This window comes from Pectobacterium sp. HCp5_1, assembly GCF_032905925.1.
Taxonomy (GTDB): domain Bacteria; phylum Pseudomonadota; class Gammaproteobacteria; order Enterobacterales; family Enterobacteriaceae; genus Pectobacterium; species Pectobacterium brasiliense_A.
On the sequence record NZ_JAUMIO010000002.1, the window covers coordinates 57,672 to 288,357 of the forward strand.

205 protein-coding genes, 2 tRNA genes and 2 pseudogenes (2 of these 209 only partly in view) are annotated in these 230,686 nt (G+C 52.1%); 88 read left to right on the plus strand and 121 right to left on the minus strand.

Annotated features, from left to right (window positions below):
• Positions 1–1,070, minus strand: the 5' portion of a protein-coding gene (gene hutW / locus Q3A88_RS01790; RefSeq protein WP_317177302.1) for a heme anaerobic degradation radical SAM methyltransferase ChuW/HutW. 244 nt of this gene lie to the left of the window's left edge; only the first 1,070 of its 1,314 coding nucleotides appear in the window; its start codon is at positions 1,068–1,070; its stop codon lies off the left edge, out of view.
• Positions 1,071–1,478: 408 nt separating this feature from the next.
• Between hutW and Q3A88_RS01795 the strand changes: the two genes are divergently transcribed.
• Together Q3A88_RS01795 and Q3A88_RS01800 are read left to right on the plus strand one after the other, a co-directional pair.
• The gene (locus Q3A88_RS01795) at positions 1,479–3,674 is read left to right on the plus strand and encodes a TonB-dependent receptor (RefSeq protein ID WP_317177303.1); all 2,196 of its coding nucleotides are present in this window, start codon (positions 1,479–1,481) and stop codon (positions 3,672–3,674) included.
• Between the two features lie 11 nt (positions 3,675–3,685).
• On the plus strand, positions 3,686–4,510 hold the full coding sequence (locus tag Q3A88_RS01800) for an ABC transporter substrate-binding protein (protein WP_205536994.1): 825 nt from the start codon (positions 3,686–3,688) through the stop codon (positions 4,508–4,510).
• A gap of 53 nt (positions 4,511–4,563) precedes the next feature.
• Here the strand turns inward: Q3A88_RS01800 and Q3A88_RS01805 are convergent, their stop codons facing one another.
• On the minus strand, positions 4,564–6,156 hold the full coding sequence (locus Q3A88_RS01805) for an ABC-F family ATPase (RefSeq protein ID WP_072014120.1): 1,593 nt from the start codon (positions 6,154–6,156) through the stop codon (positions 4,564–4,566).
• Between the two features lie 117 nt (positions 6,157–6,273).
• Between Q3A88_RS01805 and Q3A88_RS01810 the strand changes: the two genes are divergently transcribed.
• The 4 genes from Q3A88_RS01810 (at position 6,274) to treC (ending at position 11,504) form a co-directional block, all read left to right on the plus strand.
• On the plus strand, positions 6,274–7,170 hold the full coding sequence (locus Q3A88_RS01810; protein WP_317177304.1) for a PhzF family phenazine biosynthesis protein: 897 nt from the start codon (positions 6,274–6,276) through the stop codon (positions 7,168–7,170).
• 12 nt (positions 7,171–7,182) lie between these two features.
• A complete protein-coding gene (locus tag Q3A88_RS01815; RefSeq protein ID WP_317177305.1) occupies positions 7,183–7,743 on the plus strand; it encodes a GNAT family N-acetyltransferase in 561 nt (186 codons plus the stop codon).
• Positions 7,744–8,317: 574 nt separating this feature from the next.
• Positions 8,318–9,736 carry a PTS trehalose transporter subunit IIBC gene (treB, locus tag Q3A88_RS01820; RefSeq protein WP_317177306.1) on the plus strand — a complete coding sequence of 473 codons (1,419 nt, stop codon included), beginning with the start codon at positions 8,318–8,320 and terminating at the stop codon, positions 9,734–9,736.
• Positions 9,737–9,812: 76 nt separating this feature from the next.
• Positions 9,813–11,504 (plus strand): alpha,alpha-phosphotrehalase, encoded by a 1,692-nt coding sequence (gene treC, locus Q3A88_RS01825; protein WP_317177378.1) that lies wholly within the window; start codon positions 9,813–9,815, stop codon positions 11,502–11,504.
• A 79-nt stretch (positions 11,505–11,583) separates the two neighbouring features.
• On the opposite strand, the gene elaB is transcribed toward treC, so the two are convergent.
• From elaB to lrhA, 15 genes are all read right to left on the minus strand, one after another.
• On the minus strand, positions 11,584–11,895 hold the full coding sequence (elaB, locus tag Q3A88_RS01830) for a stress response protein ElaB (protein WP_010295366.1): 312 nt from the start codon (positions 11,893–11,895) through the stop codon (positions 11,584–11,586).
• A gap of 188 nt (positions 11,896–12,083) precedes the next feature.
• The gene (gene nuoN, locus Q3A88_RS01835; protein ID WP_205534800.1) at positions 12,084–13,541 is read right to left on the minus strand and encodes an NADH-quinone oxidoreductase subunit NuoN; all 1,458 of its coding nucleotides are present in this window, start codon (positions 13,539–13,541) and stop codon (positions 12,084–12,086) included.
• Between the two features lie 6 nt (positions 13,542–13,547).
• Positions 13,548–15,083, minus strand: coding sequence for an NADH-quinone oxidoreductase subunit M (nuoM, locus tag Q3A88_RS01840; RefSeq protein ID WP_110162204.1), 1,536 nt, complete (start codon positions 15,081–15,083; stop codon positions 13,548–13,550).
• Positions 15,084–15,183: 100 nt separating this feature from the next.
• Entirely contained in the window at positions 15,184–17,031 is a 1,848-nt protein-coding gene (gene nuoL, locus Q3A88_RS01845) for an NADH-quinone oxidoreductase subunit L (RefSeq protein WP_039497504.1), read from the minus strand.
• A complete protein-coding gene (nuoK, locus tag Q3A88_RS01850; protein WP_005969835.1) occupies positions 17,028–17,330 on the minus strand; it encodes an NADH-quinone oxidoreductase subunit NuoK in 303 nt (100 codons plus the stop codon). Before nuoK ends, nuoL begins: the two co-directional genes overlap by 4 nt.
• Entirely contained in the window at positions 17,327–17,887 is a 561-nt protein-coding gene (nuoJ, locus tag Q3A88_RS01855) for an NADH-quinone oxidoreductase subunit J (RefSeq protein WP_010278881.1), read from the minus strand. The genes nuoK and nuoJ overlap by 4 nt, the downstream gene beginning before the upstream one ends.
• A gap of 9 nt (positions 17,888–17,896) precedes the next feature.
• Complete coding sequence (gene nuoI, locus Q3A88_RS01860) at positions 17,897–18,439, minus strand: NADH-quinone oxidoreductase subunit NuoI (protein ID WP_010278884.1); 543 nt, start codon at positions 18,437–18,439, stop codon at positions 17,897–17,899.
• A 17-nt stretch (positions 18,440–18,456) separates the two neighbouring features.
• The gene (gene nuoH, locus Q3A88_RS01865; RefSeq protein WP_010278889.1) at positions 18,457–19,431 is read right to left on the minus strand and encodes an NADH-quinone oxidoreductase subunit NuoH; all 975 of its coding nucleotides are present in this window, start codon (positions 19,429–19,431) and stop codon (positions 18,457–18,459) included.
• Positions 19,428–22,154, minus strand: a complete 2,727-nt coding sequence (gene nuoG, locus Q3A88_RS01870) for an NADH-quinone oxidoreductase subunit NuoG (RefSeq protein ID WP_039280206.1) — start codon at positions 22,152–22,154, stop codon at positions 19,428–19,430. Before nuoG ends, nuoH begins: the two co-directional genes overlap by 4 nt.
• Positions 22,155–22,340: 186 nt before the next feature.
• On the minus strand, positions 22,341–23,690 hold the full coding sequence (gene nuoF, locus Q3A88_RS01875) for an NADH-quinone oxidoreductase subunit NuoF (protein ID WP_010278895.1): 1,350 nt from the start codon (positions 23,688–23,690) through the stop codon (positions 22,341–22,343).
• Positions 23,687–24,232, minus strand: coding sequence for an NADH-quinone oxidoreductase subunit NuoE (nuoE, locus tag Q3A88_RS01880; RefSeq protein WP_317177307.1), 546 nt, complete (start codon positions 24,230–24,232; stop codon positions 23,687–23,689). Before nuoE ends, nuoF begins: the two co-directional genes overlap by 4 nt.
• Positions 24,233–24,234: 2 nt before the next feature.
• Positions 24,235–26,034 (minus strand): NADH-quinone oxidoreductase subunit C/D, encoded by a 1,800-nt coding sequence (gene nuoC, locus Q3A88_RS01885; RefSeq protein ID WP_010278900.1) that lies wholly within the window; start codon positions 26,032–26,034, stop codon positions 24,235–24,237.
• A gap of 98 nt (positions 26,035–26,132) precedes the next feature.
• A complete protein-coding gene (locus Q3A88_RS01890) occupies positions 26,133–26,807 on the minus strand; it encodes a NuoB/complex I 20 kDa subunit family protein (protein ID WP_005969846.1) in 675 nt (224 codons plus the stop codon).
• A 17-nt stretch (positions 26,808–26,824) separates the two neighbouring features.
• Complete coding sequence (locus Q3A88_RS01895) at positions 26,825–27,265, minus strand: NADH-quinone oxidoreductase subunit A (RefSeq protein WP_010278904.1); 441 nt, start codon at positions 27,263–27,265, stop codon at positions 26,825–26,827.
• Between the two features lie 678 nt (positions 27,266–27,943).
• Positions 27,944–28,894, minus strand: coding sequence for a transcriptional regulator LrhA (lrhA, locus tag Q3A88_RS01900; RefSeq protein WP_039280429.1), 951 nt, complete (start codon positions 28,892–28,894; stop codon positions 27,944–27,946).
• A 501-nt stretch (positions 28,895–29,395) separates the two neighbouring features.
• On the opposite strand from lrhA, the gene Q3A88_RS01905 reads away from it, so the two are divergent.
• Both Q3A88_RS01905 and yfbR read left to right on the plus strand, forming a co-directional pair.
• Positions 29,396–30,610 carry a pyridoxal phosphate-dependent aminotransferase gene (locus tag Q3A88_RS01905; RefSeq protein WP_014916029.1) on the plus strand — a complete coding sequence of 405 codons (1,215 nt, stop codon included), beginning with the start codon at positions 29,396–29,398 and terminating at the stop codon, positions 30,608–30,610.
• 142 nt (positions 30,611–30,752) lie between these two features.
• On the plus strand, positions 30,753–31,352 hold the full coding sequence (gene yfbR / locus Q3A88_RS01910; protein ID WP_014916030.1) for a 5'-deoxynucleotidase: 600 nt from the start codon (positions 30,753–30,755) through the stop codon (positions 31,350–31,352).
• A gap of 28 nt (positions 31,353–31,380) precedes the next feature.
• Here the strand turns inward: yfbR and Q3A88_RS01915 are convergent, their stop codons facing one another.
• From Q3A88_RS01915 to yfbV, 4 genes are all read right to left on the minus strand, one after another.
• Positions 31,381–33,213: an SLC13 family permease gene (locus Q3A88_RS01915; RefSeq protein WP_010278915.1), complete on the minus strand. Its 1,833-nt coding sequence runs from the start codon at positions 33,211–33,213 to the stop codon at positions 31,381–31,383.
• A gap of 123 nt (positions 33,214–33,336) precedes the next feature.
• Positions 33,337–33,993, minus strand: a complete 657-nt coding sequence (locus Q3A88_RS01920; protein ID WP_317177308.1) for a sugar phosphatase — start codon at positions 33,991–33,993, stop codon at positions 33,337–33,339.
• A gap of 21 nt (positions 33,994–34,014) precedes the next feature.
• The gene (locus Q3A88_RS01925; protein ID WP_014916031.1) at positions 34,015–34,509 is read right to left on the minus strand and encodes a YfbU family protein; all 495 of its coding nucleotides are present in this window, start codon (positions 34,507–34,509) and stop codon (positions 34,015–34,017) included.
• A gap of 165 nt (positions 34,510–34,674) precedes the next feature.
• Complete coding sequence (gene yfbV, locus Q3A88_RS01930; protein WP_039280211.1) at positions 34,675–35,130, minus strand: terminus macrodomain insulation protein YfbV; 456 nt, start codon at positions 35,128–35,130, stop codon at positions 34,675–34,677.
• A 442-nt stretch (positions 35,131–35,572) separates the two neighbouring features.
• Between yfbV and ackA the strand changes: the two genes are divergently transcribed.
• The 3 genes from ackA to Q3A88_RS01945 all read left to right on the plus strand — a co-directional run bounded on the left by ackA (position 35,573) and on the right by Q3A88_RS01945 (position 40,097).
• Positions 35,573–36,775, plus strand: coding sequence for an acetate kinase (ackA, locus tag Q3A88_RS01935; RefSeq protein WP_110162201.1), 1,203 nt, complete (start codon positions 35,573–35,575; stop codon positions 36,773–36,775).
• A 79-nt stretch (positions 36,776–36,854) separates the two neighbouring features.
• Entirely contained in the window at positions 36,855–38,993 is a 2,139-nt protein-coding gene (gene pta, locus Q3A88_RS01940; RefSeq protein ID WP_110162200.1) for a phosphate acetyltransferase, read from the plus strand.
• Between the two features lie 243 nt (positions 38,994–39,236).
• Positions 39,237–40,097, plus strand: coding sequence for a DUF817 domain-containing protein (locus Q3A88_RS01945; protein ID WP_039509424.1), 861 nt, complete (start codon positions 39,237–39,239; stop codon positions 40,095–40,097).
• Positions 40,098–40,168: 71 nt separating this feature from the next.
• Here Q3A88_RS01945 and yfcD read toward each other — a convergent pair whose 3' ends face one another.
• On the minus strand, positions 40,169–40,837 hold the full coding sequence (yfcD, locus tag Q3A88_RS01950; RefSeq protein ID WP_075278223.1) for an NUDIX hydrolase YfcD: 669 nt from the start codon (positions 40,835–40,837) through the stop codon (positions 40,169–40,171).
• Positions 40,838–40,960: 123 nt separating this feature from the next.
• Entirely contained in the window at positions 40,961–41,512 is a 552-nt protein-coding gene (yfcE, locus tag Q3A88_RS01955) for a phosphodiesterase (RefSeq protein WP_039464992.1), read from the minus strand.
• Between the two features lie 262 nt (positions 41,513–41,774).
• On the opposite strand from yfcE, the gene yfcG reads away from it, so the two are divergent.
• From yfcG to Q3A88_RS01970, 3 genes are all read left to right on the plus strand, one after another.
• Complete coding sequence (gene yfcG, locus Q3A88_RS01960; RefSeq protein ID WP_205561113.1) at positions 41,775–42,401, plus strand: GSH-dependent disulfide bond oxidoreductase; 627 nt, start codon at positions 41,775–41,777, stop codon at positions 42,399–42,401.
• Between the two features lie 125 nt (positions 42,402–42,526).
• On the plus strand, positions 42,527–42,898 hold the full coding sequence (folX, locus tag Q3A88_RS01965) for a dihydroneopterin triphosphate 2'-epimerase (RefSeq protein ID WP_010278945.1): 372 nt from the start codon (positions 42,527–42,529) through the stop codon (positions 42,896–42,898).
• 17 nt (positions 42,899–42,915) lie between these two features.
• Complete coding sequence (locus Q3A88_RS01970; protein WP_317177309.1) at positions 42,916–43,821, plus strand: TIGR01777 family oxidoreductase; 906 nt, start codon at positions 42,916–42,918, stop codon at positions 43,819–43,821.
• A 366-nt stretch (positions 43,822–44,187) separates the two neighbouring features.
• On the opposite strand, the gene hisP is transcribed toward Q3A88_RS01970, so the two are convergent.
• From hisP to pdxB, 14 genes are all read right to left on the minus strand, one after another.
• The gene (gene hisP, locus Q3A88_RS01975) at positions 44,188–44,961 is read right to left on the minus strand and encodes a histidine ABC transporter ATP-binding protein HisP (protein ID WP_010278951.1); all 774 of its coding nucleotides are present in this window, start codon (positions 44,959–44,961) and stop codon (positions 44,188–44,190) included.
• Positions 44,962–44,977: 16 nt separating this feature from the next.
• Positions 44,978–45,694: an ABC transporter permease gene (locus Q3A88_RS01980; RefSeq protein ID WP_014916041.1), complete on the minus strand. Its 717-nt coding sequence runs from the start codon at positions 45,692–45,694 to the stop codon at positions 44,978–44,980.
• Complete coding sequence (locus tag Q3A88_RS01985; protein WP_039548964.1) at positions 45,687–46,376, minus strand: histidine ABC transporter permease HisQ; 690 nt, start codon at positions 46,374–46,376, stop codon at positions 45,687–45,689. Before Q3A88_RS01985 ends, Q3A88_RS01980 begins: the two co-directional genes overlap by 8 nt.
• A 140-nt stretch (positions 46,377–46,516) precedes the next feature.
• The gene (locus tag Q3A88_RS01990) at positions 46,517–47,296 is read right to left on the minus strand and encodes a lysine/arginine/ornithine ABC transporter substrate-binding protein (RefSeq protein WP_014916042.1); all 780 of its coding nucleotides are present in this window, start codon (positions 47,294–47,296) and stop codon (positions 46,517–46,519) included.
• Between the two features lie 414 nt (positions 47,297–47,710).
• The gene (locus Q3A88_RS01995; protein ID WP_010285043.1) at positions 47,711–48,283 is read right to left on the minus strand and encodes a UbiX family flavin prenyltransferase; all 573 of its coding nucleotides are present in this window, start codon (positions 48,281–48,283) and stop codon (positions 47,711–47,713) included.
• Between the two features lie 217 nt (positions 48,284–48,500).
• Positions 48,501–50,018, minus strand: a complete 1,518-nt coding sequence (purF, locus tag Q3A88_RS02000) for an amidophosphoribosyltransferase (RefSeq protein ID WP_233989413.1) — start codon at positions 50,016–50,018, stop codon at positions 48,501–48,503.
• A gap of 21 nt (positions 50,019–50,039) precedes the next feature.
• The gene (gene cvpA / locus Q3A88_RS02005; protein ID WP_010298532.1) at positions 50,040–50,540 is read right to left on the minus strand and encodes a colicin V production protein; all 501 of its coding nucleotides are present in this window, start codon (positions 50,538–50,540) and stop codon (positions 50,040–50,042) included.
• Positions 50,541–50,855: 315 nt separating this feature from the next.
• Entirely contained in the window at positions 50,856–51,635 is a 780-nt protein-coding gene (gene dedD / locus Q3A88_RS02010) for a cell division protein DedD (RefSeq protein WP_317177310.1), read from the minus strand.
• Positions 51,625–52,893, minus strand: coding sequence for a bifunctional tetrahydrofolate synthase/dihydrofolate synthase (gene folC / locus Q3A88_RS02015; protein ID WP_317177311.1), 1,269 nt, complete (start codon positions 52,891–52,893; stop codon positions 51,625–51,627). The genes dedD and folC overlap by 11 nt, the downstream gene beginning before the upstream one ends.
• A gap of 104 nt (positions 52,894–52,997) precedes the next feature.
• A complete protein-coding gene (gene accD, locus Q3A88_RS02020) occupies positions 52,998–53,915 on the minus strand; it encodes an acetyl-CoA carboxylase, carboxyltransferase subunit beta (RefSeq protein WP_039471294.1) in 918 nt (305 codons plus the stop codon).
• A 224-nt stretch (positions 53,916–54,139) separates the two neighbouring features.
• Positions 54,140–54,802: a DedA family protein gene (locus Q3A88_RS02025; protein ID WP_010285058.1), complete on the minus strand. Its 663-nt coding sequence runs from the start codon at positions 54,800–54,802 to the stop codon at positions 54,140–54,142.
• 194 nt (positions 54,803–54,996) lie between these two features.
• On the minus strand, positions 54,997–55,848 hold the full coding sequence (gene truA, locus Q3A88_RS02030) for a tRNA pseudouridine(38-40) synthase TruA (RefSeq protein ID WP_080724458.1): 852 nt from the start codon (positions 55,846–55,848) through the stop codon (positions 54,997–54,999).
• Positions 55,848–56,858 carry an aspartate-semialdehyde dehydrogenase gene (locus Q3A88_RS02035; RefSeq protein ID WP_227527016.1) on the minus strand — a complete coding sequence of 337 codons (1,011 nt, stop codon included), beginning with the start codon at positions 56,856–56,858 and terminating at the stop codon, positions 55,848–55,850. Before Q3A88_RS02035 ends, truA begins: the two co-directional genes overlap by 1 nt.
• 113 nt (positions 56,859–56,971) lie before the next feature.
• Positions 56,972–58,108 carry a 4-phosphoerythronate dehydrogenase PdxB gene (gene pdxB / locus Q3A88_RS02040; protein WP_205566292.1) on the minus strand — a complete coding sequence of 379 codons (1,137 nt, stop codon included), beginning with the start codon at positions 58,106–58,108 and terminating at the stop codon, positions 56,972–56,974.
• Between the two features lie 190 nt (positions 58,109–58,298).
• On the opposite strand from pdxB, the gene Q3A88_RS02045 reads away from it, so the two are divergent.
• Positions 58,299–59,270, plus strand: a complete 972-nt coding sequence (locus Q3A88_RS02045; RefSeq protein ID WP_110162194.1) for a DMT family transporter — start codon at positions 58,299–58,301, stop codon at positions 59,268–59,270.
• Between the two features lie 105 nt (positions 59,271–59,375).
• Positions 59,376–60,635: a flagella biosynthesis regulator Flk gene (gene flk, locus Q3A88_RS02050; RefSeq protein WP_110162193.1), complete on the plus strand. Its 1,260-nt coding sequence runs from the start codon at positions 59,376–59,378 to the stop codon at positions 60,633–60,635.
• Between the two features lie 115 nt (positions 60,636–60,750).
• Here flk and fabB read toward each other — a convergent pair whose 3' ends face one another.
• Positions 60,751–61,968, minus strand: coding sequence for a beta-ketoacyl-ACP synthase I (gene fabB, locus Q3A88_RS02055; RefSeq protein WP_110162192.1), 1,218 nt, complete (start codon positions 61,966–61,968; stop codon positions 60,751–60,753).
• 173 nt (positions 61,969–62,141) lie between these two features.
• Between fabB and mnmC the strand changes: the two genes are divergently transcribed.
• A complete protein-coding gene (mnmC, locus tag Q3A88_RS02060) occupies positions 62,142–64,169 on the plus strand; it encodes a bifunctional tRNA (5-methylaminomethyl-2-thiouridine)(34)-methyltransferase MnmD/FAD-dependent 5-carboxymethylaminomethyl-2-thiouridine(34) oxidoreductase MnmC (RefSeq protein ID WP_317177312.1) in 2,028 nt (675 codons plus the stop codon).
• 88 nt (positions 64,170–64,257) lie between these two features.
• Here the strand turns inward: mnmC and Q3A88_RS02065 are convergent, their stop codons facing one another.
• From Q3A88_RS02065 to prmB, 6 genes are all read right to left on the minus strand, one after another.
• Positions 64,258–64,542, minus strand: a complete 285-nt coding sequence (locus Q3A88_RS02065; RefSeq protein WP_014916053.1) for a YfcL family protein — start codon at positions 64,540–64,542, stop codon at positions 64,258–64,260.
• A gap of 33 nt (positions 64,543–64,575) precedes the next feature.
• Positions 64,576–65,121, minus strand: a complete 546-nt coding sequence (locus Q3A88_RS02070; RefSeq protein ID WP_010285076.1) for an elongation factor P hydroxylase — start codon at positions 65,119–65,121, stop codon at positions 64,576–64,578.
• 27 nt (positions 65,122–65,148) lie between these two features.
• Complete coding sequence (locus Q3A88_RS02075; protein ID WP_317177313.1) at positions 65,149–65,949, minus strand: sulfite exporter TauE/SafE family protein; 801 nt, start codon at positions 65,947–65,949, stop codon at positions 65,149–65,151.
• A 32-nt stretch (positions 65,950–65,981) separates the two neighbouring features.
• A complete protein-coding gene (gene mepA, locus Q3A88_RS02080) occupies positions 65,982–66,827 on the minus strand; it encodes a penicillin-insensitive murein endopeptidase (protein WP_039503761.1) in 846 nt (281 codons plus the stop codon).
• A gap of 6 nt (positions 66,828–66,833) precedes the next feature.
• A complete protein-coding gene (gene aroC, locus Q3A88_RS02085; protein ID WP_317177314.1) occupies positions 66,834–67,919 on the minus strand; it encodes a chorismate synthase in 1,086 nt (361 codons plus the stop codon).
• A gap of 75 nt (positions 67,920–67,994) precedes the next feature.
• Positions 67,995–68,927, minus strand: a complete 933-nt coding sequence (gene prmB, locus Q3A88_RS02090; protein ID WP_010285093.1) for a 50S ribosomal protein L3 N(5)-glutamine methyltransferase — start codon at positions 68,925–68,927, stop codon at positions 67,995–67,997.
• 171 nt (positions 68,928–69,098) lie between these two features.
• On the opposite strand from prmB, the gene smrB reads away from it, so the two are divergent.
• Entirely contained in the window at positions 69,099–69,641 is a 543-nt protein-coding gene (gene smrB / locus Q3A88_RS02095; RefSeq protein WP_010298564.1) for an endonuclease SmrB, read from the plus strand.
• An 85-nt stretch (positions 69,642–69,726) separates the two neighbouring features.
• Here the strand turns inward: smrB and sixA are convergent, their stop codons facing one another.
• Positions 69,727–70,209 (minus strand): phosphohistidine phosphatase SixA, encoded by a 483-nt coding sequence (gene sixA / locus Q3A88_RS02100; protein WP_110162188.1) that lies wholly within the window; start codon positions 70,207–70,209, stop codon positions 69,727–69,729.
• A gap of 1,134 nt (positions 70,210–71,343) precedes the next feature.
• On the opposite strand from sixA, the gene Q3A88_RS02105 reads away from it, so the two are divergent.
• The 5 genes from Q3A88_RS02105 (at position 71,344) to Q3A88_RS02125 (ending at position 76,879) form a co-directional block, all read left to right on the plus strand.
• On the plus strand, positions 71,344–71,892 hold the full coding sequence (locus Q3A88_RS02105; protein ID WP_110162187.1) for a spore coat U domain-containing protein: 549 nt from the start codon (positions 71,344–71,346) through the stop codon (positions 71,890–71,892).
• 198 nt (positions 71,893–72,090) lie between these two features.
• Entirely contained in the window at positions 72,091–72,627 is a 537-nt protein-coding gene (locus tag Q3A88_RS02110) for a spore coat U domain-containing protein (protein ID WP_317177379.1), read from the plus strand.
• 23 nt (positions 72,628–72,650) lie between these two features.
• The gene (locus tag Q3A88_RS02115) at positions 72,651–73,439 is read left to right on the plus strand and encodes a molecular chaperone (RefSeq protein WP_039503772.1); all 789 of its coding nucleotides are present in this window, start codon (positions 72,651–72,653) and stop codon (positions 73,437–73,439) included.
• A 58-nt stretch (positions 73,440–73,497) separates the two neighbouring features.
• Positions 73,498–75,864, plus strand: a complete 2,367-nt coding sequence (locus Q3A88_RS02120) for a fimbria/pilus outer membrane usher protein (RefSeq protein WP_317177315.1) — start codon at positions 73,498–73,500, stop codon at positions 75,862–75,864.
• Positions 75,865–75,868: 4 nt separating this feature from the next.
• Positions 75,869–76,879, plus strand: a complete 1,011-nt coding sequence (locus Q3A88_RS02125; protein WP_233989405.1) for a spore coat U domain-containing protein — start codon at positions 75,869–75,871, stop codon at positions 76,877–76,879.
• On the opposite strand, the gene fadJ is transcribed toward Q3A88_RS02125, so the two are convergent.
• Positions 76,872–79,088, minus strand: a complete 2,217-nt coding sequence (fadJ, locus tag Q3A88_RS02130; RefSeq protein ID WP_233989404.1) for a fatty acid oxidation complex subunit alpha FadJ — start codon at positions 79,086–79,088, stop codon at positions 76,872–76,874. The genes Q3A88_RS02125 and fadJ overlap by 8 nt on opposite strands.
• Positions 79,085–80,398 (minus strand): acetyl-CoA C-acyltransferase FadI, encoded by a 1,314-nt coding sequence (fadI, locus tag Q3A88_RS02135; RefSeq protein WP_317177316.1) that lies wholly within the window; start codon positions 80,396–80,398, stop codon positions 79,085–79,087. Before fadI ends, fadJ begins: the two co-directional genes overlap by 4 nt.
• 215 nt (positions 80,399–80,613) lie before the next feature.
• Between fadI and Q3A88_RS02140 the strand changes: the two genes are divergently transcribed.
• Both Q3A88_RS02140 and Q3A88_RS02145 read left to right on the plus strand, forming a co-directional pair.
• Entirely contained in the window at positions 80,614–81,099 is a 486-nt protein-coding gene (locus Q3A88_RS02140) for a MarR family winged helix-turn-helix transcriptional regulator (protein WP_240350067.1), read from the plus strand.
• A complete protein-coding gene (locus Q3A88_RS02145) occupies positions 81,092–81,856 on the plus strand; it encodes a class I SAM-dependent methyltransferase (RefSeq protein WP_233989403.1) in 765 nt (254 codons plus the stop codon). Before Q3A88_RS02140 ends, Q3A88_RS02145 begins: the two co-directional genes overlap by 8 nt.
• A gap of 92 nt (positions 81,857–81,948) precedes the next feature.
• Here Q3A88_RS02145 and Q3A88_RS02150 read toward each other — a convergent pair whose 3' ends face one another.
• Positions 81,949–82,245 (minus strand): YfcZ/YiiS family protein, encoded by a 297-nt coding sequence (locus Q3A88_RS02150; RefSeq protein WP_110162180.1) that lies wholly within the window; start codon positions 82,243–82,245, stop codon positions 81,949–81,951.
• A gap of 381 nt (positions 82,246–82,626) precedes the next feature.
• Between Q3A88_RS02150 and fadL the strand changes: the two genes are divergently transcribed.
• Positions 82,627–83,928 (plus strand): long-chain fatty acid transporter FadL, encoded by a 1,302-nt coding sequence (fadL, locus tag Q3A88_RS02155; protein WP_233989402.1) that lies wholly within the window; start codon positions 82,627–82,629, stop codon positions 83,926–83,928.
• A 176-nt stretch (positions 83,929–84,104) separates the two neighbouring features.
• Here the strand turns inward: fadL and Q3A88_RS02160 are convergent, their stop codons facing one another.
• A complete protein-coding gene (locus tag Q3A88_RS02160) occupies positions 84,105–84,857 on the minus strand; it encodes an SDR family oxidoreductase (protein WP_110162178.1) in 753 nt (250 codons plus the stop codon).
• A gap of 142 nt (positions 84,858–84,999) precedes the next feature.
• Between Q3A88_RS02160 and Q3A88_RS02165 the strand changes: the two genes are divergently transcribed.
• A complete protein-coding gene (locus tag Q3A88_RS02165) occupies positions 85,000–85,896 on the plus strand; it encodes a LysR family transcriptional regulator (RefSeq protein ID WP_317177317.1) in 897 nt (298 codons plus the stop codon).
• Between the two features lie 72 nt (positions 85,897–85,968).
• On the opposite strand, the gene mqo is transcribed toward Q3A88_RS02165, so the two are convergent.
• Together mqo and mlaA are read right to left on the minus strand one after the other, a co-directional pair.
• Entirely contained in the window at positions 85,969–87,552 is a 1,584-nt protein-coding gene (gene mqo / locus Q3A88_RS02170) for a malate dehydrogenase (quinone) (protein WP_317177318.1), read from the minus strand.
• A gap of 363 nt (positions 87,553–87,915) precedes the next feature.
• Positions 87,916–88,677 carry a phospholipid-binding lipoprotein MlaA gene (mlaA, locus tag Q3A88_RS02175; protein WP_040043671.1) on the minus strand — a complete coding sequence of 254 codons (762 nt, stop codon included), beginning with the start codon at positions 88,675–88,677 and terminating at the stop codon, positions 87,916–87,918.
• 416 nt (positions 88,678–89,093) lie between these two features.
• Here mlaA and Q3A88_RS02180 point away from each other — a divergent pair, with 416 nt between their 5' ends.
• From Q3A88_RS02180 to Q3A88_RS02190, 3 genes are all read left to right on the plus strand, one after another.
• On the plus strand, positions 89,094–90,032 hold the full coding sequence (locus Q3A88_RS02180) for a formate/nitrite transporter family protein (protein WP_317177319.1): 939 nt from the start codon (positions 89,094–89,096) through the stop codon (positions 90,030–90,032).
• A gap of 76 nt (positions 90,033–90,108) precedes the next feature.
• A tRNA-Arg gene (locus Q3A88_RS02185) sits at positions 90,109–90,183 on the plus strand.
• A gap of 161 nt (positions 90,184–90,344) precedes the next feature.
• Entirely contained in the window at positions 90,345–91,520 is a 1,176-nt protein-coding gene (locus Q3A88_RS02190) for a tyrosine-type recombinase/integrase (protein ID WP_317177320.1), read from the plus strand.
• A gap of 107 nt (positions 91,521–91,627) precedes the next feature.
• On the opposite strand, the gene Q3A88_RS02195 is transcribed toward Q3A88_RS02190, so the two are convergent.
• From Q3A88_RS02195 to Q3A88_RS02250, 12 genes and pseudogenes are all read right to left on the minus strand, one after another.
• Entirely contained in the window at positions 91,628–92,167 is a 540-nt protein-coding gene (locus Q3A88_RS02195) for a hypothetical protein (RefSeq protein ID WP_317177321.1), read from the minus strand.
• Positions 92,164–93,327, minus strand: coding sequence for a hypothetical protein (locus Q3A88_RS02200; protein ID WP_317177322.1), 1,164 nt, complete (start codon positions 93,325–93,327; stop codon positions 92,164–92,166). The genes Q3A88_RS02195 and Q3A88_RS02200 overlap by 4 nt, the downstream gene beginning before the upstream one ends.
• A gap of 1,026 nt (positions 93,328–94,353) precedes the next feature.
• Complete coding sequence (locus Q3A88_RS02205; protein WP_317177323.1) at positions 94,354–94,695, minus strand: ogr/Delta-like zinc finger family protein; 342 nt, start codon at positions 94,693–94,695, stop codon at positions 94,354–94,356.
• A gap of 308 nt (positions 94,696–95,003) precedes the next feature.
• Positions 95,004–97,688: a DUF927 domain-containing protein gene (locus Q3A88_RS02210; RefSeq protein WP_317177324.1), complete on the minus strand. Its 2,685-nt coding sequence runs from the start codon at positions 97,686–97,688 to the stop codon at positions 95,004–95,006.
• Positions 97,685–98,095, minus strand: coding sequence for a hypothetical protein (locus tag Q3A88_RS02215; protein WP_137742594.1), 411 nt, complete (start codon positions 98,093–98,095; stop codon positions 97,685–97,687). The genes Q3A88_RS02210 and Q3A88_RS02215 overlap by 4 nt, the downstream gene beginning before the upstream one ends.
• Positions 98,082–98,318, minus strand: a complete 237-nt coding sequence (locus tag Q3A88_RS02220) for a hypothetical protein (protein WP_137742595.1) — start codon at positions 98,316–98,318, stop codon at positions 98,082–98,084. Before Q3A88_RS02220 ends, Q3A88_RS02215 begins: the two co-directional genes overlap by 14 nt.
• The gene (locus Q3A88_RS02225) at positions 98,311–98,493 is read right to left on the minus strand and encodes a hypothetical protein (RefSeq protein ID WP_119881748.1); all 183 of its coding nucleotides are present in this window, start codon (positions 98,491–98,493) and stop codon (positions 98,311–98,313) included. Before Q3A88_RS02225 ends, Q3A88_RS02220 begins: the two co-directional genes overlap by 8 nt.
• Positions 98,486–98,683 carry a host cell division inhibitor Icd-like protein gene (locus Q3A88_RS02230; protein WP_137742597.1) on the minus strand — a complete coding sequence of 66 codons (198 nt, stop codon included), beginning with the start codon at positions 98,681–98,683 and terminating at the stop codon, positions 98,486–98,488. Before Q3A88_RS02230 ends, Q3A88_RS02225 begins: the two co-directional genes overlap by 8 nt.
• A gap of 80 nt (positions 98,684–98,763) precedes the next feature.
• A pseudogene (locus Q3A88_RS02235) lies at positions 98,764–99,042 on the minus strand (ash family protein); the annotation flags it as partial.
• Between the two features lie 152 nt (positions 99,043–99,194).
• The gene (locus tag Q3A88_RS02240) at positions 99,195–100,193 is read right to left on the minus strand and encodes a P2 family phage major capsid protein (protein WP_317177325.1); all 999 of its coding nucleotides are present in this window, start codon (positions 100,191–100,193) and stop codon (positions 99,195–99,197) included.
• Positions 100,194–100,230: 37 nt separating this feature from the next.
• Positions 100,231–101,088 carry a hypothetical protein gene (locus Q3A88_RS02245; RefSeq protein WP_317177326.1) on the minus strand — a complete coding sequence of 286 codons (858 nt, stop codon included), beginning with the start codon at positions 101,086–101,088 and terminating at the stop codon, positions 100,231–100,233.
• 4 nt (positions 101,089–101,092) lie between these two features.
• Positions 101,093–101,311: an AlpA family transcriptional regulator gene (locus Q3A88_RS02250; protein WP_317177327.1), complete on the minus strand. Its 219-nt coding sequence runs from the start codon at positions 101,309–101,311 to the stop codon at positions 101,093–101,095.
• A gap of 805 nt (positions 101,312–102,116) precedes the next feature.
• On the opposite strand from Q3A88_RS02250, the gene Q3A88_RS02255 reads away from it, so the two are divergent.
• From Q3A88_RS02255 to Q3A88_RS02270, 4 genes are all read left to right on the plus strand, one after another.
• Positions 102,117–102,491 (plus strand): GNAT family N-acetyltransferase, encoded by a 375-nt coding sequence (locus tag Q3A88_RS02255; RefSeq protein ID WP_258307560.1) that lies wholly within the window; start codon positions 102,117–102,119, stop codon positions 102,489–102,491.
• A 106-nt stretch (positions 102,492–102,597) separates the two neighbouring features.
• Positions 102,598–103,218, plus strand: coding sequence for a hypothetical protein (locus Q3A88_RS02260; protein ID WP_110162174.1), 621 nt, complete (start codon positions 102,598–102,600; stop codon positions 103,216–103,218).
• Positions 103,219–103,240: 22 nt separating this feature from the next.
• Positions 103,241–104,038 (plus strand): lysozyme inhibitor LprI family protein, encoded by a 798-nt coding sequence (locus Q3A88_RS02265; protein WP_110162173.1) that lies wholly within the window; start codon positions 103,241–103,243, stop codon positions 104,036–104,038.
• Complete coding sequence (locus tag Q3A88_RS02270; protein WP_317177328.1) at positions 104,035–104,838, plus strand: hypothetical protein; 804 nt, start codon at positions 104,035–104,037, stop codon at positions 104,836–104,838. The genes Q3A88_RS02265 and Q3A88_RS02270 overlap by 4 nt, the downstream gene beginning before the upstream one ends.
• 108 nt (positions 104,839–104,946) lie before the next feature.
• On the opposite strand, the gene Q3A88_RS02275 is transcribed toward Q3A88_RS02270, so the two are convergent.
• Entirely contained in the window at positions 104,947–105,444 is a 498-nt protein-coding gene (locus Q3A88_RS02275; protein ID WP_010681623.1) for an Lrp/AsnC family transcriptional regulator, read from the minus strand.
• A gap of 82 nt (positions 105,445–105,526) precedes the next feature.
• Between Q3A88_RS02275 and Q3A88_RS02280 the strand changes: the two genes are divergently transcribed.
• From Q3A88_RS02280 to Q3A88_RS02290, 3 genes are all read left to right on the plus strand, one after another.
• Entirely contained in the window at positions 105,527–106,714 is a 1,188-nt protein-coding gene (locus Q3A88_RS02280) for an MFS transporter (RefSeq protein WP_317177329.1), read from the plus strand.
• A gap of 397 nt (positions 106,715–107,111) precedes the next feature.
• Positions 107,112–108,044 (plus strand): hypothetical protein, encoded by a 933-nt coding sequence (locus tag Q3A88_RS02285; RefSeq protein ID WP_110162171.1) that lies wholly within the window; start codon positions 107,112–107,114, stop codon positions 108,042–108,044.
• Positions 108,045–108,250: 206 nt separating this feature from the next.
• Positions 108,251–108,436 carry a hypothetical protein gene (locus Q3A88_RS02290; protein ID WP_039284777.1) on the plus strand — a complete coding sequence of 62 codons (186 nt, stop codon included), beginning with the start codon at positions 108,251–108,253 and terminating at the stop codon, positions 108,434–108,436.
• 172 nt (positions 108,437–108,608) lie between these two features.
• On the opposite strand, the gene Q3A88_RS02295 is transcribed toward Q3A88_RS02290, so the two are convergent.
• The 3 genes from Q3A88_RS02295 to Q3A88_RS02305 all read right to left on the minus strand — a co-directional run bounded on the left by Q3A88_RS02295 (position 108,609) and on the right by Q3A88_RS02305 (position 110,785).
• Positions 108,609–109,400 carry an NPP1 family protein gene (locus Q3A88_RS02295; RefSeq protein WP_010681628.1) on the minus strand — a complete coding sequence of 264 codons (792 nt, stop codon included), beginning with the start codon at positions 109,398–109,400 and terminating at the stop codon, positions 108,609–108,611.
• Positions 109,401–109,630: 230 nt separating this feature from the next.
• Entirely contained in the window at positions 109,631–110,392 is a 762-nt protein-coding gene (locus tag Q3A88_RS02300; RefSeq protein WP_181393534.1) for a hypothetical protein, read from the minus strand.
• Between the two features lie 126 nt (positions 110,393–110,518).
• Positions 110,519–110,785, minus strand: a complete 267-nt coding sequence (locus tag Q3A88_RS02305) for a hypothetical protein (RefSeq protein WP_110162168.1) — start codon at positions 110,783–110,785, stop codon at positions 110,519–110,521.
• A gap of 524 nt (positions 110,786–111,309) precedes the next feature.
• On the opposite strand from Q3A88_RS02305, the gene Q3A88_RS02310 reads away from it, so the two are divergent.
• Positions 111,310–111,849, plus strand: coding sequence for a hypothetical protein (locus Q3A88_RS02310; protein WP_110162167.1), 540 nt, complete (start codon positions 111,310–111,312; stop codon positions 111,847–111,849).
• A gap of 105 nt (positions 111,850–111,954) precedes the next feature.
• On the opposite strand, the gene Q3A88_RS02315 is transcribed toward Q3A88_RS02310, so the two are convergent.
• The 6 genes from Q3A88_RS02315 to Q3A88_RS02340 all read right to left on the minus strand — a co-directional run bounded on the left by Q3A88_RS02315 (position 111,955) and on the right by Q3A88_RS02340 (position 117,674).
• Positions 111,955–112,527 (minus strand): alpha/beta hydrolase, encoded by a 573-nt coding sequence (locus Q3A88_RS02315; protein WP_039526272.1) that lies wholly within the window; start codon positions 112,525–112,527, stop codon positions 111,955–111,957.
• Between the two features lie 60 nt (positions 112,528–112,587).
• Positions 112,588–113,970, minus strand: a complete 1,383-nt coding sequence (gene dbpA / locus Q3A88_RS02320) for an ATP-dependent RNA helicase DbpA (RefSeq protein WP_110162166.1) — start codon at positions 113,968–113,970, stop codon at positions 112,588–112,590.
• A gap of 102 nt (positions 113,971–114,072) precedes the next feature.
• On the minus strand, positions 114,073–114,825 hold the full coding sequence (locus tag Q3A88_RS02325) for a molybdate ABC transporter substrate-binding protein (protein ID WP_317177330.1): 753 nt from the start codon (positions 114,823–114,825) through the stop codon (positions 114,073–114,075).
• Positions 114,822–115,592 (minus strand): ABC transporter ATP-binding protein, encoded by a 771-nt coding sequence (locus Q3A88_RS02330; RefSeq protein ID WP_317177331.1) that lies wholly within the window; start codon positions 115,590–115,592, stop codon positions 114,822–114,824. Before Q3A88_RS02330 ends, Q3A88_RS02325 begins: the two co-directional genes overlap by 4 nt.
• Before the next feature lies 1 nt (position 115,593).
• The gene (locus Q3A88_RS02335) at positions 115,594–116,613 is read right to left on the minus strand and encodes an iron ABC transporter permease (protein WP_317177332.1); all 1,020 of its coding nucleotides are present in this window, start codon (positions 116,611–116,613) and stop codon (positions 115,594–115,596) included.
• Positions 116,610–117,674 (minus strand): ABC transporter substrate-binding protein, encoded by a 1,065-nt coding sequence (locus tag Q3A88_RS02340; RefSeq protein ID WP_317177333.1) that lies wholly within the window; start codon positions 117,672–117,674, stop codon positions 116,610–116,612. The genes Q3A88_RS02335 and Q3A88_RS02340 overlap by 4 nt, the downstream gene beginning before the upstream one ends.
• 309 nt (positions 117,675–117,983) lie before the next feature.
• On the opposite strand from Q3A88_RS02340, the gene Q3A88_RS02345 reads away from it, so the two are divergent.
• Positions 117,984–119,009, plus strand: a complete 1,026-nt coding sequence (locus Q3A88_RS02345) for an LLM class flavin-dependent oxidoreductase (protein WP_317177334.1) — start codon at positions 117,984–117,986, stop codon at positions 119,007–119,009.
• A gap of 357 nt (positions 119,010–119,366) precedes the next feature.
• Positions 119,367–119,441, plus strand: coding sequence for a membrane protein YpdK (gene ypdK / locus Q3A88_RS02350; RefSeq protein WP_099606229.1), 75 nt, complete (start codon positions 119,367–119,369; stop codon positions 119,439–119,441).
• A gap of 160 nt (positions 119,442–119,601) precedes the next feature.
• Here the strand turns inward: ypdK and Q3A88_RS02355 are convergent, their stop codons facing one another.
• The 15 genes from Q3A88_RS02355 to Q3A88_RS02425 all read right to left on the minus strand — a co-directional run bounded on the left by Q3A88_RS02355 (position 119,602) and on the right by Q3A88_RS02425 (position 135,585).
• Positions 119,602–120,447, minus strand: coding sequence for an A24 family peptidase (locus tag Q3A88_RS02355; RefSeq protein WP_317177335.1), 846 nt, complete (start codon positions 120,445–120,447; stop codon positions 119,602–119,604).
• Positions 120,448–120,555: 108 nt separating this feature from the next.
• The gene (locus Q3A88_RS02360; protein ID WP_317177336.1) at positions 120,556–121,302 is read right to left on the minus strand and encodes a type II secretion system protein N; all 747 of its coding nucleotides are present in this window, start codon (positions 121,300–121,302) and stop codon (positions 120,556–120,558) included.
• Positions 121,292–121,786, minus strand: coding sequence for a type II secretion system protein GspM (gene gspM / locus Q3A88_RS02365; protein ID WP_010681641.1), 495 nt, complete (start codon positions 121,784–121,786; stop codon positions 121,292–121,294). Before gspM ends, Q3A88_RS02360 begins: the two co-directional genes overlap by 11 nt.
• Positions 121,783–123,060, minus strand: coding sequence for a type II secretion system protein GspL (gene gspL, locus Q3A88_RS02370; RefSeq protein ID WP_317177337.1), 1,278 nt, complete (start codon positions 123,058–123,060; stop codon positions 121,783–121,785). The genes gspM and gspL overlap by 4 nt, the downstream gene beginning before the upstream one ends.
• Positions 123,057–124,043, minus strand: a complete 987-nt coding sequence (gspK, locus tag Q3A88_RS02375; protein ID WP_317177338.1) for a type II secretion system minor pseudopilin GspK — start codon at positions 124,041–124,043, stop codon at positions 123,057–123,059. Before gspK ends, gspL begins: the two co-directional genes overlap by 4 nt.
• Positions 124,040–124,690: a type II secretion system minor pseudopilin GspJ gene (gene gspJ / locus Q3A88_RS02380; RefSeq protein ID WP_317177339.1), complete on the minus strand. Its 651-nt coding sequence runs from the start codon at positions 124,688–124,690 to the stop codon at positions 124,040–124,042. The genes gspK and gspJ overlap by 4 nt, the downstream gene beginning before the upstream one ends.
• The gene (gene gspI, locus Q3A88_RS02385; protein ID WP_039273738.1) at positions 124,690–125,055 is read right to left on the minus strand and encodes a type II secretion system minor pseudopilin GspI; all 366 of its coding nucleotides are present in this window, start codon (positions 125,053–125,055) and stop codon (positions 124,690–124,692) included. The genes gspJ and gspI overlap by 1 nt, the downstream gene beginning before the upstream one ends.
• Positions 125,052–125,618 carry a type II secretion system minor pseudopilin GspH gene (gspH, locus tag Q3A88_RS02390; protein ID WP_317177380.1) on the minus strand — a complete coding sequence of 189 codons (567 nt, stop codon included), beginning with the start codon at positions 125,616–125,618 and terminating at the stop codon, positions 125,052–125,054. Before gspH ends, gspI begins: the two co-directional genes overlap by 4 nt.
• Before the next feature lie 100 nt (positions 125,619–125,718).
• Positions 125,719–126,189, minus strand: coding sequence for a type II secretion system major pseudopilin GspG (gspG, locus tag Q3A88_RS02395; RefSeq protein WP_014916099.1), 471 nt, complete (start codon positions 126,187–126,189; stop codon positions 125,719–125,721).
• A gap of 32 nt (positions 126,190–126,221) precedes the next feature.
• Positions 126,222–127,448: a type II secretion system inner membrane protein GspF gene (gene gspF / locus Q3A88_RS02400; protein ID WP_039284723.1), complete on the minus strand. Its 1,227-nt coding sequence runs from the start codon at positions 127,446–127,448 to the stop codon at positions 126,222–126,224.
• 1 nt (position 127,449) lies between these two features.
• Entirely contained in the window at positions 127,450–128,946 is a 1,497-nt protein-coding gene (gspE, locus tag Q3A88_RS02405) for a type II secretion system ATPase GspE (RefSeq protein ID WP_014916101.1), read from the minus strand.
• Complete coding sequence (gene gspD, locus Q3A88_RS02410; RefSeq protein WP_162274784.1) at positions 128,943–130,895, minus strand: type II secretion system secretin GspD; 1,953 nt, start codon at positions 130,893–130,895, stop codon at positions 128,943–128,945. The genes gspE and gspD overlap by 4 nt, the downstream gene beginning before the upstream one ends.
• An 88-nt stretch (positions 130,896–130,983) precedes the next feature.
• Positions 130,984–131,847 (minus strand): type II secretion system protein GspC, encoded by an 864-nt coding sequence (gene gspC, locus Q3A88_RS02415; protein WP_317177340.1) that lies wholly within the window; start codon positions 131,845–131,847, stop codon positions 130,984–130,986.
• Between the two features lie 50 nt (positions 131,848–131,897).
• Positions 131,898–133,877 carry a glycoside hydrolase family 28 protein gene (locus Q3A88_RS02420; RefSeq protein WP_317177341.1) on the minus strand — a complete coding sequence of 660 codons (1,980 nt, stop codon included), beginning with the start codon at positions 133,875–133,877 and terminating at the stop codon, positions 131,898–131,900.
• 139 nt (positions 133,878–134,016) lie between these two features.
• Entirely contained in the window at positions 134,017–135,585 is a 1,569-nt protein-coding gene (locus tag Q3A88_RS02425; RefSeq protein WP_110162152.1) for a polysaccharide lyase family 1 protein, read from the minus strand.
• Positions 135,586–136,115: 530 nt separating this feature from the next.
• Between Q3A88_RS02425 and gspB the strand changes: the two genes are divergently transcribed.
• Positions 136,116–136,685 (plus strand): type II secretion system assembly factor GspB, encoded by a 570-nt coding sequence (gspB, locus tag Q3A88_RS02430; protein ID WP_110162151.1) that lies wholly within the window; start codon positions 136,116–136,118, stop codon positions 136,683–136,685.
• On the opposite strand, the gene gspS is transcribed toward gspB, so the two are convergent.
• Both gspS and alaC read right to left on the minus strand, forming a co-directional pair.
• The gene (gspS, locus tag Q3A88_RS02435; protein WP_110162150.1) at positions 136,682–137,095 is read right to left on the minus strand and encodes a type II secretion system pilot lipoprotein GspS; all 414 of its coding nucleotides are present in this window, start codon (positions 137,093–137,095) and stop codon (positions 136,682–136,684) included. The genes gspB and gspS overlap by 4 nt on opposite strands.
• 121 nt (positions 137,096–137,216) lie before the next feature.
• On the minus strand, positions 137,217–138,458 hold the full coding sequence (gene alaC / locus Q3A88_RS02440) for an alanine transaminase (RefSeq protein WP_014916108.1): 1,242 nt from the start codon (positions 138,456–138,458) through the stop codon (positions 137,217–137,219).
• Between the two features lie 383 nt (positions 138,459–138,841).
• On the opposite strand from alaC, the gene dgcA reads away from it, so the two are divergent.
• A complete protein-coding gene (dgcA, locus tag Q3A88_RS02445; protein WP_014916109.1) occupies positions 138,842–139,822 on the plus strand; it encodes an N-acetyl-D-Glu racemase DgcA in 981 nt (326 codons plus the stop codon).
• 42 nt (positions 139,823–139,864) lie between these two features.
• Positions 139,865–140,725, plus strand: a complete 861-nt coding sequence (locus tag Q3A88_RS02450; RefSeq protein WP_039526304.1) for a D-amino-acid transaminase — start codon at positions 139,865–139,867, stop codon at positions 140,723–140,725.
• 159 nt (positions 140,726–140,884) lie between these two features.
• Here Q3A88_RS02450 and Q3A88_RS02455 read toward each other — a convergent pair whose 3' ends face one another.
• Positions 140,885–143,338 carry a DUF3772 domain-containing protein gene (locus Q3A88_RS02455; protein WP_205533293.1) on the minus strand — a complete coding sequence of 818 codons (2,454 nt, stop codon included), beginning with the start codon at positions 143,336–143,338 and terminating at the stop codon, positions 140,885–140,887.
• Positions 143,339–143,734: 396 nt separating this feature from the next.
• On the opposite strand from Q3A88_RS02455, the gene Q3A88_RS02460 reads away from it, so the two are divergent.
• Together Q3A88_RS02460 and Q3A88_RS02465 are read left to right on the plus strand one after the other, a co-directional pair.
• Positions 143,735–143,811, plus strand: a tRNA-Arg gene (locus Q3A88_RS02460).
• Between the two features lie 210 nt (positions 143,812–144,021).
• Positions 144,022–144,114, plus strand: a pseudogene (locus Q3A88_RS02465) (AbrB/MazE/SpoVT family DNA-binding domain-containing protein); the annotation flags it as partial.
• A gap of 127 nt (positions 144,115–144,241) precedes the next feature.
• On the opposite strand, the gene Q3A88_RS02470 reads toward Q3A88_RS02465, so the two are convergent.
• From Q3A88_RS02470 to Q3A88_RS02510, 9 genes are all read right to left on the minus strand, one after another.
• Positions 144,242–145,675, minus strand: a complete 1,434-nt coding sequence (locus Q3A88_RS02470) for an FAD-binding protein (RefSeq protein ID WP_317177342.1) — start codon at positions 145,673–145,675, stop codon at positions 144,242–144,244.
• The gene (locus Q3A88_RS02475) at positions 145,672–146,550 is read right to left on the minus strand and encodes a TauD/TfdA family dioxygenase (RefSeq protein WP_317177343.1); all 879 of its coding nucleotides are present in this window, start codon (positions 146,548–146,550) and stop codon (positions 145,672–145,674) included. The genes Q3A88_RS02470 and Q3A88_RS02475 overlap by 4 nt, the downstream gene beginning before the upstream one ends.
• 241 nt (positions 146,551–146,791) lie before the next feature.
• A complete protein-coding gene (locus Q3A88_RS02480) occupies positions 146,792–147,013 on the minus strand; it encodes an acyl carrier protein (protein WP_010300175.1) in 222 nt (73 codons plus the stop codon).
• Between the two features lie 17 nt (positions 147,014–147,030).
• Entirely contained in the window at positions 147,031–148,464 is a 1,434-nt protein-coding gene (locus Q3A88_RS02485) for an AMP-binding protein (RefSeq protein WP_110162143.1), read from the minus strand.
• Complete coding sequence (locus Q3A88_RS02490) at positions 148,461–149,579, minus strand: membrane-bound O-acyltransferase (protein ID WP_110162142.1); 1,119 nt, start codon at positions 149,577–149,579, stop codon at positions 148,461–148,463. Before Q3A88_RS02490 ends, Q3A88_RS02485 begins: the two co-directional genes overlap by 4 nt.
• 129 nt (positions 149,580–149,708) lie before the next feature.
• Entirely contained in the window at positions 149,709–150,845 is a 1,137-nt protein-coding gene (locus tag Q3A88_RS02495; RefSeq protein ID WP_317177381.1) for a D-alanyl-lipoteichoic acid biosynthesis protein DltD, read from the minus strand.
• A gap of 968 nt (positions 150,846–151,813) precedes the next feature.
• A complete protein-coding gene (locus Q3A88_RS02500) occupies positions 151,814–152,200 on the minus strand; it encodes a hypothetical protein (RefSeq protein ID WP_317177344.1) in 387 nt (128 codons plus the stop codon).
• A 90-nt stretch (positions 152,201–152,290) separates the two neighbouring features.
• The gene (locus Q3A88_RS02505; protein WP_317177345.1) at positions 152,291–153,184 is read right to left on the minus strand and encodes a LysR family transcriptional regulator; all 894 of its coding nucleotides are present in this window, start codon (positions 153,182–153,184) and stop codon (positions 152,291–152,293) included.
• 129 nt (positions 153,185–153,313) lie between these two features.
• A complete protein-coding gene (locus Q3A88_RS02510) occupies positions 153,314–153,508 on the minus strand; it encodes a hypothetical protein (protein ID WP_317177346.1) in 195 nt (64 codons plus the stop codon).
• Between Q3A88_RS02510 and Q3A88_RS02515 the strand changes: the two genes are divergently transcribed.
• On the plus strand, positions 153,507–153,947 hold the full coding sequence (locus Q3A88_RS02515) for a cupin domain-containing protein (RefSeq protein ID WP_205566328.1): 441 nt from the start codon (positions 153,507–153,509) through the stop codon (positions 153,945–153,947). The genes Q3A88_RS02510 and Q3A88_RS02515 overlap by 2 nt on opposite strands.
• A gap of 101 nt (positions 153,948–154,048) precedes the next feature.
• On the opposite strand, the gene Q3A88_RS02520 is transcribed toward Q3A88_RS02515, so the two are convergent.
• Positions 154,049–154,372, minus strand: a complete 324-nt coding sequence (locus Q3A88_RS02520) for a PTS lactose/cellobiose transporter subunit IIA (RefSeq protein WP_010280285.1) — start codon at positions 154,370–154,372, stop codon at positions 154,049–154,051.
• A 500-nt stretch (positions 154,373–154,872) separates the two neighbouring features.
• On the opposite strand from Q3A88_RS02520, the gene Q3A88_RS02525 reads away from it, so the two are divergent.
• The 3 genes from Q3A88_RS02525 (at position 154,873) to Q3A88_RS02535 (ending at position 158,707) form a co-directional block, all read left to right on the plus strand.
• Positions 154,873–155,889 (plus strand): iron ABC transporter substrate-binding protein, encoded by a 1,017-nt coding sequence (locus tag Q3A88_RS02525; protein WP_180785139.1) that lies wholly within the window; start codon positions 154,873–154,875, stop codon positions 155,887–155,889.
• A gap of 152 nt (positions 155,890–156,041) precedes the next feature.
• Positions 156,042–157,619, plus strand: a complete 1,578-nt coding sequence (locus tag Q3A88_RS02530; protein ID WP_317177347.1) for an iron ABC transporter permease — start codon at positions 156,042–156,044, stop codon at positions 157,617–157,619.
• A gap of 2 nt (positions 157,620–157,621) precedes the next feature.
• A complete protein-coding gene (locus Q3A88_RS02535) occupies positions 157,622–158,707 on the plus strand; it encodes an ABC transporter ATP-binding protein (RefSeq protein WP_317177348.1) in 1,086 nt (361 codons plus the stop codon).
• Between the two features lie 29 nt (positions 158,708–158,736).
• Here the strand turns inward: Q3A88_RS02535 and arnF are convergent, their stop codons facing one another.
• From arnF to Q3A88_RS02575, 8 genes are all read right to left on the minus strand, one after another.
• Positions 158,737–159,129, minus strand: a complete 393-nt coding sequence (gene arnF, locus Q3A88_RS02540; protein ID WP_110162136.1) for a 4-amino-4-deoxy-L-arabinose-phosphoundecaprenol flippase subunit ArnF — start codon at positions 159,127–159,129, stop codon at positions 158,737–158,739.
• On the minus strand, positions 159,129–159,470 hold the full coding sequence (gene arnE, locus Q3A88_RS02545) for a 4-amino-4-deoxy-L-arabinose-phosphoundecaprenol flippase subunit ArnE (protein ID WP_039497627.1): 342 nt from the start codon (positions 159,468–159,470) through the stop codon (positions 159,129–159,131). The genes arnF and arnE overlap by 1 nt, the downstream gene beginning before the upstream one ends.
• Complete coding sequence (arnT, locus tag Q3A88_RS02550) at positions 159,467–161,137, minus strand: lipid IV(A) 4-amino-4-deoxy-L-arabinosyltransferase (protein ID WP_110162135.1); 1,671 nt, start codon at positions 161,135–161,137, stop codon at positions 159,467–159,469. Before arnT ends, arnE begins: the two co-directional genes overlap by 4 nt.
• A 17-nt stretch (positions 161,138–161,154) precedes the next feature.
• Positions 161,155–162,048 (minus strand): 4-deoxy-4-formamido-L-arabinose-phosphoundecaprenol deformylase, encoded by an 894-nt coding sequence (gene arnD, locus Q3A88_RS02555; RefSeq protein WP_110162134.1) that lies wholly within the window; start codon positions 162,046–162,048, stop codon positions 161,155–161,157.
• Complete coding sequence (gene arnA / locus Q3A88_RS02560; protein WP_317177349.1) at positions 162,045–164,078, minus strand: bifunctional UDP-4-amino-4-deoxy-L-arabinose formyltransferase/UDP-glucuronic acid oxidase ArnA; 2,034 nt, start codon at positions 164,076–164,078, stop codon at positions 162,045–162,047. Before arnA ends, arnD begins: the two co-directional genes overlap by 4 nt.
• The gene (gene arnC, locus Q3A88_RS02565) at positions 164,075–165,058 is read right to left on the minus strand and encodes an undecaprenyl-phosphate 4-deoxy-4-formamido-L-arabinose transferase (protein ID WP_039503106.1); all 984 of its coding nucleotides are present in this window, start codon (positions 165,056–165,058) and stop codon (positions 164,075–164,077) included. Before arnC ends, arnA begins: the two co-directional genes overlap by 4 nt.
• On the minus strand, positions 165,051–166,199 hold the full coding sequence (gene arnB / locus Q3A88_RS02570; protein WP_317177350.1) for a UDP-4-amino-4-deoxy-L-arabinose aminotransferase: 1,149 nt from the start codon (positions 166,197–166,199) through the stop codon (positions 165,051–165,053). The genes arnC and arnB overlap by 8 nt, the downstream gene beginning before the upstream one ends.
• Before the next feature lie 220 nt (positions 166,200–166,419).
• On the minus strand, positions 166,420–167,586 hold the full coding sequence (locus Q3A88_RS02575) for a nucleotide sugar dehydrogenase (protein WP_039284663.1): 1,167 nt from the start codon (positions 167,584–167,586) through the stop codon (positions 166,420–166,422).
• Positions 167,587–168,413: 827 nt separating this feature from the next.
• On the opposite strand from Q3A88_RS02575, the gene Q3A88_RS02585 reads away from it, so the two are divergent.
• From Q3A88_RS02585 to ybcJ, 6 genes are all read left to right on the plus strand, one after another.
• The gene (locus Q3A88_RS02585; protein ID WP_317177351.1) at positions 168,414–170,201 is read left to right on the plus strand and encodes a type VI secretion system PAAR protein; all 1,788 of its coding nucleotides are present in this window, start codon (positions 168,414–168,416) and stop codon (positions 170,199–170,201) included.
• Positions 170,202–170,213: 12 nt separating this feature from the next.
• Complete coding sequence (locus Q3A88_RS02590; protein WP_317177352.1) at positions 170,214–170,474, plus strand: bacteriocin immunity protein; 261 nt, start codon at positions 170,214–170,216, stop codon at positions 170,472–170,474.
• A gap of 77 nt (positions 170,475–170,551) precedes the next feature.
• Positions 170,552–170,818 (plus strand): bacteriocin immunity protein, encoded by a 267-nt coding sequence (locus Q3A88_RS02595; RefSeq protein WP_317177353.1) that lies wholly within the window; start codon positions 170,552–170,554, stop codon positions 170,816–170,818.
• A gap of 673 nt (positions 170,819–171,491) precedes the next feature.
• Complete coding sequence (locus tag Q3A88_RS02600; protein WP_317177354.1) at positions 171,492–173,039, plus strand: sensor domain-containing diguanylate cyclase; 1,548 nt, start codon at positions 171,492–171,494, stop codon at positions 173,037–173,039.
• Between the two features lie 107 nt (positions 173,040–173,146).
• Entirely contained in the window at positions 173,147–174,010 is an 864-nt protein-coding gene (gene folD, locus Q3A88_RS02605; RefSeq protein WP_317177355.1) for a bifunctional methylenetetrahydrofolate dehydrogenase/methenyltetrahydrofolate cyclohydrolase FolD, read from the plus strand.
• Positions 174,011–174,042: 32 nt separating this feature from the next.
• On the plus strand, positions 174,043–174,255 hold the full coding sequence (ybcJ, locus tag Q3A88_RS02610) for a ribosome-associated protein YbcJ (RefSeq protein ID WP_010280314.1): 213 nt from the start codon (positions 174,043–174,045) through the stop codon (positions 174,253–174,255).
• A gap of 91 nt (positions 174,256–174,346) precedes the next feature.
• On the opposite strand, the gene cysS is transcribed toward ybcJ, so the two are convergent.
• A complete protein-coding gene (cysS, locus tag Q3A88_RS02615; protein WP_110162127.1) occupies positions 174,347–175,732 on the minus strand; it encodes a cysteine--tRNA ligase in 1,386 nt (461 codons plus the stop codon).
• Positions 175,733–176,001: 269 nt separating this feature from the next.
• The gene (locus Q3A88_RS02620; RefSeq protein ID WP_102118884.1) at positions 176,002–176,433 is read right to left on the minus strand and encodes a DoxX family protein; all 432 of its coding nucleotides are present in this window, start codon (positions 176,431–176,433) and stop codon (positions 176,002–176,004) included.
• Positions 176,434–176,854: 421 nt separating this feature from the next.
• Here Q3A88_RS02620 and ppiB point away from each other — a divergent pair, with 421 nt between their 5' ends.
• The 6 genes from ppiB (at position 176,855) to Q3A88_RS02650 (ending at position 183,079) form a co-directional block, all read left to right on the plus strand.
• On the plus strand, positions 176,855–177,349 hold the full coding sequence (ppiB, locus tag Q3A88_RS02625) for a peptidylprolyl isomerase B (RefSeq protein WP_010280320.1): 495 nt from the start codon (positions 176,855–176,857) through the stop codon (positions 177,347–177,349).
• A gap of 10 nt (positions 177,350–177,359) precedes the next feature.
• Positions 177,360–178,082 (plus strand): UDP-2,3-diacylglucosamine diphosphatase, encoded by a 723-nt coding sequence (lpxH, locus tag Q3A88_RS02630; RefSeq protein ID WP_110162126.1) that lies wholly within the window; start codon positions 177,360–177,362, stop codon positions 178,080–178,082.
• A gap of 178 nt (positions 178,083–178,260) precedes the next feature.
• Entirely contained in the window at positions 178,261–178,770 is a 510-nt protein-coding gene (purE, locus tag Q3A88_RS02635) for a 5-(carboxyamino)imidazole ribonucleotide mutase (RefSeq protein WP_014916138.1), read from the plus strand.
• Positions 178,767–179,837 (plus strand): 5-(carboxyamino)imidazole ribonucleotide synthase, encoded by a 1,071-nt coding sequence (gene purK, locus Q3A88_RS02640; RefSeq protein WP_110162125.1) that lies wholly within the window; start codon positions 178,767–178,769, stop codon positions 179,835–179,837. Before purE ends, purK begins: the two co-directional genes overlap by 4 nt.
• 517 nt (positions 179,838–180,354) lie before the next feature.
• Positions 180,355–181,644 (plus strand): HAAAP family serine/threonine permease, encoded by a 1,290-nt coding sequence (locus Q3A88_RS02645; protein ID WP_110162124.1) that lies wholly within the window; start codon positions 180,355–180,357, stop codon positions 181,642–181,644.
• 67 nt (positions 181,645–181,711) lie between these two features.
• On the plus strand, positions 181,712–183,079 hold the full coding sequence (locus Q3A88_RS02650) for an L-serine ammonia-lyase (protein ID WP_010280332.1): 1,368 nt from the start codon (positions 181,712–181,714) through the stop codon (positions 183,077–183,079).
• A gap of 270 nt (positions 183,080–183,349) precedes the next feature.
• On the opposite strand, the gene Q3A88_RS02655 is transcribed toward Q3A88_RS02650, so the two are convergent.
• The 4 genes from Q3A88_RS02655 to Q3A88_RS02670 all read right to left on the minus strand — a co-directional run bounded on the left by Q3A88_RS02655 (position 183,350) and on the right by Q3A88_RS02670 (position 188,573).
• A complete protein-coding gene (locus tag Q3A88_RS02655) occupies positions 183,350–183,787 on the minus strand; it encodes a helix-turn-helix transcriptional regulator (protein WP_317177356.1) in 438 nt (145 codons plus the stop codon).
• Between the two features lie 131 nt (positions 183,788–183,918).
• Complete coding sequence (pstB, locus tag Q3A88_RS02660; protein ID WP_110162123.1) at positions 183,919–184,734, minus strand: phosphate ABC transporter ATP-binding protein PstB; 816 nt, start codon at positions 184,732–184,734, stop codon at positions 183,919–183,921.
• A 15-nt stretch (positions 184,735–184,749) separates the two neighbouring features.
• Positions 184,750–186,396 carry a phosphate ABC transporter permease PstA gene (pstA, locus tag Q3A88_RS02665; protein WP_317177357.1) on the minus strand — a complete coding sequence of 549 codons (1,647 nt, stop codon included), beginning with the start codon at positions 186,394–186,396 and terminating at the stop codon, positions 184,750–184,752.
• Entirely contained in the window at positions 186,393–188,573 is a 2,181-nt protein-coding gene (locus Q3A88_RS02670) for an ABC transporter permease subunit (RefSeq protein ID WP_317177358.1), read from the minus strand. The genes pstA and Q3A88_RS02670 overlap by 4 nt, the downstream gene beginning before the upstream one ends.
• A gap of 217 nt (positions 188,574–188,790) precedes the next feature.
• Between Q3A88_RS02670 and ppk1 the strand changes: the two genes are divergently transcribed.
• The 4 genes from ppk1 (at position 188,791) to Q3A88_RS02690 (ending at position 193,256) form a co-directional block, all read left to right on the plus strand.
• Entirely contained in the window at positions 188,791–190,863 is a 2,073-nt protein-coding gene (ppk1, locus tag Q3A88_RS02675; protein ID WP_317177382.1) for a polyphosphate kinase 1, read from the plus strand.
• Complete coding sequence (ppx, locus tag Q3A88_RS02680; protein WP_014916145.1) at positions 190,863–192,398, plus strand: exopolyphosphatase; 1,536 nt, start codon at positions 190,863–190,865, stop codon at positions 192,396–192,398. Before ppk1 ends, ppx begins: the two co-directional genes overlap by 1 nt.
• A gap of 229 nt (positions 192,399–192,627) precedes the next feature.
• Entirely contained in the window at positions 192,628–192,816 is a 189-nt protein-coding gene (locus Q3A88_RS02685) for a YjfB family protein (protein ID WP_039284624.1), read from the plus strand.
• Between the two features lie 224 nt (positions 192,817–193,040).
• Positions 193,041–193,256 carry a YfgG family protein gene (locus Q3A88_RS02690; RefSeq protein ID WP_010300967.1) on the plus strand — a complete coding sequence of 72 codons (216 nt, stop codon included), beginning with the start codon at positions 193,041–193,043 and terminating at the stop codon, positions 193,254–193,256.
• Between the two features lie 282 nt (positions 193,257–193,538).
• Here Q3A88_RS02690 and Q3A88_RS02695 read toward each other — a convergent pair whose 3' ends face one another.
• Both Q3A88_RS02695 and Q3A88_RS02700 read right to left on the minus strand, forming a co-directional pair.
• Complete coding sequence (locus Q3A88_RS02695; RefSeq protein ID WP_180785117.1) at positions 193,539–193,964, minus strand: organic hydroperoxide resistance protein; 426 nt, start codon at positions 193,962–193,964, stop codon at positions 193,539–193,541.
• A gap of 187 nt (positions 193,965–194,151) precedes the next feature.
• On the minus strand, positions 194,152–194,601 hold the full coding sequence (locus Q3A88_RS02700) for a MarR family winged helix-turn-helix transcriptional regulator (protein WP_014916149.1): 450 nt from the start codon (positions 194,599–194,601) through the stop codon (positions 194,152–194,154).
• Between the two features lie 224 nt (positions 194,602–194,825).
• Between Q3A88_RS02700 and mgtE the strand changes: the two genes are divergently transcribed.
• The 3 genes from mgtE (at position 194,826) to Q3A88_RS02715 (ending at position 197,204) form a co-directional block, all read left to right on the plus strand.
• Positions 194,826–196,307: a magnesium transporter gene (gene mgtE / locus Q3A88_RS02705; protein ID WP_317177359.1), complete on the plus strand. Its 1,482-nt coding sequence runs from the start codon at positions 194,826–194,828 to the stop codon at positions 196,305–196,307.
• Positions 196,308–196,418: 111 nt separating this feature from the next.
• Positions 196,419–196,601 carry a type II toxin-antitoxin system HicA family toxin gene (locus Q3A88_RS02710; RefSeq protein WP_317177360.1) on the plus strand — a complete coding sequence of 61 codons (183 nt, stop codon included), beginning with the start codon at positions 196,419–196,421 and terminating at the stop codon, positions 196,599–196,601.
• Positions 196,602–196,766: 165 nt separating this feature from the next.
• A complete protein-coding gene (locus Q3A88_RS02715) occupies positions 196,767–197,204 on the plus strand; it encodes a hypothetical protein (RefSeq protein WP_317177361.1) in 438 nt (145 codons plus the stop codon).
• Positions 197,205–197,245: 41 nt separating this feature from the next.
• Here Q3A88_RS02715 and galK read toward each other — a convergent pair whose 3' ends face one another.
• On the minus strand, positions 197,246–198,409 hold the full coding sequence (gene galK / locus Q3A88_RS02720) for a galactokinase (RefSeq protein WP_317177362.1): 1,164 nt from the start codon (positions 198,407–198,409) through the stop codon (positions 197,246–197,248).
• Positions 198,410–198,418: 9 nt separating this feature from the next.
• The gene (gene galT, locus Q3A88_RS02725) at positions 198,419–199,459 is read right to left on the minus strand and encodes a galactose-1-phosphate uridylyltransferase (RefSeq protein ID WP_014916152.1); all 1,041 of its coding nucleotides are present in this window, start codon (positions 199,457–199,459) and stop codon (positions 198,419–198,421) included.
• A 464-nt stretch (positions 199,460–199,923) separates the two neighbouring features.
• On the opposite strand from galT, the gene galR reads away from it, so the two are divergent.
• The 3 genes from galR (at position 199,924) to Q3A88_RS02740 (ending at position 203,144) form a co-directional block, all read left to right on the plus strand.
• Positions 199,924–200,934 carry an HTH-type transcriptional regulator GalR gene (gene galR, locus Q3A88_RS02730; protein ID WP_317177363.1) on the plus strand — a complete coding sequence of 337 codons (1,011 nt, stop codon included), beginning with the start codon at positions 199,924–199,926 and terminating at the stop codon, positions 200,932–200,934.
• Positions 200,935–201,418: 484 nt separating this feature from the next.
• On the plus strand, positions 201,419–202,726 hold the full coding sequence (locus tag Q3A88_RS02735; protein WP_317177364.1) for a maltoporin: 1,308 nt from the start codon (positions 201,419–201,421) through the stop codon (positions 202,724–202,726).
• 172 nt (positions 202,727–202,898) lie between these two features.
• Positions 202,899–203,144 carry a hypothetical protein gene (locus Q3A88_RS02740; protein WP_180785112.1) on the plus strand — a complete coding sequence of 82 codons (246 nt, stop codon included), beginning with the start codon at positions 202,899–202,901 and terminating at the stop codon, positions 203,142–203,144.
• Between the two features lie 95 nt (positions 203,145–203,239).
• Here the strand turns inward: Q3A88_RS02740 and Q3A88_RS02745 are convergent, their stop codons facing one another.
• Positions 203,240–204,322, minus strand: coding sequence for an ABC transporter ATP-binding protein (locus tag Q3A88_RS02745; RefSeq protein ID WP_039520496.1), 1,083 nt, complete (start codon positions 204,320–204,322; stop codon positions 203,240–203,242).
• 492 nt (positions 204,323–204,814) lie between these two features.
• Between Q3A88_RS02745 and Q3A88_RS02750 the strand changes: the two genes are divergently transcribed.
• From Q3A88_RS02750 to Q3A88_RS02775, 6 genes are all read left to right on the plus strand, one after another.
• Positions 204,815–206,047: an extracellular solute-binding protein gene (locus Q3A88_RS02750; protein WP_039284604.1), complete on the plus strand. Its 1,233-nt coding sequence runs from the start codon at positions 204,815–204,817 to the stop codon at positions 206,045–206,047.
• Positions 206,048–206,134: 87 nt separating this feature from the next.
• A complete protein-coding gene (locus tag Q3A88_RS02755) occupies positions 206,135–207,451 on the plus strand; it encodes a carbohydrate ABC transporter permease (RefSeq protein WP_110162115.1) in 1,317 nt (438 codons plus the stop codon).
• 12 nt (positions 207,452–207,463) lie between these two features.
• The gene (locus tag Q3A88_RS02760; RefSeq protein ID WP_010285626.1) at positions 207,464–208,312 is read left to right on the plus strand and encodes a sugar ABC transporter permease; all 849 of its coding nucleotides are present in this window, start codon (positions 207,464–207,466) and stop codon (positions 208,310–208,312) included.
• Between the two features lie 35 nt (positions 208,313–208,347).
• Complete coding sequence (locus tag Q3A88_RS02765; RefSeq protein WP_039515483.1) at positions 208,348–209,562, plus strand: arabinogalactan endo-beta-1,4-galactanase; 1,215 nt, start codon at positions 208,348–208,350, stop codon at positions 209,560–209,562.
• Between the two features lie 47 nt (positions 209,563–209,609).
• Positions 209,610–211,670: a beta-galactosidase gene (locus Q3A88_RS02770; protein ID WP_317177365.1), complete on the plus strand. Its 2,061-nt coding sequence runs from the start codon at positions 209,610–209,612 to the stop codon at positions 211,668–211,670.
• A 151-nt stretch (positions 211,671–211,821) separates the two neighbouring features.
• A complete protein-coding gene (locus Q3A88_RS02775) occupies positions 211,822–212,163 on the plus strand; it encodes a glucose PTS transporter subunit EIIB (protein ID WP_010301002.1) in 342 nt (113 codons plus the stop codon).
• Positions 212,164–212,555: 392 nt separating this feature from the next.
• Here the strand turns inward: Q3A88_RS02775 and Q3A88_RS02780 are convergent, their stop codons facing one another.
• Positions 212,556–213,521, minus strand: a complete 966-nt coding sequence (locus Q3A88_RS02780) for an aldo/keto reductase (protein WP_317177383.1) — start codon at positions 213,519–213,521, stop codon at positions 212,556–212,558.
• A 262-nt stretch (positions 213,522–213,783) separates the two neighbouring features.
• On the opposite strand from Q3A88_RS02780, the gene Q3A88_RS02785 reads away from it, so the two are divergent.
• The 11 genes from Q3A88_RS02785 to yegQ form a co-directional block, all read left to right on the plus strand.
• The gene (locus tag Q3A88_RS02785) at positions 213,784–214,974 is read left to right on the plus strand and encodes a NupC/NupG family nucleoside CNT transporter (RefSeq protein WP_317177384.1); all 1,191 of its coding nucleotides are present in this window, start codon (positions 213,784–213,786) and stop codon (positions 214,972–214,974) included.
• Between the two features lie 245 nt (positions 214,975–215,219).
• Positions 215,220–216,455: an MdtA/MuxA family multidrug efflux RND transporter periplasmic adaptor subunit gene (locus Q3A88_RS02790; protein WP_317177366.1), complete on the plus strand. Its 1,236-nt coding sequence runs from the start codon at positions 215,220–215,222 to the stop codon at positions 216,453–216,455.
• Positions 216,455–219,577 (plus strand): MdtB/MuxB family multidrug efflux RND transporter permease subunit, encoded by a 3,123-nt coding sequence (locus Q3A88_RS02795; RefSeq protein WP_317177367.1) that lies wholly within the window; start codon positions 216,455–216,457, stop codon positions 219,575–219,577. The genes Q3A88_RS02790 and Q3A88_RS02795 overlap by 1 nt, the downstream gene beginning before the upstream one ends.
• On the plus strand, positions 219,574–222,654 hold the full coding sequence (gene mdtC, locus Q3A88_RS02800) for a multidrug efflux RND transporter permease subunit MdtC (RefSeq protein WP_317177368.1): 3,081 nt from the start codon (positions 219,574–219,576) through the stop codon (positions 222,652–222,654). The genes Q3A88_RS02795 and mdtC overlap by 4 nt, the downstream gene beginning before the upstream one ends.
• A 700-nt stretch (positions 222,655–223,354) precedes the next feature.
• Positions 223,355–224,755: an MFS transporter gene (locus tag Q3A88_RS02805; protein ID WP_317177369.1), complete on the plus strand. Its 1,401-nt coding sequence runs from the start codon at positions 223,355–223,357 to the stop codon at positions 224,753–224,755.
• Positions 224,756–224,762: 7 nt separating this feature from the next.
• Positions 224,763–226,130 carry a two-component system sensor histidine kinase BaeS gene (gene baeS / locus Q3A88_RS02810; RefSeq protein WP_317177370.1) on the plus strand — a complete coding sequence of 456 codons (1,368 nt, stop codon included), beginning with the start codon at positions 224,763–224,765 and terminating at the stop codon, positions 226,128–226,130.
• 25 nt (positions 226,131–226,155) lie between these two features.
• Positions 226,156–226,884, plus strand: a complete 729-nt coding sequence (gene baeR, locus Q3A88_RS02815) for a two-component system response regulator BaeR (RefSeq protein ID WP_317177371.1) — start codon at positions 226,156–226,158, stop codon at positions 226,882–226,884.
• 21 nt (positions 226,885–226,905) lie between these two features.
• Positions 226,906–227,559, plus strand: a complete 654-nt coding sequence (locus tag Q3A88_RS02820) for a Vat family streptogramin A O-acetyltransferase (RefSeq protein WP_205546810.1) — start codon at positions 226,906–226,908, stop codon at positions 227,557–227,559.
• Positions 227,560–227,613: 54 nt separating this feature from the next.
• The gene (locus tag Q3A88_RS02825; RefSeq protein ID WP_039509495.1) at positions 227,614–228,165 is read left to right on the plus strand and encodes a GNAT family N-acetyltransferase; all 552 of its coding nucleotides are present in this window, start codon (positions 227,614–227,616) and stop codon (positions 228,163–228,165) included.
• A gap of 171 nt (positions 228,166–228,336) precedes the next feature.
• Positions 228,337–229,296: a glutathione S-transferase family protein gene (locus Q3A88_RS02830; RefSeq protein ID WP_317177372.1), complete on the plus strand. Its 960-nt coding sequence runs from the start codon at positions 228,337–228,339 to the stop codon at positions 229,294–229,296.
• A 212-nt stretch (positions 229,297–229,508) separates the two neighbouring features.
• On the plus strand, positions 229,509–230,686 hold the 5' portion of the coding sequence (yegQ, locus tag Q3A88_RS02835; RefSeq protein ID WP_317177373.1) for a tRNA 5-hydroxyuridine modification protein YegQ. It continues 184 nt past the right edge of the window; the window shows 1,178 of its 1,362 coding nt (coding positions 1–1,178); its start codon is at positions 229,509–229,511; the stop codon falls past the right edge of the window.

Here is a 230,686-nt window from a genome sequence, read left to right on the forward strand (position 1 = left end):
GGACTGGCTGGCGTCATCATCATGATCGGTTTTTGCCCCTGATCGAGCTGCTGGTAGTAGCGCTCCAGGCTGCGTTCCATCATGTAGGCTTGCCCGTTTATATTGCCGCCCGCACCACTGCCCATTGCCAGACAGTCCGCGCCTTGTTTAATCAGCAGGTTATACAGGTTACGTTCACGCGTAGTGCGCGCCCAGTGGCTGTTGCTAAGCTGGTGCCAGCCAGCATCGGCCAAAAACGCCGCGCCGGTCCGGTAAAAATCACGACGGGCAACCACATCAGGCAGCGCAACACGCTGGTTTTCAGCTGCCTTCGCCAACGGCGTGGTTGGTAACAGATTCAGCGCATACAGATCGACGCCGTCTAACGGTAAATCGCTGACGATAGCCAAATCTTCGCGCCAGATTTCCGGCGTTTGCTCTGGTAGACCGAACATCAGATCGCACACTACGGCAGCTCGGTCCCGCTCGCACAGGCGCTCAAGGAAGCGAATTGACTGCTGCTTATCCGACGTACGCGCCATACGCTGACGAATACGGGTATCGAACGTCTGAATTCCGATGGAGAAGCGGTTCGCTCCGGCATCCAGACAGGCATCGATTCGCTCATCGTCAAAATCCATCGCCCGCCCTTCTACTGTGATTTCACAGTCCGGTGCCAGCGGCAGAGAAGTACGGATCGCGCGAATGATCTGCGACAGCTCATCGGCCGCCAGCGCCGTCGGCGTCCCCCCACCAAAGTACACCGCATGAATCGGCGCAGACTGATGCAGCGGGCTGTCCGCTTCCATCGCCAATTCCTGCAACAGATAACGGGTATAGGTCGCCGTGCTGTCATCACGCAGTTTGTTTTGATAAAAACCGCAGAACGTGCAGTGCGTGGCGCAGAAAGGAATGTGCAGGTAGAGCAGGCGTTTACGCGCAGGCGCTGTCTGCTGCTTCAGCGTCTGCCAACCGGCAGGAATCTGTTCTGGTGAAAGCGGCACATGGTTGCGCCAAGGCATTGCCATACGTCGGGCGCCAAAAGGCTGCTCACCGGGCTCGGCATAATACGGCGTCAAATCGATGTTCATTAACGGCCCCCAAATAATCAATAAAATAAATTAAATGATAATTATTTTTATTTGGCAACCGGCCTAACAAGCAGAAAGAAGGCGGATTATTCTTTTCGCGTCATTTTCTCTTTAAATTAACCGATTTGCTTATTTTGGTTAAAATTGCAGATATAAATAAATACGGTTATTTCTTATGATTTTCATAGTATTAATCCACTGAGCCTGTTTTAAATGTTAAATAAATGAAAACAAAAATCACTACATTAAAATTCGTTAACTTAAAAACCAATAAAATATTGCAAGTCCTTATTTAATAATAAATGAGATTGCAGTCACATTTTTTAATATTCATTCAAATTTAATTATCGCCGCTCTCGCCCAAATGATAACGTTAATGATAATCATTAACTTTTCAGAGAAAAAGCCATGAATAAAAAGGCCACACACTGGGCTATCTTTATGCTGCCTGCTATTTATAGCGGCGCAATTAATGCCGCTCCAAACGATTTATCTACAAATCATTCGACCACAAACAGCGATGAAATAACCGTTATTAGTGCAGGGAGAACGGAACAGAATTTATGGGAAAGCCCGGTCACGATGCAGGTTATCGATAATGAAAAGCTGAATAAATATACGGGTGATTCTATTGCTGAAGCACTGCGTGATATTCCCGGCGTCGATATTACCGATACCGCATTAGCCGGCCGGAAACAAATACGTATTCGCGGCGAAGAAGCCTCACGCGTATTAGTGTTAATTGACGGACAGGAAGTCACCTATCAACGCGCCGGACCCAATTACAGCCTCGGATTATTAATCGATCCTTCTTATATTGAACGCATTGAAGTCGTGAAAGGCCCGCATTCGGTATTATATGGTTCGCAGGCTATCGGCGGCGTGATCAACTTTATTACCCGCAAAGGCGGAGACAAACCGCTGAGCGGCAAAATCAAAACCGTTTATGACAGCGCGACCGCAGGCTGGCAGGAATCGGGTTTAGCCTACGGCTCTATCGGTAATTTTGACTATCGCCTCAGCGGCAGCTATAGCGATCAGGGCAACCGCAGCACGCCGGATGGCCGCCTGCCGGATACTCATTTCCGCAACAGCGGGCAGTCCGCCTGGCTCGGGTATCGTCTTGGCGATCATAAATTCGGCCTGTCGCTAGACAGTTTCAAGCTCAGCACGCAGACCTACACCGACTCGGATGAATACGACAGCTTTAGCGTGCGCATTCCTGAACTGGAAAGAAAGAAGGTCGGCCTGTTTTATGACTGGCAGATCGGCGGTGATGTGCTGAAAAACCTGCATCTGGATGCCTACCAGCAAAATATCAAACGCGAATTCCGTAACGATCTGTCGCAGAGCGGTATGACCTATACCACAATGGGTAGAACGCTGACCAATGCATCAATGACGCTCAAAACCGGCACAGATGACAAACAAGTCACCCGCGGTATGACCTTACAAGCCGATCTGGAACCGTTTGACCAACATTTGTTAATAATCGGTGGGCAGTGGTCACAAGATGATGTGAAACAAAACGCTTACTCTAATGTGAATGTAGCGAGCCGCATTAATGTTATGGGTACCAATTACAACGTCAATATCAGCCCCCAATCTACTTCTGACGCACATTGGCAGCAAACTAGCTGGGCGTTATTTGCGCAGGACGAGTGGAAACTAACACCAGACTGGAGCTGGACGGTCGGAGCACGTCAATATTGGGTCGAATCGTTCTCCTATGGGGGATCACAACGCGGAAATCTGACCTTATCCGGCTTTCCTACGTTCACGGGCGCAAACGGTACGACCTCGCTCAACAGCCAAAACACCAGTGAACGAACTCACGACAGTACATTAGTCACCGCCAGCAGCCTGCGCTATTCCGGCTTTGACAATATCCAGCTGCGCGCCTCCTTTGCGCAAGGTTATGTCTACCCTACCCTGACGCATAAGTTTTACGACACGGCGGCCGGTGGGAGCACCACTTACGGCAACGCCAATCTGAAAGCGGAAAAATCGGATAACTATGAAGTCGGCATGCGCTATAAAGATGATAGCTGGCTGCTGGACAGCGCGATCTACCATTCACGCGCCAAAGACTACATCACCACGCTGAACTGCGCCGGTAACGCCGTCTGTTCCGGCAGTACGGACAGCAGCAGCCGCTACTACGCCAACGCCAACCGTGCGACTACGTACGGGATGGAAATGTATGCGGAATACCTCGGCTGGACGCTGTCTCCTTACGTTAACGGCAACATCATCCGCCGTGAGCTGGAATTGCCAACTCGCAGCACCTATCGCACCGGTGAACCCACCTTTACTGGCCGCGTCGGGGTCAAAAACATCATGCTGTTCGAACGTATGGAGCTGGAGTCGGATCTCTACCTCCGGGCAGCCTCACGTGCGAAGGATGAAACGGCAGATACCGCCATCCAGCACAGCGGTTGGGCAACGGCTAATCTGGAATTTACCAGCACCTTCGGTAGCGAGAATCAATACCAGGTCACGCTGGCGCTGAATAACCTGCTGGATAAGCGCTATACCACCGCGCATGAAAGTATTCCTGCATCCGGATTCAGCACCGCGATTGGCGCGGCGTTCTCCTTCTAAGCATCATGATGATGAAGGCGATAATCGCGTTAATGCTCTTCGGGCTGTCTTCCTTCACCTGCGCGGCCGAGCCGCGCGTGGTGATTGCCGGTGGCTCGCTGGTGGAAATCGTTTATGCGCTCGACGCAGGCGATACGGTGGTCGGTGTGGATCAGACCACCACCTATCCGCCACAAACGGCAACGCTGCCAAAGGTCAGCAACTGGCAACAGTTGACGAGCGAAGGCATTTTGTCACTGCACCCAACGCTGTTGATGACCTGGCAGGATGCCAACCCGCCACAGGTGCTTAATCAGCTTGAGCAGGCTGGTGTAACAGTGGCGCGTTTTACCCGCACGCCCAGCACGCCAGCGCAGTTGCTTAGCAATATTCGTCAGGCTGGTGCGCTGCTCAATCGCACGGAGGCTGCCGAGCTGCTGGCGACCCGTCTCTCTCAGCAGTTGAGTGCGGTATCAGAGCGGCTGGCAACGCGGAAGGATCGCGTCAGCGTTGTGTTTTTGCTGAGTGTTGGCAGCAGTGCGGCGCAGGTCGCGGGGAAAAACACCGTGGTGGATAGCCTGATCGCGCTGGCAGGCGGAAAGAATATTGCCACGCATAGCCAATATCGTATTTACGGCGGCGAGGCGATGGTTGCGGCAAATCCTGAGGTGGTTGTGGTGACGACACAAAGTGTGGCAAACGGCATGGAGGCGCTGGCGGCTGTACCCGGTTTAACGCAAACCGCAGCCTGGAAAAACCAGCATATTGTCGCGCTCGATCAGGCGATTTTACTGGGAATGGGGCCGCGCGTCGCCGAAGCGGTTGAAGCGCTGAATCGCGGCTTCTATCCTGACTAAACGAATACATCCCCAAAATAATACGGCCTCATGATTGAGGCCGTATCACACACTTACTGAATACCCTGACTGCGCAGGTAATCTTCATAGTTGCCGGTGAAATCGATCACTTTATTTGGCGTAATTTCCAGAATACGGGTCGCCAACGAGCTGACAAATTCACGGTCATGAGAGACGAACAGCAGCGTCCCTTCATACATTTCCAGCGCCATATTCAGCGATTCAATGGATTCCATATCAAGGTGGTTGGTTGGTTCATCCATCACCAGAATATTCGGACGCTGCATCATCAGCTTACCGAACAGCATGCGGCCTTTTTCACCACCGGATAACACCTTCACTTTCTTCTTGATATCATCCTGGCTGAACAGTAAACGGCCGAGTATGCTGCGCACAGCTTGCTCGTCGTCTTTTTCCTGCTTCCACTGGCTCATCCAGTCAAAAACGGTCAGCGTCTCATCGAATTCGTATTCGTGATCCTGCGCGTAGTAGCCAATTTTTGAGTTTTCAGACCATTTCACCGTACCGCTATCCGGCTCAACATCACCGACCAGCGTTTTCAGCAATGTCGATTTACCGATACCGTTGGCACCCAGAATAGCGACTTTCTCACCCACTTCGACCATCAGACCCAGCTTGCTAAACAGCGGGCCATTATCAAAACCTTTGCTCAACGCTTCAACTTCCAGCGCATTACGGAACAGTTTCTTATCCTGATCAAAACGGATAAACGGGTTTTGACGGCTGGACGCTTTCACTTCATCCAGTTGGATTTTATCGATCTGGCGTGCGCGCGATGTCGCCTGTTTGGATTTAGAGGCGTTGGCGCTAAAGCGGCTGACGAACGATTGCAGTTCGGAAATCTGCGCTTTCTTCTTGGCGTTATCGGCCAGCAAACGCTCACGGGCCTGCGTCGCTGCTGTCATGTACTCATCATAGTTGCCAGGGTAAATACGCAGTTCGCCGTAGTCCAGATCCGCCATATGCGTACAAACCATGTTCAGGAAGTGACGGTCATGCGAGATGATGATCATGGTGCTGTTACGCTCGTTCAGCACTTGCTCCAACCAACGGATCGTATCGATATCCAGGTTGTTGGTCGGTTCGTCGAGCAGCAGGATATCGGGATCGGCAAACAGCGCCTGCGCCAACAGGACACGCAGTTTCCAGCCGGGAGCAATCTCACTCATCAAGCCATAGTGCTGCTCAACGGGAATTCCCACGCCCAGCAACAGTTCGCCCGCACGCGATTCTGCGCTGTAGCCATCCATCTCACCATACTGCACTTCCAGATCGGCAACTTTGTAGCCGTCGGCTTCGCTCATTTCAGCCAATGAATAGATACGGTCGCGCTCTTCTTTTACCGCCCACAGCTCGCCGTGGCCCATGATAACGGTATCCAGCACGCTGTATTTTTCAAAAGCGAACTGATCCTGACGCAGTTTACCCAGACGTTCATTAGGATCGAGGAAGACGTTACCGCCGCTCGGCACCAGATCGCCGCCGAGAATCTTCATGAATGTAGATTTACCGCAGCCATTTGCGCCAATCAAACCGTAACGGTTACCGCCGCCAAATTTAACGGAAATGTTTTCAAACAACGGCTTGCTGCCGAACTGCATGGTGATATTGTTGGTACTTAACACAGCACTTATACTCGAGTCGGAATGTGATTTGGCGCGCATTATGCCACAAGCGCGCGATAGGATCGCGGTTAGTTTTGAGTAATATTTAAGCGATAGCGCATACAGGAGAGAAATGCGATGCCTATAGTACGTCGTTTCAAACAGGTCGACGTTTTCACCCAGCAGTCTTTCAAGGGCAATCCGCTTGCCGTCATTATGGAGGCGAAGGGATTAACCGATGCGCAAATGCAGGAGATCGCTCGCTGGACAAACCTGTCAGAAACCACGTTTGTCCTGCCAGCCACCGATCCTTTAGCGGATTACCATGTTCGTATTTTTACGCCAGAATCGGAAATGCCGTTTGCCGGACACCCTACCCTAGGCACCGCACACGCCATGCTGGAAGAAGGATTGCGCTCTAAATCCCCAGGTCAGTTAGTGCAACAGTGCGGCGTTGGCTTAGTGCCAATTAATATTAATGATGACGGCAGTCTGGCTTTTCACGCGCCGCAGGCCACCATGGTTCCGTTTGGTGATGAGCATGCGCCACTGCTGGAAAAAACGCTGGGCATTACTGGTTTGGGTAGTGCTGCTATCGATAACTGCTACCCGCCCACCGCGGTGCACATGGGCATTCGCTGGCTTGTGGTTCGCGTCGACAGCGCCGGCACCTGTCTGAACATCACACCCGATGCAGACGCGCTCTCAGCCGTGCAAGACCTCAGCCAGACTAACGGCATCGCCATCTATGGTCCACACGATAATGCGACGCCAGCCGATTATGAAGTTCGTGCGTTCTACATCGAACGTGGCCATCTCAAAGAAGATCCGGTTACCGGCAGTGCCAACGCCTGTCTGGCGGCGCTGCTTCGCCAACAGCATTCTATCAATAACGTCACCGCGCCACTCAGCTACCTTGCGCGACAGGGTACAATGCTGCACTGCGATGGCCGGATTACCGTCACTTACCTGAACGATGAACCGTGGATCGGCGGGCACAGCGTCACGATCGTTGACGGTACCTTGCAGGGATAAGGGAGGGATTTTATGGAAACGCCGGTTGTAGATCCGTTATTTGCAGACAAACTGTATGAGCTACGTCATCAGCCCCATCTGCGCCTAACGATACAAGAAGAGAGCGATGCCGATGCGCTCTTTACCCTGATTCAGCAGGAAAAAGTGCGCTTACGGCGTACTTTACCCTGGCCGGATTCCGTCAAAAGCGTCAATGACACGCGTGAAACCATTCGCGCCAACAGAAAGGCCTTCTTCGACAAAACGGCCGCCGTGTACATGATCCGCTGGGACGACGCGCTGGCTGGCATCGTCTCCTTCAACACGATTCAGGATAAAGAAGGCGTCATCGGCTATTGGATCGCCGAAGCCTTTGAAGGCAAAGGCATCGTTTCTCAGGCTGTCAGCACACTGATAGCCGCCTATACCGATGCGAACCTCGTTGAGCGCTGCGTCATCAGAGCCTCAACCGCCAACACGCGTAGCAACGCTGTCGCTCAACGGCTTGGCTTCCGCTTTCACCACACGGAGAAAGACGCCGAGCAGATTGGCGAGCAGTGGTTCGATCACAATATTTATCACTACCCCGCCTGATATGACCTCACATGCTTTCCATCAACTGATGCGCTGACCTTCCGGCTGCGTATCAGGTTCTTTCGCTCCACGACGTGTTTCATTTATCGTGTCGTTATATTTTTGTGACTAACATCACAAAAATGTTGAAATCCGATCTCATCTTCGCTACCATTAAAAACGTGATGAACATCACACTTAACTAACCCGTTAGAGGAGTCTGATAATGAAAACTTTTCGTAAAATCAGCAAATTCTTTAAAAGAATGGGAGATGTTTATGTCAGTTACTGTGAACGTATTGGGTCAATCATCAGCCCGTTCTGATTGTGATATAAACAATCTCTAAAGCCGCCTCCTACAGGCGGCTTTTGTTTTTTCAGCCTCTCTGCCCCCCTGCTCATCCCCCTTTCCTTTTTGTCTACCCACACGTCGCAGATTTGTGCAGCACGCCGCATGCCTGAACATTCTCTTTTAAAAACAGCTCAATGCATTTTCCTTTCACGGCAAAACCATCGTTAACAGACTATGCTTTTCTCTAGCTGTACTTGCTTCGCGTCCCCGACGTCTGCGCTAAAAGATAAAAAGGACATGACTATGAGTAAAGTGAAACAACAGGATATTGACCGTCTGATCGAACTGGTCGGCGGGCGTGAGAACATCGCGGCGGTCACACACTGCATCACTCGTCTCCGCTTCGTCTTGCACGACTCGTCCAAAGCCCATCCCAAGAACATCGAAGAGCTACGTATTGTTAAAGGATGTTTTACCAACGCCGGACAATTTCAGGTCGTGATCGGCACCAATGTGGATGAGTATTACAAGGCGCTGCTCGCCACCACGGGAAAAGGCGAGATGAATAAGGAAGAAGCCAAAGTCGCCGCTCGCCAGAACATGAGCTGGTTTGAACGCAGTATTTCACACTTTGCCGAGATCTTTTTTCCGCTGCTTCCCGCGCTCATCAGCGGGGGCTTGATTCTCGGTGCACGTAACGTCATTGGCGATATCCCGATGCGCGACGGGCAAACGCTGGTACAACTCTACCCAACCTGGCAAACCATCTACGATTTCCTCTGGCTGTTGGGTGAAGCCATCTTCTTCTATCTCCCCGTTGCGGTCTGCTGGTCAACCGTACGCAAAATGGGCGGCACGCCCATCCTCGGCATCGTGCTGGGCATCACGCTGGTATCGCCGCAGCTAATGAACGCCTACCTCATCGGCCAACAAACGCCTGAAGTGTGGAATTTCGGCTGGTTCACGATTGAGAAGATAGGCTATCAGGCACAGGTCATTCCGTCCGTCCTGGCTGGGATGGCGCTGGCGATCATCGAGACACGGCTGAAAAAAATCGTGCCGGATTACCTCTATCTGGTGGTCGTGCCCGTAACCTCGCTCATTCTGGCCGTGTTCCTGGCACATACCTTAATTGGTCCGTTTGGCCGAATGATTGGTGACGGTGTCGCCTGGGCCGTTAAAGCGGTGATGACAGGCAGCTTTGCCCCGATTGGCGCAGCGCTGTTTGGCTTCCTGTATGCGCCGCTAGTCATCACGGGCGTGCACCAAACGACGTTAGCGATTGATATGCAGATGATTCAAAGTATGGGCGGCACACCAGTTTGGCCGCTTATCGCGCTGTCTAATATTGCTCAGGCGGCTGCCGTTGTCGGGGTGATTCTCGTGAGCAGAAAAGCCAACGAACGTGAAATTTCTGTTCCCGCCGCGATTTCCGCCTTTCTTGGCGTGACCGAACCGGCCATGTACGGTATCAACCTGAAATATCGCTTCCCGATGTTGTGCGCCATGATCGGCTCCGCCGCTGCCGCGCTCATCTGCGGCCTGTACGGCGTAACGGCAAATGGCATCGGCGTAGGTGGATTGCCGGGCATCCTCTCCATCAAGCCACAGTTTTGGGGAATCTTCGCTATCGCCACGCTGGTTGCCACCGTCATTCCGATTGTGCTGACGTCGCTGGTCTATAAGCGTAAAAGTCGCAATGGCTCACTCGACCCTGCATAGCAGTGACATATAATTATTATCTCAACTCAGGCCGTGCAAGCACGGCCCACTGTAATAAAGGAGCGACCTCATGACGATGAACGCCTCGCTTCCCTGGTGGCAAAACGGCGTAATTTATCAAATCTATCCGAAGAGCTTTCAGGACAGTACCGGAAATGGCATTGGCGACATCGCTGGCGTCACCGCCCGACTCGATTACCTGCAACAGCTGGGGGTCGATGCGATCTGGCTGACGCCGGTTTATCTTTCTCCTCAGGTTGATAACGGCTATGACGTCGCCGACTACTGCGCCATCGATCCAACCTATGGCACGATGGCCGATATGGAAACGTTGATCGCGGAAGCGCACCAGCGCCGTATCCGTGTCGTCATGGACATGGTGTTCAACCACACCTCGACGCAGCATCACTGGTTCCTGAACGCGCAGGATCGCCGCAGCCCATATCGTCATTTTTATATCTGGCGTGATGGGAATGACGGTGCTTTACCCAATAACTGGCGGTCAAAATTTGGTGGGTCAGCCTGGCAGTGGCACGCGGAAAGCAAACAGTATTATCTGCACCTTTTTGCCACCGAACAGGCCGATCTGAATTGGGAACACCCACGCGTACGGGATGAATTAAAACAGGTTTGTGAATTTTGGGCGGATAAAGGCGTGGACGGGCTGCGGCTGGACGTTATCAATCTGGTCTCCAAGCAGCAGGATTTCCCATCTGATACTCAGGGCGACGGGCGTCGTTTCTATACCGATGGTCCCCTGATTCATGATTACTTGCAGGAATTCAGTCAGGATGTTTTTCAGCCCCGCGGCTTGATGACCGTCGGTGAAATGTCATCGACCTCGCTGGAGCACTGCCGCCGCTATGCCGCGCTGGACGGCAGCGAACTCTCCATGACGTTCAATTTCCATCATCTGAAAGTCGATTACCCCAATGGGGAAAAATGGACGCTGGCGGAGCCTGACTTTGTCCAGCTCAAGCAGATTTTTAATCACTGGCAGCAGGGAATGCACAACCACGCCTGGAATGCGCTGTTCTGGTGTAATCACGATCAGCCGCGCATCGTGTCGCGTTTTGGGGATGAGGGCGAATTCCGTGTGCAGTCCGCCAAGATGCTAGCAATGGTGCTTCACGGTATGCAGGGAACGCCCTATATCTATCAGGGCGAGGAACTGGGTATGACCAATCCCGGCTATACGCAGATTGAACAATACCGCGACATTGAAAGCCTGAATCAATTTGCTGAACAGCGCGATCGCGGCCAGCCAGAGGCACAAACCTTAGCAATCCTCGCCAGCAAATCGCGCGATAACGGCCGCACGCCGATGCAATGGGATACCAGCAAACATGCTGGATTTACGAATGGTGCGCCGTGGATAGCGCCATGCCAGAATTTCACCCACATTAACGCGGAACAGGCGCTGGCGGATAAAGAGTCCGTCTTCTACACCTACCAACAGCTTATCGCTATGCGTAAAGCGCTTCCGCTGCTGACGCACGGAGACTATCAGGATCTGTTGCCAGACCATCCTACCGTCTGGTGCTATCAGCGTATCTGGGAAGGACAGCGGCTTCTGGTTCTGGCAAACCTCAGTAAGCAGCCCCTGCTCTGGCAGCCTCCCATTGATACTCATGACCGCCGCTGGCGACTGTTACTCAGCAATTACCCTGACGCCCAGACTCAGCCCGCAATTCTGGAGCTACGTCCGTTTGAAGCCATCTATTGGGTACAAGGAATGCCGGAGAAAGAGGATAAGATTCAGGACTAGAGGATATCGAGAGATGTAGCGGGTAACCCCGCTACATTATTCTCAGAAACTCAATTACCAGAAACTAGATTGGCAGGAACTAGCGCTTAGCCAGCAGTAATCCTAACACCAGCCCCACGGTGGCACCGATACCGATACCGTGCCAGGGTTTGTCATGCACATAGACGTCAGCTTTGTCGGCCACCTGCTTGGCGCGTGCATAATAGCTGTCAGTTACGCCAATACGGGCTTTGACTTCCAGCAGCGCTTTTTCAGCGCCCTTCTTCAAATCAAGATAGGCCTGGTCCGCCTGATCGCCCGTATAGCGCAATACCTCATCCAGCGTTTCAGACAGAAGTTTTAAATCATCATCGACACGAATTTCTTCAGGCTGTTTTTTGGTCGCTGCCATAAAGTGCTCCCTTCTGTTATGAAAAGTCATTAGTTATAAATCGTTGCCTCATTAACTATAGACAATTTTGCGTCGTTCCTACGGCTTCAACAGACCAGATCATTCCTAAAACGTATTTTGCTTCCATAAAAAACGCCGTTGATTCTCATCAACGGCGCTTCATTACTCAAGCAGACTCTCGTCAGCGGTTACATCATTGGCTGCGCCAATTGCACCAGAGAGATAAGCGGCTGCGGATACAAACCAAAGAACAGTACTGCGATGGAGGAGATCAGTACGACTACACCACCAGCGGTTAAAGCCCAGTTGTTTGGCGTATCACGCTGCAACACCTGCGGCGCATTCAGGAACAAACTGACCATCACGCGCAGATAGTAGTACAGGCCAATGGCGCTACCCAGCACGACCGCACCAGTCAACCACCACAGCTCAGCGTTAACACCGACAGCCAGCACGTAGAATTTACCGAAGAAGCCCAGCGTCATCGGAATACCCGCCAGAGACAGCATCATCACCGTCATCACCGCAGACAGGATCGGTTTATGCCAGAACAAACCACGGTAAGAGAACAGTGAATCAGCATCCGGGCCACGGTACGGGCTGGACATCAGGCTAACCACACCAAACGCGCCCAGGCTGCTGAACAAGTAACCCACCAGATACACGCCTACGGTTTCCAGCGCCAGTTGATGGCTCTGAACCGCAATCAGGGCAACCAGTAAATAGCCCAAATGCGCGATGGAAGAGTAGCCGAGCAGACGTTTGATGTTGGTTTGCGATACCGCCATCACGTTACCGAACAGGATCGATGCAAATGCGATGACACCCAGCACGATTCTGACAGACTCACTATCGGCCATCGGCGCATACAGGAACAAACGCATGACTGCACCGAAAACGGCAATTTTACCGGCCGTCGCCAGAAACGTAGACACAGGTGCAGGCGCGCCCTGATACACATCAGGCGTCCACAGTTGGAATGGAACCAGAGACAGTTTGAAGCCCAGACCGACAATCATCATCCCCAAGCCTGCCAGCAACAGCGGCTCATGGATTTGGTTATCGCTCAGGCTCTTACCGAGGCTGGCAAAGCTCATATCGCCTGATTCAGCATAAATCAGCGCCATACCAAACAGCAGGAAGGAAGACGCCGCCGCCGACAGCAGCATGTATTTAATACTGGCTTCCAGCGAACGTTTCAGGCGGAAGGCATAGCCGACCAGACCAAACAGCGGGAGAGAAAGCAGTTCAATCCCGATGAACAGCGAAGCCAGATGGTTAGCGCTCGCCAGCAGGATCCCACCTAACGCAGCAATCAGAACCAGCAGGTAGAACTCATCACGGTTGTCCGGGTAGCCTTGCAGCCACGGATAGGCAAACGTGCTGGTTGCCAGACTGGCAAGCAGAACCAGTCCGGTATAGAACATCGAGAAGCCATCAACACGCAGCAGCGGCGTCACGTCCGTTGGGCCAACCTGACCGACAAAGTACAGTGACAGCAACGCAATATTCAGGCCGATAACCGTCATGGTTGCGTTGACAAAATGGTTGCGTCGCCACGCAATGCACAGCATCACAACCACTACCGTCAATCCGACGATCAACAGCGGCGATAGCGCAATTAGTTGTTGAAGAGTTATTGTCATGGCGAATTACGGCCTTGTTGTTGAAATAATTGAATCTGGAGCAGACGACATAAACCACTGCTGGATATTTGACATCGCGGCACTGGAGGTATCCAGAATCGGTTGCGGGTAAACCCCTAACAACACCAGTAATACCACCAACAGCATCACGATAGACAATTCGCGGAGCGACATACTCTTCAATGGCTCATCAGATTTAGGCGCGCCGTAGTAAGCACGCTGCATCATGATCAGTGAGTAGACTGACGCGAATACCAGACCGAAGGTTGAGATCACCGTAATCACCGGCACAACCTGATAGCTGCCGAACAGAATCATGAATTCGCCGACAAAGTTACCCGTGCCCGGCATACCCAAGGTTGCCACAGCAAAGAACAGAGACAGCGCAGGCAGGAACTTCAGACGCGACCACAGGCCACCCATTTCACGCATGTCACGGGTATGCAGACGCTCGTACAGCTGACCACACAGAATGAACAGACCAGCAGCGGACAAACCGTGCGCAATCATCTGGATCACCGCGCCCTGATAAGCCAGTTGATTACCGGAATAGATGGCAATCATCACGAAGCCCATGTGGGACACCGAAGTATAAGCAATCAGACGCTTGATATCCGTCTGTTTAAACGCCAGCCAGGCACCGTAGAAGATACCAATCACGCCCAGCCACATGGCAATCGGTGCAAAGGCATGGGAAGCATTCGGGAACAGCGGCAGGCTGAAACGCAGCAGACCATAGGCCGCCGTTTTCAACAGGATCCCTGCCAGGTCAACAGAACCCGCCGTTGGCGCCTGACTGTGTGCATCCGGCAACCAACCGTGCAACGGCACGACAGGCATTTTTACAGCAAACGCGATGAAGAAGCCCAGCATCAGCAGATATTCAACACCGTATGACATCGGCGTCTTCAGCAGGTCTTCATAGTTGAACGTCCAAACGCCAGTGGCATTGTGATGCACAAAGACCAGCGCCAGAATCGCGATCAACATGATCAGGCCGCTCGACTGGGTATAAATGAAGAACTTGGTTGCCGCCGTAATTCTGGTTTTACCGTCGGAGCCTTTATGCCCCCACAGTGCAATCAGGAAGTACATCGGTACCAACATCATTTCCCAGAAGAAGAAGAACAGGAACATGTCGATGGCAAGGAACACACCGATAACGCCGCCCAGAATCCACAGCAGGTTCAGGTGGAAGAAGCCCTGATAGCGCTGAATTTCATTCCAGGAACAGAGGATTGCCAACACGCCCAGCAGCCCCGTCAGCACGACCATCAGCAGCGACAGGCCGTCCAGCGCAAGATGGATGCCGATGCCGAAGCGTGGGATCCATGGCACATAAAACTCGGATTGCCATTGTGGCACGCCTGTCGGCGCCGTCAGAGAGTAACCGCCTTGCAACCACAGTTGCAGAGACAGTGCGAGTGTCAGCCCCATTGCAATCAACGCTATCCAGCGCGGTACTTTCGTACCAAAACGCTCTAACTGCCAGCACAGCAGACCGCCGATAAAGGGGAGAAGAATTAGCCAAGGTAGTAGCATGGCGTTTTGTGTCCCTAAATTAAAGAAATCTGAAAACTTGCCGTGGCGGGCATCCCTATCTGCGGAATGCCCTACCTTTTATACGTTACCGGATACTGCCTTAGACCAGCAGTAACAAGGCCAGCACCAGCACGGCACCAAAGCCCATAGAAGCAACGTACCAGCGCAACTGACCATTCGCACTGAGCGCCAGCCCACGGTTACCCCAACGGGTAATCGTAGCCGGAAGCGTCATCAATGCATTTAACGGATCACGCTGCAACAGCTTCGCGATAGCCAGATACGGTTTAACAAAGACATGGTCGTACAACCAGTCGAAGCCCCACGCGTGGAACCACCAGGTCGAGAAGAAACGACCTGGAGCACTCTTCGCGATGCTGCTCACCGCCTGACGTTTACCCAGCCACAGCACAGCAGCAAGCAGAATACCGGCAATCGCCACCACGCCAGAGGTAATTTCCAGCGTCATCAACTGGCCATGTTCAAGCTCTGTCGTCGCTGGCAGTACACCGTGCAACGGCGGAACAATCATCGCACCAATAAAGGTGGACAGAATCATCAACACAACCAGCGGTAAGTGGTGAGAAATACCTTTTCCTGCATGCGCTTTGGTTTTCTCTTCACCGTGGAACACGATGAAAATCATACGGAACGTATACAGCGAGGTCATGAAGGCACCAGCCAATCCAGCCACCATCAGATTGATGTGACCATTTGCCCATGCACCAGCCAGAATCTCGTCTTTACTGAAGAAGCCTGCGGTAACCAACGGCAGTGCAGCCAACGCCGCGCCCCCGACCAAGAAGCAAACATAAACCAGCGGAATCGTTTTACGCAAGCCGCCCATCTTGAAGATGTTCTGCTCGTGGTGGCAGGCCAGAATCACCGAACCAGACGAGAGGAACAGCAGCGCTTTAAAGAACGCGTGCGTCATCAGGTGGAAAATCGCGGCATCCCATGCCTGAACGCCCAGCGCCAGGAACATGTAACCAATCTGACTCATGGTAGAGTAAGCCAAGACGCGCTTGATGTCGGTTTGAACCAGAGCGGCAAAACCCGCCAGCACCAGCGTTACTGCACCCACAATCCCTACCAGATGCAGAACATCCGGTGCCATCAGGAAGAGGCCGTTTGTACGTGCAATCAGGTAAACGCCCGCGGTAACCATCGTCGCGGCGTGGATCAGTGCAGAGACCGGAGTTGGACCGGCCATTGCATCCGCCAGCCAGGTTTGCAGCGGCAGCTGTGCCGATTTACCAACCGCACCACCCAGCAACATCAGCGTAGCCCAGGTGATTTCCGGTGAACCTTCAGCCAGTTTCTGCGGTGCCAATACCATCAGCTCGCGGAAGTTAAGCGTACCCAGTTCTTTGTAAAGGATGAACAGGGCAAAGGCGAGGAAGACGTCACCCACACGCGTAACGATGAAAGCTTTCATCGCCGCCGCGCCGTTCTTCGGATTGGTGTAGTAGAAACCGATCAGCAGGTAACTGCACAGCCCCACCCCTTCCCAACCGAGGTACATCAACAACAGGTTATCCGCCAGTACCAGAATGACCATACTCGCGATGAACAGGTTGGTGTAGGCGAAGAAGCGGGAATATCCCTCTTCCCCACGCATGTACCAGGAGGCAAACAGGTGGATAAAGAAACCAACGCCCGTTACAACGGACAGCATCGTCACCGAAAGGCCATCGAGCGTCAGCGTTACGCTGATGTCGAAGTTGCCAACGGCCATCCATGTCCACAAATGCTGATTAAAGAAGGTCACGCCACCGTGCTGTTGGCCCATGAAATCGACCACAACCCAAGCGGTAACCAACGCTGCCAGACCAATCGAGCCAACACCGACAGTCGCGGACGTATTTTCCGACCAGCGACCGCGAGAAAATGCCAGCAACAGAAAGCCGAGCAGCGGGAAGAGTATTGTTAAATAGAGTAAGTTCATCCGCGCATCTCACTGACTGTATCAATATTCAGGGTCTGACGACGACGATACATTTGTAGCAACAGTGCCAGACCAATACTGGCCTCAGCCGCTGCCAGCGTAATCGCCAGAATGTACATCACCTGACCATCCGGCTGCTGCCAGTAACTGCCTGCGACAACAAAAGCCAGCGCGGCAGCATTGATCATAATTTCGAGACTGATCAACATAAACAGCAGGTTACGGCGAATCAACAGACCAGTCAGCCCCAGCACAAACAGGATAGCGGCTAAAATTAACCCATGTTGTAACGGAATCATGCGCGTTCCCCCGTTATTTTCTTCTCAACGTCCTGGTTCGCGCCTTCTTTACTGACAACGTCACCACGTTTATCTTCACGACCAATATGGAAAGCGACAACCAATCCCGCCAGCAGCAGCATTGATGCCAATTCAACGGCCAGAACATAAGGACCAAACAGGCTGATACCCACGGCTTTCGCCTCAACTGGCGTACCCGTTATGCCCTGCTCTTTCAGGCTAAGGATGGCATTGACGACAATCACCAGTAACGCCAGTGAAAGAATGCTCGGACCGATCCAGACGCTAGGCTTCAGCCAATTCCGCTCTTGTTCTTCTACGGAATTACCGAGGTTGAGCATCATGACCACGAACACAAACAGCACCATGATGGCACCTGCATACACGATGATGCTCAGCGCGCCGGCAAAATTAGCCCCCAGCGAGAAAAATACGCCCGCAATCGCCATAAGCGAGGTGACCATATACAACAATGCATGCACAGGATTGGTATGCGTAATGACGCGCAATGTCGCCAGTATCGCAATCAAGCCTGTGGTATAAAAAGCGAATTCCATGCTAGCTCCTTAGGGCAACAGGCCTTTGACATCAATGGGTTTGGCTTCGTTTTCAGCTTCGCCTTTGTCTTTCCCATCGATTGCCATACCAGCCATCCGGTAGAAATTGTATTCCGGATATTTACCCGGCCCCGATATCAGCAAATCTTCTTTCTCGTACACCAGATCCTGACGTTTGTAGTCGCCCATCTCGAAATCCGGCGTCAGCTGGATAGCGGTTGTAGGGCACGCTTCTTCGCAGAAGCCACAGAAAATGCAGCGCGAGAAGTTGACGCGGAAGAACTCCGGATACCAGCGACCATCTTTGGTTTCCGCTTTCTGCAATGAGATACAGCCGACCGGACAGGCCACCGCACACAGGTTGCAGGCAACGCAACGCTCTTCACCATCAGGATCGCGCGTCAGCACGATACGACCACGGTAGCGCGGCGGTGGATTCACAGGCTCTTCTGGATACATTCTGGTTTCGCGCTTCTTAAAAGCATTCGATCCCACCATACAGATACTGCGTATCTGGGTGCCGAAACCAACCACTAACTCTTTCAATGTCATGGTTTATTCACCCCTTCTTAAGCGTTGTACAAAATGACGGCCGCTGTCGCCAGCAGATTCAAAAGCGTTATCGGCAGACAGACTTTCCAACCGAAAGACATCACCTGGTCATAACGCGGACGGGGTAACGAAGCACGAATCAGGATGAACATCATCATGAAAAAGCCTGTTTTCAGCGCAAACCAGACAAACGGAGGCAGGATTGGACCATGCCAGCCACCGAAGAATAAGGTCACCATCAGCGCGGAAACAGTCACGATCCCGATATATTCCCCGACAAAGAACAGACCGAATTTCATACCGGAGTATTCAATGTGGTAACCATCTGCCAGTTCCTGTTCAGCTTCAGGCTGGTCAAACGGGTGGCGGTGACACACCGCCACGCCTGCGATGGCAAACGTAATAAAGCCGAAGAACTGCGGGATCACGTTCCACAGGTGTTCCTGAGAATCGACGATGTCACGCATGTTGAACGAGCCCGCTTGCGCGACAACCCCCATCAACGACAGGCCGATGAACACTTCGTAGCTTACGGTCTGAGCAGAAGCACGTACCGCACCCAGCAGCGAGTATTTGTTGTTACTTGCCCAGCCAGCAAACAGCACGGCGTAAACGGCCAAACCTGCCATCATCAGGAAGAACAGGATACCGATGTTCAGATCGGCGACACCCCAAGTTGGCGTGATCGGCACAATCGCAAAGGCAATCAGCATTGACGTAAACGCGATCATCGGTGCCAGCGTGAAGATCACCTTATCGGTGAAATTCGGCACCCAGTCTTCTTTGAAGAACATTTTGATCATGTCAGCGACAAGCTGCAATGAACCGCCCCAACCTACCCGGTTCGGTCCATAACGTCCCTGGAAGAGGCCGAGTAGTCGACGTTCACCCATACTCATGAATGCGCCACAGGTCACCACAACCAGCAGAATCACGATCGCTTTTCCGACGGAGATCAGAATCTCGATTAATTCCGGCGTTAACCAACTCATTGTGCGGCCTCCCGCAGATTTTCAACGGTTGCACCCGCCAGCACCGGTGCAATACCCGGTAAGCCCAGCGGTAAACCAACCTGTCCCTGACTCAATGCCGCACTTAAGCGCAGTGGCAGACGTAACGTTTGTCCTGCACAGGTCAACTCCAGCAACGCACCGGCGTTCACGCCCAGCGTTGCCGCATCAGCCGGGTTCACCATCACGTAAGGCTCTGGCATACGCTGCTGAATCACGTCAGAACGCTGTGACATTTCATCACTACCAAACAGGTGATAATACGGCGCAACGCGCCATTGACCCGCTTGTGGGACGAAAGCCGCAGGAATGTTATCGAAATACGCCAGCGAACCTTCTCCGGCTTCGATCATACGCACACCCGGATCGCCATGACGCAAATGTCCGCCCACTTCGTCCTGGAATTTGTTCCAGGCTTGCGGTGAGTTCCAGCCTGGTGCCCAGGCAAACGGAATTTGCTGACGATTAGCTGTCGGGCTGTTGTTCCCTTCCATTGAGAAGGCAAACATGGTGTCTTTATCAACCGGCTGACGTGGTTCATGCACGCTAATATTGGCACGCATCGCAGTACGGCCACTGGAGCGAATCGGTGAACGCGACAGTTTCTGGCCACGAATACGGAACGAGGCGTCAGGCGCGGCATCTTTAATTGCAGCCAGCTGCGGCAATTCAGCAACACACGCATCAATCACGTTATCCAGTTGCGTCCAGTCAACCTGACGGCTGTTATAGGTGATATACAGCGAGTGCAGCCAGCGCCAGCTTTCCAGCATCACAATTTTGTCGTTGTAGTACGTTGGGTCATAAACCTGGAAGAAACGCTGAGCGCGGCCTTCCTGATTCACCAACGTACCGTCGCTTTCAGCAAAGCTGGCGGCAGACAGAATGATGCTGGCCTTATCCATGATGCGAGTACGCTGATGGTCAACCACAATCAGGTTTTCCGCTTTTTCCAGCGCCGCGTCAACGCGAGCGATGGGTGCATGACGGTAGAGATCGTTTTCCAGAACCACTACGCTATCAGCGTCGCCGTTTTCCAACTGCGCCAGCGCGTCATCCAGCGAACCGCCGCCCATGATTGACAACCCGATGCTGTTAGCAGCAGGAGCAACAAAGGTGATGCCGACGTCAGAACCGCGATTTTTCAGCGCCTTGGCAACGTTTGCTGCCGCAGAGATCACTTCCTCGCTACCTGAATTGGTACCGGAGATGATGAGTGGTTTTTTCGCACCGGCCAGCGCCTGTACGATGATATCGACTTTCTGGTCTAGGCCGGCAGCCAGATCGGTAACTGCTGGTGCGCTGCTATCCAGACCGTGTGCAATGGCAAAACCAAGACGAGCCTGATCGGCAACCGGCGCACGGTAGTTCCATGCGGCGATGTCGTCCAGACGGGTGTTGTCGACGTTGGTGACAAACAGCGGATGCTTGGCATGCTGACCGATGTTCATGATTGCCGCAATCTGCCAGTCAGCCACTTTCTGTGCGGCTGCCATTTCGCGAGCTTTACCTTTAACGGCCTGACGAACAGCCAGTGCGATACGCGCACCCGTCTGCGTCAAATCTTCACCCAGAATCAGAACTGCATCGTAGCCTTCGATCTCACGCAGCGCCGGTGTTCTCACACCGCTTTCACGCAGCACTTTCAGGATCAATTGCAGACGATTTTGTTCTTCCTGTGCAATACCCGTATAGAAGTTTTCTGCACCCACCAGCTCACGCAACGCGAAGTTGCTCTCAATGCTGGCGCGCGGTGAACCGATACCGATCGTTTTCTTCGCCTGACGCAGCACATCCGCCGCACCTTGCAATGCCTGATCGGCATTCAGCGCGATCCAGTCATCACCACGACGTTGCAGTGGCTGGTTCGGACGGTCTTTCTGGTTGACATAGCCGTAACCAAAACGGCCGCGGTCACACAGGAAATAGTGGTTTACGCTACCGTTGAAACGGTTTTCGATACGACGCAGTTCGCCATAGCGTTCACCGGGGCTGGTATTACAGCCGATACTGCACTGTTGGCAGACGCTCGGTGCAAACTGCATATCCCATTTACGGTTATAGCGCTCGGAGTGCGTTTTATCGGTGAAGACACCGGTAGGACACACTTCAACCAGGTTACCGGAGAACTCGCTTTCCAGCGTGCCATCTTCCGGGCGGCCGAAGTAGACGTTGTCGTGTGCGCCGTAAACGCCGAGATCTTTGCCATCCGCGTAGTCTTTGTAGTAACGCACGCAGCGATAGCACGCGATACAGCGGTTCATCTCATGAGAAATGAACGGCCCGAGATCCTGATTGCGGTGGGTACGTTTGGTGAAGCGATAGCGACGGAAGTTCTGCCCCGTCATCACCGTCATATCCTGCAAATGACAGTTACCGCCTTCCTCACACACCGGACAATCATGCGGGTGGTTGGTCATCAGAAACTCAACTATCGTCTTACGGAATAGCTTCGCTTCTTCATCTTCAATCGCGATGAACGTTCCTTCGGTTGCCGGTGTCATACAAGACATCACCAGACGACCGCGGGTGTCTTCCGCGTTTTGGTACTGTTTTACCGCACAGAGGCGGCAGGATCCGACGCTCCCGAGCGCGGGGTGCCAGCAAAAGTAAGGAATATCAAGTCCCAGAGTCAGGCAAGCTTCTAGAAGGTTGTCTGCTCCGTTTACTTCATACTCTTTGCCGTCTACATGAATAGTAGCCATAGTCAGCATGCTTCCATAATGGCCCGTGTTACCACGAGCGCTAATCAAAAATTCTGTATACCCTCACTTTCAAATCGCAAATGCGTTGGCTACCTGCGCCTTGAAATCTATTGGGTTTATGAGGGTGGCTTATTTGCGCCACCCTGCGGATACATTCACTGCATCTCGCACGTGTTGAGCGATAGCTTACCAGCGCTCTTTCAACAGGTTAGGCTGAATACCGCCAATCGCTTTGACATTGCCTAAATACTGTTTAGAGATACCCGCTTCGAATTCTTCCCGGAAATACTTGATGGCGCTTTGCAGCGGCTCGACCGCACCCGGCGCATGCGCACAGAAGGTGTTACCCGGTCCGAGGAAACGGCAAAGTTGCTCCAGCGTTTCGATATCGCCAGGTTGGCCTTCCCCCTTCTCCAACGCACGCAGAATCTTCACGCTCCACGGCAGACCATCGCGGCACGGCGTACACCAGCCACAGGATTCACGGGAGAAGAATTCCTCGAGATTGCGCGTCAGCGAAACCATATTGATTTCGTGATCGACGGCCATCGCCAGCGCGGTCCCCATACGGCTACCCGCTTTCGCAATGTGCTCAAAATCCATCGGCAGATCGAGATGGCTTTCCGTCAGGAAATCCGTACCAGCACCACCCGGTTGCCAGGCTTTCAGCTTCAGACCATCGCGCATACCGCCCGCGTAGTCTTCCAGAATTTCACGCGCAGTCGTACCGAACGGCAGTTCCCACAGACCCGGATTCTTGACGCGGCCGGAGAAGCCCATCAGTTTCGTGCCTGCATCTTTACTTTTACCCGCAGACAGCCCCTGATACCACGCCGCACCGTGCTCGATAATCGCCGGTACGTTACACAGCGTTTCCACGTTGTTAACGCAGGTCGGTTTGCCCCACACACCCGCAGACGCCGGGAACGGCGGCTTAGAGCGAGGGTTAGCACGACGGCCTTCCAGTGAGTTAATCAGTGCAGTTTCTTCACCGCAGATATAACGCCCAGCGCCCGTATGCACGAACAGCTCGAAATCAAACCCGCTGCCCAGAATATTTTTGCCCAGCAGGCCAGCCGCTTTCGCTTCTTCGATTGCGCGACGCAGGTGAACGGCAGCTTCGATGTATTCACCGCGCAGGAAGATGTAGCCACGGTAGGCTTTCAGCGCAAAGGCGCTGATCAGCATACCTTCAACCAGCAGATGAGGCTCTTGCTCCATCAGCAGGCGGTCTTTATAAGTACCGGGCTCCATCTCATCCGCGTTACACAGCAGGTAGCGGATATTCATGCTTTCGTCTTTCGGCATCAGGCTCCACTTCAAGCCCGTCGAAAAGCCCGCGCCGCCACGCCCTTTCAGGCCAGCGTCTTTAACCAGTGAGACCACTTCATCCTGCGCCATGCCAGTTAACGCTTTTTGCGCGGCGGCATAGCCGTTTTTGCTGCGATACTCATCCAGCCATACCGGCTGTTTGTCTGCACGTAAACGCCAGGTCAGAGGATGCTGCTCAGCAGTCAGAACAATGTCTTTACTCATTGATACTGCTCCAATAACGATTCAATTCCTTCCGGCGTCACATGGGTATGGGTATCTTCGTCAATCATCATTGCCGGCCCCTTGTCACAGTTCCCCAGGCAGCAGGTCGGCAACAGCGTGAAACGTCCATCGAACGTTGTCTGTCCCGGTTTGATACTGAGCTTACGCTCAAGCGCGGCCTGAACGCCCTGATAGCCATTGATGTGGCACACGACGCTGTCGCAATAGCGAATAACATGACGCCCGACAGGCTGACGGAAAATCTGGCTGTAGAACGTTGCCACGCCTTCCACGTCACTGGCAGGGATACCCAGCAGCTCGGCAATCGCGTGGATAGCCCCATCCGGTACCCAGCCGCGTGCTTTCTGCACAATTTTCAGTGCTTCGATTGACGCAGCGCGTGCATCTTCGTAGTGATGTTTTTCGTGCTCAATGGCGTCACGTTCGGCGTCACTCAATACAAAAGCATTGTCTTTTGTCAGCGAATCGGCAGCAGGTTGTCCCTGAGCGTCAATATGATCGTGATTGTTATGATCATGCATAATTAGCGGTCCACATCTGACATTACGAAATCAATACTGCCGAGGTAAACGATCAGGTCGGATACCAGACACCCACGAATGACAGAAGGAATCTGTTGCAGGTGCGCATAGCTCGGCGTGCGAATACGGGTACGGTAGCTCATCGTGCCGCCGTCGCTGGTCAGGTAATAGCTGTTGATACCTTTCGTTGCCTCAACCATCTGGAATGATTCATTGGCAGGCATCACCGGTCCCCAAGAAACCTGAAGGAAGTGGTTGATCAGCGTATCGATATGCTGCAACGTGCGCTCTTTTGGCGGCGGCGTCGTCAGCGGGTGATCCGCTTTGAACGGGCCTTCCGGCATGTTCTTGAGGCACTGATCCAGAATACGTAAGCTCTGACGCAGTTCTTCGACTTTCAGCATAACGCGGCTGTAGCAATCGCTGATGCCGTCGCCTACTGGCACTTCAAAGTCAAAGTTTTCATAACCGGAATACGGACGCCATTTACGCACGTCAAAACCAATACCAGTGGCACGCAGACCCGCACCTGTTACACCCCAATCCAACGCTTCTTTCGCATTGTAGGCGGCGACGCCCTGAGTACGGCCTTTCAGAATGGTGTTCTGCAGCGCAGCCTTGACGTAGGTATCCAGACGGCTCGGCATCCAGTCAAGGAATTCACGCAGCAGACGTTCCCAGCCGCGTGGCAGATCGTGCGCCACACCGCCAATACGGAACCACGCCGGGTGCATACGGAAGCCGGTAATTGCTTCAACTAAATCGTAAATTTTCTGGCGGTCAGTAAACGCAAAGAACACCGGTGTCATCGCACCGACGTCCTGAATATAAGTACTGATATACAGCAGATGGCTATTTATACGGAACAGCTCAGACAGCATTACGCGAATCGTCTTGACGCGATCCGGCACCTCAATACCTGCCAGTTTTTCCACGGCCAGTACGTACGGCATTTCGTTAACGCAGCCGCCAAGGTATTCAATACGGTCGGTATAAGGAATGTAGCTGTGCCAAGATTGGCGCTCGCCCATTTTCTCCGCACCGCGATGGTGGTAACCCACATCTGGCACGCAGTCGACGATTTCTTCACCGTCCAATTGCAGGATAATACGGAAGGCACCGTGTGAAGACGGGTGGTTCGGACCGAGGTTGAGGAACATGAAGTCCTCATTTTCAGTACCGCGCTTCATTCCCCACTCTTCCGGTTTGAACGTCAGCGATTCCATCTCCAGATCTTCTTTCTGCTTGGTCAGCTCGAAAGGATCGAATTCGGTCGCACGCGCCGGATAATCTTTACGCAACGGATGCCCTTCCCACGTCTGCGGCATCATGATGCGCGTCAGGTGCGGGTGACCATTGAACGTAATACCAAACATTTCCCACGTTTCACGCTCATACCAGTTGGCGTTCGGGAACAGTTTGGTCACGGTCGGTACATGCAGATCGCTCTCGGCTAACGCGACTTTCAGCATGATGTCGCGGTTACGCTCGATGGAAATAATGTGATAAAAGACGGAGTAGTCGGCAGCAGGTAAACCTTCACGATGGGTGCGCAGGCGCTCATCCATACCGTGCAGGTCAAACAGCATCACATAAGGCTTCGGCTGTTTTTTCAGGAATGCGACAACATCCAGTAATTGCTCACGCTTGACCCACACAACAGGGATACCTGTGCGGGTTGCCTGTACAGTAAATGCATCTGGTCCAAAACGGTTACACAGTTCGCCAACGACCGGATCGTTAAGGTGATCGCGGGTTTGCCAGCCTGGCTGAGCGAGATCGTGTGTCGTTAAATCTGTCATAAATATGTCACCACATTAAATGTGCTATTTCTGTAGCTGATAATGACCGCACACTATTATCGAGGTATTACACGGTCACCGGGTTTATCATCTACAGGTCAAATCTCATCAGGCGAACGCAGGTTAGTCACAGCGATTCGTTCGCCGCGTTTGCGCTCACGCTCAGATTGCATGTTGGCGCGGTAAACGCCCTGTTCACCCACCACCCATGACAGAGGGCGGCGTTCTTTACCGATGGATTCTTTCAGCAGCAACAGCGCTTGCATGTAGGCTTCAGGACGCGGCGGGCAGCCCGGAATGTACACATCAACAGGCAGGAATTTATCTACACCCTGAACAACGGAATAGATATCGTACATACCGCCGGAGTTAGCACATGCACCCATGGAGATAACCCATTTAGGTTCCAGCATTTGCTCGTACAGACGCTGAATAACGGGGGCCATTTTGGTAAAACAGGTTCCCGCTACTACCATGAAGTCGGCCTGACGTGGCGACGCACGCAGAACCTCAGCACCAAAACGCGCCACGTCATGAACGGCGGTAAATGACGTCACCATTTCTACGTAGCAACAAGACAGGCCGAAGTTGTACGGCCACAGGGAGTTCTGACGCCCCCAGTTCACCGTATCGTGTAATGCATGTTCCAGTTTGCCCATATAGACACTGCGGTGAACATGTTGCTCCAGAGGGTCGGAAACGATCTCCTGACGTTGCAGGGGATAACGGTCATTCTCACCGTCCGGCTCTATGCGGGTGAGCGTATAGTCCATCTTAAAATGCCTCGCTGTTACTGCGGATGATTGTTGGTAGTGTTGATGATGTCTGATTTAACGACTTGTCTCTTGGAACGTACCGGGGTCCAGTCAAGTGCCCCAACGCGTACCAGATAAATCAAACCAGCCAACAGCACCAAAATGAAAATAGTTGCTTCAATGAAGCCAATCCAGCCGCTTTCTTTGATAGACACAGCCCAAGCGTAGAGATAGAGGGCTTCAACGTCGAAGATTACGAAGAACATAGCGACAAGATAAAATTTAGCAGACAGGCGTAACCGCGCTGAACCTACGGAGTCGATACCGGATTCATAAGGTACGTTTTTGGCCCTGCCTTTTGCTCTCCCTCCCAGCAAGAATCCACCGGTCAGCATGAAGACGCAAAGGCCTACGGCAATGATAAGGAATAGCCCAAATGCCCAATGATGGGCGAGGATTTCAGTAGTTGTTGACATTCTCTTTGCTTACTCATCAAAAGTGGCGGGTAACATCCCTGCTCTATTATCGGCAGTTAATGCGCCACATCGATTAAAAGGAAGGATTAATAACCACAAAAAAGCATGGAAACGTATCAGGTAAGCCTTGCTTGGTATGGTTGAGCCCCTAAATTTGTAACCTTTTTTTCAACCTTACTAAAAATAACAGTACATTACTTTACATGCACGCTGTTTTGTTAACATTTTGTGTTCTCACCCGCAGCTAAATCGAGTCAGTACTTTTATTAGTTAACCAAGTTGCAGCAGCACAGGAAGCAAGTTCACCGCGTCACTATACCATTTTCACAGAAAATGCCTGTTCCCCCATGTGGTTATTAGGGGTATTTTTTGATCCAGCACACATTTTTACCAATTTAGTTAGTAAAAAAATCAAGATGATGCTGGATAAGATTTGATGCCATTTTCCATAACATTATTTTAAAAAAATAGAACCGGCGTTTTATAAAACAAAGGGAGATCATTAATCTCGCCACGCCTAGCCTATTGATGTGAAATGGAAAACGCAAAGTGGGATCGGCAAGAGGAAATCAGGCCAGGAAGGCGCTGCCGATGTGGGTTTAACACCTTAGTCATAAATCATCATCATTCGGGGTGCGTCCCTACCCTCCCCGAATGATAGTTAACTACCCATTACGATTAGATCGCATCCTTCAGCGACGGGTCGGAAGACAATGTTTCATTCGTGCTGTTTGCTAACATGCTGACAGGCGTAATGTGAGAGGGCTTCCCTGATTCAATCACATTGAAAATTGCCGTTGCCAGCTCATTCTCCTGATTAGGATTCTGGCAGAGGAAATAACGTGTTTCAGGCAATCTCGGCAACCCTTCCTCTTCGCCCAACACCCGCAATTCCGGGCTCATCATTTCCACTGACCGCACGGTAATCCCCATGCCAGCCTTCACCGCAGCGCGCACAGCAGAAAGTGTTGAAGCCACATAGGCAATTCTCCAGGGGATCCCAGCGGCCGTCAGTTGTTGTGTCGCCAACGTCCGGAAAGGACTCGGCTCATCCAGAACAACCAGAGGGACAGGTTCTTGCGATCGGAACTGATAATCCGCCGCGCAATACCATAACGTTGGAGAACTGCGTAATAACACATGAGGAAACACCACACCGTTCATTGTGGTAATAACCAGATCTATTTTCCCCTGATTCAACATTTCCATCATTTCAGCGCTGCGTTTTACGCTGACATTGACGGAGAGTTTAGGAAATACGGATGTCACCCGATGCAAAATATAAGGAAGGATGGTGTCTGCCGTATCGTCAGACGCCCCGATGGTCAGCGTACCCTGAATATCGCTGTACATTAATGAAATACAAGCTTCATCATTGAATTGTAATATTTTTCTGGCATAACCCAGAAACTGGATACCATGTTCGGTCAGCAATTTATTACGCCCGTGCCGGGCAAAAAGCTCCTTTCCGATGAGTTGCTCCAGCCGCTGCATCTGCTGGCTGACAGCCGATTGGGTTCGATTGACTGCGGTTGCCGCTGCTGCAAATGTATTTAAATCTGCAACGGCAACAAACGTCCTCAGTAAATCAAGATCGAGATTAAGTACTGGTCGATTTGCACTGGTCATACGATTTTTCACTTATCTATTTTAATTTTAACAAAATATTCCTGGTGTTTTATTACATGTACAGGTAATGACCGATACATTTAAAGACACTATCGCAGACGCACGATAAGGGCAAAAAAATACTTATATTTCGTTACCACTATCGCCTTTCCATTGGTAAGACATCATGTAATTAAATGACTCACCAGCCTTAATCCTTAATTCAATAACAACGGCACCTTCCCTTTATTTCAACTTGCGAAATAAATACGCTCCACACTTAAATAAACACGATCTCCCTGTCACCCTATTCTGGCGCTAAAAAAGTGCGGCATGAACAGTTGTCCGCCCCCTACCATATCGCACCATCCAACGAGTACACAACCATATAGTGCAGATGCGCAACCATTTGCAGCAAAAGCGATAATCATTCTTCAAAAGGTACTGCAGGAAGAGTACATTAAGCAGGTTATGCTATTCCGTCTGGGAATATGCGCTCTCTGCAGAAGGCTCGTACTATTTATGTCTCCGATTGAAAAATCCAAGAAACTGGAGAACGTATGCTATGACATCCGTGGCCCAGTCTTAAAGGAAGCCAAGCGGCTTGAAGAAGAAGGTAATAAAGTCCTTAAACTGAACATTGGCAACCCTGCCCCTTTCGGCTTCGAGGCACCGGACGAAATTCTGGTCGATGTCATCCGTAACCTGCCGACCGCACAGGGCTACTGTGATTCCAAAGGCCTCTATTCCGCCCGTAAAGCCATCGTTCAGCACTATCAGGCGCGGGATATGCGCGATATTACGGTTGAAGACGTCTATATTGGTAACGGCGTTTCCGAACTCATCGTGCAATCCATGCAGGCGCTGCTGAACCCGGGCGATGAAATGCTGGTTCCTGCGCCGGACTACCCGCTTTGGACCGCCGCGGTTTCCCTGTCTAACGGCAACGCCGTTCACTATCTCTGCGATGAATCCTCCGATTGGTTCCCCGATCTGGATGATATCCGCAAAAAGATCACGTCCAATACTCGCGGTATTGTCATCATTAACCCGAATAACCCAACGGGTGCGGTCTACAGCAAAGAGCTGCTGTTGGATATCGTGGCGATTGCGCGCGAACACAACCTGATCATTTTTGCCGACGAAATTTACGACAAAATTCTGTATGACGATGCGCAGCATCACTCGATTGCCGCACTCGCGCCGGATCTGCTGACAGTCACGTTCAACGGACTTTCCAAGACCTACCGCGTGGCAGGTTTCCGTCAAGGCTGGATGGTACTCAATGGCCCGAAAAAACACGCCAAAGGGTACATTGAAGGGCTGGAAATGCTGGCCTCTATGCGTTTGTGCGCCAACGTGCCGATGCAGCATGCGATTCAGACCGCGCTGGGCGGCTATCAGAGCATCAGCGAATTTATTCAGCCCGGCGGACGTCTGTACGAGCAGCGCAACCGTTCCTGGGAACTGATCAATCAGATCCCCGGCGTATCGTGCGTAAAACCACGCGGCGCGCTCTATATGTTCCCACGCATTGACGCCAAGCGCTTTAATATCCACGACGACCAAAAACTGGTATTGGATCTCCTGTTGCAGGAAAAAGTGTTGCTGGTTCAGGGAACCGCATTTAACTGGCCTTACCCGGACCACGTACGCATCGTCACGCTGCCGCGTATTGATGAACTGGACATGGCAATCCACAAATTAGGGCGTTTCCTGGGGCACTATCACCAATAACCCAGCAGCCATCGAGCCTATCCTCGCCGGGCAATCACCGCCCGGCGAATACCTCACCTCCGTTTGCATAATCTCCGGCATGTGCCCACAATAGATGCCCACAATATTGCTATTTCACCGCGCTGCTGTCTGAGAGATCGCCATGAATCAGAGCCACTTTTTCGCCCATTTATCTCGTCTAAAACTCATCAGCCGTTGGCCGCTCATGCGCAACGTGCGCACGGAAAACGTCTCCGAACACAGCCTTCAGGTCGCCTTTGTCGCCCACGCGCTGGCAGTCATCAAAAACCGTAAATTCGACGGTAACCTGAACGCAGAACGCATCGCGCTGCTGGCGATGTACCATGATGCCAGCGAGGTGCTGACCGGTGACATGCCGACGCCGATCAAGTACTACAATGCGCAGATCGCACATGAGTACAAGAAAATAGAGAAGATTGCACAGCAGAAACTGGTTGAGATGTTGCCGGAAGAACTCCAGCAGGATTATCGAATGCTGCTGGATGATAACTACACCAGCGAAGAAGAACGCGCTATCGTTAAACAGGCAGACGCCCTATGCGCCTACCTAAAATGTCTGGAAGAATTATCCGCAGGCAATGCGGAATTCACACTTGCCAAAGCACGACTGGAAAAAACATTGCAGCTGCGCCACAGCCCGGAAATGGACTATTTCATGACGGTATTCGTGCCCAGCTTTAGCCTGTCGCTTGACGAAATCAGTCAGGATTCTCCGTTATAACGGCGTCCGCTATAACGGAAAGTCACCGTCAGAACGGATACAGCCACGGTACCATCACTACGCTGACTAACATCACCAGCACGGTAAAGGGGACGCCAATGCGCACAAAGTCCCCGAATTTATAACCGCCCGGCCCCAGTACCAACGTATTCACCGGTGACGATACCGGGGTCATAAAGGCGGCAGAGGCTGCAATCGCGATGATCATCGCAAAAGGATAAGGCGACACGCCCATTTGCTTCGCGGCAGCAATCGCAATGGGCGCCATCAGCACCGCGGTCGCCGTGTTGGAAATAAACAGACCGATCACAGCACACAGTACGAACAAGCACACCAGCATCACATGCGGCCCGGCGTTCCCGGCAACATCCATCAGCCCTTTAACGATTAGCGCTACACCGCCAGTTTGCTGCAACGCTAGCGCAAACGGCATCATCCCGACGATAAGAATAATACTCGGCCAGTGAATAGCTCGATAAGCACTTTCCATGTCGATACAGCGGAATTTACCCATCAGCAAACAGGCGATCAGCGCAGCAACCGCATTCGGTATTTCATCTGTCAGCATCATCGCTACCATCAGCGCCAGACAAAACAGCGCGTGAGGTGCCTGACTTACCGCGGGCGCAACGTCATCCACTTCGGCAGGGAGATTAAGCAAAAGAAAGTCGTTTTTCTGCGTGTGTAGCTGTCGAATCATGCGCCAGTCACCCATCACCAGCAGAATATCACCGAGCTGGAGCGGTTCATCGGCGAGGATACCTTCCATCGCTTCGCCTGATCGGCGAATCCCCACGACACTCAGGCCATAGCGGCTACGAAATCCGACGTCATACAGCGTTTTCCCCAGCAGCTCAGAATCGGGAATCAACGAGACTTCCGCCATTCCCACATCACGCGCCTGCTCGGAGAAATACTCACCGCGCAGCACCATCGGTTCAAGCCGCTGTGCGGTGCAAAATTCGCGTAGATCCACCTCAGAGGCCGACATGTCGATCAGTAGAACATCATTCAGGCGAAGTTCGGTATTGCCCGCTACGCTGATCATCACACGGCGAAACTTACGCCAGCGCTCAATCCCGACCACGTTCGCCCCAAAACGCTGACGCAGGCGTAAATCATCAAGACGGTGACCGATAAAAGGCGATCCTGGGCGAATCGCCAACCGACGCGCCCTACCCGTCAGCCGGTAATCACGAATCAGATCGCGAAACGTTCTTCTCTTCCACATCTCTTTTGCAGTTGCCGTCTCGGCATCGCCAAGCCAGTAACGCGCGACCATCATATACGCCACGCCCAGCAGCAAGACCACCATCCCTATCGGCGTCACGCTAAAAAACCCAAAACCCGCGACACCTTCGCGCATCAGCTCGCTGCTCACCACCATATTCGGCGGCGTTGCTACCAGCGTCATCATGCCGCTAATCAACCCGGCAAAACTCAGCGGCATCATCAGTCTTCCGGGGGAAATTTTCATCCGTGCAGAGACACTCAGCACCACAGGAATAAAAATCGCGACAACGCCAGTGGAGCTCATGAAAGCTCCCAGCAGCGCAACAGTGACCATCAGTAAGATCAACATCTTCATCTCACTACTGCCCGCGACACGAACCAGCCAATCACCGACCTGATAAGCAACGCCTGTACGAACCAACCCCTCACCAATCACAAACAGGGCAGCAATCAATATCACGTTAGGATCGCTGAACCCCACCAACGCTTCAGAGAGCGTCAGCGTGCCGCTCAGTACAAACGCGATAATGACCAACAGCGCTACGACGTCCATGCGTAATTTATTGGTGGTAAACAACACAATGGCGATCAGCAACAGGGATAAAACCCAGAGAAGTTCGCTATTCAAAACGGTTCCCCTGACGGAAAAATGCATATTGAGAGGTGGAGGTTCAGCATGCCATAAAAAAACCTCGCGGATGCGAGGTTTGATCATATTTAGTCACAGTTTTGTCATTATGTTACAGACGGCCTACTGGCGCAGAAGCACCTTCGCGCCGTTTGGTAATTGTTCTATTTCTATCTGCTCCAACGAATCAAGAATCAGATCGACCTGATCCAGCTTTGGCGTATCCGCAGGAGCCTTCACCGCAATCACCTTGCAGCCAGCCGCCAGACCCGATAGTACGCCTGCGGGCGCATCTTCCACGACGACACACTCTTCGGGCTTTAACCCTAGCTGCTGTGCACCAAGGAGATAAGCATCAGGAGCAGGTTTGCCTTTGGCAACCTGCTCCGCGGTAATAAAGGCACGAGGAGCAGGCAGCTCTCCACGGTGATGACGTGCGCTGGCAATCGGCACCGTACCGGATGTCACAATCGCCCAGGGGATATCCAGTGCATCCAAACGTTCCAACAGCGCCTTCGCCCCTGGCATGGCAATAATACCCTGCGTATCAGACGCTTCAGTTTTCTCCAGCGCATCAAACTCTTGTTGAATCGTTTCTTCGCTTTGCCCTTGAAGAAAGTGACGCAGGGATGTGATTGCCTGCTTGCCATGAATAAAATCCAGCACTTCCTGTGGTTCAATATCGTGATCCTTTGCCCAGTTAATCCACGCACGTTCTACAGCAGGCAGTGAATCAACCAGCGTACCATCGAGGTCGAACAGAAAACCTTTACACTCCACAGAAAGCCCCTTTTTCATTAATCAGGCGTTGATGATCTGTGCGATCTCAACCGCACTCAAGTGATACTGGCGTGGGCAGGATTGCCAGACAGCCAGCATTCTGTTGTATTTGTCCCACATTTTTGTCTGAGCGTTAAACCCATGCGTGCCCGCATCAAAATGGGGGTAGCGACCTTCGACATGTACCATAAAGCGAACAAAGCCGAGGTAGCGCGCTTCCGTTGCGGCATCAAAGCCCAGGAAGGTCAGGCGGCGTTCATCCAAATCCTGCTTATCTTTCAGATTGGTCCACGACACCTGCAAGGCATGATGCATTTCCATGATGTTAATAATGGTGCGGCAAACCTCTTCGGTCAGCTCACCAAACTCACGGTCCAGTTCGCGCATCTGCAAACCATAACCCCGCTCGATAATCGTTTGTAACCGGCGATAGCGCTCGGCGTTGTCGGGATCGAGCATCGTCATCATTTTATATTGATTTGAAAGGATCAATCTCTGGGCATTTGTCATTTCCATGTTGCTCTCCTGAACCCTTTTTGGGGTAAGCCAATATCGCTAAATAGGTAATGGCCTCAGAATCGCATACTGAATCGTGTCACGGTAGCGGTAGCCACCGCTTCTTTGATTTGAAACAGGGGAAAGAACAAAATAGCCATCAACCCGCACACAGCCTGACGCCGATCACAAATCATCCAGGAAGGTTTTATCAAGCTGATTAAACGCGCGCTTCAGCACATCCGCCAACGTTTGGTAAGTTGGCGCTTCTTCCAGGGGGGCTAATGCCTGTCCTGACTCTAATAGCTTATGGCGAATCTCATGGAACCACTGTGCCAGCGTCGGCGGTAAAGGCGTCACAGAACGGCGGCCAAGCCACCAGAGCCCCTGCAACGGCAGGCTACAAGCAAACAGTGCGGTGGCGATGGCCGGGCCAAGCTGACCACCGAGCGCAATCTGCCACGTTAAAGTAAACACCGCCAGCGGTGGCATGATGCGGATACCGAACCGCGTCGCTTGCGCCACGCGGTTTTCAGGAAACACGGGTGCCAGCCGCTTTTCTGCTGGCCACGTTTTCATGTAATGCTGCCCACGTTGGAGTAGCTGTAGCCAACTGATTCTACTGTCTGGTTTCGTCGCCATAGCCACACCTCAACTTTACAGATAAAAAATAAAACTTTTGCACAAATCAACAACTCAAGTTGATAAGGTTAAAATATATTTTGTGTTTAGCCTACGCTATCGGTATCCTAGATCGGCCTTTTGGCCGCTGTATACCTAAAGTAGTATGACTACACGCAAGGAGTATAATTCCCTTCGCGACATAAGCGCAGCCAACGGCCATAACGCGGTTATCCATCGCTTTAAAAGCTGCGGTTTACATCAGGTCGATGTCACGTTGTTGTAGAGATTAGTTGTATCGATTATCCGATATAACCTACGTCATAGTATCGACCCTATTTCACCATTGTGTCTGGTGTATCACACCAAGGTATGATGTTAATCATAAATGCCAGCGGCGGCATGCGATACGCTATGCCCTGTATGACATTTTTTTAACCATGTATAACAAGTAGGTACTTCCATGTCGAGTAAGTTAGTACTGGTTCTTAACTGCGGTAGTTCATCCCTGAAATTCGCGATCATCGATGCGATTAACGGAGAAGAGTACCTGTCTGGTTTAGCCGAATGTTTCAACCTGCCTGAAGCCCGCATCAAATGGAAAATGGACGGCGGTAAACACGACGCCGAACTGGGTGCCGGTGCAGCTCACAGCGAAGCGCTGAACTTCATCGTCAATACCATTCTGTCTCAGAAACCAGAGCTGTCAGCTCAACTGGTTGCTATTGGTCACCGTATCGTTCACGGCGGTGAGAAGTTCACCCAATCCGCGATCATCACTGATGATGTTCTTCAGGGTATCAAAGATTCCGTACCTTTTGCACCTCTGCACAACCCAGCACATCTGATCGGCATCGACGAAGCACTGAAATCTTTCCCTCACCTGGCTGATAAGAACGTCGCTGTTTTCGACACCGCGTTCCACCAGACCATGCCGGAAGAATCCTACCTTTATGCACTGCCGTACAAACTGTATAAAGAAAACCACATCCGTCGCTATGGCGCACACGGCACCAGCCACTACTTTGTTTCTCGTGAAGCCGCTAAAGTGCTGAACAAACCAGTAGAAGAGCTAAACGTTATCACTTGCCATCTGGGCAACGGTGGTTCAGTTACTGCAATCCGTAATGGCGAATGCGTTGACACCTCTATGGGTCTGACGCCGCTGGAAGGTCTGGTGATGGGGACGCGTAGTGGCGATATCGATCCAGCAATCATTTTCCACCTGCATGATTCAATGGGCATGAGTGTTGATGCTATCAACAAAATGCTGACCAAAGAGTCTGGCCTGCTGGGTCTCACTGAAGTGACCAGCGACTGCCGCTACGTTGAAGATAACTACGAGACGAAAGCAGATGCTAAACGTGCAATGGACGTTTACTGCCACCGTCTGGCTAAATACATCGGTTCTTACGCTGCACTGATGGAAGGCCGTCTGGATGCCGTTATCTTCACCGGTGGTATCGGTGAAAACGCTGCAATGGTTCGTGAACTGTCGCTGAAGAAACTGGGCCTGCTGGGCTTTGACGTCGACCACGAACGCAACCTGGCCGCACGCTTCGGTAAAGGTGGCAACATCGCTAAAGATGGCACCCGCGCTGCGCTGGTTATCCCGACCAATGAAGAGTTGGTCATCGCCGAAGACGCTTACCGTCTGACCGCGTAAAACACGTAACTCCCAACACCGTCAGCCAAGGCTGACGGTGTTGTTTTTGACTAACGAGCAACCGTAAAGAGGTTCGGCCGTGTCCCGTATAATCATGTTGATCCCAACTGGCACCAGCGTTGGTCTGACAAGCGTCAGCCTGGGTGTCATCCGCTCCATGGAACAGAAAGGCGTTCGCCTGAGCGTGTTCAAACCTATCGCCCAGCCGCGCAGTGGCGACAATACGCCAGATCAAACGACCACCATTATTCGTGCTAATTCCGCCATCAGCGCCGCCGAGCCGCTGGCGATGAGCCGCGTTGAAACCCTGCTGAGCTCCAACCAACAAGACGTGCTGATGGAAGAAATCATCGCGCGCTACCACGAAAATACTAAAGATGCTGAAGTCGTTCTGGTTGAAGGTCTGGTTCCTACCCGTAAGCACCAGTTTGCTAACGCATTGAACTACGAAATCGCCAAAACGCTGAACGCAGAAATCGTCTTCGTACTGGCGCTGGGTAACGATTCCCCGGCACAGCTGAAAGATCGTATCGAACTGGCACGTTCCAGCTTCGGCGGCAGCAAAAACAAAAACATCACTGGCGTGATCATCAACAAACTGAATGCGCCGGTAGACGAACAGGGACGTACTCGCCCTGACCTGTCTGAAATCTTTGATGACTCCACGAAAGCCAGCGTTGCTAACATCGATCCGAAGCAGCTGTTTGCTAACAGCCCGCTGCCGGTATTGGGCTGCATCCCATGGAGCTTTGACCTGATCGCAACGCGCGCCATCGATATGGCGAAGCACCTGAATGCGCGTATCGTCAACGAGGGTGACATTCAGACACGTCGCGTTAAGTCTGTGACCTTCTGCGCACGCAGCATTCCTCACATGCTGGAGCATTTCCGTCCGGGTTCACTGTTGGTGACCTCCGCTGACCGTCCTGATGTTCTGGTTGCCGCCTGTCTGGCTGCCATGAATGGCGTGGAAATCGGTGCCCTGCTGCTGACTGGCGGCTACGAAATGGATCCAAGCATTGCCAAGCTGTGCGAGCGCGCCTTCCAGACTGGCCTGCCTGTATTTATGGTCAACACCAACACCTGGCAGACCTCACTCAGCCTGCAAAGCTTCAACCTTGAAGTACCGGCTGATGACCGTCAACGTGTTGAGAAAGTGCAGGAATACGTTGCACGCCACATCGATACCCAGTGGATCGATTCCCTGAGCGCAGAGTCTGAGCGTTCACGTCGTCTGTCTCCACCAGCATTCCGCTATCAGCTTACCGAGCTGGCGCGTAAAGCAGGCAAACGCATCGTTCTGCCAGAAGGTGATGAACCACGTACCGTTAAAGCAGCATCTATCTGTGCTGAACGCGGTATTGCTCACTGTGTGCTGATCGGTAACCCGGAAGAGATTCAACGTGTTGCTGCCGCTCAGGGCGTAGAACTGGGTAAAGGCATCGAAATCGTCGATCCGATTGTCGTGCGTGAGCGCTATGTTGCGCGCCTGGTTGAGCTGCGTAAGAGCAAGGGCATGACCGAAGTGGTTGCGCGTGAACAGCTCGAAGACAACGTGGTGCTGGGTACGCTGATGCTGGAACAGGGTGAAGTTGACGGTCTGGTTTCTGGTGCCGTTCACACCACCGCTAACACCATCCGTCCGCCGTTGCAGCTGATCAAAACCGCACCGGGCAGCTCGCTGGTGTCTTCTGTGTTCTTCATGCTGCTGCCTGAGCAGGTTCTGGTTTACGGCGACTGCGCCATCAACCCGGATCCAACGGCAGAGCAATTGGCTGAAATCGCTATCCAGTCTGCTGATTCCGCTACCGCCTTCGGTATCGACCCACGTGTTGCGATGATCTCTTACTCTACCGGTAACTCCGGTGCGGGTAGCGATGTTGAGAAAGTGCGTGAAGCGACCCGTCTGGCACAGGAAAAACGCCCTGATCTGGTCATCGATGGTCCGCTGCAGTATGACGCCGCAATCATGGCTGACGTTGCACAGTCCAAAGCGCCGAACTCGCCAGTTGCGGGTAAAGCCACCGTGTTCATCTTCCCTGACCTGAACACCGGTAACACCACGTACAAAGCGGTACAGCGTTCTGCCGACCTGATCTCCATCGGGCCAATGCTGCAAGGCATGCGCAAACCGGTTAACGACCTGTCTCGCGGCGCACTGGTAGACGACATCGTTTACACCGTTGCCCTGACCGCCATTCAGGCTACACAGCTCTAATCTATATCCTAAATAATTCGAGTTGCTTGAAGGCGGCAACTGCGCGAATCCCCAAGAGCTTACTCAAGTAAGTGACTGGGGTGAGTAAAGGCAGCCAACGCACAATCAGCTTGAAGTATGACGGATATATTCAGATTAATTCTGTTATCTTCTATGCCAGCCTCAGCGCTGGCATTTTTTATTGCTCTCCGCACAAAAACCACACCGCGCAGGCTAAAGAATAACTATAAACAGGGTCGATGGATGACTGTAATACGACTATTAGATCAACACTTTCAGCAGCAATTGGAAAAAGGGATTACGCCTTCATCACCAAAAGGCTTAACCCGTTTTTTGATTGAATTTCTCTATTTTGGTGTCAAAGAAGCCCGCGCCTGTCTCTTCGTTGGTCTGTTCTTTCTTGCCGTGTTTAGCGTGCCGAAAGCTGGCTGGTTTTCTATCCCGCGCTATGATTTGTTGCTGATATTCGCCATTCTGATTCAGGGATGGATGGTTGCCAGCAAATTAGAAACCTGGGATGAGTTAAAAGCCATTACGCTGTTTCACCTCGTGGGTTTCGCGCTTGAGGTGTTTAAAACCTCATCGGGTATTCGTTCCTGGTCGTACCCTGATTTCGCCTACACCAAGGTACTGGGTGTGCCGCTGTTTGCCGGATTCATGTACGCCTCTGTCGGTAGCTATATCATTCAGTCCTGGCGGCTATTCGATCTTAAAATTCGCCATCATCCGCCCTACTGGCTGGCAACGCTGGTCGCGCTGCTCATTTATGCCAATTTCTTCACCCACCACTACATCGGCGACTACCGCTGGTACATTGCTGCACTGGCAGTTGGGCTCTATGCGCGCACCACCGTCATTTTCACGCCTTACGATCGGGAACGACGAATGCCGCTGTCATTGGCCTTTATTCTGATCGGCTTTTTCATCTGGCTGGCTGAAAATATCAGTACGTTTTTCAGTATCTGGAGCTATCCAGAACAGCTCGGAGCCTGGTCGATGGTTCACGTAGGGAAATGGAGTTCGTGGGCTTTGCTGGTAATCATGACGTTCACCATCGTGATTTACCTGAAGGATATCAAGAAGAGCATTCATGTTCCCGAGTGATGACCCGCATTTCATCACTCGGAAAAAATAGACGCCGCTGCGGGGAAAGCAGCGGCGAGATAGGGACAATATTATTTCTGTGAATCAGCGTCTGATGAAGTGACAACGTTGCTGTCATTTTCATCATGAGCATTTTCATCATGACTGTTTTTATCATTAACAGCAGGTGTTGCAGCGGCTTCGACTGCCTCGTTCAGCTTACGTGAAATCGGCTTGCCATATTCCTGATCGCTATGGCGCGTCAGCCACAGCGACAGGGCTTTCAGCGAATCTGGCGTAAACTCATCGCAGCGTGCGGTGATCTCTTGCGGCGTCAGCCAGCTGACCTCATCGACCTCTTCTTCCTGTAGCGCAAACGGCCCGTGGGTGACGCAGCTGAATAGCCCGCCCCACACCCGGCAATTCTCGCCCTCGTAATAGAACAAGCCGTGTTCTGCAAACGGTACGCCCGCAATACCAAGCTCCTCTTCCGCTTCACGACGTGCGGATTCCAGCATTTGCTCACCGCTTTGCACTACGCCGCCAGCGGTCGCATCCAGCCAGCCTGGATAGAAATCTTTGATTTTCGTCCGGCGCTGCACCAGAATTTTACCCATTCCATCATGCACAACAATGTAAGTAGCACGATGACGAAGACTCTGCGCACGCATCTGCTGACGACTTGACTGAGCAATTACCTCGTTGTTTTCATTGACGATATCAACCCACTCTGTGCCTGCTGCCTGACTTTGTTCCGCCATCCTCTGAAACCCTTTAGTATTGGCACGTTGCTACGCGCGTCTGTTTTAAATGATCGAACTTTGCTGTGAATCTTCCCTGCTGCCTTGCCGTTATTCAAGGTCAAAAACAGGGTATACGCTAAATTAGTGCCTAATCGCGACCTGTGCAATAGGTTCGCCGCCGTGTAACGGCAGAACCCGCAGCTCGCCTTGTTCAAGTAAACCGTAGCTTGCGGGGTATCCCCCTTTCGGCAAGCTCACTGAGCCGGGATTGAAAAAATAATATTCACCCCGTTGCTCAGCAACCGGGATATGGGTATGACCATATACCAATACATCCCCCGCGTGTAGCGGCGGCATATTCTCTGGATGATAAAGATGACCGTGCGTCAGGAAAAGGCGATTCTGCGGCAATAGCACATGTTGCCAGGGTGCCGTTATCGGAAAGGTCAACAGCATCTGATCCACCTCGCTGTCGCAGTTCCCTCGCACGGCAATGATGCGTGATGCATAGGCGTTCAATCGGGCAGCCACTTCCGCAGGCTGATATGTTTCCGGCAGCGGATTGCGCGGGCCATGATTGAGAAAATCGCCCAGCAAGATAAGCCAGTCGGCATGACTCTGCTCAAAGATCTCCAGCACGCGATCCGTCGCGCTGAGAGAACCGTGTATATCGGACGCAAACATCAACTTCATCGTTATCTCCACAACGTTTATATCAACCATGCTACACCTACAACACCCGCATCCTTTATCGGACGTAGTCTACCAAAGTTGGCAACGTGCTTCCGGTAAAGATCGCTCAACGGCGTGCGTCATCGCTTATTTTTCACTCGCAGAAGTGGTAGGGTAAGAGCCCGTTCCTCAATTCGCTATTCTGACAGCGCGTCGCTCTCTGAAGCGATCACCTGCCATACAGTCCATGATGTTTTTCTGAATTAAAACGGAGACTTGATTCATGATTGACCTGTATTACGCACCAACCCCTAACGGGCACAAGATCACCCTGTTTCTGGAAGAAGCTAATCTCCCCTACCAGCTCCACCGTGTGAATATCAGCAAAGGCGAACAGTTCCGACCAGAGTTTCTAGCTATCTCGCCTAATAATAAAATTCCAGCGATTGTCGATACGCAACCCGCGGAAGGTGACACGCCGATTAGCCTGTTTGAGTCCGGCGCTATCCTGCTCTATCTGGCGGAAAAACACGGCGTGCTGCTGAGCACCTCATTACGTGAGCGTACAGCCACGCTGCAATGGCTGTTCTGGCAGGTTGCTGGTTTCGGACCGATGCTGGGGCAGAACCATCATTTTAACCACTATGCGCCTCAGCCAGTGCCTTACGCCATTGAACGCTATCAACAGGAGACGCAGCGCCTGTACCGCGTGCTGGATAAACATCTGCAAGACAGCTCTTGGCTAGCAGGAGAACATTACAGCATCGCCGATATCGCAACCTACCCGTGGGTGGTTTCTTATGCTCGCCAGCGCGTCGACCTTGATGACTACCCAGCGGTGAAGGCATGGTATACGCGTATCAGTGAGCGCCCGGCAACGCAACGGGCTTACCAGCTCGCCGAGCAATAAAATTCTGGCATCATCTCATTCGGCCTTTGGGTATCTTCTGCTATGGTAATCAACATATTGTCGTTAACGATACCCCCTGACGCTGCGGTTTAGTCGCAGTAACAGAAGCAACCGAGGGCCGAGCAATGCCACATCACTATTCTGACGCCATTATTCGTATAAAAAATCTGCGGCTGCGCACCTTCATCGGTATCAAAGATGAAGAAATCACGAATAAGCAGGATGTGATCATCAACGTTGTGATTCACTACCCAGCAGAGCAGGCACGCAACAGCGAGAATATCGCTGATGCGCTGAACTACCGCACCATCACCAAAAGCATTATTCGCCACGTGGAAGATAACCGCTTCGCTTTGCTGGAAAAATTAACGCAGGATGTGCTCAACATCGCCAGCGATCACGAATGGATCACCTATGCTGAAGTAGAAGTCGATAAACCGTTTGCCCTGCGATACGCCGATTCGGTTTCCATGACCCTGCGTTATCACAAGGCATAAAGATAGGGAGGGGGGAGATGCAACTACTTATAATCGGCGGAACCGGCCTTATTGGTCGCCATCTTATCCAACAATTACAGCAGCTTTCCCATCACATTACGGTACTGACACGCGATCCGGAGCGCGCTCGAGGCGTTCTCGGCAATCAGGTGGAATACTGGTCCACGTTGAGTAATATCACCTCACTGAACGGCTTTGACGGCGTCATCAATCTGGCGGGTGAACCTATCGCCGACAAACGGTGGACGCCACAGCAAAAGCAGCGCCTGGCAAAGAGCCGCTGGAATATCACCGAGCAACTTGCCGCGCTGATAAAAGCCAGCAGTGAGCCGCCAGCGGTTTTTATCTCGGGTTCCGCTGTCGGATATTATGGCGATCAGGGGGAAGCGCTGGTCACGGAAGATGAATCTCCGGTCGATGAATTCACCCATCATCTGTGCGCCCGCTGGGAAGCGCTGGCACAGTCCGCCGACAGCGATAAAACCCGCGTCTGCCTGCTGCGCACTGGCATTGTTCTTTCAGCACAAGGGGGCGCGCTGGCAAAAATGTTGCCAATTTTCCGCCTCGGGCTTGGCGGGCCGATGGGTTCCGGCAAGCAATATATGCCGTGGATTCATATTGATGACATGGTGAACGGCATTATTTATCTGCTGAACCAGCCGATACTGAGCGGCCCCTTCAATATGGTTTCGCCCTACCCGGTTCATAATGAACAATTTTCCGCCACGCTGGCACACGTATTGGATCGTCCCGGTTTTCTGCGAGCGCCCGCTTTTGCGATCAAACTACTGATGGGAGAAGCTTCGACGCTGGTACTGGGCGGACAACGCGCCATTCCACAGCGTTTAGAAGCCGCAGGCTTTAATTTCCGCTTCCTTGAACTGGAAGAAGCCCTGCAGGACGTCATCAAGAAACCGAGCTGAAGTTTGATAAAATGCCCAAATATTCTGCACTTCTGGCGTAAAAATTGTGCTGAAGTGGGCGTGACCGTCGGGTGAGCCGCACGGACGCGGCGAAAGTCAGTGCCACGTCGGGAACGCGTCACTGGCGGCCCGAATAGCGGTCAGGAACGCTGAAGGCACCGCGCAGCGGCACAATTCTCGCCCAAAAGCCAGTGGTCAAGGAGCAGCGGCAACTGAGCGCTCCTTGTCGGGCGTGTAGATAAAGTATAAGAATACTCGGTGGTTAACACGCACGAAACTTTTACACTATCCGACATAGAATTATGAAAATGCTAGAGCATGAGTACATGTTAACTGCTAGAGGCTGATAGCCATCAGCCCCAAAACCTACTTCAATGCACCTGACAAAAACTGCTGCAAACGTGCACTTTTCGGGCTCCCGAACAGTTGATCCGGCGGTCCTTCTTCTTCAATTACGCCCTGATGCAGGAAGATAACGTGGCTGGAAACATGGCGGGCAAACTCCATTTCATGCGTCACCACCACCATCGTTTTCCCTTCCTCCGCAAGCTGCTGCATGATGCGCAACACCTCGCCGACCAGTTCGGGATCGAGCGCTGACGTAGGCTCATCAAACAACAAGACTTCCGGCTCCATCGCCAGCGCTCGTGCAATGGAAACGCGCTGCTGTTGGCCACCGGAGAGATCCGATGGGTATTTCTGTTGAGCAGCATCCGTGATCCCGACCTTGTTCAGGTAAAACACCGCCCGCTCACGCGCTTCCGCTTTACTGAGCCCTAACACCTGAACCGGCGCTTCCATCACGTTTTCCAACGCCGTCATGAAGCTCCACAGGTTAAAGTGCTGAAACACCATCGTCAGACGCGTCCGCAGCATCTGAAGCTGCTTTTTATCAAAAACTTTCAGCTGTCCGTCAGTATCACGCACCATGCGAATTTCCTGATCGCTGACGTAAATCGCCCCTTCACAGGGTTTTTCCAGAAAATTAATACAGCGCAGTAAGGTACTTTTCCCCGAACCGGACGATCCAATAATTGAAATAACGTCACCTGCTTTCGCCTGTAATGAGATCCCTTTCAGTACCTCATGCTGGCCATAGCGTTTACGCAGTTCCGTCACCATCAGTTTGTTATTCGACATGCTCTTTTTCCTGCGTTTAATGAGATGAACGGGTATAAAGATGACGTAACCAGCGCCGTTCCGCCCTTCTGAACAGCCCGATTAACACAAACGAAATCGCCAGATAAATAACCGCCGCGATGCCAAATGCATAAAACGGCTGGTAGGTTGCCGCGTTGATATCACGGGCAATCTTCAGAATATCCGGTACCGTTACGGTAAAGGCCAACGCCGTTGAATGCAGCATCAGAATCACTTCATTGCTGTAGGCCGGTAGCGCAATACGCAGTGCACTCGGCAAAATAATGCAACGGTACTGCTTAAAGCGGGAGAAGCCATATGCTCTGGCCGCTTCAATTTCCCCATGAGGTACTGAGCGGATTGCCCCCGCGAAAATCTCTGTCGTGTACGCACAGGTATTCAGCGCCAGCGCCAAAATGGCGCAGTTTAGCCCGCTGCGAAAAAAGGCATTCAGCATGTCGGTGCCGCGCACAATCTCCAGGCTATACACGCCAGAATAGAACACCAGAAGCTGTACGTAGAGCGGCGTACCACGGAACACATAGGTGAATAGCCAAACCGGAAAGCTGAACCGGCGTCGCGGCGACACGCGAGCAATCGCCAGCGGCAGCGCCATCAGCCCACCGATAACCACCGAGGAAATGAGCAGCCAGAGCGTCATCGCCAGCCCGGTCAGACGGTAACCATCGCTCCACAATAGCGGCTGCCAATATTGTTGCAGGATCTCACTCATAGTTTACTTTTTTGACTCCCTGCGAATAGTGCCTTTCCAGCCACCACAACACGCCGTTAGAAACGGTGGTAAAAATCAGGTACATCGCCCCAGCAACCAGCGCAAAATAAAACGGTTCGTGTGTGCCCTTACCGGCCAGCTGCGTCGCCTTAATCACATCGTTCAGGCCAAGCAATGACACCAGCGCCGTCGCTTTCAAGATCACCTGCCAGTTGTTGCCGATGCCCGGTAACGCGAAACGCATCATGGAAGGAAACAGAATACGGCGGAACACCTTCATCGGAGAGAAACCGAACGCAACGGCAGCTTCGATTTGCCCGCGCGGCACGGCAAGATAGGCTCCACGAAAGGTTTCCGTGAAATACGCGCCGTAAATAAAGCCCAGAGTAATAATCCCGGCGGTCAGAGGATCGATATCAATCTGATCCAGACCGATCGATTCCGTCACGCCGTTTAAGACTATTTGCAGTCCATAGAAAATCAGCAGCATCAGAACCAGATCGGGAATGCCACGAATCAGCGTGGTATAGCAGGAAAAGCACCCCGCCAGCAGACGGTTGGAAGACAGCTTCGCCGACGCGCCAATCAGGCCAATAGCCAGCGCCAGCAGTAACGAACTTGCTGCCAGCTCCAGCGTCATGATGGCACCATCCAGAATTAGCGGGGAATAGCCATAGAGCATCAATGATATCCGTTGAAATAGCGGTTAATGGCACGCTGCGTCATCAGTCAGGAACACGACACGGGAGGAACGATCCCGTGCCGCATGCCCGACGATCCCGCTACACATGTGATAAAGAAATGAGCGTCACCTTGGCGACATTAGCCGCCGTAGACGTCAAAATCGAAGTATTTTTTCGCGAAGGTATCGTAGGTACCGTCTTTACGCATTTCTTCAAAGGCTTTATCCAGCGCAGCTTTCAACTCGGTATCCGCTTTGCGCAGCCCCATCCCCGTACCCACACCGAAGAATTTGTCATCTTTTACCGCCGGGCCGGCAAACTCATAGTCTTTACCTGCGTCCAACTTCAGGAAACCTTCACTTGCTGCGACTTCATCCTGAAAGGCTGCATCAATACGGCCTGCGGCCAGATCGGCATAAATCAGATCCTGATTTTGGTAAGCGACAACGTCAACGCCTTTAGGCTGCCAGTTAGCATTAGCAAAGGCCTCCTGTGTTGATGCCTGCAATACGCCAACACGTTTGCCGCCCAGAGAAGCCAACGTGGGTTCAATGCTCGTCCCTTTCTTCGCAATCAGGCGTGAATTGGCCGCATACAGCTTCTCGGTGAAAGCAATTTCCTGCTGGCGTTTTTCGGTGATAGAAAGAGAAGAGATGATGGCATCGATTTTTTTCGCTTTCAGGGACGGAATTAACGCATCAAAGTCACTTTCTACAAACGTGCAGTTAGTCTGAATACGCTTGCACAGCTCTTTCGCCAGATCGATATCAAACCCAACCAGTTCGCCGCTGGCGTTTTTGGATTCAAAGGGAGCATAGGTAGGATCGGTACCAATTTTAATATTCTTAGGAATCTCCGCCATCGCGCTACCCGCAGCCAGAATGAGTGCCAATGGCAAGACTTTGATCAGTTTCTTCATATTGCTACCCTTATCATGAGTGATTGATGTCATGTGTCGTCAATGTCGGAATTATTTAGAGTGAATCGCTTTAAAAATGAACGATGTGAGTGCTATTTGTTTGCTGTGCCGACTATTACCGTTTTTGTAGCAGTTTTCATGCCACAATGAACGTAGGGATGTCGTAAAAAACCCATGAGCGAAGCGCGCAGAAAATAAGGGTTAACCATTTGATTCTGCAATATTTTCAAAGGAAATTTTTTGGCGCGTAACAATAAGGATAGATAACATTGGCATGAATACAAAAACTCAAACGCACCATTTTGGTGCTTTTGCGCACAAAATTAGTGCAATGTGATAAAAAGGCACAAAAAAAGGGCAGTAAAAGTTTACCGCCCCGAGAGAGAAAAATAGCGTGTCTGGGTCTCTATCCTGCTAGGACGCACCTTGCCAGCGGATAAAGAGATCTTTTGGCAGGTCGATATCAAACTGGTCCAGAATACGATTCACCGTCTGATCGACAATATCCTGCACACTTTCTGGGCGATGATAAAACGCAGGCACCGGTGGCATGATTATCGCCCCCAGCTCAACGGCTGTGGTCATCAGCCGTAAATGCCCTAAATGTAGCGGCGTTTCACGCACTCCTAGCACCAGAGGACGACGCTCCTTCAGCACTACATCAGCTGCACGGGTCAATAGATTGTCACTGTAGCTGTGCACAATGCCGGAAAGGGTTTTTATCGAACAGGGTAAAATCACCATCCCCGCCGTTTTAAACGACCCCGAAGAGACGCTGGCAGCAATATCACGCGTGTCGTGTACCACATCGGCCAGCGCCTGCACGTCACGCAGGCTAAAATCCGTTTCTAACGCCAGCGTCTGCCGGGCGGCCTGACTCATGATCAGATGCGTTTCGATACCTTCCAGCGTCTGTAAAACCTGTAGCAGCCGGATGCCGTAAATGACGCCGCTGGCACCGGAAATCCCTACAATGAGTCGCTTCATTCATACTGCCTCTGGCTGGCCGCGTAAGCAGAAACGCGGAAAAATCATCTGCGCAAACTTTGCCGCATTGATTAGCGATAAGCAAGGACAAGCACCGAAACCCTGTTTTCTCTATGCAATTTTTCTCTACATACAAAATTTTCTCTACATACAAAATAAGGGGGAGGACACTTTCGCGTCCTCCCCCTTCAATACAGCCTTAATGTGCGACTAGCTGTTAACCTTCGTTATGCAATTCCAGATCTTCAACTTCATTCTGGCTACGCAGCGCTTTGGCATCGTCATTGCGCAAGACTTCCAGATAATCCAGATAACCTTGATCGACATCCTTCGTCACGTAAATCCCGTTGAACACCGAGCATTCAAACTGAGTGATATCCGGGTTATCTTCACGCGCAGCTTCAATCAGATCGTCGAGATCCTGGAATATCAGCTCATCGGCACCAATAATCTTACAGATTTCATCCACTTCACGACCGTGGGCAATCAGCTCATTGACGCTTGGCATATCGATGCCGTACACGTTAGGGAAGCGGATTTCCGGTGCCGCTGAGGCCAGATAAACACGCTTGGCTCCTGCTTCACGCGCCATCTCTACAATCTGCTCTGACGTTGTACCACGCACGATGGAGTCATCCACCAGCAGCACGTTCTTGTCACGGAACTCAGCACGGTTGGCGTTCAGCTTACGGCGTACCGATTTCTTACGTGCCTGCTGCCCCGGCATGATAAACGTGCGGCCAACATAGCGGTTTTTCACAAATCCCTGACGATACGGCTTGTTGATGATGCGCGCGATTTCCAGCGCGATATCACAAGAGGTTTCAGGAATCGGGATCACGACATCAATATCGAGATCTTCCCACTGGCGCGCAATTTTTTCACCGAGCTTCTGACCCATGCGAACGCGTGCGCTGTAGACCGAGATTTTATCAATGAAAGAGTCTGGGCGAGCGAAATAGACATATTCGAACAGGCACGGATTGCTCTTTGGATTCTCTGCGCACTGGCGGGTAAACAGCTGCCCTTTTTCCGTAATGTAGATCGCTTCTCCCGGCGCCACATCGCGTAAAAATTCAAAGCCCAGCGTATCCAGTGCGACACTTTCTGACGCCACCATATACTCGCTGCGGCCATCTTCCAGATCGCGCTTACCAATCACCAGAGGACGAATCCCATTAGGATCGCGGAAAGCGACCATACCGTGACCGATAATCATGCCAACACAGGCATAGGCACCGCGAATTTGCTGGTGCGTTGCGGCAACGGCCGCAAAAATATTATCGGCTTCCAGCGGATAGTGTTGGAAACGGTCCAGCTCTCTGGCGAAAATATTCAGCAGAATTTCAGAATCAGACGTGGTGTTAACGTGGCGACGCTCCTGCTCGAACAGCTTTTTACGCAGTTCGTGAGCGTTAGTCAGGTTACCGTTGTGAGCCAGCGTGATACCGAACGGAGAGTTCACATAGAAAGGCTGTGCTTCCGAGGCGCTGGAACTACCTGCGGTCGGATAACGCACATGACCAAGCCCCATGTTTCCCTGTAGGCGCTGCATGTGCCGCGCTTCAAACACATCTTTCACCAGGCCATTGGCCTTACGCAGGCGAAAACAATTAAAGGCATCGATGGTCACAATACCCGCAGCATCCTGCCCACGGTGTTGCAACACCGTTAACGCGTCATAAATCGACTGGTTGACCGGTGTAAAACCGGCGATACCGACAATACCGCACATGGTGTCTTTTCCTCATCAGCGCTACCGCAGCGGTAAATGCTGCGGCAAGAAACTTGACGTGCTTTGCAGGTAGTCAAAAAACCACCTGATAATATAACTGAACTGCGGGATTAACTGGGACTGCTTCCAGTCATCACTTTGTGAAAAACCGGTGAACGTATCCAGAAAGAATAGCAGTGCGGAAACGATCAGCACCCCGCGCAGCGCACCAAAACAGATGCCCAGAACGCGATCGGTGCCGGATAATCCGGTACGTTCAACCAGTGAACTAATCACATAGTTGACGATAGCTCCCACAATCAACGTTGCAATAAACAGAATGGCAATCGCAATGCCGTTACGCACCAGCTCATCATCAAAACGGGTGAAGTAGACCGCGAGGTAAGCGTAGTAATGACTGGCAACAAAAAAAGCACATCCCCAGGTTACTAACGACAGCGCTTCGCGAACAAACCCCCGGATCAGGCTAACCAAAGCCGAAAATCCGATGATGCCAATAATGACGTAATCAACCCAAACCATGAACTATCCTAATAATGAACGATGCTACCGATAAGCCGCTACGTCATCCTGTTCGCGGCGCATTCTAACAGAAAAAGAAAACGTTTGCGTAGCGTATTTCCGCCGATTTCATCGATAGATAATCAGGCGAAAAAACCGACAATACGTCATGCCTGATTCTATTCACTCTCGGCATCTCAAAACTCACAGCAAGCATCTTAAAACAGATGCGGGGCGAAGTATCACTGATGCGAACCTCATCCCCGCTGCCTGCTTTTGCTTATTTACGTGACCGGCTGCGAGCCAGCCATCACGTCATCATCACGCTCGACGACCTTAACGAACGGAATGTGCTCGCACCTGCCCACTTAGCCCGCTGAGCTGTTTCAGCTCACCCAGTGAAGACTCTAGCTTCTGCTTCGACGCATCCGGCCCCACGTAAATGCGGGTGATTTCGCCTGAAACCGGCGTTGATGGCACGGTATACGCGCGGTAACCAGAGAGACGAAGCTTGGCGACAATTTCATTCACCTTATCCGCGTTTTTCAGCGCACCAAGCTGCACAATATAGGCCTGTCCGACAGGCGCTTGCTGCGTCGGCTGCGTTTCAGGCTTCACTTCCGGTTTGGGTTCCGGTTTAGGCTCTGGCTTCGGTTTCACTTCAGGCTTCACCTCAGGCTTTGGCTGAGGCTTCGGCATCACTGGCGCTGGCGTCTGAACCGGCGGACGCTCAACCACCACTGGCGGTGCCGTCATGGCTGGCGTATTCGTGCCAGAATGGGACGATGGCGGCGTCTGCGTCGTGGTTTCAGGTGCTGTCGTTGTAGATGGCGTAGTTGCAGATGACGCAGACGATCTCGCTTCAACGGCTTCGGCTTCCGCGCTGTTTTGCATCGCCTCCTCCGCCCCTTCCGGCGGTTGACTCGGCAGCGACGGGTTCAGCGCAGGCAGCGCTTCCATCTCATTGCTGTCACCCGGCTTAGGGATCAGCGGAATCGACGCAAACTCGTCTTCGTAGTGCTTTTTCTTGCCGTCCAGCAGGCCGGGTAAAACGATCACGCCCAGCGCGACCAAAATAACCGTACCGACCAGTCGATTCTGAAATTTACTCGCCATTCGCCTTCTCCTCATCCAGCGCTTCCATCACATGCGCTACCGTATGAAAAGATCCACACACAATGACGATATCCTGCTCCGTCGCCTCGGACATGGCTTGCTTCCAGGCAGTTACGACATCGGGGAACGATTGGCTGCGCGTCAGGTGCTCGGCAATTTGCTGCGCCGTGGCACCACGCGGCCCCTCCAGCGGAGCGCAATACCACGCATCCACCAACGGCGTTAAGTGAGCCAGCGTACCGGCAATGTCTTTATCCGACAGCATGCCGATGACGGCTCGCACTTTTCCGGTTTTCGGCAACTCAGCCAAACGGTTTGCCAGATATGCCGCCGCGTGAGGATTGTGTGCAACATCAAGAATCAAACGCGGTGACGCCTGCACGGTCTGAAAACGGCCGGGTAATGCGGCGTGCTGCAAACCTTGTCGAATCGCCTCTTCACTCACGTTGAGTGAAGAATAGTGCAATGCAGCTAGTGCCGTGGCGGCATTAGCCAACGGGACGTTGGGTAACGGTAGCCGTGACAGCTCGCGCTGTTTATCCTGCCAGCTCCACGTCTCACGCTGCATTGAATACTCCCAGTCGCGACCACGGCGGTGCAGCTGCGCGCCTTTCTCAGCGGCAACGTCGGCAATCGTTCCCGGCATATCCGGTTCACCAACAACGGCAGGTCTACCCTGTCGGAATATCCCGGCTTTCTCGCGGCCAATGCTTTCCCGATCGTTACCTAACCAATCGGTATGGTCGATAGCAATACTGGTGACCACGGATACATCCGCATCCACAATATTGGTGGCATCCAGACGCCCGCCTAGTCCTACTTCAAGAATGACGACATCCAGATTCGCCTGCTTAAAGAGTTGCAGCGCCGACAGCGTACCGAATTCAAAATAGGTGAGCGATACCGCCCCTCTCCCTGCCTCGATATCCGCAAACGCCTGCGTATGCAGCGCTTCAGGCAATTCTTTGCCCTGAATACGCACTCGCTCGGTATAGCGAACAAGATGGGGAGAACTGTACACGCCTACCCGCAGCCCGGCGGCTAACAGAATGGATTCCAGCGTACAGCAGGTGGTTCCCTTGCCGTTCGTCCCCGCGACGGTGAAAACCGTTGGAGCAGGCTGGAGCAGTTGGAGATGTTCAGCAACCTGCTTAACGCGCTCCAGGCCTAAATCAATGGCCTGAGCGTGCAGATGCTCAAGATAATGAAGCCACGTGACCAAAGGTGACGTGGCTTGAGGTGTTTGAAGTGTATCCATGAGTCCCGTTCACTGGCTTACGGTTCATTGCGGGCAGAGCGTGCATTGCGCACCCGGTCGAGAACGACGTGGTCGAGTACCACACGCCCTGCCCATCATGTCAATTATGCGTCATCCTGTGATGATTCAGACGGCGCATCGCTGCGGATTTCCACATCATCGTTGCCCGGTTCTGGATGGTTCGTCAGTTTGGCAAGAATAGTGGCCAGCTTGTAGCGCATTTCCGGACGACGAACGATCATATCGATCGCCCCTTTCTCAATCAGGAATTCACTGCGCTGGAAGCCCGGCGGCAGTTTTTCACGCACGGTTTGTTCGATAACGCGTGGGCCGGCAAAACCGATCAGCGCTTTCGGCTCGGCAATGTTCAGGTCGCCCAGCATCGCCAGACTCGCGGAAACACCACCCATGGTTGGATCAGTCAGCACAGAAATGTAAGGCAAGCCGCGATCGCGCATTTTTGCCAATGCCGCACTGGTTTTCGCCATTTGCATCAGCGACATCAGCGCTTCCTGCATACGCGCGCCGCCACTGGCGGAGAAGCACACCAGCGGACAACCGTCTTCCAATGACTGCTCAACGGCACGCACAAAGCGCGCCCCCACAACAGACGCCATTGAACCGCCCATGAAAGAGAATTCGAAGGACGCGACGACAATCGGCATACCGTACAGCGTGCCTTTCATCACGACCAGCGCATCTTTCTCATCGGACTGTTTCTGTGCAGAAACCAGACGATCTTTATATTTTTTGGAATCCCGGAATTTCAGGACATCCTTCGGTTCCAGTTCGCTTCCCAACTCAACAGTGTTTTCTTTATCCAGAAAAGCCTGTAGACGGGCGCGCGCGGAAAGGCGCATATGGTGATCGCACTTCGGGCAGACACCCAGATTGCGCTCCAACTCAGCACGATAAAGAACCTGACCGCAGCTATCACATTTTGTCCAGACCCCTTCAGGGATGTTCGCTTTACGGGTCGGTGTAATATTGCTTTTGTTAAGAATTCGTTCAATCCAGCTCATTGATAACCTTTCTGCTTGAACCTGGCAAATGCCAGTCCGCTGTTCATGTTATTCCCTGACAACATTGCCAATGAAAAAATGCCTGAGACGCACGACAATCGCGGTACAAAGGCATCGGCACCCAGGGTGTTCCCAAGAACAGACCATAAATGCTGCCCATTAAACCATAACGTTCCGGTACTGTGGATAAAAAACTGGTCAAACCGGATGTTAAAATACTTCACTTATTTCACATTGCCGCGCGAGGCCGCTCTACGATGACGGGCAATCTCAATAATGCCCGGCAGGATAGAGAGGAAAATAATCGCAACAATCAGTAATTTTAGATTTTCCTGCACCACCGGCAAATCGCCAAACAGGTAGCCCGCATAGGTGAATGACAACACCCACAGCAGCGCACCAATGACATTATAGGCCGCAAAATGCCGATAGCTCATGTGCCCCATCCCAGCGACAAACGGCGCAAATGTTCTCACAATCGGGACAAAGCGCGCCAGAATTATCGTCTTGCCACCATGACGCGCGTAAAACGCATGCGTTTTATCCAGATAGCTGCGGCGGAAAATCTTTGAGTTCGGGTTGCTAAACAGCTTCTCACCGAACAGTCGTCCAATCGTGTAGTTCACTGCATCGCCCGTAATCGCGGCCACGATCATCAGGAACACCATCGTGTGCACATTCAGATCGTTCGACGGCAACGCCGCCAGCGCCCCTGCGACAAACAGCAGCGAATCCCCCGGCAGAAACGGCGTCACCACCAGCCCGGTCTCACAGAACAGAATCAGGAACAAAATGGCATAAACCCAGACACCATATTGCGCCACCAGTTCCGCCAGGTGAACGTCAATGTGCAGAATAAAATCAATAATAAACTGTATAAATTCCATCACAACGTCTTCTCCCAAAATGTCTATCGAACGCACGCGGTCGATATACGCAAGGCAGCCGCACTAGCCGTGTTGCCTTGCGTATAGCACGCTGAATAGCCTCGTCCTTAATACGCATCGCACCCTGCCTTTTGGCCTACGACCATCTGGCAGCGTGCAACAGGTAAAAGACGCACTCGTTATAATCAAAAACGTCAATCTGCTAAAAAGAGCGGCCCCATCGTAGGCTGCGGCAAAGCAAAACGCGCGGGATAATCTACCGCCACCAAATACAGCCCTTCGGCTCTGGCTGTTGCGCCAGCCAGCGTACGATCTTTGGCCGCCAGCAGCTCGGCAATCCACGATTCTGGACGATTGCCACAGCCGACCTCCATCAGGCTGCCAACGATATTACGCACCATATGATGCACGAACGCATTGGCCTTAATATCTACCACGATATAGTCACCGTGACGTGTAACCTTTAAATGATTTACATAGCGCCACGGCGTGCGCGACTGGCACTGCACTGCACGAAAAGAGGTGAAATCATTCTCCCCCAACAGGCATTGCCCGGCTCGCTCCATGCGTTCCACGTCTAACGGGTGATAAAAGTGCGTCATACCGCGCGAAAGCACCGCAGGACGATAGCGGTGATTGTAGATGACATAACGGTAGCGGCGTGCCGTAGCGCTGAAGCGCGCATGGAAATCCTCATCCACCGTTTTCACCCAGCGCACCGCGATATCCGGCGGTAAATTTGCATTCACGCCCATCGTCCAGGCGGCGTCTTTTCGGATCGCGTGTGTGGTGAAATGCACGACCTGGCCGGTGCCGTGAACACCAGCATCGGTTCGCCCGGCGCAAAACACCTCTATCGGCTCATCCGCCACTTTGCTCAGCGCCTTTTCAAGACAGGCCTGCACGCTAGCAACGTCAGACTGGCGCTGCCAGCCATAATAGAGGCTACCGTCGTACTCAATACCTAGCGCGATTTTCAGCGGGGCGCGTTCGTTTTCCGCAGCGGCATCGGCCTGAGTAGCCTCCGCCTGAGTGGTTTCCGACATTACCCGAGATACTCCTGCACCAGACATTCTGCCGTTTCCACCGCCATCAGCGCGCCGCCAAAGCGAGCGTTATCGGCGACTGACCAGAATTGCAGTAGCTCAGGAATGCCGTAATCATTACGCAGACAGCCGACGCTCAGTTGCCCATTGCCGGACGCATCACCCACCTGCGTCGGGTAATCCTGCTCGTCACTTACTTCAATATTTCCGGCATTGAGCAGTTCATCGCGTGCTTCTTCCGCAGACAGCGGACGCAGTGATTCAAGATGAACAACCTGCGCATGACCATAGAACACAGGGGACTGAATGCAGGTCACTGAAATCGGCAATCCGTCGTCCTGCAAGACTTTACGCACCTGATCGACCAAACCGCGCTCTTCGCGCACGCTGCCCGTATCATCGGGCAGTAAAGGCAACAGATTGAATGCCAGCTGTTTCGGGAAAAGCCCGGCCTCAGGCGGAACACCGTTCAGCAGACGAGCGCTTTGTCCCGCCAGATCGTCTATCGCCGCTTTACCGAGTGCGGAAACGGACAACATATTGACGACATGCAGGCGCGAGAGCCCAGCCGCATCGGTCAACGGCTTAATCGCCGTCAGCAGTTGGCTGGTCAGGCTGTCTGCCACCGCGACAATATTACGGTTACGGTAATCGGCCAGCGTATGCGTATTCACGCCGGGCACCACCAGCGGGACATCCGGCTCCAGCGCAAACAGACCGCTGCTGTCGATAACCAGACAGCCCGCATCCCCCGCCTCTTCCGCATAGCGGGCGCTGACATCCTGACCGGCGACAAAAAACGCCAGCTGTGCCTGTGACCAGTCAAAATCCGCCACATCCGTGACCAGGCAAGATTTGCCGTTAAAACGTATGGTTTCACCCGCGCTACGTTCACTGGCCAGCGGATAGAATTCACCCACCGGGAATTCGCGTTCCTGCAATAATTCCAGTAACGCCGTGCCTACTGCGCCCGTTGCGCCCAGCAGAGCAATATTCCAGCCGTCAGACATTTGGTTCTCTCCCAAATTTTGAATGAAACACAAATCATGAATGGAACCGACAGACGATAACGACACCGTCTGTCAGTTCATGAATAAAAAAGTGATGCTCGCGCGAAACGCCGTTAGCGTGCGCCCCGCACTGACGCTGTGAATCCCAGCGCGTTCAGGCAATCTGCGCTGTCAGCATCGGCGCAGATAACATGGAGTGACGACCATTCGCGTCGTTCCTGATAATGTTTGCGCAGACGATCGAACTCGCCTTCCTGATGCGCAACGTGGCGCAACAGTGCATCGTCCCGGCGCACATCATACACCAGATGCACCAGACGTTTTAGCAACGCCTCATCCAGCGGCACGGTCAATGTGACTTCGGCATACTCTGGTGCAGGCAAAAGCGACGAAAGCGCGACCTGCTGCGGGGTTCCGATAAACTCACTCCACGCCTCAAATACCTGCGTGGTGCCGCGCGCTTTCCCTTCCAGCGTATAGCCAGCGATATGCGCCGTGCCAATGTCTACTCGCGCCAGCAGATCGGTCGATAAGGCAGGTTCTGGCTCCCAGACGTCAAGAATAACGCTGAGTTTTTTACCCTGTTGCAGCGCCTCAAGCAGTGCGGCATTGTCCACCACCGGGCCACGGCAGGCGTTAATCAGAATACGTCCGTCCGCAAACGCGTTCAGTACGGCGGCATCAACCAGATGATGAGTACGGTACGGGCCGTCGAGATACAGCGGCGTATGCAGCGTCAGAATGTCGGCATCACGCACCAGCGTTTCGAGTGGCAGGAAATCACCCGCCTCACCGCGATCGGCACGCGGCGGATCGCACAGCAGCGTGTTAACGCCCCAGGCTTTCAGACGTGCATCCAGACGTCTGCCAACATTGCCCACGCCGACAATCCCGACGGTTTTATCACGCAGTTGGAAACCATCACGCTCGGCCAGCATCAGCAAAGAAGAAAAGACGTACTCCACTACCGCAATGGCATTGCAACCGGGGGCAGCAGAAAACGCGATCCCGTTGGCGTTAAGCCAGGTGTCATCGACATGGTCAGTGCCTGCTGTCGCGCTGCCGACAAATTTTACCGCCGAACCAGACAGCAGATCCGCGTTTACCTTCGTGACCGAGCGCACCATCAACGCATCCGCGTCGGCCAGCAGCTCGCGCGGCAAAGGACGTCCCGGCACGGCCTGAACCTCACCCAGACGGCTAAATAGCTCGCGGGCATACGGCATATTCTCATCAACCAGAATCTTCATTGTCTTCTCCGACATCGGTAGCCAGCCAAAAAAAGCGGGGAGATATTTTGCCACCGAATGGTGCAGAAACCCAAGGCAATTACGACGCGATATCTTTCCGTTATCGGTTCCCGCCGATGAGGATCATACAAGATGGTCGTCATAGAAAGCCGACGCCATACAAGGTTGATCGTCGTCACATGGCTCTGTTATGTTGTTTGCCATTGCCGCACTTGCCCCATTTTTATCGACCAGACTGGTAATTGGTGCGTTTTTCGTCTGGTCTGTTATGAGAAACCCAACGTTGAACGCCCTCTTTCCCACCATTGCCGTCCTGATTTGGTCAATTAACGTCATCGTCAACAAGCTCTCTGCAAGCGTTATTGACCCGGCCGCTATCTCGTTTTATCGCTGGCTGCTGGCGTTCCTCGTCATGACGCCGTTCATGCTGCCAACGCTTCGTCAGCACGCAGCGGCCATCCGTCAACACGCATGGAAACTGCTCGTGCTGGGTCTGCTTGGCATGGTGCTGTATCAAAGTCTGGCCTATTACGCGGCGCACTCGATCAGCGCCGTGATGATGGGGATCATGGGGTCACTTGTACCGCTACTGACCGTCCTGCTCAGCATTCCGCTGCTGCGCCTGGCTCCCACGCTGGGCGTCGTGCTCGGTAGTCTGCTGTCGCTGGCCGGGATTATCTGGCTGATCGGTGAGGGTCATCCCGAACAGATTCTGGCGCAGGGCATCGGCCCCGGTGAACTCATGATGTTTTGTGCGTCGCTGTCCTATGCGCTCTATGGCGTGCTGACCAAACGCTGGAGCATCCCGTTGCCCAACTGGGTGTCGCTCTATGTGCAAATTGCCTTTGGCGTAGTCGTGCTGATTCCAAATTTCCTGCTGACGGACAATGTGCAGCTCAATGCCGACAACCTGCCGCTGGTGATTTTCGCTGGCATCATGGCCTCAATCCTTGCGCCTTTTCTGTGGATTCAGGGGGTTATGCGCCTCGGAGCCAGCAAAGCCTCCATCTTTATGAACCTGACACCGATCTTTACGGCGATGATCGCAATTGGCTTTTTGCACGAGCCGTTACATCATTATCATCTGGTTGGCGGGGGCATCACGCTACTCGGCGTGATCCTCGCACAGCGCTTGCGCATCCCGCTAGGACGTCGCTCATAAGCCACCCCATAAGATTCGTACCGTTTTAAGTGACGTCTGACTATCGGCCGTCACGGGAGATTGCTATGATTCATCTCAATCATGACGGCAGTGAGGATAACCGATATGCAACCTGTAAGCGGCCCTGGTGCCCCGCTGCCCGGCGAACGTTCGGTGACGCCAACCACCACATCGTCAACCTCTACCTCATCCGCTAACGCTGCGGGTTCCTCCGCCAACGGCGATCGACCGCTGACGCTGGCGCAGCGCACGACGTTGGAAAATCTGGTGCTTAAAGTTGCCGCACTGACAACGTCAAAGGCAGCGGAAGTCTGGACAACGGTAAAACAGGGATTAGGGCTGGCAGAAAATAATGAACTGCTGTCCCGCCATTACCAACCTGCCGAGCAGATACTCCAGACGCGTTTAACGCAGGCGCAAGATAGCGGTGGGCGTCAGCAGTTGCTTCAGCGCCTGACAGATATGCTGTCTCAGGGAAATAACCGTCAGGCAGTCAGCAACTTCATCCAGCAACAGTTCGGTAGCACCACGCTAAGCGCGCTGACTAAAACACAGCTACAGCAGGTGGTTACGCTGCTGCAAAACGGGCAAATTCCGCAATCAACGGCATCAGCCACAGCATCGCAAACCGCTCAGGCCGCCAACTCGCCCGATCGTCCGCTCTCTCCTGCTGAACAGCGCGGCTTGAATCAGTTAGTCACCCGATTAGCGACCATGACCGGGGAACAGCCTGCAAGGGTGCTGAACAATCTGATGATGATGCAGAATCTTAGCCCGGGCGACGCCATCCCGTTAAAACATCTGCCGCTGATCACGCAGTTCCTGCAAGCACAGGTTGAGCTGCAACAGACACAAACGCTGCTGCGCGCCACCCCGTCAGCGCAGCAGGGGGCACCGACCAATACAGGCACGACAGGCGCAGCGTCAGAACCGCTGGCAGCCAACACCACCAATACGACTAACGCAAATTCGTCATCCGCAGCGAATCTGTCATCACAGCCGCTACCGACACAGAACGCGCTGCTTTCCCCGAATCTCGCCCCGTTACAGGCTTTGCTACAACAGCCCATGACCGCGCAGGAACAGCACTTATTGATTGATTACACGCAGAATCGCTTCAATATCGGGTTACAAACGCCGCTGACGCCGATGCAGGTCAGCGATCTGCTGACGTTCCTGTTTACGCAGCGCATTCAGCGCTCACAGGAAACGGACTGGACAACCACGTCACAGCTGCTGCATCCGCTGTTTAACCCGCTGATTGCTTCGCTACCGCTCAGTTGGCAATCCCTGTTCCACAAGCCGATGTTTTTGGTGATTGTCAGCACCTGCGTGGCTGCATTTCTGCTGTGGGTATTAATCTAGCGTCAATACCGCTCATAACCATCATCAACCAAACCCGCACAAACAAAAAACCCCGCGGCTTGCGCCTGCGGGGTTTTTTGTTTCTTTTAATGATAATGTCTGTGTAAGAAACCGATTATTTATCGAGTTTTCTCATTACCAGCGTCGCATTCGTACCACCGAAGCCGAAGCTGTTAGACATCACCGTGGTCAGTTTACGTTCCGTCGGTTCAGTCACGATGTTCAGGCCAGCAGCCTGCTCGTCCAGATTTTCCACGTTGATGCTCGGTGCAACGAAACCGTGTTCCAGCATCAGCAGTGAGTAAATAGCTTCCTGAACGCCAGCCGCGCCCAGAGAGTGACCGGTCATCGCTTTAGTCGCAGAAATAGCTGGCGAGTTGTCGCCAAACACTTCACGAATCGCACCCAGTTCCTTCACATCGCCAACTGGCGTAGAAGTACCGTGAGAGTTCAGGTAATCGATCGGCGTATCCACACCGTGCATCGCCATCTTCATACAACGGACGGCACCTTCACCTGATGGGGCAACCATATCCGCGCCGTCAGACGTCGCGCCGTAGCCGACCACTTCCGCGTAGATATGTGCGCCACGCGCCAGTGCGTGTTCCAGTTCTTCTACAACGACCATACCGCCACCGCCTGCAATGACGAAACCATCGCGGCCGGCGTCATAAGTACGGGACGCTTTTTCCGGTGTCTCATTGTATTTGGTTGACAGTGCGCCCATCGCGTCAAATTCACAGGCCAGTTCCCAGCACAGCTCTTCCGCGCCGCCAGCGAATACGATGTCCTGTTTGCCCATCTGAATTTGCTCAACCGCGTTGCCGATACAGTGTGCAGAGGTCGCACAGGCGGAGCTGATGGAGTAGTTCACGCCGTGAATTTTGAATGGCGTTGCCAGACACGCGGATACCGCAGAACCCATGGATTTGGTTACCACATAAGGACCAACGGCTTTCAGGCCGCGCGGGCTACGCATCGCGTCAGCACCGAACACCTGATAGCGCGCAGAACCGCCGGAACCGGCGATCAGGCCAACGCGTGGGTTATTCTGATAAACCTCATCAGACAGCCCGGAATCTTGAATCGCCTGCTCCATGGATAAGTAGGCATAAATCGATGCATCACTCATAAAACGCACAATTTTGCGATCGATGAGGCCAGTGGTGTCCAGTTTGACATTCCCCCAGACGTGACTACGCATGCCGGAATCTTTCAGCTCTTGAGAGAAGGTAATGCCCGAGCGGCCTTCCCGCAATGATGCCAGAACTTCCTGCTGGTTATTACCGATGCTTGATACGATCCCCAGGCCAGTAATCACTGCACGTTTCATTTAATACCTCTTCTTCCACTTATAGAGTTTGGGATTTCGCTTCGCACTTTAGCGTACAGTTGTAAGCTGAACAAGTCCGATCAGCCAAACTATCGCGAAATCATTGCTAAATTTGCGCCACAATATTCAGCCCGATAGAATCTCATCATCACTTGAATAATGAGCTTTTTGTCGTGACCAACCTCCCCATCCAACACGCGTCGTTAAGTTGGAACGCTCAGGGTACACCTGTATCGCAACAGTTTGATGACGTCTATTTTTCGAATCAGGATGGGTTGGCAGAAACCCGTTATGTGTTTTTAAAGGGCAATCAGTTTCCTGAGCGTTTCGCCACGCACCCGCGCGCAGCCTGCGTGATAGCAGAAACCGGCTTTGGTACGGGTCTGAATTTTCTGACGCTGTGGCAGGCGTTTGCCGACTTTCGTCAACAGCAGCCACAGGCGACATTGCGACACCTGCATTTCATCAGCTTCGAGAAATTTCCCCTGCGTCGGCATGATTTGGCTGCGGCACACGCCCAGTGGCCGGAGCTGGCCGCCTTCGCGGATGAACTGCGAGAGCAATGGCCGCTACCGCTGCCGGGCTGCCATCGTCTGATTCTGGCGCAAGGCACTATTACGCTCGATCTGTGGTTCGGTGACGTTAACGTCTTACTGCCTGAGCTAGATGATACTCAGAACCATCAGGTCGACGCCTGGTTTCTGGACGGCTTCGCGCCTGCCAAAAACCCAGATATGTGGACGGATAATCTGTTTCAGGCAATGGCTCGTCTGTGCCGAAAAGAAGGGACGTTCGCCACATTTACCGCCGCAGGCTTTGTGCGTCGCGGTCTGCAACAGGCGGGGTTTCAGGTCAGTAAAATTAAAGGATTCGGCCAGAAACGGGAAATGCTGAGCGGCATGCTTCCTGATGCGCTTCCCGTCACCTCACCAACGCCGTGGTATGCACGCCCTGCCGCCAGCACGACTGACGATATTGCAATTATCGGCGGCGGCATCGCCAGCGTGCTCACCGCACTGGCACTGCAACGGCGCGGTGCAAACGTCACGCTTTACTGCGCGGAGACACAGCCTGCCACGGGCGCATCCGGCAATCGTCAGGGGGCGCTGTATCCTCTGTTGAATAACCGGCACGATGCCGTGTCCCGCTTTTTCTCGCTCGCCTTTGACTTTGCCCACCGCAGCTATACCGCGCTGGCGCAGCAGGGTCTGGAGTTTGAGCACCAATGGTGTGGCGTCAGCCAGCTTGCCTGGGATGAAAAAAGTGCGCGTAAAATCGAACAGATTCTGCAAGGCGAATGGCCGGAAGAGCTGGTCGTTAGCGTGGATGCACAGCAACTGGAAACACAAAGCGGCCTGAATATCGGCGTAAATGGCATCACCTACCCCGACGGCGGCTGGCTGTGCCCGGCAGAACTGACGGCTTCTGCGCTGAAACTGGCACAGCAAAACGGTCTGTCGGTACAGATGAGTACCGCCGTTTCCGCATTGGAGAAAACGGACGGCAGCTGGTCACTCACCTTGAGCACCGGCCAGCGGGTAAATCATGCCGTCGTGGTGCTGGCAAATGGTCATCACATTACCGACTGGCCACAGACATCCCATTTACCCGCTTACGCCGTGCGCGGGCAGGTCAGCCATGTTCCGACCAACTCTGTACTAGGCCAGCTCAAACAGGTGTTGTGCTACGACGGCTATCTGACGCCGGTGAGTCCGCAGCATCAGACACACTGCATCGGGGCGAGCTATTTACGGGGTGAAACACACTGTGATTATCGGGAAGACGAGCAGCAAGAAAACCGCCAACGGCTGCTGAATTGTTTGCCTGACGCAAACTGGGCGAAAACGATCGATGTCAGCGATGCACTGGCGCGCCAAGGCGTCCGCTGTGCGCTGCGCGATCATCTGCCGCTATTAGGCGCGGTACCGGACTATGAGCAAACGCTGGCCGAGTATGAAGATCGGTTGCACCCTCAACACCGTGCCGACGCGGTGCCAAGCGCCCCCTATTGGCAGGATCTGTTTATTATCGGTGCGTTGGGCTCACGCGGGCTCTGCTCCGCCCCACTCGCAGCAGAAATTTTGGCATCACAGATGTATGGTGAACCGCTACCGCTGGACCGCGATACGCTCGCCGCACTCAACCCAAATCGTTTCTGGATAAGGAAACTGCTGAAAGGCAAACCCATCGCTCAGGATTAATTGAGAATAGCGAAGGATTAATGAGGAAGAAAACGTGCTGGCTTGACTGAGCCAGCACTGACAGAGTGGCAATTAGCCCACAGGGAAATCAGTGCGTACTATTCTGCGCCTGCTGGAACAGACGTTCCCACATCCCGTTAACCAGTACCTGATCCGGCGGTGACAGTTCACCGTTTTTGATGGCGTTATTAATGCTGTCGCTAACGCGCAAATGCAGTGCTTCAAGCGTATGTTCCCCATGCTCTTCCGCTTCTGCCACCGACACCGTCAGATGACCACGCAAATAGCCGCCGGCAAACAGTTCATCGTCGCTGGCATGCTCTACCATGTCATCAATCAGCGCCAGAATGCGCGTTTCAAATTCTGCGATCATTTCTTATCCTCAAATTTTTGCGGTTCCCGTGCATCACAGATCGGCTGGATACGGGAAGCTCGCCGCCGTCAGCGGTGGCGTATTGTAAAACGATTGTAATGCACGAATAAAGCTGGCAGGACGCGCGGGAATCCCCTCTTCCAGATATTGCATCACTTGCGCATGTACGCGCCGCTGGAAATCAATGCGGTCCGGCTCGCAGTCGCCGTTCAGGTTGTCGCAGCTGACGTTAAACGGAAAGCCCGCAGCAACACAGAACAGCCAGTCGAAGGCCTGCGGTTTGATTTCTACCACCTCAAACTGACTTTGCGTAGAGGCATCGCGACCATCCGGGCAGTACCAGTAGCCAAAATCGACCTGCAAGCGTCGCTGGGCACCAGCAATGCACCAGTGAGAAATCTCGTGTAACGCGCTGGCATAAAAGCCATGGGCAAACACAATCCGGTGATACGGAATGTCATCATCCGCTGGCAGATAAATCGGCTCATCATCGCCTTTTACCAGACGGGTATTGTATTCATCGCCAAAGCAATCATTAAAAATATCAATCAGTTGTTGATAGTGGTGCGTCGTAGTCATGTTATCTGTTGTTATCATAATGTGTTGTCATAGAAACTGTCCCAGCCAAACGGCAATCTCATGCCCGTGGCTGTCATAAATCAGCTTGCCACTCATGATGGCGGAAACCAACACCAGCATAGGACGAATCAGCTTTTGCCCTTTCGTCATCACCATTTTGGCTCCCAGCCGCGCACCGAGGATCTGCCCGATCAGCATGACGCCGCCGACCACCCAGACAACCTGGCCGCCCAGAATGAAAAACAGTAGCCCGCCGAAGTTGGAGGTAAAGTTCAGGATTTTGGCATGCGCTGTCGCTTTTGCCAGATTGAAACCATACAGAGTGACAAAGGCCAACGCGTAAAACGATCCGGCACCGGGGCCGAAGAAGCCGTCATAAAAACCGATACAGCAGCCTGCCACAATCGCAAACGGAAGTGGCGACAGGCGACGCTGCCGATCTTCATCACCGATTTTGGGCGTTAATAAAAAGTAGAGGCCAATGCCAATGATCAGCACCGGCAGCAGTTGGCGTAGAAAATCGGCGTGAATTTGCTGGATCAGCCAGGCACCAAAGGTCGAACCGACAAAGGTCAGCGCAATCGCCAGCTTCTGCTCGCCCAGATTCACCGCGCGGCGGCGAATGAAATACAGGCTGGCGGAAAAGGATCCACCGACGGCCTGAAGTTTATTCGTTGCCAGCGCCTGCGCCGGTGATAATCCCGCCGCCAGCAGGGCTGGGATCGTCAATAAACCGCCCCCGCCCGCAATCGAATCAATAAACCCTGCCAACGCCCCGACAAAAAACAGCACGGCCAGCATATCTGGCCCAAGAACTAACCAGTCCATAATTATTTTTTATCTCGCGACATAGTTATTTGTTATCTCGCGGCAAAATGTCTGTCGAGTAATGCCTGACAAGACGGAGGCAACGGCGGCGGCGTGGTTTTTTCCGGGGCTTCGGTACTCGGCTGTTTTGGCTGGAACCAGCTGGTTAACTCGGCACCGCATCCATCACCGACAGGGGGTTCGTCCTGATCCTGACACTCAAGACTGTCCGCCGGGCAGCGCAGGCGCACATGCATATGCGCACGGTGTGCAAACCAAGGGCGAACTTTGCGCAGCCAGTCACGATCGTGGCCGGCTTCAGCACACAGCTGTTTTTTAATCGCCGGATTAACGAAGATGCGCGTTACGTCGCTATCCAACGCAGCGGTTTTGATCAGGGTGGTGATTTCCGGTCGCCAAACGCGTGGGTTAACGTTCAGCCCGCTGGCGTTAACCAAATCGATAGGCTGCGGTTTCAGCAACTGCTGCTCGCTCCAACGCTGTCTGGGCAATTGCAGCCAGATGTCCACATCCAGCCCGGATTGGTGACTGGCGTGGCCGCTGCTGAATCGTCCCCCAACAGGCATGCCCATATCCCCCACCAGCACATTACCGGAGGTCGTACGCTTAACCTCGTTGCTCAGGCGGTGAATAAACGCCAGAAGATCGGGGTGACCAAAATAGCGGCGCTGATCGATGCGCATCACCTGATAATCCAGCGACTGCAATGGCAGCGGCTGGGCACCGATGATACAGCCATTGGAAAAACTACCAATTGACTGCGGCGTACCCGCAACCGGATGCGCGATCTCCTGCCAGGGCGTTTTCGCCCACGCGGCGTTCGATAACAGCGGCGCGCTCAGTGCCAGCGCGAGAACCCCGATTAACCCTTGTTTCATTATTTTTTACCAGCGAGGAACCTGACTGTTCACATCCCCACACTGTGCGCGTTGGCGCAGCAGGTGATCCATTAACACAATCGCCATCATGGCTTCGGCAATCGGCACCGCACGGATGCCCACACACGGGTCGTGACGCCCGCGCGTCACCATTTCCGTCGCTTCGCCCTGACGGTTGATCGTTTTCCCCGGCACCATAATGCTGGAGGTCGGCTTCAACGCCAGATGTGCAACGATGTTCTGGCCGCTGCTGATTCCGCCCAAAATGCCGCCAGCATGATTGCTTTGGAAACCGTCCGGCGTGATTTCGTCTCGGTTTTCACTGCCACGTTTGGTGACAACGGCAAAGCCATCGCCAATTTCGACACCTTTCACGGCGTTGATGCTCATCAGTGCGTGAGCCAAGTCAGCATCCAGACGATCAAAGACCGGCTCGCCTAATCCGACAGGTACTGATTCCGCCACGACGCTGACCTTCGCGCCAATCGAGTCGCCTTCTTTTTTCAGCGCCCGCATCAGTTCATCCAGGGCTTCCAGCTTGTCGATATCCGGGCAGAAGAACGGGTTTTGCTCAACCTGTTCCCAATCTTTGAGCTCGCAGGTGACATCGCCAATCTGCGACAAATAGCCACGTACCTTCACACCATGTTGCTGTTGCAGGTATTTCTTCGCAATCGCACCCGCGGCAACGCGCATTGCGGTTTCGCGCGCGGAAGAGCGGCCACCGCCACGGTAATCGCGCAGGCCATATTTTTGCTCATAGGTATAATCAGCGTGACCGGGGCGAAAGACGTCTTTAATCGTACCGTAATCCTGAGAACGCTGATCGGTGTTTTCAATCAACAGGCCAATGCTGGTCCCTGTTGTTACGCCTTCAAAAACGCCGGACAGAATCTTGACCTGATCGGGCTCACGGCGCTGCGTCGTATAGCGGGAGGTCCCCGGACGGCGGCGATCCAAATCGTGTTGCAGATCCGCTTCCGTTAGCGGGATCCCCGGCGGTACGCCGTCAACAATACATCCCAGGGCAATACCGTGGGATTCACCAAATGTAGTGACGCGGAAAAATTGCCCAATACTGTTGCCTGCCATCACAACTCCTTCGCATGTGTTCTGTTTCTGCCTTACCGTCTACACGGTAAGGCGAATAAATATCGTTATGACCGTTTAATCACGGTAAGCGCTGAAATGCGCTTTGCAATCGACCAGCTGTGATTGCGTTAGCATAAACACGCCGTCACCGCCGTTATCAAATTCCAGCCAGGTGAACGGGATGTCTGGGTATTGATCGATCAGGTGCACCATGCTGTTGCCCACTTCACAAATCAGCACACCATCATCGCTCAGATAGTCTGGCGCACAGGCCAGAATACGACGCACCAGATCCAGCCCGTCGTTACCCGCCGCCAGCCCCAGTTCAGGCTCAAAACGGAATTCTTGTGGCAGATCGGACATATCTTCTTCATCCACATACGGTGGATTAGTCACGATCAAATCATAGCGAATCGCTGGTAAATCGCGGAACAGATCAGAGCGAATCGGCGTCACGCGGTATTCCAGACCGTGCTGCTGAATATTTTGCTCAGTTACCGCCAGCGCCTCGCTGGAGATATCGACCGCATCGACTTCCGCTTCTGGGAACGCCTGAGCGCAGGCAATAGCAATACAGCCGCTGCCCGTGCACAGATCCAGAATATGGTTTGGCGTTTTTGGTAGTTGCTCATCAAAATAGTTATTGATCAGCTCACCGATGGGAGAGCGCGGCACCAGCACGCGTTCGTCCACGTAGAATTCCAGGCCGCAGAACCAAGCCTTGTTGGTCAGATAGGCGACGGGGATACGCTCATTGACGCGGCGGATCACGCGTTCAACAATGCGCTGCCGTTCGCTGGTGATCAGGCGCGACGTATACATATCTTCAGGAATATCGAGCGGCAGATACAGGCTAGGCAATACCAGCTGTATGGCTTCATCCCAGGGATTATCCGTCCCGTGACCGTAATAGACGTTAGCTGCGTTAAACCGGCTGACAGCCCAGCGCAACATATCCTGAATGGTATGAAGTTCACTGACGGCCTCATCGACGAAAATTTTGTCCAAGGGTGTCCTCCGCAGACTGTTCTGAATGGGAAATTGGCGCTTAGTTTGCCATGAAGCCCGCGACAAATCAGCAGATATAACCGACTGAACGCGCCTCGATACAGACTTTTATTTAGCGACAGCGGGGAGACGAGGTAAACTGATCGAATGTTGACGCAAGATGAATGAAACATGAGTAATAAATATTCGCTGAATGACGACGAATTACAGCTTTTTCGCACGTCAATCACTGGCACAAAAAAGTTGCGTCAGGATACCTATACCCACAAACCGCTGCGCAAAAAACCGGGTGAATTACCCGCCAAACGGGCATTGCAGGAGCAGGTTGATGCCAGTTTCTATTTTTCGGATGAGTTTCAGCCACAGCTGGATGCAGAAGGCCCGACACGCTATGTCCGCCCGGGTGCCAGCCACTATGAATTGAAGAAACTTCGACGGGGAGATTATTCACCGGAGCTGTTTCTGGATTTGCATGGCCTGACGCAGCTTCAGGCGAAGCAGGAACTGGGCGCGCTGCTAGCGGCCTGTCGGCGGGAGCACGTTTACTGCGCCTGCGTAATGCACGGGCACGGCAAACATATTCTTAAGCAACAAACGCCGCTCTGGCTGGCACAGCACCCTGACGTGCTGGCTTTTCATCAGGCTCCGAAAGAATTTGGTGGGAATGCCGCGCTGCTGGTGTTGGTGGCACTAGAGGCGCCTTCGCTTGAATAAGCTCGCTCTTCTTCAAAAAATAATGAGGCGTGTAAGTTCATTACATGCCTCATCGCGTATGAATTCAGGCGTTTGACGAGTCGTGTCAGGATTTCGCGTTCAACTGGGCCGGGCTGACTTGCCAGTGCAGAGCACCATGACCAGACTCCGCTTCCACCTTCACGCAGGCAATAGCGGATGTGGCGAACATCGGCGCGGTTTCATTCTGGCATAATTCGGCAACCAGATAGCCCACCAGCGGCAGATGCGACACAACCAGAACCGCACCCACGCCTTCTCTTGCCAGCGTTTGCAGATAATAGCCAACAAGCTGGGCATCACCGCCGGGCGTCAGCTCATTCAGGCAATCCGCTTCTTCCGGCAACGTCAGCGCTTTTTTCACCACCTCGAGCGTTTGCTGGGCGCGCAAATAAGGGCTCACCAGAACGCGCTCAATATCGATATTTTGCTCATTCAACCAACACGCCATCTGACGGGATTCATCACGACCAGCGTCGCTCAATGGCCGAACAGCATCACTCGCTGCATCAAGTACCGCATCACCATGACGCATTATCAACACTTGCATATTACACCGCTATGTTAATGAAATATATGATATATCCTCATACTTAATGCTGTATGAGCATTGGCTTTGCTGCCGCTTTGGCATACCTGCAATGTAGCCATATATAAGGTAGATACCCCAAATCCTTCCAGGATGACGGGTATAACCGCTTTGTTATTGTAGGTTACCTGAGTTTCTCGCTATGTAAACTCACCTGAGGTCAGGTTTAGGTAGAAAAAGTCATCATACCGGCTTCTCAACCACAGGCTACCCACTGAGATCTGCCGTGAAGGCGACCCAATACTGTTATAACATTAACCATTATCAAAACGCGTTTTTATCGTTCCGTCACCAACGAGTCAATAATCGTAATGTATCAGCAACGTCACCAGGCTCATCTGCTCTTATTTTCCATTATTAATCATATGATAAATAAAAATTTTATAGGCACACGACAGAATCTACTCATTCTAAACACATAACCACACTTTTATAATGGTAATTATAATCGCTTACAGTAAAATCAAAAAATAAGAGACAGAATTCAAAAATGAACAAAAAATCAGCATAAAAAACTGATAAAATAAAAAATGTCGATTTCTTACACTTTTTTAACGCATATCAATTTTTGCGACATTGTTAAACAAGCACTCTGGTTCTATCTTTATCTTAAATAGCAATTTTCTTTACTATTCATGTTTTATAAACAAGGTTATCACACAGAATATAACGTCATATAATAAAAATAGATTGCTCTTCTATTTATGGACGAATATGTAATTCAGGATAAACCCCGAAGAACATCGCTGTTATTTATATGCCCGCCATTATTCACACCACGGAAGATAAAATTAGTTATACGTTTTCTTTATAGCGTCATCTTCACTATACGGAACGTACTGAAAGTAATAGCGATATATTTCAGTAATGCGACATTTTAGTGTCAGTGGTTCTGCCAATCAGGAAAGAGAATAAACCCTCTGTATTTTCCCGGGCGGTTAATCTATGCCATATAAATATCCGTACTGATTAAAACGAGTCGTTATGATTACTTTTGTAATAGTCATTCTTGACGAGCTGTTTTCACGAAACCCCATGTACTTTCGTGAAGACATTTTCGATGAAAATAAGTAAGAGGCATATAAAGGAATCGTTATGAATTCTAAACGTATAGCATTACCTATTCTGGCCACACTATTCACCACATTCGGCCTCTCCCCCACAGCCAGCAGCGTGACGATTAATGGTCAGATCCCTGTATCACTGACGATTACCTCTGCCTGCACGGTCAACAACGGAGGAGGCGCAGGCACTACATGGGGAACAATCAACTTTGGCTCTCATTCCGATCTGACAGCCAGTATTGACGCTCAGGTTACCAGCATCGGGGGCAACGGGATTACCGTCAGTTGCTCTGTTGGCACACCGGCTGCGTTGTATATCGGTGCAGGTGCAAACGCCACCGCCTCGCTACGCCAGTTAGCGCCAGGCACGGGAACCTACAACGTCCCTTACCGTTTATACAGCGATTCAACCCGCACGACCGAAATCCCACTCAGTAGTGTAACTGGCATTGCCATTGTTGCAACGGGTAACCCACAGCTGGTTCCAGTGTATGCCCGTATCCTGCCGTCAGATCAGACCGTGCTATCGCCCACCGCTGGGGCTTATACCGACACCGTCACGGCTACGATCGAATGGTAATTTTTTACAGGCTGGCATGTTCGCATGCCAGTCTTTTTAGGGTCATTGATCCACAAGAAATTGATCCACAAGAAAAGGAGCCGTTATGTCACCACATCTCATACGCGATTCCGCATTAATTACCTACGCCCTGCCTTCCTCTATGGCTTTGGGCGTTTCCCGTGCTGCCATTCAGGCTCGATAGCCGCGGGTATTGCGATGCGTTTTCCATCGGCATTGATTTTGTCACTTCTGCTGTCTGGCTCCATCGTCCCCATGGTGGCGATGGCGCTCACCGTAAGTAGCACATTCGATGTCACGGCAACGATACAAAAAGGCTGTGTTTTTGGCACCAACACGGCAAGTAGCCAGCCCAACATGGGTACGCTGAATTTTGGGACGCGCAGCGCCACGGCAACCAACGTGGATATCGCCAGCACCAGCGGCGGAGGGTCGATTGTCGCGACCTGTACGCCAGGCATTAGCGCCGTTATTGAACTGAGCTATGGCACTAATGGCGGTAACAGCACACAGCGTTATCTGAAAAATGCAGCAGGAACGCGCCTGTTGGCTTACCAACTTTACCGCGATGCGGCACGCACACAGGTATGGGGAACGGGAGGTCTGGCACTCAACATCGCCTCCTTTCCCGCCACATCCCAGACCTACACCGTTTACGCCCGCTATTTTGGCGGCACACCGCTGCCTCCCGCAGGGGTTTATACCGATAACGTAACCGTCAGCCTGACTTATTAAAAACAAAACAGGGTGAATACAGAATGAAAAGGAAAATAACGTTTTTTATTCGGGCAATGGTCTTTTTATTAAGTGGTTTTGGCTCATATTGCTTTGCTGCCAGTTCTATTCTCGTTTGGCCGATTTATCAGGTTATTGAGTCCGATGAGAACAGCTCTGCGCTATGGCTGGAAAATAAAGGCACGGCGCCCGTCGGTTTGCAAATCCGTATCATGTCCTGGAAGCAAATCGATTTTCAGGATCGTTATGCCGAACAAAGCAACGTGATTGCTACCCCCCCGTTCATGACGCTGGAGCCGGGTAAGCGCAATATGGTGCGTCTGATTCGCGTCAACCCAACACCCGCCAATACTGAGATGGCTTACCGCATCATCGTTGATGAAATTGCCGCGCCCTATCAACAAGATGCCCCGCAGATGGGGCTGCAATTCCAGATGCGCTATCTGCTCCCGCTGTTCCTTGATGGTGCCGGCATCTGGACGCATATGCGCCCGGAAAAACGGCGCGCCAACGCCGAGCCTACGCTGCCTGTGCTCAGTTGGCGAGTCAGCGCGGTTGGGGGGAAAAACTACCTTTATGTCCGCAATCGTGGCGTGGTCCATGCCCGCCTGAGTAACATATATTGGTCAGCCGACCAAAATGGAAAAGGGAGCCGCCGAACAACGATCACCGACGGCTTTTTAGGTTATGTACTACCGGGACAAGAGATGCGTTGGCCGCTGCCCGCGGGCGTATCCACACCGGGTGCAGGCATGCAGCTCTTCACTCACCTAATCGATATCCACGATCCTATCTTGATTAAACGCGAATGATGGCTCGGTTAGCCGCAAAAGCGTGTTTATTGACCGCGCGGCCATGGTGAGGTCAGGCATGAAGAGCAAAACAGGCGTGCTTCCCCTGCTCATCTGTACTCCATTTGCGCTGTTTTATTCTGCGACGATTTTCGCGGAAGATTATACCGATCTTCCCGCGCCCCCCAGCGCCATGCCCTCACTCAGCGAATCCGTTTATTATTTAACGATCTCCGTCAACGGGCTGAGCGATAATCTGGTCGTGCCCGTCACGTATCGTGCGGGGAATTATTATGTGGATGCAGCAACACTGCGTTCGAATCACGTCCGTCTGCCGGACCAAAGCGCGGGACTGGTGAATGTCAATGCCCTGCCAGAGGTCACCACCGATTACGATCAGGCCATACAGCAGCTAAAAATCACCGTGCCCACACTCTGGCTACCCGAGCAATCGGTTGAAGGCGGCGGGCAGGATCTGACGCGTTTCCCCGCCCGCAGCAGTCCCGGCTTATTGTTCAACTATAACCTTTATTACACCTCGCCCCGTGCCAATTCAGACTCGCTCAGCAGTTGGATGGAACAGCGTTTTTTTAGCCCTTACGGAACCTTATCCAATACGGGGATCTACTATTTCACCTCGGGCAGCAATACCGCGCAGCAAGATGGCTATCAGCGCTTCGATACCTATTGGCGCTATAACGATCACGACCGCATGATCACCTATCAGGTTGGTGACCTGATTAGCAACTCTCTGACGTGGAGCAACTCGGTGCGTATGGGCGGCCTGCGTGTCGCCCGAAATTTCGGTCTTCGCCCGGATATCGTCACGTATCCGATGCTGCAATATACCGGTACAGCCGCCGTACCCAGCACGCTGGACCTGTTTATCAACGGGTATAAAGCAAACAGCACCAGCCTGAATGCTGGCCCCTTCACCCTCACGAATACGCCTTACCTGAACGGCGCGGGGGAAGCCACCGTCATTACCACTGACGCTCAGGGGCGGCAGATTTCTACCACGATCCCGTTTTATGTCTCCAACGCATTGTTAAGGGAGGGATTAAGCGATTTCGATCTGTCCGTTGGCGTGTTACGTCAGGACTATGGCATAAAGAATAATGCCTACACTGACGATGCCGCTGTCAGCGGCATCTATCGCTATGGGTTGACCAATAAGTTGACCGTGTCAGCGCATGGCGAAGCCGTACAGGATCTCTATCTGCTCGGTGCGGGAGCCGATTTTACCCTTGGCCGTTGGGGTACGCTGAGTTCGTCCTACAGTCAGAGTGAAAAAGAAGCCGCCGGACACCAGTACACCACGGGCTACTCTTACTACACTTCCGCGTTTGGCCTGAATGTTCAACATACCAAACGCAGTAAGGAATACCGCGATTTAACCGCCGTACTCACGGAAGGCCGACTCAGCCAAGAAAGCTATCAGGCAACGCTCAGCAGCCAGCTGTTCGGCGAAGGCAACGGTTCATTCGGCGTGGGGTATTTCGATATCCGCGCGTACGACTCAACCCGTACTCGCCTGCTGAATTTCTCTTTCAGCCGCCAAATCTGGCAAGACAGCTCTATTTATCTCGCCTTTAACAAAGCACTGGGAGAAAACGGTTACAGCGCCCAGATCCAGTTCGTGATGCCTTTTGGTACAAACGGCAGCATTAATGCCGGCGTTCAACGCGACAGCAATGGCGATTATTCACCGCGTGTCGGGATGAACCGTACCGCGCCGACAGACGGTGGATTAGGCTGGAACGCTGCGTATGGCGCAGGAAAAAACCCTTATCACCAAGGCTCGCTGAACTGGCGCGGCCCTTATGCCACGCTTGCTGGCGGAACCTATGGCAATGAAGGAAACACCACGCAATGGGGGGAACTGGGAGGTTCGCTGATCTACATGAACGGGGGGCTTTTCGCCAGTAACCGCATCAACGACGCCTTTATTGTGGTCGATACCGAAGGATACCCTGACGTCCCGGTAAAATATGAAAACCAGATAGTAGGGAAAACCAACAAACGCGGTCACTTGCTCGTGCCGTGGGTCGTGTCCAATTACCCCGCGAAAGTGGAAATCGACACACTACAACTGCCAGCCAACGTCACCACACCACAGGTGGAATCGCGCGTGTCGGTCAAAGAAGGCAGCGGCACTGTCGTCACATTCCCCGTTCACGCCATGCGATCCGCCAACATTAAGCTGCGCAATACGGATGGCAACCCGCTCACCATCGGCACCTGGATAACAAACGAGGTCAGCGGCGACACCACGATCAGCGGCTACGATGGCCTGGTCTATTTCACCAATCTGGGAACCTCGAACCGCTTACGCTTTAAACAAGAAGACGGACAGCTTTGCCGGGTGGAATTCTCACTGCCGGAATCACAGACCATGATGGCGACCATCGGCCCGCTTACCTGCCAGACTGACTCAAAAGGATAAAACGATGCTGACCCCGATACCGAAAATCCAGCACCTCTTCTCCGCCAACCGGCGAGTTGCCCGTTCGCTGCGTCTGGCCTTCCTGTCAATCACATTGTATTACGCCCCCTTTAGCTACGGCGCCTGCACAACCCCCCCTAGCAACACGACGCTGGGGCCTTATGCTTCTTCCGTTGTCGGCGTTAACGGTACGCCACAGGTCGTGGCATCGGGGAGTGGGTTTCGCTGTACGGGGAGTGTGTTGAATTTAGCCAGCACCAATACCATCACCGCAACGATACAGAGCGACAGCAATCCTAGCGGTACCACCATGCGGATGCGCAGGGGAACGAGCACAGACTATGTACCTTACAGCCTGTGTATGGATTCTGGCTGCGGTACACTCTATAACATCAACTCGACCTATACCTGGACCCGAACGACCTTTCTGGACATATTGGGTCTGTTTAATTCCACTGACGGCACGATGCCGATCTATATCCGCACCAGTATCGGCAACAATATTTCCGCTGGGACCTATACAGACACGGTGACGATAAAATGGGATTACCGGCTTTGTGCACTGGGGGCGTTAGGGCTCTGCGTTTACGATGAGGGTTCAACCACCTCAACCCTCAATATCACCATGAACATTACCAACGATTGCCAGATCACTAGTGCGCCGAATGTCAGTTTTGGCGTTGCGGCATTCCCCGCCGATTTCGCGGCAGTCAATAACAGCCTCGGCGTTCGCTGTACGCTGCTTGGGGCGTATACCGTCAAGCTGGTCAGTACCCATCCCGACGACGCCAACTGGCGCAGAATGACGGCCACCGTCGGCGGCACGCCTTACTATTTGCAATATCAGCTCTATCGCACCGGGAACGTCGCCTGGACTGAAACGAACGATTACAGCGGGACGGGTACGGGGATTACGCAGAGTATCCCGTACACCGCCCAAATTAACGCCAGTCAGGCCAGCAAGCCAGAGGGCGCGTATAAAGACACCGTCACGATTAACGTCACGATCAACTAGCGCTCTGATCTTCATCGGTTGGCGGATAAAACGTCCGTCGACCTTCCCGCATCGCGAGCAGACGTTCACAGGGTGCGAACCGATCGCCATACTGTTGTTGCAGCACCATCAGCGTTTTCACGACCGTTTCCACTCCCAGACGGTCCATATAGTGGAACGGGCCGCCGAGGAAAGGTGGGAAGCCAATGCCAAATACCGCGCCGATATCGCCATCGCGGGCGCACTGGATCACGCCTTCATCCAGACAACGCGCGGCCTCGTTCAGCATCATCATCACGGCACGCTGGCTGATCAGCGCAGGGTCAATGTGGGCCTTCGCCGTGACGTCCAGCAGCGGATAAACCGAGCTATCCACCTCTCTGCCCGCCTGCCAGAAACGGCGCGTTTTATTGTATCGATAGAATCCTTTCCCATTCTTGCGCCCTTTGCGTCCATCTTTCAGGATCGCATCAAACGCGGGTGGAGAGGTGAAGCGCTTGCCCAGTTCTTCACTCAGCACCGGTACAATTTTGGTCGCGACATCAATACCGACCTCATCAAGCAGCGCCAGCGGACCAACAGGGAAGCCAAAGCGCACCAGCGCATAATCGATCGATTCAATCGGCTCCCCTTCCAGCAGGCAATAAGCCGCTTCGTTGATATAAGGCGCTAATATGCGGTTCACATAAAAACCGGCGCTGTCGCCTACGACGATCGCGGTTTTCCCCTGCTTTCTCGCCAGCGCCACCGTCGTCGCCACCGTCTCTGCGCTGGTGTGAGCATGAGGAATCACCTCAACCAGCGGCATTTTGTCCACCGGGCTAAAGTAGTGCAGGCCCACAACCTGTTGCGGACGGCGCGCGCCCTCTGCAATCTGATGGATCGGCAGCGAGGAAGTATTCGATGCAAAAATCGTGTGCGGCGCAGCGTGCTCTTCAATCTCCGCCACCATCTGCCGCTTCAGCGCCAGATCTTCAAAAACGGCCTCAATGACGATATCCGCATGTTCAAAACCGCGATAGTCCGTACTACCGGAAATCAACGTCATCAACCGCTGGCGCTCCGTCGGCTTCATCCGCTTACTCTGAACGCGTTTGGTCAGCAACTGCCAGTTGTACTTCAGCGCATGGTTAATGCCCTGTTCATTGATATCTTTAATACGCACCGGTAACTGCCCGCGCGTCGCCGTCACGCTGGCGATCCCACCGCCCATCAACCCACCGCCGAGAATACCGACGCGGTGGATCGGCTTCGCTTCAGAGTCCGCACCGGCGGTTTTCTTTAATGCATTGGAGGCAAAGAATAGATGGCGTAGCGCGGCCGATTCCGGCGTCATCACCAGTTTGCCAAACGCTCGCGCCTCGTGCCGATACCCTTCCTCACGGCCTTTTTCTATACCCCGACGCACCACTTGAATGATTTTTTCCGTGGCCGGATAGTTGCCGTGTGTTTTCGCTCGCGTTTTGCGTTTCACTATTTTGAACAATACATCGCGAATACCTGGGCTACTCAGCAAACGCGAACGCCAGCCCAGCGGCACGGCTTTGCGTTTTCCTTTTTTGAGAATTTCGACCGCCGTCTCCAGCAGAATATCGTGCGGAACGGCTTCATCAACCAGCCCTTGTCGTAACGCCTGACTCGCACGGAGGTGGCGGCCGGTCAGAATGAGATCCAGCGCGCTATCCAGGCCAATCAACCGTGGCAACCGCTGCGTTCCGCCTGAGCCGGGAAGCAGGCCAAGCTGCACTTCTGGTAACCCCAGCACCGTTTTTTCATCCAGCGAGCAGACGCGATAGTCGCAAGCCAATGCCAATTCCAGCCCACCGCCTAGACAGGCTCCGTGGATCGCCGCCACCACGGGGAACGGCAGCGCGGCTACCTGATCGAACGTTTCCTGCCCTTGTTTCGCCAGATTTTCTGCCTGTTCGGCACTACTGCACTGGTTCAACATGGTGATATCCGCACCGGCGATAAACGAATCAGGCTTGGCGGAAATAAAAATCAGCCCCCTGAGCGTCGCATGCTGCCGCGCCTGTTCAAAGACCGAAAGAATCTGTTCTGCAAATTCGCTCTTTAGCGTGTTCACCTTCTCGCCGGGAACATCAATGCAAATAACACCGATATTATCCGGCCGAATCGTTAGGGAAAAGGCAGAGGGGCTTTCCGTCACAGATGATGTTGTTTCGATTGCAGACGATGTTGTCACGGAGAAAGGCTGTTGATCGTTCATGGCGTCACCTCCAGTACCATTGCCGCACCCAGCCCGCCAGCCGCGCAGGCGGTGGTTAACCCCAGCCCGCCGCCACGACGGCGCAGTTCATTCAGCGTTTGGGTAATCATCCTCGCGCCAGTGGCAGCAAAGGGATGTCCATAGGCAATGGATCCCCCCAGCACATTGAACTTGGCGCGATCGACCTCACCCAGTGCGGCATTTCTCCCCAGTTGATTCCGGGCAAACTCATCGCTGGCAAACAGTTTGAGATTTGCCAACGTCTGCGCGGCAAAGGCTTCGTGCATATCAATGAGCGTCAGATCGGCCAGCGTCACACCAGCCCTTGCCAACGCCAGTGGGGAGGCATAAGCCGGCCCCAGCAACATATCACGCTGCACACCGATAGCGCTGAATGCATAGCTGCGCAGGTAGCCTAGCGGCGTGAGCCCCAGACTTTTGGCCTTAGATTCACTCATCATCAACACCGCCGCCGCGCCATCCGTGAGCGGCGTACTGTTCGCCGCCGTGACCGTACCGTGTCGGCGATCGAACGCCGGGCGTAAACGGGAATACTGCTCCAGCGCGGAATCATGGCGCACGTTGTTATCTTCACTCAGCGCCTTGTCATAAGGTGGGACGTAAGCCGTCATCACTTCATCGCGCAGCACGCCGGATTCCCAGGCCTGAGCCGCCAGTTTGTGCGAACGGTGCGCCAGTTCATCCTGCTCTTCACGCGTGATGCCGTAGGTTTTTGCCATTTGTTCGGCGGTATCGCCCATGCGTAATCCAGTGGAATACTCCGCCACGGCGGGCGCAACCGGCAGCAGATCTTTCGGGCGCAGGCCGCTTAACAGTTTCAACTTCTGGCTCAGCGTCCGGGCCTTGTTCATATCCACAAGCGTTCTGGCCAACGCTTTGCTGACGCCAATCGGCAGCACGGAAGAGGAGTCCGCCCCACCGGCAATGCCGACGTCCACCATACCCGCCATAATGCTTTCCGCCACGTTGGCGACCGCCTGAAAGCTGGTGGCGCAGGCGCGCGACACGCTGTAGGCATCGGTATGCACGCTCATGCCCGTTCCGAGCACGATCTCTCTGGCGATATTCGGCGCTTCGGGCATTTGGACCACCTGCCCAAAGACCAATAGCTCGATCAACTCAGGATCGATCCCAGTGCGGACCAGTAATTCGCTGGTGACGAGCTTCCCTAATTCGATGGCAGGTACGCCATGATAGGCCGTTGCCTGCCGGGCAAATGGGGTGCGTAATCCGCTCACGAACGCTATGCGATCGCCACGGCGGGTTATCAGAGGTAATACCTCGCTCATAAACGCTCCTGTTAACCAAAAATAAAGTACGCGCACAACAGGTCAGACCTGATTTCATTGTTAACCAGATAGTTACATTACGCAAAGCTGCGCAACACAAAAGTGTGAAGAACATGCCGTTGTCAGCCCCGATACCATTAACATTATTTACGCAAAGGCATTTGCCAACAAAATACATTAGCGCTAATGTATTTATTCCAACTAGGGAGGAAATATTGAAAATTAAACCCGGATTGGGCGAACTGCTGAGGTATACCGCTGAGCTGGTTGATAAAGGTTCGGAGGCAAACTACCGCGCCCTGTCACTCAATTATCGTCCACGATTTACCCCTATCCTGCGAGCAATGGCCGCAGGCGCTCAGACCGTGCAGGACATCACTGAGTCCACGCACCTGACTCAGGGGGCGATCAGCCAGTCGGTCGCGTTAATGGAGCAGGACGGCATTCTTGTACGCGAACAGCTCAGTGATGGGCGCAAATTTGCCCTCAGGCTGACGCCAGCAGGCATTCAACTTGTTGCTCAGCTCGAAACCTGCTGGGAAGCCATTTTCCTCGCCATTGAACAGCTTGAAAAAGATGCCGGTTGGCCGCTGATGAAAGGGCTGGAGGAGTTGGCGTCTGCGTTGGAACAGCAGGACTTCGAGAAACGTATACAGATAGCGCGTGCAGAGTTACACGCCTCAGGTGATAAAGATGACTAACACAACCGAAGAAAACAGAAACTGGTTTTCCTCAGGCGGGGAGAACTATGCCCGCTACCGACCGCACTATCCACCCGAACTGGCAGAATACCTTTCCAGTCTCGCCCCCAGTACCCAAAACGCGCTGGATGTAGGGTGCGGAACCGGGCAGCTTACGCGACAGTTGGCTGAACATTTCGACGCGGTAAAAGGTCTCGATCCCAGCGTGAGTCAGCTAGGCAACGCCGTTGCACATCATCGTATCGACTACGTGTGCTCCCCCGCAGAAACGCTGCCCGAACAGCCACTCACTTACAGTTTGATTACCGCAGCGCAGGCCGCACACTGGTTCAAGCTGGACGCGTTTTATCAGGAAGTCCGCAGAGTGGCAGTCCCTCAGGGAATATTAGCCCTCATCAGCTATGGCGTTATGCAGCTTGATGACGATCTGAACGACAGATTTCGTCAGTTTTATTACGAAGAGATTGGCCCGTTTTGGCCTGCCGAACGTAAGCTGGTTGATAACGGATATCGGGATATCCCCTTCCCTTTTGATGAGATCGCCGCACCGCCTCTTAACATCCAGCTTGAGTGGCCGTTAGACGCCCTTATTGGCTATATTTCGACCTGGTCTGCCGTCGCCAGCGCCCGAGAAGCAGGACGAGAGGAAATGCTGCGCCGTTTTTATGACGACATCGCGACACTCTGGGGAACGCCAACAACATGCCGACCGGTTCTATGGCCGATTAACATGCGCATTGGGAGAATTGATAAGTGACGACACCACCAACAGCGGTGGATAGAAACAACGAAGGGAAATAAAGCGAGTCGGCAGGCGATGCGATAACGCAATGCCTGCCAGAGGAAGATTTAACGCAGGCCGAGCTGGAAAATCATCGTTTCAGCCTGGCAGCTGAACGTGAAATCGATGTCCAGTTTAACGCCGCCGTCTACCTCTTCCAGCGTGCTGGCGATTTCACAAGGTTCAGACTCTACCGCACGCGCTTTTTCCGTCAGGGCGGCCAGTGCCGCTTCTGCCTCAGCACGATTGCCGAAAACGTTGCTGTAAGACGCCGTGCAATCCGTGTTATCCATAATTGTGCCAACATCGACACAGCAGCAGGCTGCGGTTTCTTCAGCACTGCATTTGTTGATTACGTTCGTCATGCTACTTTCCTCTTAAAACGCGGGAGATATGATCCAGTTCAAATATTTTTATCTTCCTTATATTTTACTCCCTCATCCCGAAGCAGTGCCAGCACTTCATGCTGACCAGTAATTTTAGTGATATCAATCACATTACGGTGTTATACGACAGTAAAGACCGCGTAATATCTCTTCACACAAATTAACCAAAACGTTAAGCAGATCTAAATTTTGCATCATTTTGGAAATATTTTTAATACACGGACGCAACATTGTCGTATTCCCAACTTATACTTTGGCAACTGGTCTGATTTGTCAGGCTAAGTGCGCCCCCTACAATGCGCGTCCCTTGTTACCCCGTGTAACAACGTTAAATAACAAGCATATAAAGAGGTTTTGGTCATGAACCAGAAAAACCTGTTCAAACAATCCACAATTGCTGTTGCGGTGGCCCTGTTTTCAGCAAATGTGTCAGCAGCTGGTTTCCAGCTAAATGAATACTCGTCATCGGGTCTGGGGCGTGCGTTTTCTGGTGAAGGTGCGGTAGCCGACAACGCGACTTCCGGCAGCCGTAACCCAGCGACCATGACCATGTTTGACCGCCCGTCCTTCTCCGGTGGTGTCACCTATATCAACCCAGACATTGATGTTCAGGGGAAAAACTCCCTAACCGGGCAAGATACCAGCGCCAAAAACATCGCACCACATGCCTGGGTACCGAACCTACACTTCATCATGCCGCTGAATGAACAGTGGGCGATTGGTGCTTCCGCCACCACTAACTATGGCCTGGCGACTAAATTTAATGATAACTATGCAGCAGGTTCTATCGGCGGTGAAACCGACCTGTTGACATCAAACCTGAACCTGAGCGCCGCGTATCGACTGAACCAACATTTCAGTTTTGGTTTAGGGGTTAACGCGGTTTATGCCGATGCCAAATTTATTCGGCGCGCTGGTGAACTGGCTAATGTTCCTGCCGGTGTGGGGGGCGCTCAGGGTGCCGTTGCAGGCCCGTCTTCAGAGATGGCTCGTCTGGAAGGTAAAGAGTGGGGTTACGGCTGGAATGCCGGCATCCTGTATGAAGTGGATGAAAACAACCGCTTCGGCCTGACCTATCGTTCCAAAGTCGATATCGATTTCAATGGTGATTACAGTAACCAACGGTCCGCTGGGCCTGGTGCCCTCAATGGCGCAACAATTCCTGGTAAGCTGACACTCAATCTGCCAGAAATGTGGGAAGCGTCCGCCTACCACCGCGTGGCACCGAAGTGGGCGGTTCACTACAGCCTGACCTACACCAGTTGGAGCCATTTCCAGGAGCTGAAAGCGACAGGTAACAGTGGCAACACGCTGTTCCAGAAAGAGGAAGGCTTCCGTGATGCCTACCGTATCGCACTGGGTACCACCTACTATCATGACGATAACTGGACGTTCCGTAGTGGTATCGCGTTTGATGACAGTCCGATACCAGCCGACAGACGTTCTATCTCTATCCCCGATCAGGATCGTTTCTGGTTGAGCGCAGGCACCACTTACGCCTTCAATAAAGATGCGTCAGTGGATGTCGGCGTTTCCTATATGCACGGTAAGCAAGTCGATATCAGCGAACCGCTCTCTGATAGAGCAGGCTCCCCACGCTACAACTTCAGCTCCAAAGGTAAAGCCTGGCTGTACGGCGTGAACTTTAACTATGCGTTCTAAATAAAGAATGGCGTTCTAAATAAAGCACGCGTTCTCATTGCTATCAGTCAGAACGTGATAAAGCAGGTAAGGCAACTTACCTGCTTTTTTATTGCTCATCACAAGGCACGTGTCTCTGTCTTACTGACGTAGCGATTAGCTAATGATGAACACTCCACGAACATTGTAATGTCGAATCAGTCGTTCAAGAGACGTCCGCCATCCACGACGATCTCACTACCGATGGTCCATCGGGACTCATCTGAAGCCAGATACAACACCGCCTTGGCAATCTCCTCCGCCGTGCCGAAACGGCCTGAAGGGATGCTCTTGACGATCTCCTCATTGACTTGTTTGCGATAGCTATCGGGAATGCCAAGTTTGTCATACAGCGGGGTATCTATAGGACCCGGGCTGACCGCGTTGATGCGAATACCACGCGCCATCAGTTCACTCGACAGCGTCTTTGACAGGCTAAGAAAAGCGGCTTTGGTCGCCGAATAAACGGAGGAGCGGCTCGATCCTACATGCGTACTAATCGACGTGTTGAGGATGACTGAAGCGGGATTGGCGAACACCGGCAATAGCGACTGGATCAGAAAATACGGCCCCTTGACGTTAATGTCGAAGGAGCGATCAAACATGTCTTCTGTCCATTCTTCGATCGGTTGCCAAACGGAAACACCCGCGTTAAGGAAAACGACGTCAACCTTTCCATAATGCGCCTCCACGGCCTGCGCCAGTTCATTCTGTGCACTCACACTGGCCGAGTCGGCGCACAGCACTAGCACTTCGCTGCCAAGTTCGGCTTTTGCCGCGGCAATAGAATCGGGGTTGACCCCAGTAACGATGACACGAGCCCCTTCTGCAAGGAACTGCTTTGCGGTTTCCAGCCCAATGCCGGAGGTACCTCCGGTAATAAGGGTACGTTTGTTGTGTAAGCGAGACATAGGGAACTCCTGATAATCATAGCGGGATGCAGCAATGTGCTGCCGGGGACAGCGCTAATCATATTTGTATGCATAAATGATGATAAGATCCTTATTTCGCATATAATTTATTCCATTACTGCATTAATTGAGGCACCTTTACGTGGATCGTTTTCTGCTCATGACCTGTTTTAAACGGACTGTCGAAACAGGCAGTTTTTCTGCGGCAGCACGCGACCTGAATATGGGGCAACCCAACGTAAGTCGATACGTTGCCGCCTTAGAAGAACATCTGGGCGTCAGACTACTTCAGCGGACAACACGCCAGCTTGTGCTGACGCCCGAGGGCGAGCGGTACTACGCAGATGTCAGCCGAATTCTCGATGCGGTTGCAGAATCAGAGTCATCCTTGAGCGATGAGACGGAACCCACTGGACTTCTGCGAGTGGCCTGCCCCACAGCCATGGCCCATACCTTCCTGATACCACAGATCCCTGCTTTTCTCGCCCGCTACCCCGGGTTGTCGCTGGATTTGCAACTGAGCGATCGTTTCGTCGATCTGGTGGAAGAAGGGGCCGAGTTAGCTATCCGAATCGGCCATCCTTCCGACAGTGCACTACGTGCGCGCCGAATTGGCCTTTTCACACGCGTGTATATAGCCTCGGTAGACTATCTGAGTCGTCGTGGCATACCGCAAATACCAGAAGATCTGCACGATCATGACTGTATTCTGTACTCGCTGTTAAGCACGGGTAGTACGTGGCATTTTCGAGATACCGAGATCAACGTTTCGGGGCGATTCCGGGTCAACTCCCCCCAGGCCGTACGGGAAGCCGTCATCGCCGGCCTTGGTATCGCCAGCGGCCCCAAGTGGTTATACGAGGATGGATTACAGAGCGGCAGGCTGTGTCAGGTACTTTGCGACTACGAAGCACCGCCAGTGCCAATCCAGTTTCTCTATGTCGCCAATCGCCTGCTACCAAAGCGAGCCATTGTATTCATGGACTTCATTGCAGAAGCGTTTTCCAGGATCCCTGGACTCAACACCGACAATCGCTAGTTCGCATTGGGCTTGAAGGCACAAAAAAGGCCGCTTTCGCGGCCTGACATCGTGACTTCCAGCTAACCCCGATTACTCAGGCTTAACCTCAATATAGTCCAGGTCCAGCGTGCTGCTGGTGTAGCTGCGGATTTTATTGGTCATTTCAATATTACCGTCCAGCTTCTGACCATAAGAAGGAATGATCTCTTTCAGCTTACCCTGCCATTCTGGCGTAGCGACTTTATCTTTAAACACTTTTTCCAGCAGGCTCAGCATAATCGGCGCGGCGGTAGATGCGCCCGGAGAGGCACCCAGCAACGCGGCAATCGAACCATCCTGAGAGCTGACGATTTCCGTACCCAGTTTCAGCACGCCGCCTTTGTCATCGTCTTTCTTGATAACCTGAACGCGCTGGCCGGCAATCGCCAGTCTCCAGTCTTCTTTCTTCGCGTTAGGGAAGTATTCCTGCAGCGAGGAGAAACGATCGTCGTCATCCATCATGACCTGACCAACCAGATACTTCACCAGATCGAAGTTATCCAGACCGACGTGCGTCATCGGCATCACGTTGGAGAAGGTTACGGAACCGATCAGATCCCACAGCGAACCATTTTTCAGGAATTTGCTGGAGAAGGTGGCAAACGGCCCGAACAGCAGAACGGGTTTGCCGTCAAAAATACGCGTATCCAGATGAGGAACCGACATCGGTGGCGCACCGACGGAGGCTTTACCGTAAACTTTCGCCATGTGGCGCTTCACGATTTCCGGGTTTTCTGTCACCAGGAATTCGCCACCAACCGGGAAGCCACCGTACAGATCGGCCTCAGGAATGCCGGATTTCTGCAACAGCGGCAGCGCCGCCCCGCCCGCACCGATAAAGACAAACTTCGCCTTCATCACGCTTTCTTTCTCGCCGTTCTTCAGATCGGCGTAAGTTACGCTCCAGGTGTTATCCGCATTACGCTTGATATCACGCACTTCTGAATTCAGGTGCAGCGCAAAGTTAGGTTTGGTTTTCATCGCGCCAACCAGCTGACGCGTGATTTCACCGTAGTTCACGTCGGTACCGATAGGCATACGAGTAGCCGCAATCTTCTGCGCCGGATCGCGACCTTCCATCACCAGCGGCGCCCACTCTTTGATCGTATTGGGATCGTCAGAGAACTCCATGCCACGGTACAGCGTACTGTGCTGCATCGCGTCATAACGATGTTTCAGGAAAGCGGTGTTCTCATCGCCCCAGACAAAAGCGATGTGCGGCACGCTATTGATGAAAGAGTGCGGATTATTCAGCACGCCGTTTTTCACCTGATAGGACCAGAACTGGCGCGAGACTTCAAACGCTTCAGTGATTTCCAGCGCTTTGCTGATGTTGATTGGGCCGTCGGGATTATCCGGCGTGTAGTTGAGTTCCATGAAAGCCGAGTGACCCGTACCGGCATTATTCCAGCCGTTCGAGCTCTCTTCCGCCACATTATCCATCCGCTCAACCATGTCGATAGACCAGTCTGGTTGCAGCTCCTGTAAATACACGCCCAGCGTAGAGCTCATAATGCCCCCGCCGATCAGTACCACATCCGTTGTCTTCTCTGTCGTTTTAGCCTCTTCAGCCATCGCCAGTGGGGCGCTAACCACCACGCTCAGGCAGAAGAACATAGCAAGTAGTTTTTTCATGCTTATATCTCTATTTTTTATAAGTGCAGGTAAATAGAATTCTGGGCATTCATTAACACACGACCACGCCATCATCCGTAAAAGGCATCATTCTTATGACCTTTTTGTTAATCACCTTGCTAACAAAAAAATCAGCGTGCAGACACATTTCAACCAGGATGGGCAGCGGTAGCGGTTAACGACGTAGCATTATTGTTATCTGATGAAAGGAAATAAATTTTAGTAAGTAAATAAATGAACAACAAAGTAATAACTTTTAAGAAACAAACCACAGAATCATCATGGTAAAAGTAAGTTTAGCAGTGTTTTATAAAAGCAAAAGGCACCCGCAGGTGCCTGTGAAATGAGCGATGTGACGCGACACTATTTCGCTGAATCGATCTCGTCGAGCGAGTCTTCAATCGCTGCCGCATTCGGGTTCTTCTGCGGGGTGAGTTGTCCATCACTGGCAAGGAAATCATGCCGCTGGAAGTAGGCTTCACGCATCATCAGGTAAGGATCGGAAGAGTTACGCAGCAGGCCGTCGGAATCCAACAGCTGTGCTCGCGTTTCTATCCCTTCGATAGCCCATTTACCCGCGGACATCCAGAACGTCAGATAGCTCAGCATCGGATACAACGTATCCACGACGCCACCGCCGTCTTCACGAGGTGTCACGCTGCCGTAGCCGGGTACCACCAGATAAGGCCCGTAGCCCACGTCATAATGACCCAATGTGCTACCAAAGCGGCGAGACTCTTCTTTCGCCAGTTTCGGGTTCGCCATTGAGGCCACGTCAATCAGGCCGCCCATCCCGAGCAAGGTATTCAGGAAGAAGCGGTTAAAGTGAATCATCGCTTTATACGGCTTACCTTCAACGAAGTAGTTCACCATCGTTGCAGGCTCTTCCAGGTTGCTGAAGAAGTTCCCTAGTCCGTTACGCGCAGGCGTCGGCACATAATCTCGCCAGGCCACAGCCGCAGGACGCACCAGATAAGGATCCAGAACGTCATAGTTAAAGCTGAACATGGTACGGTTAAAGCCTTCAAGCGGATCAGAACGTCCTTCTTGAGCTCGATCCCCGGAACTGGCGCAGCCGATCAGTAACACGCTGGCAAACACCACCCCACTCAGGCGGTAATTCATATCTGTTCTCCCTGATTTATAGTGTGCTATACCCGCGACCGAAAATGGGTATTCCCAGTATCAGCCCCAGCCTATCAGGCTGAGCGACAAGGACGGGATATCGGCCAACAGTGTAACATTTTATCGCTCCATCGCTACGTTGGCTTACGCATTACTGCATTTTCAGAGGTTTGCCATTTTTCTTATGGGGACAACACGCGGCATCGTTGCGACACACGCTCCAGCGTGGGCGACAGTACGGTATTCCCTTGTTCCCCTCACAGCATAGCACCGCTATGCCTAAACCAGTGAGTCGCGCTGCGCCATCTCATGTCGTAAAAGCTAACTACGCTTATCATCGGGGTTGTCGGTGATTACCCCTCAACGTCAGTACCGTTAGCCAGACAACAATCGGCCCACTCGTCGAGAGAATCACTATGAATCCACCTTCAGAATCCAGACAAATCCGGCAAGAGAAAGACAAGGACGTGGCGGTAGAGAGCGAGGAAAGCACGCAGGGAAAAGCGATCGATGTAGATGAAGATCGCTTGCCGTCCCCCGCCGCGGCGATCCATGAAGAGATTCGTCAGGAAGGGCAAAAGGAGCTGGAACGTGATGCAATGGCGTTGCTGTGGTCGGCGATTGCGGCAGGGATCTCCATGGGAACCTCATTCATGGCGGTCGGTATGCTCCACAACCCTCTGGTTGGCGTATCTGGCGGCTTTCTACTGGAGTGCTTCGGTTATACCATCGGTTTTGTGATTGTCATCATGGCACGCCAGCAGCTATTCACCGAAAACACCGTCACGGCCGTACTTCCCATCATGCATAAGCCCACGCGCAGCAATGTCTACCTGCTCGGTCGGTTATGGTTTGTTGTGCTGGCTGGCAACCTGATTGGTACAGCTTTGGCCGCCCTCGCCTTTACCTACATGCCCGTTTTTGATGGCGAAACGCGGGTGGCTTTGGTCGACATCGCCATGAAGGTCATGAAGCACTCGCCAACGGAGATGTTCGCCAATGCCGTCGTCTCTGGCTGGATTATTGCTACTATGGTCTGGATGCTGCCGCGCGCTTACTCCGCCAAGCTGTGGATTATCATCATCATGACCTGGATGATTGCCTTCAGTAACCTCACCCACATCGTGGCCGGTGCCTCAGAGATTTTCTATCTGGTGTTCATTGGCCATATACCGTGGCATGACTTCATCTGGCCGTTTGCTCTGCCCACGCTGGCGGGGAATATCATCGGCGGTACCTTTATTTTCGCACTCATCAGCCACGCACAAATCCGCAACGACATGAGTCGTTCATCGCACGGTAAACGTCAAAAGGCGCATGAGAATGAGGGAAAAGAGCATCGGCAGAAACGCTGATTGCCGACACTTTGAGCAAACGCGCCGTTAAGTGCTTATTCTCAGAGCGAAAATGCGTATAATAGCGGGGCTTCATGTCTCCATAGTTAAATGGATATAACGAGCCCCTCCTAAGGGCTAGTTGCAGGTTCGATTCCTGCTGGGGACACCATGACGCTCTCTTAAATGCTCTCCGAAAGTCTAAAAAACCCTTTAAAAACAACAAATATACTTAAATCACTGTCTCAACTGATACCATAAAATCTTGTAGAAGCTATACACAGATGCGTATAAAATCGTGTATACATTTGGTTCGATCTTTTTCTTATACACATGCTGCTAACCGACCTCAAAATTAAAAAGGCGAAAGCCCAGGACAAACCCTACACACTTAATGACGGTGGCGGACTGTCTTTACTGATTGATCCTAAAGGGACCAAAGGGTGGCGCTTCCGCTATCGGTTTGCCAATAAGCCTAAGCTCATATCGTTTGGCACTTACGATACCGTATCCCTTGCTGACGCCCGTAAGAAACGTGATGAAGCCCGATCCATGTTGGCTAATGGTATTAACCCCAGCGACGCCCGCAGAGCCGATAAGCTCTCTTTGTTGTTCTCTACGGAAAACACCTTTGAAGCGGTGGCAAGAGAATGGCACACATCAAAGCTCACTACCTGGTCGGAAGGGTACGCCAAAGAAGTTATACACTATCTGGAAAAAGAAATTTTTCCGTTCCTGGGTAAACGTCCGATAGACCAGATCACGCCGCTTGAACTCTTAGCCGTTCTGCAAAAGATCGAAAAACGCGGGGCGTTAGAGCAAGCCAGCAAAATCCGCCGACGCTGTGGTGAAGTATTCCGTTACGCAGTCGTAACCGGACGCGCTATGTATAACCCAGCGCCGGATCTGGCCAGCGCCATGAACAAACCAAAGAACAATCACTTTCCGTTCCTCACCGAAAGTGAACTACCCGATTTTGTTCAGGCGCTCAATAATTATAAAGGAAGCCAGATCACCAAATATGCCACTCAGCTTTTAATGCTGACCGGTGTTAGAACCATTGAATTACGCGCGGCCGAATGGACCGAATTCGATTTAGATAATGCACTGTGGGAAATACCTAAAGAACGGATGAAGAAGCGCCGCCCGCATTTGGTGCCACTGTCCACACAGGCAATTGCTATTCTGAAAGAACTGAAAGTGCTTACGGGATATTATCAACTGGTTTTCCCTGGCCGAAATGACACCAGAAAGCCGATGAGCGATGCCGCGATTAATAAAGTGATCAAGATGCTGGGTTATCATGGCAGACTGACTGGTCACGGTTTCCGGCACACCATGAGCACCATTTTACATGAACACGGATTTAACAGTGCTTGGATTGAAACCCAGCTTGCGCATGTGGATAAAAATTCCATCCGTGGAACTTATAACCATGCGCAATATTTGGAAGATAGAAGAACAATGCTGAACTGGTATGCTAACCTCATTAACATGACAGACTCATAAAATATAAGAAAGTCTATCTTTTTATCACTAGCGATCAAATTACTTTATAAGAAAAAGACAAAAAAAACGAGTTTAATAATTATAAATCCGCCGAACGGCGGATTCATTCAATTATCATGATTTATTCTAGAACCACTAATTTTTGAATGTAGATTATTCGCAAACCTAATATTACTAATAATAACACTCACAATACACCTTGCTTGAAGCCAGCAAGAGAAATATACAAACGAAAAGGCCAAAACCTTAAATACCCCTTTATAATCAGCATAAAAAATTGTATTTGAAAACGCAGATTTAAATATATAAAACATCAAAGTACCCAACATAACCAAAGCTGAAATGACTATAACATATATCAATTTCTCAATTCTAGGCACATCTTTTGTATTTTTAATGTAATCAATATCATCATTAACAATACCCTGTATTGCAGTAGGGTAAAGAAAACCAACCCATAATCCTACAATAGTAAAAATAGCGGCTGATATATTTTGCAAAGTACCAACAACATCTTTAATATCATTAAACCTCAAGGTATTTGAAATAAAAAAAACAATTATAATAATTATTGTTAAAATAAGTAAATCCCATTTTACGACTTCGTATAACTCTTGAAGTGCTTTTCTATTTTTTGGGCTCATCATATCCCCCCTGCAACGTTTCCAGTATCAATCTGAGAGATTTCATTTTTAGTCTCGTCCATCTGTTCCTGTTCCTGTTCCTGTTCCATTACTGACTTAAGAAGATCTTCCCTCACTAATTTTATTTCATTCATTAATCTTTCTGGTGAATAGTGAGATAGACCATCTGAATCTATGGCCAAGGTAGCTTTAACAATGTACTTAGTCAACCATACAGGAATATCAGAATCTTTTACTTTGAATCCCACATCAGCCCAATCAGTATCATCCATTCTTTCTGAGAATAACTTAGCAATCTCCTCAACAGAAGGAGCCCCATCGATCCTGACCTCAATCCTCTTAGGTGCCTGTAATTCTGGGTGCTCCCCAAACAAGGATGGCAGATATTCACTTGCCAATCTTAAAATAGGGCCACGTTCATCTTTCAAACGAGTTGTTGTCGTGTCTCTTATTATTGTTTGCGTTATATTTGGTATTATTACCTCCAAGTTTTTTATAGCGGTTTTTATTTTAGTTTGCTCAAAATCAAACTTAAACATACAGTTACACTTATCTTTACCATCAACATGTTTAAATATTGTCCTAACCGTTCTAATATTCCTATTTTGGTCTAAATGGTGAACTCTGTCTGTCGTATGTTGCGTTCTTTCTGCTCCTACAGTACCGTTATTATTAACAAAAGTAGTAATGTAATTACTGAGTCTAATAGTATCAGCCCCAGAGTGGGGAAAAATTATTGATGCCATTTTATTATGGCTAGGAACGATCCAGTAATAGCACGGTTCCCCCCAAATTACTTCTTCGCCCTCAATATCAGTACCCGCCTTTACTGTCTCACTAGCGGTTGCTCCTACTGCTGAACCTACTTTCACACCATGTAAGTTTCCTGATTTGTCTCCTACAGAACGAAGCATAACTATCACTATGTCATTTGTTTCTGGATCGATAACGACCCCCCTACAATAAGTCCTTGACCTTAAAGGATGTACCCCAACATCCCAAGGAATTGTTTCCTCAATACTTTTATCCACCAACCATTTTTCAAGATCTTCGAATGTTTCTTTAATTGCTCCAAATTTAAAGTCTAATTCTTTAGCTTTCTGTTTAAGTCTATAAAACCCAAAAGCATTAATATTAAAAAAAGTAACTGAACCATTATCCATTTTAGTTTCCACTAGTTATTATTTGATGAGTGACGTTTTATTGAAAAGTTTTTTTAAGCAGCATCTTATCTTAGTGAACCTACACATTTAGGTAAAGGAATTGATTAATGACAAAATCGACGCTACACCGCACCGGCCAACGCGCTACGGCGTTAAGTACGAAATACACCATTCATCGCCTGATAGTCTGCGCCATTCCCCTCTCCACGTAAAACTGCGTCAATCACATTCTAAGCCCCGCAGGCCGTAATTAACGTGACGGCCAGTGTCATTTCATGAACGCGCAACCATCGACCGTGCTGGAGTTCTCAGCCCGCAGACGGAAACGTACGCGAGACGTAAAGCGCGCTACACCGCACCCGCCTGCACTATTTGGATCATAAAAATTTTGCAAAAGAAATCTGGTGCAAACCATAACGCCAGCCCGCGCGGTTACTGGGGTTCTGGCCTCTGAGCGCTTTTGCACTGTGCGCAAGATTTTGCAGCACTTTGCAAAAGCATACACATGATGTTCGTGTGATGAATTAATTAACTATTTGTTTTTAAATTACATTTTTCATTTACGTCACTCTAACTGTGAACGAATTTGACTATTTTTATTTTTGACGTAATGCGGAAAATCCAGTGCGGGCAAGGCTCGCAGGGCGATAGTGTTGTAAGAGGTATTTGCAAAATATTGCGCGAAAGGATCTAAAAAAATTCGCTATGAATACCGAGAGAAAGGCTAGCGAGCATGGCATCGGAAAGTAGATTTAGAGCGTTCTGTGATAGTTAGACATATTTAAACGCCGAGCTTGTGTAGTCGTAATAATGGGGGACAAAAGGGAACAGTGACCACAATTAACAAAAAGCCACCTTGGCAAACATGCAGATCCATTGCAATAAATACCAGAATCGCTATGTTGCCCAGAATCATAATTCAGCACGCCACTGTTCCGGCAATCCCTTGCCGGACGGGGCTTATAGACGAGTAGTGATGTTGGCATAACTGAAAAAATGAGAACAGCTAATGCGGCGTTACGCGCTTTATTTCCCCCCGACTTTACGCCGCACCACAACCAGGGAACTGTCCGGTTCGCCCACAACTTCGGACTTTTTGTCGTCCTGCTGTGCCTGACTCAGCATGTCGATCATGTCTTTACGCTTCTCTGGCGCGATGCCATCTATCACACTCTTAATCATATGCCCGTGAGTTTTGGCGCTGGGACTGAGGGTATGTGAGAACGTCATATTCATCACGAACGTATGCCCGCATTCCACATCCGCACAGGCGCAGTAAATATCTGAGATATGCGGGTGCTTACGGTGGGTTTTCTTCACCGTGGCCACAGCGCCACATTCAGGGCAGTAAACACGCATTATCCTCATATCGCTCACTCCTTCCATTCTGTTAACCCCGCCCGCCAGGAATAAAGCCCTAAAGGACGGCCATTTTTACTGTGTTTCTCTTCTCTGCGCATGGTAACAGTGGTAACACTGGTAACAGCCTTGATATAAAAGACTTTTATCTGTTACCACTGAATTTTCACTACTGGTAACAGTGGTAACACACGGCTTTTTGTTACCAGTGTTACCACAGGGCTTTTTTCACTGGTAACACATCTAGCCCTTGCCTTGCCTACTTGTTACCAGTGTTACCTCTGTTACCTCAGAAAAATAAGATACGTGCGAGAGTCTTAACCCAATACGCTGCTATTAAACTGGTACACCCGCTTGACGCCTATTTCTGGCAGGCGAATGTTTTTCTGTGTCCGAGTCGCGTCTTCCGGCAAATCCAGATAGCCCGCCCTAGCACAAAGCTGTGCCACCTTCTTGGCGTCGAACCCCTTACAGATTTCTTTCCAGCCCGATGACAGCACGTAAAACGTGGTGGCGGCATCCTCGGTGTTGTTGCCTTTGACCACCTGCCGGAACCCCACCAGATTGGCCGGACGGCTGTACTCGTTGTGCCAGTCGGCAAAGCGGCTGAACTGGTTACGGGTGATGAAGTCTTTCACCTGCTCCAGCGCGGCGGCTTCCTCCTGATTGGCGACATGGCCACGGTCTACCATCCACGCATCCAGACAGACTTTTGCCGCCCGTAACGCTTCCCCCGCAGGCCAGCCGGTTATCCCCGCTTCGGTGGCCAGCTCGCCCGCCATCGCCACCAGTGCAAAGCGCGTGACCGCACGCCCTACCTGATTGCCTGCCTCGTGGGGGGTTAACTCGCGGGTGTAGGTTTTCAACAACGCTTTGGCTTTGGCCGTCATGCCGGATAAATCCGCCGTGAGGTGGCGCAACCACTCGCGGAACGCCGCGCCGTGGTATTCCGTCACCGCCTGTTCTAAATGCTCGGCCAGCGTCTTGCCGCCCGAAAAACCGTGCAACTCTTCAAACACCCCGTACTTGCCGGAATCGCTGGGGATTTGCACCATGCGTACTTCCACACCGGCATAAGTGCGTTCCCCGGCATTGGCGGCGTGTTCAACCAGTGACAGTTCGCCGGTGGAGAGAAACAGCAGACACCAACGATTGGTTTCCCTCACGCTGCCGTCTGTTCTGGCTCTGGCCTTACCCTGGCCGTTAGCCAGCATGTAGGCGATATTTCCCGCCTCCCGTCCGTCAACCTCACGGATTTCATCGAGCATTAGTGTGGCATCGTTGCGGCGGCTGGCCGTCCCTTCAAGCGCATTGCCGGTTGACCGCCAGGTGTGCCAGAAGTCCGAACCGCCGCACACCGACGCCGCCACCTTCATGGTGGTAGTCTTGCCGTCCGTCGATTCCCCTTTCAGGTGATAGCCTCCGCCCCCGACGCCAACCAGCTTGAGTAGCGGCGCAGCAAAGGCCAGGCTGACGGAAAACGCCACGCGGGCATTACCGACGCAATAGCGTGACACCTGATCGCGCCAGTCGGCCAACGTACCCGCAGTGCGAAAATCCCGCCCCTGTACGCTGGACGTTTGCAGAATGACCGATTCCGAGCCCTCGCCTATCACCTCATCCTGAAGCACGTATACCGAACCGTGCCAGCCGGTTTTACTGACGCACGTCACCTTACGATCTGGCTTGCACAGAGAAAGGTATTCCATCAGGTGCGCCCGCGCCTGGCCGTTGGTGTTGATGTACGACAGGCCGTTAACCAGCAGGACACGGCGCAATTCTTCCCCACTGCCGCCTAACAACTCCATCGGCATCGCCCATTTGCGGCTGATGCCGTTGGTGTCTTCCCACTCCAGCAAGCGGCCATAGTTGCTGCCGTCCATGTCGCAGGTAATGGCCGTCACCCGCACCGGGCTACACAGTTTGATATTACGAATTTCCGTATCGCCGTCTGACTTGTTCACCAGTTTGTCAAACCACAGGTATTCTTTGGTCAGCCGGAAACCTTGCGGCAAGCGGGTCTTGCCCTTGCCAAACAAAATCATTTCTTCGCGCAACGCCTCTTTGGTGCGCTCCTGGCCATGCTCCTGCCTGAAGTCATCCCAATCGGCTTTATGCCGTGTCGGCGGCAGCGTCACCCAGCCATCTACCGCTTTGGCGGCTTTCTCCGCCCACTGTTTCCCCGTGTTCTCCTTGCCGTCGTCAAAGTCGTTATCGCCAGCAATCACCAGCCGCACATCCGGCCAGCGCTGCCGGAACGCCTGCGCCACGTTCAGTAAATTACTGGCGGCGACAGCGGCCACCGTGATGCCCTCGGTCAATGCCGCCACCGTCAGCGCGGTAGCGTAACCCTCGGTGATAGTCACCTGCTCCGGTGCCTCACTCGGCAGCGGTTGCAGAGCAATAAAGCTGCCCGCCAGGGTGGAATGGGCCAGCAGCCGTTTATCCCCCAATGGGCTGATTAGCTGCGCACCCGTTATCTGGCCGTCAACGTCAGTCAGCGGCAGCAACAGCGAACCGGCAGGAAATTCCACGCCACCGCTCTGTTTCTCCTGGCGAGTCAGGGGCAAGCCCTGCCCCGCTAAGCCTTTATTGGTCAGATAAGCGCTTTCGCCGGTTTCACAAGTCGCCCGCAGTGTGCGATAGCTGGCGCTGAACTGGCGGCGCTTTTCGGCTTCATCGGCTTCTTTCTTGGCGGGCGGTGTTGTTGGGTGTTGCACTTGTGGTAAGCCCAGCACGGACGCCACCGCATCGGCAGCGGTTTTGTTGTCATCCCCGCTGACCAGTTGCACCAAATCCAGCCCGTCACCGTTGCCACACTGCGAACAAAACCACGTCCCACGCCCATCCTTATCATCAAAGCGGAAACGGTCTGTACCGCCGCATTTCGGGCAGGCACCGTGCCTGCCATTGGCCGGAACCGTAATCCCTAATGCCGGTAATATCTGCACCCAGCGGTTGTTTGCCTCCTTCACAGTCTCGGAGAGTTTGGGTCTACTCATTGCGCCGTTCCTCCCGTTATCAGCGTTTCCACCACGGCACCGGGCGGCAGTTCGCCATCCGTCGCACCACTGGCTATCTCGGCATACATGGCCAACAGGCAGCAGTAGCCATACGCTGACAGGCGTACCGCCTCACGCATAAAGCCCGGTTCGAGCATTTCATACAGCGCCTGCGCCGCCATCGCTTGCCCCATTGCACAGCCGAACTGGTCGATATAGGGCGCTTCAATGTGGGAAATGATGTTAATCGCCACCTTGTCGGCGGTCAGCGGAATACGGCTACCGTTCAGCACATACACCGCCTGGCCGTGCTGGGTTGTCATTGCTTCCAGAAAAGCGTTGGCGATGTAATGGCGCAAAAGCGCCATTTTGAAAGCCGGTGAGGTCGGCAGGTTAATTGCGCTCATGGTTCACCCCTCCGGCAAAGAATTCACTGGTTTCTACCGCGCTGTTAAGCTGGTCACGAACACATTCAAAAATAGCGGCCAGGCCGTCTGAATTAAGCGGCTTACCAGGGTGAACGGCATGGTGGCGTAACAACTCGGCCATGCACTCGGTGGCCTGTAAAGCGCGATTTATACGCTCTTCGCCATTCTGCGTGTAGCCGCAAGGAAACTGAGTATTAGTCATGATCGCCCTCCGCTATCGGCTGGTGAAAGGTGCGGTGCAAGCAGTCCAGCCGCTCCGACAGAACAAAGGTCAGCACCTCTTTCGCCTGGGGCTGATCCAGTTCAACCAGCGCATACGCCAGCGCCCGGCATTGGTCGATGATTTCTTCGAGTTCCAGCGGCGTGTTATCAAACATGACGCGCCCCTCCAACTGGCAGACGGCCAGCAAAAGCGAGTACATAGTCACGCGCCAGCAGACGGCGGGCACTGCGTTCAGTGGGGGCAATAACGGTTTCACGGTGCGGAACGGCGTGAACATCAGCACGGCGCACGGCCAGGAATATAAAGACAAATTCGGGGTGAGTTTGGGTAGGGGTAGATGACATGGTGTCAACCTCCAGTGAGTAGTTAAAACACTACCACCAGAGTTTCCACGCTCTTGATTGGTGGTAGCCCAGACGGGGGTGGAAATACCGGCCTCACTGGACACCGGCCAGCCCGAAAGCTGCCCCGCCTGAGCCACCATTGATTCGGTACGGATCGGTGCCGTAAAAAATGGGTGTACAAAGGCTACGATACAAAAAAAGACGCAATCGGCGTCTGGTATCGCCAGTAAGTTACACGGGTTTCCACGCCCGGTTGCCGATTTTGCGGCAACGCGCAGACTATACCCCGCGTTTTCTGGCGACAGCAAGCAATTTTTATCCGAATCCCCGTGATTGACCGGGTACGTTATCGCGTACATAGTGTTTCCTGCTCAGTGACGAGCCATGACGTTAGATGACAAGGGAGTGTTACCCGGTGCCTGCCGCACCGGGTATTTTTTTGCCTGCGTTTAGCCGCCTGATATCGCGGCATACCAGCCGGTGATTAACGGTGAATCGTTCATGTGTTCCCTCACTGCAACAGCGTAATGGCCTGTTCATCAGCAGCGGCATACAGGTAACCATTCCCCAGCGCATAGCCCTCATTACGCCAGTAGCCATGCTCATACACGGAACGGTCATCCACGAAATCAGCTCGGAAATAGCGGCTACGCTTCTGCGTGTAGACGTGCAAGTTTTCCAGTGTGGTAATAGCTAGCCGTTTACCTGGCATGAACGGCGGAACAAAGGCAAAGCGCCCTGCTACAGAACTGGTGACCATCTGCGCGGCAGCAAGCTCCGATGGACGGTCTGCCATATTGAACAGTCGTAGCCGTTCCGCAGCGGCCAGCTCAGCACCGATCAACACCACTAAGCGCGGATCTTCGCGGAAGCCCTCTGGTATCTTTTTGGTGATCAGATGGTTGGTCAGTGCATCCAAATGTGGGAAGTCGCCGCCATCTCCCAGAGAGATCGAGTCAGTTAGCACTTGGGAGCCATCGTTAAATTTTTTGGCGATAGCATGCCAGCCAAGGTTGATATCTTCCCCTTTGGGATATTTGGTGGGGTTGGTTTCTGAACTGAGAAATGCACCATTTAATCCGATGCGCAAAATATCTAACGCTATTGCTCGTTCAAAGAACGCCGTCACCGTCCGAGTGAAGTGATCAATTCCACCGACGTTAGCAATAATTGACATTTGTTCATAAGACAACGACGCGCAGGAATCCGTTTCGACCAGATCATACGGCGTACCATTTACGGCTAGAGGTTTATTAAACCGCCCTTCTACCATACGCCCAGTATGCAAGCTGCTATCACCAATGGTGATCGCCTGGCCTGTTTCTTCCGCTACATCCATCAAAGTGATACCCTGCATCATCCAACTGGACTCCAACAAGGCAATGCGTAATTTATTTTCTGCCTCATCAGATACAGAAAAGCTCTTTTTGTTACTACTTAAATAATTTGCGCCACGGGTAAAATTGCGATGAAATTCCCCCGCCAATGCCGGAGCATTAACCTGATGCATAAAATATCCTTTTATATAGACGTGATAATACAGTGAATTAAATTGTGTTTCGCATCATGCTATCTTTATATTTATCAGACTCCACCGTTTCCATCATTAATTCAACATAATCATTTACCGGCATGATCTGGCGAAATAACTCCCCTTCATGGCCGTAATACAAACGGCATAACTCAGCCTTTGCGATCCCATTGCGGCTTAATTCATATTTATCTATAGGATGGCGACAGCGTTTTAATATCTCTTCTACCGCTCTCTGTAGTTCATCCATCTTTGACCAAGCATAAATATGAGACTGATTGCTTAGACCATTGGAATAGGACTCCACCCTATAGGCATAATCAGGAAATGAAGAAACTGGAATTTTTTCAATGACCTTATTCATAAAGCCTTTGATGTTCTTTTTCAGCATAGCTTCTACAACAGGACGTAATAGACCTAATAACCCTTGCCGAGACTGGTAGATTAATTTAGCCCGTTCACAATCATCCAGCATCCGTTGTTTCTGTACTTGTAGCTTCCTCAATTCCTCTTTCATCGAAAGCAGGTCTTTCCGGTTATCTAGTACATTGTGATTAGGGTTCTCCACTTCACCGCCATATCGAATAACACCCCGGTTGGCTTCATTGACGACCTCCTGTGCCGCCTTACAAATCGCCGTACCACGCTCAATCAGGAAATTGATTTCATCTGGATCACACCTGTAGCTGGGCATGTTATAGCCGGTTAGTGTTTCCAACTCGGCTAATGAACGCTCCATTTTAAACAGGCGATAAATCTCAATGACGCGGATCGCATAACCGCCATCCCCGTATTTTGGTTCAAACGGAACCGGCTGATAAGCCGAAATGATGTTCAGGGCTTTATCATATTTACAGCGTTCTATTTTTTTCATTTCCTTACTCCGCACTTTTCCTATTTACTAGATTGCTATTAATCCAGTCGATAATTTCTTGCTCCACCCATGCCACCGTTCTTTCCCCGATCGATACATTAAGCGGGAATCGACCATCCTTCATTCGATGATAAATCGTTGAACGAGGAAGCCCCGTTTTAGACATCACATCTTTCAGACGGATTAACCGTATCTCTTTGTTTTTAATCAATGAATCATCCATAGCATACCTTCCACACATTTATTTGAGATGCACGTTCCCTCTGAGATGAATTCAGATTCAAAAGGAGTTCGTAAGATTTATATAGATTTACATGGCGGAATTTTGTTGTAAATAGGGGTAGTCAGGTGAGTATCACCATTCAAATTACTCAAAAAACCATATTTATCTACATATCGCTATATATCTCTATATTTAGTAAAACTGGCTCATTAAAAATAAAAATGTAATTTTTTGTAATCGAGAATTCCACTAAGATTCCAACAAGGTTTAACTCAATCTCACTGGGTTCATAAATCCTCGCACAAAAATATTAATTCGTAAATGCACCTAGATTTCACTTAAAAGATACCGGCCTAAATAGAGCTGTGTTTTTGAACTATTGAATATAGATGAATACAAGTGAGTGTTAATGAGCAGTAAACTTATGTTCACAAAATGTATACTCAAATCGACTTCAATTCATTTTGTAAAGCTATGTAAATAAAACAATCAGATTGACTGATTGCAAAAATGAAGTAAGAAAATCCCCTGCGTATAAATGCATGTATAAGACTTTATAACGTTAAAAAATTAATCATTAAAAATCATAATCATGATAACCATTATCGATTCCTGCTGGGGACACCATTCACATGTCTCGAAGCGCCTAGAAAATCAAAATTTCCCTTATAAAATCATAAAATTAAGTCATTCACACTGTTAGCTACAAACGACGATGTCGTACCAACATCTGCGCATATTTGTTGGTACAGCACCGAGCCAACAGGAAATAGTGATGTGAGCAACAGCGGCAGGAAGTGAAGCAATGGACGAGCACCTTCACAGGGCCGGCGTTATTGCTGATGATTCGGCGCACTGGCAGCGAATCAAATATCATTATAACGACGCGTATATTGTGCTGATGGGCTCTGAACGTATTGGGTTATTCAAACGGCACAAAGGTGCTAACGAGTGGACCATTATACAAATCCAGATTTTGCCAGCCTATCAGGGACAAGGCATCGCGGCATGGCTATTAAACACATTTTTGCAGCAGGCGGACGAAGCCAACGTCCCCGTGACGCTGAGTGTTTTGAACGGCAATAGAGCAATAACCCTCTACCAACGCGTAGGTTTTAAGGTCGTTGATAGTGCTGATGGTGCAGTAAAGATGAAACGCAGCAGAAAAGATCGTCTGTAGAACATCAACAACAATGTGAATGACAAAGAATATATACGCACAACCATGAATAACCTTATAATATCAAAAGGATTTATTCACTATTTGTAAGGAATGCGTGTTTATTATGAAACGGAGTTATATAAAAAGCGTCGTTTTACCTTTTCTTTTTCTCTCCAGCGCGGCACATGCGCAAGACTTCCCCACTTTTGTGACAGATTTCACCAAGGTGGTGCAAAATAGTAAATTGTCACAGAAGGATTACAATCAATTTATTGAACTCACTAATTCCTATTTTATTCCCGCTAGCTATGGTGTAAACATAGCGAAAAAAGATAAAGTCAGTTATAAAAACAACGAAATAATGCCAAAACTGGAATCTGACTCCAGCTTTATTTTCAATGGTTCAAATGGAAAATCGGCCTTTATTTCATTTCTGCAAGAAATAAAAAATCTCCTGCCGTCAGAAAAATATTTTGAAAAATCCTACACGGATGCAGGATCGGTCTTCGTCATGAATTACTATACGCTGTCATCAGGCCTTATTAATATTCAGATGGACATCGTGTCTCCTCCTGGCCTCAAAGGGCTAGTCACAAAACTCATTAACCAAGAGACACCAGACCTTGAACAAGAAGCGGGTGAGCGAACCTATATCTATCAATTCTCAAATATAAATGGCGGCTATAAGATGGTCAGTGCCAACGCCTACTCATCTTCAGATAAACGAATCTGCGCGTCCTGCTGACATGATTTCAATGGAATTGAAAATGATAAAAATCATAATAAAAACGCTATTATTGATGATACTTTCATCACACTATGTTAATGCAAATAATCTTGTGTGTCGTAGTCCTCTCGTCATTCAGTCGTTAATCAAAGAAGATCAAGAGAAAGCACAACCCATCAGCGATCGCGTATCTTTAGAGACAATTAAAAGAATTGAATTTGAATATGACATCATTATCACAAAGCTTAAAACAAAAAATAACTTAAGCTGCTTTGGCAAAGCCAAGATAAAAATCCCATCCGACGTGTTAACTTTTTTAAAATATTATCCTATTCTGGAGAATGGAGATCCTAAAGCAAAAAGCATTTACCGTTCCAATCTTTACCTACACAAAAAAGGTGATGAATACATCGTATTAGACCGTGTTTATTATAATGTTCATATTGCTGATAATCAGCAAGAAACCAATATTATGTATCCACACGATGAGTCAGTCTCACGCACACTTTATGGATTGGCCTGGTTACAAGAAAATGCAGCAAGGCTGGAAGAACAATCACCACGTTTTAAATATATTAAAGCGATTGTCGAATTCAGAGAGGCTGATAGCGCGCTAAATGCTTACTGGAGTAACCTGCCCGATTATATTAAAGAACAGCTGAAAGAGGATGCACGGCAGTGGATAAAAAACAAAAATAAAAAATGCGGTGCAATAGAAACTGTCGCGAATAACAACCGCTCAATGGAAGATCAAGCAACAATTTATACCTGCCAAGAGCAGATGACGAGGGAAAGGCTGGTACAGCTTGGATTGACTGAAAACAAGGACAAGAAATGAAAAAGCTCCTCTATGTCATGATTGGAATTATCCTTACTTGTACGTCAGCGTATGCAAAGGACGACTTTCAATGCAGCGATATTAACTCAGTGGAAGTCGTTAAAAAAACGTTTGCCGACCGTGCAAAAGAAATGTTCTATAAGTCCCCTTCTCAGTCTGTTGATACGGTGAACGTGATTTATTCTAAAATATCAACTCAGCCACGCTGGGGAAAAGCATTCTCGTGTAGCCTGCGGGTTGAAATTCCCGTAAGTCAGGAGATTATCGACATCATTCTTAATAAAGACGATCTTTTGTACACAAAGGATGAAATGGATAAAATTAGCAATAACCTTTTTACTAAAACAGGGGAAAGCAAAGGTAATAGGCTCAGCGATGACAAGATCGTCATTCCGTCATTTGCCTACGATATCAGTATTCTCGAGCATGAAAAGGAAATAAAAGTAGAAAAAAAATCCTATGATGCCCTATCCAGAGCGATTTATGCCGTTGCCTGGCTCAGTGAAAATGCCGAAAAAATCACAAAAAACGCACAAGAGAAAACGCTTGAAAGTGAAAAGGAACAATATCTTTTCTTTTTCACCGACGTCTATGGAATATTGGAAGACGCACCTGAAGACATAAAGAGTAAATTCCACGCCTCTCAAGCAACATGGGTTAAGGAAAGAAATAAAAAATGCGGCAATGCCGAATCCTTAGAGACGAATAATCTTTCACTTAAAGAACAGATTCATGCTTATCGCTGCCATAATGCAACGATGAGTGAACAAGTATCAAGTTTAGATCCAGACGAAGGGTGATAGTCACACCGATATTACTTCAGGCTATTGCCTACTATATTAGCAATGGCCTGAATATAAACCTCTCGCCCAGTTTACCCGGCTTAGCCCAGCCAAATCGTCAGCGAATCAGCTATCACTTGGCTGTACAGGGCGCTCAAGATAGGTAGACAGCACAATGTACGAACGTGTTGAACTGACGCCAGGCACCGCGTAAAGCTGAAACAGGAGCTTTTCCAGCGACTGCGCGTCTTCCGTGCGGATCTTGAGGATCAGTGCCGCATCGCCAGCAACCGAATGCACCTCTTCAACATCAGAATTGCGCGTTATCTCCATCAGTTCTGATGAAACGCCCCAGCCGCTGGTGTCAACGTGCACAAATGCCAAAAGATTCTTTTTTATCGCGACAGGATCGAGCAACGCGGCTGTTTTTCGTATCACGCCGTCGCGCCGAAGCCGCTTGACCCGTTCATGCGCGGCGGGCGCTGAAAGCGCAACCTTTTCCCCCAGTTCGGCATAGCTCAACGTGGCATCATCAACCAGTTCCCTTAATAATCTTCGGTCAGTTGCATCAATATCCCGTGTAGGAATGACTTTTTGCTTAATGTCATCTTTATTTATTTTCATTCTCTCATTCCTTGTTTAAAACGAATTTTGTTTGGTTAATAGTATTTTCTCCGAATCATATTAAGCAAAAAGTGAAATTTCAATGTCACAACATCAACATGCTGAATGTCATGCCAACTCGCGCGCGCTTCGTGTCCCTGGTGCGGCTTATGTCCTGACGTTTTGTATCGGCGTGATTGGCTCCAATTCGTTACTTCTGGGCCCCATCGCTCCCGAGATAGCCACATCGTTCAAGAGCACCGCACAGTCAGTCATGCTGGCGTCGGCCGCATTTGGTCTGGGAACGGCGCTAAGCGCCCTGTTTCTGGCACGATACATCGATCGATTCGGCGCTTTTAGGATGTTAAAGAACGCGATGCTCCTGCTGGTCGTTGCCTTGCTTTCGAGCGCTAGCGCTTCTTCCGTCGAATGGCTGATAGCCAGCCAGCTCATTGCTGGTATTGCATCCGGCGTGGCGATTCCGGCGATTTACACCACCGCCGCGGCTATCGCTCCCAAGGGGTTGGAAAGTAAAACAACGGGCGTCGTTCTTACCGGTTGGACATTAAGCCTTGTCGCTGGCGTTTCACTCGCGTCGATTCTGGCAGAACAATTTCACTGGCGTGTCGTTTATCTGGGGATCGGCGCACTTGCCGTTTTGGCTATCGTCATCCTTTCTCGTCTGAGTCACCAGGGTGAAAATGTCACGCGAATCTCATCATCACCGCTTGCAGCTCTGGGCGTGCCCGGCGTGAAACCGCTATTGGCTGCATGTGGCGGGTTCATGACCGCCTTTTATGGGGTTTACGGCTATCTGGGGGACTATCTCTATAATGAACTGCATCAGCCGCTCAGTGCTAACGGCCTGATTGCGCTTTGCTACGGTATCGGTTTTGGTTCAGCGGCTTTTCTGGATGCGATGATAAGCAAAGTAAATGCCAAAGTGGCTATGCCAGCCTCATTTCTTACGGTAGCCGCGGTATACCTCGCTTTCGCCCTGTCAGGAAATAGCCTGCCCGTTATCTGCATTCTGATGCTTCTCCTTGGCACCGCTAACCACCTGTGCGTCAATTTATTGATCACCGGATTAAACACAACCGATACGTCAAAACGCGGTGCAATCATGGGGCTTAACAGTGCGGTTACCTATTTAGCCGTCTTTATCGGGAATACGCTTTTTGGTGCACTCTACCTACATTGGGGTTATACAACCGTGTTATACGCGGCGGTCGGTTTCGTGGTTATTTCCATCCTGTTCACAGTACAAATTCGAATAACCAGCAAACGCTGAATGGCATTAACACATTCCCATCTCTTATCCCGCAGGATATTTTTGTAGCGGCACACAGAATGTGTGCCGCCAGATAAGGTCAGTGTTATCCCCAGCACCGCATGGATTGACACTCAGTTTTCCCACCTTGATAAACCTTCTATTAACTGCACCTACAACCACGCCCAATATCCGCATGAATGCTGGGAAATATCTTAATAGTATGCCAACTCGATAAGCGCCCAAAAGAACGGCGAAAATACACGCCTAGTTTATTTGGGGAAACAAACATCAAGTAATGCCAAGAAGTAACTGCATGATAGAATCGCTAAACTGGCATCTAGGATCGTTCCAAAAGCCGATACCTCATCGGTTGGTGCCAGTTGAAAAATAGGGAGGAAGGTAACGGGGAAGACCTTTGTCAAAGTTGAACAATTTACGGAAATGGCTCAGTCTCGACGAGTCAGCGAAATACCTCGAAAGAAAAATCAACGAGCAAGTAGCTATAACAGATATTCTGCGATTTGCTCTGGATGGGCATCTGATTTTATCAGTAAACCTACAGTCACCTAAGATCGCCAAAAAGGTTGAAATAAAAAGAGTAAAAATGGCTGAAACCGCGATGAATGCGGAAGTGTATGTGCGTGAAAACTGGGGGGTGTATATCGGTGAATCATTCTCCCCAGATCGTGAAATAGACTTTGCTACCCCAACAAGCAATGAGATAACAAGCCTGAGTGGGGTACAAGACACGCCGCTGTTAGGTATTGAGCGCTTATTTGCTGAAGAACAATACTGTAAGAGCCTTGGACTTCCCAAGCCATCAAGAAAGCAAGACCTCATTCGAGGTGTAACCATTTCTGCTGGCCCATCGGGTCTTTACCAGCTCCAGCATTTTATCGACGTTGACGCTGAGCTAGAGGAGCTTTACCGAGCCGCAAATAGCGCCGGAGATGCCAACCATCCAACTTTCAATAGCATTATCGACATATTCAAAAACCTCAGCACGATTAGCATGTGGGATGCAGATGCCCACATGAGATATATCCCCGCGCCATCCGTGCCAGATGATATCTATTTTGTTGCCCGAACGGCCAACCTGGATAAGTTAGTTGAGGTGCTCAATGCGACTCCAGTGACAAAAACACCAAAGCAATCAAAGAAAACTGAGAATGCTCAAGCCAAGTTTATTAAAAATCTCCTCACGGTGATGTATGGCGCGGATGTCGCTGAAAATCCAAGAAAACATATCGATGGAAAGATGGCACAAATTAGAACCGATCTGGAGGCAAAAAGCCTTCACTGCCCTAGCGGAGTCACCATCGAAAACTGGCTGTCTGACATAGAATAAATCGTAATATTGCATTTTCTCTTTGTAAAATTACCCCACCAGCGACTTAGCATTGACACAATTCTCCTGTAGACCGCAACCCCCTACAGGAGATAGTAAATGACTCACCCCTCTATAGTGCTTTCCTCTCAACTACCTGTATCTATCGGTATCGTCAGCGATATCCATGTTGAAGCCCACGAATCGTTGGAACAGGAGGCAGGTAAGTGAAGAAAGGGATCGAAGTAAAGCTGACCATGCTCCGTGGAATGATTAACCTAATGACCAGTTGCGATGATTCAACCGAACTTGAAACCCTCCGCAATGTTGCACTAACAGCACTGGTGATCGTGGACGACATCAATGATGAATATTGCCATGAACAGTTCGACGAGAAGCGAATAAAAAGCTAAGCGCATCACCGTATAAAAATGCCCATATCACCGGAATAAAAAGCGAACCTATATTTTCCTGAACGGATGATGCACGCTGAATATCCTAATATAAAGGGTAGTGTAATAAGGTTGGCATCATTCCAAGGACAAGTAGAGAGAGGTATATCTGGCTATACCTCTCTTGTGATAATTATTTCGACGCAGTTAGACTGGCAGCAGTAAATTCTGGATAACCGGCCGGTCGGCCATTATTCAGGTTAGTCAGGAAATTACTGTCTTTAAGCGGAATCGAGGCAGAACCGTAGTCAAACGCATTTAATCGGTTACGCAGCTCTTCGTTACTGATACCGTCACCCGACATCGCATACCAGCTGACAATATCCGGCGTCACAAAGTTGCCGTAAGGGTTTTCTGCTTGTTCATTCGTTTTGGCAAATCGGAAAGCATGTGTTAACGCTCCGTCTTTGTGGTACACGAATTTCAGGCGGCCGCCCTGCTTATCGATATTCGCTGCGGCTTCTGTCGTCAGTTTGCCGTGCGCACTGAAGCTACCGTGTGTTACCGCTCCGTTTTTAGTCCAGATGGCAACATGCTCCCAATCATGGCGATGACCCGTATTCAAACCGCCCAACACCTGATCTTTTAAGAAATAGAGCGCATAGAAGCTACCACAATAGCGAGAACCACCGGAATCAACACAGGCATATCGGTGTAATGTATTTGACGACTCGAGAAAGTTACCCCATCGGCACCCACCCGTCAGGCTTCCTGTCGGCTTCAAGCCACCGTTTTGTACCCCACCTCGGCTAAACCCGGCACTGGGCAAACAACCATCACTGTCGAAATCAAATACTGGCGCAATCGCAAGCGCATTAATACCTGACGGTAGCGCTTGATCCAACTTAGAGAAATTATCCGCATGCGCAGAAAAAGCGACACATAATATGGATATCGCCATGATCGTTTTCTTTCCTGAAAGCATTTTCACTCCTTTAGCAGAAAATAGCCCTTTTATGGACTCGTACCCTTGCAGTTACAATGAAGATAAAACGCAATATTGATAAAAAATGAAGGCGGATTATTTTTAACAAGAAAGGAGTGGAAATAAAAATCATTTATTTCCAACAATGAACACCAATATATTTAGCCTGCAAAATAATGCAGAGAATTTATATATTAAAAATCGCTAACGATCCTAATCCGTTAGAATTTTTACTCGCCGACTACATCATAACGCTGGCTTGCCGCATCAAAACGGTATTCCAGCAGAATATCGCCTCCGCCGTGGGAATAGCAGTTCAGCATAATGCTGCGATTATCTCCGCCATTTTCAATATTCATATAAACCGGAGTCATGAAAAAGCCAAACTGGCATTGTTGAAAATCAGGCTGGAGAAGCTGATCGACATTGCCGGTCTTCTTGTTAATCGCCTTGATACCCTCAACAACCATGCCGGTATCGCTGTTTTGATATACCCCGACAAAACTGTGAGTCGCCGTTTGCCCCCAGAATGGAATATCGACCTGCCCTTCGACTTTGGCAGGCTGCTCGCTATCGTCAAAGGATGCCACGCGCCGTAGGCTAACATCATAACGCGCCTTTCCGTTTGACCATTCACCGCGGAGCTCTTCCCCCACCTCGGTCAATTTAAACGGGCAGTGCGTCATATCGATACCGGACTTAACGCCCTGAACGATATATTTATCATAGTCCTGCGGGGTATGGATTTCGCAGATTTCAAGCGACGTTTCCGAGAGCCTTCCATACAGAGGGATCGGCGCTCTGTATTTATCGTAAAAGTAGCTCCCAAGCAGATTCTTATCCTGGTCAATACTGTATTTCTGCAATGAAAAATGCACCGGATAAGGTCCAATGTGACCTTCGTAATTGCTCACGACATACCAGCCGGCTTGCGCTCCCCATGCTGCCGTCCATAGTCCACAGGCTATTAAGGTTGATACCGCTGCTCTCATACATTCACCTTGTCTACCCGTCATACTTCAGGTTGCTTATGCGTTGGTTTGTCTGCAACTCACGTTGTGTTTTTAGCGTGTCAATCATGAAGCCGAATCATTCAAAAAACGGCTTAGCATATCAGGCTAATCATGGTGGCAGCAGGGACAGATTTCCACCTCTGACACCGTCATGGCTGTTGTGCCTTCGCAATCCCATTCGACACGTACGGCCTGCGCTTCTCGCCCTGAGTGATGTAAATACTTCTCGACAGGGCTTTCCGTCATCCCGGTAATCACCTCAGTGGCGATGAGCTCATCACCAACAAAAACGCGGGCTGTTGCCTGTGAGGCTTCGCGCGTTTCACCGGATTGCAGATACAAATAGTTAACCGTCAGTTTAATACTGGGCATAGCGCTTCTTAACAGAGGAAAAGACAGGGAAAACAGTGTATCGCGTTCCCCCGCGCTTGTAAGCACATATGGGCTAAGGGTTATCACTGCCTCACGCTAATACCCTGATAGTTTGCTGTTTTTTAAAAATGGAGAGATTTGATCACATAAGTTCGCAAGATTGGTAATCAAAAAGTTAAATCTTATGCATTTTGGATATTAATGAAGCAGAAAAAACAGCCGATACCTTTTGCGATAGGGTGTTTTTTAATGCAATTGCATTTTGCATAAATAGTGTTTGGCATAAATACTGTTTTACATTAACCGTGTTCTCACTGAACCATTTCGTTAACGTCATATTGTTGAATAGTAGGAAATTATCTCTAGCAGACAGATTCGTCTTCCCAGGAAGATAATTATCCTGCTTGTGTTAGTGACCTCAATTTCGGCGATTGCGGTATTAACGTATGTGGTTTTAACACACTGAAGTAACTCACTGGTAAAACCATTACCAGCATTAAATAGATATAAGAAGGAGTTATACTGTGGTGATCCCAGATATTCAACTCGTGAATACGACTACCCCGGCAACCATGCCTCCGATTGGCGCAGCGGCTAACCCGACTGTCGTTGCCGCTATCAGCCCGGGGAATAAAACCGACACATCAACAAACTCCGACTCTCAAAATATGCCGGGCTCGAACGAGAGCACCAAAGTCACGCTGTCTTCTCACAAGAAGCGCGCCGCTGAAGAGAAAGATGCTCCTCCACCGGAACAGAATAAGACACAGCAGAAAGCCGCTACCGAATACTCACTGGCGATGACGGGTATTCCTTTATACAACGGCAAGCTCATTTCCGTGGTTAAGTACCCAGATGGTAATTCTGAAATGTTCGATGCCTTTACCGGACAACGCATCACACAAGAAGATCTGGCACTCATGGGCGCACTTCATAGTTCCGGTGGCGAACAGGTATTACATTTTGAGAGCAAAACATCGTATAGCAATTTGTCTGCTGCCGAAGTTTATCAGCAGATTCAGGAAATGCTGCATGGTTCAGGCGATCAGGAAGAGCTGGCTTAATAAAAAAACAGATGCCAAGACAACGCTATTCATTGCCCTGGCATTAAAGAAAAATATAACGTTATCTTAATATTGTAATATGACTATTTGATGGAAACTGGCCGATTAACGATTAGCAACGAGTGCTTCCGAAAACTCAGTTAATCTTGTCAGGCCATATTCCCAAGGACCAAATCCCGCTTCTGCATTAATGTGCCCCGCCTCACCCACATCAACCAGTTCACTGTTCCACGCATGCGCCCAGTATTGGGCGCGAGTGAAACTCATCAACGGATCGTTATGACTGGCAAATGTCAGCGTTGGAACCGACAGCGGTGCAGCCTGAATGCGATCGTCAATCTCAAAGCGCATCGGCTCAGCAGGAGCCACCAGCATCACACCAGCGATCCCTTCCTGACCCTGCTGCACCACATGACAGGAAGCCAGCGCGCCAAAGCTATGGCCGATCAGAATCACGGGCTGAGTACAGACACTAAGCTCACGGCGGATCGCCAACACCCAGCGATCCAGATCGGCCTGATACCATTCCCGCTGGCGTATACGATGCCAGTGAGGGAAACGCCGTTCCCAATGGCTTTGCCAGTGTTCGTCATCGCTGTCCCGCAATCCCGGCACCAGCACCATCGTTAGCTTCTGGCTCACTTCCGTTAGCCGCTGCTCGATTTCTGTTGTCTGCATCCGCCCTTAACACCCCTGTCAGTTATCCGAGCCCCTTCTGTCTGGTATATCAGCCACCGATTATTTTAACAATCTGGCCTTGCAGCTTTTTCCTTTGATTTTGCCTTTCTGGAGCTGCTGCAACGCGCGCTTAGCGCTAGCTTTACGGATAGCGACATAAGCATGCATCGGAAACATATCAATTTTCCCGACTTCCGCTGCCGTTAGTCCTGCATCACCGGTTAACGCCCCGAGGATATCGCCGGGACGGATTTTGGCTTTTCTGCCACCATCAATGCACAGCGTCATCATCTCTGGTTCGAGCGCAACCTCGCCACTGCGACTAATTTCATCCGCCGATGTCCATTTAATGCGCATACCGAGATAGTCTTCAATCAGATTAGCGCGGTTCATTTCCTGTGGTGTACACAGGCTGACAGCCAGACCTTTCGTACCCGCGCGCCCCGTTCTGCCAATGCGGTGCACGTGGACTTCAGGGTCGAAAGCCAGCTCAAAATTCACCACCAGCTCCAGCTCTTTGATATCGAGGCCGCGAGCGGCAACGTCGGTTGCCACCAGCACACGGCAACTGCGGTTAGCAAAACGCACCAGAACCTGATCGCGATCGCGCTGTTCCAGATCGCCATGCAGCGCGGATACGCTAATCCCGCGCATATCCAGTGCGTCAAATACGCTCTGGCAGTCACGCTTGGTGTTACAGAACACCACGCAGGACGCAGGCTGATAATGGCCCAAAATGGCAATCAATAGCGGCAGACGCTGATCTTTCGTCGTCTCATAGAAACGTTGTTCAATAGCCGGTTCTTCCACACCATCTGCAACCTCAAAACGTTGCGGCTGACGCTGAACGCGCGCGCTGATCTGTTCGATCTCTTCTGGATACGTAGCGGAAAATAACAGGGTTTGGCGATCGGACGGCGTATAGGAAATCACATCATCAATGGCGTCAGTGAAGCCCATATCCAGCATGCGATCCGCTTCATCCAGCACCAGCACTTTCAGGCTATCCAGAGACAGCGACTGCTTGCGCAAATGGTCCTGAATACGTCCCGGCGTTCCGACAACAATATGCGGAGCGTGAACCAGCGAATCGAGCTGTTGCCCCATAGGCTGACCTCCGCACAGTGTCAGAATTTTAATGTTTTGTGCAAAACGAGCCAGACGGCGCAGCTCTTTGCTGACCTGATCGGCCAGCTCACGCGTCGGGCACAGCACCAGCGCCTGCGTGGTAAAGTCGCTCACGACAATACGATCCAGCAACCCAATGCCGAATGCCGCCGTTTTACCGCTACCGGTTTTCGCCTTGGCCCGCACGTCTGCGCCGCTCAGAACGGCTGGCAGCGTCGCCGCCTGAACGGGCGTCATGTCGGTATAGCCCAGTTCATTAAGATTGGATAGCTGCTCTGCGGGCAGCGCGAGGGAAGAAAAAGAGGTTGTACTCACAGTGATTACTCTACCAAGGACGAGATAACGAAAGGTGACGCCGCGCTAAAAAGCGGCGCAGATGTGCCGCAATCATAGCAGAGTTCGCCATCGTTGACCGATTTACCTCCCGTTCTGCAACGAAAACCGCGAGGTAAATCCTTTATTCACCAGAAAGCCTTGTCCTTCCGGTGATAAAAGGTAGTTTGCCAGCAGCCGCGCCTCACGTCGGGCAGGCTTCATGACAGCCAGCATGTACTCGGCATCAATACGATAGGGATCGGGTAAATGAACCACATGCAGATCCGGTTGATTGAGCAATAACGGCAGATAGCTCGCATAGCCAATATGAATATCGCTCTGCCCAGTCCGAATCAGGTAACTTCCCGCCGTCATGCCAGCCGGAATGGCATGATCAAGCGCTCCGCCCACTAGCGGTTTCGCTTTGTCGCGCAACTGATTTCCCCAGCCTCGATGCAGACGCTCGATGCGCTCAAAGAGCTCAAACGCATAATCCCCACCGGGATCGCTGCCAGGTGTCGAAGTTGAAAGCACAAAACGTGGGTCAAGGAGCGCCATCAGCCAGGATTGCGTGGTGAGTTCCGGCACGTTACGCATCACAATACAAAGGTGGTTGCGCGTAAACATGCGGGTTTCTTCCGCCAGCCCCAGTGCTTTCAAGCGTAAAGGGTGCGCGCAGTTTGCCGAGGCGAAAATATCCACCGCGTCGCCGTGCATCATTTTTTCACTCAGCAGCCCAGCCGGGCCAAACGTCGGTATCACGTCCACCGCATAACGTTCGCTGAACGTCGCCAACAGCGGAGCAAATGCAAGGCGCAGGCTACCCGCGGCATACAGGCGAAGGGGATCGGTCATGGTGGCTCCGTCATGGTCAATATCGGTATCAGCGCATAATAGGGTTGTGCCACGGTTTCCACGCACACCTGCCGCATCGGAATACCATACAGCTGCGACAGGTTATCCTCCGTCACAACCTCATCACAGTGGCCATAAAGATAGTGTTGATGATCCATCAGCAGCAGTGCCCGATCGGCAATGGCCAGCGCATGCGAGGGATCGTGCGTGGTTAGTAGGATGCTCAAGCGCTGCGTTTTAGCCAGATGCGTCAATAACCGCAGCACCTGCGCCTGATTTTGCACATCAAGCGCCGTCGTCGGCTCGTCCAGAATCAGCGTCTGGCACTCCGAAGCTAACGCACGCGCGATTAATACGAGCTGTCGCTGCCCGCCAGACAACGCGCTAAATTCACACTCGGCAAGGGATGCGATTCCCAGCATCCCCAGCGCATTTTGAGCTACGGTGATGTCATGCGCAGAAGGCATGGCAAACAGCCGAACACGTGCCGCACGCCCCATCAGTACCATATCCAGAACGCTATAAGAAAACGGCGGTGTGAATATCTGCGGCACAAAACCAATGTGCCCATCGCGCTGGATCGTCCCGGAAAGCGGCGATAAATGCCCCATCAGCGTATTCAGCAGCGTCGTTTTCCCTCTGCCATTCGCGCCCAGAATTGCCGTAATTTCCCCTTCCTGACAGCGCAAATTCAGCGGTGAAAAAAAGCCCTGCCCCCGCTGGTAGCCATATACCAATTCTTCCGTCGATAGCCTGATGGTCGGCATGCTAGTGTCCTCGAATCTGCCGCTGTGTTTTATACAGCAGCACGGCAAAAAGTGGCGCGCCAAGTAGCGCCGTCAGAATCCCCAGCGGAATCTCCGCTTCACTGAGATTGCGCGCCAGATCGTCCACTAGCACCATAAATCCGCCTCCCAGCCACAGCGACACCGGCAGCAGGCGACGATGATCGGCCCCCACCAGCATGCGTGCGACATGAGGAATCACCAGCCCAATCCAGCCAATACTGCCGCTGACCGCCACCTGCGCGGCGACTATCGCGGCACACAAGCTCAAAATCAGCCAGCGCAAGGGCTGCACAGCAACACCTAGCGCACGCGCGTCCTGCTCGCCCATCGACAGCACGTTGATGTGCCAACGCAACCGCAGCAGCAGTCCGCCCGCAAGGGCTAACGGCACCGCCATGGTCATCAGCGAGTTCCAGTGTGCGGTGGCGAAGCTGCCCAGCAGCCAGAAAACGATGCTCGGCAACTTCTCTTCGGTATCCGCCAGATATTGCATCAGGCTGACCAGCGCGCCAAAGAAGCCGCTGAGGATGACGCCTGCCAGAATCAGGATCAGCACGTTCTGTTTGCCGAATGCGGCGGCCATCATGAAAATAAGCAAAAGCGCCAGCATGCCGAACGTAAACGCAGACAGCAGCAACAGCAGCGGCGTCCAGCTTAATAGAATCGCCAGCGTGCCACCGAAGGCCGCGCCAGCGGACACACCGATAATATGCGGATCGACCAGTGGATTACGGAAAACACCTTGCAGCGTGGCCCCGCTCAGCGCCAGCGCCGCGCCGGCACACCAGGCTAATAACACGCGGGGTAAGCGCACGCTCCACACCACTTGCCGTTCGATATCACCAAGCAAAGGATTGTTGCCAGACAGTGGCTCGATAAGGATCTGGACGATGCGCCACGGGGATAAGCTAAAACGCCCTATCCCCAGTGAGCACACGGCAATCAACAGCGTGGACACCACCACCGTTAGCAGCGTGATCCGGTAGGTGCGATAACTCATTGTGCCGCGGAGGCGTCCGCACGGTAGTCCATATGGTAGAAGCGTTGGTAATATGCATCGGCGGCTTTTTGCATATCGATATCGGTGAAGCGTTCAGGGTACAGCTTTTTCGCCATCCACAGTTCGCCAATCGCTAATGCTTCCGGCATCGGGTAACCCCAGGCTTTGGCGTATTCCGGCATCAGATACACGCGATGCTGTTTCACCGCCTCAATCGCCTGCCAGGCCGGATCGTTAACGATCTGTTTCACAACGTCCGGGTAGCGATCCTGCACGAAAATTACCTCTGGATTCCAGGCCAGCACATTTTCAATCGACACCTGTTTGAAGCCTTTTATCGATGCCGCCGCCACATTCAGCGCCCCTGCGTGTGACATCATCAGGCCGGTATATTTTCCTGAACCGTAGGTTGTCAGATCAGGGTTAGCCATATACACACGGATTCGTTTCTCTTCTGGAATAGACGCCAGACGCGCACTCACGTTTTGCCGCTGCGTAAACGTATAGTCGATCAGCGCTTCCGCCTGTTTCTGGCGCTCAACCACCTCACCAATCAGCCGAATCCCTGCCTTAAGCCCTTCGTTATACGCCGCGTTTTCATCACCCATCGTAGGATTGATTTTGTCGGCTTCTCCCGGCTGATCCTGACGCAGCGAGATCGCCACAACGGGAATCCCCGTTCGCTCAATCTGCGCAATCATTTCCGGCGGCGCATAGTTAGCGACAAAAACCACCTGCGGCGACAGCTTCAACAGGCTTTCAATATTGACCTGTGTGAGATCGCCCGGCATTGGCAAATCCGCCAGACGCGGAGCCAAGCGCACATAATGCTCGCCCAGCTGTTTCTTCCAACTGGAAAGCACACCCACGACGCTCTCTTGTGCATCCAACTGCACCAGCAGGTTTAAGGTTTGATGCTGCAACACCACCACGCGATTAACGTGGTCGGGAATCGTTACAGTGCGCCCGAGTTGGTCGGTCACCTGACGCGCCGCCCAGGCGTTAGAAAACACCAAAAACAGCCCGGCAACCCACAGCGTGTAGCCAAATTTCTTTATCATGTTGGTATCCTGATTTTCGCTATATATAAAATGATACAACGATAGCGGCAAAGAAAATACTGATCTCGCTCATAATAATATTTAGATACCAATTTTGGGGTAGATCAACTCAGATTGGGTTTTCTGCTAAATAACCAGCGGCGATTTATTCTTCAAAATATTAGTCAGATAAACTGAATTATTACGTTAAAAAAATGATATTTATTCTCACTATTAATCGCGTAGAGTGCTTCTATTACTGATCTATATACCCTTGCTGTGCAGGACGAATAGGCTAAATATTTGTCTGAATATAAGGATAAGTACCCTATGAAAAAGATTGGCTTTTTATCATTCGGCCACTGGGCCCCGTCGCAACAGTCTGGTACACGTTCCGCGGCTGATGCACTACTGCAATCTATCGACCTTGCCGTTGCCGCTGAAGAGTTGGGGGCTGACGGTGCCTATTTCAGGGTGCACCATTTTGCCCGCCAGCTAGGTTCACCTTTCCCACTGCTTTCCGCGATTGGGGCGAAAACCAAAAGCATTGAGATTGGCACTGGCGTCATCGATATGCGCTACGAAAACCCGCTGTACATGGCCGAAAACGCCAGCGCCGCGGATCTGATCGCTGGCGGGCGCTTGCAGCTCGGCATCAGCCGAGGCTCGCCAGAACAGGTGATCGATGGCTGGCGCTATTTTGGCTACCTGCCGACAGAAGGGGAATCAGAAGCGGACATGGCACGACGTCATACCGAGGTGCTGTTGGATGTACTGCGTGGCGAGGGGTTTGCAAAGCCGAATCCGCAGCCCATGTTCCCAAATCCACCCGGCCTTTTGCGTCTGGAGCCTTATTCTGATGGGTTACGTGAACGAATCTGGTGGGGTGCCGGATCGAATGCCACAGCAGTATGGGCAGCGAAGCTGGGCATGAACCTGCAAAGCTCCACGCTAAAAGATGATGAAACAGGCGAGCCTTTTCATATCCAACAGGCACAGCAAATTCGTGCCTATCGAGCGGCCTGGGCTGAGGCTGGACATACGCGCACGCCACGCGTCTCCGTCAGCCGGAGCATTTTTGCATTGATGGATCACCGCGATCGCGCCTATTTCGGCGGAAGCAGTAACGATAGCGACAAGGTGGGTTTTCTGGATGAAAACACGCGCGCGATTTTCGGCCGCAGCTATGCCGCCGAGCCGGACGCACTCATCCAACAGTTAAAACAGGATGAAGCGATTGCCGAAGCGGATACGCTATTGCTCACGGTGCCGAATCAGCTGGGCGTGGATTATAATGCGCATGTGATCGAATCAATCCTGAAACATGTCGCGCCTGCGATGGGATGGCGGGATTAGGTCTACGACCTAAATAATAAAAGCCTATCCAATAGGTGCCAAACCAACGATAACACCATCAAAAATCGGGAAGATTTAAGGGCTATTTTCACTCGAATCCTCCCGGTTTTCCCAGCCTCTGAAACGGTTCAACGCTTTTTAATGCTATTTTGAAAATATAGTTTCTGGACCTCTTGAATTCCCCCCCTCACTCGGCGTAGATTTAGCGCCGATCCCGTCATAACTGGTGTGACTCTGGTGATGACAACGGGAAATATTACCCTTCGGTGACATCACCGGCAGCGTAATTATTTCCTTCCATAATAAAACGCACAATCGGGATCGTTGCTGGCGTGGTTTCTGCTGGAGAATAAATCGGTGAAGTATTTTTTTATGGGTATCTCATTCTGTTTAGTCGTTTGGGTGAGTACCTTTATGCTGATGGTAGAATAACCTGTCATTTGCCCGGCAAAGATTTATTCATTGAAGGGCACACACAGATAAAGATAAAAAAGGCTGATGGTATTTATACCCTCAGCCTATTTTTATGCCTGCCGATCTATGTTCAGCCGATGACTATTCAGTCGATGATTCGTATTACCTTTGTCATTTTCTACAGATTCAATCCGTTCATTATCACGCCAAATACCCCGCCCATTGCCAGCCAGGGGCCAAAGGCCAGCGGTTTGGCCGTATCCTCTTTACGCAATCCGCGCCAGACGAGAGTAACAACCAACCCGCTCAGCGCCGCTACCAGAACCAGATTCGGCAATGCCTGCCAGCCCAGCCAGGCACCCAGCGCAGCCAGCAACTTAAAATCACCGTACCCCAGCGCCTCTTTTCCCGTTGCGTATTTGAATACCCAATAAAGCAGCCACAGAGATAAATAACCGGCCATCGCGCCGACTACGGCATCATTCAATGGGACAAATGTCTCCGACAGATTAAACAGCAGCCCTATCCACAGAAGCGACAGCGTAAGCACATCCGGCAGCAGCAGCGTTTTGATATCAATAACGGTCAGCACCAACAGGAAGGACAGCAGAATCAACGCCCCCCACAGCGCCATACCGGGCAGCCAGAGTAAACCTGCCGTCAGAAAAGCCAGCATGGTGATGACTTCCACCAGCGGATATTGCACAGACACCGATTGACGACAGCAGCGGGAGCGGCCGCGCAACCACAACCAGCTGAATAGCGGGATGTTATCCTTCACCGCAATAGCCTGCTGGCAGTGCGGACAAGACGAAGGCGGCCACCACAGGTTGTAGCGTGTATCAGGTGCGGAATCGGCCATGCCCGTTTCAAGCTCGATGTCCTGCCGCCAGCGACGCTCCAGCATAATCGGCAAGCGGTAAATCACCACGTTTAGAAAACTGCCAACAATCAATCCCAACACACCCAGCGATCCAAACCACCACGCCGGAAACAGCTGTGCAAATTCCCTTAAATCGTCCACGTTAGTCCCTGATTGTTGATAAAGAAACGGTATGAATGAGCGGTTTATTTTTGCGATCGACGACACAGCAATGACAACGAACGTTTTTTCTTACAACGATCATGTCTATTACAGCAAGCGCCCCTGAAAATTCAGCGTTCTGGCACCCTGTTCATCGGCTTTACCGGTGGTTGCCAGCAGCTTTTTCATCGTCGCGGGTAAGGCATCTCCGCTACTCAACCGCCCCGTGAAACGATATTCGCCTTTCGGAGTGACGCTGCCTTTGCCAGACAATTGCAGATGTGAGGAGATTTGCCGCAGGTTCGCTTCTAGCGCGCCTTGCTGGCAGCGTAACGTGGCCTGAGGCGTAGCGAGCACCAGTCCACCCAGCGGCGTTTTCACCCGCGCGCCCGGCCAGGTTATATTGGCATCCAGCGACTGGCAGCCTGAACGGTCTACCGTCGCTTCTTGCAGATTGAGCTGCACGTTTCCTTCTGCGCCGATTGGCACGATAAAACGCAGATGGCTGAATAAATAGCCCGCTGGCACAGAAAGCTGCCATTGATAAAACTGCGGCTGATGCCAGCCGCGAATGATCCCGCGACCTGCAATGCCTTCCGGATTTTTAAACGCGATTTCCAGCGCGGGCATAAAATCCGAGAAGGTGATATTCCAGTGCACATCGTCCAGCGTTAACGTACGCCAGCTAAACCGTTGTAGGTTCCCCTGCCACAGCGTTCCGGCTGCCTCTGCAATCACCATTCCGGCCGGTAGCGGCACGGCGGTGAGCAAGCGGGCAGGCGCATAGCTCGCCAGGAACAACCCGTAGGCCAGAACCATAGCGATACCTGCGCCAATGCCGGACTTAAGCTTCATCCGCCCGTTCCAGCATCAGCCTGGTCACATCCACCATTCCGGGGCTTTGCTCGACGGCATTCACATCCAGCGACATCACTTTTACGCCATTTTTCTGTTCCAGTTCGCCAAGCCAACGCAGCAGACTATTAAAATCACTCTGCCCCAGCGTCACCGATGCCTGGCTGCCCTGCGGCTGCAAACGTACAACGCTGAGTCCGTAACGCTTGGTACTTTGCGAAATAAGAATCGGCAGACTGACGTCGCGCTGACTATTGTCCCCCTGCGCCTGATTGCCCTGCGGAATCGATGAGGCCTGTTTCTGCATCCAGTTGACGGTCTGCTGTTCGCGGGAAATCGTACGCTCCCACAGATCTTCACGTTCCTGCCAAGGCTGGAGGATAGCGTAATACACCAGACAGAGCAGAAGCACCGCCGCGCACACGACCATAAGCTGACGCTCGCGCGGGCTCATCGCCTGCCAGCGTTGCCGTAATTCATTCATTGCTGGCTCCTTAACGTTAAGCGGCCTTCAACCCGATCGTTTTCCTGCCGCATCTCTCCCGCCTGTACCTGATAATAAGCGGCAGCCTGCTGCTGAAATTGCTCGAGTTCCTGATATGACGTGCCCTGCAACGCCAGCCGGAATTCACCCGCAGCGCCGTCGTAAGACAGCGACTGAATTTTGATCGCGCTATTCTGTGTCACGAGCTGCTGTAAGGGGTTCAATTGATCCAGCAGCGCTTTCCCTGCGCCTCCGGCGGCCGTACGTTGCAGGTGCTGCTGCATCTGCGCGCGCGGGTTAACGACATTCGTCTCGGAAGGGAAAATCTGCCGATAGACGCGCACGCTTTCCTGTCGCCAATGTTCAGACTGTTGATAAAGCTGGTAATGCGCCCAGCCAGCATCCGCCACAACCAACAGCAGGTAACAGGCAAACGCGATCCCAACGCCGCGCCACGGCAGCAGGGTGTTTTGCCAGGCTTTCTCCGGCGCATAGTCGCCTTGTCGCAGATCGACTGAGGCAGGTAAGTGCGCCGTTGCCGCCAGCGTGAAGAGATCCGTTTCCGGCTGCGCTTTCCATTCGCCCTCTTCCTGCCATTCATACTGCGCCAGCTCACCGCCGACCGATGCAGCGCTGTAGCTGTATATCGCAGGCAGCGGCATAGACGCTTTCAGCAGGTCGCCGCACCAGGAGGATTCCGCCGCCATCGCATGGCCCGTCGGCTGGCGAAACAGCCACATGTCATCATGCTGCAACGCGCTCCAGCCATCCTGATGTTTCGGCAATACGCGGGCGTCAGGCAATAACGTATCGACGCTGAGGCCCAGCGCATCACACTGTGCCAGCCAGCGCTGCATCCGGTTTTTTTCCACCACGGCAACCGTGCCATCATCGCCGTGAATTTCCAGCACGGCAAAATGCAGCTTTTCAATTTCCGTCGCTAGCTGGTCTTCCAGCATAAACGGCACGACCTGCGTCAGCTGACGCCGAGCCTGTCGGGGCAGCGTCAGTGTATAAAACGTCACGTCAGTGGCCGGAACCAGAACACGGGTAAATGCCACGGACGGATAGGCCGCTAGTGATTGACGAACCTGTTCGACGCTACCGCGTCCCTGACTCAGTAAATTTTCCCCATTAGATGAACGCACCTGCCATTCGATCTCTCCCAGTTCTTCTACCGGAAGACGAACAATGAGGCACGGATGTCGAGCGACCGTCCCTCGATTTAATGGGGCTTTTGCGGCTTTTCGCTTCCATTTTCCCGCTATTTTCATGGATTCACCGTCCTATATCCTCCATATTGCCGCTGCACGACCTGTACCTTTTGTCCACTCAGATGAAGCAAGCTACGTTGATGAAAATCGCTGTCGCCGACACGCACCTGAAGTTTTACAAAGAACCATTCACTTTTTACTGCCAGTACTCGCTGCGCGGTATTTTTACTATTCGGGGGCAATAACCCGGTTTGTTGCAGAACTTCAATACTCGCCCACCCCATACGTGGCCGCTGCTGCACCAGCGCTTTTGCCTGCGACATCGTCATTTCGTTCAGGAACACGGCAGATAACAGCGGGGCATCAAATTCGGTTAGCGTGTTGATATTAATGGACATCGCATCCACCGGCAGCGCACAGACATAAGGCAGTAACCGACGATAGAGATCGCTGTCAATACCATACACTGAGCGTAATTCACTGATTTCACTCATTCTCTGATTCGCGGTACGATGAGGCACTGGCAACGCAGCATAGACTTCGTCTTCTGCGCCGTTCGCCGATGGATAGTTATCCGCATCAATCCAGTCACGCACCGCTGCGGTAATTTTTTCTGCACGATCCGTTTCTTCACCCAGATTTTTCAACAGCAAACGAAAAACCTGTGCCGGATAAGGCGTCTTCACCAGCGTGCTTTCGTTATCCACGCCTTGATTGATCGCATTCACATTAAAGCAGGTACGCGCATCAGTAATCTGGCCAGTGATTTCGCCACCGTCCACGGGGAAACGCAGCCCCGGCTGCGACCAGTTCTGTCCGGCAAACGTGCGCCCCGGCATATTCCGCGCATCACGCTGTAATATCTGCCCGCTTAGCGTTTCCGCCCCTAATGCGTACCATTTCGCCTGCTGACGGCTCAAATGACTTTCGGTGCGCAAAAACGCTTTGCCTGTGCGTTCCGTAATCACCGCGGCAATCGTCACCATTAATGCCAGAATCAGGAGCACCACCAGCAGTGCCGCGCCGCGCTGACGCGACCTCATTTAACCGGCCCGGTGGTAATTAAGAACATACGCGACATTTCTCCGTAATCCCTTAAGGTCAGCACCACTTCAATCCCTTGTGGCAATTGCGTACTGTTGTCCCAGCGATCGCGCCAGGTTTTATTGCTGAAAAAGCGCAGGCGGAAGCCATCGACCTCGGTGAGAAGCGGTTTTACGCCTGGATCGAGCCCTTCAATCGGGTCGGGAGTCACATGCGTTAACCGTTCCAGCGTGTGTTCCCGCAGCCGATAGGCCACAGGCTGAAGTTCAGAGCGCGGCAGAATGCCAAACGGGTTCTGCCAGCCATTACGCATAAAGCTGACGCCCCAGTCATCACTTTTTAACTGATCGCGACCGGCGTAAAACATTGAGGTACTTCCTCTGCTGCCGCGTGCGATCATCTGGGAGAAGTCGTTGTCCATTTGTGAAAATGCGCGCTGTATTTCAGCCAGACGATCGGCTTTACGCTGCGAAATCTCATCATTACGCATCACGCCGTTCAGCACCTGAAACGCGCTGAGGCTCAGCGCCGCAAAAATAGCGATCGCCAGAATCATCTCCAGCAGCGTAAACCCCTGCTGGCGTTTCTGTCGCGCGGGGCTTTGTGCCCTTCTTGTTTGGCTGTACATCCTTGTTTTACTAAACATTATTGCTTCACCACATAAGTGCGCAGGGAAGCATCGGCGGCAAAGGCGTCTTTATTACGTCGCACTTCCACATCCAGCGCTTTGGTCTGAGGATCACCGGTCTCTACGCCCTGCCAGCGCCAATGCCAGCGCATGCCCGCAAACTGCGTTTCGCCTCTCACCCACGATGCTTCCGGCCAGCGTTGTTCCAGTCGCAGTTGAACCTGCTGGTTTTCCGCCACCCAGCCTGCAAACGTCTTCTCTTCCAGCCGGCTCAGGCTGCTTGCCTGTCTGGCTGTTGTTTGCAAAACGGCAATGCCTGCCAGCGCAAAAACACTCAGCGCGACCAGCACCTCCACCAGCGTCATCCCTTTCTGTCGTCTCATCGTTTCTTACCCTGACTCATCGACGTCACAAATCGTCCGGTGTTATCCACCTGGAGCCAATTCGAGAGCGCTTTATTTTCAGATTTAACGAGCAGACGGAAAGGCGTAATTTCGCCACCGGGCAAAATCAGGATATCGGGATCGTCACCACCCTGCGTTTTATCCACTTTTTTCCCGTCGGCCTGCAGTAGCTCAAGCCGTAATGCCTCGGGCAGCGTCGCCGATGCGCTCACCCGATGCGGTCGCCACGGCTGCCACTTGTAGCCCTGCCAGCGATCGCCACTCGGGATCGGTATTCCTTCTGATACAGCGGGTCGCTGGAGTTGATAAAACTGCCAGCGATCGGAATAGATACGAACACCCAGCATGTATTCATTCACCTGGCTGCTTTCAGCGGCAAACTCTAGCTGCGCCTGAAAACGAGCCAACTGCCAGGCGCTGTCATTCTGGCGCTCGGGAGGAAACGCCATGACGACCATGCTAGCCGCGATGCCCGCCAGTAACACGACCAGCATCATTTCCAGCAGGGTGAATCCCTGCTGCTTCCTCGTTGACCGCTTCATTGCGCTTTTGCCGTCCTTTTCCCGCTGCCATTGATAGCAACTACCCACAACAGTCATCCACAGCCGTCATCAATAAAGACAGGCAGATCGCCGCGTGCCTTTATTTCTTATCAAGGTTCCAGTTGCCGATATCATCTTCCGTTCCCGGCATGCCGTCTGGCCCCAGAGAGAAGATATCGAGCTTGCCGTGCTGGCCGGGGTTCAACAGCTGATACTCCGTGCCCCACGGATCCTGCGGCAGGCGGCGAATATAGCCATCGGCTGGGTAGTTACGCGGTTCAGGCTGTACCGTCGGCTTCGTTACCAGCGCCTTCAGCCCCTGCTCGGTGGACGGGTAACGGTTGTTATCCAGCTTGTACATGTCGAGTGCGCTTTCGAGAGACACGATATCGCTGACGGCTTTTTGTCGATCCGCCTTTTCCTTATTCCCCATCAGATTGGGCACCACCAGACTCGCCAGTACGCCGAGAATGACAATGACCACCATAATCTCCAACAGGGTAAAACCACGCTGACGATTACCGCTCTGACCATAACTATTTTGTCCACAACCACGCTGAGACTGTTGCATCCTTACTTTCCCTCATTCAATTGTTGGTTCTCTTACGAACTCATTAACGTATTCAGTTGCAGAATCGGTTGTAAAATCGCGAGTACGATAAACAACACCACCGCCGCCATGCTGACCACCAGCAGAGGCTCAAATAGCCCCAGCGCCAGCGTCATCTGCGAACTGAATTCCCGATCCTGATTATCCGCCGCCCGCTCCAGCATGCTGTCCAGCTCGCCGCTGCGTTCACCGCTGGCGATCATATGGCGCATCATTGGGGGGAAAAGTGCCGTCTGTTCCAGCGCTTTGTGCAGGCTGACGCCCTCTCGTACCGCATCCGTCGCCAGCGAGAGCCGATGGCGGGCATAGTCATTACTCATGACATCGCCGCTAATGCGCATCGCCTGTAACAGCGGCACCGCACTGGCGTTAAGAATACTGAGCGTCCGCGCGTAGCGTGCTGTATTTAAGCCACGCGCTATGCGGCCGATCAGCGGTAAATGCAGCAGACGGCGATGAAAACTGATGCGCCGCTTTTCCTGCCGCAGCATCACGCGGAACGCCATAAACCCAGCCAGCAATGCCAGCAACATCCACGGCCCAAACGTACGCACGGCATCGCTCATTCCCATCAATACGCGGGTTGAAAGCGGCAGCGCCTGCTTCATATGAATAAATTGCTCGACGACTTTCGGCACCACGACGGATAGCAAAATGCTGACCACGGCAATCGCGACCACGGTTAACACACACGGATAAATCATTGCCTGCTGGATGCGGCTGCGCATCTGCTGGCGCTGTTCGGTGTAGTCCGCTAATCGGTTCAACACAGCATCAAGGTGACCGGACGTCTCGCCTGCGGCGACCATCGCGCAATACAGCCGTTCGAAGCTGCTGGGGAAGCATTTCATCGCATCGGCCAGCGAGTGACCTTCCATGACCTTGCTGCGCACCGCCGCCATCAACTGGCTCAGCTGTGGCTTTTCACTCTGTTTCGCCACCGCATCCAGCGCTTCTTCCAGCGGCAACGACGCGGCCACCAGCGTGGCCAACTGGCGAGTCAGTAGCGCCAAATCTGAAGTGCTGATCCGAATTTTGCGACGGAGGGAGAATCCTGTAGAACCGGATTTCTGCTGGTCGCCTCGGTTTTCATCAACCGACAGCGGCACCAGCCCGCGCTCCCGCAATAGCTGACGCGCCTGTCTGGCAGAATCGGCCTCCTGAGCGCCACGGCATTTTTTCCCCTGCGCATCCAGCGCCTGATAGTGGTACTGTGCCATATCATTCCTCTTTGGTTACGCGGATCACTTCTTCCCAGGTCGTGAGCCCCGCCAGTACCTTATCCAACCCGTCCTGACGGATAGTGGTTCGACTCCCCCCCAGAATCTGCGCAATCGCCATTTCACCGTCACTGCGGTGGATCGCGGCACGGACGTCGTCATTGATCAGCACCAGCTCATGAATACCGATACGTCCCCGGTAACCGGTAAAACTACACTGCGGACAACCAACGGGATTATGCAGCAGCGTACCGGGTGCGATCCCCATCTGTTCAGCCTGAACCGGATCGACCGGCTGCGGCTGGCTACAGTCAGAACACAGCGTCCTGACCAGACGCTGCGCGAGTACGCCCAGCAGAGAGGTTGACAGCAGGAAAGGCTCGACGCCCATATCCTGCAAACGAGACAGTGCGCCCAGCGCACTATTGGTATGCAGTGTAGATAACACAAGGTGGCCGGTCAGCGAGGCCTGCACGGCAATCTGCGCCGTTTCACCATCACGAATTTCCCCCACCAGCACGACGTCTGGGTCCTGACGCAGAATGGCACGCAGCCCGCGGGCAAACGTCATATCAACCTTGGCATTGACCTGCGTTTGCCCGATGCCTTCCAGTTCATACTCGATGGGATCTTCCACCGTCATGATGTTACGTTCTGACGCATTCAGGCGACTGAGCGCAGCGTAAAGCGTGGTACTTTTCCCCGAGCCTGTCGGGCCGGTGACCAGAATAATGCCATGGGGACGATGGATCAGGCTGTCCAGCAGTTGTCGATTGCGTTCCGACATACCCAACAGTTCAAGATCGAGCTTAACGCTGTTTTTATCCAGCAAGCGCAGCACGACGCGCTCACCGTAGTTCGACGGCAGCGTGGACACACGAACGTCAATCGCTCGTCCCCCCACTCGCAGCGCCATACGTCCATCCTGCGGAATACGCTTTTCCGCAATATCCAGCTTTGCCATGACCTTGATACGCGACACCAGCAGCGACGCCAGCTTACGCTGTGGACGCAAAATCTCACGCAGTACGCCGTCAACGCGGAAGCGGATCAGCAAATAGCGCTCATACGTTTCGATATGAATATCCGACGCTTTATTCTTAATCGCTTCGGTCAACATGGCATTGATGAGGCGGATAATCGGCGCGTCGTCGTCGGCATCGAGCAAATCGTCGCTGTCTGGCAATTCCTCCACCAGCGTATAAAAGTCCATTTCATTGCCGATGTCTTCCATCAGACGGCGAGCCTCTTCCGAGTCGCGCTGATAGCTAATGACTAATTGCCGTTCAAATTCGTCTTCCGTAACGCGTTCAATCCTGAGCGAACAGCCCGCAATCCGACGCGCTTCCAGCAAGGCAGAGGGTGGCGTTTGCGCGACGCAAATCGTCTGTAGGCTCGCATCATTTTCCCGCTGCAACAGCAGAATTTGCTGCGATCGTGCATAGGCAAAAGGCAATATCGGGCGTAGCTCTATCATCTGGGAGGCAACGTCACTCATTTCCCGCCCGCCGGATAAAACGCCACAATAGAGGACTGAACCTGACGGAACGTGTAGGCATTTCCACCTTCCGGCAAGCGCAGCAACTCGTTATTCAAGAGCCCCCCTTCGCTGCCGTTCACGTCTCGCTGCTTCTCCTCTTCCGCATTGAACGAGTGATACTTACTGGCAGAGGCGCTCTGGTATTGGCTGCGATCGCGAATAATGGAAGGACGGATAAACAGCATCAGGTTACGCTTTTTCGTTTCCGTGCTGTTGGAACGGAACAAATGTCCCAACACGGGAATATCGCCCAACAGAGGCACTTTACTCGCGGACTCATTGGTACTTTTATCCAACAAGCCGCCAACAACGACGGTTTCGCCGCTGCTGACCAGTACCGCGTTATTCACGGTACGCGTATTGAACGTTGCACCCAGGTCGGTGCTGCTGCTGGAAGCAGCATCTGCCACGCTGGAGACTTCCTGTTCGATTTCCAGCAGAACGGAGTCGCCTTCGTTAATTTGGGGCTTCACTTTCAGTTTGATACCGACCGTTTTACGTTCTACCGTTTGGAAAACGTTATCGCCGGATGTCGTCTGCGAACCGGCCAATACCGGCACTTCCTGACCAACGTTAAACGTCGCTTCCATGTTGTCCAACGTCACGATACTGGGCGTCGCCAGAATATCGTTCTTACTGTTTTTGGACAGCGCCGTCAGCAACATGCTCCAGTTGCCCTGATAGAAACCGGCGGCAATCCCGTTGAAACCGCCAAGCGCCGTTGTCGCTGCCGTGCCAAGCGTTCCATCACGTCGGAACTGATCCGCCCCCGCCATCATTGTCGTGATCGGTAATCCCGTATTCGTGAATTGCGTTACGCCGGCATTTTTATTCGCCCATTGAACGCCCAGATTCATACCATCGGCATCCTGGACTTCCGCGATGATCGCTTCGACCAAGACCTGCGGACGACGGATATCCAACTGCGCAATCACCTGTTCCAGATCGCGCATGATGTCCGGTGCGGCATTCACAATCAGCGAGTTGGTTTGTTCGTGTGCCTTAATCGAAATGTCTTTGCGCAGCGCAGGCAGCGCATTTTGCTGATCGGTTTGGATACTGTCGCCAACGCCGGTGAGCACTTCGACCAGATCGGTAGCCTTGGCGTATTTGAGGTAGATAACTTTGGTGTTGCCCTGTACCGCCTGTTGGCGATCGAGCTGCTTGACCATATCAATCACGCGCTGGCGTGAATTCGGCTCGCCGCGCACCAGCACTGAGTTGGTTCGCTCGTCCGCCACCACATTGGCGGTCAACATGCCGGGCAAGGCGGATTTCTCATCCATCTTGTTCAGCTCATTCACCATCTTCACCACTTCCGTTGAGGAAGCGTAAGACAGCGGTATGCTGGTCACATTCCGATCGCCCGTCTGATCAACCCGTTCGACAATCGTCATCAGTCGCTGGATTACCCCCGCGCGGCCGGTCATCAGCAGCACGTTCGACGGTTCGTAATGCACCACGCTCCCGGCACCGGCGTTGTCATTCAACTGGCGCAGCAGCGGTGCCAAATCACGCGCGGCGACGTTGTTGACGGGCACGACGCGCGTCACAACCTCATCACCAACGCCCGGCTGTGCATCAGTGGCCAGCGGCATAGACGTCGATTTTGCATCCTTCGAGCGAATGATTTTCAGGACGTTGTTATCCATCGGAATCACGGTGAATCCATAGACATCCAGCACGCTAAGGAAGAACTGGTAATACTGTTCTTCATTCATCATGTCATAGCTGCGTACGGTAATCGTTCCGCTGACCGACGGATCGATAATGACCGTCTTATTTAAATTCTTACTGACGGTATTAATAAACTCCTGAATATCGGTGCCTTTAAAACTGGCGGAGAATTCGGCGCTCCACGCCAATGATGACGCCATCAGCAAAACGCTCCCGCTGAGCAATAACATGCTCTTACGGCGTACATGATCAAGCCACTGGTTTTTATTCTTCGAAAAAACCTGACGCTTAAAAAATCCCTGTCCCTTGCTAAACAAATTAGTGGTCTCCATCCAGTGCCAGATATATATCCTGCTGTTGACCATCACGTTCGACGGTCAAATTAAATTTGCTCATCCCGGCTAGCTGCGCCATCGCCTGCTGTGCCTGATCCGCATCGCGTAAATCCATGCCGTTTAATGACACAGCGAGATCGTTATCCTGCAAGCCTGCGCGGTAGAAAAGATCGGGATTTTTACCGGGGTTTAACTGATATCCTTTTAGTACTTCTTCTTCCGTGACGGGAGAAATGGTCAGGTAGTCCTGCGCGGAGAAGGGATCTTTTTGTATGTTCTCTTTCACCTGGCTAAACGCGCCAGAAGACGGCGGTGCGTCGGCAGTGCTTTCCTCCTGATACAAATGCAGCGCTTCATAGCGCCCTTGGTACTGGAGCACGACACGATCGGCAGAGATAGTCACAATTTTGGCTTCATAGCCCGGAATGGCATCGCCGACGCTGCGACTGTATTGCTGACTATCTTTAGCGATAATGGCAATCGAACGCTTGGCGTCTCCACTCGCCAACACCCCAGTCAGACTGATATTTAACGAGGTCAGAGGAATATCGCCGGATAATGCGGCGTCGTTAACCGCAGACGCATCTGCAGCGGGGGCATGGCCGAATAAGGTAAAATCACCCGGCGTTACGGGCTTTTCTTTCGCCTGGGCAGGCGTGACCGACACGCCAGCAATGCGTGAGTCTTCAGGGAGGAGAAAGCGCCAGGTCAATACAGCCAACTGCTGACAAATCAGCAGCAAAATCAGCCCCAACACAATACGTCGGATCAGTGGAGCGGGCAGTGACCGAAAAGTGGCAACCAACGAATTAAAAGACGGATCTTTGAAAGCTTGCAATCGTGCCATAGGTAATCATCCATAATACTCCCCACGCCGAGTAGCGTGGGGAAAATGCCTTATTCCGTTGCGGCTTCCCGGGTGATGGTCTCATCACCACTGGTCGTCAGCGCGGCATCATTATTTACACGGTCTTCGAGCCTGATATTTTCAATATGACCGAAATTCCAGGCTCCCGGTACATTCTCAAAAATGACATTTTTAAATTCACTGTTCTTCAGGAATGTGATGTCAGTAGCTTTTACATTTTTGAATTTTACATTCTCAAAATGTAAGCCTTGATGATAAGCATCACGTCCAAAAGAGAACTTATACGCATCAGCCATTTCAGCCACGGTCATCCCATCGACCATGATACTGTTTTTCTTCGCTGTACCATCAACCGTGACGTTGGAAACGGTCACATCACGGAACTGTGCGGGCTCAGCAGCAGGCTGGGTATCGTTCACGTCCGCTTTATATTTAATCGTGAACACAAACGGCTCGTTGACAATATCACGCATCGCGTTATTACGGAATACCACGTCACGCGAGCCACCCCCATAATAGGGTCGACTCTTCATGCGCAGGCCCACATCCGTCTTATTCATTACGTTATCTTCAGCAACAATTTTTTCAATCCAGGCACCGGTATGGCTACCCGTAACCACCGCACCATGCCCACGGCGGAAGTAGTTATTGAAGATCCAGGCACCGCTCTGCGCTTTTTGCCCCAGCGTTGCCACTTCGGCACCGTATCCTGCGGCAAAGTTTACGCTGTCATCACCCGTGTCAAAAAAGTTATTAAATACCATGACATTCTGGCTGTTGCCGAATTCAATGCCATCTGCATTATTCGCGTCGTACGTCGTGTGTACCAGCGCATTCATCGCCACATTTTCGGACTCCAGCACCATCACACCATGGTATGCCGGGTTCAGAATCGTCAGCCCTTCCAGATACATATTGCTCACACCGCGCAACGTCATCAGGCTGGAGCGTCGGTTTTTGTACGCCTCATCCAGTGACATACCTTCATTAACAGCTTTTGCCGTTTGGTCTTTTGCCAGAATACCGTCACTGCTGACATTGGTGGCTTTACTCGCACGATAGAGCGGTAACGAGTTATTTAACTCATCAGTTTCAGTAATGTTTGCGTCACCAGCTTTAATACCGCGCGTCCAGCCGTTGCCATCAATGGTGCCCTGCCCGACGATACGAATATTTTTAAAGGTGCCTGCATGGCTGCTGCCCTGATCGTCTGCTTCCAGTACGTTAATCAGAGAAGGCGGACGCTTCGGCAATTTAGGTGAACTATAAGGGTAGAGATAATAGCCGCGGGCGAGCGGGTAATCGTCACCGTTTGCCGATCCCAGCAATGTGGCACCTTTCGCGACTTCAAACGTCATATCGCTGTGCAGGAACAGCGCGCCGGTTTTAAACGTTCCCCCCTCAACCACGACTTTACATCCTTTCGGATACGCGGCTGGCGTACAGTCATCAATCGCCTTCTGAATCGCCAGCGTGTCGTTGGCGACACCATCCCCTTTAGCACCGTAGTTGGTCACATTCAGTGAAGCTGGCGTCGCCGTCGTTTTCTGCACGACAGTTTCACTATCAACGGATTCTTTGCCGTCGTCATAAAGCGCGCGCACCGTGAAGCGATATTCCGTTTCAGGCGACAGATTATCGACCTTGAAATTGTGGAAGCTGACGCGGACATGCCAGTTATCGGTATCAATCGAATTGTAGAAATTATCGATATAGGGCTTGGCCGGCGAATGGGTGTTCTGGTTATCAATGGTTCCGCCCAGCAAGGTTCCATTCATATAGACACGGTAATCCTTAATGCCAGCGGCAGGTTTGGTCGGTTTTTCCCAGGCAAGTACCACGCTGCGGTCATCATAAGCCAATGTCGGCACTTTAAGATTTTGTGGCGCGGCGGAACGATCAACACCAACGTCAGGCGTTGAGTCGCTATCGCTGCATCCGGCAATCAGGCCGCTCAGGACTAATGTTGCGCAGAGCGTAAGACGGGTACGAGGTAAAAAGTCAGTCATAGCATTTCCTGTATTTTTACTATTATTTTGCCCGATGTATTTCGCCCTACGGCAGGGTAGTTGCCACAGAACGAAACCTATCGGCAGAGGGTTTACAGATAAAAATCAAATAAAAGAATAATGGGTTGAATCAGACGATTCACGGCAGAGAAATATCCAGTTTCCCCGCTCCGGCATTGTCCAGGACGTATTTCTCAACGGCAGCAATAGATTTCCCGGCGCTATACGCATAAGGCGGGCTCCATTCCAATTCATTGGTGCAGGTTTCCAGCGCCCATGCGGGTACCGCTTTGCCAGAATTCGTAGCGGCGGCCTTCTCGGCTTCTTGCAATGTGCTGCATTTGTCTAATGCGATTTGATTCAAATTGCTTGCCGGATTGCCATTGAACCAGGAGCCGTTGTCTTTAAATTTGCTTCCTTTGTAGGCACCGATGATCAGATTTTCATCCGCACCGCCGCCCTGGAAATTAAACACGTTACTTTCGGAAAGAATGGATGAATCGAAGCCCATCCCAATGGCATACAGAATGGGGTAATTTGTATCCGTTGCCCCGCGATGGTAGTTATTCAGCAAATGCACCTGACCAAAGCGCACACGCGGTGAACGCTGCACGCTGTTGTCCCATAAATTGCCTTCAAAAGTGATTCGGTATTCCCCTTTATCACCATCGCCGGAACCAATTAATACCGTTTTGTCATGCTCGGCAAAAATGTTGTAGGAAATCGTCAGGTAGTCGGCACCGTCTTCGATATCCAGCAAACCGTCGTGGCGCTGGATATGTTTGCCAAATAGCACCGGTTCCTGATAGTCAGGATGTTCACCGTCCGTAAAGGTACAGTGATCAACCCAGACATTTTTGCTGGCGTTAATCGACACGGAATCATAGCGCGCATTCCAGTTGCCTTTATCACCGTCGCCCGCATCCCAGGCTGGGGCGAAGTCACGCGGTGCCTGAAACGTAATATTACGGATAATGATGTTGCTGTTATCGGTTTTGCCAAACGTGTGACTTAAGGTATTGAGGGATAAATAGCCCTCTACCAGTTTCGCTTCGCTACCCACACCTAAAATCGTGGTATTCGGCGGTACCTGAAATTGAATCTGCGCCTTCTGGTTGTTGGCATACTGCGAGCGTTGACCATTTTGCTTTTTAAGCAGGCTAAGTTCAGCGCTAGCCGCCGCCGCATCGCTGCCGCCCGCATCCGCCGTCGCTTTCAACTGCGCCATGTAATCCTGATCGAACGCTTTGACGTATAAATCAAAATCAAACGTCGTTTTATTCGGCTTGGTTTTATAATACTCAGCATCCGCATAGCGTCCATTGCCTAAATCATCGCCGCGGACCGTGCCTTGCCAGTAGATAATTTTGGGTTCTAACTTCGCCTTCAATTCCGCATCGGCATCGCCTGCGATATAACGGGGGCTGCGGATGTTATTTAATGCGTCTTTTAATTCCTGGCGGCTGGTGACGACATAAATGCTATTTTCATGCGCGCCCTCGCCGCCCGTCGTCGCATAAAATTTACCATCCGTATTCTGATATTGCGAAGCCCAGCCAAACGGTGCCGTTTTCACCTGCAAATCTGGCGGAGCCGCTTCTGCCACTGGCTGCTGACTATTATCACACCCGGAAAGCACGAGCCCGGAAAGGGCAATAGCTACCGCACAGGTACGTAAACGACCAGTCCCAATAACCGTTCTAAACATTTTATCCCTCAGTATTTTTTAATTATTAAAATAGAAAAATAAATCCGCACAAAACCCTGCGATATTAATCGCATACTTTAAAAGTACTTTTATTCTTAATGTCGTGGCAGATTGGCACGTCCCTTATTGATAAAAAAGCAGCACACTATCTGTAGTAAAAAACCACATAATAACACTGCCCATTTAGCACTCGGGACTGTTAATTAAATGATGATGGCACCACCCCACGCTGATTGATTATCGAACATAAAAAAGAAACGTTATACCTACAATGGTAAAACATGGTTTCATTAAAGCAAATTCACACGTTTTTTTTGCGACCCGCATCAAGATTCCATCTGTGATTATTATGACCGTAATAGTTTTTAATCAAAATGGAGGAACTGTCACATAACCGAGAGATTCAGTTTTCTGGCTCTTTCTATTTTTTGCAAAATAAGGCAGACGGCACCATCCTACTCCCCCGACTTTGGTTTATGATGTGATGCTACACGACCTAAATACCCCCTAAAACACTTAAGGATAAGCGCGTGGATAACGCACCGGACGCAACGACACACTCACAGCCAGCACTGCTTGCCAGATACCCGATGCCCGGTTATCTGATGGTTATTTATGCTCTGCTTTTTACCGCACTCGGCTGGTTCAGCCACCAGCGCTGGGGGAGCCCTGATTCTCCGACGACCGCTTTAGCGGCTCAAGCGACCACCTTGCCTGCGGCAGAAGAACAAACACCAGTAGCACTCGCCGCTACACCTCATCAGGAAGAGGCCCATACCGATACACCCGCTTCCTCAGAGAAAAAGACCACGCTGCCGTTACCCGCCATCAGCAACGGTGAGATTCCGCCGTTGGCCTACAGCGCACATGTTTACACGTCGGATGAAACCAAGCGCAGCATCACGCTCAACGGCCTGCAATTCCGCGAAGGGGATTCGCCAATAGAAGGGCTGACCATAGAACAGATCCAGCAGGATATGACCATTTTCAGCGTAGAGGGTGAGGTGTTTATTCTGGAAGCACTGGAAGATTGGCCGGGCGGAAAATTCAACGAGAATGAACGTTCCGCCGACAATGAAAGTGGGGGCGCTACGCCTTAACTTTGGCTGCGAATGGCATCAATAAACGGCGTCAACGTACGGTTAAACTCCGAACACTGCGCCTCTTTTGGCGTACTGTCTTTCAATAGCCCTTGATATAGGCTTTCACTGCGCTGCGGTAAAGCCTGATAGCTCGCGACATTCCAGCCTCGTTGTTTCGCTACAGCCAACGCGACATTGGCAATCGTCGCATCATCTGGCAGATCGCTGCGGTTACACTTCGATTTGAGATAGCGGGTAGCCGCAACCAGCGACGCCAGTTGATTCAGTTGATCGTTGGGAGAAACCGTCACCGCAGAAGACTGGCCTGCCGCCGTTCCTTTTTGGGCAGACGTTCCTGTTTGTTGGCACCCGGCCAGCGTGACGCAAAGCAGCGTTAACGCAGAAATTTTAGACAGAGATAATGACATGACAAACTCATCCTGATTGAGATTAACGGTAGGCATTCTAGCAAATGATAAGCCGCTGTCACGGCATGTTTATGTGCTCCCAGTCAGTCGACTGGGAGCCGTGGTTATCAGGAAATGACTATCAGGCAGTCGTGCCCTTGCCGGGTAAGGATTTGGTGGTTGGCAGAAGACCGTCGGCACGGAACATGGCCTTAATACCGCGCACCGCCTGCCGAATTCGATCCTGATTCTCAATTAAGGCGAATCGAACATGGGTATCGCCATAATCGCCAAAGCCAATGCCGGGGGAGACGCAAACCTTCGCTTCCGACAGCAGGCGTTTGGCAAACTCCAGCGACCCCAGATGCGCATAGGCTTCAGGAATTTTCGCCCAGACGTACATTGACGCTTTCGGCTCATCAACCATCCAGCCGGCCTCGTGCAGACCACGCACCAACACGTTACGGCGCTGGCGATACTGCTCAGCAATATCCCGCACACATTGCTGATCGCCTTCCAACGCAGCAATCGCCGCCACCTGCAACGGTGTGAACGTGCCGTAATCGTGGTAGCTCTTAATCCGCGCCAGCGCGCTGACCAGCTCTGGGTTGCCGACCATAAAGCCGATACGCCAGCCCGCCATGTTGTAGCTTTTCGACAGCGTAAAGAACTCTACCGCGATGTCCTTCGCGCCGGGAACCTGCATGATCGACGGCGCTTTCCAGCCGTCGTACACGATATCGGCATAGGCCAGATCGTGGATCACCAACACGCCGTACTGTTTCGCCAACGCCACAACGCGTTCAAAGAAATCCAGCTCAACACACTGTGCTGTCGGGTTCGACGGGAAACCGAGAATCATCATTTTCGGCTTCGGAATACTCTCGCGGATCGCGCGTTCTAATTCGTTGAAGAAATCGACGCCGTCCACCAGCGGCACAGAACGCACCTGCGCCCCGGCAATCACTGCACCATAAATGTGAATCGGGTAGCTGGGGTTAGGCACCAGCACCGTATCGCCATGATCTAACGTTGCCAGCATCAGGTGCGCCAGCCCCTCTTTGGAGCCAATCGTGACGATAGCTTCGCTTTCAGGATCGATATCAACTTCATAACGATCGGCGTACCAGCGGGAGATCGCTCGGCGTAAGCGCGGAATGCCTCGGGATGTCGAATATCCGTGAGTATCTTCGCGTTGTGCGACTGTACAGAGTTTTTCCACGATATGAGGAGGGGTCGGGCCGTCAGGGTTACCCATGCTGAAATCAATAATATCTTCGCCGCGACGACGCGCAGCCATTTTTAATTCAGCAGTAATATTAAATACATACGGGGGAAGACGATCGATGCGCGTAAAACGGCGCGGAGAAGTAGAATCAGCCATAACATCCTCAGATTAACGTGAGCGCCCGGACCGTCCGAGCGACGCAGTGCCTGTAAAGGCACTCTACTCAGCATCATTCAAATCGCTGTAACCCGTTTTCGTTGACGACACCTTTCGTTAACTACAACTTTCGTTAACCACAGGGGTACAGGCGACCTGAAGTGTGATGAGCTTATTCAAGCTATCTCAGATAATTCGCCCTGTCGATACTGTGCTCGTAAATTTTTCCAGCCTGGAATTAAGCTTCATCAATTTCTGGCTACGATCGCGAAAAATGGAGAATACGCACCGAAAGAAGCATTACACTTGATGACCCGCTCAGGCCTTGTAAATAAGGCGCTTATCCCCCTGAGGCACAGGATGGTTAACCCGAGAGTAAGCTTATGACTGAGATGCGATATTTCACCGAGAGTTGGCCAATAGAAGGCGCATTTACCATTTCACGCGGCAGCAAGCGTCAGGCGGATGTCGTTGTGGTGGCGATCCAGTCTGGCAACGTGACAGGCTACGGCGAATGCGTCCCTTATTCGCGCTACGGCGAGTCCCTCGACAGCGTCACGGCACAAATTGCCTCACTGCACGGCGACATCCGTAACGGTTTAGATCGGGAGAGGCTGCAAACCATCCTGCCCGCAGGCGCGGCGCGCAATGCGCTCGATTGTGCATTCTGGGATCTGGAGTGCAAACAGCACCAACAGCGCATTTGGCAGCGTTTGAATCTCCCTTCGCCTACGGCGTTGGAGACGGCCTATACGCTATCGCTGGATACACCAGACCGTATGCGCCACGCCGCAATACATCATGCTAACCGCCCTCTTCTCAAACTAAAGCTGGCCGATGCAGACGATCTGGCCAGAGTTGCCGCCGTGCGCGAAGGCGCACCATCGGCTCGTCTGATTGTGGACGCGAATGAAGGATGGGATACCGAACGTTATCTGACGCTGGTTCCTGAACTTGCTGCACTTGGCGTAACGATGATCGAACAACCTTTCCCAGCAGGCAAAGATGATGTGCTGGCAGACTTGCCCCGCCCGATTCCCGTCTGTGCCGATGAATCCTGTCATGACAGTCAGTCGCTATCCGCTCTGGTCGGCCGTTATGACATGATCAACATCAAGCTGGATAAAACCGGCGGTCTAACGGAAGCCCTGCGTCTGCGACAATATGCGCAGGAGCAAGGTTTAAAAATTATGGTCGGCTGTATGGTGAGTACATCGCTCTCGATGGCACCTGCATTTGTCGTGGCACAAGGTGCCGCCGTGGTCGATTTGGATGGCCCGCTGCTCTTGCAGCGCGATCGTACTAACGGGTTGCACTATAACGGTAGCGAAATATTACCGCCCGACGCATTATTGTGGGGATAACGCGCGTTAACCTGCATTGAGCAACTATTAAGGAGTGTTGTGATGCAACGTCTTGTTTATGTTGATGGACAGTATGTAGAAGAAAATGAAGCAAAAATTTCTGTATTTGACCGTGGTTTTCTGTTTGCCGATGCCGTCTATGAAGTGACGGCGGTCATCGATGGCAAGCTGGTTGATTTCGCCGATCATATCACTCGCCTGCAACGCTCCTGCCGCGAGCTGTCGCTCACGTTGCCTGTCACTCCTGAGGCACTCAAAGAGATTCACGATGAGCTGATCAATAAAAACGATCTGAAAGAAGGCGCGATCTATTTACAGCTTAGCCGTGGCAATGCCGGCGATCGTGATTTCTATTTCCCTTCTGCTGACGTCAAATCCACGCTGGTGTTATTCACTCAGGCACGTTCACTGGTCGGTAATCCGAAAGCCACAACGGGCCTGCACGTTGTCACCACAGAGGATATTCGCTGGCAGCGTCGAGACATCAAAACCGTCAGCCTGCTCGCCGCCAGCCTGGCAAAAGAGTATGCCCATGCCAATCAGGCCGACGATGCTTTCTTTGTTGAAGACGGTTTCATTACCGAAGGCAGTTCCTGCAATTGCTACATCGTCCTGCATGACAACACAGTTGTGACCCGCCCACTCAGCAACGCTATTCTGCACGGTATTACGCGTCAGTCGCTGCTCAAGCTGGCAGAAAAGGAGGGCATTACGCTGGAAGAACGCTTTTTTACGCCGGAAGAGGCGTATCATGCTAAAGAGATTTTTGTCAGTTCAGCCACCATGCTCGTTCTCCCCGTCGTCATGCTGGATGGAAAAACGATCGGCGACGGCAAGCCCGGAAAAATAACTCAGCGGTTGCGTGAAATCTATCTCGATATGATTAAACAGCAGGAAAAATAGCCGCGCTTCACATCCTGTAAGCACGGCTTCGATGTTCATCCGTTACCCGTTCACTGCCGGATAACGGATGGCTATACCCGTCATACTGCAAGCTGCATGTGCGTTGTTCAAAACGCTAACGTTTTGTCCTGCGACTCGAATTATTTAGGGTATAAATCATTATTTATCCTCACCCGACATGCCGTCAGTCAGCGCAAGCCCTGAGTTTTCCAACACCATCTTCTGCGGTACGGCCAGTGGAATATTAGATTCCCGCAGCCGCTTGATAATCGCAAACAGCAGATCGCTCTTCGCTTCCGATACCATTCTCGGACTGCTGACATAGCCCGTGACGCTCAGCACCATGCCCGTTGGGTTCAACTGGCTGAACTTCACTGACGGTGCAGGGGTTTCCAGAATCGCCTCATGGCTGATGTAGGCATCCAGTAACAGTGTCCGGACTTCTTCAGGATCGATATCCAGCGGAAACGTCAGCGCCAGCGTGGCAACCCCAAACGGGTTCCCCATCGTAATATTGCGCACATTCTGCGAAATAAATTGGGAGTTCGGCACGATCACCGTCGAACGGTCGCCAAGCTGAATTTCCGTCGCACGCACGTTAATCCGCCGGATGTCCCCTTCAACGCCGCTAATACTGACCGAATCGCCAACTTTCACCGGGCGCTCTGTCAACAAAATCAGGCCAGAGATAAAGTTCTTCACGATCTCCTGTAAGCCAAAACCGATACCCACCGACAGCGCGCTGACAATCCATGCCAGCTTGTTCCATTCAATCCCCAATGTCGCCAACGTCAGCAGGATAATCAGGATGTAGCCGATGTTGCTGAACAGCGTCACCAGCGACGCACGGATACCGCGTTCTAACGTCGTTTTAGGAAGGAATTCATCTTCCAGCCAGCGTTTTGAGGAGCGTAAAACATAAACCCCCACCACCAGAAAGAGCACGGCATTGACCAGATGAGCAGGCACAATACTGAGCGTTTCCAGCCCTTTTCCGCCCCAGATTTCAACGGCTTTTTGCACCAGCTCAAGCGGCGTAGTGGTGCCAAACGTCCCGTTCAGTAAAGCGACGGCCGCCATCAAGATTAAAAAGACTTTACCGGCAGCCGACAGGAGCAAGGTAGCCTGAGCCAGATGCCGATCGTCCAGATTGAGCGAATTTTTCATTCGCTTACCGCTGGCGTTGTTGGGAGAAAAGAGGCTTTCGCAGATATCGGTAATAAACGTTGAGAACAAATACAGGCAGGAGAACACCATACCAATCCACACCAGCTCGAACGCCAGGAAACGAGCCAGTGAGATATAGCCGATGACCAGCGACACCAGAATAGAGAACGATGTTGCCAATACGGCAAGATGAATAATGCCGGATAATGTCGAACGCGCTTCCGGCTGTTCCCCTGAATGCACCATCTGCCGACGAATCTGATCGCTTTTCAGCGTGATCGTCCCCGCAGTAAAGGCCAGGAACAGTGCAGATAAGCCGTTCACCATAATGGTTGCCGCGACCGATGTTCCCACCGTCGCTGTCACTTGTTCAATAAAACCGAAGATCAGAATAATGCCCGCGGCAACCACAGGAAACGGCTTCATGGCTTTTGCGACGGGGTTAGCAATCGCAGGCAAACGCCATGAAGGGCGCTGATTCGAAAGGAACGCACGCCCCAATCCAGCGATCATCGAACAGAAAATTGCCTGTCTCACCAACGCATCAAGGAACGACACGACGCGTTCTGAAGCTTCACCGTGGCGCGTAAACGTAAAGTCGATCAGATTTACCGCAATACCGATCGTGACCACGGTTGAAATAACCGACGCCGTGGCTAAAAAGCTCCGCCGCAGACGCCCTTCCGGCAGCCAGTTAATTCCCGCCCAGGCCAGACATTTCTCCATATACCGACGCCCCGCCGAACTCATAGCCATGGCGATCAAAATCAGGAGTGCGGAGCCGTAACGCCAGTCTGGCTCCCAGGCCACCGTAAAAGCGTCGCTTAATTGATCCTGAAAGGTGCTCAGGCGGCGTACATCCTCAGCCTGCGGAGCCACAATCGGTGCCCAGAAGCGCCCGCCCAGAATGCTACCGGAATTCAATGCCAGTTGCGTTTTCAGCGCATTACGGCGCAAAGTCACAATTTGCGCGGACAGATTGCTCGCTCCGGTGCGTAAAGCCTGAATCTGCTCGATCTGCGCATCCATTTTTGCTTTTTGCGTATTCAGACTGTTTCGCTTACGTGTCACTTCGCTGGTTTCACTAATGCTGGATCCGGGCTCTGGCGCGGGTCCTAAGACATCCAACTGAGCCTGAATTTGAGCGCGTTGCGGTGCTACTGCATTAGCAAGCTCATTGGCGCTATTCACCAGTTCCTGCGTTGTGTCGTTCAACGCGCCAAATTTGCTGTCGCTATTGGTGCCTGAAACCTGCTGCTTGATGTTATCTAACTGTTTTTGCAGCTTGACCAACTCGGCATCAACATTAATTTTTACGGGCGCATCGGTCTGCGCAGGCTGTGGGTCAGGATCAGAATCCGCACTCGCCGCCGATGCATATCCAACAGGCAGCATCAACATTGCCAGCAGACAAACGCGCAAGAATGCGGATGAAAGAATGTTCATAAATCAAAAGGTTCCAAAGTTCGACAAAATAGCGGATCCACAAATAGCCGAGCGGCAAACCCGGCACGTGAAAGCAGCCCACACTCATCCAAAACCCACGAATGCGGGCATAGTGTACCAACAGCGCAGAACGCAGAATACGTCCGTTCATAACTTGAAAAGAATTACTGAACGCATCTAGCAGATAAAACTGAAATTTTCATTGCTATGTGTAGTTCATGTGGACAAGGCTCGCAATTGTGCAAAAAAGTCACACCTGAGAAAGCGACATTCACCAAAGTTGTACAGGGATTCACCGTATAGCGTAAATCCAGCGCCAACCCGTTGACTCACTGGGACGTGTGGGTATAATCCAGCCCACTGTTGTAACAAGCAACAGCCATTTCTTTTTGAAATGCGCCCTTAGCTCAGTTGGATAGAGCAACGGCCTTCTAAGCCGTAGGTCACAGGTTCGAGCCCTGTAGGGCGTACCATTTCGAAGTAAACAGACGTCAACCGACGTCTTTTTTTATGCCTAAAATTCAGTGAATTAGCTAAAAATTCGCTGCTTTCACTTTCAGTCAACCAGACTCTACCGACATCTCCATACATCAAGTAGGATTTGTTGGTATAAGTGATGGTACAAGCCCGTTCAATGAATTCTTATACCAACAGCCAGCGTATGCCGACATCGTCGCGATTGGCGCACGCGTATCATCACTCCGGCAGGTGAAAGCTGGGACAGTGGGTTTGAAGGGAACGGGGTTACGTCTGATTTTATGAGCACAAGGGAGTAATCTGACGAACAGATCAGGGAAGATTCTGATGATTAAGTATCTACTCAATATCAATATCTGCATTTTCACCCTGCCCGACAAAATAAAACCAGCTCAGCGCAACATCACTGAGCCGGCAACGTTTATGCTATTGAACTCGCCAGTCGCTAAAGTAATGACTGATGACTGAAGGTTGGTCGAGAGGAGCGGTGGCGGCTATATAGCCATCTGGCCGCACTAAAAGATATTGATCGGAATAGGGGCTACTTCCCGTTTCAACGTGCAGAATATTGACGATATCAGGCAGTGATGCAGGGACAGCCGCCGCGCCGATGATGAGCAAACTGTAATTGCGATAATTTAAATGTGAGTAAATTCTGCCTGACTGACTAGATTGAGAATCACGCCACATAAAATCATGCAGCCTTTCGCCAACACGCCCGTCGGTTCCATAGCGAACGCCCATCCCCGTGATGTAACCCGCACGTTTTTCGACAATCTTGACGTAGTCATCGGCATGGGTGCCCGTCTCTGAAGTTTTGGTTGAACGCACGAGTTCCGCTGACGTTTTTACCACTTCCAGCGCGACCGCTTTTCGCTCCGTTTCGTAACTCTGTAATAGCGTTTGAGGCGCATGATGATGGTTAATCATCGCGATTTTCCAGATGAGGTTAAATGCATCGGCCAATCCGGTATTTAGCCCTTGCCCACCATTTACCGAGTGAATATGGCTCGCATCGCCAGCGATAAATAATTTATTTTCAAGGATATAGTGTTCTGCTACAGACTCTTTAACCGAGAATTGTGAGTACCACTCAATCGACTTGAATTGCAGGCGGTGTGGTTGCAGAGCATGGTTAATTTTATCTATCGCCTGCTGTTGCGTGAAGTCCTCACTCTCCATCTGGATATAGAAACGATCAATCTTACCTTCACGTGGTATCCAGGCAACATCGGCGGTTTCTGCCTGGAAAACAATAATTTCCGGTACTTTTGGGAAATCAGTTTCTATTTCGCCATCAATCACTGCCCAGGTAATTTGTGGTCGAGTGATCTCAAACGGGATAGCAAAGTGTTGGCGCACAAACGATCGTGAACCATCTGCACCAATCAAATACTGGGAGCGCACGGTCTCACCGCTGGTGAGCGTGGTGAGGCAGCCGTCATCCTCCAGCACAATATCTTCCACAGAAGTATTACGGCGCACGGCACTCTTTAGCTCGGTGAGCTTATTATCGAGCGCTTGTTCTACATAAGCCTGACCAATCATTAAAAAATGCTTGTGGAAACAGCCGTCTAAAGCATCCCACCAGGTAGATTGGCGTGAAATAAATTTACCTTTTGACCAGACTGAGCTGGTATTGCAGGTTTTGCCTAAGGGATAAAGCTCGTCGAATAAACCCATAATTTCAAACAGTTGCAAACTACGGGCGTTTAGTGCATCAGCACGCCCTACCGTTAGCGGCCCTGATGATTTATCGATAATGACAGTGCTTAAACCTGACAGCTGAGCAAGATAGGCGCAGGCCAGCCCGACGGGCCCGGCGCCGATAATCATGAGATCAACATGCTGTGGTTTCATGACGGCTGCACCAAATGTGGGTTAGTCAGCGGCTGTTTAGCATGGATATGCACTCGGCGCAGATGACGGCCACTCTGGCTGGCATAAGATTCACGACCATGTAATAACGAGTAGTTATCTGCTATGACAATGTCGCCGCTTTGCCATTGGTGAGCATACTGAACCCGTGGATCATATAAGGCATGTTGCAAGCTGCTAAGTAATTGCTCTTGCTCTTCAGGTTCAATACCGGAGAAGTGATAAGTGGATGGGTTCAAGAATTCTTTATCACCAGCAATCGGTGGCTCACAAAAACGAATGACGGGATACGTGCGGTAGGGGTGTTGCTCGATAATAGGAGCCTGCGCGGTGCTGCTGTATAGCTCGACGGCGCGCTGATACTGACCTGTGGCACGCTGCCACAGCGCTTTGGTTTCGGGTGACGCCAGACGTAACGCCGTGGTGGTACTCGAAAACGTGGTTCGCCCACCCTGCCCTTCGCCAACGGCTGAGACGCATTGAAAGACTTGTAGTTCAGGCACGGTTTTAAGGTACATGCCGTCCCAGTGCAAGGGAACATAGTTATTAGCAAAGATATGGTCGGTGGCATCGGGTTGTTCAACCAGCTCCAACACGGCACCAAATGGCCATTGCATAATGTCACCAATGGCTGCGCAGTATGTTGTTAAATTTTCTGCACTCGTAAAGCTATCAAAGCCCCGCAGTACCACTAATTGTTCGTTCTCTACTAATGTACGCAGCCAGGTAGGTGATAATTCACCAATATGCACGCCTGACTGTTTAGGCTCAATACGCACACCAAAATGACAGGTATCACCTTGGGAATGAGTTAAAGGCTGATAATCAAAGCGATCTTCTAAAGTGAATGCGTCCATTTTACGTCTCCGTGTATTATCCATTGTTGAAAGATCTTTTCAGATAATATCGGCAACAAATATTCAACACCACGGATACAATTTTAATAATTAGGAGGGTTTGAATAGAGAATCACTGCCCTCCTCTTTTCACTAAAATCTAATGATGTAATGGACCTTGATACTCCCCCCAATTAAAAAACCCCAGATAAACCTATCTGGGGTCTTTAAATAACGAGAAAAAACCGTCGCCGTTTCAGGCTTAGCCGCGGTTCTCTTCGATGTAGCGAGCCAAATCCGCTGGGGTTTTCAGAACGGTGGCGACTTCGGTTGGCGGGATCACGCAGCCGTAAACGTCCTGCACTTCCAGCACCAAGTCGACCGCCAGAATAGAGTCGAGAATATCGGACTCAATCAGCTCGTCGTTAAAGCCCACTTTACGGGATAAGATCTTTTCAAACAGCGCGAGTATTTCTTGTTCCATCATTTTTTCCTGAGTCATTAGATCGTTCGGGCATGGCTGTCCAGCAGTTTACGATCAATTTTGCCGTTAGGGTTAAGCGGCAACGCATCTTTTATAATAATTTGGGAAGGCACCATGTAAGGCGGAATCACCTTCGAGAGCGATGTTTTAATCGCTTCTGGCGCTAAGTTCGTCACACAGAACGCTGCGATGCGCAGAACACCACCGCCCGATTTCATCAACGGCAGAACCACCGCTTCGCTGATGTCGGATATCGCCAGCAGACGATTTTCAATCTCATTGATTTCAATCCGGTAGCCATTCAGTTTGATCTGGCTATCGTTGCGACCCTGACAGTATAGCAGTCCGTCCTCGTAGCCCAGGTCGCCGGTTCTGTAGCCCCGGAACGCTTCGCTCTCCCGATGCAGCAATTTCTCCGCATTTTCTTTCGCCAGCCCAAGGTAGCCACGCATCACATTTTTGCCCCAAATGATCAGTTCGCCCTCAGACGTAATTTCCATTCTGGAGTCCGGCATCATCGCCCCTACCGGCAGCAGATCGTTTTCACTGTGCAGGATTTCATCGGTGATTTCGATAACGGTAGTTGCGATGGTCGCTTCCGTTGGGCCATAGGAGTTGAGAATTTTGGCATGCGGGAAACGGCGGCGTAACTGTTTGACCAGCGCCTTGTTTAGCACTTCGCCAATGAATACGAAGACGTTAAGTTCAGGTAAATATTCACTGTTGAACTGGGGAGAAAGCAGCCTCTGGTAGGCGAAAGAGGGCGTTGACACCCAGACAGAAACGCCGTTGTCTTTCAGGCGATCGAGCCAGTTTTCTGCCGCAATATCCTCTTTCGCATTCAGGACGATATGCCCTCCCGTTGCCAGATTCGCCAGCAGCGGGATCAAAGAGAGATCGAAACTGAACACTGCATGGTTCATCAGCACCGGCACGTCTGGCAGCGAAAAGTCCTGACGTACCCACTTCATAAAGTGCCACAGGCTTTCGCGCCCGATCTGCACCCCTTTCGGCTTTCCGGTACTGCCGGAGGTAAACATAATATAGGCGAGATCCTGCTCGACCAGCGCCTGCCCTTCCTCACCGGTCGCAATGAACTGTCGGGTCGCCACATCGTAATAATAAGGGGCGCTCGCCAGGTGGCAAATCTCGTTAAGCCGCTCCTGAGGATAGATGCAGTCCACCGGAATATACGGGATGTTATGCAGCAGACAGCTATAGATCGCCACGGCAAACTCCGCCTGCTGATGCCCATATAACACCACTGGCGGACCAGCAGGCTGCCGACATTGCTGATAGCGATGCGACCAGTCTGTCACGGCGACGGAGAGCTGCTGCCAGGTCATCGCGTTATCGCTACCGGTAATCGCCAACTGATCTGGGTTCGCGGGGTCGAGTAATGCCGCACGGAGGAAGTCTTGTAGTTCCTGAAGTTCAGAGTGAAGGTTCATAGTGGGGACATTCCGCTAAAGATGTAGAGGGAGGCCGCGGCGCTTGCCAGCGTCAGAATTCGACCGATGAACGCAATAACCGGATGATGCAGACAATTGCTCAGCGCCGGACTGCGTTTGGCTGACCACTGCAGCATGTTGTGGGCAACGGAAATGGCGCCAAACAGTGCGCCGCTAATGACATAGTGTCGTTCAAGCCCGTTCCATGCCCCCATACAAAACAGGGTGCAGAAGATGCCAATATTCTGTGCCAACGTTTTGTTCTGTCGGAAAAAATCGAGCTTCATCAGATTCATATAAATCGGCATAAAGACCACATCCCGCAACCATTCAGACAGGCTGATGTGGAAGCGTCGCCAGAAATCCTGCGGGTTTTTCGCCAGAATAGGCATATTGAAATTCGCCGGAATATTCAGGCCAAATAAGCGCCCCGCCCCGATAGCCATATTGCTGTAGCCAGCAAAATCAAAATAAAGGTAGGCGCTGTAGGCGAGCGACATCACGACACCCACGCTTAACGTAAACGGGCGCTGACTCCACGACTCAATCACCAGATTATTGATCAGCATGGCAAATAAGAACTTCTGAATAATGCCGGTAAAAATCTGCTCCATCGCCACTAAAAACTGTTCACGGGTCAGCGTGAAGACCGGTTTATTAATGTCATTAACCCATGTCCGCCAGCGATACATCGGACCAGCCAGAATAATAAAAGGCATAAAGAGGTAGCAGAAGTAGTGCAGGAAATTCTGGCCATCTTTCTTACTGCGATAAAGCAGGACATCAATGGCGCGGAAGGTCATAAAGGACAGGCCGATCATGCCCCAGTGGTTATTAAGGTGTAATTTCACCAAAAACAACGGCAGCAGCGTCAGGCTGACCGCCTGCCAGGTTTTTAACCAGCCTTTCTCTTTTAAGGTGACGAGAAGATAAAAGCTCAGGAACACCGCCACGGGAACAACGTAGTCCCCCTGGAAAATATATCCCCAGCCGAATAACGCCAATACGGAGAAGGCAGATAAATACGTCAGCCGATAACGGAATACGCGATTAACCAGCGCAAACAGTAACGCGGATGAAAACAGAAAGAAAAAAAATGCCCCGGAACTATACATTATTCATCCTTCAGAATTTTTGATATTCAAAATGCACTTTTAAACTCATGCTTTCATCAACAGACGTCCACGCGACGATGGTGACTGCCAGAAAGAGATAAAGGAAAAAAAGGCGAATGGCAGTTTTCATCATTTAAAACTCTCTGCAATAAATTGATCCATCGCGACCCATGCCGGATCGGTTGGGTGCAGGCGATCCCAATTCCAACCGTTCTGATAAGGCTGCGCATACATATCAAAATAGCGAACCTGATTCTCTTCCAGCATCGATCTGATCTGGCTATCCACTGGCTGGAATTTCTCGGAATTCTTAATCGCCCACGGATTAATCGGATCGACAATGACCACAAACTGGGCGTTACTCGCCTTCAGCAGTTTGATCGTCGCTCGTAATGCCTCCATCTGCGCCGGAACAATCGGCGCGTCATCCCACTCTTCCCGCGTTGGATCGTCTGCAAAAACAGACTTATCCATCCACAGAGTGTCTGCACTTTGCTCACGGGACTGGTTCAGCACGCGAGCCTGATCTAACTCGCGACTCCAGTCTGGCGTCATGTTGGCGATTGGCTGATGCGGCCACGGTTGTGTCGGCTGAGAGATAATACGCAGCATCGACAGCCAATAGTTTTTTATCAGCTCACAAAAATTAGCAAATTGATAACTCACTTCCTGCCAGATAATTTGTGGATCCCAACCATAGACCTTCATTTGGCCGAACGTTAAATGGCTTATCTCTTCTTTATCGATATGTTGTAAGTAATTGACCAAAAAGGGACGCGTCTGGTCATCCTGCATCAGCGGATCAAAAATAGATGCGGGAAAATTGTTGGCAAAAATGGCCGGCGGAATACCATCTGAATAAAAGCTATCGGGTGCCAGCAGTAAAACAACTTTACTGTTCGCGTTAAGCTCATTTTTAAAACGCGAAAGCAGCAAAAAATGCGTGACGCTATCCACATAGCTATCGCCATAGGCCACGACCGGACGGTGTAGTTGGTTATTAAAGTAATTATATACTGCGTAATGTTCATCTTCAGATGTAGAAACCTCGGAAGCCCCGAGAAAGAAAATCGCATTTCCCTGTAATGCATGGGAAATGGTGGCTATCTTTTCCTTTTGTTCTTTTGCCGTCCCTTCCATCGTGTTAATCAGAGGCTGGAATGTCAGCGCCGGATCAACGCTCTTCACCAGCGGGGGAACGCTAAGAAACAGGATGGCAAGGGTAGCCATCAGGATATGTAGGCAGAGAGTATTTTTGATTTTCATCATAAAGTAAGGCTACATGATATTTATTGTTTGAAATTTGTGAATTTTTATCTTCACAGTAAATCGTCCCCTGTATTTTTGGATTATATACCAGGCTTATCGCCGATGATGAGCGTTGCTGTGTAACGGTATGTACAGTGTTTATGTCCGTCACAATAATCAGCCTGAAAACCAGACAGGAGAAGGGTTTTCAGGCCGTCATTATCATCTACGCCGCCTGAATATGCGGTAGTAAAGGGTTGTTGACAGCCCCCGAGTGCTCAGATTTGTTAGTGATTTCAGAGATGATAGCATTCAAGAATCTTTGGTACGATGAATAAGTACGAATAGCATCATCCCAGCCTTCCTTTTTATTTCATCTGACAAACCATTCTCTTAATGTTAACTTAATAAACATGCGTTCTCATTTATTCACTCGGTATGCCTTCCATATTTTATAAGGCTACTATTGCACGATTAAATTCAATACTAAGCCTATGTGTAATTGCAAAGAACTTCCCACTAGTGTGGTTGAACTCGACAGTTGGTGGCACAGTTTCCGTTTTTCGAATACATTAACTCACAATCGGCATTTTGAAACACCGGATAGTGAGTATTTCGAACCGCAGCTTGATTACACGGAATCCCTGTATCGCTGTGCGGAATGTGGGCAAGCATGGTACATCGAGTGTGCCCCAGAACAATCTCCTTATCCCTTATTCGCATTAAAGACTCAGGATGCCAAGTCATTACCTTCAGATAAAGAAGTAAAGGCAGCTAAAGTACACCTTTGCATCCTTGCGCACGGCGGGTTTGACTCAGAGAAATGTAGAATGGCAGGATGTAAAAACCTCAAATTATTGGGGCGAGAGTTGTGCCATTTTCATATTACCTTTCCATAACGAGTAGAATTCAATCGTGCTAACTGCAAACCAACACAGAAAGGATATAAAAGTAGCGGTCATTATTAAAAATGGCCGCTATTCCCTTCAATTCGCGGCCCGTTCTAGATCGCCATAAAATGAATATGGATAGCCATTTTCCAGCCATTCAGCATCGTCAATAACGCAAACATCATCTTCTATATAAATATCTGATGCCATTATTTTTATTGCGAAACCATTAGTTTTGTATTCCGGTCGATAATTATCATAGGTAATTTCGCCTCTGCCGAAATAGTCTTTGAGTTCTTCCCGCCATAATAGCTCGATCTCTGCACTAAACGGGCCGCTCCCCATTTTCCCTTTCAAGCTGGCGATAATCTTTTTCTTCTCAACAAAACCCCACCGCACGGCATCCAACGTCCAGGCATCGTCGCTAACGCTAAACTCACCAGAAAAAATCGCTAAAAGCGCGTCATTATTATCAGAACACATTTCATTTCCTTGAATATTCAAAATTTGTCAGTGGAACCGATTATCTCAAACGCTTTTTAATCGCCTGACTTACAGCCCAATAACCCAATCCTAACGCGGGTAGCGCAGCGCTTCCACAAACAGTGAGAAGGCAGTGGTGTGCTGCTTGCGGCTGGGATAATACAGGTAGTAACCGGGGAACGGTGGACACCATTCCGTTAGCACCCGCATCAGACGCCCGCTGGCAATATCATCTCGCACCGAATCTTCCGGTACATAGGCCAGACCGAGCCCGATGAGTGCCGCGTCGATCCGCTGGCGCAGGCTATTCATGGTCAGCTGTCCCTCAACACGGACCTTGATTTCCCGACCGTTTTTTTCAAATTCCCATGCATAGATGCCGCCCATCGTCGGTAGACGCAGGTTAATACAGCGGTGATGCTGCAAATCCTGTGGCGTCGCGGGGGCAGGATTACGAGCGAAATAGTTCGGGGAACCGACCACTGCCATGCTCATTTCCGGTGCGACACGCACAGCAATCATGTCTTTTTCCACCTGTTCTCCCAGGCGAATGCCCGCATCAAAGCGGCCGAGAACAATATCGGCTAAGGTATTATCCACCGTGATGTCGACGTTAATATCGGGATAATTCGCCAAAAATGGCTTTAACACCGGCCATAATATTGAATCAACCGCATGCTCCCCCGCCGTGATACGAATATTTCCCGCAGGCCGTTCGCGCATGTCGCCCAGCGCCACCAGCTCGCTTTCAATATCCGCGAAATGCGGGCCGAGGCTATGCGCCAGCTTCTCTCCCGCTTCCGTCGGTGCGACGCTGCGCGTGGTTCGGGTCAGCAAACGCACGCCAAGCCGCTCTTCAAGGCCGCGAATCGAATGGCTTAGTGCCGACTGGGAAAGCCCGAGCTTCGCCGCCGCTTTAGTAAAACTGCGTTCTCTTGCCACCACAAGGAACGAAATGAGGTCATTAAAATTTTCTTTTAACATCAGAGTGTCCGAAGAGTGGTGTCATGAATGATGTCCATGTGAAACGGTCGATCACGAATGAAGCCACGCTAAAAATCAGCAGCGGGACATAACATCCCCGCATTGCACGGCGTAATTAATGAATATAATTCATAGCCGCTTGCTGGTTTTGTCCTCTGGTGCTTCTCCGTAAATCGCAGTAACGTTTTGCACAGCCGCTGTCTTCCATCTTTCAGCAACCCTGAATGGTTCAATCACAGCGAATCTTTCAATCACTACAAATTCTTCAATAACAGCTACGCTTTCCATGAGATGACTTATCGCCTCTGTCGTGATGTTATCCATGTTAGCTTCGGCTGCGATTGCCGGAACGGAGGAAAAATTGAAAATTACCCGCAGTGGTTCACACCCGTCCCAACCTGGCCCGGAAAGCTATTTTTCCGGCAACGTACGTATCGACGCGCCCTTTCAGAGCACCGCACCCGCTCGGGTTGGTGGCGCGACCGTCACCTTTGAACCCGGTGCCCGCACGGCATGGCATACCCATCCGCTCGGTCAGACGCTGATCGTCACACAGGGTCGGGGCTGGCTTCAGGAATGGGGCGGCGAGATTCAGGAAATCAATCAGGGCGATATCGTCTGGATACCCGAAGGCGTAAAACACTGGCACGGCGCGACGGCACAAACCGCGATGACGCACATTGCCATTGCCGAATCACTTAATGGCAGCCCGGTTGAATGGCTGGAAAAAGTCAGCGACGAGCAGTACGGAAACGGGAAATAGCATAAGGAGAACGCCGCTATAAGCAAAAATAGCGACGGGTAGAAACAGCAAAGCCACTCAGCGTGAAACTGAATGGCTTTTTCCTGTGCTCCGCGATGCGGCTAGCGCATGTGGAGATTGACGCCAGAGACCTCTTTTCTGAGTTCAATAATCTCTTCAGCCAGCTCACGGCACAGCATCGCATTCATCAGATGATCCTGCGCGTGCACCACGATAAGTTCGATATTGGCTTTTTCCTTACTCTGGTTGCCAATAAATCCGGTCTGGATCAACTGCGCCCGGTTCAGCGCCACCGCCGCCATTTTTAATAATTCATCGACGTGATCCCACTCCCCTCGACGAGCGGATCTCAGTGCTTCCATTGCGCAGGAACGTGTTTCGCCAGATTTAACGATAAGCTCAATCATCCGCGTTTCTACATCCATTTTTCCATCCCCCGAATATCAGTTGCTGTGTCACCTTTTTGTCGGTCAATTAACCCCAAATTGCAGACAAGCGCACGTGACACCGAAGCAAGTACGGTGCATTTGTTGTATCGCTACTCACAGCCTGCAGAGTAAATATAGATGATCAATCAGGATTTGTTTCTGTAAATCATGACGTTATGTCTCATTTCCGATGAAATAAATTTCATAGAGACATCAGCCTATTTTTTAGACGATAGATGCATACAAATTCATACCTCGACACACCTAGAAATAAAATGATGACTGAAAGATCACACTCACCAGAACCTTAATTTAACCTTAAGAATGCGAAATAATAATAACTATCATTATTATTATCGATATGTAAAATCCATCGTCGACTGCCGCTACCTATCGGCCTGTGTCGCTAAAATCGCGTAGCTATCGTGAGTGACGCAGGGCTTCCCATGTAAGCCAGCCATACGCAAACACGACAGGTATTAATAAGGGTAAATACTATGAAGCTTCGTTTTGGATTGCTGAGTTCAGCCGTTTTATTCGCTTCCGGTTTGGCTCTCAGCGCATCGGCCACCGCAGCAGAAAACGATGAAGGGATTGTGATTTACAATGCCCAACATGAAAACCTCGTGAAATCCTGGGTTGACGGTTTTACCAAAGAAACTGGCATCAAGGTGACGTTGCGCAATGGCAGCGACACCGAATTGGGCAACCAACTGGTGCAGGAAGGGAAATCCTCCCCTGCCGATGTGTTCCTGACTGAGAATTCACCGTCAATGGTGCTGGTCGATAACGCCAATCTCTTTGCTCAGTTGGATAACGCTACCCTTGCTCAGGTGCCGTCTGACTATCGTCCATCCCACGGCCGCTGGATCGGGATTGCCGCACGCTCCACCGTCTTTGTTTACAATCCGACCAAATTTACCGACGCTCAACTGCCGAAATCCTTAGCCGATCTGGCGAAGCCTGAATGGAAAGGCCGCTGGGCTGCGTCTCCATCCGGTGCAGATTTTCAGGCCATTGTCAGCGCCTATCTGGAGCTGAAGGGTGAGCAAGCCACACAGGCGTGGCTGAAAGGCATGAAAGAGAACTTCACCGCCTACAAAGGTAACAGCACGGTGATGAAAGCCGTGAACGCAGGCCAGATTGATAGCGGTGTGATCTATCACTATTACCGTTTTGTCGATCAGGCTAAAACGGGCGAAAACAGTAACAACACGAAGCTGTACTACTTCAAGCATAAAGATCCGGGTGCGTTCGTCAGCATTTCCGGCGGCGGCGTGCTGGCATCCAGCAAACATGCGAAAGACGCACAGGCCTTCATTAAATGGATTACCGGCAAATCCGGTCAGGAGATCTTGCGCACCAACGATGCCTTTGAGTACGCCGTTGGCGTCAACGCGGCCTCAAATGACAAACTGGTTCCGCTGAAAGATCTGGATGCGCCGAAAGTCGATGCCGCCAAGCTCAACAGCAAAAAAGTCGTGGATCTGATGACGCAAGCTGGCTTGCTGTAACGCACAGATTATTGCGCATGGGTTATAGCATATTGATGTCATAACCCCCTTTCATCAGGGCGTGCGCGCCCTGATGAATCCTTACCCGAATGCCCGCTCAGCGTGGCTTCACCGTCTTAAAATATCGTCCTGACGAGGCAGCTACAGGCCGTATGACAAACGTTAGCTACAGCGAAACCACCCCGTTCATCGCCCCCTCTCCGCCATTACGCAAGCCAGCCGCGTTGCTGACCCTCATCGCCCTAACGCTATCCCTGCTGGGGTTTATTCCGCTGGGCTTTGTGATTGGCGTGAGTATTGATACCGGTTGGGAAACGGCGCGTGCGCTGCTCTTGCGCCCTCGCGTCGGCGAACTACTTACCAACACGGTGCTGCTGGTTATCCTGACGCTGCCGATTTGCACGGTGCTCGGCGTGCTGTTGGCCTGGCTGACGGAACGTACTACCCTGCCCGCCCGACGCCTGTGGTCCCTGCTGCTCACCGCGCCGCTGGCAATACCCGCATTTGTACAAAGCTATGCCTGGATCACGACCGCGCCCGGCCTGCATGGTCTGCCAGCTGGCGTGTTTTTATCCGTCGTCGCCTATTTGCCGTTTGTGTATTTACCCTGTGCAGCGACGCTGCGACGGCTGAATCCTGCGCTGGAAGATGTCGCGGCTACGCTGGGCGTGCCTCCCGTGACCGTATTTTTCCGCGTGGTACTGCCGCAGCTAAAGCTGGCTATCGGCGGCGGGCTGCTGCTGATTGCGCTGCATCTGCTGGCGGAATATGGTCTGTTCGCCATGATCCGATTCGATACCTTTACCACCGCGATTTTCGATCAGTTTCAGTCAACGTTTAATGGTCCGGCGGCTAACATGCTGGCTGGCGTGCTGGCGCTGCTGTGCCTGTTTCTGCTGTGTGCGGATGCCCGCGTGCGCGGCGTCACGCGCTATGCCCATGTCGGTTCCGGCGCGCCGCAGGCTGTCACGCTGGTACGCCTGTCGCTGCTTCCGCTGTTGCTGGCTTTGCTGCTACTGGCGACGCTGGTGCTGCTGACGCTCGGCGTGCCTTTTATTACGCTGTCTCGCTGGCTGTGGTTTGGAGGCTGGGAGGTGTGGCAGCGCCGCGAACTGCTGGATGCCTTTCGCCAGACCATGATGCTGGCGCTGAGCGGTGCCGCACTGACAACGCTGGCGGCGATCCCGATGGCCTGGCTGACAATTCGCCACCCCAGCCGCCTGTATCGGTTTCTGGAAGGGTGCAATTACATTACCAGCTCTCTGCCGGGTATCGTCGTCGCGCTGGCGCTGGTGACCACCACGATTCACCTCATCAGGCCGCTCTACCAGACTGAATTTACCGTGCTACTGGCTTACCTGTTGATGTTTATGCCACGGGCGCTGGTTAATCTACGCGCCGGTATCGCACAGGCTCCGGTGGAGCTGGAGCAGGTCGCTGCGAGTCTGGGGCGTTCGCCGTTGCAGACGCTAATGACTGTGACCGTTCGGCTGGCCGCACCCGGCGTTGCTACCGGGGCAACGCTCGTCTTTCTGGCGATCGTTAACGAGCTGACCGCCACGCTGCTGCTGGCTCCCAACGGCACCCGCACGCTGGCGACTGGTTTTTGGGCGCTTACCAGTGAGATCGATTATCCGGCGGCGGCGCCCTACGCGCTGATTCTGGTCCTACTATCGCTGCCGTGGACCTGGTTTCTCTACACGCAATCACAAAAAATGGCGGGGCTGTAATCATGTTAGAACTTCATCACGTCAGTAAAGGCTTTAACGGGCGCACCGTGCTGTCTGACATTCATCTGACGTTAGAAAACAGCCGCCGCACGGCGATTGTCGGCCCGTCTGGTTCGGGGAAAACCACGCTACTGCGCCTGATTGCCGGGTTTGAAAAACCAGATAGCGGTGTCATCACGCTGAACGGGCAGACGCTCTGCGGTAACGGGCTTTCCGTTCCTGCCCATCAGCGCAGAATCGGCTACGTACCGCAGGACGGCGCACTATTCCCGCATCTTTGCATCGCGGACAACATTGCATTTGGGCTCAAAGGGTCGAAGGCAGAAAAGCAAAAGCGCGTGGATGAGTTGATGGCGCTGGTGTCCCTTCCGGCGCATTTGCAGAAGCACTCGCCGCATGAGATTTCCGGCGGTCAGCAGCAGCGCGTTGCACTGGCTCGCGCGCTGGCGCAGCGCCCTGCATTAATGCTGCTGGATGAACCTTTTTCCGCGCTGGATACCGGCCTGCGTGCCTCCACCCGTAAAGCGGTGATGGACGTATTGCAGCGGGCTAATGTGGCATCGATTCTGGTGACTCACGATCAGGGAGAGGCACTGTCCTTTGCTGACCACGTTGTCGTCATGCGCGACGGCCAACTGTCGCAATCCGGCTCGCCGTGGGCGCTTTACCACCAACCTGCCAATGAGGACATCGCGACCTTCCTCGGCGAAACGCTAATTCTTGATGCACAGATCGACGGCGGTCAGGCTGACTGTCTGCTTGGGCGCATCGCGGTAGATCGCCCAACCGCAAGCGGGAAGGCAAGAATCATGCTCAGACCAGAACAGATCGCGATTCAGGATGCCGGGGTTAATAACGATAAGGTTAATAACGATAAGGTTGATAGTAATGAGGCAAATAGCACAGCAACCGTTCGCGCAACCATCCGTAAAGTTGATTTTTCCGGCTTCGTCTCGACGCTGACGCTGCACGTCCACCACGCAACAGCCGACATCATTGAACTGAAAACCGTCAGCCACGCTGCTTTTGCCGTCGGCCAGCAGGTCAGTCTGACGGTGAATGGCGCGGCACACGTTTTCAGTCAGTAACATCAATCGTTACGGCACGCGCAGGCGGCTTATCGCGCCGTCTGCGCGTTACGACTCACCAGCCAGACGCCCAGTAGAATAATCAGGACGCCGAGATTTTTCCGCAGGCTCATCGGTTCGTTCAGCCACGGCAGGAAAACCGCCGCCAGATAAACCACCGCGTAGCTCAGGCTAATCAGCGGATAGGCGCGGCTTAGCGGCAGATAGCGCAGCACCATGAACCAGCACACCATCGATAGCCCGTAGCAGAGCATCCCGATTAGCACCGCAACCGCAGGCCAGCCGGCCAGCAACGTGCTGAGCGACGGCCAGTGCGCGAGGGAAATGCTCGGCAGCGCCAGCATCCCGCTTTTCATTAACACCTGCGCGGTGCTGGCAAGCACAATGCTGCCAAGCGCCCAGACATAGCCCATTTTCGCCATCATCCCCCCTGCATCAGATAGATACCGGTGACAATCAGCGCAATGCCCCACCAGTGATGTTTGTCCACACGTTCGCCAAACCCATAGTGCGCCAGCAGCGTGACCAACACAAAATTGATGCTCAGCAGCGGATACGCCACGCCGAGCGGGATATGCTGCAACACCACAAGCCACAGCAGCAGCCCGATACCCAGCAGCAAAGCCGCCAGCATCAGCCACCCCAGCGTCACGCGTCGACGCCGATCTGTGGGTAAACGCCGCCAGCACTCCGCTGCCCGTTTCTGGCACAGCTGTCCCAGACTGGTCAGCAGGCAGACGATAGCCACCAGTAGATAACTCATGGCGCTATCTGCTTATAAAACAACAGCACGTAGCGGTGCGATTTTTTCAGCTGATCGGGGGCAGGCAGACTGCGGTATTCCTCATCGGTATCCCTATCGACCTTCAGCACCAGTGCGACATTTCCGCTACGCCGTTTCTCCGCAAGCCAGGTCGGGAAAGCGCCCTCATCCACAAAGCGGTCAGTGGAATCGGCGTAGTCCAGCCCGTAGTTCAATTCGCCCCGCGCCTTGAATAAAGTGATATCACTGCGTTTCAGCTCCCACGCCAGTCCGGCCGCCAGCCCAACCTCATCGCTCAGCACATAGCGGCTCTCCTCCAGCAACGGCTGATGGCTACGAATAAAGGTTTGAGGGTTCTTTGAATCGACCACGCTCGCCGGAATACTCCCGCCAACGAGCAGTGCCAGAAATAGCGGACAACCCGCCACCAGATAGCCCCACGATCGCGGCTTTCTCAGGCTAACAGCGGCAAAGGCAATCCAGCCGATAAAGCAGACGACGCCCGAGACGATGGTCAGCCCTTCTCCCGGTTGATAGAAATGCGGCACGATGATGCCGAGGCCCAGCGTGGCAACGGCGAGCGCCAGTACGCTGCCGAAGGCGATGTTGAGCCAGCTATTGATGCGCAATACACGTTCACGTACCGCTGGGGCCAGCCCGGAAATCCACGCCGCCATCAGCAGCGCCAGCGGCGCAAAGCACGGCAGAATGTAGGTCAGCAGCTTGCCTTTAGCGATGCTGAAAAACAGCAGCGGCATCACCATCCAGTACAGCAGGAGGAACCGTTCCGGGTTCGCTTTTCGTTCGCTCCAGCCGCTGCGCAACGCGCCCGGCAGCAGCGCAAGCCAGGGGAATGCGCCGACCATCAGCACCGGCAGGTAATACCAGAACGGCGCTTTATGCTGGGCATCGTCTTCCGCAAAACGCTGGATATGCTCAATCCAAAAGAAGTAGTGCCAGTAATCGGCTTCTCGCGCATGCACCGCCAGCGCCCACGGCGCACTTATCAATACCGCGACGACAATCGCCAGCGGCCCGAACAGCAGCAATTCCTTAATCCGCTTTTGCGCCAGCGCCACCGGCAGCACGCTGATGACCGGCAAGGCCAGTGCCAGAAAGCCTTTGGTCATGAATCCCATGCCGCAGGCCAGCCCCATCAGCCCCCAGGCCACGAGCCGTTCGCGCGTCAGCGTGGCGCGCTGAATCAGCACGTGGCTGAACAGCGCCGCCGTCATCCAGAGCGTCACCATCGGATCGAGCACGCTGTAGGTGCCAATGCCATACACCAGCAGCGAGGTCAGATAGATCGTCGCCGCCAGCAGCGCGGTACGCTGGTTTTTCCACAGCAACAGCGCCAGCCAAAACACCAGCAGCGCGCTCAACCCAGTAGAAAATACCGCGGCAAAGCGCACGGCAAAATTGGTATGACCTAATAGCCACTGGCTAATGTTATTCATCCAGTAGCCCGCAACAGGTTTCTCAAAATAGCGAATACCCAGCAAATGCGGCACGATCCAATCGCCGCGCTGAAGCATCTCGCGGCTGATTTCCGCATAGCGCGTTTCGTCCGGTGACCACAGCCAGCGACCGTTAAGCGGCAACAGGTAGAGCAAAGCAAATAACACCAATATCACGGTGCTTTTCAGCTTTATCATGCCTTTTTCCATGCTATCTCCTGCTTTATTTATTCTTCCGTTTGTACGCCAAGCCACCCTTCCCGTCCGGGAAACGGCGCACGTTCAATCCGCCCGACGGGCAGCGTAGCGGGGTCATCAGGCAGTAAGGCGGAAAGTGGACAAAATTCGATGTGCTGCTGGCGGGCGCGAAGCAGCAGCTGACGGAACTGCGCCAGCTTCGCGCCACCTTCAACCTCCGCATGGATGGTGTAGACCGGCACGCCGCGATCCTGCTGGATCGCCTCAAGAATAAAGTCGTTAAATTCGCCGTCGCTCACGCGCTCGCCGATGACTTCATCGTAGGTCGGCAAGGTGACCGGGATCTGCACGGTGCCCAACTCACCATTTTCCAGGCGCGGTCGAAAAGGTCGGGTGCCGCGACAATCGCTGTTATAGTCCAGATTCCAGCGCTGCTTCATCTCAACAACGCGCGAATCAGCTCGCCAGCCAGCCACGGCGGAACAGCGCACTGGCAATGGCAGTATCGACGTCAGCACATCCATTCCTTCACGGAACTGCGCAGCCAACTGAGCATCCGACCAGCGGGCGACATTCGCCTGCCAGCCATGATGATCCCAGGCATGTAGCCCGACTTCATGGCCTGCGTCGTGCGTCTGGCGGATTAACGAGCCAAATCGTTCACCGATACGACGCCCAGGCCATGCGGTGCCAGCCAGCAAGATATCCCAGCCGTAGAGCGAGGCCGCGTTGGAGCGCAGCATCTTCCATAAAAAGCGTGGACGCAGCAGACGCCACAGGTGACGCCCCATGTTGTCCGGTCCGACGCTAAAAAAGAAGCTCGCCTGAATATCGAACTCTGCCAGTACATTTAGCAGCGCGGGCACGCCGTCCCGCGTACCGCGCCAGGTATCAACATCTATCCGCAGGCCAACACGCGTCATCCCTGCGCATCCTTGGCGTCAGCAGTGTGCTGAGGGTCGACGGTACGCAGAAAATAGTCCAGCGTTTCCGCGACGGTTTGATCCATCTTTACCGTCGGCGCCCATGCCAGCAGGCGTTTGGCGTTGCGAATGCTCGGCGTACGGTGCTCCACATCCTGATAGCCTTTGCCGTAATAGCTGCTGCTTTCCACGTCAATAAACCCGGCGAACGGCGGGAAGTGGTCGCGCAGCGGATGCGCATTAAAGCTGGTCAGCAACATTTCACCCAGCTCGCGGATACTGGCTTCATTATGCGGATTACCGATATTGATGATCTGCCCGTCGCACTGGCCGTTGCGGTTTTCAATAATGCGGAACAGCGCTTCAATGCCGTCGTGAATGTCGGTAAAGCAGCGCTTCTGCGCCCCGCCGTCCACCAGCTTGATCGGCGATCCTTCCACCAGATTGAGGATCAGTTGGGTAATCGCACGGGAGCTGCCGATGCGTGCCGCATCCAGCGTATCCAGACGCGGCCCCATCCAGTTAAACGGACGGAACAGCGTAAAGCGCAGGCCGTTTTTCGCACCGTACGCCCAGATCACCCGATCCAGCAGTTGCTTGGACACGGAGTAGATCCAGCGCTGCTTGTTGATCGGCCCGACAATCAAACGTGAGGTATCTTCATCAAACTCTTTGTCATCACACATGCCGTACACTTCTGAAGTGGACGGGAAGACAATGCGTTTGTTGTAGCGCACGCAGTCGCGCACGATTTTCAGGTTTTCTTCAAAATCCAGTTCAAACACACGCAGCGGGTTACGGGTGTATTCGATAGGCGTGGCAATCGCCACCAGCGGCAAAATGACATCGCATTTCTTGATGTGGTATTCGATCCATTCGTTATGAATGCTGATATCGCCTTCCACAAAATGAAAACGCGGATCGCCAAGAAAACGGGCGATGGCATCCGAGCTGATATCCAGCCCGTAAATCTCATAGCGATCGTCACGCAACAGGCGTTCGGTCAGGTGGTTACCAATAAAACCATTCACGCCGAGGATCAGCACGCGCGTGCGGCGTCGCTGCACACGGCTGGCGAGGTTACCCAGTTTCGCCTGTGGCACCATGCCCATTTCCGCCGCCAGCCGGCTGCCTGACATATACAGTCCGGCTTCACTCTGCCCGCTGACGATCTCAAGCGCATCCTCACCACAGGACACCACCAGCGGCGATGTCGAGATGATCGCGCCCGGTTCCTGCTTCACCCCATTGACCCCCACATCGTTGCTTTTAACGCGATTAACCTTCACTACACGAGCACGCCAGATAATCACTTTGCGCTCACCGAGGAACGTAAACGCGCCCGGATACGGTTCCGTCACCGCGCGGATCAGGTTGTTAATCTCACAGGCGCTTTTTTGCCAGTCGATCAGCCCGTCTACCGCCGTGCGACGTCCGAAATAGCTGGCACGGCTCTCATCCTGCGGCGTCAGCGTAATCTCACGTGAGCGAATCAGCGGCAGTTGCTGCGCCAGCAGCGCGGCAGCAGCGGTACGACATTTGCCATGAAGCGTCAGCGCCGTGTCTTCCTCATCAATCGCCACCACGGACTGGGCGACGATATCGCCGGCATCGGCGCGAGATACCATCTTGTGCAGCGTCACGCCCGTCTGCGTTTCGCCGTTCACCAGCACCCAGTTCACCGGCGCACGTCCGCGATAGCGCGGCAGCAGTGAACCGTGCAGATTAAATGCGCCAAACGACGGTAGCTGGAGAATGTCATCGCTTAATAGCGTACGGTAATAGAAGGAAAAAATAACATCCGGCGCCAGTTCCCGAATGCGGTTCACCCAGAGCGGATGGTTAACGTCTTCTGGCGCAAACACTGGCACATCCATCTCGGCAGCCGCTTTCGCCACTGAGGCGTAGAAGTGGTTCTCGCCCGGCGCATCGCTGTGCGTGAACACCGCCTGAATCTCATAGCCCGCGAGCTTTAACGCCTCAAGGCCGACACAGCCGATATCATGGTAGGCAAATACGATCGCTTTCATTCTTCTTCATCCCGTAAAGTGGTAGCCAGTGGCGTTGCCGCACTCACTGTTTTTTGCACAAAATAGCGTGGCCGGGCACGGACATCGGTATAGATACGGCCGATGTATTCCCCTAAGAGCCCCATCCCAACGAACTGCGCGCCGATAAACATGAACAGCACGGCAAATAGCGTGAACACACCCTCTGCCGCCCATTCCGCACCGAAAAACAGACGCAGGCCGATCAACAGCAACGCCAGCAGGAAGCCCGACAGCGCAACGACGCTGCCAATCAGACTGAGTATGCGCAGCGGCGTCGTCGTCAGGCAGGTCAGCAGGTCGTACATCAGGTTAATCAGCTTCAGAAAGCTGTATTTGGACGTGCCGAATTCACGCTCGGCGTGCAGCACATCGATCTCGATGGTTTTCCGGGCGAAGGTGTTGGCAAGGATAGGAATAAAGGTGCTGCGTTCGTGACAGCGCAGCATCGCGCTGACAATGTGGCGACGATACGCGCGCAGCATGCAGCCGTAATCCGCCATAGATTTCCCGGTCGAGCGCCGGATCATCATGTTGATGGTTTTCGAGGCCAGTTTGCGAAACAGCGAATCTTTCCGGTTTGCCCGCACGGTGCCGACCACGTCATACCCTTGTGCGGCATACTCCACCAGCCGCGGGATTTCTTCCGGCGGGTTCTGCAAATCGGCATCCAGCGTGATAATCACATCGCCCACCGCCTGCTGGAATCCCGCCATGATGGCTGAGTGCTGGCCATAGTTACGGTTCAGCAGCACGGCGATAATGTGCTTTTCCGGATCGCTCGCCGCTTCGGTCAGCAGATCCGCCGAACGATCGCTGCTGCCGTCATCGACCAGAATAATTTCCCAGGGTTTACCGATCTTCTGACAGGCCGCCAGCGTGCGTTCGATCAGCACAGGCAAACTCTCTTCTTCGTTATAAACGGGAATCACAACGGAAACATTTTTGATGTCATCAATCACGAACAGACTCCAGAATCGAGGTTAGCGCCGCGACGACGCGATCGACATCGCTGTCCTGCATATCGGGGAACAGCGGCAGCGTCATCAGCGACGCCGAATTCCACTCCGTTGCCGGCAGGTGCAAGTGGGGATAGCGCTCACGGTAATATTTCTGTGTATGCACCGCTCTGAAATGCAGCCCGGTGCCAATACCGTGTGCCTGCAACGCCACCATCAAATCATCGCGTGATATGCCGCACTGCGTTTCATCCACGCGCACCATAAACAGATGCCAGGCGTGCAGATGGGGGTAGTCAGGAACAGCCAGCGGCTGGAGCGGCAGCGAGCGCAGTTGGGTGAGATAGCGCGCCGCAAGCTGCTGACGGCGGGCGTTGATCGCCGGGAGTTTATCCAGTTGCACCAGCGCAATCGCCGCATTGATGTCCGCTAGATTGTATTTAAACCCCGGCGTCACCACTTCGGCCTGTGGCTTACGCCCCTGCAACTGCCTGTCGAACGCATCCACGCCCAGCCCGTGAAACTTCAGGCTGCGTATGCGCTCGGCGAGCGCTTCGTCGTCCGTCACCACCATGCCGCCTTCCGCACAGGTGATGTTCTTAATCGCATGAAACGAGAAAATGGCCGTTCCGCGCGCGCCGATCCATTCATCACGATATTGCGTACCCACGGCGTGCGCCGCATCCTCAATCAGCGGGATGCCGTAGCGCTCGCTGAGCGCACGAAGCGCCGCCAGATCGGCCGGAGCGCCAGCATAGTGCACGGGAATAATCGCTTTGGTCTTCGGTGTGATAGCCGCCTCAATATCCTGCGGTCGCACCATCAACGTATGCCGATCCACGTCGACCATCACTGGCTCCGCGCCCAATAGCGTGATGATATTGATGGTTGAAACCCAGGTCTGAGACGGCGTAATCACCTCGTCGCCGGGGCCAATACCGAGCGCCATCAGCGTGACGTGCATGCCGCCCGTCGCCGAGCTGACCGCAATCGCCTGTCGACACCCGATTCGCTGGCAAAACGCCTGCTCTAATTGCTGACATTTCGGCCCCGTGGTTATCCAGCCGGATCGTAATACTTCCGCCACGGCAGCAATTTCCTCTTCGCCCATGTTCGGGCGGGAAAAAGGCAAAAAATCCGTCATAACGTATTCCCAAAATAAATAATGGCGAGAAATCATCATTCCGCAGTCTAAATAACGAAGCCTTAAGCCAACCTTAATTTATTGCGATAATCATAAAACCACAGATAAACGGCACGACATGATAAAACGGCCAAAAGACATAATTAATTACAATGCAAAAATGAACTTTTCGCGAATAGCCGAATAACAAAATGTCGTTTTATTGATTTACGGCAAGAAATCAATCTTCGCCAAATAAGTCTCGCGTATAGACTTTGCCCCTCACATCGTTTAATTCATCGGCATAACGATTGGTAATAATAATGTCACACTGTTGTTTGAAACTGTCGAGTTGATGAATGACAGGAAAATCTAAAAAATCATCATCATCAATCCCAGGCTCATAAATTACCACCTTGATTCCTTTCGCTTTTATCCTCTTCATAATCCCCTGAATGGAAGAAAAGCGAAAATTATCCGACCCCGCTTTCATGATGAGGCGGTGGACGCCAACGGTTTTCGGATGACGACGGATAATCGTGTCGGCAATGAAATCTTTTCGTGTATGGTTAGCATCCACGATAGCCTTGATCAGGTTATTCGGCACGGTACGATAATTCGCCAAAAGCTGCCGGGTGTCCTTCGGTAAACAGTAGCCGCCATAGCCGAACGACGGATTATTGTAGTAATCGCCAATACGCGGATCGAGGCATACCCCTTCAATAATCTGCCGGGTATTCAGCCCCAGCGATTCGGCATAACTGTCCAACTCGTTAAAGTAGGCCACGCGCATCGCCAAAAAGGTATTTGCAAACAATTTTATCGCTTCAGCTTCGGTTGGGTCGGTAAACAGCACGCGAATATCTTTTTTTAATGCACATTCCATCAATAAGTTAGCGAAGAATCTCGCCCTTTCTGACCGCTCGCCCACCACAATTCGCGACGGGTAAAGATTGTCGTGTAACGCCTTGCCTTCACGCAAAAACTCGGGCGAAAAAATGACGTTATCCGTATCCAACTGCTGGCTGATTTTCTCGGTGAAGCCAACGGGCACCGTCGATTTAATCACCATAATGGCCTGCGGATTAATCGCCAGCACGTCGCGAATGACGGCCTCTACCGACGACGTGTTGAAATAGTTGGTTTGCGGATCGTAATCTGTCGGCGTAGCGATGATCACGAACTGCGCGTCGGTATACGCCTCATGTTTATCCAGCGTCGCGGAAAAATTCAGCGTTTCATGTTGTAAAAAACGCTCAATCTCGGCGTCATTAATCGGCGATTTTCGTTGATTCAACAGCGCCACTTTTTCCGCCACAATATCCAACGCCACAACCTGATGCTGTTGCGCTAATAATAATCCATTCGATAAACCGACATATCCCGTTCCGCTAATCGCTATTTTCATGAAGGGCTCTTTATTTCATTACTGGCTAAAAACCTATTTCGCCGCAGTATCTTTCTTCTGTTTTCATCTGAATAGAGGGGTAACATGTCAATTTATTTCCTGTTCCTCTCCCGCGATGCACCGCTACCATTCACAAATACACTGTTACTTTATCCGTCGATAACGTCGGAAGCACAGCATCCTTATCATTAGCAATTCCAGTTAAACGCCAATTAAACATAGCGTATTTAATGATAAATAAAGATCTTCTTACACCTTGTGACCTTTTTAAATCATTAGCGTGAAAACAAATTTTCATGAATTTATGTAACACGACGTCATTTATCTTAGATCATATTGGCGAATAAACATGATGATACCGGTTTATTTTCAAGTTGTTATCAACGCTACATGGAGATACTGTGTAGAGACGTTACTTTATTATCAAAGTGGTTTATTGTTCGATAAAATCGACAAAAAAATCATAAGCCTGCCTCATCAATTGCCAGCGCAACGGTCAGAAACGTCTACACTTATCATCAGTCATTTATTTGGCTAAGGATGGGAAGGACAATGAAGGTCAGCACGCGCGACAAGGCTGGGATTCCACTTTGTTGATGAATTAACCAAAGATAACCTCGCTACGAAAATCTCCAGACCATCCGGCACATTGTCGTTTGGCCGCTATGCTATCTTTTTTCCTTCATGCTGTTTCAGGACACTCAACGCCACTCGATTGAACAGCGCCATATTGGGCATTGTTAACGATTCCGGTATTGATCCTTCCATCAAAAGCGCCCAACATTCCGTCATCAAAAGGAATAGTTTACTGTCAAAGGACAATGACAATGCCGGGTGCTGCTCGTCTCAACGACATTGGAAGTGGTCATGACTGCTTCCCTGAAACACCGATAATCGAAGGCAGTCCTGATGTGATTATTAATGGTCAGCCTGCGGCTCGACAAGGCGATACCGTTCTGCTTCACGGTTGTCCCTGTCCCAATGCACCCCATGGTGTTCATTCCCGAAAAATCGCCGAAGGTTCATCCACCGTCATTATTAACGGCAAGCCCGCTGCGCGTATTGGGGATGGTATCAATTGCGGTGGTGTCATCATATCGGGTAGTGGCAACGTCATTATTGGTGATACACCCCATCGTTCTCCCGTTCAGGACTGTGCTAAACAGGCAGCATTAACTCGTGCGCCATTGTTGGCATTAACACCAATGCTGACGGTTCCCCCTGTTTACGCTAAATCCTGTTTGCTTGCTGACGGTTGTACGAAGGCAGGAACAGAAGAAGAACCTGTCGAAAATTTTGGGGACATGGTGCTGTTTGCCCAGCCTGAGCAAGATAACTGCTGTGGTTATGGTCATCATGATGAAAGCCATGAGATCATTCAACACGCGCAGGCGACTAAGAAGAAAGAAAAGGAAGCAGTTGCAACTGCACCATCACCCACTAAAGTTCCTGAACTAGAGCCTTGGTATAAAACGCTGTTTGATTTGCTAGTTGCGACGGATGATAAAACGCATTCTCCGCGATCAACGTCTAAATCGTTTGCTAATCCTGTTGTCGCGGAGAAACAGGAAGAGCCTACTGTTGCCAGTGCAGGTGTCGGTTTACTGACGGCTACAGGGGTCATGACACAAGTCTGGGGAGAATGGTCGCTGGGTGGTGTGCTGAGCGCAGCAAGGGGCGTGCCGTATATTGGTGCATTAGCCTCTGCGCTCTATATTCCTTCTGCTGGGGAAGGCAGTGATAAGGTTCCGGGACGAGATGAACACTGGTTAGAGGATGAGTTACGGCGTAAAGGCTGGGCGGGGGAAACGGCAACGACGCGCGTCCGGTTTTTTTGGCGTCCCGATATTCATGGCAAAATGCAGGTGTATGGTGTTCATACAGGCGAGGGAACGCCCTATGAAGGTGTACGTGTTGCCAATATGGTGTGGGATGCGAAAATTCAGGGCTATACCTTCACACCTGCGCCCGGAGTGGATGGGCCAACCATAACGTGGACACCAGAAAAACCTGAAGGAGCAGAACCTGTTACACATACAGGTAGCCCGGTAAAACCCATCGTCCAACCAACAATCCTGATCTATCCTATTCCTGAAGATGAAACGGAGACTACCACGCCCCCGTTTCCCGTGCCGGATGAGCAGGATTTTAATGACTGGATCTTGGTATTCCCAGATGGTTCAGAGATAAAACCCATCTATGTTTATTTGCAATCGACGCGGGATAAACCCGGAACCGTAACAGGAAAAGGTGAGGTATTGAGTGGTGAAGATAAATGGCTGGAAGCTGCCAGTTCAGGATTAGGTGCGCCAGTGCCTGCACAGGTCGCGGATAAACTGAGAGGCCAGAAATTTGAACGTTTTGATGATTTCAGGGAAGCATTTTGGCTGGCTGTTGCTGAATGTCCAGAGTTAGCGGAGCAATTTAGTCGGCATAATATAAGCAGGATGAAAAAAGGATTGTCACCCCGAACCATTACGACAGAACATGTAGGGAAGCGGCGTTCATTTGAATTACATCATGTTGAATTAGTTTCTGAAGGCGGGGAGGTATACGATATTGATAACCTTAAAGTTGCAACCCCGAAAAATCACATTAACATTCATTCTGGTTGATAGGAAACAATTATGAAAATGAAAAATAACTTTTCAGAATATACAAAAAAAGAATTTATTAATTTAATTTCTGAAATATGTGATGCTAATGGTGATGATGAACATCAAGATTTTTTACTTGAATATTTGATTAAAATCACTGAGTATGCATCGGTTTCTGACGTTATCTATTATCCCTCAGATGGAGATGATGATTCACCTGAGGGAATTTCAAATGCCATTATTAAATGGAGGAGGTCGAGAAATCTTCCGTTGTTCAAGGATTCAGACTGATTTTTCTGCGACTCTTAGTAAAAGAGTTGCAGGTTATTATAAATAATTACATCTCAAAGTATTTTCAAGAAAACCTCATGGAGATAATAAATAAAGAATTAAATAATTACACTGAAGAAGATTTCCTTCAATTTGTTAGAGATATCGTTGAAGTGAACTCTTCTTCCGAAGAGGAACATCATAAATGGGTTAATCATTTTGAAAAATTAGTGGAACATCCTGATGGTAATGGTGTTATTTATTATCCAGAAGATGACAATGATGGGACACCGGAAGGGATTGTTAAATTTGTAAAACGTTGGCGAAAATCTCAAGGGCTTTCATTATTTAAAGACTCTGAGTAATGAATGTTTATTCGGCCTGTAATCCTATAATAAATAGGGTTGCAGGCTGATACGAGCATCAGATCTCAAACTCTTCCAGCTTTTTACCGCTCTCAATAGCAGCAGCAATCGCTATTTTCATGAAGGGCTCTTTATTTCATTACTGACTAAAAACCTATTTCGCCGCAGTATCTTTCTTCTGTTTTCATCTGAATAGAGGGGTAACATGTCAATTTATTTCCTGTTCCTCTCCCGCGATGCATCGCTACCATTCACAAATACACTGTTACTTTATCCGTCGATAACGTCGGAAGCACAGCATCCTTATCATTAGCAATTCCAGTTAAACGCCAATTAAACATAGCGTATTTAATGATAAATAAAGATCTTCTTACACCTTGTGACTTTTTTAAATCATTAGCGTGAAAACAAATTTTCATGAATTTATGTAACACGACGTCATTTATCTTAGATCATATTGGCGAATAAACATGATGATACCGGTTTATTTTCAAATTTTTATCAACGCTACATGGAGATACTGTGTAGAGACGTTACTTTATTATCAAATCGACTTATTACTCGATAAAAACCGACAAAAAATCATAAGCCTGCCTCATCAATTGCCAGCGCAACGGTCAGAAACGTCTACACTTATCATCAGTCATTTCTTTGGCTAAGGATGGGAAGGACAATGAAGGTCAGCACGCGCGACAAGGCCAGCCACTATCAAATGCCGCTCCAAAAATTGATGATCGCTTTTGTACTATTTATCACCACCACCGTAGTCGCACTGAATGGGTGGGAGATATTTCATTCTCGTCAGCATCTTATCGATTCCACAGAGCGCAACGCCAGAAACTTGTCGCTATCGCTGGCACGTCATGCTGAAGACACGTTTTTACAAGTCGACATCTTGTTACAGGATTTACAAGAACGTATCGGTAAAGAGGCTTTATCGCCAGAGCAACTCACCAGGCTTGGCGAGATTTTAAAAATCCGAAAAGCCACGCTGCCGCAGTTGCATGGTATCTTTATCTATGATGAAAAAGGCGAATGGCTGGTCAATTCCGGCGTCGTCAGCCCAGTGCGGAATAACTATGCTGACAGAGAATACTTCAAATATCATCAAAGCAATATCGGCACCAATATCTATATCGGCAGCGTGATTAAAAGCCGTTCTACCGGAGATCTGGTCATCCCCGTCTCCATACGTCTCAATAAGCCAGACGGCAGTTTTAACGGTGTATTGCTCACCACCCTCTCACTGGACTATTTTAAGCAGTATTATGGCTACTACTCCATAGGAGACACGGACGTCATCGCGCTCCTGCTTTCCAATGGAAGAATCCTATACGCCCGCCCTTACGATGATTCCTATATCAACCGTAGCGTGTCTAGCAGCCCGATATTTTCAGAATATCTGAAGCAGTCCGAAAGTGGCACCGCAACCGTCACTTCCACGCTCGATAATATCGAGCGGGTTTATGGCTACACAAAATTAAAACGTTACCCCATCGTTATCGGCGCAGGCTATGATCTCGATCAGGTGCTTGCTCCATGGAAAACAGACAGCTTCATCTACGTTATTATTACGTTGGCAGTGGTACTGACCAGCAGCGTGCTCGGCCTTGTCGTGCTAAGGCAAATTCGCATCAATTTGAAAAGTCAGATCGATTTAACCACTGTGCGTGATGAACTCACAGTAGTTAACCATACCCTGAAAGCGCTCGCCTTGTTCGATGGCCTGACGAACCTACCTAACCGTCGTCAATTCGACACTTTTCTGGAACAAACGCTGCTGCAAGCTGCGGAAACGCGGCGCGGTATCGCACTCATCATGATCGATATCGATGCCTTTAAGAAGTACAACGACCACTATGGCCATGTGGCAGGCGATGAGTGTCTGCGCAAAGTCGGGAATATCCTGAGTAATATGCCAAGGCGCAAAGAAGATTTAGTCGCTCGCTATGGCGGTGAAGAGTTCGCACTCATTATCACTGAAACAGATAAGCATGGTGCAGCCACGCTCGCTCAACGCGCGCTGGATTTAGTACGTGAAGCAAAAATCCCCCATGCAACGACGCTGTTCCCAGAAAAAATCGTCACCATTAGTGCAGGTGTCTACGTGTTCTACGCGGATAACCCACCACCAACAGCTGCGTCCGTTATCGAGATTGCCGATGCCGCGCTGTATCGCGCCAAAAATGGCGGTAAAAACCGGTTCGAGGTCAGCGAATAGCGAGATCAATTGGAATTAATGTTGATGCAATGCCTGACAGCACGCGCAGCTTCTGACAAAATAGCGGCCATCTCCCCCCTATTTCAAATTGATGGGTCTTTTCTCAGATGGCAGCAAAGATTATTGATGGTAAAACGATTGCGCAGCAGGTCAAAGACGAAGTTGCCGCACGAGTCACACAGCGTTTAGCTGAAGGAAAACGCGCACCGGGTCTGGCTGTTGTGCTGGTCGGCGAGAATCCAGCGTCACAGATTTATGTCGCCAGCAAGCGCAAGGTGTGTGAAGAAGTCGGCTTTATTTCCCGCTCTTATGATTTACCCATCACCACAACGGAATCTGAGCTGTTGGCACTTATCGACCAGCTCAACGCCGACCAGACGATTGACGGTATTCTGGTTCAGCTTCCGCTGCCGGAAGGCATCGATAACACCAAGGTGATTGAACGCATCTCACCAAGTAAAGATGTGGATGGCTTCCATCCTTACAACGTGGGTCGTCTGTGCCAGCGCGCGCCAATGCTGCGCGCCTGTACGCCACGCGGCATCATCACGCTGTTGGAGCGTTATAATATCGACACCTTCGGGCTGAATGCCGTTGTGGTCGGCGCGTCTAATATCGTTGGTCGCCCGATGAGTCTGGAACTGCTGCTGGCTGGCTGTACAACTACCGTCACGCACCGTTTCACCAAAAATCTACGCCACCATATTGAAAACGCCGATCTGCTGGTTGTCGCGGTGGGTAAACCGGGTTTCATTCCCGGCGAATGGATTAAACCGGGCGCGATTGTGCTGGATGTGGGTATCAACCGTCTGGAAAGCGGTAAAGTGGTCGGCGATGTGGAATTTGAAACGGCGCAGGAAAGAGCGTCTTACATCAGCCCCGTACCAGGCGGCGTCGGCCCAATGACCGTTGCCACACTGATTCAAAACACGCTACAGGCGTGCGAAGAGTATCATGACCACGCAGAATAATTGGCGAGTCAAACACGGATAAGCAGGAATTTATGGCAACCTTTAATCTTGAAAAGCATCCGCACGTTGAACTGTGCGATCTCTTGAAACTGCTGGGCTGGAGCGAAAGTGGCGCAGCAGCCAAACTGTCTATCGCCGCAGGCGACGTGACCGTTGACGGCCAGACGGAAACGCGCAAGCGCTGCAAAATCGTCGCCGGGCAAACCGTTCAGTTCAACGGCGAGACGGTAAACGTTACCGAGTAACCCTCGCAGTGTCGATGATGGCGAAAAAAAGCCCGCAATTTCATTTTTGCGGGCTTTTTATTTACGGAAAGTGTATTACAGAAAGAAAGTGTTACTTACGGCGCCAGATCGTTCCCTGCGGGCCATCTTCCAGCACGATCCCCATTTCATTCAAGCGATCGCGAGCCTGATCCGCTAGCGCCCAGTCTTTCGCCGCACGCGCATCTTTACGCTGTTGGATTAACGCTTCGATTTCCTTCACTTCCTCGTCATCCACCTGCGCGCCATTTTGCAGGAACTGCTCCGGATCCTGCTCCAGCAGGCCGAGCACGCCGGAGAGTTTGCGCAGTGCCGATGCCAGCTGGTTCGCCGCTTGTACATCTTCCGTTTTCAGGCGGTTAACTTCACGCGCCATATCAAACAGTACCGAATAGGCTTCCGGCGTGTTGAAATCGTCGTCCATCGCTTCGCGGAAACGGGCTTCAAACTCGTCACCGCCGTGCGCCGCAGCGCCGGCATCCGTTCCACGCAGCGCCGTATACAGACGATCCAGCGCCGCACGCGCCTGTTTCAGGTTGTCTTCGCTGTAGTTCAGTTGGCTGCGGTAGTGGCCTGACATCAGGAAGTAGCGCACGGTTTCCGGATCGTAATACGCCAGCACGTCGCGTACGGTGAAGAAATTGTTGAGCGACTTTGACATCTTCTCGCGGTCAACCATCACCATGCCGGAGTGCATCCAGTAATTCACATACGAGCCGTCATGTGCACAACTGGACTGCGCGATCTCGTTTTCGTGGTGCGGGAACATCAAATCGGAACCGCCGCCGTGAATATCAAAATGCGTGCCCAGCTGTTTGCAGTTCATGGCAGAACATTCGATGTGCCAGCCAGGGCGCCCTTCTCCCCACGGAGAGGACCAGTGCGGCTCACCCGGCTTGGACATTTTCCACAGCACGAAATCCATCGGGTTACGCTTCACTTCGGTAATTTCAACGCGCGCGCCAGCCTGCAACTGATCCAGATCCTGACGAGACAGCACACCGTAGCCAGGCGCGGTATCAACGGAGAACATCACATCGCCATTACTCGCGACATAGGCGTGGCGACGGGCAATCAGCGTTTCCACCATTTCGATGATGTCGGCAATATGGTGCGTCGCACGCGGCTCGGCATCCGGACGCAGAATATTCAATGCATCAAAATCGGCGTGCATCTCTGCGATCATGCGGGTCGTCAGTTGGTCACTGGTTTCCCCATTCTCGATCGCACGTTTAATAATTTTGTCGTCAATATCGGTGACATTACGCACATATTTCAGTGAATATCCCAGATACCGTAAATACCGCGCCACCACATCAAACGCCACGAAAGTACGCCCGTGACCGATATGACACAGGTCATAAACGGTGATGCCACACACATACATTCCCACCTGACCGGCGTGGATAGGTTTAAATTCCTCTTTTTGGCGACTCAGCGTATTAAAAATCTTTAGCATCAGGGCGTTCCAGTGTTTTTATAAAAAATGGTTTTCACAAAAAAATGGTTTCAAAGAAATGGTTTTCACAGCCGCAGTTAGCGTCAGTAACATCAATGCATTTAGGGTTGACACCCAACGGCGTATTGAAACCTGAACCCTACTGTATTGCAAGGTTAATAAGAAGAGGGAATCAGCGAGAAAGGATAAAAATGAAATGGCCCGGAAAATCCGGGCCATTTCACATCATTGGCGGTGACTGACAAAAGCAATCCGCCGACAAAAAACCATTAACGCCAGCGCGGATTGGACATCACAGAATATTTTCCGCTACCGAGCAGGGCAATCGCGATACCCGCAAAGAAGAACACCGCCGTGCCTTCAACACCCCAGGCACCGGTTTTGGCCAGCGTGACAAAACCTTCAGGGTGAACCAGTAAGGTTGCGACGACCATGGTAAAGGAGAAGATCAGCGCAGAAGGACGTGTAAGAATCCCGAGAATCATCAGAATCGGGGTGATGACTTCTCCAACATAGACACCGTAACCAACAAAAGCAGGGAGTCCTGCCGAGGTCAGCATGCCTTCAATGGCACCGATTCCACCGTGTACCTTATGCCAGCCGTGAAACAGCATCAAAATGCTGAAAGATACGCGCAAAAACAGTTTGCCAAAATCCGGTTTGTCTAATAAACGATTAACACTATCCAGAATACCCAGCATAGTTCACCTATCTCTTTAGAGTTATTTATGAAGAATAAGAATTACTCTCAGATTAATCTGAGCCATAAAAAAAGAACACGTTGATTACGCAAAACATTGATCTGGGGCAACAAAAATCTCATTCAAATTAATTAACTATTATTTGAATTTTTGATCAATTTATTTGTTTTTAAAAGTCCCTATTGCCTGATTAACACCTTATTGCGCACTATTCTTAAGCGCACATATTATTTGAGGCCTACCAAAATCAGAGTAGTAAACCTTTTTATACGATTTTCTCATCCATCCAACCGCCAACAGCGGTGCAGTAAGCGCGAAGTACTGACTCAATCGACCAGTTATGCTATAACAGCGCTCTTGTTGTTCACCGCCTTTAGTGAACAGCACTCTTAATCACTAAGGCTATCTAGGGTTCATTATTATGATTACGCTTCATACCAACCACGGCGATATCGTTATTAATACGTTTGCAGACAAAGCGCCGGTTACCGTAGAAAACTTCCTGAACTACTGTCGCAGCGGTTTTTATGACAACACGATTTTTCACCGCGTGATTAATGGTTTTATGATTCAGGGCGGCGGCTTCGCTCCCGGCATGGATCAGAAAGAAACCAATGCGACAATCAAAAATGAAGCCAACAACGGCCTGAAAAATACCCGTGGCACGCTGGCGATGGCACGTACCAACGATCCGCACTCTGCAACTGCACAGTTCTTTATCAACCTCGTTGATAACGACTTCCTGAACTTCCGTTCAGAGCGTGCCGATGGCTGGGGCTACTGCGTATTCGCTGAAGTCACCGAAGGCATGGACGTCGTTGATAAAATCAAAGGCGTGGCTACCGGCCGCAGCGGCATGCATCAGGACGTACCGAAAGAAGACGTGGTGATTACCCACGTAACGGTTAGCGAATAATCTGACCTGCATGGCAACGCTGTTCATTGCCGATCTGCATTTAAGTGTTCATGAACCGGCGATTACCGCCGGTTTTCTGCGTTTTTTACGCCATGATGCGATTCATGCCGATGCGCTGTACATTCTTGGCGATCTGTTCGATGCCTGGATTGGTGACGACGATCCCCAGCCATTGCATGCGACTGTCGCCGAGGAACTGCATGCCTTACATCAGCGCGGCGTTCCCTGCTATTTCGTCCACGGCAACCGTGATTTCCTGATCGGTAAGCGTTTCGCCCAACAAAGCGGAATAACGCTGCTGCCGACGGAAACGGCGCTCGATCTCTACGGCCAGAAGATCCTCATTCTGCATGGCGATACCCTGTGCACTGACGATCAGCATTACCAGCAATTCCGCCGTCGGGTACACAACCCATTCATTCAGCGACTCTTCCTGCTATTACCACTGTCATTACGGATGAAAATTGCGGCGAAGATGCGGGCAACCAGCCAGCACGAAAACCAGAAAAAGTCGCAGCAGATTATGGATGTCAATCACGACGCCGTACTTGAACGCTTACGGCATTATCAGGTGAAGACGATGATCCACGGCCACACGCACCGGCCGGCTATTCATCAGGTCGATCTCGGCGAATCTTCTGGTCGTCGTGCCGTTCTGGGTGCCTGGCATGAAGAAGGGTCGATGATTAAGGTCACACCACAAAATATCGAACTGATTTCCTTCCCATTTTAATGCGTTTCCTGACATTGACTTAACGGTCTCTCACCTTATTCCCCCAGCATTTCCGCATACGCAACCGTTTTCCTCGCCATAATGGCGTGATATGCTCTACGCCCTCAACGCCAGACCCTCCCTGTCTGGCCGACGCGAACGCGTCACGAACACGTACAATCACAGGAGCGTTACAGGCATGTCATCCAACGTTGCCCCGGCTAAAATTGCCATCGTCATGGGTTCAAAGAGTGACTGGGCCACCATGCAGTTTGCTGCGGAAATCCTCACCACGCTGAACATTCCTTTTCATACCGAAGTCGTTTCCGCACACCGGACGCCGGATAAGCTGTTCAGCTTTGCTGAGCAAGCGGCACAGAACGGTTTTGATGTGATTATCGCGGGCGCAGGCGGCGCAGCACACCTGCCGGGTATGTTGGCAGCGAAAACGCTGGTTCCCGTGCTTGGCGTGCCGGTACAAAGCTCAACGCTGAGCGGTGTAGACAGCCTGTATTCCATCGTCCAAATGCCTCGCGGTATTCCGGTCGGCACGTTGGCCATTGGCAAAGCGGGCGCAGCGAATGCAGCCCTGCTGGCCGCACAAATTCTCGCCCTGCATGACAATGGCATCGCCACCCGACTGGCAGACTGGCGTCAGGCGCAAACCGATGATGTGCTCTCTCATCCCGATCCGCGGGAGGAGGCATGAAACCGGTCTGCGTATTAGGCAATGGTCAGTTGGGCAGAATGCTGCGTCAGGCTGGTGAACCGCTAGGTATTGCGGTTTACCCAGTGGGTCTGGATGCAGAGCCGGAGTCGGTTCCGTTTCATAACAGCGTCATTACCGCCGAGATCGAACGCTGGCCGGAAACCGCCCTCACCCGCGAGTTGGCTGAGCACACGGCGTTTGCAAACCGCGATATTTTCCCACGTCTGGCCGATCGCCTGACGCAAAAGCAACTGCTGGACTCGTTGAATCTGGCAACCGCCCCGTGGCAACTGCTGGCGAGCGCCGATGAATGGCCACACGTCTTCGCCTCATTGGGTGAATTAGCGATCGTTAAACGTCGCGTCGGCGGTTACGACGGTCGTGGACAGTGGCGCTTGCGCGATGGCGAACAGCAAACACTGCCCGCTGACTGCTACGGCGAATGTATCGTTGAGCAAGGCATTAACTTTTCCGGCGAAGTCTCGCTGGTGGGTGCCCGCAATACGCACGGCAAATGTGTGTTCTACCCGCTCACTCACAACCTGCATCAGGATGGTATTCTGCGCACCAGCGTGGCTTTCCCTCAACCCGATCCGCAGTTGCAGCAGCAGGCTGAACAGATGCTGTCCGCAATCATGAATGCGCTGGGTTATGTGGGCGTGATGGCGATGGAATGCTTTATCGTCGGCGATCATCTGCTCATTAACGAACTGGCTCCACGCGTACACAATAGCGGACATTGGACGCAAAATGGTGCGTCCATCAGCCAGTTTGAGCTGCATCTGCGCGCCATTCTGGATCTGCCGCTGCCGGTACCGGTTGTCGAAACACCGTCGGTGATGGTCAATCTGATCGGCACTGATGTGAATATCGACTGGCTGGCTCTGCCGCTGGTACATCTGCACTGGTATGAGAAAGAGGTTCGTCCTGGTCGCAAAGTTGGACACCTCAATCTACCGTCGTCGGACACCGCACAGTTGCAACGCACGCTGCAATCGCTGGCACCTCTATTACCCGAGGAATACCACAGCGGTCTGGCGTGGGCAGAAGAAAAACTCACCGCCTGACAGATCGGTGACCGTTATCCGGCAGGTTGCAATCTGCCGGGTAGCTCTCATCTGATGTGATGCAACAGCAGGAACCGCACCATCGATACGTCCTCAAAAGAGAAAAAACATCATTACACGTGACATCAGCAAAATTGCGTTTATTATTTCATCTGCCCTTTATTTTATTTATTGTTCATTTTTCATCACTCGGAAATTAAATAAAGTATCAATAACGAGCCGTTAAAAATATTTAAAATAAAGTATCAGGATTGATATTTTAATTTGCGCGGAAATTTATTAAAATATTTCCCGTCAATTCATTTCTGTGATCGCCTCAATATTATTCGCTGACCACCACGATATAGAATGCCGCCACAAAACAGTATTGACCTACTGACATAATTAGCAATATGTCTCGTTCGTTTTTTAAACTCCGTAACGGCAACTTGCCGATACTGTAATTTTTATAATCCACATCATGTGGCAATACTCTTGTAACAGAGTATTAATATGTTCACCGAGGAGAGATCAGTATATGAGCACCATTCAAGATAGCAGCCAGGTGTTAGAACAGGCTTCAGGATGGCGTAAAAGCGACACTGTCTGGATGCTGGGCCTCTACGGCACGGCCATCGGCGCTGGCGTGTTATTCTTACCTATCAATGCCGGTATTGGTGGGTTAATTCCGTTAATTATCATGGCACTGATTGCCTTCCCGATGACATATTATTCTCACCGTGCCTTATGCCGCTTTGTATTATCCGGCAAGAAAGGTGGCGAAGATATTACCGAAGTCGTTGAAGAACATTTCGGCGTTGGTGCAGGTAAATTAATCACTTTGCTTTATTTTTTCGCTATTTATCCGATCCTATTAGTTTATAGCGTCGCCATCACCAATACGGTAGATAGCTTTATTACTCACCAATTGCATTTGCCTTCTCCGCCACGTGCACTGCTGTCATTAATATTGATCCTCGGATTAATGTTTATTGTCCGCTTCGGTGAAGCGATGATCGTTAAGGCAATGAGTATTCTGGTTTACCCATTTGTTGCCGTACTGATGTTGCTGGCGCTGTATTTAATTCCAAACTGGAACACTTCTGTTTTTGAAAACATTTCTTTGAGTTCCAGCGTCACGGGCAACGGTCTGTTGGCGACATTATGGTTGGCTATTCCGGTGATGGTTTTCTCCTTCAACCACTCGCCAATCATCTCCTCTTTCGCCGTTGCCAAACGTAAAGAGTATGGCGATGACGCCGAGCAAAAATGCTCACGCATTCTGTCTTACAGCCACATCATGATGGTGCTGACCGTGATGTTCTTCGTCTTCAGCTGTGTACTGAGCCTGTCTCCGACTGAGCTGATGGAAGCGAAAACACAGAACATTTCTATTCTGTCCTATCTGGCGAACCACTTTAACAACCCGGTAATCGGCTATCTGGCGCCGGTTATTGCCACCATCGCGATCTCTAAATCGTTCCTGGGTCACTATCTGGGTGCAGGCGAAGGTTTTAACGGCATGATCGTGAAATCCCTGCGCAGCAGAGGAAAAACCATTTCCAACACCAAATTGAACCGCATCACTGCGCTGTTCATGCTGATCACGACCTGGATTGTTGCGACGCTGAACCCAAGCATTCTAGGCATGATCGAAACGTTGGGCGGCCCGATTATCGCGTGCCTGCTGTTCCTGATGCCGATGTACGCTATCCAGAAAGTCCCAGCAATGAAAAAATACAGCGGCCACATTAGCAACATCTTTGTCACCCTGATGGGACTGATCGCTATTTCCGCCATTGTTTACAGCCTGCGCGATCTGCTGTAAGCCCCCCACCCTAATTTAACGCCGGCACGTTATTTAACGACCGGCGTTTTTTTTCAAGGAAATCGCTATGGTCAGCGTATTTGATATCTTCAAAATCGGCATCGGCCCGTCCAGTTCTCATACTGTCGGCCCAATGAAAGCGGGTAAAATGTTCACCGACGATCTGGTGAACCGCGCGCTTATCTCATCGGTGACACGTATTGTCGTTGATATTTACGGCTCGCTTTCCCTGACGGGGAAAGGGCACCATACCGATATCGCTATCATTATGGGGCTCGCGGGTAATCTGCCGGATAGCGTAAATATCGATAGTATTCCGGCGTTTATTCAACAGGTGAAAGACACTCAACGCCTGCCGATGCTCAACGGTCAGTATGAGGTCAGCTTCCCGCTGGAATCCTCCTTGCGTTTCCAGCCGGAAAACCTGCCGCTACATGAAAACGGCATGACCATTCGCGCCTATAACCAGCAAGAGTTGGTCTATAGCAAAACGTATTACTCCATCGGGGGCGGATTCGTCGTCGATCAGGAAAACTTCGGCAAACCCAATCTGGCTGAGGAAAGCGCGCCCTACCCGTTCTTTTCTGCCCAGAAGCTGCTGCAACACTGCCACGATCACTGCCTGTCTTTATCCGCCATCGTCCTGAAAAACGAGATTGCGATGCATGGTCGGGAAGCGCTTGAGCACTATTTTGCCGACGTATGGAAAACCATGCAGGACTGCATGCATCGCGGCATGAATACGGAAGGTGTGTTGCCCGGCCCATTACGCGTTCCCCGTCGGGCATCAGCGCTGCATCGCCTGCTGTTCATCAACGATCGCTTTTCTAACGACCCGATGGACGCGATGGACTGGGTGAACATGTTTGCGATGGCCGTATCGGAAGAAAATGCGGCTGGCGGACGCGTCGTCACCGCCCCAACTAACGGCGCATGCGGCATTATTCCTGCTGTGCTGGCTTATTACGATCGTTACGTTCAACCGGTCACCCCGGAATCTTACCTGCGTTACTTCCTGGCATCCGGCGCTATCGGCATGCTCTACAAAATGAACGCTTCTATTTCCGGTGCGGAAGTAGGCTGTCAGGGAGAAGTCGGCGTGGCCTGTTCGATGGCGGCAGCCGGTCTGGCTGAGCTACTCGGTGCGAACCCTGAACAGGTGTGCATCGCCGCGGAAATCGGCATGGAGCATAATCTGGGGCTGACGTGCGATCCGGTAGCGGGTCAGGTTCAGGTGCCGTGCATTGAACGCAACGCTATCGCCTCCGTGAAGGCAATCAACGCCGCCAGAATGGCAATGCGCCGTACCAGCGAACCACGCGTATCGTTGGATAAGGTCATTGAAACCATGTATGAAACCGGCAAAGACATGAACGCCAAATACCGTGAAACGTCTCGCGGCGGTTTGGCGATTAAAGTTGTTCTATGTGAATAACAAGCAGCAGAGGATAAACAGGCCTTGTCGCGTTAAATGCTCGGCAAATTAACCCGACAATCAGGGAATCATGCGTAGGGGCTCATACATAACCTTTCAGACCGTTGACAAACCTGTTTATCGAACGAGAACGGTAGTAACGGAATAGAAGAGTAAAGCGTTTGCGCCATACATGGCGCAATCCGAGCGTACAGGGATGTATTTACAGCGTCTTTACGATCTATCCGTTACTACCGCCATACGGATTTTGTCAGCAACCTCATTAGCCCTTTATTTTTTATCGCTTTCAGGCAGCGACCAGACAATGTTGTTTTCAGCCGCCGCGATATACCAATCTACCGTGCTGTTAGCGGGTTTCTTAATATTTTCATGCTTGGTGAGCGCTTTGGCAGGAAAGGTCGCGGATTTCTTTCTGATACGCAGCGGCGTCTGTTTTTTCTCACCGCTGATCTGCGCATGGAAGGATTCCACTTCGGCATCGAAGAGCACGCCTTCAATCTGATGCAGACGATTTAATCCGCGCAAAATGGAGAGCAGGCTGCTGAGCGTAATGGATTCGCCCATTTCCGCACGCTTGATCGTTGCGATTCCCAGCCCTGCCCGTTCAGCAAGATCGACCTGCGATAAACGTTGCTGAATTCTGGAGTCTTTTATTCTCCGGCACAGTTCGGTAATAATTTCGCCTTCGTTCATGGTACTGAATTTCATCTTACCCGCCACTTGCCAGAGTCAAAAAATTTGCGCGCATTTTATCATCAATTTTTCAAATGGCACGGACAATTGATGAACGGTATCCATAATTTTTTTAGGTCATTTAAACGCAGCGGTCTGATGAAATTTCACCCAAAGCGACCAGTAATATAATCCTCCGTGCGCCGCTGCGTCGGAGAGGTAAACAGATCGTCCGTACGGTTGTATTCGATCAGTTTGCCCTGATTGATAAACGCGGTGTAATCCGACACGCGAGCTGCCTGCTGCATGTTATGCGTCACCAGCACCAGCGTGAAATGCTGCTTTAGCGTTCCCATCAGTTCCTCGACAACCAGCGTCGAAATGGGATCGAGCGCGGAGGTCGGTTCGTCCAGCAACAACACTTCCGGTTCAATGGCGATCGCCCGGGCGATCACCAAACGCTGCTGCTGCCCGCTGGATAGCGTTAGCGCGTTGTCGCTCAGACGATCCTTTACCTCATGCCACAGTGCCGCCGCACGTAGCGCACGCTCAACGGCATCATCCAGAAAGCGGCGATCGCGTAGCCCCTGCAATCTCAGGCCATAAATCACATTTTCATAGATCGACTTGGGAAACGGATTCGGTCGTTGAAAAACCATACCGACCCGACGGCGCAACGTGGCAACATCCAGCTGTGGGTCGTTGACAGGTATACCGTTCAGCCAGATATCACCTTCAGTGCGGCAGTCATCCACCAGATCGTTCATGCGGTTAAAGCAGCGTAACAGCGTGGATTTACCACAGCCCGACGGCCCAATCAGCGCCGTCACCTGATTCTTCGGAATGCGAATCGAAATATCGTTCAGTGCCTGCTTGTCGCCATAGTAAAGACTCAGATGCTCCACGGTTAACGTCGTCTGCTCATCACTCAGTTGATGAACATCAGGCAGCGGTGCCATCTCCTTTTGTGTCATAAATCCCATAACTTCATCCTACTTTCAGAGTGATAACGAACGATATTTCTCACGCAGAACATGACGAATCCCAATCGCTGCAAGGTTCAACCCGACAACAATCAATACCAGCAGCAGTGCGGTGATGTACACCAGCGGCCTTGCCGCTTCGACGTCCGGGCTTTGGAACGCCAGATCGTAGATTTGGAATCCCAGATGCATAAATTTTCGCTCAAGATGCAAATAAGGGAAAATGTCATCAATCGGTAACACCGGCACCGACTTCACCACGCCGACCAACATCAGCGGCGCCGTTTCCCCTGCGGCACGCGCCACGGCGAGGATCAAGCCCGTCATCATCGCAGGAACCGCCATCGGCAGCACGACGTGCCACAGCGTTTCGGCTTTGGTGGCCCCTAACGCCAGTGAACCGTGGCGCACAGACATCGGAATGCGCGACAGCCCTTCTTCCGTCGCCACAATCACCACCGGCAGCGTCAGCAGAGCCAGCGTCAACGACGCCCATAGCAGCCCCGGCGTACCAAACGTCGGATTCGGCAGCGCCTCGGAATAAAACAGCTGATCCAACGTGCCTCCGATGAGATAAACAAAAAAGCCTAGCCCGAACACGCCGTACACAATGGAAGGCACCCCGGCCAGGTTGACCACGGCAATCCGCACCCAGCGCGTTAAGCTATTTTTCCCCGCGTACTCATGCAGATAAACCGCGGCGATCACCCCCAGCGGCATCACCACGATGGACATCAGCACCACCATCAGCACGGTGCCAAAAATGGCAGGGAAAAGATGGCCCGCGCTGTTGCTGTCCGGCGAGTAGTGCACCAGCATGTATTTAGCCTGAGCGCCCCAGTGACTGGCTTTTTCCCACAGGCTCATCGCGTTAGGGTACCAGGCCTGTTCAATGTCCCTGAGCGGAATAAGATGGATGCTGCCGTTCGCGTCCCGCAATTGCACGGTATCGCGATTAATGTCCTGATTGAGTGAGGTTAGCTGGCGCGACAGTTCATCAAAGCGGCGTTGCAGTTCAATGCGCTCAGCCTGAAGACGGGCTAACGCCTGATTATCCAGCGTCTTACTCTGCTGCCGCTTTTTCTCTTCCAGCCGCAGCGTCTCAAACTGCTGGTTGATCTTCGCCATCTCCCCCATACGGATGGCCTGCGTCTTCGCAAGCAATCCCTGCACCTGCTCGACCCGATGCTGTAAGGTGGCGGGAAGATCCGTTGCCACCAGCGGCTGCTCGCCCTCCAACATGCCAGCCAGATAACCATAAGCAGTGCCATTGTTCGTCCGCTTCAACACCAAAATGTCGGCGGGTTTATCAAAGTGGACAATGTCGCGCGACAGTAGCGTGCGAAAGCTCTGCCCATGAATTTCGCGCTGGCCAATTTTGATCAAATAGCGTGTTTCAGCATCCTCAGACGAAGGGGACAAACCAGCCTGTTCCAGCTGTTGGCGCGACAGCGTCTGCTCGGCATAAATTTCCCCTATCAGCGCACGTTGCGCCCCCTGTTCCGGCTGTAACGTCAGCAGCCAGACAGGCTGCGGCCACAGATAACGCATGCCCTGCCCGGCCAGCAACACAATGATTGCCAACATCGCCAGCAGGCTAATGGAAATTGACGATGCGGTCAGCCACACCCAGGGCCTTCCCGAACGGAACCAGCGCTTCACGCGTTTTCTCCTTCATCACGGTAGCGTTGGCGTAAGCGCTGCCGGATAGTTTCAGCCAGCGTATTCACGATGAACGTGAAAACAAACAGCGTTAATGCCGTTAAGAACAGCACCCGATAGTGACCGCTGTTCGTCACCGCTTCCGGCATTTCAATAGCGATATTCGCCGCCAGCGAACGCAGCCCCTGGAGCAGACCTTCATCCATAATCGGAGTGTTGCCCGTCGCCATGAGCACAATCATGGTTTCCCCCACGGCGCGGCCAAAACTCAGCATCAGTGCGGCGAAAATTCCGGCACTGGCGGACGGCAGCACGACGCGCCACAGGGTTTGCCACGCCGTCGCCCCCAGCGCCAGCGATCCCTGACTTAAACGAGCCGGTACGCTGAACAAAGCATCCTCCGCCAGCGAAAAAATCAGCGGGATTAGCGCGAAGCCAAGAGCAACGCCCGCCACCAGCGTATTGCGTTGCACAAAATCATCACCCAGCCACTGGTACAGCGGCTGCCCCAGCACCCAGATCTCCATTCGCGGCGCAAGCCAACAGCCGACCACAAATGTCAGCAAGATCGTGGGAATGAGGAATAGCACGTCCCAGCCCGCAGGGAAACGGACGCGCCAGCGCGTCGGCAGGCATTCAATCAGCCAGCCGCAGCCGAGCACGGCCAGCATCCATAAAATCGGCATGACCAGAATCGCGGACAGATAGGTCGCAAAATGCGGGGCCAGCCAGATAGCCGCAATCAAACCGACGACCACCGTCGGCAGTGCGCCCATGATTTCCAGCGTGGGTTTAATCCAGCGTCGTAGCGTCGGCGACATAAAACAGGCGGTATAAATCGCAGCGGACAGCGCCAGCGGCGTGGCAAACAGCATGGCGTAAATCGCGGCCTTCATCGTGCCCAGCATCAGCGGCATCATGCTGAATTTGGCCTGATAGCTGTCATCCGCCGACGTGGATTGCCAGATATAGGCAGGCTCCGGATAGTTCTCGTACCACAGCTTTTGCCACAGCCCGCGCCAGCCAATATCAGGATACGGGTTATCAACCTGATAGCGATGCCAGCCCTGAGCCGTTTCAACCAGCAAAGCTGAACCGCGCGGCGAAAATGCCAGCTTTTGTGCATGAGCCGGTAGCGTCTGCGTCAGCAACGCATGCGACTGCTTGCTGGCAAACAGCGACAGCTCACCCTGTGCGCTCAATATGGCAAAGACGCGCCGCTGCATCTCCGTTGCCAACAACACCGATTCGCCCACAACGTGCGGAAACTGACGAGTCTCTGTCAGCGTCGCGCCCTTTTCGCCCGGAACGTCAAACCATTGACTAATCCGCCCGTCAGCGGCCTGCACCAGCAGCGATCGTCCACCGGACAACAGCGCCAGATGCAACGGTTCCGCCAGCTGTAACTGACGCTCTTCCCGCAGCGTCAGCGCGTTAGCCCCCACCTGCCATAGCGTTAATGTCTTACCGCTGAGCAAATACACCTGCTGCCCGTCTGGCGTCAGCAGCAGTTGGTTAATCGTACCCGCCGGAAGCGTAATCTGTGCCCGTTGCCGCGCGCCGTTTTCATCAATATCAGCGATGATCAAGGCATTTTCCCGCCCGATCGCCGCCACAACAACCTGCTTTTCACCTACTGCCGCCACGGCCAGATGACGCAGCGGCTGCGCAGGTAAACCCAGCGAATAGGCCTGCTCACCCAGCGGATAATTCCAGACAGGGGCACGGTTTTCCGTACGCGATAACATACGTGACAATATAGGCTGCACGAAAACCAAACGGCCATCTGGCTGACTCAGAGCATAAACCTGTCGCTCACCCTGACTCTGCGCCAGTAAGCTCAGCGCGGGAACCAACTGAATACGCGACATGGGCTGATTTTCCGCAAACGGAATAAACTCGCCATAGCCCTGATTGTCAATGCGAAACCCGATTTGCCCGTTGTCGCTAAGCCCCAGCGCCAGCGACGGTTCCGTACCGTGGCGTGGCACCGTTTTTTGGCCATTAACGGTGGGCGAAAGGAACAGTGGCGTCACCACATACAAGAGATAGAAGAAGATTAACAACAGCATAGCCAGCACCAGCAGCCCACTGCCCGCAACAATGCGGTGAACCAAGCGATCGATCCACGCTCGCCGACGATCCCGATACTGTGATGTGTTGCCTGTGTTTACCATTATTCTCGCCGTTAGAGTGAAGCCGCCAGAGTCGTGTTGCTAACGTATTGCGGGTAGCATATGTTGCCTTTACGCCCATAATATGACAATGGTAAGTCTGTCTATGAATTAGATTTTATCGTCATCAACACGCCATAATGTTGTTGTACCCTATCTCCACAAAGGAAGGGTATGAATATTGGATGAACCTTCAGTACATGCGTTGAGCGGAGTGACAATGGGTCAGGACAAACTCTATATAGAGAAAGAATTAAGTTGGTTATCCTTTAATGAACGAGTACTTCAGGAAGCAGCAGATAAAAGCAATCCGTTAATCGAACGTATGCGCTTTCTGGGCATTTACTCCAGCAACCTTGATGAATTTTATAAAGTCCGTTTTGCCGATTTGAAAAGACGCATTCTGATTAACGAAGAGCAAGGTCTGGACGGCAATCTGCGACACCTATTAGGCAAAATTCAGGCGCGTGTTCTCAAAACCGATCAAATCTTCGATAGCCTGTACAACGAACTGCTGCTGGAGATGGCGCGTAACCAGATTTTTCTGGTCAATGAGCGTCAGGTTTCCCCGAATCAGCAAGAGTGGCTGAGGGAATACTTCCGGCAATATCTGCGCCCGCACATCACGCCAATACTCATCTTTAACGAAACCAATCTGGTGGAGTTTCTGAAGGATAACTATACCTACCTTGCCGTCGAAATTATTCGTGGTGATGAGATCAGTTACGCCCTGCTGGAAATTCCTTCGGATAAAATACCGCGCTTCGTCAATCTACCAGCGGAAGCCCCGCGCCGCCGTAAAACCATGATCCTCATCGATAACATTCTGCGTTATTGTCTGGATGATATCTTCAAGGGCTTCTTTGATTATGATGCGCTGAACGCGTACTCCATGAAGATGACGCGCGATGCGGAATACGATCTGGTGACGGAAATGGAATCCAGCCTGCTAGAGCTGATGTCTTCCAGCCTGAAGCAGCGCTTAACCGCAGAGCCGGTGAGATTTGTGTATCAGCGCGACATGCCGGACGCCATGGTCGCGATGCTACAAGAGAAGCTGGGGATCTCCTCCTTTGACTCCGTTATCCCCGGCGGGCGTTATCATAATTTCAAAGACTTTATTTCTTTCCCGAACGTCGGGCGCGCCAATCTGGTCAACAAACCCTTGCCCCGCCTGCGGCACACCGGGTTCAACAATTTTCGCAATGGGTTTGATGCGATCCGTGAGCGCGATGTGCTGCTCTATTACCCGTACCACACCTTCGAGCACGTATTAGAGCTGTTGCGACAAGCCTCTTTTGACCCTAACGTGCTATCCATCAAAATCAATATTTACCGCGTTGCCAAAGACTCGCGTATCATTAATTCGATGATCCATGCGGCGCACAACGGCAAGAAAGTGACGGTCGTGGTCGAGCTACAGGCGCGCTTTGATGAAGAGGCAAATATCCACTGGGCCAAACGCCTGACGGAAGCGGGCGTACACGTTATTTTCTCGGTGCCAGGGCTGAAAATTCACGCCAAGCTGTTCCTGATTTCCCGCCGCGAAGGGGAAAACATCGTACGTTACGCGCATATCGGCACCGGTAACTTCAACGAAAAAACTGCCCGTCTGTATACGGATTACTCGCTGCTGACCGCCGACGAACGCATTACCAACGAAGTCCGTCGCGTCTTCAATTTCATTGAAAACCCCTACCGCCCGGTCAGCTTCGAGCACCTGCTGGTGTCACCGCAAAACTCCCGCGACAAGCTTTACAAATTGATCGATACCGAGATCGAAAATGCGCTGGCGAATCGTGATGCAGGCATTACGCTTAAGGTAAATAATCTGGTGGATAAAGGGCTGGCAGAAAAGCTGTATCAGGCTTCCTCTGCGGGCGTAAAAATCAATCTACTGGTACGTGGCATGTGTTCACTTATCCCTAATTTACCTGGGATCAGTGAAAATATTCAGGTCATCAGTATTCTTGACCGCTATCTGGAACACGATCGGGTGTATGTCTTCAACAATGGCGGAGACAAGAAAGTCTACCTCTCTTCCGCAGACTGGATGACACGCAACATTGATTATCGCATTGAAGTCGCAGTGGAAATCCTGGATCCCATTTTGAAAAACCGCGTGCTGGAAACGCTGGATATTCTGTTCAGCGATACGGTGAAAGCCCGTGTCATTGATAAAGAATCGAGCAACCGCTATGTCTCACGCGGCAACAAGCGTAAAGTACGCGCGCAAAATGCCATTTACGACTACATCAAGGCGTTGGAGCAACCTGGAGATAAGCCTGAATAATGCCGTTAACGAACAATGAAAAAACCGAGATAAAGCCGCAAGAATTCGCGGCTATCGACCTGGGCTCCAATAGTTTTCACATGGTGATCGCACGCGTGGTAAACGGTGCGCTTCAGGTATTGGGGCGTTTAAAACAGCGGGTACATCTGGCCGATGGGCTGGACAGCAAAAATGTGCTCAGCGAAGAAGCCATTCAACGCGGCCTGAGCTGTCTGGCGCTGTTTGCTGAACGGCTGCAAGGCTTCCCCGCAATGAACGTATCTATCGTCGGCACGCACGCGCTGCGTCAGGCGGCTAACGCGCAGGAATTTTTGCGCCGCGCGGCGGATATCATTCCCTATCCGATAGAGATCATTTCCGGCCATGAAGAAGCCCGTCTGATTTTTATGGGTGTGGAGCATACGCAGCCGGAAAAAGGCCGCAAGCTGGTCATCGATATCGGTGGCGGTTCTACAGAACTGGTCATCGGTGAAGATTTCGAGCCGATGCTGGTGGAAAGCCGTCGAATGGGGTGTGTCAGCTTTGCACAGCAGTTTTTCCCGAATGGTGAAATTAGCGAAGCCAACTTCAAGCGCGCCCGGCTGGCCGCGGCACAAAAGCTGGAGACGCTGTCCTGGGAATACCGCATATACGGCTGGAAATTCGCCCTCGGCGCGTCTGGAACGATCAAAGCCACGCACGAAATTCTGGTGGAGATGGGAGAGAAAGACGGCCTGATTACTCCCGAGCGGCTAGAAATGCTACGCACACAGATCTTGCAGTTTAAGCACTTCAAAGCACTGAGCCTGCCGGGCTTGTCCGAAGACCGTCAGTCGGTGCTGGTGCCCGGTCTGGCTATCCTGTGCGGTATTTTTGATGCGCTGGCGATCAAAGAACTACGCCTGTCCGATGGCGCGCTGCGTGAAGGCGTGCTGTACGAAATGGAAGGGCGTTTCCGCCATCAGGATATTCGTATCCGTACCGCGCAGAGTCTGGCGACCCATTACAATATCGACCGTGAGCAGGCGCGACGCGTGCGGGAAACCACGCAGCAGCTTTATGCACAATGGGCAGAACAAAATCCTAACCTGGTGCATCCACAGCTTGAGGCTATTTTGAACTGGGCTTCCATGCTGCATGAGGTTGGATTGGGCATTAACCATAGCGGTATGCACCGTCATTCCGCCTACATTCTGCAAAACACTAACCTGCCCGGCTTCAATCAGGAACAGCAGCTTGTGCTGTCCATGATCGTGCGATTGCACCGTAAAGCGATCAAGCTGGAAGAATTGCCGCGGTTGAACCTGTTCAAAAAGAAACAGTATTTGCCCATGGTGCAGCTCTTGCGTCTTGCCACGCTGTTGAATAACCAGCGTCAGGCAACGACAACGCCGGAATCGCTACGGCTGCATACCGATGACAACTATTGGACGCTGACGTTCCCACGTGACTTCTTTACCAACAACACGCTGGTACAGCTGGATTTGGAACGGGAACAGGAATACTGGCAGGACGTCACCGGCTGGAAGCTGATGATTGAGGAAGAAAAAGCCTGATTGCTGGGATTTTGTCTGTAATCCGAGCGTACGCCGAACAGTATCGTGACGAAAAATTGTGCAACCAGACTGGCCGGTGAAGCCCGGTTAACGTAAAGTTTACAGAGATGGGGCCGATACCAAAATGATGGCTGGCGAGAATTTTCGCCAACATCATGCAACCTCGGCGGAAAGGTGCGCTTCCTTTCCATACCGGACATCAATCCAACTCAGTATTAAGGAGAGTGAAATGGATGTATCGCAGATTGCATCACTCGCGACCGACCTCAGCAACATGCGTACTAGCAGTGAGGCCAGCGCGCTTGTGCTGAAAAAAGCGCTCGATAGCCAAGAGGCCGTCGTTTCCGGCATTTTGCAGGCATTACCACCTCTGCCAGTAAATCCGGCGATTGGGCGTAACGTCAATACTACGGCGTAATCCCTTGCACCACACAACCCGCTTATCCGTTTTTGAGCGGGTTTTTGGTGGTACTTTCGGTCCCCTTATTCTTCCCCCCTTCACGCTTCCCTTTATGCTTATACCGAACGTGCGAAAACCGAAATCGGTCATCATATTTTTCACGTCAGCAGATTGACCTCGCCTACCGCTTGTGCCTAAATAAACAACAGCGAATGTTCGCTTTCACAGAGGATTAACCGGTAATGTCCACGCTTACCCATAAACGACGATTATCGATACGCCCGCGGCGAAGTGGCTCTCGGATCGCCCGTGCCGTTTTACTCATCAGCTTTATTATTCTTTTAGGCCGCTTTGCTTACTCCACCATCACCGCGTTTGGTCATCACCAAGACAAACAGCAGCAGCGTGCTGAACAATTACTGCTCCCTGCCAACGTACTCGTCAATCAGAAAGAGTAGCGCTTAACCAACTCGTTTCTTATCTTCTCTTTTTCTTCATCAGGCATGCTGCCTTCGTATTCCCGTGCCCGCTATTTTACGCCCGTACTCGTTACCTATTCAGACGAGATGTCTGTCATAAAAAAACGTCGGGAACGTTTTTCAACGTTGCGTAGCAACGGCCCGAAGGGTGACGGATGAGGATATCCGTCATAAAAAAACGGCAGTGCGAATCTTCGCAGCCACCGTTTTTATCAATCAATCGAGTTCCTCGATCAATCATGTACTGACTTCAAGCCGGACTTAGACGATAGTCAGGGTCACATCGATGTTGCCACGCGTTGCATTGGAGTATGGGCAAACGATATGCGCTTTCTGCACCAAATCTTCAGCCACCGCGCGATCCAGACCCGGCAGGGAAATCGTCAGTTCGACTTCAATACCAAATCCTGTCGGGATGGCACCGATGCCTACGCTACCGTTTACCGTGGTATCAGCAGGGACAGCGATTTTCTCACGCGCACCGACAAACTTCATCGCGCCAAGGAAACAGGCAGAATAGCCCGCAGCAAACAGCTGCTCTGGGTTCGTCCCTTCACCGCCTGCACCACCCAGTTCACGCGGGGTCGTCAATTTAATATCAACCGCTTTATCGGAAGACACCGCACGGCCATCACGACCACCGGTAGCTTGAGCATGGGCAACGTATAATACTTTTTCAATAGACATAATGTGACTCCAGATAGTTAGGGAATGGCCTAAGGCAATATAGATGCTGCTCAGGCTTTAATTACATAGTAAAAAATTAAATCGCAAACTACTTAATTACATAAAGAAAACCACATAAAAACAGACTACTTAACAAATATAACGCTGTCTGACGGACTGCGGATGCACAAGATAACCGCCAGTATTTTCAAAGATGCCCAATCAGATTCTTACGCAGCGTCTCTAAATCTTTTTTGATCGTCTGTAGCTGGTCAAGATGGCATTCCGTCGCGCAAAACACGCTTTCAGGAATCGCTTTCGCCTGTTGCTGAAGTGCTCGCCCTGCTTCGGTTAAACCAACCAGCACCTGACGCTCATCTTCTGTTCCCCGGTTACGCACGACTAAGCCTGCACTTTGTAACCGCTTGAGCAACGGCGTTAACGTAGCGGAATCGAGATACAGACGCTCGCCCAGTTCAGACACCGTCAAACCATCGCGCTCCCACAACACCAGCATGACCAGATATTGGGGATAGGTTAGATTCAGCTCAGACAGCAAACGACGATACAGTTTATTCATCGCCAGATTGGCTGAATACAGTGCGAAGCACAGTTGTCCATCCAGTTTGTAAGCGTTGTCGTTCATCGTCTCTGCCATCGGTATCGGTATCGGTTATGTTTCTGGAATTGACTATATATCGCCAAAAACTAAGTAGCAAGCGATTTAATAATTCATTAGATAAAAAAGGGCATCAAAAACACGTCTGGGCACTCTCGCACATTTTTCAGACTGCGATTCGCCAGTAATCCTATTCTTAATCCACTGATTTTGCGCTACGTTTAATAAAACACGGATAAAAAACAGATCGAGCATAAAACATTATGTCGAGTGTAAAAAAACTTACCGACCTCCGTCGCCGCATCTCCCTTCTGCTGTTGGAAAACAAAGAACTGGTTGAAGACATTATCAACCGGCAACCGCGCGTTACGGAACGCGATGACGCCACGTTGGGCGACAGCGCTGCATTAAATAACAAAATCAGACTGCGTGAAAAAAGCATCCTGCTCGATCAAACCGCAGAAATCAGCGAGCTTATCATCGGGCTACATGCCGCTGACCTTGCCGACATGCTGGAATCTTTACCGCAGGATGAACGGCTGGCGCTCTGGCGGCTTATTCCTGTAGAGAAGCGCGGCCGCGTGTTGATTGAGGCCTCTGACAGCATTTCTGACGATCTGATCGGCGACATGCAGGACAAGGAAATCCTGAGAGCAGTTAGGATTCTGGATGTTGATGAACAGGCTCAGCTGTCTCGCCTCGTCCCCCGCCACCTGCTGGGCAGAATACTGACCTCGCTTGAGCCGAAGCAGCGCGCGCAGCTACGCGCCGCCATCAATTATGATGAAGACTGCCTCGGCCACATGATGGATTTCAAGCTCATCACCGTGCGCGCCGATGTCACACTCGCGACCGTACAGCGCTATCTGCGCTACCGTAAAACCATCCCCAATTCCACCGACAAACTGTTCGTCACCGATCGCAAAAATACGCTGATCGGCGAGCTGTCGCTGGCCAGCATTCTGCTCCACTCACCTCAGGCTCTGGTTAATGACGTTATGGACGATCAGCCGTTGAGGTTCCAGCCCGAAGATAAAGTCGAAGAAGCCGCAGGGGCTTTTGAACGTTACGACTTAATTTCCAGCGCCGTGGTCGATAGCAAAGGGAAACTCATGGGACGCCTGACGATTGAGGATATCCTCGACGTCGTGAACCGAGAAAGCGACAGCAGCCTGCGACGTTCAGGGGGGTTAACGCCTTCTGAAGACGTCTACGCGCCCGTGTATAAATCGTTCCGCAATCGCTGGGCATGGCTGGCCATCAATCTGTGTACGGCGCTCATCGCCTCGCGGGTTATCGGCCTGTTTGAGCACACTCTATCCCATTTGGTAGCGCTGGCGACACTCATGCCGATTGTCGCCGGAATTGGCGGGAATACGGGTAACCAGACGATCACGATGATCGTGCGTGCACTGGCGTTGCATCAGTTGGAACACGGCAAAAAATCATACCTGCTACTGAAAGAATTAGGCGTTGCGCTGGTAAACGGGGTGATATGGGGCACGATTATGGGCGTGGTGACCTTCCTGCTCTATGGCAGCGCCGCGATGGGGGGCGTGATGATGCTGGCGATTCTGTTGAACTTGCTGCTCGCCGCACTGATGGGCGTCGCTATCCCACTGATCATGATGAAACTCGGCCGCGATCCGGCCGTCGGCTCCAGCGTAATGATTACGGCCATTACCGATACTGGCGGTTTCTTTATCTTCCTCGGGCTGGCGACGCTGTTCCTGCTGCCTGGATAAAAGACAAAAAACAACATTAATGAGTTATTTTTAATCATAAAAGTTGTTATTTAATACAAATAAGTTAATGTATCTATAGAATAAAAACTGAGCAAAATGGCGGGATGCCAAATGAAATACTCTGAATTCAGACGCTGGCTTCTACAACAAGGAGCAGAATTGACTAAAGCATCAGGAGGTGGGAGCCACCTTAAAGTTAAATTAAACGGAAAGGCCTCCGTTCTGCCTTTTCATGGTGCAAAAGAACTACCTGAGCCTCTTCGTAAGAAAATCATGAAAGATTTGGGACTATGATACTTAAGGCTTACCAGCCAATTTGGCTATCTCATAAACCAAAATTTCTGTAAATTCAGCGAATTGGTTAGAAGAACCACTAATCTGATTAAGTCGATACCACTATAATCTATGTCAGTGTGATTCTCGTTACATAGGGGGAAAACCCCATTTAGAGGTAAAAGTATGTTCAACTATCCCGTAAAACTGGAACTCGACGACGCGACCGGACAATACGTGGTTTCCTGCCGCGATTTGCCATTAATGAATTCGGTTGGTGACTCCGTTGACTCAGCCCTTCTGGAATCTGTTGACGGAATTGTTACCGCCATAGCCATCGAAATTGAAGAACGCCGCCCTGTTCCTTACGCTAGCGCGCCAATAGCAGGAGAGCACGTTGTCACGATCCCAGTATTAGTGACGATGAAGGCTGCATTACATAATGCAATGATTGAAACAGGAACGCGTAAAGCTGAACTTGCCAGACGGTTAGGCCAAAAAGGTCCGCAAATTGATCGCCTTTTGGACGTTGAACATTCATCAAAAGTTGAAACGATAGAGTTAGCTCTGCGCCAGCTTAACCGTGACGTTAATGTTTCTATTTCCACACAAGCTCGACAATAAACTGAAAAGGTGAGGTCCCCCTCACCTTTCCCAGCCTGAACTTAACTCACGCGACCCGCACCGCCGGATGCCTGACACAGATAGATGGACGGCTGAAGGCCGGTGCGTGCCGGATATTCCCGTTCAATCACCTGTTTGACTTCATCCGTCAGCGCCGAGGGGATAAGGGCGACAATACAGCCACCGAAACCGCCGCCGGTCATACGCACACCGCCCCGCTCACCGACATACTCCTGAATCAGATCCACCAGCGCATCGATTGGCGGCACGGTAATTTCAAAATCGTCACGCATGGAGATATGTGATTCTGCCATCAGCGTAAACAAACGGTGCGCATCCTGACGCGCCAGTGCATCAGCCGCTTCCAGCGTACGGCGGTTCTCGGTAATAACGTGTCGCGCACGGCGTACCGCTACCGGATCCAGCCCCTCGATTCCCGCTTCAAACTGTGCCAGTGAAACATCACGCAGCGCCTTGACGTTAAAGTGACGCGCCGCCGCTTCACACTGCTGGCGTCGCGTGTTGTATTCGCTGTCCACCAGCCCACGGCGCACGTTTGAATTCACGATCAGAACGTCAACGCCGTCGAGCATACGCACAGTGCGTCCTTCCAGAGAGCGGCAGTCAATCAACAGCGCCTGACCGACACGCCCTTGAGCGGAAATAAACTGATCCATAATGCCGCAGCTACAGCCGACAAAATCGTTTTCCGCCTGCTGGCCGTTCAACGCCACATCCAACTGGCTGATATCCAGATTATTCAGCTCTTTGAACGTCTGCCCGATCGCCACTTCCAGCGAGGCCGAAGAACTTAGCCCTGCGCCAGAAGGCACATTACCGGAGACCACCATATCCATGCCGGTGAGCGGCAGGCCACGCGCCTGCAAAAACTTCACTGTTCCACGGATATAGTTCGCCCAGGTGTAGTCCGGGTGAGGCACGATCTCTTTGGCGAGATCGAATTCATCCTGCTGGTTGTCAAAATCCACCGCGACCACCCGCACGATGCCATCCTGACGTACCGCTGCGCTGACCACCGTCTGGTAATCGATAGCACAAGGCAAGACAAAGCCATCGTTATAGTCGGTGTGCTCGCCAATCAGGTTGACCCGACCGGGAGCCTGAATAGCCGCATGTGGCGCATAGCCAAATAATCGGACAAAAACAGACTCGGTTAACTGACGTAGAGAATCAATACGGCTCATAAAATGACCTCAAATTTGCTCACGAAAATGGATATCACTCACGCTGCGTAAACGTTCAGCGGCCTGCTCTGCCGTCAGATCACGCTGTGTCTCAGCCAGCATTTCATAGCCGACCATAAATTTGCGCACGCTGGCGGAACGTAATAACGGGGGATAGAAATGTGCATGCAGCTGCCAGTGTGCGATGTCATCCCCCTTAAACGGCGCGCCATGCCACCCCATCGAATAGGGGAAGGAACACTGGAACAGGTTGTCATAACGGCTGGTTAGCTTTTTCAGGATCAGCGCCAGATCGTCACGCTGAACATCATTGAGCTGCGGCAACCGCTGTACGGCAAACTTAGGCAGGACCAGCGTTTCAAACGGCCACGCCGCCCAGTAAGGGACAACCGCTAGCCAGTGCTCCGTTTCCACCACGATGCGCGATCCGTCAGCCTGCTCGCGGCGAACGTAGTCCAGCAGTAGCGGCGAACCGTGACGGGAGAAATAATCGCGTTGCTGCTCATCCTCACGCTGTACTTCGTTCGGCAGAAAATCGTTAGCCCAGACCTGCCCGTGCGGATGGGGATTGGAGCACCCCATCATCGTCCCTTTATTCTCAAAAACCTGAACCCAGGGATACCGCTTGCCCAGTTCCTCAGTCTGATCGCTCCATGTATCAATCACCGCTTTCAGCGCTGGCAGCGAAAGCTGTGGCAGACTTTTACTGTGATCGGGAGAAAAACAGATGACACGGCTGACGCCACGGGCTTGCTGCACGCGGAAAAGCTCGTCGTCGCCCGATGGGGCATCCGGCGTGTCCTCCATCAGAGCCGAAAAGTCGTTCGTAAAAACAAAGGTGCCCTGATAGTGCGGGTTGATATCGCCAGTAATGCGTTTATTGCCCGCGCACAGATAGCAAGTTGGATCGTAAGGCGGTGGCGTGGCGCGATCCGGTTCATCCTGCTGCCCTTGCCAGGGGCGCTTGGCGCGATGCGGAGAAACCAGAATCCATTCGCCTTTCAGCGGGTTAAAACGGCGATGCGGATGTTCAGTCGGCTCAAACTGCATAAGCTATTCCTCAATACAAAACACAAATTCGGTACAACCGCGGCACCATCCGCAACCCATTGTATGGCGCTAACAGTCCGTCAGAGATCTCGGAGAGGCATCAGGTCAGTCTGTAAACTCAGCCAGAAAAACCTCTTAATGTAATCAGTTTCACTATATGGCATGGATAAAATAGCTGTAGCAATGCTGAATAACGATAGTCAGCTATCGTTTAGCCGCCATATAAGTGTAATCGGTTACCCTAAATTTAAACCTCAGCATGGTATTTTGGAAGAGAGAAATGACCGATGATTGTTGATAGCGATCACATAAGTACGGTCTGGATCAAAAAGGAAAGGTGGTCGGATAGGTAACATCCCCCAAAAACCTGTACATTTATAAATATAAGTAATCGATTTTTTCTTTTAACTTGTGCGTTAGGCTGCGGTCCGCCTCACCACGCTTTTGACCGCTCAGGAATGCCAATGGCCACAATAAAGGATGTTGCTCGTCTATCAGGTGTATCAGTCGCTACGGTTTCGCGCGTGATTAATAACTCGCCCAAAGCCAGTACCGCCTCAAGGGAAGCCGTACACAAGGCCATGGCGGAGCTGCAATATCATCCAAACGCCAATGCCAGAGCGCTCGCGCACCAAAGTGCGGAGACCATGGGGCTGGTTGTCGCGGATGTGTCCGATCCCTTTTTCGGGACAATGGTGAAATCTGTCGAACAAATTGCCCAGGCAACTGGCAACTTTCTGCTCATTGGTAACGGCTATCACAATGCCGAGCAGGAAAAGAAAGCCATTGAGCAGCTAATTCGCCACCGCTGCGCGGGGCTGATCGTGCATGCAAAAATGCTTTCAGATGAGGAACTGGCGGCACTAATGAGCCACATTCCTGGCATGGTACTCATCAACCGTACGTTACCCGGTTATGAAAACCGCTGCGTTGCACTCGATGATCGCTATGGCTCCTGGCTGGCAACGCGCCATTTAATTCAGGAAGGGCATCAGCGGATCGGTTTTCTCTGTTCTAATCACCAAATTTCTGACTCCGCCGACCGCCTGCAAGGCTATGTGGATGCGCTGCAAGAGCACGACATCACACGGGATGAACGCCTCATTGCCCGTGCCTCACCGGACGAAGTGGGCGGTGAATCCGCCATGATGGAATTGCTGAGTCGGGGCGGCAACATGACGGCGGTGGTGTGCTACAACGATTCCATGGCCGCAGGTGCCCTTTCTGTCCTGAGCGATAACAGCATCAGCGTACCGCAGGATATGTCGGTGGTCGGGTTTGATGACGTATTGATCGCCCGCTACCTTCGCCCTCGTCTGACGACCGTGCACTATCCGGTTTCCGCCATGGCCATTCAGGCCGCAGAATTAGCCATCGCGTTATCCCATGGTAAACAGCTCAGTGAAACCACGAACATGTTTAGCCCGACGCTAGTACGCCGCCATTCTGTCAGTCCTCCAGCCCGTAAGAAATAACCACCTTTTATTCATTCAGCTTGCCCGATGCGTTGCTCTTTCGCATCAGGCAAGCGCGACATGATCGCCTTTCTGCACTTACCCCCTGTTCTGTACTTCTCTTCCGCAGACTCTCTTTCACTATTTTTCTTAAATGTTTCCTACTCGGCATCGCATCACGCCTTTTATGTAACGTCACCGATTCTGACATAAAAAATTTTTATGCTGCATTTTAGGCTCGCGAACAAAACGTGTAACCAGTTACACACCATCACACAGCAAATAACACCGCGACAGCGCTGATAAATAATCAAAACACCCTCTGTAATATCATTACACCCGTGTAAATAGTGGTGTAACTATTTTGTATTTTGTGAGAACAATCATGTCACGCGCCATTTTATTCCCCCATAATCCTTCGCCATGAGTGGAAACGATTTACCTCCGTTCACGTCATGTTATTTGGAACATCCACATTCTTACCCGAATAAGCGAAAGGTATATTATGAAAAGAAAACTGCTGACAACATCCGTCGCGCTGAGTTTGGCAATGCTGGCAACCCCTTCTTATTCTGTTGATTTTTCAGGATACTTCCGTTCTGGCGTGGGGGCTTCAAACCACGGAAAACAACAGGCAGACGATAAAAGCTATGTAGGAAGATTAGGTAACGAAGATGACACCTACGGCGAAATCCAGTTAGGACAGCAGCTGTATAACGAAAATGGGAAAACGTTTTACTTCGATAGCATGATTTCCATGTTCTCCAACGGCTCGAACGATAATGAAACGACAAAAAATGACGATGCCGAATTTGGCTTACGCCAATTGAACCTTCAGGCAAAAGGCTTTGTGCCTGGCCTGCCGGATGCCACGGTATGGGCGGGGAAACGCTACTATCAGCGTCATGACTTACACATCATCGATACCAAATACTGGAATATCTCCGGTGCGGGTGCCGGGATCGAAAATATCAAAGCCGGTGAAGGGGCGTTCTCTTTTGCCTGGATCCGTGCCGATGCAGAGAACATGAACGTCGACTGTAGCAACAGCATTAACAGTCAGGAATGTCAAAGCAGAACAGATACCTACGACGATCTAAATATCAATTATCTGGACGCACGCTATGCGGGCTGGAAGCCGTGGGACGGTGCGTGGACGGAGTTCGGTATCTCCTACGCGATGCCAAATGAAGCGGACACGCAGAAAAATATCTTCCTCGCCGAAGGGCAAAAATTCGATCCTAAAAACTCGATGATGATCACCGGCGAGCTCAGCCACTACTTCTCTGGCCTCAAATCCAACCAGAAGCTGGTGCTGCAATATGCAGACAAAGGGCTGGCACACAACATGGTCGATCAAGGCGGCGGCTGGTATGACGTCTGGAACGTCAACGGCAACGCCAAAGGCTACCGCGTCATTCAGGCTGGTGATCTACCGATTACGGATAATATTTCTCTTAGCCATGTTCTGACCTACGGTAAAGCAGATGAAATCAGCCGCTGGCGCGACAGCACAGAATTATTGTCTGCGGTAGGTCGTGGCCAATATGCCTGGACCAAGAACCAGAAAACCTATCTGGAAGTGGGTGCGTATCAGAAAAAAGATAGCTGGAAAGCGGGTACAGAAACCAAATACAGTGGTGAGAAATACACGCTGGCACACGCCTTCAGCGCTGATATTCCTATGCTGACACGCCCGGAACTGCGCTTCTTCGTGTCTTACCAAAACCGTGGAAATGAAAACCGCAACACCTTCAACGACGATCGCAGCAATGCAGTGAACTTCGGTATTCAGGCAGAAGCCTGGTGGTAATACCGCACTAACCCTCAGCTCGACGGGCCCATCATTCCCGTCGGGTATTTCCCAAAAGGCTTTCTGCGGAGAGCCTTTTTCTATTGCGAGTAACACCCGCTATCAAATTTTCACTGCATCATGTGCGGTAGTACGAAAGTTTCGTGCGTGTTAACTACCGAGAAAATCTGTAATGTCATCACACGCCCGACAAGGCGCGCTCAATCGCCGCAGCGCCTTGACCACTGGCTTTTCAGCGCTAATTGCGTCGCTACGCGATACCTTCGGCGTTCGTATCCGCTATTCGGACCGCCTGCGACGCGTTCCTTACGCGGCGCAGACTTTCGCGGCGTCCATGCCGCTCATCCGGCGGCCACGCCCACCTCAGCGCAATTTTTTACGCCTGGAACACACAGAGCAGCGACATATTTCGCAATAGAGGATTTATAAATATCAGAATTAGCGCCCGCTAAGGGCGCTGTTTATGTTTAGTAGGAATTTGGGCTATTGAGATTCAGCGATGCCGTCGCTTAATTAGCCACTGATACGCAAGCCATCGGCGTTAAACACCAGACAGTTATTAGGCGAGAAGAAAACCTCAATGTGTTCATACGGCTTGAAGGCGCTGTCGCCTGCCAGCAGAAGCTTGAAGTTATCAATGCCGCAGCATTGGCCGAACAGGTAGGTGCTGTTACCTAAGCGCTCAACGACTTCGCAGCCGAATGACAGGCGAATCCCCTCACCTTCCGGCGACACATGTTCCGGCCGCAGCCCCAGCGTGACCGTGCTGCCAACGCTCAGTTCACCGGTGCGGATCGGCAGCTCAAGCTGTAGCTGATCGGCGATATTCACCGTCAGGTTATCCGGCGTCCAATCGATGACCTGCGCAGGCAGGAAATTCATTTTGGGCGAGCCGATAAAGCCCGCGACAAACTGGTTAACCGGATGATAATAAAGCTCCATCGGCGATCCCACCTGCTCGACTTTGCCGTAATTCATGACCACGATTTTATCGGCCAGCGTCATGGCTTCGACCTGATCGTGCGTCACGTAGATCATCGTCGTTTTCAATTCCTGATGCAGTTTGGCGATGTGCAACCGCATATCCACGCGCAGCTCCGCATCCAGGTTCGACAGCGGTTCGTCAAACAGGAACACTTTCGGGTTACGCACGATGGCGCGCCCTATCGCCACACGCTGGCGCTGACCACCGGATAGCTCTTTCGGTTTGCGCTCCAGCAGGTGAGACAGTTGCAGCGTCTTCGCCACCATCTCGATCTGGTGCTTAATCTGGTCTTTCGGGACACCATTCACGCGCAGGCCGTAGCCCATATTCTCAGCGACGGTCATGTGTGGATACAGCGCATAAGACTGGAACACCATCGCCACGCCACGATGAGCGGGGGCAACATCATTCACCACTGCCTCATCAATCATGATTTCACCGCCTGTGACATCTTCCAGCCCGGCAATCATTCTCAGCAACGTCGACTTACCACAGCCAGACGGCCCAACAAAAACGGCGAACTCTCCATCGGCAATCGTCAGATTCACATCGTGAAGCGTAATCGTTTTGCCAAAATGCTTACTCACTCTATCCAACTGGATCGACGCCATAACGGTAACCTCTTGATAATTTTGCTTTTCAGGATATAAGCGCTGAGTCACAACGGCCCAATGGTCGTCTACTCAAAATGGCTCGGTAGCCCTTCCAGACGCATTAGCATCCGGCCAGGTTTACCTGCACGCTGGTCATAATTGCAATATAACAGCATGGTGTAACCGTTTGCACAAACAGGGGGTTACTTTTGTGCATAAGATCACAGCCTTTACATGTTTCGCTGGCAGACGTGGCGCACTCTGCTTAATGTAATTGCCATTGGTGTAACCGTTATCCTAGTTTGTGGAAAATGCGTAATAAAGCGTCAAGCGCCACACAGCAACGATCGCCAAACAACGTGTACTGTTAGATGCCTCATTCCCTGCGGTGTACTGCCGTGTGATGTAACGTTACACCCACATCGCACAGAGACAGCAAAAACGGCGAAAGCGGAAAGTACGCGACGATTTCCTACCATGATGGGCCCACCAGGGCTTTGAGGACTAATGATGAAAATGAAAACACTGACCACCGTCATTATGATTTCACTGGGTATCACCGGTGTACTCAGCAAATCAGCGCTGGCAGCCGACAAAGAACTTCTGGTATGGGAAGATATCAAGAAATCTGACGGCATCGCCGACGCGATCAAAGCCTTTGAAAAACAGAATAATGTCAAAATCAAAGTGCTGGAAACGCCTTACGCACAGCAGATTGAGAAACTCCGTCTGGATGGCCCGGCAGGAATCGGCCCGGATGTGATCGTGATGCCACACGATCAGGTCGGGACTGCCGTGGTTCAGGGATTGATTAGCGAACTGAAGCTGGATCAGACATTCCTGTCGAGTTTCACCAAGCCAGCACTGGAAGCCCAGACCTATAACGGTAAGCTGTATGGCGTGCCGAAAGCCGTTGAAACCACCGTGCTGGTGTACAACAAAGACTTGATGCCACAGCCGCCGGAAAAATTTGACGACCTGTTCACCTTCTCCAAGCAGCAACGTGCAGAAGGCCGTTACGGCCTGCTGGCGAAATTTGACGAAATTTATTACGCCTATGGCGTCATCGCTGGGATGGGTGGCTACATTTTCGGGCAGAACAGCAACGGTTCACCGAACGTAAAAGACATCGGTTTGGATAAACAAGCCACCATTGATGCCGTCAACTACATCAAGAAATTCTATGCCGATGGCCTGTTCCCACCAGGTATCGTCGGTGAAACCGGCGCTAACGCCATCGATTCCCTATTTACCGAGAAAAAAGCCGCGGCCGTCATTACTGGCCCGTGGGCATTCCAGCCGTACAAAAATGCAGGCGTAAACTATGGCGTCGCGCCACTGCCACTGCTGCCAAACGGCGAGCATCCACGTTCGCTGCTGGGCGTGAAAGGCTACAGCATTTCCACCTACTCCAAAAACAAAGAGCTGGCACAGAAATTCATTGAGTTCATCAATCAGCCTGAGTACGCCAAAGTCCGCTTCCAGTTAACCGGTGAAATCCCACCGATTGCTGCACTGGTTGACGATCCGCTGATTAAGGACGATGAAAAATCCCGTGCTGTCGCGATCCAGTCTGGCTATGCCGTTCCTATGCCGAGCGTACCGGAAATGCAGGAAGTCTGGACGCCAGCAAACAGCGCGCTACAGCTGAGCGTGACCGGTAAGCAGGACACCAAGGCGGCGCTGGAATCTGCCGTGAAGATTATCAAAATGCAGATCGAAGCTAACCACAGTAACCAGTAATCCCCCGCACCACCGTGGGTCAACATGGGATCCCTTGTCATCCCCAATCGATTTCGGGATGTGAGGGATACCCATGTTTTTAAGAGAATGGAGGTAGATGTGACCGTCAACGCCAGCGGCCTTACGCCACAAGAAAGAGGATGTCGCCACGCCAGAACGGCTGTATTGCTGGCGCTCGTCCCCGGACTCGGACAGATTTATAATCGCCAGTTCGTCAAAGGCACGCTTTTCTTTATCGTCATGGCCTGCTTCATCGGCATATTCCATGATTTCCTGCGAAACGGTGCATGGGGACTCATCACGCTGGGCACCGAGCTGCCGCGCGATCACTCTATTTTTCTGCTGGCAAAAGGCATTATCAGCGTGATCGTCGCCGCTTTTGGCGTCGGCGTTTACTATCTCAGCCTGCGCGATGCTTACGTGTGCGGTGCCAGACGCGATAAAGGCCTGCCGTTGAACAGCGTGAAGAAGCAATATCAGATGCTGCTGAGCGAAGGCTTCCCTTATCTGATGATCACGCCCGGCTTCATCCTGCTGGTCTTTGTCGTGGTTTTCCCGATTATTTTCGGCTTTTCCATCGCCTTTACCAATTACAACCTCTATCACACACCGCCCGCCAAACTGGTCGACTGGGTGGGAATGACGAATTTTATCAACATTTTCCGTCTCGATCTCTGGCGTTCGACGTTCTTTGACGTGCTGCAATGGACGGTGATTTGGACGCTGATTGCGACCACACTCCAGTGCGCCGTGGGCATCCTGCTGGCGATTTTGGTGAACCAGAAAGGCCTGCGCTTTAAGCCGCTGATCCGCACCATCCTGATTCTGCCGTGGGCGGTGCCGGGTTTCGTCACTATTCTGGTTTTCGCAGGGATGTTTAACGAAACGTTTGGCGTGATTAATAACGGCATTCTGGCCGCATTAGGGATTGAGCCTAAAGCGTGGATGACCGATCCGTTCTGGACCAAGACCGCGCTGATTCTGATGCAAACCTGGTTAGGCTTCCCGTTTGTGTTCGCTATGACGACGGGCGTATTGCAGGCGATTCCTGACGATTTGTACGAAGCCGCGACGATTGACGGAGCCAGTAGTTGGTACAAGCTCACCACCATCACGCTGCCGCTGGTGCTCTACTCCATTGCGCCCATCATCATCACGCAGTACACGTTCAACTTTAATAATTTCAACATCATCTATCTGTTCAACAACGGTGGACCGGCGGTGATCGGCTCCAACGCGGGCGGGACGGATATTCTGGTGTCCTGGATTTATAAGCTGACCATGTCTTCTTCCCAATATGCGATCGCAGCCAGCATCACCATTCTGCTGTCGATTTTTGTCGTGGGCGTCGCGCTGTGGCAGTTCCGCGCTACCAATTCCTTCAAACAAGACAACATGGCATAGGAAAGCGCGCAGATGAAAAAACACAGCGTTAAACGCCAGAATTTTATCAAACTCGGCCTGACCTACCTGTTGCTGACGATCGTGGCGGTCATCATTATTTATCCGCTGATCTGGACGGTAGGCGCGTCGCTCAACCCCGGCAACAGCCTGCTCAACACCTCGATCATCCCGGATAACTTCTCCTTCATTCACTATGAGGAGCTGTTTAACGGCCAGATTGACTACGCTGCGTGGTACTGGAATTCGATGAAAATCAGCTTCCTGACCATGATTCTGACGCTCATCAGCGTCAGTTTCACCGCGTATTCCTTCTCTCGCTTCCGCTTTCGCGGCCGCCAGAACGGGCTGATGCTGTTTCTGCTGTTGCAGATGATTCCGCAGTTCTCTGCCCTGATCGCCATTTTCGTACTGGCGCAGATGCTGGGACTGGTGAACAGCCATATCGCGCTGGTGCTGGTTTACGTCGGCGGCATGATCCCGATGAACACCTATCTGATGAAAGGCTATCTGGACGCTATTCCAAAAGATTTGGATGAGTCCGCGCGTATGGACGGCGCGGGTAACTTCCGCATCTTTATCGAGATCATTATGCCGCTGTCCAAGCCGATCATCGCGGTGATCGCCCTGTTCTCGTTTACCGGTCCGCTGGGTGACTTCATTCTCTCCAGCACCATCCTGCGCACGCCGGATCAGTACACGCTGCCCATCGGGCTGTACAACCTGGTCTCGCAGAAGATGGGGGCTAGCTACACCACCTACGCCGCGGGTGCCGTGCTGATCGCGGTGCCGGTCGCCATTCTTTATCTTTCATTGCAAAAGTACTTTGTCTCCGGCCTGACCTCAGGCGGAACCAAAGGGTAATTACTCAACATCTGTACAAATTCCAGGAACGTAAAATGAAAATGAAAAAACGCGTACTGATGGCCGCCATGCTCGCAACTGGCCTGCTGACCGTCTCCCTGCCGCAAACCCTGTATGCCGCAGAAAATGTGACGATCAACAAATTGACGAACGTCCCTGCTGACTTCATTAAAGGCGCGGACATTTCCATGCTGAACGAGGTGGAAAAGCACGGCGGAAAATTTTATGACGAGAACGGCAAGCAGAAAGACGCCATGCTGATCCTGAAAGAAAACGGCATTAACTATATCCGTCTGCGCATCTGGAACGATCCGAAAGATGCGGCGGGCAATGGTTACGGCGGTGGTAACAACGATCTGGCGACCACGCTGGCGCTGGCTAAACGCGCCAAAGCGAACGGCATGAAAGTGCTGCTGGATTTCCACTACAGCGATTTCTGGACCGATCCGGCCCACCAAAACAAGCCCAAAGCCTGGTCTGGCCTCAACGTAGCGCAGCTCACGACTGCCGTACATGACTACACCAAAGCTACGATTAGCGAATTCCAGAAAGCGGGCGTCATGCCGGATATGGTGCAGATCGGTAACGAACTGAACGGCGGGATGCTGTGGCCGGAAGGAAAAAGCTGGGGTCAGGGCGGCGGTGAATTCGATCGCCTCGCGGCGCTGCTGAAAGCCGGTATTCAGGGCGTGAAGGACGTACAGGGCGCGAATAACGTCAAAATCATGCTGCATCTGGCAGAGGGCACCAAAAACGACACCTTTATCTGGTGGTTCGATGAAATCGTCAAACGCAACGTCCCGTTTGATGTGATTGGCGCCTCGTTCTACACCTACTGGAACGGCCCTATCAGCGCGTTGCAGTACAATATGAACGACGTCACCAAGCGCTACAATAAAGACATCATTGTGGTTGAAGCCGCCTATGCCTACACGCTCGAAAACTGCGATAACGCGGAAAACAGCTTCCAGCAGAAAGAGCTGGATGCAGGCGGCTACCCGGCTTCCGTCCAGGGTCAGGCCAATTACCTGCACGATCTGATGCAAAGCGTCATCAACGTCCCCAATCAGCGTGGCAAAGGCGTCTTCTATTGGGAGCCAATCTGGCTGCCCACTCCCGGCGCAACCTGGGCTACGAAAGCAGGCATGAAATACAACAACGACGAATGGAAGGAAGGCAACGCGCGGGAAAATCAGGCGCTGTTCGACTGCAAAGGCAACGTACTGCCTTCCATCAAAGCGTTTAAGTAAGCCGCAAACCGTATTCAACACGTTGACAACCCGTTTAGGAGAGAACGATGTTCAAATTCCCCCCATTAAGCAGCAAGGTGCCTGTTCTGCTGCACGGCGCAGACTATAACCCTGACCAATGGCTGGACGATCCAGAGGTGCTGGAAAAAGACATTGAGATGATGAAGCAAACCCAGTGCAACGTCATGTCCGTGGGCATTTTCAGCTGGTCCGGGCTTGAGCCGGAAGAAGGTCGCTACGAATTTGGCTGGCTGGACAGCATCCTCGACACGCTGTATGCCAACGGTATCTTCGTTTTTCTGGCAACACCGAGCGGCGCACGCCCAGCCTGGCTATCGCAGAAATACCCAGACGTGTTGCGCGTGGGTAGCAACCGCGTGCGGGCGTTGCATGGCGGTCGCCATAACCACTGCCTGAGCTCGCCGAACTATCGCGAAAAAGTAAAACAAATGAATACCCAGTTGGCAAAACGCTACTCGCACCATCCTGCGGTGATCGGCTGGCATATTTCCAACGAATACGGTGGAGAGTGCCATTGCGATACCTGCCGCAGCACCTTCCAGAACTGGCTGAAAGCCCGCTACGGCACGATAGACGCGCTGAATAAAGCGTGGTGGAGCACCTTCTGGAGCCACACCTACACCGACTGGTCGCAGTTAGAGCCCCCGTCACCCATCGGTGAAATGTCGATTCACGGCCTGAATCTGGACTGGAAACGCTTTAACACCTCACAGGTTAGCGATTTCTGTGCCGCCGAAATTGCGCCGCTAAAAGCTGAAAACCCGTCTCTGCCAACCACGACGAACTTCATGGAATACTTCTATGATTACGACTACTGGCAGTTAGCGAAGGTCATCGACTTTATCTCCTGGGACAGCTACCCGCTGTGGCATAACGCAGAAGATGACTGCACGCTGGGTGCCTACACCGCGATGTATCACGACCTGATGCGTACGCTAAAAGGTGGGAAGCCCTTCTACCTGATGGAGTCAACGCCGAGCCTGACCAACTGGCAGCCGATCAGCAAACTGAAAAAGCCGGGAATGCATATCCTGTCTTCACTTCAGGCTGTCGCGCACGGGTCAGACTCCGTGCAGTACTTCCAGTGGCGTAAGAGCCGCGGCTCCGTTGAGAAATTCCACGGTGCCGTCGTCGATCATGTCGGACATATCGACACCCGCGTCGGGCGTGAAGTGCAGGAATTAGGTGACATACTCAACAAACTCGCACCGGTGGCAGGCAGTCGGGTTGACGCCAACGTCGCCATCATTTTCGACTGGGAAAGCCGCTGGGCGATGGACAACGCCCAAGGGCCGCGCAACGCGGGGCTGTTCTACGAAAAAACCGTCACTGAGCATTATCGTACGTTCTGGGAACAGGGCGTAGCGGTAGATATCATCAACGCCGATGTCGACCTCAGCGGCTATCAGCTCGTCATCGCCCCGATGCTCTACATGGTGCGTGATGGCTTTGCCGAACGCGTCGATGCCTTCGTCAAACAGGGCGGCCGCTTCGTCACCACCTACTGGTCTGGCGTCGTCAACGAAACCGATCTGTGTCACCAAAACGGCTTCCCCGGTCCGCTGCGCCCGATCATGGGGATCTGGGCGGAAGAAATCGACGGGCTGTACGATCATGAAAGCAACAGCATCAGCGGTCTGGACGGTAACGAGCAACGTCTGGTCGGCCCGTATCAGGTCACCCACCTGTGCGAGCTGATTCATCTCGAAGGCGCGCGGGCGCTGGCAACCTATGACAGCGATTTCTATGCTGGACGTCCGGCCGTTACGGTCAATGATTACGGCAAGGGTCAAGCCTATTACATCGCGTCGCGCAACGATCTTGCCTTCCAGCGTGATTTCTTCACCACGCTGATACAGACGCTGGATCTACCGCGTGCGCTGCCGACCGACCTGCCTTACGGCATTGTCGCTCATCGCCGTGATGACGGGGAAAGTGAGTTTATCTTCGTACAGAATTACACGGCAACGCCGCAGCAGATCACGCTGCCTGCCGTCTACGAAGAAATGACTACGGGCAGCACGCTTTCAGGGGCGCTCGACCTGTCAGGCTACGGCTGCCGGATCCTACGCCGCGCATTGCAGTAAGGCTCATGCTTATTGATTAAGCCTTACGATACCGGGCGAGCACGGTGCAGAAGTTTCTACGGAACATCATCACCGTGTGTCGCCTAACAGTAATGTTACGTGAACGGCATTATCCTACGCACGCTGATAAACAAACGACGAGGTGACTACGATGGGCAAGATTCACAATTTTCGGAAATTGTTCGCATCAATGTTGGGTAAGCAAATTACCGAAATTGAAATCGCTTCACCGCTAGACAAAGAAAATTTGCAGCAGTTGGTCACCGCCTTTGGCGGCAAAGAAAATATCGTCAGTCTGGATGCTTGCATCACCCGCCTGCGGGTCGAGGTTCACAGCCTGCGGCTGGTCAACAGCGACAGCCTGCAAAAACTGGGCGCTATCGGCGTGATTATTGTCGGCCATCAGGTACAGGCTATCTTCGGCACCCAGTCGGATAACCTGCGCCGAGAGCTAGCCGCCTGGTTTGAGGATGATGGTGCAGAAGCTCGGTAGCGGTTTTAGACCTGCTTGGTCGCATTTTTATGTCACTATTGGGGCAGTTTCGTGCGCAATAATACCGTCATTTTCATGCTACCTCGTAGCACGCGCCCGACACGGGGCGGCTCAAACGCCGCTCGCCCCGTGACCCCTAGGCTTTTGGCGGAAATTATGCCGCTACGCGATCCCATCGGTATTCATGCCCGCTAATCGAGCCGCCAGTGACGCGTTCCCGACGCGGCACTGGCTTTCGCGGCGTCCATGCCGCTCACTCGGCGGTCAAGCCTACCGATGCATAATTTTTTACGCCGGATAACAACAAGGTCATCATAAGTCACGACATTATCGCGCACGAAACCATCTTCACGTCCGCATAAATATAAAAGTGTGCCGAAGCAAACCGCGTCCTAATAACGACTCGCACGATCCAGCAACTCAATATCTTCAGCCGGCAGTACCAGCCGCGTCGCGCCTGCGAGTTCAGCAACCTGCTCCAGCGATGTTGCACTGGCAATCGGGGCGGTGATACTCGGACGGGCGATCAACCAGGCCAGCGCAACCTGCGACGGCGTCGTCTGATGCGCATTCGCCACGCTATCCAATGCTTCCAAAATGGTACGGCCGCGCTCGTTCAGGTATTTTTCCACCACGCCCTGTCCGCGGGCACTTTTCGACGCGTCTTTTGGCTGGCGATACTTGCCCGACAGAAACCCGCTAGCCAGCGAATAGTAGCTAATGACCCCAATCCTCTGCTCACGCACCAGCGGTTCCAGCGCAGCTTCATAGCCCTGTCGATCGTACAAATTGTACTCCGGTTGCAGCGTTTCATACCGCGCCAGATGGTTAGCTTTACTGACTTTCAGCGCCTCAGCCAGACGCGCTGCGCTGTAGTTAGACGCCCCAATCGCGCGGACTTTACCCTCTTTAATCAGCGCATCAAACGTAACCAGCGTTTCTTCCAGCGGCGTGTCTTTATCGTCTGCATGGGCCTGATAAAGATCGATATAGTCAGTTTGCAAACGCTGTAATGAAGCCTCGACCGCCTGACGAATATAGCGAGGAGACAGCCCTTTCTTGCCATCGCCCAAATCCATCCCCACTTTGGTGGCAAGAATGACCTTGTCACGCTGACCGCTTTTTTTCAGCCAATTGCCGATGATGGTTTCAGATTCACCGCCCTGATTACCGGGAGCCCAACGCGAATAAACATCAGCGGTATCGATGAAATTCAGCCCGTGCGCCAGCAGCGCATCCAGCAGGCTGAACGATGTCGACTGATCGACCGTCCAGCCAAAGACATTACCGCCGAACGAGAACGGCGGCACCACGATTCCTGAACGTCCAAGCTCACGTGTGGTATTTGATACTGACATCATCACTCTCCTTTTGAATCATGCAGAAAACATCATAAAAACTTCGCCAACCTGCAACGCAAAACACGGCAGCGCCACTTTCTGTGTGGAATAAGAATAATGAATGAACAGAAAGACGCAGATAACGAGACGTAGCATTTAGTTTAGATAAAATCCCAAGGTATAATTGTTTTTTTGCGTTCTTCCTCTCATTTTTAATGCACGCGTTACATAAAATGACGTGGAAAATTAGGCCTGCCTCATATTTGGAGCACACATGTCCCTGTCCCATATCGCGCAATTTATTCTGGCGCTGGTTGTTGTTGCGGCGCTGGCGCTACTCGTCTGCCGCGATCGTAAAAGCATTCGTATCCGTTTCATTATTCAGTTACTCGTCATCGAAATTCTGCTCGCGTACTTCTTCCTGTACTCAAACGTTGGTTTAGGCGCAGTCAAAGGGTTCGCCGCAGTCTTCGAAAAATTACTCGGATTTGCAGGTCAAGGGACGGACTTCGTATTCGGTGACATGGTTAACAGTGAGAAGAACCTGATTTCCTTCTTCTTTAAAGTGCTCTGCCCTATCGTCTTCATTTCCGCGCTGATCGGTATCCTGCAACACATTAAAGTGCTGCCGATCATCATCCGCGCGATTGGTACAGTCCTGTCCAAAGTGAACGGCATGGGTAAACTGGAATCCTTTAACGCAGTCAGTTCCCTGATTCTCGGCCAGTCCGAAAACTTCATTGCCTACAAAGACATTCTGGGCAAGATGTCCGAAAAACGCATGTACACCATGTCCGCGACCGCCATGTCGACCGTTTCGATGTCTATCGTCGGTGCGTACATGTCGATGCTGGATGCCAAATTCGTGGTTGCCGCGCTGATTCTGAACATGTTCAGCACCTTCATCGTGCTGTCGTTGATTAACCCTTACAAAGTCGGTGAAGAGCAGGAATTGCAGTTGGGTACTCTGCATGAAAATCAGAGCTTCTTTGAAATGCTGGGTGAATACATCCTGGCAGGCTTCAAAGTTGCCGTTATCGTTGCAGCGATGCTGATCGGCTTCATTGCATTGATTGCCGCGGTCAACGCCGTTTTCAGCGCCATTTTTGGCATCAGCTTCCAGGACGTCCTCGGCTACGTGTTCTATCCGTTCGCCTGGATCATGGGTATTCCGTCTCACGAAGCCCTTCAGGTTGGTAGCATCATGGCAACCAAACTGGTTTCTAACGAATTTGTCGCGATGCTGGAACTGCAAAAAGTGGCGGGCGAACTGTCTCCACGCAGCGTGGGCATCCTGTCTGTGTTCCTAGTGTCCTTCGCCAACTTCTCGTCCATCGGGATTATTGCCGGCGCGATTAAAGGCTTGAACGAACAACAGGGCAACGTGGTTTCCCGTTTCGGCCTGAAGCTGGTTTACGGTTCTACGCTGGTGAGCATCCTTTCCGCTGCTATCGCGGGTCTGGTGCTGTAATCCTTCATCGCGTTATAAAATTTTCATTGCTATCCGGCGGCCTTGTGCTGCCGGATTTTTTTTCCTACAAACCCTGACATATCTTCCATAATTCCTTCATTTTTGTCCGGCATCCCTTGTTTAAACTAGTAAAATAAGGCCATTGGTCTACTAACGTGCTGGGTATGACAGCCAACGCACATGCAGCGTGAACTATGCGGCTACGCCGTGCTTCCCGCGCAACCTGGAGAGAGTGATCCATCACTATGAATGCCAAACGTATCCGAGGCCTGCTGGTACTTGCCGCCGTTATCGCTATTGCCGTGCTGATCTGGCGCCATTTTACCCAGACGTCGCCTGCCACCTCCGGTGCGGGTGAGCAGCACGCCGCCCGTACGTCACATTCGGGAAGCAACAGCGGCGGCGGCGGACGCCGTGCCGCTATGCGCACGCTGGCCCCCGTGCAGGCAGCGCTGACGCAATCCGCTTCCGTGCCCTATTATCTGTCCGGTTTAGGCACCGTGACGGCAGCCAATACCGTAACGCTGCGCAGTCGGGTGAACGGTCAGTTGATGGCGTTGCACTTTCAGGAAGGGCAACAGGTTAAGGCTGGCGACTTACTGGCAGAAATCGATCCTCGTCCTTTTCAGGTTGAGTTGACGCAGGCACAGGGTCAGTTGGCAAAGGATCAGGCCGCACTGGCTAATGCCCGACAAGATTTAGCGCGCTATCAGCAGTTGGTGAAAACCAACCTGATCTCCCGTCAGGAGTTAGATTCACAGACCGCCGCTGTACGTCAGGCGGAAGGGACGCTAAAAGCCGATGAAGGTGCGGTAGCCAGCGCACAACTCCAGTTGGATTACAGCAAAATCACCGCCCCGATCGGCGGTCGGATCGGTTTAAAGCAGGTCGATGTGGGGAATTACATCACCAGCGGCGACACCAACGGTATTGTCGTGATTACACAGACCTACCCTATCGATGTCGTCTTTACCGTACCAGAAGCGGAAATCTCCACGATTCTGAGTGCGCAGAAGTCCGGTCAGCCGCCCGTGGTGGAAGCCTGGGATCGCGCCAATCAAACGAAACTCTCGCAGGGCATCCTGCTGAGCATGGACAACCAGATCGACGCCACCACGGGCACGATCAAGCTCAAGGCCCGTTTTGATAATCTGGACGATGCCCTCTTCCCGAACCAGTTCGTCAATATCCGCATGAAGGTCGATACGCTGAAAAACGCCATCGTCGCCCCTTCTGCCGCCGTGCAAATGGGCAACGAAGGCCGCTTCGTCTGGATTCTGAATGATAAAAACGAAGTCAGTAAACGTCAGGTCACCACCAGTATTCAGTACGGTCAGTTGGTTGTGGTGACGGCAGGACTGGACGCCGATGTGAAGGTCGTAACTGACGGTATCGACCGCCTGACCGAAGGCGCGAAAGTGGAAGTCGTGCCCTCAGCGCTGACGGAGAAAACGCCTGCCATCGCTGGGGAGAAATCCTGATGCAGGGTACCGTTCCAGCCAGCGGCGGTGGGCCGTCGCGCCTGTTTATTCTGCGTCCGGTCGCCACGACGCTGCTGATGATCGCTATTTTGCTGGCCGGTATCATCGGCTATCGGGCGCTGCCCGTTTCCGCTCTGCCCGAAGTCGATTACCCGACAATACAGGTTATTACCCTCTATCCCGGTGCCAGCCCCGACGTGGTGACCTCCGCGATTACCGCGCCCCTGGAGCGACAGTTCGGCCAGATGTCCGGGCTGAAACAGATGTCGACGCAGAGCGCAGGCGGCGCATCCGTCATCACGCTGCAATTCCAGCTTGAGCTATCGCTGGACGTCGCTGAACAGGATGTGCAGGCCGCCATCAATGCGGCCAGCAACCTGCTGCCTAACGATCTGCCCTACCCACCAACCTACAGCAAAGTGAATCCGGCGGATCCGCCGATTATGACGCTGGCCGTCACCTCCAGCGCCATGTCGATGACACAAGTTCAGGACATGGTGGACAACCGCATCGCGCAGAAAATCTCACAGGTGGCGGGCGTCGGGCTGGTGTCGTTAGCCGGTGGGCAACGTCCGGCGGTCCGGGTAAGGCTGAACGCGCCAGCACTGGCAGCGTACGGCTTGACCAGCGAAACGATCCGCACCGCGATTACCGCTGCCAACGTGAATTCCGCCAAGGGGAGTCTGGACGGCCCGACGCGCTCGGTCACGCTCTCCGCCAACGATCAGATGAAATCCGTTGATGATTACCGCAAGCTGATTGTTGCGTGGAAAAATGGCGCGCCGATACGGCTTCAGGATGTTGCGACGATTGAACAGGCGGCCGAGAACATTCATCTCGGTGCCTGGGCGAATCGGCAGCAGGCGATCATTATCAACGTTCAGCGCCAGCCGGGTGCCAACGTCATCACAACCACGGACAGCATTAGTAAGATGCTGCCCGCGTTGAAAGCCAGCCTGCCTAACTCCGTAGAGGTCACCACGCTGACCGACCGCACTACCAGCATTCGTGCCTCGGTGAAAGACGTCCAGTTCGAGCTGCTGTTAGCTATCGCGCTGGTCGTGATGGTGATTTACCTGTTCTTGCGTAACGCCGTCGCCACGCTGATCCCCAGCATCGCCGTGCCGCTGTCGCTGATTGGCACCTTTGCCGCCATGTATTTCCTCGGCTTCTCCATCAACAACCTGACGCTCATGGCGCTGACCATCGCCACCGGTTTCGTGGTGGATGATGCCATCGTGGTGATTGAAAACATCGCCCGCTATATCGAAAAAGGGGAAAAGCCGCTTAACGCGGCGCTGAAAGGCGCAGGGGAAATCGGCTTCACCATTATTTCCCTGACCTTCTCGCTCATCGCCGTGCTGATCCCGCTGCTGTTTATGGGCGATATCGTTGGACGCCTGTTCCGCGAATTTGCCGTCACGCTGGCGGTGTCTATCCTGATTTCCGCCGTCGTGTCGCTCACGCTCACCCCCATGATGTGCGCGCGAATGCTGAGCCATCAGTCGCTGCGTAAACAGAACCGTTTTACTCGTGCCAGCGAACGTTTCTTCACTCGCCTGATTGATGCCTACGGCGTCTCGCTGCGCAAGGTACTGAACCATCCGTGGCTGACGCTTAGCGTTGCGCTCGGTACGCTGCTGCTGACGGTTCTGCTCTATATCTGGATCCCGAAAGGCTTCTTCCCGATACAGGATAACGGCATTATTCAGGGCACCGTGCAGGCGCCACAGACGGTCTCGTTCAGCAATATGGCCGACCGCCAGCAGCGCGTTGCATCCATCATCATGAAAGATCCGGCGGTGGAGAGCGTGTCCTCGTTCATCGGCGTTGACGGCACGAATGCTGCGCTAAACAGCGGCCGACTGCAAATCAACCTGAAACCGCTCAGTGAGCGCAGCGAACGTATTCCAGAGATCATCAGCCGCCTGCAACAGCAAACGGCACAAATTCCCGGCATCCAGCTGTATCTGCAACCGGTGCAGGATCTCACCATCGACACCCAAATCAGCCGCACGCAGTATCAGTTTACGCTACAGGCGATGTCGCTGGATGAACTCAGCGCCTGGGTGCCAAAACTGATGACCGAACTGAAAAAACAGCCCCAGCTAGAGGATGTCAGCAGCGACTGGCAAGACGGCGCCGCAGTCGCCTACGTCAACGTGAACCGCGACAGCGCCAGCCGTTTGGGCATCACAATGTCACAGGTCGACAGCGCACTGTACAACGCCTTTGGTCAGCGACTGGTTTCCACCATCTATACGCAGGCCAGCCAGTATCGCGTGGTGCTGGAGCACGATACGACGAACAACACCGGTCTGGACGCGCTGAATGATGTGCGCCTCATCAGCAGCGATGGCGGCACCATTCCGCTCAGCAGCATTGCGACCATTGAAGAGCGTCAGGGACCGCTGGCGATCAACCATATCGACCAGTTCCCGTCGACGACGATCTCTTTCAACGTCGCTAAAGGCTATGCGCTGGGTGAAGCGGTGGATGCCATCACGCAGGCCGAACAGCAGATGAACCTGCCTGCGGATATCACTACCCGTTTTCAGGGCAGTACGCTGGCGTTCCAGTCGGCGCTGAGCAGCACCGTATGGCTTATCGTGGCGGCGATTGTCGCGATGTACATTGTGCTCGGCGTGCTGTACGAAAGTTTTATTCACCCGATCACTATCTTGTCCACCCTGCCAACAGCGGGCGTCGGCGCGCTGCTGGCGCTGATGATGGCGGGGAATGAACTGGATGTGATCGCCATTATCGGGATCATTTTGCTCATCGGGATCGTGAAGAAGAACGCCATCATGATGATCGACTTCGCGCTGGCGGCGGAGCGAGAACAGGGCATGAAACCTTACGACGCGATTTATCAGGCCTGTCTGCTGCGTTTCCGGCCGATTCTGATGACCACCATGGCGGCGCTACTCAGTGCGCTGCCGCTGATGCTGAGTACCGGCGTCGGCGCGGAACTGCGCCAGCCGCTGGGGATCTGTATGGTCGGCGGCCTGATCATGAGCCAAATCCTGACGCTGTTTACTACACCGGTGATCTACCTGCTGTTTGACCGTCTGGCGACGCGTTTCCGCCGTGTGCCGCGTCAGGAGGAAGAAACCGAGTGAAGTTCTTCGCCCTGTTCATCCACCGCCCTGTCGCCACCCTGCTGCTGACGCTGGCCATCGCGCTCTGTGGCGTACTGGGTTTCCGCCTGTTGCCGGTGTCGCCGCTGCCGCAGGTGGATTTCCCGGTGATCTCGGTCAGCGCCTCGCTGCCCGGTGCCTCGCCGGAAACCATGGCGTCTGCCGTCGCCACCCCACTGGAACGCGCACTCGGCAGGATCGCAGGCGTTAACGAAATGACCTCCACCAGCTCGCTCGGCAGCACGCGCGTCATTCTGGTGTTTAACCTCGATCGCGATATCAACGGCGCGGCGCGTGATGTACAGGCGGCCATTAACGCCGCACAGAATCTGTTGCCATCCGGCATGTCCAGCCGCCCGACCTACCGTAAAGTCAATCCGTCCGACGCCCCCGTCATGATTCTGACGCTGACCTCGGATACCTACAGTCAGGGGCAGCTGTACGACTTTGCGTCTACCCAGCTCTCGCAGAAAATTTCTCAGATGGAAGGCGTCGGCGATGTCTCCATCGGCGGGAGCTCGCTCCCCGCCGTGCGCGTCGCGCTGAATCCGGTGGCGCTGTTTAATCAGGGCATTTCCCTTGATGAGGTACGGCAGGCCATTGCACAGGCAAACGTGCGTCAGCCGCTGGGGAATGTGGAAAACAGCCAGAAAAGCTGGCAGATACAAACTAACGATGAACTCAAAACCGCCGATGCCTATGCGCCGCTGATTATCCATTACAACAACGGCGCTGCCGTCCGCCTGAGTGACGTCGCCACAGTAGAAGATTCGGTGCAGAACGCCCGTAACGCGGGGATGGCAAACTCGAAACCGGCGATTCTGGTGATGATTCGCCGCGCGCCGGATGCCAACATTATTACCACGGTAGACAATATCCGCGCCGCGATGCCGGAACTGCGTGCCAGCCTGCCAGCCGAAATACAGCTGGATGTCGCGCAGGATCGTTCGCCCACTATTCGCGCGTCGCTGGCAGAAGTCGAGCAATCGCTGATTATCGCCGTCGCGCTGGTTATTCTGGTCGTCTTCCTGTTCCTGCGTTCCGGCCGCGCAACCGCTATTCCGGCATTGGCCGTCCCGGTATCGCTGATCGGCACCTTTGCGGCGATGTACCTGTGCGGCTTTAGCCTGAACAACCTGTCGCTGATGGCGCTGACCATTGCCACCGGCTTCGTGGTGGATGATGCTATCGTGGTGCTGGAGAATATTTCTCGCCACATCGAAGCAGGCATGAAGCCGCTACAGGCATCGTTGCAGGGCGTACGCGAAGTGGGGTTCACCGTCTTGTCCATGAGTCTGTCGCTGGTTGCCGTGTTCATCCCACTCCTGCTGATGGACGGCTTGCCGGGGCGGCTATTCCGTGAATTCGCCGTCACGCTGTCAGCGGCGATCATGATTTCGCTGCTGATCTCGCTCACGCTCACGCCGATGCTGTGTGCACGACTGCTGCGTGCCGTGCCCAAACGCAGCCAGCCGCGCAAGCGCGGTGTTAACCGTGTCCTGTTGGCGATGCAACAAGGCTACGGACGCTCTCTGAAATGGGTGCTCAACCATGCACGCTGGGTGTTACTGCTCCTGCTGGGCACCATCGCGCTCAACGTCTGGCTGTATATCAGCATTCCGAAAACCTTCTTCCCGGAGCAGGATACGGGCCGGCTGATGGGCTTCATTCAGGCCGACCAGAGCATTTCTTTTCAGGCCATGACGGTGAAACTCCAGAACTTCATGACCATTGTCAGCAGCGACCCAGCGGTGGATAACGTGAACGGGTTTACCGGCGGATCGCGCACCAACAGCGGGTCGATGTTTATTTCGCTTAAGCCGCTGTCCGAGCGCGATGTGTCGGCACAACAGGTGATCAGCCGCCTGCGCGTCAAGCTGGCAAAAGAGCCCGGGGCCAACCTGTTTTTAATGCCGGTGCAGGATATTCGCATCGGCGGACGGGAAGCGAACGCCGGGTATCAGTACACGCTGCTGTCTGACGATTTGAGCGAGCTGCGCGTCTGGGAACCCAAGATTCGTGCGGCCTTCAGCAAACTGCCTGAACTGGCAGACGTCAACTCCGATCAGCAGGATAAAGGGGCGGAAATGGCGCTCACCTACGATCGCGATGCGATGGCGCAGCTCGGCATCAGCGTCTCTGCCACTAACGCGCTGCTCAATAACGCCTTCGGACAGCGTCAGATTTCGACCATTTACCAGCCGCTAAACCAATATAAGGTGGTGATGGAAGTAGACGACGCTTACACGCAGGACGTCAGTTCACTGGATAAAATGTTCGTGATCAATAACGAAGGTAAGCCTATTCCGCTCTCTTACTTCGCCAGTTGGAAGCCGATCAACGCGCCGCTGTCGGTGAACCATCAGGGACTGTCCGCCGCCTCGACGATCTCTTTTAACCTGCCGGAAGGCACCGATCTGTCCAGCGCGACGGCGGCAATAGAAAGGACCATGACGTCGCTGGGCGTGCCGTCAGCGGTACGCGGCCAGTTCTCCGGTACCGCACAGGCGTTCCAGCAGTCGCAGTCTTCCCAGTTGTTACTGATTCTGGCGGCGATTATTACCGTGTATATCGTGCTCGGCGTGCTGTATGAGAGCTACGTGCATCCGCTGACGATTCTGTCCACCCTCCCCTCCGCGGGCGTGGGCGCACTACTGGCGCTGGAGTGGTTCGGTGCGCCGTTTAGTCTGGTGGCGCTGATTGGCATCATGCTGTTGATTGGGATCGTGAAGAAGAACGCGATCATGATGGTGGATTTCGCGCTGGTGGCACAGCGCAGCGGTGGGTTGAGCGCGCAGGACGCCATTTTTCAGGCCTGCCTGCTGCGTTTCCGCCCGATAATGATGACCACGTTAGCCGCGCTGTTTGGCGCACTGCCGCTGGTGCTGACCAGCGGCGACGGTGCGGAGCTACGGCAGCCGCTCGGCATCACGATTGTCGGCGGGCTGGTGATGAGCCAAATCCTCACGCTGTATACCACCCCGGTGGTGTATCTGTTTTTCGACAAACTGAGGAATATTCGGCGCAAAGCCCCGGAGAAGGATTTGTCACTGCCGTGACGGAATAGGATTAGCGTTAGCTATCTAATTAATATGCTATTTATGGGGATATTTCGTGCGCTTAACGTTCGCTGTTTTTCTGGTAGCGCCCCGAACGCGCCCGACCAAGGGCGGCTCAATTGCCGTCGCCCTTGGAACCCTGGCTTGTGGCGATAAATTGTACCGCTACGCGGTGCCTTCGCCGAAAGCAGTCTCTTTACGGGCCGCCAGTGACGCGCTCCAGGCGCGGCACTGTCTTTCGTGGCGTCCATGCCACTCACCCGTGAGCCAGCTTACGCCTCAGTACAATTTTTTACGCCGAGGAAAATGTTAAGCGCAAGAAGTGACAGAAAAGGAATATACAGCTCGCAACGAACTCCCACCTTGGCGTAAATGATGCTGAGGAGGAGATGATCTCTCGGATGAGCGGCAGGACGCCGCGAAAGTCGCTGCCGCGTCGGGAACGCGTCAGCGGCGGTCCGAATAAGAGAGCATTGACGACGAAGGAATCGCGAAGCGGCATCATTTCCCGCCAAACAGCCTGGGTTCACAGGGCGGCGGCGACTGAGCGCCCCTGTGTCGTGCGCATACGGAAAACATGCAGAGAAAAACAAATGTTAAGCGCACGAAACCTCGCCAAAAGAACAAGTTACACAATCGGGTGTCGGCATATGTATTCACCAGCTATCCATTTATCACTTAATCAGGGGGAATCTGAAACATGATGAATTCCGCCTCTGTCCGCTGGCAGCTCTGGATTGTTGCCTTTGGCTTCTTTATGCAGACGCTGGATACCACCATCGTGAATACCGCGCTGCCGTCAATGGCTGCGAGTCTGAATGAAAGCCCGCTGCATATGCATTCGGTGATTGTTTCCTATGTGCTGACCGTCGCGGTGATGCTGCCTGCCAGCGGGTGGCTGGCGGATCGTATCGGTGTGAAGAACATCTTTTTCACCGCGATTCTGCTGTTTACGCTCGGATCGCTGCTGTGCGCCAGGTCGGAAACGCTGAATGAGCTGCTGGCCTCGCGCGTTATTCAGGGGATCGGCGGTGCGATGATGGTGCCGGTCGGCCGGCTGACGGTGATGAAAATCGTCCCGCGCGATCAGTATATGGCGGCGATGACCTTCGTGACGCTGCCCGGCCAAATTGGCCCACTAATGGGACCGGCACTCGGCGGCTTTCTGGTGGAATACGCCAGTTGGCACTGGATCTTCCTCATCAACCTGCCCGTTGGCCTTATCGGCGCGCTAGCCACCTGGTTCCTGATGCCCAATTACACCATGCGGACGCAGCGCTTTGACATCAGCGGCTTCCTCTGGCTTGCCGTCGGTATGGCCACGCTGACATTGGCGCTGGACGGCAACCGCAGTCTGGGCATTCCGCCGCTTGCCATTTTTGCGTTAATCGCCGCAGGGCTGATCGCGCTATTAAGCTATTGGCTGCACGCCCGTCACAACAAGCGGGCGCTGTTTAATCTGCATCTGTTCGACACGCCGACCTTCTCTATCGGCCTGAGCGGTGGGCTATTGGCGCGCATCGGCAGCGGTATGTTACCGTTTATGACTCCACTGTTTTTACAGTTGGGAATGGGCTTTTCTCCGTTCCACGCCGGGCTGATGATGGTGCCGATGGTGTTAGGCAGCATGGGTATGAAGCGGATCGTGGTGCAGGTCGTTAACCGACTCGGCTACCGCCGCGTGCTGATTATCTCCACGCTGCTGCTGGCGCTGGTCACGGCGCTGTTCGCTCTGGTCGCGCTGATGAAATGGATCTGGATGATCCCGATTGTGCTGTTCTTCCTCGGCACGGTGAACGCCGTTCGCTTCTCCACCATGAACACGCTAACCCTGAAGGATCTGCCGGATACGCTCGCCAGCGGCGGGAATAGCCTGCTGTCGATGACCATGCAGCTGTCCACCAGCCTCGGCGTCAGCATCGCAGGCATTCTGCTGGGCATGTTTTCCCAGCCGCACATGGCGGCGGGAAGCGGAGAAACGCACATGGTGTTTATTTATACCTATCTCAGCATGATCGTCATTATCGCCCTGCCTGTGTTGATTTTTAACCGCGTCCCGGCGGACAGCGTCAAGCAGTCAACGCTGCCGCGTAAATCGTGAGGTCGTCATGAAATTCGGAATCACCGCCAAACTGTTCCTCGCGATTTTCGCCACCTGCATGCTGGTGCTGATTACTATGCACTGGGGCGTGCGCGCCAGCTTCGAGCGCGGCTTTATCGACTACATTAAACGCGGCAACGAGCAGCGGGTCATGCAGCTACGCGATGCGCTGGCGGAGCAATATCAGCTGCACGGCGACTGGTCATTCCTGCGCAACGATGAGCGTCTGGTGTTCAAGATGCTGCACTCGCTGGATCAGAACAGCGACACCGACAACAGTATGCAGGGGCTGCGGGTGCGCCTGTGGGTGCTGGATACCAGTAAACGCAAGCTGTTCGGCTCTCCGGCACCGATCCCCAATGAAGGCACCTGGCAGCCGATTCAGGTACAAAACCAGACGGTCGGCTGGGTTGTTGCGTCGCCCGTCGAGCGCCTGACCCGCAACGCCGACATCAGCTTCGACAGGCAGCAGCAGCGCACCAGTTGGCTGATTGTCGCGCTCTCGACGCTACTCGCCGCCATCGCCACCTGGCTGACCGCGCGTGGCCTGCTCGCGCCCGTCAAACGGCTAGTCAGCGGCATGCACAGTTTGGCCTCGGGCGATTTCAGCACCCGTGTAACCGCCAGCTCGCACGATGAACTGGGCAGGCTGGGACAGGATTTCAATCAGCTTGCCATCACGTTGGAAAAAAATGAGCAGTCTCGCCGCGCGTTTATGGCTGACGTCTCTCACGAATTGCGCACGCCGCTGGCGGTGCTGCGTGGCGAGCTGGAAGCCTTGCAGGATGGCGTGCGCAAGCCCGATTCGCATTCTCTGCATTCGCTCCAGTCTGAGGTCACAACGCTCACCAAACTGGTGGACGACCTGCATCAACTCACCCTGTCCGATCGTGGGGCGCTGGCCTACCGCAAGGCGTCTGTAGACGTGGTGCAAATTCTGCATATTGCTATCGCCGCGTTTCATGAACGTTTCCAGAAAAAGCAGATTACGCTCACCACCGATTTACCCGCGCAGGCGAGCGTCTTTGGCGATCCAGACCGGCTCAGTCAGCTGTTTAACAATTTGCTGGAAAACAGCCTGCGCTACACTGATGAGCAGGGTCAGTTGACCATTGCGGTTATTCAGCAGCATAAACGCTGGGCGATTATCTGGCAGGACAGCGCCCCCGGCGTGACCGACGAGCAGCTCACGATGATTTTCGAACGTTTTTACCGTGCGGAAAGTTCGCGTAACCGCGCCAGCGGCGGCTCCGGGCTGGGGCTGGCAATCTGCAATAATATCGTTGAGGCACATAGCGGACGTCTGTATGCTGAACATTCGCCATTAGGGGGTGTGATGATTACCATCGAGCTTCCCTTGCACGAACCTGATTAAGATTCACATCTAAATAAGCAGAGCTATGACAACCGTACCCGATTTCGCTATGGCGTCACCGATTCTCATCGTCGAAGACGAGCCCAAATTGGGGCAACTGCTGGTGGATTACCTTCAGGCAGCGGACTATGCCACGCACTGGCTGCCCAACGGCAATGATGTCGTCGAGTGGGTGCGGCAGCATTCCCCTTCCCTCATTTTGCTGGATTTAATGCTGCCGGGCTGCGACGGCCTGACGCTCTGCCGCACCATCCGCCAATTTTCCAACGTGCCAATTATCATGGTCACCGCACGCAGCGAAGAGATCGATCGCCTGCTGGGGCTGGAAATTGGTGCCGATGACTATATTTGTAAGCCCTTCAGCCCGCGCGAAGTGGTCGTGCGCGTCAGAACGCTGTTGCGCCGCTGCGGCTGGCAGAATGACGGACTGAAAGCCGCAGAGAAAACCGAAACGGCCCTGTTGATTGATAAAAGCGGCTTTCAGGCCAGCTATCTGGGGCAGAATCTCGATCTCACACCAGCAGAGTTTCGCCTGCTCAAGACGCTTTCCGCCGAGCCGGGTAAGGTGTTTTCCCGCGAGGCGCTGCTGGATAAGCTCTACGACGATTACCGCGTCGTGACCGACCGCACCATCGATAGCCACATCAAAAATCTGCGTCGCAAGCTGGAACAGTTGGACGAAGAGACCTCATTTATCCGCACGGTATACGGCATCGGCTATCGCTGGGAAGCCGCGCCCTGTAATGAGGTGTAACACCCAGCGCCTTATGATGTTATGGAGACCATTTTGAACGGACCAGACCCTGATAACCGCTACCCCATGGCCGGTTTCCCCCAAGTGTGTTTCATCAAGAATATTGTCACCAACCCGAATATTGAAATTGGCGACTACACCTATTATGACGATCCTGATGGCGCAGAAAATTTCGAGAAAAACGTGCTCTATCACTATCCGTTTCTCGGCGATAAATTAATCATCGGTAAATTTTGCGCTATCGCACGTGGCGCTAAATTTATCATGAACGGAGCCAATCATCGACTTTCCGGCCTGTCGACTTACCCATTCCAGATTTTTGGCAACGGCTGGGAGAAAGTGACACCCAAGCCCGGCGATCTACCATACAAAGGCGACACGCTCATCGGCAATGATGTCTGGATTGGCTATGACGCGCTGATCATGCCCGGCATCCGCATTGGAAATGGCGCCATCATTGCGTCACGCGCCGTGGTCACCGCCGATGTGCCCGCTTATACGGTCGTTGGCGGCAATCCGGCCAAAATCCTTAAAGCCCGTTTTGCGCCGGACGTCATCGAGGCACTGGAAACGCTGTGTTGGTGGGACTGGCCGATAGAAAAAATCACGCGTCATCTGGAAATCATCGCAGCAGGTGATATTGCGGCACTGCAAGCTGGCCATCTGTCCGAATAACCGTCTTCCATTCCATACGAATTCATTCCACACGAAAAAGAGGCTTTCACGATAATGACTGCGCTATTTTCCGAAACCACCAAAATCGAGACTCCTCGCCTGCTGCTGCGCCCGCTTTATCGTGATGATGCGCCAGCGCTGTTCGCCTTTATGTCCGATCCGGTTGTGATGCGCTTCTGGAACCATCCGCCCTGGCAACACATCGAGCAGGCGCACGACGCGATTGACGAATACTGGAGCGCGCTGTGCGCCGGGCAACACATGAAGCTGGGTCTGGAAGTTAAAGAAAGCGGCGAACTGATCGGCACCTGCGTGCTGTTCAACCTTGAGATTGAGTCTAAACGCGCCGAAATCGGCTACTGTCTGGCGGCGAGCGCGCAAGGCAAAGGCTATATGGCGGAAGCACTCTCTGCGCTGCGGGATTTTGCCTTTGAAACAGCGGGACTCAGCCGACTGGAAGCCGAAATCGATCCCCGCAATGTGGCGTCAGCCCGCTCGCTGGAACGACTGGGATTCACGCAGGAAGGGCTATTGAAACAGCGTTGGATCGTCGACGGCGAGGTGTCCGACTCTGCGCTATACGGCCTGCTGGCGGCTAAACGTTAGCCACCCCCCTTCCCAGTCTGGTCAAAAATACTGTCTGACTTAATGAAAATTTTGTCATTTTCTCTTTTCCCAAGGCTGTTACTCTTTTAAGCCTACAATAATAACGGGTATCACCCCGCACGGTGTGCGGGACTTGGGTCACCTGCAACAGAACAGATGAGGGGAAAAACGATGTCAGGCTTAGTGAATGGCAAATGGGTTAACGGCGATGTCGCGGCGGAAGAGATCAAAAACGGGGCATTCCACCGTGAAGAAACCAAATTTCGGCAAACCGAGCTGGTACCAGAAGCCGGTCGTTACCAGCTTTTTGTCTCCTATCTCTGCCCGTGGGCGTCGCGCACGCTGATTTTCCGCAAACTGAAAGGGCTGGAGAACATCATTTCGCTCTCCGTTGCCAACCCGCGCATCGCGGATAACGGCTGGGAATTTGCTACCCCGCAGGATGCCGGCGGGCACGTGGGTGAGATTAACTACCTGCACCAGCTCTACACCGCCAGCGTGCCCGACTATACCGGAAAGGTGTCGGTGCCTGTGCTGTGGGATCGGGTGGAAGGCCGCATCGTGAACAACGAATCGGCGGATATCATCCGCATGCTGAACAGCGAATTTAACGATCTGACTGGCAACCACCTCGATTTCTACCCGTCGGAACTGCGCGCTGAGATCGACCGCTGGAACGAAACCGTGTACCACAACGTCAACAACGGCGTGTATAAGACCGGGTTCGCCAAAACGCAGGAACACTATAACGATGCCGTCACCACGCTCTTCGCCACGTTGGACGAACTGGACGAGCATCTTGGCAGCCACCGTTATATGCTCGGCGACACGCTGACCGAAGCCGACTGGCGTCTGTTTGTCACGCTGGTGCGTTTTGACGTGGCCTACCACGGCGCGTTCAAATGTAACCTGAAGCGCATTGCCGACTACCCGAACCTGTCGAACTACCTGCGCGAACTGTACCAGTGGCCGGGCGTTGCGGAGACGGTCAATATCAACCACATCAAAGCAGGCTATTACGGTATTGCCTGGCTGAACCCGACGCAGATTGTGCCAGTTGGCCCACAGGTCGATTTATATCAGCTCCACAACCGCGAAACGTTCGGAAAATCCCGTATCGCGACGCGTTAATCCTGCTTTATCCGGCCTGCTCTATTAATGGCAGGCCGTTCTTTATTTAGGTCAAAAAATTGATTTACGTCAAACAATTGATTTACGTCAAACAATAGGCCTACGTTTCGTGTGTCGTCTACTGCAATTTCCCCCTATTAGCGCTAGAATCCTCCGCCTTTACTGTTCCCGCCGTGGAGCAGCCTGACTTGTGATCAGAATCGAGAGATACCATGTTTAAACCGGAACTGCTTTCTCCGGCCGGTACGCTGAAAAATATGCGCTACGCCTTTGCCTATGGCGCGGACGCGATTTATGCCGGTCAACCCCGCTACAGCCTGCGCGTGCGCAATAACGAATTCAACCATCAGACGCTGGCGCAAGCCATTAACGAAGCGCATGAACTGGGCAAGAAATTCTACGTCGTCGTTAACATTGCGCCGCACAATGCCAAACTGAAAACCTTCCTGCGCGATCTGCAACCCGTGATCGAAATGGGGCCTGATGCGCTGATCATGTCCGATCCGGGCCTGATTATGCTGGTGCGGGAAAACTTCCCACAGATGGATATTCACCTTTCCGTTCAGGCCAACGCGGTCAACTGGGCGACGGTGAAATTCTGGCAGCAAATGGGGCTGACGCGTGTGATTCTGTCCCGCGAACTGTCGCTGGAAGAGATTGCAGAAATCCGCCAGAACGTCCCGGATATGGAACTGGAGATTTTCGTTCACGGCGCGCTGTGCATGGCGTATTCCGGTCGCTGCCTGCTGTCCGGCTACATCAACAAACGCGATCCGAATCAGGGCACCTGCACCAACGCCTGCCGCTGGGAATATAAGGTTCAGGAAGGTAAAGAGGACGAGGTCGGGAATATCGTCCATCAGCACGAACCTATCGCGGTGAAAAACGTTGAACCCGCTCTGGGCATCGGAGAACCGACCGACAAAGTCTTTATGCTGGAAGAAAACATGCGTCCCGGCGAGTACATGAGCGCATTTGAAGACGAGCACGGCACCTACATCATGAACTCCCGCGATCTGCGTGCCATTCAGCACGTTGAACGCCTGACGCAAATGCAGGTTCATTCGCTGAAAATCGAAGGCCGCACCAAGTCATTCTATTATTGCGCTCGTACCGCACAGGTTTATCGCCGCGCCATTGACGATGCTGTCGCAGGGAAACCGTTCGATTCAACGCTGCTGGAAACGCTGGAAGGTCTGGCACACCGTGGTTATACCGAAGGCTTCCTGCGTCGCCACGTGCATGAAGATTACCAGAACTACGACTACGGCTATTCCATTTCCGATCGTCAGCAGTTTGTCGGTGAATTCACCGGCGTACGCCGCGATGGGCTGGCAGAAGTCAATGTGAAGAACAAATTTTCCTGCGGCGACAGCGTGGAGATGATGAC

Bases quoted from the DNA above. Each gene is read 5' to 3' on its own strand.
- gspG (WP_014916099.1), bottom strand. From the start codon at position 126,189: ATGCAACAGTCTCAGCGTGGTTGTGGACAAAATAGTTATGGTCAGAGC.
- arnA (WP_317177349.1), bottom strand. From the start codon at position 164,078: ATGAAAGCGATCGTATTTGCCTACCATGATATCGGCTGTGTCGGCCTT.
- Q3A88_RS02765 (WP_039515483.1), top strand. From the start codon at position 208,348: ATGAAAATGAAAAAACGCGTACTGATGGCCGCCATGCTCGCAACTGGC.
- nuoE (WP_317177307.1), bottom strand. From the start codon at position 24,232: ATGCATGATCATAACAATCACGATCATATTGACGCTCAGGGACAACCT.
- ppiB (WP_010280320.1), top strand. From the start codon at position 176,855: ATGATTACGCTTCATACCAACCACGGCGATATCGTTATTAATACGTTT.
- baeR (WP_317177371.1), top strand. From the start codon at position 226,156: ATGACAACCGTACCCGATTTCGCTATGGCGTCACCGATTCTCATCGTC.
- gspI (WP_039273738.1), bottom strand. From the start codon at position 125,055: ATGAGACGACAGAAAGGGATGACGCTGGTGGAGGTGCTGGTCGCGCTG.
- purF (WP_233989413.1), bottom strand. From the start codon at position 50,018: ATGTGCGGTATTGTCGGTATCGCCGGTTTTACACCGGTCAACCAGTCG.
- galT (WP_014916152.1), bottom strand. From the start codon at position 199,459: ATGCAGTTTGAGCCGACTGAACATCCGCATCGCCGTTTTAACCCGCTG.
- nuoC (WP_010278900.1), bottom strand. From the start codon at position 26,034: ATGACAGATTTAACGACACACGATCTCGCTCAGCCAGGCTGGCAAACC.
- Q3A88_RS02330 (WP_317177331.1), bottom strand. From the start codon at position 115,592: ATGCCGACCATCAGGCTATCGACGGAAGAATTGGTATATGGCTACCAG.
- Q3A88_RS02120 (WP_317177315.1), top strand. From the start codon at position 73,498: ATGAAGAGCAAAACAGGCGTGCTTCCCCTGCTCATCTGTACTCCATTT.
- Q3A88_RS02250 (WP_317177327.1), bottom strand. From the start codon at position 101,311: ATGGATGATTCATTGATTAAAAACAAAGAGATACGGTTAATCCGTCTG.
- Q3A88_RS01890 (WP_005969846.1), bottom strand. From the start codon at position 26,807: ATGGACTATACGCTCACCCGCATAGAGCCGGACGGTGAGAATGACCGT.
- truA (WP_080724458.1), bottom strand. From the start codon at position 55,848: ATGTCGGAAACCACTCAGGCGGAGGCTACTCAGGCCGATGCCGCTGCG.
- Q3A88_RS02595 (WP_317177353.1), top strand. From the start codon at position 170,552: ATGGAGATAATAAATAAAGAATTAAATAATTACACTGAAGAAGATTTC.
- Q3A88_RS02790 (WP_317177366.1), top strand. From the start codon at position 215,220: ATGAATGCCAAACGTATCCGAGGCCTGCTGGTACTTGCCGCCGTTATC.
- mlaA (WP_040043671.1), bottom strand. From the start codon at position 88,677: ATGAATTACCGCCTGAGTGGGGTGGTGTTTGCCAGCGTGTTACTGATC.
- treC (WP_317177378.1), top strand. From the start codon at position 9,813: ATGAACGCCTCGCTTCCCTGGTGGCAAAACGGCGTAATTTATCAAATC.
- purK (WP_110162125.1), top strand. From the start codon at position 178,767: ATGAAACCGGTCTGCGTATTAGGCAATGGTCAGTTGGGCAGAATGCTG.
- Q3A88_RS02645 (WP_110162124.1), top strand. From the start codon at position 180,355: ATGAGCACCATTCAAGATAGCAGCCAGGTGTTAGAACAGGCTTCAGGA.
- Q3A88_RS02195 (WP_317177321.1), bottom strand. From the start codon at position 92,167: ATGATGAGCCCAAAAAATAGAAAAGCACTTCAAGAGTTATACGAAGTC.
- Q3A88_RS02260 (WP_110162174.1), top strand. From the start codon at position 102,598: ATGAAACGGAGTTATATAAAAAGCGTCGTTTTACCTTTTCTTTTTCTC.
- Q3A88_RS02515 (WP_205566328.1), top strand. From the start codon at position 153,507: ATGTTAGCTTCGGCTGCGATTGCCGGAACGGAGGAAAAATTGAAAATT.
- fadL (WP_233989402.1), top strand. From the start codon at position 82,627: ATGAACCAGAAAAACCTGTTCAAACAATCCACAATTGCTGTTGCGGTG.
- ppx (WP_014916145.1), top strand. From the start codon at position 190,863: ATGCCGTTAACGAACAATGAAAAAACCGAGATAAAGCCGCAAGAATTC.
- Q3A88_RS01810 (WP_317177304.1), top strand. From the start codon at position 6,274: ATGCCTATAGTACGTCGTTTCAAACAGGTCGACGTTTTCACCCAGCAG.
- Q3A88_RS02700 (WP_014916149.1), bottom strand. From the start codon at position 194,601: ATGGCAGAGACGATGAACGACAACGCTTACAAACTGGATGGACAACTG.
- mgtE (WP_317177359.1), top strand. From the start codon at position 194,826: ATGTCGAGTGTAAAAAAACTTACCGACCTCCGTCGCCGCATCTCCCTT.
- Q3A88_RS02775 (WP_010301002.1), top strand. From the start codon at position 211,822: ATGGGCAAGATTCACAATTTTCGGAAATTGTTCGCATCAATGTTGGGT.
- Q3A88_RS02035 (WP_227527016.1), bottom strand. From the start codon at position 56,858: ATGTCTGACGGCTGGAATATTGCTCTGCTGGGCGCAACGGGCGCAGTA.
- gspM (WP_010681641.1), bottom strand. From the start codon at position 121,786: ATGAATGAATTACGGCAACGCTGGCAGGCGATGAGCCCGCGCGAGCGT.
- Q3A88_RS02025 (WP_010285058.1), bottom strand. From the start codon at position 54,802: ATGGAATTTATACAGTTTATTATTGATTTTATTCTGCACATTGACGTT.
- Q3A88_RS02205 (WP_317177323.1), bottom strand. From the start codon at position 94,695: ATGAGGATAATGCGTGTTTACTGCCCTGAATGTGGCGCTGTGGCCACG.
- folD (WP_317177355.1), top strand. From the start codon at position 173,147: ATGGCAGCAAAGATTATTGATGGTAAAACGATTGCGCAGCAGGTCAAA.
- arnE (WP_039497627.1), bottom strand. From the start codon at position 159,470: ATGAGTTATCTACTGGTGGCTATCGTCTGCCTGCTGACCAGTCTGGGA.
- smrB (WP_010298564.1), top strand. From the start codon at position 69,099: ATGAGTAATAAATATTCGCTGAATGACGACGAATTACAGCTTTTTCGC.
- gspF (WP_039284723.1), bottom strand. From the start codon at position 127,448: ATGGCACAGTACCACTATCAGGCGCTGGATGCGCAGGGGAAAAAATGC.
- Q3A88_RS02505 (WP_317177345.1), bottom strand. From the start codon at position 153,184: ATGTTAAAAGAAAATTTTAATGACCTCATTTCGTTCCTTGTGGTGGCA.
- Q3A88_RS01945 (WP_039509424.1), top strand. From the start codon at position 39,237: ATGACTGTAATACGACTATTAGATCAACACTTTCAGCAGCAATTGGAA.
- pdxB (WP_205566292.1), bottom strand. From the start codon at position 58,108: ATGAAGATTCTGGTTGATGAGAATATGCCGTATGCCCGCGAGCTATTT.
- Q3A88_RS02745 (WP_039520496.1), bottom strand. From the start codon at position 204,322: ATGGCGTCGATCCAGTTGGATAGAGTGAGTAAGCATTTTGGCAAAACG.
- Q3A88_RS02240 (WP_317177325.1), bottom strand. From the start codon at position 100,193: ATGCATCAGGTTAATGCTCCGGCATTGGCGGGGGAATTTCATCGCAAT.
- mepA (WP_039503761.1), bottom strand. From the start codon at position 66,827: ATGAAACAAGGGTTAATCGGGGTTCTCGCGCTGGCACTGAGCGCGCCG.
- ybcJ (WP_010280314.1), top strand. From the start codon at position 174,043: ATGGCAACCTTTAATCTTGAAAAGCATCCGCACGTTGAACTGTGCGAT.
- Q3A88_RS02535 (WP_317177348.1), top strand. From the start codon at position 157,622: ATGTTAGAACTTCATCACGTCAGTAAAGGCTTTAACGGGCGCACCGTG.
- Q3A88_RS02530 (WP_317177347.1), top strand. From the start codon at position 156,042: ATGACAAACGTTAGCTACAGCGAAACCACCCCGTTCATCGCCCCCTCT.
- Q3A88_RS02255 (WP_258307560.1), top strand. From the start codon at position 102,117: ATGGACGAGCACCTTCACAGGGCCGGCGTTATTGCTGATGATTCGGCG.
- Q3A88_RS01895 (WP_010278904.1), bottom strand. From the start codon at position 27,265: ATGTCAACAACTACTGAAATCCTCGCCCATCATTGGGCATTTGGGCTA.
- Q3A88_RS02710 (WP_317177360.1), top strand. From the start codon at position 196,419: ATGAAATACTCTGAATTCAGACGCTGGCTTCTACAACAAGGAGCAGAA.
- mqo (WP_317177318.1), bottom strand. From the start codon at position 87,552: ATGAAAAAACTACTTGCTATGTTCTTCTGCCTGAGCGTGGTGGTTAGC.
- Q3A88_RS02075 (WP_317177313.1), bottom strand. From the start codon at position 65,949: ATGGACTGGTTAGTTCTTGGGCCAGATATGCTGGCCGTGCTGTTTTTT.
- lpxH (WP_110162126.1), top strand. From the start codon at position 177,360: ATGGCAACGCTGTTCATTGCCGATCTGCATTTAAGTGTTCATGAACCG.
- fadJ (WP_233989404.1), bottom strand. From the start codon at position 79,088: ATGAACGATCAACAGCCTTTCTCCGTGACAACATCGTCTGCAATCGAA.
- Q3A88_RS02585 (WP_317177351.1), top strand. From the start codon at position 168,414: ATGCCGGGTGCTGCTCGTCTCAACGACATTGGAAGTGGTCATGACTGC.
- Q3A88_RS02325 (WP_317177330.1), bottom strand. From the start codon at position 114,825: ATGACCGATCCCCTTCGCCTGTATGCCGCGGGTAGCCTGCGCCTTGCA.
- sixA (WP_110162188.1), bottom strand. From the start codon at position 70,209: ATGCAAGTGTTGATAATGCGTCATGGTGATGCGGTACTTGATGCAGCG.
- treB (WP_317177306.1), top strand. From the start codon at position 8,318: ATGAGTAAAGTGAAACAACAGGATATTGACCGTCTGATCGAACTGGTC.
- cysS (WP_110162127.1), bottom strand. From the start codon at position 175,732: ATGCTAAAGATTTTTAATACGCTGAGTCGCCAAAAAGAGGAATTTAAA.
- Q3A88_RS02315 (WP_039526272.1), bottom strand. From the start codon at position 112,527: ATGCAGACAACAGAAATCGAGCAGCGGCTAACGGAAGTGAGCCAGAAG.
- folC (WP_317177311.1), bottom strand. From the start codon at position 52,893: ATGGATACACTTCAAACACCTCAAGCCACGTCACCTTTGGTCACGTGG.
- gspS (WP_110162150.1), bottom strand. From the start codon at position 137,095: ATGTCATTATCTCTGTCTAAAATTTCTGCGTTAACGCTGCTTTGCGTC.
- nuoL (WP_039497504.1), bottom strand. From the start codon at position 17,031: ATGAACTTACTCTATTTAACAATACTCTTCCCGCTGCTCGGCTTTCTG.
- yfbR (WP_014916030.1), top strand. From the start codon at position 30,753: ATGAATCAGAGCCACTTTTTCGCCCATTTATCTCGTCTAAAACTCATC.
- nuoF (WP_010278895.1), bottom strand. From the start codon at position 23,690: ATGAGTAAAGACATTGTTCTGACTGCTGAGCAGCATCCTCTGACCTGG.
- nuoM (WP_110162204.1), bottom strand. From the start codon at position 15,083: ATGCTACTACCTTGGCTAATTCTTCTCCCCTTTATCGGCGGTCTGCTG.
- purE (WP_014916138.1), top strand. From the start codon at position 178,261: ATGTCATCCAACGTTGCCCCGGCTAAAATTGCCATCGTCATGGGTTCA.
- Q3A88_RS02750 (WP_039284604.1), top strand. From the start codon at position 204,815: ATGAAAATGAAAACACTGACCACCGTCATTATGATTTCACTGGGTATC.
- cvpA (WP_010298532.1), bottom strand. From the start codon at position 50,540: ATGGTTTGGGTTGATTACGTCATTATTGGCATCATCGGATTTTCGGCT.
- yfbV (WP_039280211.1), bottom strand. From the start codon at position 35,130: ATGGCGACGAAACCAGACAGTAGAATCAGTTGGCTACAGCTACTCCAA.
- Q3A88_RS02245 (WP_317177326.1), bottom strand. From the start codon at position 101,088: ATGAAAAAAATAGAACGCTGTAAATATGATAAAGCCCTGAACATCATT.
- Q3A88_RS02105 (WP_110162187.1), top strand. From the start codon at position 71,344: ATGAATTCTAAACGTATAGCATTACCTATTCTGGCCACACTATTCACC.
- Q3A88_RS02480 (WP_010300175.1), bottom strand. From the start codon at position 147,013: ATGGAACAAGAAATACTCGCGCTGTTTGAAAAGATCTTATCCCGTAAA.
- Q3A88_RS02715 (WP_317177361.1), top strand. From the start codon at position 196,767: ATGTTCAACTATCCCGTAAAACTGGAACTCGACGACGCGACCGGACAA.
- Q3A88_RS01815 (WP_317177305.1), top strand. From the start codon at position 7,183: ATGGAAACGCCGGTTGTAGATCCGTTATTTGCAGACAAACTGTATGAG.
- arnT (WP_110162135.1), bottom strand. From the start codon at position 161,137: ATGGAAAAAGGCATGATAAAGCTGAAAAGCACCGTGATATTGGTGTTA.
- Q3A88_RS02490 (WP_110162142.1), bottom strand. From the start codon at position 149,579: ATGTATAGTTCCGGGGCATTTTTTTTCTTTCTGTTTTCATCCGCGTTA.
- Q3A88_RS02475 (WP_317177343.1), bottom strand. From the start codon at position 146,550: ATGGACGCATTCACTTTAGAAGATCGCTTTGATTATCAGCCTTTAACT.
- Q3A88_RS02225 (WP_119881748.1), bottom strand. From the start codon at position 98,493: ATGTTTGATAACACGCCGCTGGAACTCGAAGAAATCATCGACCAATGC.
- Q3A88_RS02190 (WP_317177320.1), top strand. From the start codon at position 90,345: ATGCTGCTAACCGACCTCAAAATTAAAAAGGCGAAAGCCCAGGACAAA.
- galR (WP_317177363.1), top strand. From the start codon at position 199,924: ATGGCCACAATAAAGGATGTTGCTCGTCTATCAGGTGTATCAGTCGCT.
- yfcG (WP_205561113.1), top strand. From the start codon at position 41,775: ATGATTGACCTGTATTACGCACCAACCCCTAACGGGCACAAGATCACC.
- nuoI (WP_010278884.1), bottom strand. From the start codon at position 18,439: ATGACATTGAAAGAGTTAGTGGTTGGTTTCGGCACCCAGATACGCAGT.
- Q3A88_RS01795 (WP_317177303.1), top strand. From the start codon at position 1,479: ATGAATAAAAAGGCCACACACTGGGCTATCTTTATGCTGCCTGCTATT.
- Q3A88_RS01990 (WP_014916042.1), bottom strand. From the start codon at position 47,296: ATGAAGAAACTGATCAAAGTCTTGCCATTGGCACTCATTCTGGCTGCG.
- Q3A88_RS02125 (WP_233989405.1), top strand. From the start codon at position 75,869: ATGCTGACCCCGATACCGAAAATCCAGCACCTCTTCTCCGCCAACCGG.
- Q3A88_RS02420 (WP_317177341.1), bottom strand. From the start codon at position 133,877: ATGACTGACTTTTTACCTCGTACCCGTCTTACGCTCTGCGCAACATTA.
- alaC (WP_014916108.1), bottom strand. From the start codon at position 138,458: ATGGCTGATTCTACTTCTCCGCGCCGTTTTACGCGCATCGATCGTCTT.
- nuoH (WP_010278889.1), bottom strand. From the start codon at position 19,431: ATGAGTTGGTTAACGCCGGAATTAATCGAGATTCTGATCTCCGTCGGA.
- gspC (WP_317177340.1), bottom strand. From the start codon at position 131,847: ATGGCACGATTGCAAGCTTTCAAAGATCCGTCTTTTAATTCGTTGGTT.
- Q3A88_RS02360 (WP_317177336.1), bottom strand. From the start codon at position 121,302: ATGAAGCTTAAGTCCGGCATTGGCGCAGGTATCGCTATGGTTCTGGCC.
- Q3A88_RS02230 (WP_137742597.1), bottom strand. From the start codon at position 98,683: ATGTCATCTACCCCTACCCAAACTCACCCCGAATTTGTCTTTATATTC.
- Q3A88_RS02500 (WP_317177344.1), bottom strand. From the start codon at position 152,200: ATGTGTTCTGATAATAATGACGCGCTTTTAGCGATTTTTTCTGGTGAG.
- Q3A88_RS02280 (WP_317177329.1), top strand. From the start codon at position 105,527: ATGTCACAACATCAACATGCTGAATGTCATGCCAACTCGCGCGCGCTT.
- Q3A88_RS02450 (WP_039526304.1), top strand. From the start codon at position 139,865: ATGCAACGTCTTGTTTATGTTGATGGACAGTATGTAGAAGAAAATGAA.
- Q3A88_RS01800 (WP_205536994.1), top strand. From the start codon at position 3,686: ATGAAGGCGATAATCGCGTTAATGCTCTTCGGGCTGTCTTCCTTCACC.
- Q3A88_RS02770 (WP_317177365.1), top strand. From the start codon at position 209,610: ATGTTCAAATTCCCCCCATTAAGCAGCAAGGTGCCTGTTCTGCTGCAC.
- arnF (WP_110162136.1), bottom strand. From the start codon at position 159,129: ATGGCGAAAATGGGCTATGTCTGGGCGCTTGGCAGCATTGTGCTTGCC.
- Q3A88_RS01980 (WP_014916041.1), bottom strand. From the start codon at position 45,694: ATGAGTGAGATCCTGCAACAATATTGGCAGCCGCTATTGTGGAGCGAT.
- pstB (WP_110162123.1), bottom strand. From the start codon at position 184,734: ATGGGATTTATGACACAAAAGGAGATGGCACCGCTGCCTGATGTTCAT.
- Q3A88_RS02275 (WP_010681623.1), bottom strand. From the start codon at position 105,444: ATGAAAATAAATAAAGATGACATTAAGCAAAAAGTCATTCCTACACGG.
- ppk1 (WP_317177382.1), top strand. From the start codon at position 188,791: ATGGGTCAGGACAAACTCTATATAGAGAAAGAATTAAGTTGGTTATCC.
- Q3A88_RS02295 (WP_010681628.1), bottom strand. From the start codon at position 109,400: ATGCTTTCAGGAAAGAAAACGATCATGGCGATATCCATATTATGTGTC.
- dedD (WP_317177310.1), bottom strand. From the start codon at position 51,635: ATGGCGAGTAAATTTCAGAATCGACTGGTCGGTACGGTTATTTTGGTC.
- lrhA (WP_039280429.1), bottom strand. From the start codon at position 28,894: ATGACCAGTGCAAATCGACCAGTACTTAATCTCGATCTTGATTTACTG.
- Q3A88_RS02620 (WP_102118884.1), bottom strand. From the start codon at position 176,433: ATGCTGGGTATTCTGGATAGTGTTAATCGTTTATTAGACAAACCGGAT.
- Q3A88_RS02065 (WP_014916053.1), bottom strand. From the start codon at position 64,542: ATGATCGCAGAATTTGAAACGCGCATTCTGGCGCTGATTGATGACATG.
- Q3A88_RS02455 (WP_205533293.1), bottom strand. From the start codon at position 143,338: ATGAACATTCTTTCATCCGCATTCTTGCGCGTTTGTCTGCTGGCAATG.
- baeS (WP_317177370.1), top strand. From the start codon at position 224,763: ATGAAATTCGGAATCACCGCCAAACTGTTCCTCGCGATTTTCGCCACC.
- Q3A88_RS02340 (WP_317177333.1), bottom strand. From the start codon at position 117,674: ATGATAAAGAAATTTGGCTACACGCTGTGGGTTGCCGGGCTGTTTTTG.
- Q3A88_RS02150 (WP_110162180.1), bottom strand. From the start codon at position 82,245: ATGACGAACGTAATCAACAAATGCAGTGCTGAAGAAACCGCAGCCTGC.
- Q3A88_RS02335 (WP_317177332.1), bottom strand. From the start codon at position 116,613: ATGAGTTATCGCACCTACCGGATCACGCTGCTAACGGTGGTGGTGTCC.
- Q3A88_RS01970 (WP_317177309.1), top strand. From the start codon at position 42,916: ATGCAACTACTTATAATCGGCGGAACCGGCCTTATTGGTCGCCATCTT.
- Q3A88_RS02600 (WP_317177354.1), top strand. From the start codon at position 171,492: ATGAAGGTCAGCACGCGCGACAAGGCCAGCCACTATCAAATGCCGCTC.
- Q3A88_RS02265 (WP_110162173.1), top strand. From the start codon at position 103,241: ATGATAAAAATCATAATAAAAACGCTATTATTGATGATACTTTCATCA.
- hisP (WP_010278951.1), bottom strand. From the start codon at position 44,961: ATGTCGAATAACAAACTGATGGTGACGGAACTGCGTAAACGCTATGGC.
- elaB (WP_010295366.1), bottom strand. From the start codon at position 11,895: ATGGCAGCGACCAAAAAACAGCCTGAAGAAATTCGTGTCGATGATGAT.
- fadI (WP_317177316.1), bottom strand. From the start codon at position 80,398: ATGAGCGAGGTATTACCTCTGATAACCCGCCGTGGCGATCGCATAGCG.
- gspE (WP_014916101.1), bottom strand. From the start codon at position 128,946: ATGAGTGACGTTGCCTCCCAGATGATAGAGCTACGCCCGATATTGCCT.
- arnD (WP_110162134.1), bottom strand. From the start codon at position 162,048: ATGACGCGTGTTGGCCTGCGGATAGATGTTGATACCTGGCGCGGTACG.
- Q3A88_RS02305 (WP_110162168.1), bottom strand. From the start codon at position 110,785: ATGCCCAGTATTAAACTGACGGTTAACTATTTGTATCTGCAATCCGGT.
- Q3A88_RS02210 (WP_317177324.1), bottom strand. From the start codon at position 97,688: ATGAGTAGACCCAAACTCTCCGAGACTGTGAAGGAGGCAAACAACCGC.
- gspK (WP_317177338.1), bottom strand. From the start codon at position 124,043: ATGAGGTCGCGTCAGCGCGGCGCGGCACTGCTGGTGGTGCTCCTGATT.
- flk (WP_110162193.1), top strand. From the start codon at position 59,376: ATGCAACCTGTAAGCGGCCCTGGTGCCCCGCTGCCCGGCGAACGTTCG.
- Q3A88_RS02755 (WP_110162115.1), top strand. From the start codon at position 206,135: ATGGAGGTAGATGTGACCGTCAACGCCAGCGGCCTTACGCCACAAGAA.
- Q3A88_RS02795 (WP_317177367.1), top strand. From the start codon at position 216,455: ATGCAGGGTACCGTTCCAGCCAGCGGCGGTGGGCCGTCGCGCCTGTTT.
- Q3A88_RS01925 (WP_014916031.1), bottom strand. From the start codon at position 34,509: ATGGAAATGACAAATGCCCAGAGATTGATCCTTTCAAATCAATATAAA.
- gspJ (WP_317177339.1), bottom strand. From the start codon at position 124,690: ATGTTTAGTAAAACAAGGATGTACAGCCAAACAAGAAGGGCACAAAGC.
- Q3A88_RS02215 (WP_137742594.1), bottom strand. From the start codon at position 98,095: ATGAGCGCAATTAACCTGCCGACCTCACCGGCTTTCAAAATGGCGCTT.
- nuoJ (WP_010278881.1), bottom strand. From the start codon at position 17,887: ATGGAATTCGCTTTTTATACCACAGGCTTGATTGCGATACTGGCGACA.
- Q3A88_RS02525 (WP_180785139.1), top strand. From the start codon at position 154,873: ATGAAGCTTCGTTTTGGATTGCTGAGTTCAGCCGTTTTATTCGCTTCC.
- yfcD (WP_075278223.1), bottom strand. From the start codon at position 40,837: ATGGCGGAACAAAGTCAGGCAGCAGGCACAGAGTGGGTTGATATCGTC.
- ackA (WP_110162201.1), top strand. From the start codon at position 35,573: ATGTCGAGTAAGTTAGTACTGGTTCTTAACTGCGGTAGTTCATCCCTG.
- Q3A88_RS02735 (WP_317177364.1), top strand. From the start codon at position 201,419: ATGAAAAGAAAACTGCTGACAACATCCGTCGCGCTGAGTTTGGCAATG.
- nuoG (WP_039280206.1), bottom strand. From the start codon at position 22,154: ATGGCTACTATTCATGTAGACGGCAAAGAGTATGAAGTAAACGGAGCA.
- Q3A88_RS01985 (WP_039548964.1), bottom strand. From the start codon at position 46,376: ATGCTCTATGGCTATTCCCCGCTAATTCTGGATGGTGCCATCATGACG.
- Q3A88_RS02270 (WP_317177328.1), top strand. From the start codon at position 104,035: ATGAAAAAGCTCCTCTATGTCATGATTGGAATTATCCTTACTTGTACG.
- Q3A88_RS02470 (WP_317177342.1), bottom strand. From the start codon at position 145,675: ATGAAACCACAGCATGTTGATCTCATGATTATCGGCGCCGGGCCCGTC.
- Q3A88_RS02180 (WP_317177319.1), top strand. From the start codon at position 89,094: ATGAATCCACCTTCAGAATCCAGACAAATCCGGCAAGAGAAAGACAAG.
- Q3A88_RS02510 (WP_317177346.1), bottom strand. From the start codon at position 153,508: ATGGATAACATCACGACAGAGGCGATAAGTCATCTCATGGAAAGCGTA.
- Q3A88_RS02740 (WP_180785112.1), top strand. From the start codon at position 202,899: ATGTCATCACACGCCCGACAAGGCGCGCTCAATCGCCGCAGCGCCTTG.
- nuoN (WP_205534800.1), bottom strand. From the start codon at position 13,541: ATGACAATAACTCTTCAACAACTAATTGCGCTATCGCCGCTGTTGATC.
- Q3A88_RS02220 (WP_137742595.1), bottom strand. From the start codon at position 98,318: ATGACTAATACTCAGTTTCCTTGCGGCTACACGCAGAATGGCGAAGAG.
- gspD (WP_162274784.1), bottom strand. From the start codon at position 130,895: ATGTTATTGCTCAGCGGGAGCGTTTTGCTGATGGCGTCATCATTGGCG.
- nuoK (WP_005969835.1), bottom strand. From the start codon at position 17,330: ATGATTCCGTTACAACATGGGTTAATTTTAGCCGCTATCCTGTTTGTG.
- fabB (WP_110162192.1), bottom strand. From the start codon at position 61,968: ATGAAACGTGCAGTGATTACTGGCCTGGGGATCGTATCAAGCATCGGT.
- Q3A88_RS02070 (WP_010285076.1), bottom strand. From the start codon at position 65,121: ATGACTACGACGCACCACTATCAACAACTGATTGATATTTTTAATGAT.
- Q3A88_RS02820 (WP_205546810.1), top strand. From the start codon at position 226,906: ATGGAGACCATTTTGAACGGACCAGACCCTGATAACCGCTACCCCATG.
- Q3A88_RS02825 (WP_039509495.1), top strand. From the start codon at position 227,614: ATGACTGCGCTATTTTCCGAAACCACCAAAATCGAGACTCCTCGCCTG.
- Q3A88_RS02670 (WP_317177358.1), bottom strand. From the start codon at position 188,573: ATGGTAAACACAGGCAACACATCACAGTATCGGGATCGTCGGCGAGCG.
- Q3A88_RS02300 (WP_181393534.1), bottom strand. From the start codon at position 110,392: ATGAGAGCAGCGGTATCAACCTTAATAGCCTGTGGACTATGGACGGCA.
- gspH (WP_317177380.1), bottom strand. From the start codon at position 125,618: ATGAAGCGGTCAACGAGGAAGCAGCAGGGATTCACCCTGCTGGAAATG.
- arnB (WP_317177350.1), bottom strand. From the start codon at position 166,199: ATGACGGATTTTTTGCCTTTTTCCCGCCCGAACATGGGCGAAGAGGAA.
- Q3A88_RS02780 (WP_317177383.1), bottom strand. From the start codon at position 213,521: ATGTCAGTATCAAATACCACACGTGAGCTTGGACGTTCAGGAATCGTG.
- folX (WP_010278945.1), top strand. From the start codon at position 42,527: ATGCCACATCACTATTCTGACGCCATTATTCGTATAAAAAATCTGCGG.
- gspL (WP_317177337.1), bottom strand. From the start codon at position 123,060: ATGAAAATAGCGGGAAAATGGAAGCGAAAAGCCGCAAAAGCCCCATTA.
- Q3A88_RS02805 (WP_317177369.1), top strand. From the start codon at position 223,355: ATGATGAATTCCGCCTCTGTCCGCTGGCAGCTCTGGATTGTTGCCTTT.
- Q3A88_RS02685 (WP_039284624.1), top strand. From the start codon at position 192,628: ATGGATGTATCGCAGATTGCATCACTCGCGACCGACCTCAGCAACATG.
- Q3A88_RS02760 (WP_010285626.1), top strand. From the start codon at position 207,464: ATGAAAAAACACAGCGTTAAACGCCAGAATTTTATCAAACTCGGCCTG.
- Q3A88_RS02690 (WP_010300967.1), top strand. From the start codon at position 193,041: ATGTCCACGCTTACCCATAAACGACGATTATCGATACGCCCGCGGCGA.
- Q3A88_RS02520 (WP_010280285.1), bottom strand. From the start codon at position 154,372: ATGGATGTAGAAACGCGGATGATTGAGCTTATCGTTAAATCTGGCGAA.
- Q3A88_RS02110 (WP_317177379.1), top strand. From the start codon at position 72,091: ATGCGTTTTCCATCGGCATTGATTTTGTCACTTCTGCTGTCTGGCTCC.
- Q3A88_RS02655 (WP_317177356.1), bottom strand. From the start codon at position 183,787: ATGAAATTCAGTACCATGAACGAAGGCGAAATTATTACCGAACTGTGC.
- Q3A88_RS02650 (WP_010280332.1), top strand. From the start codon at position 181,712: ATGGTCAGCGTATTTGATATCTTCAAAATCGGCATCGGCCCGTCCAGT.
- Q3A88_RS02590 (WP_317177352.1), top strand. From the start codon at position 170,214: ATGAAAATGAAAAATAACTTTTCAGAATATACAAAAAAAGAATTTATT.
- Q3A88_RS02485 (WP_110162143.1), bottom strand. From the start codon at position 148,464: ATGAACCTTCACTCTGAACTTCAGGAACTACAAGACTTCCTCCGTGCG.
- Q3A88_RS02495 (WP_317177381.1), bottom strand. From the start codon at position 150,845: ATGAAAATCAAAAATACTCTCTGCCTACATATCCTGATGGCTACCCTT.
- aroC (WP_317177314.1), bottom strand. From the start codon at position 67,919: ATGGCAGGCAACAGTATTGGGCAATTTTTCCGCGTCACTACATTTGGT.
- Q3A88_RS02695 (WP_180785117.1), bottom strand. From the start codon at position 193,964: ATGTCTATTGAAAAAGTATTATACGTTGCCCATGCTCAAGCTACCGGT.
- Q3A88_RS02160 (WP_110162178.1), bottom strand. From the start codon at position 84,857: ATGTCTCGCTTACACAACAAACGTACCCTTATTACCGGAGGTACCTCC.
- Q3A88_RS02830 (WP_317177372.1), top strand. From the start codon at position 228,337: ATGTCAGGCTTAGTGAATGGCAAATGGGTTAACGGCGATGTCGCGGCG.
- yfcE (WP_039464992.1), bottom strand. From the start codon at position 41,512: ATGAAGTTGATGTTTGCGTCCGATATACACGGTTCTCTCAGCGCGACG.
- accD (WP_039471294.1), bottom strand. From the start codon at position 53,915: ATGAGCTGGATTGAACGAATTCTTAACAAAAGCAATATTACACCGACC.
- Q3A88_RS02345 (WP_317177334.1), top strand. From the start codon at position 117,984: ATGAAAAAGATTGGCTTTTTATCATTCGGCCACTGGGCCCCGTCGCAA.
- Q3A88_RS01995 (WP_010285043.1), bottom strand. From the start codon at position 48,283: ATGAAGCGACTCATTGTAGGGATTTCCGGTGCCAGCGGCGTCATTTAC.
- Q3A88_RS02115 (WP_039503772.1), top strand. From the start codon at position 72,651: ATGAAAAGGAAAATAACGTTTTTTATTCGGGCAATGGTCTTTTTATTA.
- Q3A88_RS02045 (WP_110162194.1), top strand. From the start codon at position 58,299: ATGTTGTTTGCCATTGCCGCACTTGCCCCATTTTTATCGACCAGACTG.
- Q3A88_RS01905 (WP_014916029.1), top strand. From the start codon at position 29,396: ATGTCTCCGATTGAAAAATCCAAGAAACTGGAGAACGTATGCTATGAC.
- Q3A88_RS02145 (WP_233989403.1), top strand. From the start codon at position 81,092: ATGACTAACACAACCGAAGAAAACAGAAACTGGTTTTCCTCAGGCGGG.
- Q3A88_RS02425 (WP_110162152.1), bottom strand. From the start codon at position 135,585: ATGTTTAGAACGGTTATTGGGACTGGTCGTTTACGTACCTGTGCGGTA.
- galK (WP_317177362.1), bottom strand. From the start codon at position 198,409: ATGAGCCGTATTGATTCTCTACGTCAGTTAACCGAGTCTGTTTTTGTC.
- Q3A88_RS02200 (WP_317177322.1), bottom strand. From the start codon at position 93,327: ATGGATAATGGTTCAGTTACTTTTTTTAATATTAATGCTTTTGGGTTT.
- dgcA (WP_014916109.1), top strand. From the start codon at position 138,842: ATGACTGAGATGCGATATTTCACCGAGAGTTGGCCAATAGAAGGCGCA.
- Q3A88_RS02575 (WP_039284663.1), bottom strand. From the start codon at position 167,586: ATGAAAATAGCGATTAGCGGAACGGGATATGTCGGTTTATCGAATGGA.